Raw genomic sequence first — 230686 nt, forward strand, 5'->3', positions numbered from 1 at the left:
GGGTTTCCCCATGTGAGAGTAGGTCATCGTCAAGATTAAATTCCAGAACCCCAATCGCTAACGCGGTTGGGGTTTTGTTTTTGCGCCTGGAAAAGATCCCAACTCCACACCACTCGTAGCAGCACGGCTTGCCGGCGGGAGCGGTGGATCTGTCACACCTGCGTCGCCTGACACACCGCCCCCGCCGGCAAGCCGTGCTGCTACGGGGTATGCGGTGCGATCCCTGTAGGAGCGCGCTTGCCCGCGACTGCGTCACAACCGACACCACCGCACCGCCTGACCCACCGCCATCGCGGGCAAGCGCGCTCCTACAGATTGTGGCGCCTATTCCGTAGCAGCACGGCAAGCCATACCGCTACAGGTCGTCATGCCCCTCTGTTAGTCTTCTCCCTCTCCAAATGCCAAGGAAGCAGCTATGCCGGTGACATCCAGCCTCAATCCCGGGTTCATGGTGGTGCATGGCAACCGCCTGGATGAACTGCGCAGTCTTGTCGTGTCGTGGATGCGCCGTTATCCACTCACGCCTCTGGAAAACGAAGTCGCACTCGTCCAGAGCAATGGCATCGCCCAGTGGCTCAAACTGGCCCTGGCCGAAGACACCCAGGATGATGATCAGGGCGGTTGTGGCATTGCCGCAGCAATCGACGTGCAACTGCCCGGCAGCTTCATGTGGCAGCTCTACCGCGCCGTGTTGGGCAAGGACGAAATTCCGGAAACCTCGCTGCTGGACAAGGCCCCGCTGACCTGGCGCCTGATGCGCCTGTTGCCGACCCTGATCGACCAGCCCCACTTCGAGCCGTTGCAGCGCTTCCTGACCGCTGACACTGATCTGCGCAAGCGTTATCAATTGTCCGAGCGGCTGGCCGACCTCTTCGACCAATACCAGGTCTATCGCGCCGACTGGCTGGAAGACTGGGCCCAAGGCAAGCACCAGCTCAAGAACGTGCGCGGCGACATCACGCCGCTCAAACCCGAGAACTGCTGGCAGGCCGAACTGTGGCGAGCCTTGCTCCATGACGTAGGCGCCGAAGGCATGGCCCAGAGCCGCGCAGGGGTGCACCGGCGCTACATGGAGAGTATCAACGCCCTGAGCGAAGCCCCAGCCGGTTTGCCTGCGCGGGTGATCGTGTTCGGTATCTCTTCGTTGCCCGCTCAGGCACTTGAAGCCCTGGCCGGGCTGGCTCGATTCAGTCAGGTGCTGCTGTGCGTGCACAACCCCTGTCGCCACCATTGGGCTGACATCGTCGCCGACAAGGACCTGCTGCGCCACGAATACAAACGCCAGTCGCGCAAGGCTGGCATGCCCGTCGTTCTCAACCCCGACGCGCTGCATCAGCATGCGCACCCTCTGCTGGCCGCCTGGGGCAAACAGGGGCGTGACTACATCAACCTGCTCGACAGCCACGACGATCCCAACAGCTACCGTTCGGTGTTCCGTGACGGCCGTATCGACCTGTTCAGTGAAAGTGATCCACAGACCGTCCTCAATCAGTTGCAGGACGACATCCTCGAACTGCGCCCCTTGAGCGAAACCCGCGAGCTGTGGCCCGCCGTCGATATAAGGAAAGACCGCTCGATCCGCTTCCACGTTGCCCACAGCGCCCAGCGCGAAGTGGAAGTGCTGCACGACCAGTTGCTTGCGCGTTTCAGCGCCAATCCTGAACTTCGCCCCCGTGACGTCATCGTCATGGTCCCGGACATCGACAGCTACGCGCCGCACATCCGCGCGGTGTTCGGGCAGCTGGATCGCGAAGACCGGCGCTTCATTCCGTTCACCCTGGCCGACCAGGGCCAGCGTGGTCGAGATCCGCTGCTGATCGCCGTCGAGCATCTGTTGAAGATCCCTGACAGCCGCTTCCCGGTGAGCGAGATTCTCGATCTGCTCGACGTCCCTGCGCTGCGTGCACGTTTCGGCATCGACGAACGAGACCTGCCCACCCTGCACCGCTGGATCGAAGGTGCAGGCGTGCGGTGGGGGCTCAACGCCGGGCAGCGTGAAGGCCTGGGTCTGCCCGAAGCACTGGAGCAGAACAGCTGGCATTTCGGCCTGCGCCGGATGCTGCTGGGTTACGCCGTGGGTGCCGGAACAGCCTATGACGGCATTGAACCCTACGATGAAATCGGCGGGCTGGATGCGGCGCTCATCGGTCCGCTGGTGGCTTTGCTCGATGCCTTGCAAGTGGCCCATAACGAACTGTCCAGGGAGGCGACACCCGCAGAGTGGGGGACGCGTCTGCAAGCGCTCATGCAGTTGTTCTTCACTCCAGACAGCGAGCATGACGACTACCTGCTCAGCCAGCTGGAAACCCTGCGTGAAAACTGGCTCGAGACCTGCGAAACGGTCGGCCTTCTGGAGCAACTCCCGCTCACCGTCGTGCGTGAAGCCTGGCTCGCAGGCCTGGACCAGGGGCGCCTGTCGCAACGTTTCCTCGCAGGGTCTGTGAACTTCTGCACCCTGATGCCGATGCGCGCCATTCCATTCAAGGTCGTGTGCCTGCTGGGCATGAACGATGGCGACTACCCACGGGCGCAACCGCCGCTGGATTTCGACCTGATGGGCAGCGATTACCGCCCCGGCGACCGTTCGCGTCGGGAGGACGACCGCTACCTGCTGCTCGAGGCACTGCTCTCGGCGCGTGATCAGCTGTACATCAGTTGGGTGGGCCGCAGCATTCGCGACAACTCCGAGCGACCTGCGTCGGTGCTGATCGGCCAGTTGCGCGACCACCTCGCCAGCGGCTGGAAGCTCGCCGACGCCCAGGAACCTGAAGACGCCAGCAAGCGCGATCCGGGCCAGCAACTGTTGCATGCCCTGACGCTCGAACATCCGCTGCAACCCTTCAGCGCCAAGTACTTTCAGGAAAACATGGAGTACTTCAGCTTCGCCCGGGAATGGCAGGTGCTGCACGAAGCTGCCGACGAACGCAGCGAGGCCGGACCGCTGACGCGCCATGAGCAGGAAGAGCCGTTGAGCCTTGCGCAGTTGCAGGATTTCCTGCGCAACCCGGTCAAATACTTCTTCAGCCAGCGCTTGAAGATCTTCTTTGAAGTGGCCCAGGCGCCATTGGCCGACGATGAGCCGTTCGTGCTCGACGCCCTGCAGCACTACGGCCTGAGCGACAGCTTGTTGCAGGCCGCGTTGATCGACCCGGATCAGGCGCTGGAGCGACTCATCGCCCAGGCCGCTCGCTTGCAAGGCAGCGGCCTGCTGCCCATGGCAGGTTTCGGCGAACTGCTGCAGGACGAGTTGATCGAGCCGCTGCCAGCGCTTGTGCAGCGCTATCACGAGCTGCTGTCCCGCTGGCCGGAAAGACTGCACAGCGCAACGTCGGTGAAGTACCAGCATCAGGGGATCGCCCTGGATGGCTGGCTCGACGGTCTTCATCGCAACGCTCAGGGTGAACTGCTGGCGGTCACGGCCATTCCGAACGCCATCGGTGGCAAGAAATCACGCAAGTGGCATCGCCTGGGCAAGCCTTGGGTCAACCACCTGGTGGCCTGCGCCTGCGATCTGCCGCTCACCACCGCCCTGGTGGCCAGCGATGAGACGCTGCTGCTGCCGCCCCTGGAGGCCGAGCAGGCGAAACGAACCCTCAATGACCTGCTGCTGGCCTGGCAGCAGGGCATGCACCGGCCGCTGCCTGTGGCGATGAAAACCGCCTTCGCCTGGGTCGGTCAGAGTGACGAAATCAAGGCCGAAGCCGCCGCCCGTAAAGCCTATGACGGCGATGGGCAGAACATGGCCGGTGAGCACGCCGAGAGCACTGCGCTGGCCCGCCAGTACCCGGATTTCGACGCGCTGCTCGACACCGAGGAGTTCGTCGGCTGGTGCGAAGCATTGTACAAACCGATATTCGACGCGCCCTGGCAGTCTCTGTCCAGCGAGGAGGCCTGAGCATGAGTGACGCACAACAACCCCTGGCCCTGCGCTTTCCGCTCAAGGGCAGCCAGCTGATTGAAGCCAGCGCCGGTACCGGCAAGACCTTCACCATTTCCGCGCTGTACCTGCGTCTGGTGCTCGGCCATGGCAATGAAGTCTCGGGCTTTGGCCGCGAGTTGCTGCCGCCGCAGATTCTGGTGGTGACCTTCACCGATGCCGCGACCAAAGAGCTGCGCGATCGCATTCGTACACGCCTGGCTGAAGCTGCGCGATTCTTTCGCGAAGAGATCCAGGCCCCTGATGCGTTGATCGCCGACCTGCGTGACGAGTTCGCACCCCAGGCGTGGGCCGGGTGCGCAAGCCGGCTGGACATCGCCGCCCAGTGGATGGACGAAGCCGCGGTCTCGACCATCCACAGTTGGTGCCAGCGCATGTTGCGCGAGCACGCGTTCGACAGCGGCAGCCTGTTCACCCAGAGCCTGGAAACCGACCACAGCGATTTGCTCGGCGAGGTGTTGCGCGATTACTGGCGCAAGTTCTGCTATCCCATGTCCGGCGACGCCCTGGCCTGGGTCCGCAAGCACTGGGTCGGCCCTGCGACCTTGCTGCCCAAGGTTCGGGCGATGTTCGGCAGTGAACGTGCGCCGGGCACCCAGACGCCGGCACAGTTGATCGAAGCATCGGTCGGTTCCCGTCGTGAAGCGCTGAACATGCTCAAGGCACCCTGGGTCGAGTGGGTACCGGAGCTGTTGGCGATCTGTCGGGAGGCGTCCCGGACAAAGGCTGTCGATGGCACTCGCTTCAAGTCCAATCACTACACTTCCTGGTTCGACCAGATCAGCGCCTGGGCCAATGATCCGGATCAGGACAAGCTCGACATTCGCACCGGTTTCACCCGCCTGACTCCCCACGGCCTTGCCGAGGTATGGAAGTCCGAGCCGCCGGTCCACCCGGGCCTGGAGGCCATGGTCGGTCTGCAGGAAGCACTCGCCAGGCTTCCGACGCCTGACGCCGCCGTGCTCGAACACGCCGCGCATTGGGTCGGCGCGCGTTTCGAGGAAGAAAAACGCCGGCGTGCCGAAATGGGTTTCGACGACATGCTGTTGCGGCTGGACGCTGCCCTGCGCGGCTCGGGCGGCGAGCGTCTGGCGACCTTGATTCGCGAGCAGTTCCCGGTGGCGCTGATCGACGAATTCCAGGACACGGACCCGGTGCAGTACCGGATTTTCGACAGCATCTACCATCTGGAAACCAATGACGAAAGCACCGGCCTGTTCCTGATCGGCGACCCCAAGCAGGCGATCTATGCCTTCCGTGGCGCAGACATCTACACCTACCTGCGCGCCCGGACTGCAACCACCGGGCGCCTGCATACCCTGGGCACCAACTTCCGCTCCAGCCACTCGATGGTCGAGGCCGTGAACCATGTGTTCGTGCGGGCCGAAGAGAACCCGGTAGGCCGGGGGGCCTTTCTGTTTCGCAGCCCCGATCAAAACCCGGTGCCGTTTCAGGCGGTGCGCTCCCAGGGCCGCAAAGAGCTGTTTCAAGTCGATGGCCAGGTGGTCGCCGCGCTGAACGTCTGGCAACTGGAGAGCGATCAACCGGTCTCGGGCACGCTGTATCGTCAGCAACTGGCCGCCAGTTGCGCCAGCCAGATTGTGGGGCTGCTCAACGCTGGCCAACAGGGGCGCGCAGGTTTTGCCAGAGAGGGGGAGCCGGTCAAAGGCCTGCTGCCTGCCGACATCGCGATTCTGGTGCGCGATGGCAAGGAGGCCCAGGCAGTCAGGGGCGAACTGACGGCTCGTGGCGTACGCAGCGTCTACCTCTCCGACAAGGACTCGGTATTTGCCGCGCAAGAAGCCCATGACCTGCTGGCCTGGCTCAAGGCCTGCGCCGAGCCCGACGCCGAGCGCACGTTGCGCGCGGCGCTGGCCTGCATCACTCTGGACCTGCCGTTGGCCGAGCTTGAGCTGCTGAACCGCGACGAGCTGGCGTGGGAGCGCCGTGTCATGCAGTTCCGCGACTATCGGCGGATCTGGCGCAGCCAGGGCGTGCTGCCGATGCTGCGGCGCCTGCTGCACGACTTCAAGCTGCCCCAGGCTTTGATCCAGCGCAACGATGGCGAACGCGTGCTGACCAACCTGCTGCACCTGTCCGAACTGATGCAGCAGGCTGCTGCTGAGCTGGACGGCGAGCAGGCGCTGATTCGTCACCTGAGCGAGCACCTGGCGCTGTCCGGTCAGGCGGGCGAGGAGCAGATCCTGCGCCTGGAAAGCGATGAGCAACTGGTCAAGGTGGTGACCATCCACAAATCCAAGGGGCTGGAGTACCCGCTGGTGTTCCTGCCGTTCATTTGCTCCAACAAGCCAGTGGATGGAAGCCGCCTGCCGCTGCATTATCACGACGCACAAGGCCAGGCGCAGATCAGCCTGCAGCCTACCGAGGCTTTGATCGAGCAGGCCGACGACGAACGCCTGGCCGAAGACCTGCGCCTGCTCTACGTGGCGCTCACCCGGGCGCAACACGCCTGCTGGCTGGGCGTCGCCGACCTTAAGCGAGGCAACGCCAACAGCTCGACCCTGCACCGCTCGGCGCTCGGGTATCTGCTGGGTGGCGGACAGGTGCTGGCCGAATCGACTGGCCTGGGGCAATGGCTGCGCTCGCTGGCTGAAAACCAGCCAAGCGTCAGTGTCCAGGCCGTGCCCGAACCCGCCGACGCTACCTTCAGCGCGCCGCGCAGCGAAGTCGCGCTGAGCAAGCCGCGCATGCCGCGCCGCAGCGCCCGGGAAAACTGGTGGATCGCCTCCTACAGCGCCTTGCGCATTGGCGACATCATCACCGACAGCGGTGACCAGTCCCCCGACAGCCCCCAGGCCCAGAAGCTGTTCGACGACGAACGCCTGGACCCGGACGCACCACGGGAAACGCTGGTCAGCGGCGGCGATATCCACCGCTTCCCGCGCGGACCAAACCCCGGCACCTTCCTGCACGGCTTGCTGGAGTGGGCTGGGGAAAAAGGTTTCGCTACGGCCGCGAGCGATCAGGAGCGGCTGGAAAAGGTCGTGGCCCAGCGCTGCAACCGGCGGGACTGGACCGGCTGGATCAACACCCTGACCGACTGGCTCTCGCACCTGTTGAACATGCCATTGCGCCTGGGCGGCGACGCCGTTCCGGTAGCCTTGCGCGAGCTGGACCAACCCAACCAGTACCGCGTCGAAATGGAATTCTGGTTCGCCTGCTCGAAGGTCGACGTCGCGCAGATGGACGCACTCGTGCGCCGCTACACCCACAACGGCGCACCGCGCGCGGCGACCGATACCGTCTCGCTCAACGGCATGTTCAAGGGCTTCATCGACCTGACGTTCGAACACCAGGGGCGTTATTACGTGGCCGACTACAAGTCCAACTGGCTGGGTGTCGACGACGATGCCTACACCACCCAGGCCATGGAGAGCGCCATTCTGGACAACCGCTACGACCTGCAATACGTGCTGTATCTGCTGGCCCTGCATCGCCAGCTCAAGGCGCGGCTGGCCGATTACGACTATGACCTGCACATGGGCGGCGCGGTCTATCTGTTCGTCCGTGGCAGCCGTGCGGCCAGCCAGGGCGCGTGGTTCACAAGGCCTCCTCGTGAACTGATCGAGGGCCTGGACGCGCTGTTCCAGGGCCGCCCCGTGAATGCAGATGCCGTACTGTCAGGAGACCTCGCATGAACCGCACCTTTGCCCATCTGCTGCCCACGCCGCTGGATGCCGAGAGCCTGGCCCGTCTGGCGCCGCTTGCGCGTGTCGACGACTTGCTGCTGTTGCTGGAGCGCTGGGTCGAGCGCGGCTGGTTGCGGGCGCTGGACAAGGCCTTCGTGGCTTTTCTTGCGGACCTCGATCCGACCGCCGATTCCCTGGTGCTGCTGGCGGCGGCCCTGACCAGTCATCAACTGGGCCACGGCCATGTGTGCCTGGATCTCTTTGAAACCCTGAAAGAGCCGGACTTCGCCCTTTCGCTGCCGCCCGAAGGTGATCTGCTGTCCACGCCCATGCTGCTGCCCTCGGCGCTGCTCAAGGCGCTGGACGGTGCGACCTGGTGCCAGGCGCTGGCTGACAGCGTGCTGGTGGCCAGGGCCGGGGATGACAGCGCCAGCGCCGCGCAGAAGCCGCTGGTGTTGTCCGAGCGGCGCCTGTACCTGCGCCGCTACTGGATGTACGAGCGGCGTATCGATGCCGCGCTGCATCTGCGCCTGAACCAGGCTGAACCTGCGCCCGGTGATCTTGCACAACGGCTGGATGCGCTGTTCGGGCCGGCCGATCATTCTCCCGAGGCGCTGGTGGACTGGCAGAAACTGGCCTGCGCACTGGCCACCCGTGGTGCGTTCAGCATCATCACCGGCGGCCCCGGCACCGGCAAGACCACCACCGTGGTGCGCCTGCTGGCGTTGCTGCAATCGCCTGCGGTGGAGCAGGGCACGCCGCTGAGGATTCGCCTGGCCGCACCCACCGGCAAGGCGGCTGCGCGCCTGACCGAGTCCATCAGCCATCAGGTGCAGTCACTGGACGTGCCCGACAACGTGCGCGAGAAGATTCCCAGTGAGGTGACCACCGTGCACCGCCTCTTGGGCAGCCGCCCCGGCACTCGGCATTTCCGTCACCACGCGGGCAATCCGTTGCCGCTGGACGTGCTGGTGGTGGACGAAGCGTCGATGATCGACCTGGAAATGATGGCCAACCTGCTGGACGCCTTGCCGCCCCACGCGCGCATGGTGTTGCTCGGCGACAAGGACCAGCTCGCATCGGTGGAAGCCGGTGCGGTGCTGGGTGATCTGTGCCGTGATGCCGAGGCGGGCATGTACAGCCCCCAGACGCGGGCGTGGCTGGAATCGGTCAGCGGCGAGGACCTGGAAAAGAGTGGCCTGCAAGCCGGCGACGAGACCCTGCATCCGTTGGCGCAGCAGGTGGTGATGCTCCGTCATTCCCGACGTTTCGGCGAGGGAAGCGGCATCGGCCAGTTGGCGCAACGGGTCAACCGGCAGCAGGACAAGGAAGCGCGTGCGCTGTTGGCGACTCGCACTTATCCTGACCTGTTTTCCCTGGCGCTCAAGGGCGAGCAGGATAGGGCCTTGTCGCGGCTGTTGCTCGACGGGCACGGTAACGGGCCGCAAGGCTATCGGCATTATCTGGGCGTCATGGGGTCGCAGAGGCCGCAGGGCCTGACAACCATCGACGACCCGCGCTGTGTCGAGTGGGCGCGAACGGTGCTCGGTGCGTTTGATGAGTTCCAGTTGCTTTGTGCTGTACGAAAAGGGCCGTGGGGCGTCGAGGGTTTGAACCAGCGCATTACTCAGACGCTGTACGCCGCCGGACTGATCGAGAGTGACCAGCAATGGTACGAAGGTCGCCCGGTGCTCATGACCCGCAACGACTACGGGCTGGGCTTGATGAACGGCGACATCGGCATTGCCCTGCGTTTGCCTGAGGGTGCGCCCGAGGAGAATCGCCAGGCCTTGCGCGTGGCTTTCCCGCGCAACGATGGCAGTGGCGGGGTGCGTTTTGTGCTGCCGAGCCGGCTCAATGATGTCGAGACGGTGTACGCCATGACCGTGCACAAGTCCCAGGGCTCGGAATTCGCCCACACCGCGCTGATCCTGCCCGAGGCGTTGAACCCGGTGCTGACCAAGGAGCTGATCTACACCGGCATCACCCGCGCCAAGCACTGGTTCAGCCTGATCGAACCGCGCCAGGGCGTGTTCGAAGAAGCGTTGCGGCGCAAGGTCAAGCGCTTGAGCGGCTTGATGCTGGAGTTGTAGCCATACCCATCCCGTAGCAGTCCGGCTTGCCGGCGTCGGCGATCTTTCGGACGCTGACGCCGGCAAGCCGGACTGCTACGGGGTGTGCGACGCCTGTAGGAGCGCGCTTGCCCGCGATGGCGTCCTTGAAATCGCCCCCGCCGGCAAGCCGTGCTGCTACGGGTGATGTGTCGTTTGTAGGAGCGCGCTTGCCCGCGATGGCGGTGTGTCGCTCAACACCTGGTCACGTGGCACAAAACGAATTGCCCAACTCGACCCGCCCGAAGCTCGCCCCGGCATCCAGCGGGGTGATGGCCGCGAGTTGATCCAGGCGCACCTCGGCCAGGCCGTCGGCGAACAGCAGAAACTCCTCTTTGCTCGGCGCTGTCCGGGTGGTGAGCGGCTTGCCCTCGAAGGTCTGGCCGTCCACCAGCTCGACCTTCAACCGGTAACCGTGCATGCAGGCGATCTCCAGGTAGTCGTAGAGATCGCAGTTCATCGGTGTATAGCTGTCCATTTCAGGCATCCCCTGGGGCGTGGTAGGGCTACGATAGCCGCTCACGCCTCCTTGCGCACGGGCTCCTGCGGGACAATCACGTTATCCAGCCCCATGAACTTGCGCACCCGCTCGCCGCACTGGTCAGCGAGAATGCTCTGCGGCGCGGCATCGACCTGCACCACGCCGTTTTCCATGAAGATCACCCGGTCGGAAATCGACAGCGCAAAATCCATCTCATGGGTGACGATCAGCATGGTCATGCCTTCCTTCGCCAAATCACCGATGACCTTCAACACATCGCCCACCAGTTCCGGGTCCAGCGCCGAAGTCGGTTCGTCGAACAGCATGATCTGCGGGTCCATCGCCAGCGCCCGGGCAATCGCCACGCGCTGTTGTTGCCCGCCCGACAGCTGATGCGGGTATTTGTGGGCGTGGGCCAGCAGGCCGACCTTGTCGAGCAGCGCATAGGCACGCTGTTCGCTGATGGCCTTGTCGCGGCCGTGATAACGCGGGGCCAGGGTCACGTTGTCGAGAATGGTGCGGTGCGGAAACAGGTTGAAGCTCTGGAACACCATGCCGATGCGCTGTACCCCACGGCGGATCTGCGGCGCGTTGTGGTTGTCGCCGGCGCGAATGAAACTGCCGCCAAACAGGATGATCTCGCCTTTGTCGATGCTTTCCAGGCTGTTGACGGTACGGATCAGCGAGGTCTTGCCGGAGCCTGACGGACCGATGATCGAAATCACCTGGCCGGCATTCACGTCCAGGTTGATGCCCTTGAGCACCTCATGCTGGCCGTAGCTTTTATGAATGTTCACCAGTTGCAGGGCGGGCGCCGCACCGGGCGCTGCGTCGGTTTGCCGGATTTTGCCAGGCTGGCCCAGCACGCGGGCGCGCAACAGGGTCAGGGCACTTTCATCGAGGGTTTGCGGCTTGCGGTTGTTCAGTTCCAGATGCTGTTCGAGCCAGTGAAACAGCCAGCCGAACACGGTCACGATCATCACGTAATACACCGCCACCGCCGACAGGGTTTCCATGACCAGAAAGTTCTGCGCGTACAGGCGCTGGCCCACGGTGAGCAGTTCGGTCAGGGAGATTACCGATACCAGCGAGGTCAGCTTGACCACCGTGATGTATTCGTTGATGAGGGTCGGCAGGGAAATACGAAAGGCCTGGGGAATGACGATCAGCCGCTGCATGCCGATCAGCCCGATGCCCAGCGCACGGCCGGCTTCCTTCTGGCCGCGGGCGACCGAGATCAGGCCGCCGCGATGGATCTCGGCCATGTACGCAGCCTCGGTCACGACCAGCGCCAGCAGCCCGGAGTAGAAGGAATTGGACAGCACTTCGCGGGTGATCGGAAACATCTGTGGCAGGTTGTAGGTGAACACCACCAGCACCAGTAACGGGACGCTGCGGAAGAACCAGATATAAACGGACGCGGGCACGCTGATCCAGCGCGAGCTTGAAAGTTTGGCCGAAGCCAGCAGGAACCCCAGCAGCATGCCGATGAACCAGCCCAGCGCGCTGAGCTGGATCACGGTGATGCACGATTCCCAGAAATCCGAGACCGAGAACAGCGAAAAAAAGTAGGACCATTCGAATTGCATACACACCTCAGCGAGGGCAAGACCCTGCAAACGCAACGTCTTGTAGGAGCGCGCTTGCCCGCGATGGTGGTGTATCAGTCGCCGGATTCGTTTCGGGTCGACCGCCATCGCGGGCAAGCGCGCTCCTACAATCGGTGCGTCATTTAATTACTCGGCTCTTCCAGGTTGTACTTCTTCAACAGCGCTGCGTACTCACCGGATTTCTTGGTCTCGTCGAAGGCCTTGAGCAGCGCCTGGTACAGCTCGTCGTTGCCCTTCTTCACATAGATGCCCAACGTCTGCTGGTAGATCGAGTGCTCGGTGCTGACCACCACGCGGCCCTTGGTGCGTTCGGCGATCATGCCGGCGGCGCCGTCGATTTCCACCTGGGCCTGAACGTTGCCGGACAGCAGCGCCTGGGTCACTTCAGGTGCCGACGGGAATTCGCTGACCGCGATCGGCCCCTTGTTGTTCGGCACGCAGTATTCGGTGGACAGCTTGTTGAACTGGGCGACCCAGGTGGTGCCTTTTTCCAGGCCGATTTTCACGCCGCAGAGGTCTTCCGGCACCTTGGGCTTGAGCGTGCTGTCCTTGAGCACCATGATCGCCGCGCCGGTCTTGGCGTAGGCGATGGTCTGGGCCTGGGTCTGGCGCTCGGGCGTGATGTACATGCCCGAAATGATCGCGTCGTAGTGCCCGGCGTTGAGGCTCAGGATCAGGCTGGAGAACTTGGTGTCGACGAACTCGGGCTTGAGCTCCATGTGCTTGGCCAGCAGGCGCGACAGGTCCGGGTCGGCGCCGACGACGTTCTTCTTCTCATCATAGGACTCAAACGGCGGATAGGTGATCTCCATGCCGACCTTGAACTGGCCCGGGGTCACGGTGGTTGCGGCCTGGGCAGCTGTACCAAAAGCAGTCGCGCCGAGCACGGCGGTGGCAAGAACGGTCAAGCGAACAGCAGTGTTCAAAGTGTTGCGCATCGTCGGTGACTCCACGTCAGGAAGGTAAGGCACGGTGTGTTGAAAGGTCTTGTGGGGCATCAGGAAGCGTCCTGTGCCTGGTTCTTAAGGTGGCCGAAGCTCGACGGCTTGCGGGCTTTTTCGTAGAGCTTGAGCTCGCCGCTTTCGACCTTGCGCCGCAGGTACTGATAGGTCTGCAGGGCCTGGCCGAACATGTGCTCGCCGATGGTGATCTCTTCGTACTCCGTCCCTTCTTTCTCGAATTGAGGAAGCGGCTTGATCTGGGTGTGGAAGTCGCAGGCGAAAAACAGCGGGAAGGAGTAGCGCTCCTCGCGCACGGTGCGTACCCGATGAGCCGTAGCAACGAACGTACCAGCGGTCATGACCTCCAGCATGTCGCCGATGTTGACCACGAACGCGCCTTCCACCGGCGGTGCGTCGATCCACTGGCCCAGATCATTCATCACCTCAAGGCCGGGCTTGTCGGCCAGCAGCATGGTGAAGCACTCATAATCGGTGTGTGCACCAATACCGGGCGCGTCCTGCGCGGCACCGTCGAACGGATAATGGATCAGCCGCAGCTTGGACGGCGGACGCGTGACCATCGCCTCGAAGTAGCCTTCCTCAAGGCCCAGCGCCAGGGCGAAGCCATCGAAGAGGCGGCGCCCCAGGGCGAATACGGCGGCGTAGTAGGCTTCGACGGCCGAGCGGAAGCCGGGCAGGTCGGGCCACTCGTTGGCGCCGATCAGCGGCGTCCTGGCGATCACCAGCGGGTCTTCGTCGCCCACTTCAAAACCGATGTCGAAGGCTTCCTTGTGATCGGGCTTGCCCTTGGCATACACCTCTTCGCCCTCGGGCACGAAGCCCTTGTGGCTGCGCGAGGTGCCGATGTAATGCTGCATCTTGTAGTCCAGCGACTGGGCAAACAGGTCCTTGGCCGCCTGGCGCAGCCCGTCGATCAGCGCAGGTTCGATGCCGTGGTTCCTGACGTACAGAAAACCCACTTCGCGGGCGGCTTTGCCGAGTTCATCGGCGACGGCCTGGCGCGCGCCGATGTCGGCGCTGAACAGACCGGCGATGTCCACCACCGGGATGCTGCTGAAGTTGGCGACCTTCGTCGCCGCTGCTTGAGACTGGTCGGGCATGGCGAAACGCTCCTTATCGGCTTGTTGTATGCGTGAAACGCTTGAAGTGCTCTCGTTCGGTGCGGCCCATCCACACATTCAGCGACCACAGGTCGGCCACCGGCACGTTGGTGAAGGGCAGGTGATGCAGGTAGCCGTCGGCGCCGAATTCGGGGGTCAGAGTGGTGACCTGATAGCCGCGCGCCTGCTGGGATTGCCAGATCGCCTCCCAGTGCTGCTGATGGAAGGCCAGCTCTTTCGCGCGCTCGGGGCCGGCGGGGTGGGGGACTTGCGGGCCCTGGTCATAACCGACCCTGGCCTGGATGTGATGCACGCGCTCGACGAAGGCGCTGAGGTCGTCTTCCGGATCGTCGAGCAGGCGCTCGCAGGTGACGATCCAGTGGCTGATGTCGCTGGTGAAGCGCAGATCCGGCAACTGGCGGATCAGCTCCAGGGTCACCCACGGGTTGAACAGCGAGCGGGCGCGATGGGTTTCGAAGGTGACGGTCTGGCCGTGCTTGCGTGCCAGCTCCAGGGCCTGGCCGAAGAAGTCGACCTGTTGCGGCAGCTGCCAGCGGTCGTTGCCGGCCAGCACATTGACGAAGCGCGGCGCCAGTTCGGTGGACCAGGCGAGTTTCTTTTCAAGATCGATCAGGTGCTCGGCGGTGGTCGCCGATTGTTCGGGCAGGACGTCGTAGGCGGTGAATACCGTGGCGATGTAGGGCAGGTGGTTGGCGCGCAGAAAGGCACCAAGCTCGGCACGCTCCACTGGCGTCAGCGGCAGGCGCGCTTCCATGCCGTCGAAGCCGGCCTCCAGCAATTCGTCCAGCGCCTGGGCCCGGCTTGCGGTGTAGCCCCACATCGTGCGGAAGATTTCCAGTTTCATCGAACGTCCTCAAAGATTGCGTCTTGCGATTGACATGCCTGCGGCAAAGCTTCGCCCCGGCGCGAGCCGAAACGGGGTACAGCGGCAGTCACATCTGAAAAAGGCAATCTTCGGGCCGTGTCTCTGAGTGGACGGGCTCCTTTATTGGAGCCGATCTTAGGTGCGCCCGATGAACGGAAAGAATAGGAAAGCTCAAATGCATAGTTCAGAGATTTCTAAACTATGGTGGCAAGGTGCGATCTAGAGGTTCCCGAGCCTGTAGGAGCGCGCTTGCCCGCGATTGCGTCAGTTCAGTCGCCATCGCCACGCCAGAGAGAACGCGGTCGCGGGCAAGCGCGCTCCTACAAGTCGGTGCCGGGCGGTCAATCCACGAACGTCATGTTTCTGGAAGCCCCCAACAAAAACGCCTGATTCTGCTCGGTGGTCTGGCGGATGTAGTCCCATAACAACGTGATCCGCTTGAGCTTCCTCAGGTCCTCGCGGCAGTACATCCAGAACTGCCGCGTGATGTTCACCTGCGATTCCAGCACCGGCAGCAATCGCGCATCCTGCGCCGCGAGGAAGCACGGCAGGATCGCCAGTGCCCGGCCTTGCAGTGCGGCGATGTACTGGGCGATGACGCTGGTGCTGCGCAGCGGGGCGTGGGCACCGGGGAGCAGGTTGTTCAGGTAGAGCAATTCATTGCTGAAGGTCAGGTCATCGACGTAGCTGATGAACGGGTGGTCGGCCAGATCCTCGATGCGCTGGATCGGCGCGTGGCGCTCCAGGTATTCCTGGGTGGCGTACAGCCGCAGGTTGTAGTCGCACAGCTTGCAGCACACGTAGGGCCCGTGCTCCGGGCGCTCCAGGGCGATGACGATGTCGGCCTCGCGCTTGGACAGGCTGATGAAATGCGGCAGCGGCAGGATGTCCACCGAGATCGCCGGGTAGGTGTCGGTGAAGTGGCTCAACTGGGGCGTGACGAAGAAACTGCCAAAACCCTCGGTGCAGCCCATCCGCACATGGCCCGACAATGCCACGCCGGAGCCTGATACCTGCTCACAGGCAATGTGCAGCGTGCTTTCGATGGATTCCGCCGACCCCAGCAATCGCTGGCCCTCGGCGGTCAGCACGAAGCCGTTGTTGCGCGATTTCTCGAACAGCAGCGTGCCCAGCGAGGCCTCCAGCGAATTGATCCGCCGCGACACGGTGGTGTAGTCCACCGCCAGCCGCTTGGCCGCCGAACTGGCCTTGCGGGTACGGGCCACTTCCAGAAAAAACTTCAGGTCATCCCAGTTCAGCGCACTCAGGGAGGTGATGTTTTTTTGCATGTTGGACCTGCTTTTATGTGCGTTCTTGTTAGAAGTTTGCACATCTATACTCCGAAGCACGCCATGACGCGATCCCGCTTTTTGTAGGAGCGCGCTTGCCCGCGAATAGCGTCGTGTCAGACACCATCATTGGCACAGACACACCCCATCGCGGGCAAGCGCGCTCCTACAGTGGTCGATCCAACCGGAGACTCACCTGCAACATCGCATCACCCACACGCCATAACACCCTGCACAACAATAAATAAGCGGAGGAGTTTATGAAGAACGCTATAACGGCGAACGCTGGCGCACCTGACGCCAGTGCTGCCAGATCCAAGACCAAGGCCTACCGTCTGGCCGGCGCTGCAAGCATGGCCGGGACCACCATCGAGTGGTATGACTTTTTCCTCTACGGCACGGCCGCCGCCCTGATCTTCAACAAAATCTTCTTCCCGGCACTGGACCCTATCATCGGTGTGCTGGCGGCGTTCGCCACCTATGCCGTTGGCTTTCTCGGACGCCCGCTGGGCGGCATCGTGTTCGGCCATTTCGGCGACCGCATCGGGCGCAAGTCCATGCTGCTGTTCACCCTGATGCTCATGGGTATCCCGACCATCATCATCGGCCTGATCCCCACCTATCAGCAGATCGGTTACTGGGCGGCGGTGATTTTGGTGGCGATGCGCTTTCTGCAAGGCATGGCGGTCGGCGGCGAGTGGGGCGGGGCAGTGTTGATGGCCGTCGAACACGCGCCCGAAGGCAAGAAAGGCTTCTATGGCAGCCTGCCGCAGACCGGCGTCGGCGCCGGGTTGGTGCTGGCGTCGCTGGCCATGGCGATGGTCGCCAAGCTGCCCGAAGAGGACATGCTCAGTTGGGGCTGGCGGATTCCGTTTCTGGCCAGCGTCGTGTTGCTCGGCGTGGGCTGGCTGATTCGCCTGAAAGTCCCGGAATCCCCTGACTTCGAGAAGCTGAAAAAGGACAAGATCGCAGTCAAGGTGCCGCTGTTCAAGGTGTTCCGCGATCACCCTCGGGAGACCCTGACCATCATCGGCGCACGCACCGCCGAGAACGCCTGGTTCTACATGTCGGTGACCTTCGCCCTGGCCTATGCCGCCAACCAGTTGCAGATCCCCCGCGCCGATGTACTGGGCGCTATCACCGCAGGCGCAGCACTGTCGCTGGTGACCATGCCGCTGTGCGGCCACATCTCCGACCGCGTCGGCCAGAAGCGCCTGTACTTCGCTGGCCTGTTGCTGCTCTGCGCCTTCGTCTATCCGTTCTTCGCCATGCTCGGCACCCGCGATCCGCTGTTGGTGTGGTGGGCGATGGTGCTGGCGGTGGGCGTGGTCTTTCCGATTCTGTATGCGCCGGAGTCCCTGCTGTTCGCCCGACAATTCCCGGCTGAAATCCGCTACAGCGGCATCTCGGTGTCCGTGCAACTGGCAGGCGTGCTGGGCGGCGGCTTCGCGCCGATGATCGCCACGCAATTGCTGGCCATGGGCGGGGGCAGTCCGCATTACGTGATCGTTTACCTGGTGGGCATGGCGCTGGTGGCGCTGGTCTGTACCGCATTGATGAAGCGCGACCCGCCGCGCCACCAACCACGCCCGTAGAGGCTGTGTCGAATCGAGAATGGAGTATCCGCAATGAACGTTTCACTGAATCAGAACAACACCACAGTGGCCCGCGTGAAACTGCTGATCGACGGCGAATGGGTCGAGTCGCAATCCGGCGAATGGCTGGACGTGGTCAACCCGGCGACACAGCAAGTGCTGGCCAAGGTGCCGTTTGCCACCGCCGCTGAAGTGGACGCCGCCGTCGCCGCCGCGCACAAGGCCTTCAAGACCTGGCGCGACACGCCCATCGGCGCGCGCATGCGCATCATGCTCAAGCTGCAGGCGTTGATTCGCGAGCACTCCAAGCGCATCGCCGTGGTCCTCAGCGCCGAGCAGGGCAAGACCATCGCCGACGCCGAGGGCGACATCTTTCGCGGCCTCGAAGTGGTCGAACACGCCTGCTCCATCGGCACGCTGCAGATGGGCGAGTTCGCCGAGAACGTCGCAGGTGGCGTCGACACCTACACGCTGCGCCAACCGCTGGGCGTGTGTGCGGGCATCACACCGTTCAACTTCCCGGCGATGATTCCGCTGTGGATGTTCCCGATGGCCATCGCCTGCGGCAACACCTTCGTGCTCAAGCCGTCCGAGCAGGACCCGATGTCGACCATGCTGCTGGTGGAACTGGCGGTCGAGGCCGGGGTTCCAGCGGGTGTGCTCAACGTCGTGCACGGCGGCAAGGAGGTGGTGGACGCGATCTGCACCCACAAGGACATCAAGGCGATTTCCTTCGTCGGTTCGACTGCGGTCGGTACCCACGTCTATGACCTGGCGGGCAAGCACGGCAAGCGCGTGCAATCGATGATGGGTGCCAAGAACCACGCCGTGGTGCTGGCCGATGCCAACCGCGAGCAGACCCTCAACGCGCTGGTGGGCGCAGGTTTCGGTGCGGCCGGGCAGCGTTGCATGGCGACCTCGGTGGTGGTGCTGGTCGGCGCGTCGAAGCAGTGGATTCCTGACCTCAAGGCGTTGGCGCAGAAGCTCAAGGTCAATGCCGGGAACGAGCCAGGCACCGATGTCGGGCCGGTGATTTCAAAGCGTGCCAGGCAGCGGATCCTGGACCTGATCGAAAGCGGCGTGAAGGAAGGCGCGAAGCTGGAACTGGACGGCCGCGGGATCCAGGTGGCCGGTTACGAGGAGGGCAACTTTGTCGGCCCGACCCTGTTCACCGGTGTGACCACCCAGATGCAGATCTACACCCAGGAAATCTTCGGGCCGGTGCTCTGTGTCATCGAAGTCGACACCCTGGATCAGGCCATCGAACTGGTCAACGCCAACCCGTTCGGCAACGGCGTCGGCCTGTTCACCCAGAGCGGCGCGGCGGCGCGCAAATTCCAGAGCGAAATCGACATCGGCCAGGTGGGCATCAACATCCCGATTCCGGTGCCGGTGCCGTTCTTCAGCTTTACTGGCTCGCGGGGCTCGAAACTCGGCGATCTGGGCCCGTACGGCAAACAGGTGGTGCAGTTCTACACTCAGACCAAGACCGTCACCAGCCGCTGGTTCGACGACAACAGCGTGAATGACGGAGTGAACACGACGATCAATCTGCGCTGAGCAGCGCTGACGTCATACCGCTGTAGGAGCGCGCTTGCCCGCGATGGCGTCGTGTCAGACACCACCATAGGCACAGACACACCGCAATCGCGGGCAAGCGCGCTCCTGCGGGGGCTGCTTGAATCAGTAAAGGAGAACACCATGAAAATCGCATTCATCGGTCTGGGCAACATGGGTGCGCCGATGGCGCGCAACCTGATCCGGGCCGGGCATCAGTTGCATCTGTTCGACCTCAACAAGCAGGTGCTGGCCGAGCTGTCGGAGCTGGGCAGCCGCATCAGCGAGTCTCCCAAACACGCCGCAGAAGGCGCGGAACTGGTCATCACCATGCTCCCGGCGGCCGCTCATGTGCGGGCGGTCTATCTGAACGAGGACGGCGTGCTGGCCGGGATTTCCGCCGGCGTGCCTGCGGTGGATTGCAGCACCATCGATCCGCAGACCATCCGCGATGTCGCCGCCGTGGCCGCCAAGCAAGGTGTGGTGGTGGGCGATGCGCCGGTGTCCGGTGGCACGGGCGGCGCACAGGCTGGCACCCTGACCTTCATGGTTGGCGCGAGCCTGGAGCATTACACCGTGCTCAAGCCGATCCTGGCGCAGATGGGCCGCAACATCGTGCATTGCGGCGATGTGGGCACCGGGCAGATCGCCAAGATCTGCAACAACATGCTGCTGGGAATTTCCATGATCGGCGTGTCCGAGGCCATGGCCCTGGGCGACCGGCTGGGGATCGACACGGCGGTGCTGGCCACGATCATCAACAGCTCGACCGGGCGCTGCTGGAGTTCGGAGATGTACAACCCCTGGCCCGGCATCGTCGAAACCGCGCCGGCTTCGCGGGGATACACTGGCGGTTTTGGTGCCGAGCTGATGCTCAAGGACCTGGGCCTGGCCACCGACGCAGCCAAGGCGGCGCATCAACCGGTGATCCTCGGCGCCATCGCCCATCAGCTGTATCAGGCGATGAGTTTGCGTGGGGATGGCGGGAAGGATTTTTCGGCGGTAATTGAGGGGTATTTGAAGAAAAGCTGACAGACCACCTGTAGGAGCGCGCTTGCCCGCGATTGCGTCAGACCAGACACATGTCTGGTGAATGACACACCGCCGTCGCGGGCAAGCGCGCTCCTACGGGGTACTCAGGCGCGGGGGCCGTTGTAGTCCTTGGCCCATTTCTCCTGCGCGACCAACTGCGCCTTGAACCGCTCGACCTGCTCCGCCACGCGCACCGGCGAGGTGCCACCCCAGCCACTGCGGGCTGCCAGGGCAGCATCCAGGGTCAGGGCTTGCAGCACTTCAGGCGTCAGCCGTGCATCGGTGTCAGCCAGCATCTGCGGGGTCAACTCCTCAAGGCCTATCTCTTGCGCTTCGCATAGTTGCACCAGTTGCCCGGTGATCTCGTGGGCCTCCTTGAACGGCACGCCGCGCACCGCCAGCCAGTCCGCAACTTCGGTGGCCAGGGTGAAGCCCAACGGCGCCTGACGCTGCAGTTCGTCCTTGCGCACGGTCATGGTCCGCACCATTCCCGCGAACGCCGGGAGCACCAGATCCAGAGTATCCACCGCGTCGAACACTGCGTGTTTGTCTTCGCTCAAATCACGGTTGTAAGACAGCGGCTGGGCCTTGAGCACGGACAGAATCGCCGTCAGCGAACCGATCAGACGGCCTGACTTGCCCCGAGCCAGTTCGGCGATGTCGGGGTTTTTCTTCTGCGGCATGATCGAGCTGCCGGTGGCATAGGCATCGTCCAGCTCGACCCAGCGGAACTGCCGTGAAGTCCACAGGCAGAATTCCTCGGCCATGCGCGAGATATTGATGCCCAGCATGCTGGCGCAGAACAGGAATTCGGCGACGTGATCGCGGCTGGCGACGGCGTCGATGGAGTTCTCGCACGGGCCTGCGTAACCCAGCTCTTTCGCCGAACTTTGCAGGTCGCGGGCAATGGCCGAGCCCGCCATGGCCGCCGCGCCCAAGGGCGAAAGGCTGAAGCGGCGGTCCCAGTCCTGCAGGCGCTGGATATCCCTGGAAATCGCCTGGGCATGAGCCATGAGGTGATGGGCGAAGACAATCGGCTGGGCCTGCTGCAGGTGCGTGAAACCGGGGGCGATGGTGTGCAGGTGCTGTTCGGCCTGAGCGACCAGGGCCTGTTGCAGCTCGAGGATCGACAGGGTCAATGCGCGGATCCGGTCCCGCAGGAACAGGCGCATGTCGTTGGCGGTCTGGTCGTTGCGCGAGCGACCGGCGCGCAGCTTGCCCCCCAGCGCGCCGAGGCGTTCGGTCAACAGGCGTTCGATGAAGGTGTGCACGTCCTCATCCGCAGCGATGGGCTGAACCTTGCCCTCGGCGAAGTCATTCTTGATCGATTCAAGGCAGGCGATGATGCGAGCGGTTTCATCGGCGCTCAACAAACCTGCGCGTTGCAGTTCATGGGCGTGGGCGCGAGAGCCTGCGACGTCGTAGGGCGTCATGCGGAAATACACGGCAGGCGAGCGCGACAGGTTGGCCATGGCCTCGGCCGGGCCGGACTTGAACCGCGCCCCCCACAGGCGTTCGGTGGTATCGGACATCAGCATTCTCCCTCGGATACGTGGAGGGCCGATCCTAGGAAAAACCAGCGGGCGGGGACATGGTTCAAATGGCAAGTGGACTTGGCAGAAATGGAAACCTGCCAGCTTTTGATTCCGTAGCAGCACGGCTTGCCGGCGGGGGCGGCGTATCAGACGGCAAATTCGTCATAGATACATCGCTCCCGCCGGCAAGCCGTGCTGCTACGGTGATGTGCGAAGCGGCCGTAGGGTCAGAACGGTTTGTAAGGCAGGAACTTGCCGTCCAGGGTGATCACCGCGCGGGAGCCGCCTTCCGGGTCTTCGACTTTCTTGATGTCCATCTTGAAGTTGATGGCGCTGATGATGCCGTCGCCGAACTGCTCGTGGACGATGGCTTTCAAGGTGGTGCCGTAGACCTGGATCATCTCGTAGAAACGGTAGACAGTCGGGTCGGTCGGTACGCCGTGGCCGATGCTGCCGCGCAGCGGGATGGATTGCAGTTGGCGAACGTCGTCATCGTTGAGTTCCAGGCGCTGGCCGATGATCTGCGCGACGTTGGCGGGCAGCGGGTGTTGGCCCAGCAGCGCGGCGGTGACGTAGGTCAGGCTCAGGCCGGTGCCTTCGGCCAGTTGCTCGAACGACAAACCTTTCTGCGACTTGATGTCGATGATCTTGGCGGTCAGGGCCAGGCTTGGATCTTGATAGGCGTTGGACTGTTGCATGGTGATTCTCCTCGGGGACGGGTGTGGGGTTCAGGCGACGTCGCTGTTGCGTTGGGCCTGTAGAGCGTAGGTGTGGGGGTGGCGCGCCAGCGGCACGAAGCGACGGGTTGCACCGTCGAGTGCGTCGACCGTGCCGGTCTCGATGTCGTAGACCCAGCCGTGCAGGTTCAGGCGGCCTTGTTCCAGGGCCAGGCGTACGCTGGGGTGAGTCTGGATGTTGGCCAGTTGGGCGATGACGTTTTCACGGACCATCGAGCCCACCTTGGCGGTGTCACTCACATGGCTGCGGGCGCTGTTGATGACGCGCGCCGACTCGGCGTGACGCAACCAGCTCGCCACGGCAGGCAGGTGGTTCATGCATTTGCACTGGGCGATGGCGGTCATCGCGCCGCAGTCGGAGTGGCCGCAGATCACGATGTCGGTCACGCCGAGCACCGCGACTGCGTATTCCACCGTGGCCGACACACCGCCCGGTTCAGGGCCGTAGGAGGGCACGATGTTGCCCGCATTGCGGATCACGAACAGCTCGCCGGGCTCCTGCTGGGTCAGCAGCTCCGGGACCACGCGGCTGTCTGAGCAAGTGATGAACAGGGTGGCCGGGCTTTGTGTGCTGGCCAGGTGTTTGAACAGTTCGGCGCGTTTGGGAAACGCTTCGCTCTGGAATTTGAGCAGACCGTCGATGAGCGCTTTCATGGCAATGGACCTGTTGGCTGGTGTCTGTGGAGTCGTGCTGTGGAATCGATACTGATCCTGCCCGGCTATAGCGTCCAAGACCCATCTACAATAGTTTCCATAAGTGGTGCCTATAGGAATCAGCCATGCTGCTGCGTCATCTCAAATACCTGCTGGCCGTGGCCGATCACGGCAATTTCAGCCGCGCCGCGCAGGCGTTGCACGTCTCGCAACCGACCCTGTCGCAGCAGATCCGGCAACTGGAAGAAAGCCTTGGCGCCGAGTTGCTCGACCGCTCTGCGCGGGTAGTCAGGCCAACCGATGCCGGCGCGGCGTACATCGAGTACGCGCGCAAGGTGATGCGTGATCTGGAGGCGGCCAACCGGGCGATCCACGACGTGAAGGATCTTTCGCGAGGCACCCTGCGGCTGGCGATGACGCCGACTTTCATGGCGTACCTGGCCGGGCCGTTGATTCGTGAGTTCAGCAGCCGGCACCCGGGTATTCGCCTGAGTGTGTTCGAACTCTCGCTGGATGAGATCGAGGCGCGGCTGGCCGATGACAGCCTCGACCTGGCCATTGCGTTCACCGGCGTGCGCGACCCGGACATCGACTGCGTGCCGCTTTTCGTGGAAACCCTCAGCGTGATGGTGGGGCAGGTACACCCACTGTTCGGGCGGGAAGCGGCGCTGACGGGCGAGGAGCTGGCGAGCCTGCCGCTGGTGCTGCTGACCCGGGACTTCATCACCCGCACCTGCATCGATGATTACTGCCGCGAGCATGGCATCGCGCCGACGGTGGACATGCAGGCCAATTCGGTCAGTGCGATTCTGGAGATTGTGCGACACATGCCAGTGGCCACGATCCTGCCCCAGGCCACCGCCACCCAGGCGCGGGGCGTGTTCGCGATCCCGCTGCAGGGTGGCGCCCCGCAACGCAGCGCCGCACTGCTGCGCAGGCGCAATGCCTGGCAGAGCGCGGCGTCGGTGGAGTTCGTGCGTACCTTGAATCGCTGGTGCGAGGGGCTCAAGCAGCCTTAACCGCCGACCACGATTCTGCCGATCATCTGCGGGTGCAGCGCGCAGAAATACTCGAACGTGCCGGCGTTATCGAACTGGAAAGTGAAGCTGTCGTCGGTATCCAGCGCCGCCGAGTGGAAGGCCTTGTGGGTTTCCATGACGGTATGGGGGATCTGGTCGTCGTTGACCCAGGTCACCGTGCTGCCCACGGGAATGTTCAGTTGCGTGGGGGCGAACATGAAGTCCTTGATGTTGATGCGCACGTCCTGGGCGAAGGCGGGGAGGGTGATGATGAGAGTCGAGAGCAAAGCGGCGTGGATGAGGGTTTTCATGATTGATCCGTGTTTTTGGGTTGTGGCTAGGCCAGGGTTGAATCAATCAACGCCAACGGATGCTCGCCCTGGGTGGCGCGCACATCGGTGATGCCCAGGTAATTGCGCAACTGATCGGCGGGCACCGTGAGCGGGCCGGGGGAGGGCGCCATGCCGGGGGCGGGTTGCGGGTAGGCCGTGCCGCGCGCGGTGTGAAAGGTGATGTTGCCCTCGACCTTCTGGATCACCTGATGAATGTGGCCGTTGAGCACCGTGACCGAGCCGTAGTTGCGCAGCATGGCAATCGCCTGGTCGCCGTCCTCGGTGCCCCAGCCCCAAGGCTGATACAGCGTCCACAATGGAATGTGAGTGAACACCACCACCGGGGTGCTGGCTGACACTGCCCGCAGGTCGTCGGCCAGCCACGCCAGTTGATCGGCACCCAGGTTGGCCTCGCGACCGGCCTGGAAATTGAACACGTTCACCAGCGCGATGAAGTGCACGCCATGGTCGTCGAAGCTGTACCAGCCGTTGCCCTTGGTGCCCTTGCCGTAGCGCTCCAGGTACAGCTTGCCGCCGCCTTCATCGAGTGTGTCGTGTTCGCCGGGCACGTAATGCACGGGGGCGGGCAGTCCCTTGAGAATCTGCGCAGCGGTGTCGAATTCCGCCGCCTTGGACAGGTGCGTGATGTCTCCGGTGTGCAGGATCAGTGAGGGTGGCCGGGGCAGGGCGACCACCTTGCCGATGGCTTCTTGCAAAGTCTTCACCGGCTCAGGATTGGCCTCCTTGTTGAAGCCGATGTGCGAGTCGCTGATCTGCACGAACTGGAACGTGCTGTTCATCGCCGCAGGGTCAGTGGGCTGACCGTTGTTGTCCAGCGCGAAGGCACGCGGCACGCCGCCGGCCATGGCCCAGATCACGCCCGCGCCGGCCCAGGCCGAGCACTTGAGCAAGGTTCGGCGGTCGGGGTCGAGCGGCCCGTCGGTGCGTTTTTCGGACGGGGTGCGGTGGCGGTTCATGGCGGTGCCCTCGGTGATGGCTCGGTAATTGAGCGGACACCCTTTACAACCCCGCGCCATGAGCTTTTATTCCGGGTGCAAAAATATGTTTTTTTCCGGGAATAAAACCTGGGCGGGCGCGGTTATAGGGGGATCAGTGACCGGAGCCGACATGAAGCGATTCGAGGAATTGTTCGCGCCCCACATGGACGCCGCCTACAACCTCGCCCGTTGGCTGACAGGCGATGAGAGCGCGGCGCAGGATGTGGTGCAGGCCAGCGCATTCCGGGCGTTTCGCTTCGTGCATCAGTTCGTCGACGGCAATCCCAAGGCCTGGTTCCTGACCATCGTGCGCCATGAAAGCTACGGCTGGCTCAAGGCAGCGGCGGGTGGGCGCTGGGTGGCGCTGGGGGATGAAATCGCCGAGGACGACCTGGCGCTCAGCCACGCACAGACCCCGGAAGTGCTGGCCATGCATGCCGAAGATGCCGCCCTGCTGCGGCGGGCTTTGCAGGCGCTGGCTCCGGCCTTTCGCGAGGTGATCGTGCTCAAGGAACTTGAAGACCTGGCCTATAAGGACATTGCCCGGGTGGTGGATATTCCCATCGGTACGGTGATGTCGCGCCTGGCCCGGGCGCGGTCGATGCTCAGGCTCGAATTGCTGAGGTTGCATGCCCATGACTGACCTCACGTGTGCCACTTGCCGGGTCAGCCTTCACGGTTATCTGGATGATGAACTGGACGCCGCCGCAGCGGCTGAAATCGTCACGCATCTGCAGGGCTGCGCCGAGTGTCGGCAGCAGTACGATCAGGCCAGGCTGTTGACCGACAGCGTCAAGCGCCACGCGCCCTACTACGCCGCGCCGGACCTGCTGGTGCGCAGTGTGTTTGCGCCCCCGCCGGCACAGCGCGTGTCGTGGCTGGCGAGGGCCAAGGGCTGGCTGGCACCGGCGTTTTCCGCGGCGGCTCTGGCGCTGGCGTTGGTGTTGTACATCGCCACGCCAACCGGCGAGCAGCCGTGGATGGAGGAGGCGGTGTCGAGCCACGTGCGCTCGCTGATGGCCGGGCATCTGAATGACGTGGCCTCATCGGACCGGCACACGGTCAAGCCCTGGTTCACCGGCAAGCTGGACTTTTCGCCGCCGGTCCATGACTTCGCCGAGCAAGGCTATCCGCTGCTCGGCGGACGGCTGGACTACCTGCAACATCAGACGGCGGCGGCCTTGTCATACGGGCGGGCGAAGCACGTGATCAACCTGTTCATCGTGCCGACCACAGAGGCCGACACGCCGCGTCAGGATCGGTCGCTGCGCGGCTACAACATCGTGGCCTGGCAGCAGAATCACATGCGCTTCATTGCGGTGTCGGATGTGGAGAGGGGGGAGCTTGAGGCGTTCAGTGCACTGGTGGAAAAGGGGCTTTGAATCGTAACGGTGATGCCAGGCCGACAGCGATCCGTAGCAGCGCGGCTTGCCGGCGGGAGCGGTGTATCAGACGGCACATTCGTCACAGACACACCGCCCCCGCCGGCAAGCCGTGCTGCTACGGGGTGGCGCGGCGTTTGCCTGATCAGGCAAACACGAAATACTTGCGCACGGTCTCGACCACTTCCCAGGTGCCTTTCATGCCGGGTTCGATGATGAACTTGTCGCCGGCCTTCAGGTGGATCGGCTCTTTCCCTTCAGGGGTGATGATGCAGTAGCCTTCCTGGAAGTCGCAGTATTCCCACTTCACGTACTCGACGTACCATTTGCCCGGGGTGCAGATCCAGGTGCCCATGATCTTCTCGCCGTCGGCGCTGGTGTAGGCGTTGAGGTTGACGGTGTGCGGGTCGCCGCCGATGCGCTCCCATTTGCAGGCGTCTACGACGGGCAGTGGCGTGGTGTCGCGAAGAAGGACGATCAAGTTGCTCATGACAGCTCCAGATGAGGTTGCGAAAGTTGCGCTCGCGTACCTTAGGGGCGTCCTGTCGGGGTCAGTTGTCTGTGCTCGACATCGAGGTGTCCATTAACGCAGTTTCAGCCCCCAGATGACGCACCAGCGCCTTGGCGTATTCGGGCAGCAGGGCAAAGTCCGGCGCGCACAGCAGCAGCTTGCGGTCGGCCCATACCTCCCTCAGCTGTTGGGCCTTCAATCGCCCTGAACCTGCGAACCGCTCGACCGCCGCCTGCGGCACCACGCCCAGCCCTGCGCCATGCATGACCATGCGCATCACCCCGTCGAAACTCTCGGCCCGCACCCGGGTTTTCAGGCGTCGGCCCAGGTGCAGCGCCTGTTCTTCCAGATAGATCGCCATGGCGCTGTTGACGCCCAGGCCGACGAATTCGTATTCCAGCGCCTGGCTGAAGCGCACCTGTTGCAACTGCGCCAACGGGTGATCGGCTGGCATGACGAGGCTCAGCGGGTCGGCGCAGAACGGCAGTGTTTGAAGGTCACTGGCGTCTACGGCGTTGGAGATGATGCCGATATCGGCGGTGCCGTGGCGCACAGCGTGGAGGATGCGCAGGCTGGGGTGCTCTTCCAGATTGATGTCGATGTTGGGATGGGTCGCCAGAAAGCCCGCCAGCCGTTCGGGCAGGTATTCGCTCAGCGCCGAGGTGTTGCACAAGAGGCGAATCTGGCCCTTGAAGCCCTGAGCGTAATCCGTGAGGTCGGCCTGCATGCGCTCGACCTGACGCAGAATCAGCCGCGCATGCTGGGCCAGCGCCTTGCCTGCCGCAGTGGGCGTGACCCCGCGTCGGCCGCGTTCGAGCAGGGCGATGCCCAGGGACGATTCCAGCCCGCGAATCCGCGCACTGGCCGAGGCCAGGGACAGGTGGCTCAATGCAGCGCCAGCCGTGATATTGCCTGCTTCGCTGACGTTGAGGAAAAGCTTGAGGTCGATCAGGTCGAAAGGCATGGCGGATTCCGGTTGGTGGACGCATCCGTAGCAGCACGGCTTGCCGGCGGGAGCGTCGTGTCAGGCAGAACATCACTCTCTGACCCACCGCCCCCGCCGGCAAGCCGTGCTGCTACGGGTGTGTAGTGGGTATGTAAAATCCGAAGGCTGGCTCAATATATCGCAGATTTTCAACGGCGCAGAACCGGCTCACCATATCCCCATGAATACCTTCCTCGCGCTGTATCAAAACATCGGCTGGAGCCTGACTGCTCTGGTGTTGCTCACCTTCCTGCTGGCCGGCACGGTCAAGGGGGTGATCGGCATGGGCCTGCCCACCGTCGCCATGGGGCTTTTGGGCGTGGCTATGCTGCCGACGCAGGCTGCCGCGCTGTTGCTGATCCCCTCGACCTTCACCAACTTCTGGCAACTGGCGGCAGGTGGCCATCTGCGCAGTTGTCTGGCCAGGCTCTGGCCGCTGCTGGCGATGATCGTCGTCGGCACGGCGCTGGGCTCGTACCTGCTGGGCATGGGCAGCGCCCACAGCATGGGCCGGGCGTTGGGCGGGGCGTTATTCGTCTATGCGATGTGCGGGCTGTTCCTGCCCACGCTGAAAGTGCCATCCCGCGCCGAGCCGTGGCTGGGGCCGCTGTGTGGGCTGGTCACCGGGCTGATTACCTCGGCGACCGGCGTGTTCGTGATCCCGGCAGTGCCGTACATTCAAGGGCTGGGTCTGGACCGCAACCAGTTGGTGCAGGCGCTGGGGCTGTCGTTCACCGTCTCGACCCTCGCCCTGGGTGCGGGGCTGTTCTGGAACAATGCGCTGGGCAGCGCCGAGATGAGTGCCTCGTTGCTGGCAGTGATCCCGGCGCTGCTTGGCATGATGATCGGCCAATGGCTGCGCCAGCGCATCAGCGCCCTGGTGTTCAAGCGCGTGTTTTTCATCGGCATGGCGATGCTCGGCCTGCACCTGCTGATCGCCGGTTGACTCAGCGAACGGCAGACGAGGGGCTGATCATGTCGACGCGACGGATATCGAAATCCCGCACCAGGTAATCCATGCGTCGCTCGAAAAAACTCGCCATGTGCGGCAGGGCAGAGTGCATGTCCAGATGCGCCGTCGATTGCCAGATCTCATAGAAGATAAACAGCGTCGGGTCCTGCTGGTCGCGCAGCATGTGGTACTCGATGCAGCCGTCTTCGCTGCGGCTGGCCGCCACATAGCTGCTGAACAAAGCTTCGAACTCGGCCGCTTTTTCAGGCTTGGTCTGGGCATGAAGGATGAAACCGTGCAGCTCGCTCATGGCGGCCTCCTGTGATGAAAGTGGCCAAATTCTAAGTCAACAATTGCTCGCGAATTTGTGCTTTTTAAGCAAAGGTTTTTTGCCTGTGTTCTAAACGGCGCTAATATCCAGGCTGTTTTGAGCGGAGGACAACAGTGAAAGCCCGATCCGATGAATTGCAGGTGTTTGTCTGCGTGATTGAAAGCGGCTCGATTTCGGCCGCCGCCGAACAGATGGGGCAGACCCCATCGGCCATCAGTCGCACCCTGTCCCGGCTGGAAGCCAAGCTCGACACCACGTTGATCAACCGCACCACGCGACGCATGGACCTGACCGAGGAGGGCAAGTTCTTCCTTGAGCGGGCGCGGCAGATTCTGGGCCAGATGGAAGACCTCGAAGAGCGCATGTCGCTGCGCCAGCAGACGCCTTCCGGGCGCTTGCGGATCAATGCCGCATCGCCTTTCATGCTGCATTCCATCGTGCCGTACGTAGCCGAGTTTCGTACGCTCTACCCGGACATTCAGCTGGAGTTGAACAGCAACGATCTGATCATCGATCTGCTGGAGCAGAGCACCGACGTGGCGATCCGCATCGGCGCGCTGGCGGATTCGACCCTGCATGCCCGAGCCCTGGGCACCAGCCCGCTGAACATTCTGGCCAGCCCCGATTACCTGAAAAAACACGGCACGCCCAAGAGCGTCGAGGCGCTGAACGGGCATTCGCTGTTGGGCTTCACTCAGACTGAAACCCTGAACCACTGGCCCTTGCGTCATGCTGGCGGCGACCGTCTGTTCATTCAGCCGACGGTGTCCGCGTCCAGCGGTGAGACCCTGCGCCAACTGGCGTTGGCGGGGGAGGGCATCGTCTGCCTGTCGCACTTCATGACCCACGAAGACATCCGCGCCGGGCGGCTCAAAGTGATCCTCTCCCAGGCCAACAGCGGCTATCGCCAGCCGATCCACGCGGTGTACTACCGCAACTCGCAGCTGGCGCTGCGGATTCAGTGTTTTCTGGATTTCATTGCGCAGAAGTTGGCGGTCTACGCCGCATAGCAGTGTTCCCGTAGCAGCACGGCTTGCCGGCGGGGGCGGTGTGTCAGCAACGCATCAATCGCTGATCCAGCGCCTGTAGGAGCGCGCTTGCCCGCGATGGCGGTGTGTCAGTTGGCATCTCTGTGCCTGACACACCGCTCCCGCCGGCAAGCCGTGCTGCTACGGGTTTGTTGTTCACATCGCGTATTGAGGTGTCTGACACGACGCAGTCGCGGGCAAGCGCGCTCCTACAGGGGTTGCGCGGCGCCGGAAAATTCTGCGCGCAGCATCTCCACGAACGCCTCCCGCGCCGGGTGGTGTTCGGCGTTTTCGTGCCAGTAGAACAGGTTGTCGATAGACGTCAGTTCGGCGAATTCATAACCGACCCAGCCCGAGCCCTTGTGGTACTGCTCGAACACCCCCTTGGGCACCAGCGCCACACCGGCGCCGGCACTGACGCAACCGACGATGGTGCCGTAGCTGGCAATGCTGATGATCGGCTGGGTCTGGCCGTGGTTCAGCAGCCAGCGCTCAAGCGCCGCGCGATAGGGGCAGCCTTCGGGCCACATGAAGATCGACTTGCCGGCCAGGTCCGCCGCGCTGCGAATCGGCCCCAGGGATTCGGCGGCGATCAGCACCAGGTCCTCGCGGTACATGGAGGTGCGCTTGAGGCGCGGGCGCTTGACGTCGATGGCGACAATCGCACCATCGAGCTTGTGGTTGAGCGTGGCGTCGAGCAATTGCGGGCCGGTGCCGGTGGTCAGTTCAAGGGAGACGTCGGGATAGCGCGCATGAAAACGCGCCAGCAATCGGGGCAGCCGCGAGGTGGCGGACGACTCAATCGCGCCGATGCGCAACGGCCCGGAAGGCGCAGCATCAGGATGCACCGCGCGCTTGGCTTCCTGGGCCAGGCTGAGCATTCGTGCGGCGTAGTTCAGGAAGATTTCCCCGGCAGGGCTGATGCGCAATCCGCGCCCATGGCGGAAGAACAGCTCGGTGCCAAGCTCCGCCTCCAGCGCCTTGATGCGCGCCGTGACATTCGACGGCACGCAGTGCAGCAACTCGGCTGCGCGGGCAATGCTGCCGGTGTCGGCAACGGTCTTGAACATGCGAAGCTGGGCCAGTTCCATGCATCACCAAAAGTGAACGGTTGAGTCATTATTGTTCGGTTGTGGTGAGCATAAGTTGTTTCGATACTCATTGCCAAAGGGGTCTTTCGGCAGGAGTGGGAACATGAGCGTGGTGAGTGAGCCGGTGGTGATTGCGTCCGGTGGTCAGGAACTGAATGTCCGCTGGCAGGGGGTGAAAGTCGCGTTGGCGACGGTCTTCGTGATTGCCTGTTGGGGTTACTCACCGGCGGGGATTCGCATCGGATTGCTGGCCTACGATCCGGGGCACCTGGCACTGTTGCGGTTTCTGATTGCCTCGGTGTTCATGGCGTTGATCGCCTCGTCGATGAAGATCTCCTTGCCGCGCCTGCGGGATCTGCCATTGCTGGCGGTGTTGGGTTTTTTCGCGGTCAGCCTCCACCACATCGCCCTCAACTTCGGCCAGCCGGGAGTGAGCGCCGGTGCGTCAAGCGTGCTGATCCAGTCGATGCCGCTGTTCACCGCGCTGCTGGCGCATTTCGTGTTCAAGGAGCAGGTCAACGCCTGGCGCTGGTTCTGCGTGACGTGGGGGCTGGTCGGCGTGGGAATCGTGATTCTGGGAGATCGCGGGTTTGGCCATGTCGATGCTCGGGCCTTGTTGATCCTCTTGGCGGCGTTCTCCTGGAGCCTGTATTTCTCCCTGCAAAGGCGCCACAGCCATCGCTATGACGGGCTGACCATGGTCTGCTACACGGTCTGGGCCGGTACGTTTTTTCTGCTGGTCTACTTGCCGGGGCTGGTCGGCGAGATCGTCAATGCGCCGCTGCGGGTCAATGTGGCGGTGGGTGTCTTGGGGCTGTTCCCCAGTGCGCTGGCCTACCTGGCCTGGGCCTATGTGCTCAAGCACATGGAGGCCAGCCGCGCCACGATGAGCCTGTATCTCACGCCACCCATGGCGATTGCCATCGCTTCGGTGCTGTTGGGTGAAATCCCCTCGCCGATGGTGATCGTGGGGGCGGTCGTGGTGTTGAGCAGTGTGGTGGCGTTGAATCTTCGCAGGTAGCGAGTAGGGCGACTTGTAGGAGCGCGCTTGCCCGCGACGACGGTGTACCGGATATCACAGATGCGCCAGATGCTCCGCCATCGCGGGCAAGCGCGCTCCTACGGCCGGGGCGCATTCGTGATTTTTACGCAAGAGTCATTTGGCGCGGCGGTGGTTTTTTGCATGGAATGTCGGGCAGATACTGTGTCCATCTTTTCCACGACACGGGATCAAGCTCATGAATATCTTCATCACCGGCGCAGCAGGTTTCATTGGTGGCTCAATCGCAACCGGCCTCACCCGCAAGGGCCACCACGTCACGGGCCTGGTGCGCAGCGCCGAGCAGGCGGACGAACTCAAGGCGTTGGGCATGTCGGCGGTCGTCGGCACCCTGGATGACAAGGCGCTGCTGATCGAGCAGGCGCGCAAGGCCGACGCGGTCATCAACGCTGCCAGCAGCGACCACCGTGGCGCGGTCGAGGCGTTGATCGAGGGCCTCAAAGGTTCGAACAAACCCCTTCTGCACACCAGCGGTTCAAGCATCGTGGGCGATGCGTCGGGCGGCAAGGGCACCGACAAGATCTACTACGAAGGCCAGTTGCCTGCCGCCACCCCGGACAAGGCTGCGCGCGTGGCCATCGACGATCTGGTGCTGGCCGCAGCGCAACAGGGCGTGCGTTCGGCAGTGCTCTGCAACACATTGATCTACGGCCACAGCCTGGGCGTCAACCGCGACAGCGTGCAGTTGCCGCGCCTGCTCAAACAGGCTCGCAAGAGCGGCGTGGTGCGTCATGTCGGCACCGGCGGCAACATCTGGTCCAACGTGCACATTGATGATGTGGTCGAGCTGTATGCACTGGCGCTGGAGAACAATCCCGCCGGCACCTTCTACTTTGTGGAGAGCGGCGAAGCCTCGTTCCTCGACATGAGCAACGCCATGGCGCACGCGATGGGCCTGGGCAAGGCGCAGGACTGGCCGCTCAAGGACGCGGAAGCCGAATGGGGTTATGAAATGGCCAACTATGGCCTGGGCTCGAACAGCCGCGTGCGTGGCAAGAACGCCCGCGAACTGCTGGGCTGGGCGCCCAAGCGTACGTCGGTGATCGAGTGGATCGAGAACGACATGCTCAAGGGGTAATGGGGCTTTAAACCCAGACCCGTAGCAGCACGGCTTGCCGGCGGGGGCGTCCTCAAGATCGCTCCCGCCGGCAAGCCGTGCTGCTACGGTCACATTTCCCGATACACAGCGGCCACCTTCGGGTGGCCGTTTGCGTTAGTCTCGTCAGCATTCAGACAGCCTCCACAGACCAGTCTATTGCATCCCGCAATCAAGGAAGCCCTATGCGCGTCGTGACCCTCAAGACCCTCGCCTTATCGGTAGTCTTTGCCGTCAGTTCCCCGGTTTACGCGGCCATCGTCCTGGAAGGCGGCGCCGTTGCAGCGCCCGATCAGTACGGCGCGCAGGTCGCTGCGCAAATACTCAAGAAGGGCGGCAACGCCGTCGATGCCGCCGTGGCCACCGCCTTCACCCTGGCCGTGACGTACCCGGAGGCGGGCAATATCGGCGGTGGTGGCTTCATGACCCTGTTCATGAACGGTCGGCCCTATTTCATCGACTACCGCGAAACCGCTCCCAAAGCCGCGACCCGCGACATGTACCTGGATGAGAAAGGCGAGGTGATCCCCGGCATGAGCCTGGTGGGCGCTCGCGCTTCGGGCGTGCCGGGCACGGTGATGGGCTTGTGGGAGGCGCACAAGAAATTCGGCAAGTTGCCCTGGTCCGAACTGCTGACACCGGCCATCGGTTACGCGAAGAACGGTTTCAAGGTCGCCGACAAACAGAACATGTACGGCACCGAGGCCCTCAAGCAGCTTGAGGGCAAGACCAACTTCGCCGATTACTTCGGCACCATGAAAGCCGGCGAACTGTTCCGTCAGCCGGAGCTGGCCCAGACCCTGGAGCGCATCGCCGACAAAGGCGCCAGCGAGTTCTATCAGGGCCAGACTGCCGACCTGCTGGTGGCCCAGATGCAACACGACAACGGCTTGATCACCAAACAGGACCTGGCCGACTACAAGGCCGTCTGGCGCAAGCCGTTGCACGTGAACTTCAACGGCAACACCCTGTACACCGCACCGCTACCCAGTTCCGGCGGCGTGGCGCTGGCGCAACTGATCGGCATCAAGCAGCAACTGGCCGAGGATTTCAAAGGCGTGCCCCTGAACTCGGCGCGTTACGTGCACTTGCTCGCCGAGATCGAGAAACGGGTGTTTGCCGATCGCGCCAACTATCTGGGCGATCCGGATTTCTCCAAGGCACCGGTGAGCGAACTGACCGATCAGGTCTACCTGGCCCAGCGCGCCCATGAGATAAACCCGACGGCGATTTCCCCGACCGAAAACATCAAGCCCGGGCTCGAATCGCACCAGACCACCCACTTCTCCATCGTCGATGCAAAGGGCAACGCGGTCAGCAACACCTACACCCTGAACTGGGACTACGGCAGTGGCGTGGTGGTCAAGGGCGCGGGCTTCTTGATGAACGACGAGATGGATGACTTCAGTTCCAAACCCGGCGTGGCCAACGCCTTTGGTGTAGTGGGAGGCGATGCCAATGCCATCCAGCCGGGCAAGCGCATGCTTTCATCCATGAGCCCAAGCCTTGTGACCCGCGACGGCGCGGTGACGCTGGTGCTGGGCACGCCGGGTGGCTCGCGGATTTTCACCACGGTGTTTCAGGTGCTCAACAATCTGTATGACTTCAACATGCCGCTCAAGGACGCGGTGGCGGCGCAGCGCGTGCATCATCAGTTGCTGCCCAAGGACACGATCTTCACCGAGCGCTTCGCGCCGATGTCTGCGCCCGTCGCCGATGAGCTCAAGGCCATGGGCTACACGATCAAGGATCAGAACTGGGCGATGGGCAATGTGCAGGCGATCAGGATCAACGGCACGAAGGTCGAAACCGCAGCGGATCCGCGGGGGAGGGGCGTGGGGATGGTGGTGAAGTAAGCGCAATCCCTTGTTGATCGTTCCCACGTGCCACGTGAGAGCGGCCAATCACCTGTAGGAGCGCGCTTGCCCGCGATGGCGGGGCGTCAATCGACATCAATGTGTCTGGATGGACGCCGTCGCGGGCAAGCGCGCTCCTACAGGCTTAGCAGGCCTTAATGATGCTCACGCGTCGCGCGGAATTTGATGTCCGGCCAACGTTCTTCCATCAGGCTCAGGTTCACCCGCGTAGGCGCCAGGTAGGTCAGGTGACCGCCGCCGTCCACTGCCAGGTTTTCCACGGCCTTGTTCTCGAATTCCTCGAGCTTCTTCTTGTCCGCCGAGTCGATCCAGCGGGCAGACCACACGGTGATCGGCTCGTAGGCGCATTCGACCTTGTATTCTTCCTTCAGGCGGCTGGCGACCACATCGAACTGCAGCACACCAACGGCGCCGAGGATGATGTCGTTGCTGCGCTGCGGGAAGAACACCTGGGTGGCGCCTTCTTCGGCCAGCTGTTGCAGGCCCTGACGCAGTTGCTTGGACTTGAGCGGGTCCTTCAGGCGCACGCGGCGGAACAGTTCCGGCGCAAAGTGCGGGATGCCGGTGAAGCCCAGGGCTTCGCCTTCGGTGAAGGTGTCGCCGATCTGGATCGTGCCGTGGTTGTGCAGGCCGATGATGTCGCCGGCGTAGGCCTCTTCCAGTTGCTCGCGCTCGCTGGAGAAGAACGTCAGGGCGTCACCGATGCGCACGTCCTTGCCGGTGCGCACATGGCGCATCTTCATGCCTTTTTCGTACTTGCCCGAGCAGATGCGCATGAACGCGATACGGTCGCGGTGCTTGGGGTCCATGTTCGCCTGGATCTTGAAGATGAAGCCCGAGAACTTCTCTTCCACCGGCTCCACGCTGCGCTCGTGGGTGGCGCGTGCCAGCGGCAGCGGCGCCCAGTCGACGACGGCGTCGAGTACATGGTCGACCCCGAAGTTGCCCAGTGCGGTACCGAAGAACACCGGGGTCATCTGGCCGTCGAGGAATTCCTGCTGGTTGAATTCATGGCAGGCGCCCTGCACCAGTTCGAGCTGGTCGATGAAGCGATCGTACTCGTCACCCAGGTGGGCGCGGGCTTCGTCGGAATCCAGCTTCTGGATGATCTTGGTTTCGGTGCGTTCGTGACCGTGCCCCGGGGTGTAGACGATGATGTAGTCGTCTGCCAGGTGGTACACGCCCTTGAAGTCGCGGTAGCAACCGATGGGCCAGGTGATCGGCGCGGCCTTGATCTTGAGCACCGCTTCGATTTCGTCGAGCAGTTCGATCGGGTCGCGGATGTCGCGGTCCAGCTTGTTGATGAAGCTGACGATCGGCGTGTCGCGCAGGCGGCAGACGTCCATAAGGGCGATGGTCCGCGGCTCGACGCCCTTACCGCCGTCGAGGACCATCAGCGCCGAGTCCACCGCAGTCAGGGTGCGGTAGGTGTCTTCGGAGAAGTCTTCGTGGCCCGGGGTGTCGAGCAGGTTGATCATGTGTTCGCGATAGGGGAACTGCATGACCGACGTGGTAATGGAAATACCCCGCTGCTTCTCCATCTCCATCCAGTCGGACGTCGCATGGCGGTCGGATTTGCGGGATTTCACCGTGCCGGCCACGGAAATGGCCTTGCCCATGAGCAAGAGCTTTTCGGTGATGGTGGTCTTACCGGCGTCGGGGTGAGAAATAATGGCGAAAGTGCGGCGTTTCGCGACTTCGGCGGCCTGTCTGGTCATGGGAAATCGCCTGAGAGGTGATTCAAAAAAGGGCGGCGATTATAGCCCAAACCAATCCAATATCCGAACCGTTCAGTCGATCAAGGGTGGCCAAATACCATCTTACGTGGGAACCTTTGCGGTTGTGGAGACGTCCACTCCCTGGCAATGCAAACTGCCAAGGGTTGCAAAATCAGCAAGTTAGCTTGACGAAGCTGCGCTCATGGCTCGTGAAATCGCCCAGGTTAACCCTTAACCGGCGACCCACCCGCTGCTCTTCGCGAACGCTGGCAGATGGCCTGAAAAGGACCGTCACGCGCCAGACGTACGCCGACTGAAATAAGGAGTCCGCCCGTGGCTAATCGCTATGGCAAGGGGCTGATGGGAGGTGTGATCGTCATCGCACTCCTGGCCCTGCTGGTCCAATGGATCGGCATCGACACGCTCAAGCAGTATCAGGATGATCTGCTGTTTTATCTGCAAGCCCACGTGATGCTGGTACTGGCATCGATGCTGGCGGCACTGGTGGTCGGAATCCCGACCGGCATTGTGCTCAGCCGACCGAACATGGTTGGCCGCGCCGAACGCTTCATGCAGATCTTCAATATCGGTAACACCGTTCCTCCTCTCGCGGTACTGGCCATTGCTCTGGGCGTCCTGGGCATCGGCAGTGGGCCTGCGATCTTCGCTTTGTTCCTCGCCTCTCTGTTGCCCATCGTGCGCAACACCTACGAAGGCCTGAAAAACGTTCAGGGTTCTCTAAAGGAAGCCGCCACCGGCATCGGCATGACACCGCGTCAGGTGTTGTGGCGCGTCGAGCTGCCCAATGCCGTGCCGATCATGATCGGCGGTGTGCGGGTGGCGCTGGCGATCAACGTCGGCACCGCGCCGCTGGCCTTCCTGATCGGCGCCAACAGCCTTGGCAGCCTGATCTTCCCTGGCATCGCCCTGAACAATCAGCCTCAGCTGGTACTGGGCGCGGCATGCACCGCGCTGCTGGCACTGCTGCTCGATGGCGCCGTGACCCTGGCGAGTCGTGTCTGGCTGGAACGTGGCCTGGCTCGCTAACGGGCCGCGCAGAGAAAGGAATTCAGATGAAAAAGTTATGCACATTATTACTGGGCGCAGGCCTTATGTTGTCTGGCGTTGTCCAGGCGGCTGACGCTGCGGCCGAGCGCCCGGTGCTGCGAATCGGCGCACGGGTCTTTACCGAACAGACGATTCTGGCCGAGCTGACCGCGCAATACCTGCGCGACAAAGGCTATCAGGTGCAGATCACCGGCGGCCTGGGCAGCAACCTGGCACGCAGCGCCCAGGAATCCGGCCAACTGGACATGCTCTGGGAATACACCGGCGTGTCGCTGGTGGCCTACAACCATGTCGACGAAAAACTCGACAGCGACCAGACCTACCAGCGGGTCAAGGAGCTGGACGCGAAGAAGGGCCTGGTCTGGCTCTCGCCGTCCAAATTCAACAACACCTACGCGCTGGCGGTGCCGGACAACGTCGCGAAGAAATACCCGCAGATCAACAACGTCTCCGACCTGACAACCTTGCTCAAGGATGAGGCCAAGGAGGGTCATATCGTCGCGCTCGACACCGAGTTCGCCAACCGGTCGGACGGTCTGGTGGGCATGGTCAAGCACTACGACATGAACCTGAGCCGTGAAAACACTCGTCAGATGGACGCAGGGCTGGTCTACACCGCACTGCGCAACGGGCAGGTCTTCGCAGGGCTGGTCTACACCACCGACGGCCGCCTGAACGCTTTCAAACTCAAGGTGCTGGCCGACGACAAGCATTACTTCCCGGACTACACCGCAGCGCCGGTGGTTCGCAAGGAGTACCTGGACAAGCACCCGCAACTGGCCGAGCAACTCAAGCCGCTGGCCGCGCTGCTGGATAACCAGACCATGATCGACCTGAATGCGCGCATCGACGTCAATCATGAAAGTCCTACCGTCGTGGCGGCAGATTTCCTGCGCAGCCATCCGATCAATCCTTCCGCCGAGAGCGTGCCGATCAAGCAGACGCCGGTGGAGAAACAGGAGGAGAAACTATGAGCTTCTTGAGCGCCTTCTCCCATCTGGACTGGAACCAGGTCTTTCACCTGACCCTGCAACACATCACGCTGGTGGGCATCGCGGTGTCGCTGGCGATTCTGATCGGCGTGCCGCTGGGCATCTTCATGACGCGCTTCCCGGCGCTGGCCGGTCCCCTGCAGGCCAGCGCCACCGTGCTGCTGACCATCCCGTCGATTGCCCTGTTCGGGTTGCTGCTGCCGTTCTACTCCAAATTCGGCCAGGGCCTTGGGCCGCTGCCGGCGATCACGGCGGTGTTTCTGTATTCGCTGCTGCCGATCATGCGTAACACCTACCTGGCGCTGACCGGTGTCGAGCCCGGCATTCGTGAAGCCGCCCGTGGCATCGGCATGACCTTCGGCCAGCGCCTGCGCATGGTCGAGTTGCCGATTGCCGTGCCGGTGATCCTCGCCGGTGTTCGCACCGCCGTGGTCATGAACATCGGCGTCATGACCATCGCCGCCACCATCGGTGCCGGTGGCCTCGGTGTGCTCATCCTCGCTTCCATCAGCCGCAGCGACATGTCGATGCTGATCGTCGGCGCCGTACTGGTCAGCATCCTGGCCATTTTCGCCGACCTGCTTCTGCAATGGCTGCAACGCTCGCTGACTCCAAAAGGACTGCTCAAATGACTGGCAAAACCATGATCGAACTGCAAGACCTCACCAAGACTTTCCAGAGCAACGGCAAGGAAGTGAAGGCCGTCGATTCCGTGAGCCTGACCGTCAATGAAGGCGAAATCTGCGTGTTCCTGGGGCCATCGGGTTGCGGCAAGAGCACCACGCTGAAAATGATCAACCGCCTGATCATGCCGACCTCGGGCAAGGTGCTGATCAACGGTGAAGACACCACCCAGCTGGACGAAGTGACCCTGCGCCGCAACATCGGCTACGTGATCCAGCAGATCGGCCTGTTCCCCAACATGACCATCGAGGAAAACATCGTCGTGGTGCCCAAGCTGCTGGGTTGGGACAAGAAACGTTGCCACGACCGGGCCCGCGAGCTGATGAGCATGATCAAGCTCGAGCCCAAGCAGTACCTGCATCGCTACCCGCGCGAGCTGTCCGGCGGGCAGCAACAGCGCATCGGCGTGATTCGTGCGCTGGCTGCCGAGGCGCCGTTGCTGTTGATGGACGAGCCGTTCGGCGCGGTGGACCCGATCAACCGCGAGATGATCCAGAACGAGTTCTTCGAGATGCAGCGGGCGCTGAACAAGACCGTGATCATGGTCAGCCACGACATCGACGAGGCCATCAAGCTGGGCGACAAGATCGCGATCTTCCGCGCCGGCAAGCTGTTGCAGATCGACCACCCGGACACCCTGCTGGCCCATCCGGCGGACGAGTTCGTCAGCAACTTCGTCGGCCAGGACAGCACCCTCAAGCGCCTGTTGCTGGTCAAGGCCGAAGACGCCGCCGACAACGCACCGTCGGTAAGCCCCGAAACCCCGGTGGCCGATGCCCTGGAAGTGATGGACGAGAACGACCGCCGCTACGTGGTCGTCACCGATGCCGACAACAAGGCCAAAGGCTACGTGCGCCGCCGCGACCTGCACCGCCAGAGCGGCACCTGCGAGCAGTACCTGCGCCCGTTCAACGCCACCGCCGCCTACGACGAACACCTGCGCATCCTGCTGTCGCGCATGTACGAGTTCAACCGCGCCTGGCTGCCGGTGCTCGATGCCGAGAATGTGTTCCTGGGCGAGGTGACGCAGGAGTCGATTGCGGCTTACCTCAGTTCAGGTCAGTCGCGGGGCAAGAAGACCAGTATCGTTTCGCCAGCGGAAGTGGCGTCCGTCTGACCACCGTCAATCGGTGTAGGAGCGCGCTTGCCCGCGACGAGGCCGTGTCAGACACATCATTGGCGTCTGACACGGCCTCGTCGCGGGCAAGCGCGCTCCTACAATGGGAGCTTGTGACATTCGAAGGGGAACATCGTCCTGTCACATCGGTCGGTTACTACAGGGTGATTGAACAGATGCTGATGCCCGTCTGGCAAAAACGGGCAGAAAAGCGACATTTTTTGTTGATCTTGAACCCCTCAGGTCCTACAGTTCGCGCCGAACGTCCATGCTGGAAACGATCCATCCGGCTCAAGTACTGACGACGAGACAGCAAGGCCAAGGGAACCCGCGTCCCATGGCCTTTTTGCTTTCGGTCAACGGCCTTGGGAAGTAGGCGAACCAAAGTGGGGATACGGAGGACGTTCATTTGCACCCATTGTTTTTTACCGTTTGCCAACAGGAGTCCCCCGCATGTCGATTCAGGTCGAAGACTATTTCGAGAAAAACACCTTCGCTAAAATGAAGGCGTTCGCCGACAAGCAAGAAACCCCGTTCGTGCTCATCGACACCGCGATGATCAGCCAGGCCTACGATGACCTGCGCGCAGGTTTCGAATTCGCCAAGGTGTACTACGCGGTCAAGGCCAACCCGGCCGTCGAAATCATCGACCTGCTCAAGGAAAAAGGCTCGAGCTTCGACATCGCCTCGATCTACGAGCTGGACAAGGTGCTGGGCCGTGGCGTTGGCCCGGATCGCATCAGCTACGGCAACACCATCAAGAAATCCAAGGACATCCGCTACTTCTTCGACAAGGGCGTGCGTCTGTACGCGACCGACTCCGAAGCCGACCTGCGCAACATCGCCAAGGCCGCGCCGGGCTCGAAGGTCTACGTGCGTATCCTCACCGAAGGCTCGACCACCGCTGACTGGCCTCTGTCGCGCAAATTCGGCTGCCAGACCGACATGGCCATGGACCTGCTGATCCTGGCTCGTGACCTGGGCCTGGTGCCTTACGGCATCTCCTTCCACGTCGGCTCGCAACAGCGTGACATCTCCGTGTGGGACGCCGCGATCGCCAAAGTGAAGGTGATCTTCGAGCGCCTCAAAGAAGAAGACGGCATCGAACTCAAGCTGATCAACATGGGTGGCGGCTTCCCGGCCAACTACATCACCCGTACCAACAGCCTGGAAACCTACGCCGAGGAAATCATCCGCTTCCTCAAGGAAGACTTCGGTGATGACCTGCCGGAAATCATTCTGGAGCCGGGCCGTTCGTTGATCGCCAACGCCGGTATTCTGGTCAGCGAAGTGGTACTGGTTGCGCGCAAGTCGCGTACCGCCGTCGAGCGTTGGGTCTACACCGACGTGGGCAAATTCTCCGGTCTGATCGAAACCATGGACGAAGCCATCAAGTTCCCGATCTGGACCGAGAAGAAAGGCGAAGTGGAAGAAGTCGTGATCGCCGGCCCGACCTGCGACAGCGCCGACATCATGTACGAGAACTACAAGTACGGCCTGCCACTGAACCTGGCCATCGGTGACCGCCTGTACTGGTTGTCCACCGGCGCGTACACCACCAGCTACAGCGCTGTTGAATTCAACGGCTTCCCGCCGCTGAAGTCGTTCTACGTATAACAAGCTGCTGCATCATGAGAAACCCGCGAGCGATCGCGGGTTTTTTATTGGGGCGCCGCCTGATTTTCATGTGTTGCGCAGCGCCAGCAACTCACTGCAATAGCGTTGAACCTGCTTGAGTTTGACCTCTATCACCGCCAACTCCGCGTTGAATCGTACAACGCTTGTAAAAGCTTCAAGGCCATCAAAGCTTAGACTGGCGTCGAGGAGTAACGTGGTAATCCTGCGTTGCTGGCCAAGAAGGTTAGCCATGCCACTCATGCCGAAGGTGTAGTGGCGGCGAGCAGACGCCGAGAGCTCACGGGCAGCGTTCAGTCCAACCACGGGGGGCCGTTTTGCTTCGGCGGTGTGAAGATGGAATGACGTGAAGTCGATGACCCTCGGTAAAACCCTGGCAATGTTTTCGCGCATCGTGTCGTAGTTTTTCTGGGTATGGGCGGCTAGCCCATAGGCCACGATCACCCATTCCATATGATATTTGAACAACTGCAAACAGTCGGTCATGGGAACGAAAGCAAAAGCGGGCGGCGGGCCCGGGGGCGGTGCGATCTTGCTCATGATCGAGGCAGGCGATGTTCGATTGGTTGACGACAGCGCCGAGAGCCGTGGGACCAAATAGTGGGCAAAATACACGGCTTCGGCCAATATCGTGTGCGTCGATCGATAACTCCCAGGGTAGTCTCGCTGGCGCCATAACCCTGCTTGCTTCTGCCCGTCCAGTATTTGCGCCAAGGGCACAGGGGTTGCTCCCAGATTCGGAGGCAGGGCAAGCAAGGTATTGAAGCGACGGACCTCCCTCTCGCCGACTGAGATAAAAGACATGCACGCATCTATATCATCGAACTGCTCCTGTGTAAGAAACGTTGCGCTCATATCTCCTCCTTGAGATGTAGCGAAGCCAGAACGATGCACGAGTCATCGTTCTGGCAAGTATCGAAGTGATACCTTGAAGCTAACGTGCAGGTGTCAGCCGAAGACCTTCACATGCTTGGCCAACGCCTCGACATCAACGATGAACTGATTCACAGCGCCTTCGTTCTCTGCCGCAATCTTTATATGGACGCTGAGAAACGACCGGCTCGACCGCATGATCTTTTCAAACTCGCCGACGTAATCCACCCGGTGCTCATCGAACGCATGGCTGGCGTTGATCAGATCTTCTTTCAGGCCGACCAGACGCAACTCGTTCATTTTTTCCGTGTGGTGTTTGACCAGATCGTCAATCTGTTTGCGAACGACGTTACGCGCCTCCACCAGATCGAGGAAGTTCAGGAACGACTCGAGTTGCTTCAGGATGTCCCGTGCCATCTCGATGGCTTTTTCCAGGGCGGCAATTTCAGGGCCCCCTTTGACAAGGGCGGCAAGCGCCTTGGCATCCAGCAGAGTCTCCTTGCCGACTTCGAGAAAGTTCTTGGACTCGATCAACGCAATCGCTTCGCTCAGATCACGGCGTTTCTGATCAAGCTCCGCCTGGCGCTCTTGAATGCCCTGGATTTCACCAGGCAGGCGCTCCTTGTCTTCTGCCAGTTGAACAAGATGTCTGGTCGTGACACTACGGTCCACGGTTTCACCCAAGGGCGAAAACAGAGTGTTCAGAACGGTCTGGTGTTTGCTGACGATGTCGACAATCACATTGATTCGTTGATCAATGTCTTCCAGGATTTCCTCTCGATCAGAGTCTGGGGCGCCGTCGAGTTCCTTTTGATAACCCCGCAGTGTTCGAACGTTGATGCCGACTTTGGTATCCAGAGTCTGGACCGCTTCGCGCAGTTTGAAATCCGCATCGCGCAGGGCGTTGTCAACACGCAGCACGCCTGCATGCAGCATGGGCAGGTAGTCGGTCTGGATAAAAAGGCGTTTGACATCGATGGTCGAGCTGTTCGCATGCCGGGATGCCAGGCGCAGCGCGGTAACATCCAGTTCGGGGTAATCGACGTTGGATGGGAAGTAGGTAATATTGCTCATCATTGATCTCCGTATTCTTCTCTGAATTCCCGGTCTGCCTGTGCAAACACGTCCAGTAACTTTTGGGCGTCCACTTCGATGGTTTTCCAAGGCATCACTACCAGTTTGAACTGATCCTTGAATCGGCGCATGGACAGGCCGTCGTGGATCTCATCGAGTTCACTGACAGACTCGGCAATGAACGTGCCCAGCTTGTTCCAGACAGTGATCAGATTCTTGGTAGCGATATCGGCGTCGATCACGATCAGGTCCAGGTCCTGCATGTCCATGCGAACCCGGCCCAGGGATGCCAGAATCCGGCTTTTCGTTTCCATGCGTGCAATGTCGGCTTCCTGATCCTTGCGCATCTTGTTGCGCTCCTTGCGGATCTTTTCGGCTTCGACACTGGAATAGATCATCACAACCAGATTGCCCTGGCCCGCCGCTTCAAGGGCCTTGTTGACCATCTTCTTGTATTCTTCGGTTTTTTCCTGAATGTCCTTGGCGCGGTTATCAATCTTCGTTTGCAGTGCCCTGATTTCGACATCCAGATTGTTATTGTCGATGCACGCCAACCTGAGCTTGACTTCCGGGGCGACGCGATTGGCCAATTGGTATCCGAATGCGTCCAGACGCGCCTTGATGCCCAGCGCTTCTGCCTCGCGCTCGCGCACCTTGTCCAGGATCTTGTCCAGGTAATAACCCAGGTCGTCTTTGTCTGCCGGGTCTATGCCTGGAAACTTGATGCCCAGTTCAAGTTCAACCCTGCGCAAGTCTTCCAGGGTTTTGATGTCGTATTTCTCGACGAGCCCAAGCGCTTTGATATCGTCGAGCACTTCCTCCATGCTCTTGCCATACACTTGCATGGAGCCTGCAAACACCACCAGTTTGTCACTGACGGTCAGCAGGTCCGTGCGCAGTGGGTTCCACAGACTGGCGTGGCCATGAATGATTTTGAATGAGCCCTGGAAGTCCACGGCCTCCAGTCCGTTGCCTGCGCCGCTTTCATAACCCAGGTAGTTGATGACATCTTTCAACTGGGTAGGAAGGGCAAGGCCTTTGAGCTCGTAGCGCTTGAGGTTGATGAGCTGATCTTTGGTCAGAATCAGACCACTGTCCCGGGTTTGGCTGTCCGTTGTTCCCACTGATTGGCTGAAGAACAGCGCCGGATCAGCGGCGGCATCGTCCACGATGCGTTGAATCGATTGAGGCATTATCATTAATCCTTTAATGACGGTTGTTGAGTTGCCTGGGTGTGCAGTCATGAGTTGCTGTGTGAAGTTGCCTGCACGCTTGAAGACTAAGTTGTCATTCGATTAACGTCAAAGTGGAAAAGTAGTTTTGCTCTGTAGGAATTTTCGAGTGCGAAAAGTTACAAATGGCCGGAGCCTTGATTGGCAAGGCCGGAAGGAAGTGTTGAAACATCTACTTGTTCAATTGGAAAAGACGTCGGTCTATGACATTAAGTTTCGAGCGACTGTTTACTCTATTGATCAGTCTCTGAAAGCCGGGCATATTCTGCCTTGTCGCTGCCGTCGCCCAATTGCGCAGCGCGCTCGTGATAGTTGATCGCCATTGCACGAACATCAGGATGGGCAGCGTCCAGCAGCGCCTTGCGGCTGACGCGAAGAAAATTCAGGTTGCCGATGCGCAAGGCGGTTTCCAGCCAGATGAGCGCCTGTTCGATACGCCCCTGATCCACCAGCACGGCGGCGTGGCTGAACTGGCCACGGAAGTCCCCGCCTTCAGCTGCACGTCTATACCAGTCGTGGGCCGCTGGCAGGTCGCGCTCGCAACACACACCCTCTTCCAGATAGCGGCCCAGCATGTTCATCGACTTGGCGTGGCCCAAGTGCGCCGCCCTGGTGTAGCAGGCCAGTGCGCGGGCCTGGTCCTTGTTGACCCCGCGGCCGGTGGCCAGCAGGTTGCCGTAGTTGTAGAACCCCCAGTCCAGCTCGGCTTCTGCGGCCTGGCGGTAGAATTCGGCGGCCCTGGCGGCGTCCGGTTCGCAGCCCCAGCCATGTTCATGGCAGCGCCCGGCCATGTTGGTGGCCATGGCATGGCCGTTGCGCGCGGCGATCTGGAACCAGGTCAGGGCCAGTGCGGCGTCCTGTTCGATGCCGGTGCCGTCCAGCAGAATCTGCCCGAGCAGGGCCTGAGCATCGGGGAGGTTCTGTTGCGCCGCCATGAGGATCGCCTTGGCGGCACTGGCGGGGTTGTCCTGCAGCATGGCGCGCAGTTGGTCGCCATCGAGCACATCGTCACGTCGCAGCGTCCAGTTCATCGATCAGACCTCGACCCATTGGCGCAGCAGGTTGTGGTAGGTGCCGGTGAGCTGGATCAGCGAGGGGTGGTCGGGCACGTCGCGGCTCAGTTGCTGGATGGCGCTGTCCATTTCGAACAGCAGCGTGCGGTGGCCGTCGTCGCGCACCAGGCTCTGGGTCCAGAAGAACGAGGCATAGCGTGCGCCACGGGTCACGGCGTTGACCTTGTGCAGGCTGGTGGCGGGATAGAGCAGCATGTCGCCAGCAGGCAGCTTGACCTGGCGGGTGCCGAAGGTGTCCTGGATCACCAGTTCGCCGCCGTCGTAATCGTCGGGGTCGCTGAAGAACAGCGTCGACGACAGGTCGGTACGCACCCGTTCGATGTTGCCCCTGGCCTGGCGCACGGCGTTGTCGATGTGGAAATCGAAGCTGCCGCCGCCGGTGTAGCAGTTGAGCAGGGGCGGGAAGACTTTGTGCGGCAGCGCGGCCGACATGAACAGCGGGTTCTGCCACAAGCGTTCGAGCATCGCCGCGCCGATTTCCTTGGCCAGCGGATGGCCTTCGGGCAGCTGCAGATTGTGCTTGGCCTTCGCCGACAGGTGGCCGGCGGTGATCTTGCCGTCGGCCCAGTCGGTCTGCTCCAGCGCCTGACGGATGCGCAGCACTTCCTCGCGGGTAAACAGGCCAGGGATGTGCAGGAGCATGAAGACGCCACTCATTATCGAAAAAGGTAGCGAATGGTAGTGATTCTTATTGGATGTGTAAAACCCCGCGCGGACGCGTGGACGAACGAGGGTGAAAAAACCGTAAAGCGAAATTGTAAAGAATGTAAGTTATCTGCAAATACAAATTACTCTCATCTATATTCCGCGACCTCTACATTCCTTGGGGAAGGAAAATCACGATGTCGCGCCTTTCGCTTCAACCGTCTGTCAGTTCACCACGGCTCCTCGTTTCGGCGATTGGCATGGCCGTCACCGCAATGTCCGCGTCGCAGATGGCCCATGCCGCCGACGAAGCCGAGAACGCCAAGGGCGGTGCCATCTCGCTGGGCGCGACCAGCATCACCGGCGAAGCCCAGGAATCGAAGGACTACAAGACCGAGAAGAGCGCATCGCAGAAATACACCGCACCGCTGTCGGACACGCCGCGTTCGGTCACCGTGATTCCTCAGCAGGTACTGAAGGACACAGCAGCCACGTCGCTGCAGGACGCGCTGCGTACCGTACCGGGCATCACCTTCGGTGCCGGTGAAGGCGGCAACCCTCAGGGCGACCGCCCGTTCATCCGCGGTTTCGACGCTCAGGGCGACACTTATATCGACGGCGTGCGCGACACCGGTGCCCAGAGCCGCGAAATCTTCGACATCGAATCGATCGAAGTCAGCAAGGGGCCGAACTCGGCCATGGGCGGTCGCGGCTCGGCAGGCGGCAGCATCAACCTGGTCAGCAAGTTGCCCAAGGCCAATGATTTCACCGATGGCAGCTTCACCTACGGCACCGACCAGACCCGCCGCTACACCCTGGACGTCAACCGCAAGTTCCTCGACACCGCAGCGTTCCGCCTGAACCTGATGAGCCACGAGCAGAACGTCGCCGGTCGCGATGCCATCAACTATGACCGTTGGGGCGTGGCGCCGTCGGTGACCTTCGGCCTGGGCACTGAAAACCGCCTGAACCTGAGCTACTACCACGTCGAAGGCAACGACCTGCCGGATTCGGGCATTCCCTACGGCTACAGTTCGACCTCCGCCACGGCCGTGCACGTGCACGACAAGCCGACCGACGGCGGCAACAGCAACAACTTCTACGGCCTGAAGGACCGTGACTTCCGCAAGACGCGCAGCGACATCTCGACCATTAGCTTCGAGCATGACTTCAACGAAGACATGACGCTGAAAAACACCTTCCGCCACGGCAACGTCGGCCAGGACTACATCCTGACCCAGCCGGACGACAGCCAGCACAACGTCAACGCCCGTGGCACCGTCTGGCGCCGTGCCAACGCCCGGGTCAGCACCACTGAAACCACGACCAACCAGACTGACCTGTTCGGCCAGTTCCAGCTGCTGGGCTTCAAGAACAGCTACTCCACCGGTATCGAGCTGACCCGTGAAGTGAGCAAGGTCAGTGGCTACACCTTCGCCAACCCGGCCAACAGCAACCCGACCGCAGCTTCTCCTGGCGGCGTTGGATGCCAGGTGGGTGAGGTCTACGGCGGCACCTGTACGTCGCTGGCCAATCCGAACCCCGATGACGATTACACCGGCACCATCGCGCGCAACTACAAGGGCACCAACACCATCGGTTACACCCGTTCGGTCTATGCCTTCGACACCATCGAGCTGAGCCCGCAGTGGCAGGTCAACCTGGGCACACGTTTCGACAGCTTCGACACCTCGGCCAAGACCGACAGCCTCACCGCCGCGACCACTCGCAGCAAGAACAACAGCAATTTCTGGAACTGGCAGGCCGGTGTGGTCTACAAGCCGGTTGAAAACGGCAGCATCTATACCTCGTTCGCCACCTCGGCCACTCCGCCGGGCGGCATGCTCAACGAAGGTATCGACGGCAACGGACTGGTGGCTGACGGCAGCATCGTGAGCAGCGACCTGGAACCGGAAACCACCAAGAACTACGAGCTGGGCACCAAGTGGGACTTCCTCAATGATCGCCTGTCGCTGACCGCGGCGGTGTTCCGCACCGAGAAGACCAACACCCGTGTGCTGGTGAGCAACAACACCTACGCCAACGCCGGCGAGAGCCGTGTCGATGGTGTGGAACTGTCGGCCAGCGGCAAGATCACCGATCAGTGGCAGGTCTTCGCCGGCTACAGCTACCTGGACAGCGAACTGGTCGATCCGGGCGCCAACGGCAACACCCGCACCAACACCGTGATCGCCGGCGCCAACCCGAACAAGGGCAACGAGCTGCCTAACACGGCCAAGCACAGCGCCAGCCTGTGGACCACCTACGACATCACGCCGAAGCTGACCGTTGGCGGTGGCGCGTTCTACGTCGGTGAAGTCTGGGGTGATACGGCCAACACCGTTTACGTACCGTCCTACACCCGATACGACGCCATGGCTTCGTACAAGCTGACCAAGAACGTCGATCTGCAACTGAACGTGCAGAACCTGACCGACAAGACCTACTACGACAAGGCCTACGCGGCGCACTTCGCCAACCAGGCAGCCGGTCGCACGGCGTTGCTGACCACCAGCTTCCACTTCTAAAAGGTCAGCGGAACCGGGGAGCCCCACTTGCCAATGGCGGGTGGGGCTTTTGTGTATAGGGCATGGTCGTGCTTTTGATTCTGGCCGCAGGCCGTAGGAGCTGGCTTGCCTGCGATCTGCTGCGCAGCAGCAGTAAAACCGGATAGCTCGGTGTGTCAGGCAGACCGCGTTTACAGGAGTTGCTGCCGCTTCGCGCCAGATCGCAGGCAAGCCAGCTCCTACGGGCTTCGCCCAGAATCAAAAACAGAGCGTGCGCCCTGCGGGCAGAATCAAGAGTGTGTTTGTGTCCGGTCTGTGACCGAACAAAGAATCAGACACGGATGAGAATGCATTCCGTTTGTGCGCATAATGCGCGTCGCTGCGGATTATCGAGGTGATTGAGGGTGTTGAAGAAAGTCCTGTTTCAAGTGCATTGGTTCTTCGGGATCACGGCGGGTCTGGTGCTGGCCCTGATGGGCATCACGGGCGCGCTGTATTCATTCGAAGATGAAATCATGGATGCGCTCAACCCCGATGCGCTGTTCGTCCAGCCTGGCGAGCGTCAGTTGTCGCTCACGGAAATGGTCAGCAAGCTCGAAGCCCAGGGCAATGACACCGTTTCGATGTTCCGCATCGAGGTCGGTGGCGACCGGGCCGCGCAGGTCTGGTTCAAGCCGGCACCGGGCGAGCGTCGCGGCCAGATGCACAACTTCGACCCCTACACCGGCGAGTTCAAGCCGGACGCCACAGGCCAGGATTTCTTCGGCTTCATGCTCAACCTGCACCGCTTCCTTGCCGCCGGTGAATACGGCAAGCAGGTAACGGCCGCCTGTACCCTGATCCTGGTGTTCTTCTGCCTGTCGGGCCTGTACCTGCGCTGGCCGCGCCAGGCCTTGAACTGGCGCGTGTGGCTGACCCTGGACTGGGCGAAGAAGGGACGCAGTTTCAACTGGGACCTGCATTCGGTGTTCGGTACCTGGTGCCTGATCGTTTACCTGCTGGTCGCCGTTACCGGGCTGATGTGGTCCTACGACTGGTTCAACAATGGCATGAACAAGCTGATCGGCGATCCACCCGTACCTGGTGAACAGCGCCGTGGCGGCGGTGGTCCGCGCCCGGGTGCCGGTCCGCGTGACGCAGCGCCCGAGCAACCTCTGGTTGCCGACTATGCCGCGATTTGGGACACGATCCAGAAAGCCGCAGGCCCCGACCTCAAGAGCTACAACCTGCGCTTGCCGCAGGCAGCGGGCCAGATGGCGACGGTGTACTACATCCTCAAGGACGCGCCACACCCGCGCGCGCTGAACCAGATCACCCTCGACCCGGCCAACGGCAAGCTCAAGGCCGTTTCGCGCTACACCGACAAAGGCTACGGCGCGCAGTTGCTGGTCAGCAACTACTCGTTGCACACCGGCAGCTACTGGGGCCTCACCGGCCGCATCGTGATCACCGTCGCGGCGCTGTTGATGCCGCTGTTTTTCATCACCGGCTGGTTGCTGTATCTGGATCGCCGTCGCAAGAAGCGCGAAATCCGCAACGCCCGTGGCGAAGTCGCCGTTTCGCCTTCCAGCGCCTATGGCAGCCAAGGCCCGGCGTGGCTGATCGGCTTTGCCAGCCAGAGCGGTTTTGCCGAGCAACTGGCCTGGCAGACGGCCGGACAATTGCAGTCGGCGGGTTTGCCGGTGCGCGTGCAGCGTCTGGCGGACATGACTGAACAGGATTTGAACCAGAGCCGCAACGCGCTGTTCGTCGTCAGCACCTTTGGCGACGGCGAAGCGCCGGACAGCGCCCGTGGTTTCGAGCGCAAGCTGCTGGGCCAACCGCTGTCCCTGCAAAACCTCAACTACGCGGTGTTGGGGCTGGGGGATCGCCAGTATCAGCACTTCTGCGGATTCGCCCAGCGCCTGCACGGCTGGCTGGCCGAGCGCGGAGGCAGCACGCTGTTCGCGCCTGTCGAAGTGGACAGCGGTGACGCTGGCGCGCTGCAACACTGGCAACAGCAGTTGGGCGAAGTCACCGGGTCGACACCGGCGGCGGCATGGACTGCGCCCGAATACGAGAGCTGGGTGCTGGCCCAGCGCGACTGGCTGAACCCTGACAGCGCTGGCTCGAAGGTGTTTCTGCTGGGGCTGATTTCGGCCAACGACACGTCGTGGGAGGCGGGCGATCTGGTCGAAGTGCTGCCGCGCAACCCTGCGTTTGCCGTGGAGCAGTTCCTGGCCGGCCTGGGCATTGATGCCGACACGCAAGTCACTGTCGACGGCCTGAACGAAAGCCTCGCACAGGCACTGGGCAGCCGCCAGTTGCCCGCCAACCGTAGCCACCTGGTCGGGTTGCATGCGCAGGCGCTGGTCGATGCGTTGGTGCCGCTGGCGATGCGCGAGTACTCCATTGCCTCGATACCTCAGGACGGTTCGCTGCAACTGATCGTGCGCCAGGAACTGCACCCCGACGGCAGCCTCGGCCTGGGTTCCGGCTGGCTGACCGAGCATGCTTCGCTGGGCGGCGCGATCAGCCTGCGGGTTCGCCGCAACAGCAGCTTCCACCTGCCGAGCGAACCGGCGCCGATGATCCTGATCGGTAACGGCACGGGACTGGCAGGCTTGCGCAGCCTGCTCAAGGCACGCATCGCCCAGGGAGAGCAGCGCAACTGGCTGTTGTTCGGCGAACGCAACGCCGCCCATGACTTCCACTGCGGGAATGAACTGCAAGCCTGGCTGGCATCGGGTGACTTGGCGCGCATGGACCTGGCGTTCTCCCGGGATCAGGCGCAGAAAATCTACGTACAGGATCGCCTGCGCGAAGCCGCCGACGAACTGCACCGCTGGCTGGCCGATGGCGCCGTCATCTACATCTGCGGCAGCCTCGAAGGAATGGCCGCCGGGGTGGATGCCGTGCTGGTTGAGCTGCTGGGCGAAAAGGGCGTAGAACGCCTCATCGAACAAGGCCGCTACCGCCGCGACGTTTACTGACCATCCGCACCCGTAGCAGTCCGGCTTGCTGGCGGGGGCGATTTTGAGGACGCCGTCGTCCGAATGCGGCCCAGACCAAGCGCTCCTACAGGATCGGGGACGTTTTCGAGATCGCTCCCGCCGGCAAGCCGTGCTGCTACGGGGCGGTGGTGTGTTTTAGATTTTGATCTTGATCTTCGTGCGCGATGGCACAGGCGACACAGGGCGCGACGTCAAGGCGCCAGGCCGAGCGCAGGTGTCGTGGAGGGGGATGAGCGGCAGGAAGCCGCGAAAGCCGTGCGGGCCATGGATGGCCCATCATGGCGTGCCCCCGGAACGGCGCCGGAGTCGAGGGAAGTCCGAAGGACCCCAGCCTGTCGCAATGGCTTTGCTTACTTTCCCCGGAAGGAAAGTGAGTCGCCCGTAAGGGGCGAAACCCTAAAGCCCAACCACCGCGAAAACGGATATACATCCGACCCCGGCGTCATCACCCGTAGCCGCACGGCTTGCCGGCGGGGGCGATTTCGAGGACGCCCCCGCCGGCAAGCCGTGCTGCTACGTCACCCATCAATCACGCCACGAACTGCTCCGCATAGTGGCAAGCCACCTGACGGTTATCCACAGTCCGCAGCTCCGGGATCTCCGCACTGCAACGCTCCGTCGCATACGGACAACGCTTGTGGAAAGCGCACCCCGAAGGCGGATTGAGCGGGTTAGGCAACTCACCGACGATCTTGATCTTCGGCTTCAGCGGATCCGGATGGATCGCCGGCGTCGCCGACAGCAGCGCCTGGGTGTACGGGTGCAACGGACGGCTATAGATCTCCTCCTTGGGACCCATCTCCGCCGGGCGGCCCAGATACATCACCAGCACCGTATCGGCCACATGCCGCACCACCGCCAGGTTGTGCGAGATGAACACATAACCGGTGTTGAACTCCTCCTGCATGTCCATGAACAGGTTCAGCACCTGCGCCTGGATCGACACGTCCAGTGCCGAAGTCGGCTCGTCCGCCACCAGCACCTTGGGTTGCAGCATCATTGCGCGGGCCAGGGCGATACGCTGACGCTGGCCACCGGAGAACATGTGCGGGTAGCGCTGGTAGTGCTCGGGACGCAGGCCGACCTGACGGATCATCGCCTGGACCTTCTCCCGGCGCTCGGCCGCGGACAGGTTGGTGTTGATCAGCAGCGGCTCGGCCAACTGGTCGCCGATCTTCTGGCGCGGGTTGAGCGAGGCGTACGGGCTCTGGAACACCATCTGCACGTCTTTGCGCAGTTGCTTGCGCTGGGCCTTGGTCGCGCCAGTCACTTCCTGGCCAGCGATTTTCAGCGAGCCCGAAGACGGCTCTTCGATCAAGGTCAGGGCGCGGGCCAGTGTGGACTTGCCACAACCGGACTCACCCACTACTGCCAGCGTCTTGCCGGCTTCCAGTTCGAAGGACACGCCGTTGAGCGCGCGCACGGTAGCAGTCGGCTTGAACAAGCCACGGGATACATCGTAGTGACGGGTAAGGTCACGGGCGGTCAGTACGATTTCGCTCATCACGCCACCTCCTGATTAAGCGGATAGAAGCAGCGCACCAGGCCGTGGACCTGCGGGTCCAGGGTCGGGCGTTGCTGGCGGCATTTTTCCTGGACGTACGGGCAGCGCGGCGACAGCAGGCAGCCAGTAGGCCGGTCATAGCGACCGGGGACGATACCCGGCAGCGTGGCCAGGCGCTCGGCGCCCATGCTGTGCTCGGGGATCGCCGCCAGCAGGGCTTCGCTGTACGGGTGCGCCGGGACGTCGAACAGGCCTGGAACCTGGCCGACTTCAACGGCCTGGCCTGCGTACATCACGCACACGCGCTGGGCGGTCTCGGCCACTACCGCGAGGTCGTGGGTAATGAGAACCAGCGCCATGTCCTGCTCTTTCTGCAGGGCCAGCAGCAGGTCCATGATCTGCGCCTGAATGGTCACGTCCAGTGCAGTGGTCGGCTCGTCGGCGATCAGCAGTTTCGGCTCGCCGGCAATGGCCATGGCGATTGCGACGCGCTGGCTCATGCCGCCGGAAAGTTGGTGCGGGTAGGCATCCAGACGCTGTGCGGCGCCCGGAATTTCAACCTTCTGCAGCAACTCCAGAGCACGCTGATGCGCAGCCTTGCCCTTGAGGCCCAGGTGCTGCTTGAGCACTTCCTTGATCTGGAAGCCCACGGTGTAGCTGGGGTTCAGCGCGGTCATCGGGTCCTGGAAAACCATCGACAGATCCTTGCCGACGATCTTGCGACGTTCCCGCGCGCTGAGCTTGAGCATGTCCTTGCCGTCGAAGCTCAGGGAGTCAGCGGTGACGATGCCGGGGTGATCGATCAGGCCCATCAGCGCCATCATGGTCACGGATTTACCCGAGCCCGACTCGCCAACGATTGCCAGTACTTCGCCCTTTTCCACGCGCAGGTCCAGGCCATCGACCACCGGGGTGGCGTTGGCGTCGCCGAAGCGCACGTTGAGGTTTTTCATTTCTAACAAAGGCATTGGGTCGTCCTCAGGCGGCGTTCTTGAGTTTCGGGTCCAGCGCATCGCGCAGGCCGTCGCCCATCAGGTTGATTGCCAGCACGCTGAGCAGGATGGTCAGGCCAGGGAGGCTCACCACCCACCAGGCGCGTTCGATGTAGTCGCGGGCCGAAGCGAGCATGGTGCCCCACTCAGGCGTTGGCGGTTGTACACCCAGACCCAGGAAGCCCAGCGCTGCGGCGTCGAGGATTGCCGAGGAGAAACTCAAGGTTGCCTGCACGATCAGCGGCGCCATGCAGTTGGGCAGCACGGTGATGAACATCAGGCGCGGCAGGGTGGCCCCGGCCAGACGGGCAGCGGTCACGTAGTCGCGGTTCAGTTCGCCCATCACGGCGGCGCGGGTCAGGCGCACGTAGGAGGGCAGGGACACGATGGCGATGGCGATCACGGTGTTGATCAGGCCAGGGCCGAGGATCGCGACGATGGCGACTGCCAGCAGCAGCGACGGCAGGGCCAGCATGATGTCCATCAGGCGCATGATGGTCGGGCCCAGGACCTTGGGGAAGAAGCCCGCCAGCAGGCCCATGAGGATGCCCGGAATCAGCGACATCACCACAGACGACAGGCCGATCAGCAGCGACAGGCGCGAACCCTGGATCAGGCGCGACAGCAGATCGCGGCCCAGCTCGTCGGTGCCCAGCAGGAACTGCCACTGGCCGCCTTCAAGCCAGACTGGCGGGGTCAGCAGGAAGTCGCGGTATTGCTCGCTCGGGTCGTGAGGTGCGACCCACGGGGCGAAGATGGCGCAGAACACCACCAGCGCCATGAAGGCCAGACCGGCCACGGCGCCTTTGTTCTTGGCGAAGTGCTGCCAGAATTCTTTGTAGACGGAGGGGTAGAGCAGGCTTTGATCGACTGCTACCACAGGAGTAGGTGTATTCATGGTCGTGATCTCAGCGCTGGTGACGGATGCGTGGGTTGGCAAAGCCGTAGAGGATGTCCACTACGAAGTTGACCAGGATCACCAGGCAGGCGATTAACAGGATGCCGTTCTGCACGACAGGGTAGTCACGGGCGCCGATGGCTTCGATCAGCCATTTGCCGATACCCGGCCACGAGAAGATGGTCTCGGTCAGGACGGCACCGGCGAGCAGCGTGCCCACTTGCAGGCCGAACACGGTCAGCACCGGGATCAGCGCGTTGCGCAGGCCGTGGACGAACACCACGCGAGCCGGCGACAGGCCTTTGGCCCGGGCGGTACGAACGTAGTCTTCACGCAGCACTTCGAGCATCGAGGAGCGGGTCATCCGGGCGATAACCGCCAGCGGAATGGTGCCCAGCACGATGGCCGGCAGGATCAGGTGACGCAGGGCGTCGATGAACGAGCCTTCTTCATCGCTGAGCAGGGTGTCGATCAGCATGAAGCCGGTTTTCGGTGGGATGTCGTACAGCAGATCGATACGTCCCGACACCGGGGTCCAGCCCAGGGACACCGAGAAGAACATGATGAGAATCAGGCCCCACCAGAAGATCGGCATCGAATAGCCCGCAAGGGAGATGCCCATCACGCCATGGTCGAACAGGGACCCTCGCCTGAGGGCCGCGATAACCCCGGCCAGAAGCCCGAGAATGCCTGCGAAGATCAGCGCCGCAATCGACAGTTCCAGAGTGGCCGGGAACAGCGAAGTGAATTCGGTCCACACGCTAGTGCGCGTACGCAGCGACTCGCCCAGATCGCCATGGGCGAGCTTGCCGACGTAGTCGATGTATTGCGCATACAGGGGTTTGTTCAGGCCAAGACGTTCCATGGCTTGGGCGTGCATTTCCGGATCGACCCGGCGTTCACCCATCATGACTTCGACCGGGTCGCCCGGAATCAGGCGGATCAATGCGAAAGTCAGCAAGGTGATGCCGAAGAAGGTGGGTATGAGCAACCCCACTCGGCGAGCGATAAAACTAAACATCTTCTCGTGTACCTCATCAGTTCCGGCGGGGCTCTGGTGGAGCCCGCCGGATTGTTCTTCTACTTCACTTGGGTGGTAGCGAAGTTATTCGTGGTGAGGGGGCTAATGTGATAACCCTCTACGTTCTTGCGCATTGCAGTGAACATTTTAGTGTGCGCCATGCTGATCCATGGCTGATCCTGATTGAAGATCACCTGTGCCTGCTCATAGAGCGCGGCACGTTCGGCCGGGTCGGTTTTTTCCCGGGCCTGATCGATCAACGTCTGGAACTTCTGATTGCACCAGCGCGCGTAGTTTTCGCCGTTCTTGGCGGCTTCGCAGCTCAGGTTCGGGGTCAGGAAGTTATCAGGGTCGCCATTGTCGCCTGCCCAGCCCGCCGACACCATGTCGTGTTCGCCGTTTTTGGCCCGTTTGAGCATTTCGCCCCATTCCATGACGCGAATATCTAACTTAATGCCGACTTTCGCCAAGTCGGCCTGCATCATCTGCGCGCCGAGCAGCGGGTTCGGGTTGGTCTGGCCGCCACCGTTGCGGGTGAACAGGGTCAGTACGGTGCCCTCCGGAACGCCTGCTTCCTTAAGCAAGGCACGTGCCTTGTCCAGGTCGTGGGCCGGGTTTTTCAGCTCCTTGTTGTAACCGAGCAGGGTGTCCGGGTACGGGTTGACGCCCACCGTCGCGTTGCCTTTGCCAAACAGCGCGTTGACGTAGGCTTCCTTGTCGAAGGCGATGTCGATGGCTTTGCGCACCCGCACGTCGCTCATGTACTTGTGGGTGGTGTTCATGGCGATGTAGGCGGTGGTCATCGAGTTGAGCTCGTCGACCTTCAGGTTCGCATCCTTGCGGATGCTCGGGATGTCGTCAGGCTTGGGATACAGCGCGACCTGGCATTCGTTGGCCTTGAGCTTCTGCAGGCGCACGTTGTTGTCGGTGGAGATGGCCAGAATCAGTGCATCGGCTGGCGGCTTGCCACGGAAGTAGTCCGGGTTGGCCTTGAAGCGTACCTGGGCGTCCTTGGCGTAGCGCTGGAAGACGAACGGGCCGGTGCCCACAGGCTGGCTGTTGAGGTTGTCGGTCTTGCCTGCCTTGAGCAGTTGATCGGCGTATTCGGCCGAGTAGATCGAGGAGAAGGCCATGGCCACGTCGGCCAGGAACGGTGCTTCGCGGCGGGTCAGGGTGAACTTGACGGTGTTGTCGTCCACTTTCTCGACGCTTTTGAGCAGCTCTTTGAAGCCCATGCTCTCAAAGTACGGGAAGCCCACGGTCGATTGCTTGTGCCACGGGTGGTTCGGGTCCAGTTGACGCTGGAAGCTCCAGACCACGTCGTCGGCGTTCATGTCGCGGGTCGGTTTGAAGTATTCGGTGGTGTGGAACTTGACGCCCTTGCGCAGGTGGAAGGTGTAATTGAGGCCGTCTTCACTGATGTCCCACGATTCGGCCAGAGCTGGCTCGATGTCCGTGGTGCCCGGCTTGAAATCCACCAGCCGGTTGAAAATGGTTTCCGCTGCCGCGTCGGCGGTGACGGCTGTGGTGTACAGCGCTGTATCGAAACCTTCGGGGCTGGCTTCGGTGCAGACCACCAGCGGCTTGGCCGAAACGCCGACCGCGACGCTGAAAAGGGCAAGTGCTACCGCGTTGCGCAATGTTGCGAGTTTGAATGTCGATTTCAAGTAAACGCCCTCGGCAAAGTGATGAAGCCAATACTGAGTGGGTGTTTCGGGCTATTAAGTTCTAGCCCGAAACCTGTCCATCTGCCGTATCAGAGGATGTTGAACGGAATGGTGGTCACCAGGCGGAACTCGTTGATGCTGCCGTCAGCCTGGTTGGCACTCGCGCGGTGGGTGGTGTAGGTCCCGCGCATGGTCGAGGCCTTCAGCGGGCCGGACTGCATGGTGTACGTGGCGCCTACGCCGTATTCGTAGTGGGTTTCGCCGTCCATGCCGCGCACGTCGTAGGCGGTGCCCTTGTAGTGAGTACCGTCGATGTCGAAGCCGCGCGCCTGGTAGACGTTGAACTTCAGGCCCGGCACGCCGTAATCGGCCATGTTCAGCAGGTAGCTCAGTTGCACCGACTTCTCGTTCGGTCCGTTGAAGTCCGAAAGCAGGGAGTTGGCCAGGAAGATGGCGTTGCTGTCGTGGACGTAGTCGAAGTAGGTGTCACCTTCGACTTCCTGATAGGCGATGCTGAAGCTGTGCGCCTTGTGGGTAGCGGTCAGCGACAGGGAGTAGGTGTCGTTGTCGATCGGGCCCATTTTCTTGGCGCCCGAATCCTTGGTCTTGTAGTAGTTCAGGTTGGTGCTCAGACCCAGCACGTCGGTGTCACCCAACTCGTGCAGGAACGAGAAGTAGTACTGGTGCCAGAAGTCCTGCACGTTGGAGGCGTAGAAGCTTGTGGTCAGGCTCTTGAACGGCTTGTAGTCGACGCCGGCCATGTCCACGCGATCGGCTTCGATGTTGGCGTTGGCGGTGTACTCGGAGCGGAACTTGGTCAGGCTCTGCTCGGAACGTGGCGAGACGCGGTCGAAGCTGCCGGCGGTGAACGACAGGTTGTTGAATTCTTCGCTCAGGATGCTCACACCTTCGAAGCTCGAAGGCAGGGCGCGGTTACCGATATAAGCCAGCACCGGGGTGTTGAGCGACTGACGGCCTGCGGTCAGGGTGGTGTTGGAGATGCGTGCCTTGATGTTGCCCAGGCCCAGCTTGCTCCACTGGCCGACCGCGTCACCGTTGTTCTTGGTGAGGGTACGGTTGGCGCCGCCCATCAGGTCGTCCTTGTCGCGGTCCAGCGCGACGGCGTTGTAGACCGCCATCTCGGTGGCGAAACCGACCGTGCCCTGTGTGAAGCCCGAGCTGTAGTTGACGATGGTGCCTTGCACCCAGTTGATCCGACGCGGATCACTGTCGACGATCACGCCGTTCTCCCTGCGGGAGAATTCGCCGCCGCGACGCAGCAGTTCGTTGGCGTACCAGTTCTTGGTGGAACCGGTGATCTTCGAGTCTTCCAGAAAGCCCTTGGCTTCGCTCTGGGCGTTGGATGTAGCCAGGGTGGTCGGAACGAATTCCTGGCTGGTTGGCTCTGCCTGTGCGGCCATGCTCAGGCTGAGCATGGACAAGGCGAATACAGCGGTGCTGGCTTTTTTCACGTTTTGAAGCTCCCGTTTACTGCTTTTTTTAAAGGCCGGCTTTTATAGGTCGCCGGCTTGTTGTTCAGCCTTTTGGGCCTTGGTTTCTGCTGGGTCCGCGGATTGCGGGTAAAACGGTGCCGCGGACACAAGCGCCCTTGGCACGGTGGTTCGGGTCAATCGGCGACGGTCACGCCGGAGAAGTTGTTGCGCCCGAAGGGGCTCACCTGGAAGCCCTCGACCTCGGCCCGCAGCGGCTGGCTGACGGTGGAGTGGGCAATCGGGGTGATGGGCACCTGTTCTTTGAGGTAGTGCTGGGCCTGCTTGTACAGCTCGATGCGTTTTTCCTTGTCTGCGGTGGCCACGGCGGCCTTGACCAGCGCGTCGTATTTTTCGTCGCACCACATCGAGTAGTTGTTGCCGCCGATGGAGGCGCAGCTGTACAGCGTGCCGAGCCAGTTGTCCGGGTCACCGTTGTCGCCGGTCCAGCCGATCAGCGAGATGTCGTGTTCGCCGTTCTTGCTGCGCTTGAGATACTCACCCCATTCGTAGCTGACGATGTTGACCTTGATCCCGACCTTGGCCCAGTCCGACTGGAGCATCTGCGCCATGAGCTTGGCGTTCGGGTTGTACGGGCGCTGCACCGGCATCGCCCAGAGGTTGAGCACGGTGCCTTCCTTGACCCCGGCGGCACGCAGCAGCTCCTTGGCCTTTTCCGGGTTGTAGGGCGCATCCTTCACGGTGTCGTCGTAGGACCATTGGGTCGGTGGCATGGCGTTCTGGGCCAGTTGGCCGGCGCCTTGGTACACCGCCTTGATGATTTCTGGTTTGTTGACTGCCATGTCCAGCGCCTGGCGAACCTGCAGGTTGTCCAGTGGCGCGTGGCGCACGTTGTAGGAGATGTAGCCGAGGTTGAACCCGGGCTCCTGCATGACCTTGAGCTGCTTGTCGGCCTTGAGCGCATCGACGTCCGCCGGACGCGGGTTGAGCGTGACCTGGCATTCGTTGCGCTTGAGTTTCTGCGCGCGCACCGAGGCGTCGGTGATGATGGTGAAGATCAACTGATCGACCTTGATGCGGCTCGGGTCCCAGAACTCTTTGTTGGCCACATAACGGATTTGCGAGTCTTTCTGATAACGGCCAAAGGCGAACGGGCCGGTGCCGATGGGCGCCTGATTGATATCCTGCAGATTGCCGGATGCCATCAATTGGTCAGCATATTCAGCTGAAAGAATCGAGGCGAAGTTCATCGCAATGTTTTGAATGAATGCTGCATCAACTTTATTGAGTGTAAATACAACAACCATTGGTCCGGTTTTTTCAACGGACTTGATATTCTTGTCCAGACCCATACTGGTGAAGTAGGGGAATTCTGTCGGATAAGCGACGCGGAACGGATGATCCTTGTGCAGCATGCGGTTGAACGTGAACAGCACGTCATCGGCATTGAAGTCGCGGCTGGGTTTGAACGCCTTGTTGCTGTGGAACTTCACGCCTTCGCGCAGATGAAAGGTGTAGGTCAGGCCATCCGGGGATACATCCCAACGGATCGCCAACGCAGGCACCACGCCGGTTCCACCCTGTTCGAACTCGGCCAGGCGGTTGTAGATGGGCTCGGCGGCGTCGTTGTCGGTGCCGGAGGTGTACTGGCCGATATCAAAACCCGCCGGGCTGCCTTCTGAGCAGAACACCAGGCTCTTTGAAGCTGCGTAGGACGGGGAGGCGGCCAGAAGACCCGCCGCCAATAGTGATGGCAAAACAATATTCTTATTCATGACAATCCTTATCGTCTTGGGCGTGAATGAATCCTGTAACGGACTGAAACTCTTTTTCGCAATCGTTTGCGCAAATGAAGTTTCCACCGACGGAAATCCCGACCGGACAGATAGACAGCACATATCGAGTGCGGGATCTCAAACGGTATGTCCGTCGAGATGCACAGTAAATAGTTCTAGGCGCAGCTGTGTATGTAGGAAAAATGACTATTGTTAGTAGGCAATCTCTTTCGAAGTTCTACTCGTCTAACAATATTCATTTTCATGCATGAATCGCGCACGCGACGACACAGTCGCATTACCCGCAGGTAATGCGACTGTGAAGCCATTTGGGGGTTTTACTTGCCGCTGACGCTGACGCCGTAGAACGAGTTCAGACCGAATGGGCTGATCTTGAAGTCCTGAACCTCTTTGCGCATCGGCTGGTAGACAGTCGAGTGGGCAATCGGGGTCATCGGGACTGCGTCCTTGAGCAAGTGCTGAGCCTGTTTGTACAGCTCGGTGCGCTTGGCCTGGTCGGTGGTTTCCTTGGCCTGGTGGATCAAGGTGTCGAACGGCTTGTCACACCACTTGGCAAAGTTGTTGCCGTTGATGGCGTCGCAACCGAACAGGGTGCCCAGCCAGTTGTCCGGGTCACCGTTGTCGCCGCTCCAGCCAATCAGCATCGCGCCGTTTTCGCCGTTCTTCGCACGCTTGATGTACTCGCCCCATTCGTAGGAAACGATCTTGGCGTTGATGCCGATCTTCTTCCAGTCGTTCTGGAGCATTTCGGCCATCAGCTTGGCGTTCGGGTTGTACGGACGCTGAACCGGCATCGCCCACAGGGTGATCTCGGTGCCTTCAGCCACGCCTGCCTTTTTCAGCAGTTCCTTGGCCTTGGCGACGTCGTACGGCGCATCCTTGATGGTGGTGTCATAGGACCACTGGGTCGGCGGCATGGCGTTGACGGCCAACTGGCCTGCGCCCTGGTACACCGCGCCGATAATGGCTTTCTTGTCCACAGCCATGTCCAGCGCCTGACGCACTTCCAGCTTGGCCAGCGGGTTAGGCTTGGTTTCGCCCTTGATGGTCGGCATCACGTTGTAGGCAATGTATCCCAGGTTGAAACCTGCCTGGTCGGGCATCTTCAGCGCAGGGTCGGCCTTGAGTGGCTCAAGGTCTGCCGGACGTGGGTAGGCGGTGATCTGGCATTCGCCTTTCTTGAGCTTCTGCGCACGGACCGAGGCGTCGGTGGTGATGGCGAAGATCAGGTTGTCGACCTTGACGTCTTCAGGCTTCCAGTAGTCCTTGTTGCCGGTGAAACGGATGTTGGAGTCTTTCTGGTAGCTCTTGAACACGAACGGGCCGGTGCCGATCGGCTTCTGGTTGATGTCTTCTGCCTTGCCTTCCTTGAGCAACTGGGCGGCGTATTCAGCGGACTGAATGGAGGCGAAGCTCATGGCCAGGTTCTGGATGAATGCCGCATCGACAGTACCGAGGGTCATCTTGACGGTGTGATCGTCGACCTTCTCGATATTCTTGATATTGGTATCCATCGCCATATCGGTGAAATACGGGAATTCGGTCGGGTACGCCTTACGGAACGGATCGTCCTTGTTGATCATGCGGTTGAACGTGAACAGCACGTCATCGGCATTGAAGGTACGGGTCGGCTTGAAGTACGGCGTGGTGTGGAACTTGACACCTTCACGCAGGTGGAAGGTGTAGGTCAGGCCGTCCGGGGACACGTCCCAGCTGGTGGCAAGACCTGGAATAACGGCGGTGCCGCCACGTTCGAACTGGCTCAGACGGTTGAAGACGGTCTCGGCCGAAGCGTCGAAGTCGGTGCCGGTGGTGTACTGACCTGGGTCGAAACCAGCGGGGCTGCCTTCGGAGCAGAACACCAGGTTCGATGCTGCTTGAGCGAAGGGAGCGCTGGCGATCAAACCTGCGCCGAGAAGAAACGGAATGACCGCTTTTTTGAGCATGGTGGCCTCAGTTGTTGTCATTTTTTAATTGAGGGAAACGACCTTTTGGGTCGGTCCCGCGGATACTTATGCAGGCGCCATACCCAAAGCAAGATGCTGGCGCCAATCAAGTGACAAAGAGTGGCACGAACGTACACGAATGTCGCAAAACTATAATTTCTGACGCGGTTGAACGTTTGCGTGTCGCATATCGGTACGTTTAGTGCGCAATTTTGGTGCACTGCATCGTTGCGAATGCACCCGTTTGTGTCTCAAGTGTTACTTCGCTGTTGAAATATCGTGGGTCATTTCGACAGACTCACCCCATAGAACGGCGTCAGGCCGAACGGGCTGAGCTTGAAGTCCTGCACCTCCTTGCGCATCGGCTGGAACACTTTGGAGTTGGCGATCGGCGTGATCGGCACGTCGTTCTTCAGGATAGTCTGCGCCTGCTGGTACAGCTTGATCCGCTCGTTCCTGTCGCTGGTCAATCTGGCCTGGGTCACCAGCTTGTCGTAGCCGGTGTTGCACCATTTGGCGTAGTTGCTGCCCTTGACCGCCGCGCAGCTGTAGAGCACGCCGAGCCAGTTGTCAGGGTCGCCGTTGTCACCTGTCCAACCATAGATCATCGCGTCGTGTTCGCCAGCCTTGGCGCGCTTGATGTACTCGCCCCACTCGAAGCTGACGATGTTGGCCTTGATGCCGATCTTCGCCCAGTCGGACTGAATCATCTGCGCCGACATGCGCGCGTTGGGGTTGGAAGCGCGCTGGACGGTCATGGCCCACAGGTTGATCTGGGTGCCCGGCGCGACGCCCGCTTCCTTGAGCAACTGTTTCGCTTTCTCGATATCGTGGGGCGCGTCCTTGATGTTCGGGTCATAGCCCCATTGCGCAGGTGGCAGGGCGTTCTGCGCCAGTTGGCCTGCGCCCTGATACACCGCCTTGATGATGGCCGGCTTGTCGATGGCCATGTCCAGCGCCTGGCGCACCTTGAGCTGGTCCAGCGGCGGGTGGGTCACGTTGTAGGCCAGAAAGCCCAGGTTGAAACCTGCCTGGCTCAGCACCTTGAGGTTCGGATCCTTCTGCGCTTCTTCGATGTCCTGCGGGCGCGGGTAGCCGCTGACCTGGCATTCGCCAGCCTTGAGTTTCTGCAGGCGGGTAGCGGCATCGGTATTGATCGAGAAGATCAGGTTGTCGAGCTTCACGTCCTCGGGCTTCCAGTACTGGGTGTTGCCGACATAACGGATCTGCGCGTCCTTCTGATAACGCTTGAACACGAACGGACCGGTGCCTACCGGCTTCTGGTTGATGTCGGCGGCCTTGCCTTCCTTGAGCAACTGGGCGGCGTATTCGGCCGACTGGATCGAGGCGAAGCTCATCGCCAGGTTTTGCACGAACGCGGCATCGATGTTGTTCAGGTGAAACCTGACGGTCTGCTCGTCGACCTTTTCCACCTGTTTGATGGTGGTGTTCATGTCCATGTCGTTGAAATAGGGCGACTCGGACGGATACGCCTTGCGGAAGGGGTCATCGGGGTTGAGCAGGCGATTGAAGGTGAACAGCACGTCATCGGCGTTGAAGTCGCGTGTCGGCTTGAAGTAGTCGGTGGTGTGGAACTTGACGCCGGGTCGCAGGTGGAAGGTGTAGGTCAGGCCGTCATCGGACACTTCCCATTTCGTGGCCAGGCCCGCTTCGACCTCGGTGCCGCCGCGCTTGAACTGGGTCAGGCGGTTGAAGACGGTTTCGGCCGAGGCGTCGAATTCGGTACCGCTGGTGTACTGGCTGGGATCGAAGCCTGCCGGGCTTGCTTCCGAGCAATACACCAGGGTGCTGGCGGCGTGAACCGCTGGTGCGCAGAGCGCCAGCGCGGTCGCCAGGAACAGGGGCTTTAAGGTGTTTTCCATGTGGACCTCGAACAAAGCGGCATTCGTGCCTGGGGTCATCGGCTGATGACTGACAGGTGAGAATGCCGCAGTGCCTCGAAGGTTCACAAGGGGCTCGCGAGAGAGCGCCCGGGCTATTTGGCCAGGTTCTGCAACTCCTTGAACCAGCTTGTGTTGCCCATCGCTTTCATGAACACCTTTTCAACAAAGCTCCATGCGGACGATGGCACTTCCTCGTTGCTGAAAACGTATCGAATATAGGCATTGCTGTCGGCCAGCAATTGGCTGTGCACATTCTGCAACTGGCGGATCGACTGCTGATGCACTTCATCCAGATCCGATCTGGATTGCGCTCGCTGCACTTGGTCAGGATTGTCGTTGGCCCAGGTTTTGACGAGCGTCTGGTGCCATTGCGTGTCGTCGGGATGACAGAAGAAGGCCGTCGCCACGGCGATCGGGTCCGCGTCCTGCTTGCCGTTCCAGTGATCGACCATGGCCTGGGCCACCTGGCGGACAGCGATGTTGGCGAGCCGCGCGCTGAGGTCGTGCAGAGGATGCTCGGGGTGATCCTTGGAGAGCTGCGAATGGCTGGGCTCGACCGAGGAATCGAGGTTCGGATCACTGCCCAGCGCCAGTTGGGCATCGGCGACGCTATTGCCGATCCAGGTCAGTAAGCCCTGCGCCGCACTGTTGTAGGCGTTGAGCAGGATCGCGGCAGGGGTGTTCATGAGCCAGCGGTAAAACCGCAGTGTATCCACACCGGCTTTTCGAGCGAGGCCGACCAGACCGTCTCTTGCCTTGAGCAGCGCTTCGAATGCCCTGAGGAAGTTCTGATTGGGGTGCTCGCCCAGCAGGATCAGCATCACTTTATCCCGTTCGGAGCGATAACCCGGCTGGGACAGCTCGAACTCCAGCTCCTGGGTAGAGAACAGGATCTTGCCCAGCGGCGCGGCGAGGCTGGCGACCACGTCGCTACCGCCAAAGGTGCCGGTGACCAAGGGCAGGTTGCGCTTGACGTTTGCCGGGGTGGTCCAGGGCAGAACCCGAGCGTGGCCGGCGGAAATCAGGCTGAGCTCGGCGAAGTTGGAGTGGGCGAACAGGTCTTCCAGCACGTGGAGCCCCGCGCCGAAACTACGCATCCCGGAGAGCGTACGGCCGCCGGTCATTGCCAGCCTCAACTGCCGTTGCATGTACTCGACCGCCCCGGTCATGTAGCGCTTCATCGACGTGACGGGCTCAGCTGTCAGCACTGGGTCGCCAGGAAGAATCCAGGGCGCAAAGTCGGGGTCACGCACTGTCGGATCCGGGAACGCCGGGTCGATGGACATGGGATTGTCGATGTGCTCGGTGGGCAGGTAAACCCCGAGTTTGTCGAGCGTCACTCGCATGTCCTGCGGGTAGCGCATCCGCAGGTCGGGGAATTTCTTGACTGCAAGGATATCCACCAGGTCGGTCCACGCTTGCCGTGACACGTACGCGGGAAACTCCTTGGGCATGTCGACGCCGCGGGTGATCTTGGGGTCGACGATCTGCGAGTAGTCGCGCAGCCAGTTGCCGAAGTAGACGGCGTCCGCCTCGGCGCGGGTGAAACCAGCCTCGTCCAGTGACCAGCCGATGGTCTGGTGAGTATGACCCTGGGCTTCTGCGCTGCCTGCTTCGAAGGCTTCGCGGTCAGGATTGGCGTGTGCCGTTTCGATTCGGTCATCGACGTTCGCCTGGAGCGCCAGCACGTGCATGAGCGCCTCATGCCAGTCGACACTGTAGTCCACAGGCTCGCGCTCGTGTGCCGTCGAGTAGCTTGCGAGCTGGATGCGGTCCTGCGCAGGTTCCGCCTGTGCAGCGATCCAGGCGGTAAAGCGATGACCTTCCTCGAAGGGGGCATCGTGGGCCAGCAGGGAGGTGCCATCGGGCGCACGGTCGCCGAGATCCTGCCGCAGTACGTTGTCGATGTGATGGCCGAACTCATGCAGCAATGCCGACAGCAGCCAGGCGTGGTGCGGAGTGTCCCGCGTCGCGAATGAAAAGAAGTCCCGGTCAATGCGGATGGCCCGTTCACGGTTGTCGTAATCCGCGTCGTAGCCCAGGAATTCGGTCAGGATGATCGGTGGGTTGCCAAGCTCGCCCAGTATCAGGCGGGTCCACAGCGCGCCGAAGGTGTGATCTGGAATATCGTCGCCGAAGACATCGCGCATTTGCGTCTTGAAGTCGTTTTCGCCCAGGCGCTGGGCGACATCTGTAAGCAAGTCGAGCGCGGTGGTGGTGTGCAGTTTCTCGTCAGGCAGGTCTGCTGGCGAGCGCAGGGTGTTGGTGAAAGCCATTTTGGATTCTTCCTTGAATGTTTGAGTGGCGCCTTGTTGCCTCTGGTCGGGCAATCCGTGCGCCGCCGCAATGGGATATTGCAAACCCCATTCTATGGATTGTGGTGAGGGTGAAAATCAGCGAGGTCGCTCAAAGGTGTAGGAGCGAGCGAATGCGCGGAAGAGGAAACGGCGATATAACGCGAGGGGGGATAGCCGGGGGCATGAGAGAAACCGCGGCAACCCAGGGCTGCCGCGGTGTTGCATCAAGGAATGGCGACTTCGATCACGCCGTCTGCGGTGACGCTGACCTGGCTGGTGCCGGCTTCGACATCGGGTGTCGGAGCGGCATCGGCGCGGGCGGCTTTCATCATCATGACCGGTGCGTGCATGTAGGGCTGTGGATAACCCGAGGTGTTGAGGTTGAGATTGACCAGCTTGTAGCCGCTGCCACCCAGGGCGTCGGTGACCAGTTGGGCGCGGGCCTTGAAGGCGGTGACGGCGCTCTTGAGCAGGGTGTCTTCGCTGGCCTTGCGCGCAGGGTCGGAGATGGAGAAGTCCATGCCGCCCATTTTCATGTCGCTGCCCAGCAGTTCACCGGTAAGGCCGGAGAGGGCGGCGAAGTCCGGGCTTTCCAGACGCAGTTCGGCACGCTCGCGCCAGCCGGTGATTTTCTGGCCCTTGTCGTCGTAGATCGGATAGCTGTTGCGACTGCCCTGGCGAATGGTCACGTCCTTGACCTGCCGAGCCTGGCCCAGCGCCTTGTTCAGAGTGTTGGTGACTTCGGCGGCGAGTTTCGCAGGGTCTGAGTTCTGCGATTCGGTGTAGACGGTGACTGTCATCAGGTCGCGCTGGACTTCCTGATTGACCTCGGCACGGACCGACACCTGGTTGTAATGAACGTCATCGGCCAGGGCCGGGGCGCTTGCCAGCGCGAGGGTGCTCAGGGCGAACAGGGTAGCGGTGGGACGAAGGCTGAACATGAAAAACTCCTTGTTGGGCAGGCCGTCTGTGGCGCATTCCAGTATGGCCCGTCGGACGGATGCCCATGAGACTGAAAATCCGGGATCTTGTTCCGAACCTCACTTTCACGAAGCCCCGCATCGCCCCGTAGCAGCACGGCTTGCCGGCGGGGGCGTACTCAAGATCGCTCCCGCCGGCAAGCCGTGCTGCTACGGGTGGTGGGCATGATCTCGAGCACTGTAGGAGCGCGCTTGCCCGCGACGGCGTCGTGTCAGCCAACCCATCCGGCGCTGACGCATCGCGGTCGCCGGCAAGCCGGACTGCTACGGTGGTGGGCATATCACACGCACTGTAGGAGCGCGCTTGCCCGCGACGGCGTCGTGTCAGCCAATCCATCCGGCGCTGACGCACCGCGCCCGCCGGCAAGCCGGACTGCTACGGGTGGTGGGCATGATCACACGCACTGTAGGAGCGCGCTTGCCCGCGACGGCGTCGTGTCAGCCAACCCATCCGGCGCTGACGCATCGCGCCCGCCGGCAAGCCGTGCTGCTACGGGTGGTGGGCATGATCACACGCACTGTAGGAGCGCGCTTGCCCGCGACGGCGTCGTGTCAGCCAACCTATCCGGCGCTGACGCACCGCGGTCGCGGGCAAGCGCGCTCCTACGGATGCGCGATGTGTGTGGCGCTTTGACGCACTTTCAAGGAAAGCGCTGTTTCATTGGTTATACTCCTTGCGATTCGCCAGGAGCGCATCAGGAGAGCTCATGCTCGCCCCCGTCCAAGTACTTTCCGCCACGCGCCAGAACCTCTGGCGACTGACTTTCGTCCGCATTCTGGTGCTCGGTGCCCAAGCCGGCTCGGTGGGCTTCGCCTACCTGTTCAATCTGTTGCCCTTACCCTGGCTGCAACTGGACATCACCCTGGGCTTCTCGGCCATCGTCTGTCTGCTCACGGCCATTCGCCTGCGCACATCGTGGCCGGTGACCGAACTCGAATACGCCGTGCAACTGGCCTTCGACCTGTTTATCCACAGCGCGCTGCTGTTCTACTCCGGCGGCTCGACCAACCCGTTCGTGTCGTATTACCTGGTGCCGCTGACCATCGCTGCGGTGACTCTGCCCTGGCGCTATTCGCTGATCCTGTCCGGCATCGCCCTGGCGCTGTACACCTTGATGCTGGCCAACTTCTATCCCATCGATACCGTCGCCTTCGCCCGCGAGAAACTGCAGATCTACGGCATGTGGCTGAGCTTTGCGCTCGCGGCGGGGGTCATCACCTTCTTTGCTGCACGCATGGCCGAGGAACTGCGCCGCCAGGAGCAGATGCGTGCCTTGCGCCGCGAAGAAGGCGCGCGGGACCAGCAACTGCTCGCCGTGGCCACCGAAGCCGCCGGCGCGGCCCATGAACTGGGCACGCCACTGGCGACCATGAGCGTATTGCTCAAGGAGATGCAGCAGGACCACAAGGATCCGGCGCTGCAAGAGGACCTGTCGGTGCTGCAGGACCAGGTCAAGCTGTGCAAGGAGACGCTGCAGCAACTGGTGCGCGCCGCCGAGGCCAATCGCAGGCTCGCTGTGCAGGAACAGACGGTCACCCACTGGCTGGACCAGGCGCTGAACCGCTGGCACCTGATGCGTCCCGAATCGACCTATCGCTTCCAGCGGCTGGGGCAGGGCGAGGTACCGACGGTCGCGCCGCCTCCCGACCTGACCCAGGCACTGCTGAACTTGCTCAATAACGCCGCCGACGCCTGCCCCGAAGGGTTGGAGGTGAGTCTGGACTGGACCCCGCTGGAGATTCGCATCAGCATCCGTGATCACGGTGCTGGCGTGCCGCTGGCGGTGGCCGAACAGATCGGCAAACCCTTTTTCACCACCAAGGGCAAAGGCTTCGGCCTGGGCCTGTTCCTGAGCAAGGCCAGCGTGACTCGCGCAGGCGGCTCGGTAAAACTCTATCCTCACGAGGAAGGCGGCACGCTCACCGAGCTGCGCCTGCCCCGTCAAGCACCAGGAGAAGAAGCATGACTGACGAAATCCAGGTCGAAGGCGAAGAACTGCCGCACCTGTTGCTGGTGGACGACGACGCCACCTTTACCCGCGTGATGGCCCGCGCCATGGCTCGCCGTGGTTTCCGCGTCAGCACCGCAGGTTCCGCCGAAGAAGGCCTTATCCTGGCCCAGCAGGACCTGCCGGACTACGCCACGGTCGACCTCAAGATGGAAGGCGACTCGGGGCTGGTCCTGTTGCCACGCTTGCTGGAACTGGACCCGGAAATGCGGGTCCTGATACTGACCGGTTATTCGAGCATTGCCACGGCGGTCGAGGCGATCAAGCGCGGCGCCTGCAACTACCTGTGCAAGCCGGCCGACGCCGACGACGTGCTCGCAGCGCTGCTGTCCGAACACGCCGACCTCGACACCCTGGTGCCGGACAATCCCATGTCGGTGGACCGCCTGCAGTGGGAGCACATCCAGCGTGTGCTGACCGAGCATGAGGGCAATATTTCGGCTACCGCGCGGGCGCTGGGCATGCATCGCCGCACGCTGCAAAGGAAATTGCAGAAGCGTCCCGTGCGCCGCTAAGGGCCATCCCGGAGGTTGGTCGAGCAGGCTCGAAGACCGATCCGAAGCACGCAGGGACAGTTAACATTTTCTTCATGGAAGATCTCGTGTGGCGTCTGGCACATTGGGGCTGACGCCACTTAATGCCTGCCATCGAGTTATCACATGAATCAAAACGCCGAATACTCTGCGGCCAACGATACGTCCCGTGGCCAGTTCTTCAAGAAAGTCTGGCACCTGATCACCCCCTACTGGCGCAGCGAGGAAAAGGGCATCGCCTGGCTGCTGCTGGTGGTGGTGATTGCGCTGGTGCTGTTCGATGTGGCTGTGTCGGTCTGGGTCAACAGCTGGTACCGCGACTTCTACAACTCCCTGCAACAGAAGGACCTGGCAGCCTTCACCCACCTGATGCTGTATTTCTGCGGGATTGCCGCGGTGTCGATCCTGGCGGCGGTGTATCGGCTGTACCTGACACAGATGCTGACGATTCGCTGGCGGACGTGGCTCACCGAGAAACACTTTGCCCGCTGGCTGGATCACAAGAACTACTATCGCCTGGAGCAGGGCGGCTACACCGACAACCCTGACCAGCGCTTGAGCGAAGACCTCAACAGCTTCACCTCCACCACCCTGAGTCTGGTGCTGGGGCTGATCAGCACGGTCGTCAGCCTGGTGTCTTTTTCGGTCATCCTGTGGGGCGTGTCCGGCAGCATCGAACTGTTCGGTATGGAGATTCCGGGTTACATGTTCTGGTGTGCGCTGCTGTATGCGGGCATCGGCAGCTGGCTGGCCCACCTCATCGGGCGACGCCTGATCGGCCTGAGCAACAAACAGCAACGCTACGAAGCCGACCTGCGTTTTGCCATGGTGCGCATTCGCGAGAACGCCGAGAGCATCGCTCTGTATGACGGCGAGGCCAACGAGAACCGCCGCCTGACGTCACGTTTCAAGCTGGTCTGGAGCAACTTCTGGGACATCATGGGCGTGCAGAAACGCCTGAAGTTCTTCACCACCGGCTACGGCCAGATCGCGATCATCTTCCCCTTCGTGGTCGCCGCGCCGCGGTATTTCGCCGGCAAGATCGAACTGGGCGAACTGATGCAGATCAACTCGGCCTTTGGCAGCGTTCAGGAAAACTTCAGTTGGTTCATCGATGCCTACGTGTCTCTGGCAGGCTGGCGCGCGACTTCCGACCGTCTGCTGGCTTTCCGTCAGGCCATGACCGAAAACGAAGAACGTCACAGCGCGATCAAGCTCAACCGGGAAGGGCATGAGCTCAGGCTCGAACAGCTCAGCCTGGATCTGGTTGGCGATCGCCAACTGCTCGATCACGCCAACGCGAAAATCACGGCGGGCGATCACGTGATGCTCAGCGGTCGCTCCGGCAGCGGCAAGAGCACGCTGTTGCGGGCGATGGGCGGTCTGTGGAGCGACGGCTCCGGGACCATGGACCTGCCGGCCGGTCGTTACCTGTTCCTGCCGCAGAAACCCTATCTGCCCATTGGCACGCTGCGCGAGGCCCTGAGTTATCCACAACCGCCAGACGTCTACCCGGCCGAGCGCTTTGCCCAGGTGCTGGAAACCTGCCGGCTGGGCCATCTGGTGTCGCGTCTGGACGAAAGCAACCACTGGCAACGCATGCTGTCCCCTGGGGAACAGCAGCGCGTGGCCTTTGCTCGGGCACTGCTGTATGCGCCGGACTGGCTGTATCTGGACGAAGCCACCTCGGCCATGGACGAAGAAGACGAAGCGGCGCTGTATCAGGCGCTGCTCGATGAGCTGCCAGGCGTGACGCTGCTGAGCATCGGCCACCGCAGCAGTCTCAAGCGTTTCCACCGTCGTCATCTGCGCATCGAAGGCGGTCAATTGCGCGAGCAACCCCACGCTGAAACGGTGATTTAGCAGCACGATGCCGCAAAAACCTACGAACTCGCCGGGTTTGTTATGTGATCGTACAACCCGGTGAGCTATGATTAGACTTTCACCGTATTTAGAGACGCATGTTGGATATGGAAAATCAGAGTGCTCCGCCTCGCGCACGTAGAAAGCACCGCAGCCTCGCCCAGGAGTTGGTCACTGAACTCTCGGAGCGTATTCGCACCGGCGCCCTGAAGCGTGGCGACAAATTGCCCACCGAATCCGCGATCATGGAAGAGCAGGGGGTCAGCCGCACCGTGGTACGCGAAGCCATTTCCCGTCTGCAGGCTTCGGGGTTGGTGGAAACCCGCCACGGCATCGGTACCTTCGTGCTCGACACGCCGAGCCCCAGCGGTTTTCGCGTTGATCCGGCGACCATCGTCACCCTGCGTGACGTGATGGCGATCCTCGAATTGCGCATCAGCCTGGAAGTCGAGTCGGCGGGCCTGGCTGCCCAGCGTCGCAGCCCCGAGCAACTGGCCGACATGCGTGCCGCACTCGACGCCCTCAATGAAAGCGCGGCCCATGCCAGCGATGCGGTAGGTGCCGACTTCCAGTTCCACATGGCCATAGCGCTGTCCACGGGCAACCGCTACTTCACCGACATCATGAATCACCTGGGCACCAGCATCATTCCGCGTACCCGCCTGAATTCCGCGCGCCTGGCCCATGACGACCAACAGCACTACATGAGCCGCCTGAGCCGCGAGCACGAGGAGATCTACGAGGCCATCGCCCGCCAGGACTCCGACGCCGCCCGCGCTGCCATGCGCCTGCACCTGACCAACAGCCGCGAACGCCTGCGCCACGCCCATGAAGAGGCGGAGTCGCAGCGCGCCTGAGGTCGTATGACCTGGCCATTTATCACTCCGTCCGCGTGGTGACAATTGTAGGAGCGCGCTTGCCCGCGACCGCGTAGTGTCAGCCACGTATCTGTTGCTGACACTACGTAATCGTCCGAGTGCGGCCCAGACCAAGCGCGCTCCTACAGGCCGAGCCAGAACGCCGCTCATCTCCTTCCCCTAGAAATAATTCGTCCCCCCTATTGAGAGATGTCATTCCTAGTTGTACGATGACTTACGACATCAGCGCAGGTCTGGTGATCCATTCACACAATTAGCTTCCCAGGGTGTTCGAATAATGAATCCACAAGAACTGAAGTCCATCCTCTCCCACGGTCTGCTGTCTTTCCCGGTCACCGATTTCAATGCCCAGGGCGACTTCCATCGCGCGGGTTACATCAAGCGTCTGGAGTGGCTGGCCCCTTATGGCGCCTCCGCGCTGTTCGCCGCTGGCGGTACAGGTGAGTTCTTCTCCCTGACCGGCGACGAATACTCCCAAATCATCAAGACTGCCGTCGACACCTGCGAAAAGACTGTGCCAATCCTGGCCGGCGTAGGCGGTCCGACCCGTCAGGCGATCCAGCAGGCTCAAGAAGCAGAGCGTCTGGGTGCCAAAGGCCTGCTGCTGCTGCCTCACTACCTGACCGAAGCCAGCCAGGACGGCGTTGCCGCCCACGTTGAAGCAGTCTGCAAATCGGTCAAGATCGGCGTTGTCGTCTACAACCGTAACGTTTGCCGCCTGACCGCGCCGCTGCTGGAAAAACTGGCTGAGCGCTGCCCTAACCTGATCGGCTACAAAGACGGCCTGGGCGATATCGAACTGATGGTTTCGATCCGCCGTCGTCTGGGCGACCGTTTCTCCTACCTGGGCGGCCTGCCGACCGCTGAAGTCTACGCCGCTGCCTACAAGGCGCTGGGTGTACCGGTCTACTCCTCGGCGGTGTTCAACTTCGTGCCGAAACTGGCGATGGACTTCTACCACGCGATCGCCAAAGACGATCACGCCACTGTCGGCAAGCTGATCGACGACTTCTTCCTGCCGTACCTGGACATCCGTAACCGCAAAGCCGGCTACGCCGTCAGCATCGTCAAGGCAGGCGCGAAAATCGCCGGCTACGACGCAGGTCCGGTTCGCGCTCCGCTGACCGACCTGACTGCAGAAGAGTTCGAAATGCTCGCTGCACTGATGGACAAGCAAGGCAAGCAGTAACAGCCAACTGCCGGGAAACCGCTGAGCGATCAGCGGTTTTTTGCCGTCAGGGCACTGTTCACCAAAACGCTGCGCCGTGCAGCGTTTCGCGTCGGCAAGGCTGCCGTTCGCGTGAGTTCTACCCCAGGCGTCACCGTGGCCGCACTTTGAAAGAACGCTTCAATCGCATCTGGATTTAGGGGCAGAGGCGAGCGACACACACACATAAGATCGTTGTTTACCCGCGCAAAAAAATAATTAGTGGGAGTTTCGAACATGCAAAAAACCAAGCCGACTCACGTCCGCTATTTGATCCTGCTCATGCTGTTTCTGGTGACCACGATCAACTATGCCGACCGTGCCACCATCGCCATTGCCGGTTCCAGCCTGCAAAAGAGCCTTGGCATCGACGCCGTCACCCTCGGATACATCTTCTCTGCCTTTGGCTGGGCCTACGTGGCCGGTCAGATCCCCGGCGGCTGGCTGCTGGATCGCTTCGGTTCGAAGAAGATCTACGCACTGAGCATTTTCACCTGGTCGCTGTTCACCGTGCTGCAAGGCTATGTCGGTGAATTCGGCCTTTCCACCGCCATCGTCGCGCTGTTCATGCTGCGCTTCCTGGTGGGCCTGGCCGAAGCGCCATCCTTCCCTGGCAACGCGCGCATCGTTGCGGCCTGGTTCCCGACCTCCGAGCGCGGCACCGCCTCGGCGATCTTCAACTCGGCGCAATACTTCGCAACCGTTCTTTTCGCCCCGATCATGGGCTGGATCGTCTTCACCTTCGGCTGGCAGCACGTGTTCGTGGTGATGGGCGGTATCGGCATCGTGTTTTCGCTGATCTGGCTGAAAGTCATCCACAGCCCGCGCAACCATCCGATGATCAACAAGGCAGAACTCGATCACATCGCCAACAACGGCGGCATGGTCGATATGGACAACGACAAGGGCAAAGGCAAGAGCGGCGGCCCGAAATGGGACTACGTCAAGCAGTTGCTGACCAACCGCATGATGCTGGGTATCTACCTGGCGCAGTACTGCATCAACGGCATCACCTACTTCTTCCTGACCTGGTTCCCCGTGTACCTGGTGCAGGAACGCGGCATGACCATCCTCAAGGCCGGTTTCATCGCCTCGTTGCCCGCGATCTGCGGCTTCGTCGGCGGCGTGCTGGGCGGGATCATCTCCGACTGGCTGCTGCGTCGCGGCAAATCCCTGACCTTCGCCCGCAAGGCGCCGATCATCGGCGGTCTGCTGCTGTCGACCTCCATCGTGACCTGCAACTACGTCGATATCGAATGGGTCGTGGTGGGCTTCATGGCACTGGCCTTCTTCGGCAAGGGCGTGGGCGCACTGGGCTGGGCGGTGATGTCCGACGCCTCTCCGAAACAAATCGCCGGTCTGAGCGGCGGTCTGTTCAACATGTTCGGTAACATCGCGTCGATCACCACCCCGATCGTCATCGGCTACATCATCAGCTCCACCGGCTCGTTCAAATGGGCGCTGGTGTTTGTCGGCGCCAACGCGCTGGTGGCGGTGATCAGCTACGTGTTCATCGTGGGCGAGATCAAACGCGTGGAATTGAAAGACACCCCAACGCAGGGTGATTTGCGGGCCAGCGACGTCGGCGAAATTTCCCAGGCCAAGAGCTGAGTCCAAGAAAAATCGAGGAAGATCGTGATGAACTTGATCCAACATGCCGACTCGCCACGTTACATCCGCCTGCATGAGCGCGATAACGTTGTCGTCGTGGTCAATGACCAGGGCGTACCGGCGGGGACTGAATTCGACAATGGCCTGGTGACCATCGACAACGTGCCGCAGAGTCACAAGGTCAACACCGTGGACATCCCCGAGGGTGGCGAAGTGATTCGCTACGGGCAGACCATCGGTTATGCCCTCAAGCCGATCCCGCGCGGCAGTTGGGTCAAGGAAGATCAACTGCGCATGCCGAGCGCGCCGCCGCTGGACAGCCTGCCGCTGTCCACCGAAGTACCTGGTCGGGGCGAGCCGCTGGAAGGCTTCACCTTCGAAGGCTACCGCAACGCCGACGGGACGGTCGGCACGCGCAACATCCTCGGCATCACCACCACCGTGCAGTGCGTCACCGGCGTGCTGGACTTTGCGGTCAAGCGCATCCGCGAGGAAGTGCTGCCCAAGTACCCGAACGTCGATGACGTGGTGGCCATCACCCACACCTATGGCTGTGGCGTGGCGATCACCGCCAAGGATGCGTACATCCCGATCCGCACCGTGCGCAATCTGGCGCGCAATCCGAACCTGGGTGGCGAAGCGCTGGTGATCGGTCTGGGCTGCGAGAAATTGCAGGCCGAGCAGGTGATGCATCAGAACGATCCCTCGGTCGATCTGAGCGATGAGTGGATGTATCGCCTGCAGGATTCGAAACACGGCTTCAACGAAATGATCGAGCAGATCATGGAGCTGGCCGAAGTGCGGTTGAAGAAGCTCGATCAGCGCCGTCGCGAAACCGTGCCGGCGTCCGAGCTGATCCTGGGCATGCAGTGCGGCGGCAGCGATGCGTTTTCCGGCATCACCGCCAACCCGGCGCTGGGCTACGCCTCGGACCTGTTGCTGCGCGCAGGCGCGACCGTGATGTTCTCGGAAGTGACCGAAGTGCGTGACGCCATCTACCTGCTCACCTCCCGCGCCGAAACCACGGAAGTGGCCGAAGAACTGGTGCGCGAGATGGACTGGTACGACCGCTACCTTGCCAAGGGCGAGGCGGATCGCAGCGCCAACACCACGCCAGGCAACAAGAAGGGCGGGCTGTCGAACATTGTCGAGAAGTCCCTGGGATCGATCGTCAAATCCGGCAACAGCGCGATCAACGGCGTGCTTGGTCCTGGCGAGCGGGTCAACCGCAAGGGGCTGATCTTTTGCGCAACGCCGGCCAGTGATTTCGTCTGCGGCACGCTGCAACTGGCGGCTGGCATGAACCTGCACGTGTTCACCACCGGGCGCGGCACGCCGTATGGCCTGGCGATGTCACCGGTGGTGAAGGTGTCGACCCGCACTGAGCTGGCTCAGCGTTGGCCGGACCTGATCGACGTTGACGCAGGCCGCATCGCGACCGGGCGCGCCAGCATCGAGGAGTTGGGTTGGGAGCTGTTCCATTTCTATCTCGATGTCGCCAGCGGCAAGAAGAAGACCTGGACCGAGCATTATCGTCTGCACAACGACATCACCCTGTTCAACCCGGCGCCGATTACCTAAGCCGGGTTACGTCATGTAGGAGCGCGCTTGCCCGCGATTGCGATCTGTCTGCCACAGATGTATCGGCTGACACGACGGCATCGCGGGCAAGCGCGCTCCTACAGGGCTTCGGTTGTCGTCAGTTACGCGTCACCCTCCCATCTCAATGCCGCCCATGCTCCTTGTGGTGCGCGTGCTCCCCGCAAAACCTTGCCAGCGTCAGCACCACTCGGGTGATCGGCATCGGGATATTCACCTTCGCCGCCAATTCCAGCACCGCATCGCCAATCGCCGCCAGTTCCAGCGGCAAACCCTTGTCGAAATCCTGCAGCATCGACGTGCGCACCGGGCCCATGCTCGCGCCGAATTGCATGAAGGTCGTCGGCTCCATGCTCAGTTTCGCGTCGTAGGCTGCGGCCACCTGCATCGCCTCGTTGAAGGTCGCCAGCGCCAGTTCGCGCATGTCCGGCAGCCCGTAGATCTGCTCCAGCGTCGCGCCGGTCACCACCGAAACAGGATTGGAGGTGAGGTTGGCGATGATCTTGGTCCACAGTTGATCGCGAATGCGGTCGGTGCCCTGGGCTTCGATGCCGGCGCTTTCGATCAGCTTGACCAGTCTTTGCAGACGCGGCGTCAACTCGTTGTTCAACTCGCCGAAGATGATGCGATACGGGTTGTGGGTCTTGACCACCGCAGGCGCCGAGCTCTGGGCGGTGATGAACACCACGCAACCGATGACCTTGTGCAGGTCGAGGGTGTCGGTGATGCGGCTGTCCGGATCGACCGTTTCCACCCGATTGCCCTCGAACGGGCCACCTTCGCCATGGAAATACCACCACGGCACGCCGTTGATCACAGGCACCACCAGCGTCTCGGGGCCGATCAGCGCAGCGATGTTCGGCAGCAGGCCGCTCAGCGATGGTGCCTTGGTGCAGAGGAACACGATGTCCTGCTCGCCGAGGGCTTCGGTGCTGTCGCTGGCATTGACCTGGACGTGGTGGCGGCCTTGCAGGTCCTGCAGGTGAATGCCGTTGCGTTGCAGGGCGGCGAGGGTGCGACCGCGGGCGAAAACATTGACGGCATGCCCGCTCAGCGCAATACGCGCCGCCAGCGTGCAGCCGATGGCACCCGCGCCGGCAATACAGATACGCAAGGGGGAAGCACTCATGATGACTCCGGGACTGCCAGATACGTTTCAGGTTGTTTCTGCAATCTACACGATCCACTGTAGGAGCGCGCTTGCCCGCGATGGCGGTGTGTCAGTAACTGATGAGTTGAATGACACAACCCTGTCGCGGGCAAGCGCGCTCCTACAGATTGCGGGCGTTCCGCTGGTCAGTTGCACGCCATCGCCCTGAACTTCATTAGCCACGCACCTATCCTTATTGCATGTCCACCCCAAGCGATCAGGCCTGCCCTACAAGGAGAAGTTCATGCGTGCACTGACCTATCACGGTGCCCACGACGTTCGTGTGGAAACGGTCGCCGACCCGATGATCCAGGCGCCTGACGACGTGTTGCTGAAGGTGACGGCCACCGCCATCTGCGGCTCGGACCTGCACCTGTATCGTGGCAAGATTCCGGCCACCGAGCAGGGTGATATCTTCGGCCACGAATTCATGGGCATCGTCGAGGAAGTCGGCCCGGAGGTCACCGCCGTACAGCCTGGTGACCGGGTGGTGATTCCCTTCGTGATTGCCTGCGGGAGCTGCTTCTTCTGTCAGATGGAGGCATTCGCTGCCTGTGAAACCACTAACACCGGGCGGGGGGCGATTCTCAACAAGAAGTCCATCGCGCCCGGTGCCGCCTTGTTCGGCTACAGCCATCTGTACGGCGGTGTGCCAGGCGGGCAGGCCGAGTATGTGCGAGTGCCCAAGGGCAACGTCGGGCCGTTCAAGGTGCCCGGAACGTTGGCCGACGAGAAAGTGCTGTTTCTGTCCGACATCCTGCCCACCGCCTGGCAGGCGGTGCTCAATGCCGGTGTGGGGCCGGGATCGAGCCTGGCAATCTACGGCGCAGGGCCGGTCGGCCTGCTCAGCGCGGCCTGCGCGAAGATGCTGGGCGCCGAGAAGATCTTCATTGTCGATCATCACGTCTATCGCCTGGCCTACGCGCAGTTCACCTACGGCGCGATCCCGATCAATTTCGACGAGGACGACGACCCCGCCGCCACCATCATTCGCCAGACCGCCGGCATGCGTGGCGTTGACGCGGTGATCGACGCGGTAGGCTTTGAAGCCAAGGGCAGCACCACTGAAACCATCCTCGCCACCCTCAAGCTTGAAGGCAGCAGCGGCAAGGCACTGCGCCAGTGCATTGCTGCAGTGCGGCGCGGTGGCACGGTCAGTGTGCCGGGGGTGTATTCGGGGTTCATTCATGGCTTCATGTTTGGCGATGCATTCGACAAGGGCCTGACCTTCAAGATGGGCCAGACCCACGTGCACCGTTACCTTCCACAGTTGCTGCGGCTGATTGAGGAGGGCGCGCTGTCACCCGAGGCGATCATCACCCACCGTCTGTCGCTGGAAGAGGCCGCCGAGGGCTACGCGATCTTCGACAAGCGCGAGCAGGACTGCCGCAAGATCATCCTCACCCCAGGCTTCGACAGCCGGATCGATGCGTCGGCCAGTGACATGGATTTATCCGGCACCTGACGCCACCGCCCCCCCCCGTAGCAGTCCGGCTCGCCGGCGTCAGCGATCCTGAAGACGTCCCCGCCGGCAAGCCGTGCTGCTACGGTCCTGAGGTGCTCCCCATATCGCGGCCGACACCGCCCCCGTAGCAGCACGGCTTGCCGGCGGGAGCGATTTCAAGGACGACATCGCCCCAGAGGCGATGAACCGCAGTAGAGCCGCTCCCCACAGGTGGCATAATCGTTCTTTTCGAGGACTGCGGCCATGGCCACTTCTGCGCTTGCGTCGTTCAATCAGCCCCGCACGGTGCTGTTCCTGGCCTATCCGCAGATGGGGCTGCTGGACCTGACCGGCGCGCAAACCGTGTTCTGGGCCGCCACCAAGGCCATGAACAATCGCGGACTGGCCGGTTACCTGCGGCCCACCGCCAGCATCACCGGTGGCCTGACCCTCACCGCCGAAGGGGTGGAAGTCAACTCCGAACCCCTGTCCTCCCTTGCAGGCAGCGTCATCGACACGGTCATCGTCCCCGGCGCACCTGAAATCCTGCTCGCGCTGGACAACAACCCCGACACCATCGAGTGGCTGCGCACCATCGCGCCTCACGCCAGGCGCACGGCATCCGTGTGCAGCGGCGCCTTTCTGCTGGCGCAGGCCGGTCTGCTCGACGCGAAACGGGTGGCAACCCACTGGGCCATGTGCGACATGCTCAAGACGCGCTTTCCCACGGTCGATGTCGATCAGGACGCGATTTTCATTCAGCAGGGCACGGTCTGGACGTCGGCCGGTGTCACCGCCGGGATAGACCTGGCACTGGCGCTGGTGGAGGCTGATTGCGGGCGGGATGTGGCCATGGAGGTCGCGCGGGAACTGGTAGTGTTCATGAAACGCCCAGGCGGGCAGTCGCAGTTCAGCACCATGCTTCAGGCGCAGATGCAGGATGGCGACGTCTTCTCCGACTTCCACCTCTGGCTGACGCGCAACCTGCACCGTGCCGAACTAGACGTCGAGCAACTGGCCCGTCACGCCAACATGAGCGTGCGCAATTTCAGCCGCGTGTACAAGCTCAAGACCGGTCGCAGTCCGGCCAAGGCGCTGGAGTTCTTCCGTCTGGAAGCGGCGCGGCGTATGCTCGAAGACTCAGACCGGCATATCGATCAGGTCGCTCAGGAATGCGGCTTCGGCGACGAGGAACGCATGCGCGTCACCTTTCATCGCAACCTGGCGACATCCCCCCGGGACTACCGCAGCCGCTTCGCTCGCTGAGCGTCTACCCGCCGTCCCGAGGGAAAGCGGGCAGCGTAAGCGGTTCAGAAATCCCAGAACCCGGCGACCCAGCGGAAGTTGTCGCCATCCACCGCAACCCGGCCCACTGACGGGAAGGGCAAGTGCGTGGCGATGAACAGCTCGCCGCTGGCCGCCGCTTCCCTGAGCAGGCGCACGCGTACATTCTCCGCTTCTTGCGGATCGTGCTCGAAGCCGTTTTGCCAGTCGGGGTGGTCGAACGCCACCGGAAACAGCGCATCGCCTGCGAAGGTCAGCTTTTCGTTGCCGGATGTCACGTAGACCACGCAGTGCCCTGGGGTATGGCCGCCGGTGAGTTTGGCGACCACGCCAGGGGCCACTTCATATTCGTCGTGGAAGGTGCGCACGTTGCTGCGATAAGCGGCGATGAACTGGTTGGCCGTGGCGCGCAGTACGTCCGGCACTGGCGACGGCATGGCGGTCATGGTGAAGTCCGGATCCTCCCAGAACTTCACCTCGGTGGCCGTCACGTGAATCCGCACATCGGGGCTCAGGCGGTTCTTCACGCCCTCCACCAACAGGCCGCCGATGTGGTCCATGTGCATGTGCGTGATCACGATGTCGGTCACTGACGCCAGGTCGATCCCGGCGGCTGTCAGGCGCTTGGGAAACTGCCCGGCCCGAGGGAAGCCCGGAAACTGCCCGCCCAAACCGGCATCGACCAGAATGGTCTGCTCGCCCGAGCGCACCACCAGCACGTTCAGCGCCCAGTCGAACATGTCCGGCCCCAGGAACATGTCCTTGAACCAGACGGCGCGTGCCTCCGGGCTGGCGTTGGTGGACATGGTTTCGGTGGGCAGCGGCAGTACGCCGTCGCTGACCACCAGCACGTCGATGTCACCGACTTTCAGTGCGTAGCGTGAAGGCACCAGTTCTTCGATGAATCCTTGCGGGGCGAGTTCGAGGGGCTGATTCATGGCGGCGTTCCTGTTGTTGGAGGAGGTGATGCGGGCTCTCGATCAGGAGAGTGCAAACAGTCTGCGAGCCGCCACTTTCAATAACTATCACCCCTGACGGACATGCCTTTCATACCTAGGTGTGCAAGAACAAAACCTAATAAGCAAATGCCCGAAACCCCAAGGCAAACAGCCCGTGCGGATAGAAACGTGCCAGAGAAAAAGCTGTCTGGATGGATATATACCCAAGTATGAATGGTTAGGGCTTTAACGTTATTTTTGCCAACTTTTGCAGCGACGACAGGGTATGGGCTCGGGATTAAAGTGTGTAACGACTCCTCGCCGATGCGAGATATCACTGCCCACTGGAGAACAACATGAGCCAACATATTCTGGTCCTCGGCGCGGGTTTTGCGGGTGTCTGGAGCGCCCTGGGGGCTGCCCGCCAACTGGATCTGCAACAGCGCACCGACATCAAGATCACCGTGCTGGCGCCCCAGCCCGAACTGCGCATTCGTCCGCGTTTCTACGAGTCGAACGTGCATGAAATGAAAGCTTCCCTGCTGGAGTTGTTCGCCGCCACCGACATCGACTTCGTACAGGGCGCCGCCGAGAAAATCGACGTGCAAGGCAAGCGCGTGCATTACGTCACGGCGCAAGGGGCGCACACTTCGCTGACCTATGACCGGCTCGTCCTGGCCACCGGCAGCCACCTGAACCGTCCGGAACTGGAAGGCGTCCGGGAGTTTGCCTTCGACGTCGATACCATCGAGGCAGCGGCTCGCCTCGAGCAACACGTCAAGAGCCTCGCCAGCCTGCCTGACTCCACCGCCCGTAACACGGTGGTGGTCTGCGGCGGCGGTTTCACCGGGATCGAAACCGCGACCGAGATGCCGGCACGCTTGCGTGAAGCGCTGGGCGCCGACGCCCGGGTCCGGGTGATCGTGGTGGACCGCGGTGTGACGATCGGCGCGGCGTTCGGTGAGGGCATCAGCCCCTCCATCGCAGAAGCCAGCAAGCACATGGACATCGAATGGCGCCTGGGTGCGACCGTCGCCAAGGTCGATGCCAACGGCGTGACACTGGCCGATGGCGAGCACATCGAATCGAACACCGTAATCTGGACCGTAGGCTTCCTGGCCAGTCCTCTGACCCGGCAGATTCCGGGTGAGACGGATCGTCAGGGCCGTCTGTTCGTCGATGAAAACCTCAAAGTGGTCGGCCAGGACGCTGTCTATGCGGCAGGCGATGTGGCTTACGCCGCGTGCGACGATCTGGGCAACTTTGCCGCCATGTCCTGCCAGCACGCGATCCCTCTGGGCCGCCACGCCGGCAACAACGTGGTTGCAGACCTGCTGGGCATTTCGCCACGGCCTTACAGCCAGCCCAAATACGTGACCTGCCTGGACCTGGGCGAGTGGGGCGCGGTGTACACCGAGGGCTGGGACCGCCAGGTCAAACTGATTCGCGAGGAGGCCAAGGAGCTCAAGCACAACATCAACTCGGTGTGGATCTACCCGCCGATTGCTGATCGTGCAGTCGCGCTGGCCGCAGCCGATCCGTCGATCCCCGTCGCCTGACCACACCGATTCATCCTGTGCCTGTTCCGGCCTGCCGGAGCAGGCTTTTTTTTCAGGCAATGAGCGCCTTCAAGTGGCGCAAATTCAGGGTTAGTTGGCTTATCGTTTGAAGCCCGTCGGCGTATAGACTCACGTCCTCTATTGCCCAGTTTGATAAAGGATGGCGCAGGCGCATGAGCATCCCGGGGTCCACCAGCAAGAATGAATTCGATTCGGCCGCCTGTTTCAGTCCGTCGGCGTCCAGTGGCGGCACCTCCTCGCGTCAGCCGTTGATCGACCTCAGCAAGCGGCGTTACGAACAGTGGCTGGTCTGGGGCATCGGCCTGGTGGTGGCGGTCGGCATCGTGATCATCAACACCGCAGCCCATCATCGCGACATCGCGGCCACGGTGATTTACCTCACGTTGTTGCTGATGGCGGCCAATGTCTTTTCCATTCGTGTGGTGATCGGCGTCTCGCTGCTGTGCATGGGGATGGTGGTGGCGATGTTTTTCATCGACGAGGGTTACCAGGACTGGGACTCGGTCACCAGTTTCGTACGCTGCCTGACGGCGTTGTCGGCGATTGCCTTCCTGGCCATGCGCGGCAAGCAGGCAGCCGACACCCTGCGCCAGAACGAGATCTACCTGACCGGCGCCCAGCGCCTGAGCCAGACCGGCAGTCTGGGGTTGAGTGCCGATTCCGAGCACATGAGCTGGTCGCCGGAAACCGCACGGATCTTCGAATACCCGCTGGACATGCCGGTAACCCGCGCGATGATCCTGGCCCGCACACCGGCCGAAGAACATGCGCTGGTTTTGGATGTTTTCGAGCGCGCCGCTCGCCATGAGCCGCAGATCGAGGCGCGTCATCGTCTGGTCATGCCGGACGGGCGTATCAAGCACATTCACCTGATCGCCATTCCGGTCTTCGCCCAGGACGACCGCTTCGAGTATCAGGGAGCGCTGTCGGATATCACCGAGCGGGTGCTGGCCGAAGAGGTGCTCTATCGCACCCAGTCGCAACTGACCCACATCTGCCGGGTGACTACCCTGGGCGAGCTGACGGCCTCCATTGCCCACGAGGTCAAGCAGCCGCTGACGGTCATCAACAGTGGCGCAGACGGCTGCCGGCGCTGGCTGGACCGCCCCGAGCCGGACATTCCCGAAGCGCTCGCGGCCCTGCAACGAATCAAGGAAAGCGCCTGGCGGGCCAGCGAGGTGTTGAGCCGGGTTCGCGATCTGTCACGCAAGAGCGACCCCGTGCGCCGCGTCGAACACCTGAACGACATCGTCAGGGACACCCTCGGGGTGGTGCAGTACGAGATCAGCCACCATCACATCGTCCCGACCCTGAGCCTGTGCCCCGGCAACCCTGCGGTAATGGCCGACAGCATCCAGTTGCAGCAGGTCATCATCAACCTGCTGATCAATGCCTGCCAGGCCATGAACGGGCTTGATCGGCACCAGCGCCAGTTGCACATCAAGAGTTGGCTGGCGGGCGGCGAGATCATCCTGGAAATCGCCGACCACGGGCCGGGCATCGATCCTGAGGTCTTGCCGTCGCTGTTCCTTCCGTTCTTTACCACCAAGGCCAGTGGCCTGGGCATGGGCCTGTCGATCTGCCGGTCCATCATCGAGTTTCACGAAGGCCGGATCTGGGCGCAGAACACCGGGCACGGCGCCTCTTTCTTTTTTGCGCTGCCGCTGCTCGAAGAACCGCCGGTTCAGGAATACTCCGCCGAGTGATGGGGGTAGTCCACCAGCCGCGAGCCGATGACCATTTCGCTGATCCAGTCGGTCAGCAAGGTGGTGTAGGCGTGCTGGCTGGTGTCGCTGCTCAGGCCGTGGTCGGCGCCGTCCAGCAGGCGGTAGGTCAGCGAGTGCGCCAGGTCGAAGGCGGTGCGATAGCTCATCAGGGTGGCGTGGGGCACGTAGTCGTCCTGCTCGGATTCCACCAGCAGCACATCGCCCTTGAAGTCCTTGCAGGCGGCCAGCGCACGGTTGTCGGCGGCGGTCACGGCAGAGCGGCGATAGTGCGCCAGCTTGTCCCGGTCCAGCGCCTGCTTGGGCATGTCCCAGTCGGCGTCCCAGTACAGCGCAGGCACCCGCAGGGCCAGCCAGCGCACCGGGCGCATGGCGCTGAGGATGGTCGCCAGATAGCCACCGTAGCTGCTGCCGATCACCGCAATGGCGTTGTTATCCACAGCCGGATGGCTGGCCAGCCGGTCATACGCGGCCAGCAGGTCTTCCATGCTGTGCTCGCGTGACACCAGCGTGCGCATCTCATGGGTGCGCTCGTGGCCACGCAGATCGAAGGTCAGGCACACGCAGCCAAGGCCGGTGATGTTCTTGGCTCGCGACAGGTCGCGTTGCTGGCTGCCTCCCCAACCGTGGACGAAGAGGATGCCCGGCATCTTCGCGCCGGGGGTGAGGATGGTGCCGCTGATGTATTGATCGCTGACGCTGATGTCGATGGTTTCACTGCGAACGGTCATAAGGCTGGACCTGTGTGAATTTACTGATAAGGCCGACGTCGGGATCGTCGCCTTCGTAGAGAACATGGGCGTGGGCGGGCAGGGTAGTCGGCCCGTAGATTTCATGGCTTGAGGCTTTGATTCGTTGCAACTGCGGATCGGCGGCGAACGCCACCAGCGCCTCGACTTCTGCCGGGCTGGCACCGCCGATTCGCCAGGATTGCTCAAGCACCCCGGAACACACCTGGCCTCGGGCGTTGGTGCCGTGGGCGATGTCGTAGTTGCGGCGCGAGGCGAGGAAATCGGGGAAGCAATCGAGTGCGGCGTTTTCGTAGGTCATGGCCTGAGTGACCGAGCGGCGCACGTCGTCTTCCAGATCGAGCTTGAGCAGTTCGTCGTAGCCACCGCGCACCAGCCACAACTGCGAGCCACCGTAGACCTGCTCGCCGTTGTTGTCCTCGGTCAGGCTCTGGGTGCCGTGGTAACTGACGGTCATTCCCGCGACCTGCACCTGGCCGACGCTGTAGGTGATGACGTCCTTCAGATCCTCCTCCAGCACCAACCCCCATTCTTCGACTTCGCTCATGTCCTGGGCGTCGATGGCCTGTTGCAGCTCGGCCTCGGAGGTGACCACCACTTGCCCGCGCCCGGCGGTCGCCAGCACCGGCTTGACCCGCACCGGGCCTGCCTTGAGCAACAGGCGGCCTGCGCGCTGGGCGTCGGCTTCATTGAAGACGCTGAAGCCTGTGAGCACTGCGTCTGCGGCGTCCTCGAAGAAGCGTTCGGACCAGCCATCGGGCCGTGCGGTGGCGTCCTTGAGCAGCGGGTGGGAGATGGCCTTGGTAGCCATGAAGGGGAAATCGATCAAGCCGCCGAAGAAGTCATCGACGGTACGAATATTCAGCGCATCGCCAGAGTGTTTGCCGATCAGCGTGTCGGACGGGATGTAGTACAGCGAATGTCCCTGATGCAGGGCGGGATCGTAGGCACCGACGAATTCGGCCCCCAGCAGCTTGGCAATGCGCCTCGCCAATGCCTGCTGCACCACGGTTTCGTGGGTCGCCAGTTTCTTGTGGGTAGCCAGCAGAACGACTTCAGACTTTGCAGTGCTGCGTGATCCGCTCATGGGTGAGCTCCTGGATGGCATCTTGCAAACATAGCCCTGTAGGAGCGCGCTTGCCCGCGATGGCGGTGTGTCATTAACAGATGGGTTGAATGGCACAACCCAGTCGCGGGCAAGCGCGCTCCTACAAGAGCCGGCATCCATTGGCGCCGGACTCAAGGTTAAGAAGGCCGGCGCGCCGTTGAGTTCCTTGGGCGCTGATTAATGGTCCGCAGCCGATTGATCCGCGTCGCACGCCGGGAAGGGTTTGGTGTGATCGGAATCTTCGCGGTCACCCATGGCCTTGTACTTCTTGCGCAGCGCCCTGAGTTCGTTTTGGTCGAGGTTGTCCAGGCTGAGTACGGCGTTCTGGGCGTCCTTGGTCACGCGCAGCAACTCGTCGATCTTGATGTGCAGCTCATCGGTGTCGCGGTTCTGGGTGTTCTGGATCAGGAACACCATCAGGAAGGTGATGATGGTGGTCGAGGTGTTGATGATCAGTTGCCAGGTGTCGTTGTAGTGGAACATCGGGCCGGTGGCGGCCCAGATGCAGATCAGCAGCACAGCCACCAGGAATGTCCGGGGGCTGCCCGTCCATTTCGACAAGGCCTGGGCGAACTTGGAGAATTTCATGACCGGCGTCCTTCGCGAATTCAGAGGAGATAAGCAAGGGACCGCAGCGGCGGTTTGAAATTTCTTTTTACAATTTAGCGAAGTGCAATTTAATTCAGGACCAGCCGAACAGCTCGCAGGCATTCGCGGTGCTGGCCTGGGCGAGGCGCTCGGGGGTAACGTTCATGATCTCGGCCAATGCTTGGCAGATATCCGGCAGATGCTCCGGACTGTTGCGCTGGCCGGGGTGCATGGCAGGCGCCATATCCGGGGAGTCGGTTTCCAGCACCACGCCGTCCAGTGGCAACTCTTTGAGCACCCGGTGCATGCGCAGCGCCTGGGGCCAGGTGGCGGCGCCGCCAAGGCCGAGCTTGAAGCCCAGCTTGAGGTATTCCCTGGCCTCTTCGCGGCTGCCGGCAAAAGCATGGACGATGCCTGCGCGCTTGAGTTTGAAACGCTTGAGCGTGGCGATGGTGTCGGCGTGGCTGCGGCGCACATGGAGCAGCGCCGGCAGGTTGAAATCGGCGGCCATTTGCAGCTGGCTGTCGAGCACCGTTTGCTGACGATCCCGGTCCAGGGTTTCGATGTAGTAATCCAGGCCGATCTCGCCCACGGCGCAGAGCTTGGGATGCGCCGCCAGACGCTCCAGCCAGCCGCGCAGTTCCTGCAGATGCTCGGGGCGGTGTTCGTCCAGATAGACCGGGTGCAAGCCCAGCGCCGCGTAAACCGAGGGCTCGCTCAGGGCCAGGTCCCAGACCCGTTGCAGATTGCGCTGATAGACCCCCAACACCACCATGCGCTCGACACCCAACTGCTTGCAGTGCTGGAGCACGTTCTGGCGGTCTGCATCGAAATCGTCGAAATCCAGATGCGTGTGGGTGTCGATCAGTTGCACGCTCAGGCCTCGTGAATCCGCTGCTTGAAGGTACGGACGATGGCGTGCACGCCCGGTTGGTACTCGTCCTTCTCCACGGCGTCGAGGGCCAGGGCCAGGGCTTTTTCGGCGATCAGGTGATGCTGTTGGGCCATGGCGTTGACGGGCAACGGCAGGAAGTCCAGCAACTGGGTGTCACCGAAGGTACCCAAATGCAGTTGCTCCGGATTCAGACGACGCTCGTGCAAGAGGTCGAACACACCCTGCAGCAGCACGTAGGACGTGGTGACCAGCGCATCGGGAAAATACCCCAGCCGGTCGAGCATCTGCCCGGCGATGGCAAGGCCGGTGTCGCGGCTGAAGGACTCGCCGTGCTCGATTATGACCGAGCCCTCGAAGCCTTCCAGCGCGTCTTCGAAGCCACTGGCGCGGGCCTTGCTGACGCTAAGCTCGGGGCGGGCACCGATCAGCGCGACATGCCGAGGGCGGGTTTCCAGCAGGCTGCGGGTCAGTTGCTGGCTGGCGTCGTGGTCGTCGCTGACCACCGAACAGAAGTGCGCCGGGTCCATCTCGCGGTCGATGGCAATGACTGGGATGCCGTGTTTTTGCAGCTCGCGGTAGCTGTCGTCACTGGCGGGTAGACAACTGGCGACGAACAACGCATCGCAGCGGCGGGCGCGGAACAGTTGCAGCAGTTGCAGTTCGCTGATCGGATCGTCGTCGGAACTGGCGATCAGCAGCTGGTAACCTCGGGCGCGGGCGCCTTGCTCCAGCTGTTTGGCGATGCGGGCATAGCTGGGGTTTTCCAGGTCCGGGAGGATAAAACCCAGGGTGCGGGTGTGGCGGCTGCGCAGGCCGGCCGCTTGCGGGTTGGGCCGAAAACCGTGGGCCTCGACCACCGCGCGCACGCGCTCGACCGTGGCATTGCTGATGCGCTGCTGTTCGGCCTTGCCGTTGATCACGTAGCTGGCGGTGGTCACGGAGACACCCGCCAGACGCGCAATATCACTGAGTTTCAAGCCGGGCTTTCCTTGTGTGATGGCATGCGCCGGGATTTTCGCTGATTCGCGGTCATCATTACAGCAGACCATGGCAATGCAGGAAGCTTCCGGTTTTTTTATGGACTCTTCCCACATCAATCGATGAGATGAGCTTCAATCCGCAGAGATTATCGAGTAACGTGCCCGCCAAGTTAGATTAAACGATTCAGCAAGCGTATTTCTGGCTGTAATCGAGCTAAATCGCTGGTCACATGCCAAGACGTTGTACAGCGAAATCATCGGGCCACCACCGGCCCCAAAACAAGAATCAGGGCGCAACCGTGCGCTGCGAAGGAGAAAGGCATGCTCGAACTCACCGTTGAGCAAATTTCCATGGCCCAGACGGCTGTGGATAAACCCGCCGCGCTGCAATTGCTCGCTGACCTGCTGGTCGCTGACCAACTGGTCGCACCCGGATACCTGCAAGGCTTGCAGGCGCGGGAGCAGCAAGGCTCGACCTTTCTCGGCCAGGGTATCGCCATCCCCCACGGCACCCCGCAGACCCGCGACCAGGTATTTGCCACCGGCGTGCGCCTGATGCAATTTCCCGAAGGCGTGGATTGGGGCGATGGACAGATGGTTTATCTGGCCATCGGCATCGCCGCCAAATCCGATGAGCATCTGCGCCTTTTGCAACTGCTCACCCGTGCGCTGGGCGAGACCGACCTTGGCGAAGCGCTGCGTCAGGCCAAGACACCCGAGGCGCTGCTCAAACTGCTGCAGGGCGCACCTCAAGAGCTGGCGCTGGATGCGCAGATGATCTGCCTGGGCGCCTCGGTCGATGACTTTGAAGAGCTGGTCTGGCGCGGTGCCCGGCTGCTGCGCAAGGCCGACTGCGTGAGCAACGGTTTCGCCGCCATCCTGCAGCAGGCCGAACCGCTGCCGCTGGGCGATGGCCTGTGGTGGCTGCACAGCGAGCAGACCGTCAACAAGCCGGGCCTGGCCTTCGTCACCCCGGACAAACCCATGCGCCATCTGGGCCAGCCGCTCAATGGTTTGTTCTGCCTGGCCAGCCTTGGCGAATCCCATCAGGCCCTGCTCGAACGCCTGTGCGCGCTGCTGATCGAAGGTCGCGGCAGCGAGTTGGGCAAGGCCACCAGCAGCCGTGCGGTGTTGCAGGCTCTGGGCGGCGATGTGCCGCCGGACTGGCCGAGCGCGCAGGTCAAGCTGGCCAACGCCCACGGCCTGCACGCCCGCCCGGCGAAGGAACTGGCGCAACTGGCCAAGGGCTTCGAGGGCGATGTGCGGGTGCGGGTGGTCGAGTCCACGGAAAACCCGGTGTCGGTCAAAAGCCTGAGCAAGCTGCTGAGCCTGGGCGTACGTCGCGGCCAGACCCTGGAATTCATCGCCGAGCCCGGTATTGCCGCCGATGCGCTGCCTGCCTTGGTGGCGGCGGTGCTGGACGGCCTGGGCGAGGACATCGAACCGCTGCCTGCCGAGGCTGCACCCGCGCCTGCCGCCGTTGTCCTGGAAAAGAGCGCTCCGGCTGCCGGTTCGCAGATCCAGGCGGTGCCTGCCGCGCCCGGCATCGCGGTCGGGCCTGCCCATGTGCATGTATTGCCTGTCATTGATTACCCGCTCAAGGGCCAGTCCCAGAGCGTCGAGCACGAGCGACTGCTGTCGGCGCTGGCGCAGGTGCGCGAAGACATCGGTGAGCTGATCCAGCGCAGCACCGCCAAGGCCATCCGCGAGATTTTCATCACCCACCAGGAAATGCTCGACGATCCCGAACTGGTCGATGAAGTGATCCTGCGCCTCAAGCAGGGCGAGAGTGCCGCTGCGGCCTGGATCAACGTGGTTGAGGCGGCGGCGGTGCAGCAGGAACAACTCAAGGACGCGCTGCTGGCTGAGCGCGCTGCCGATTTGCGTGATGTGGGCCGTCGCGTGCTGGCGCAGATCTGCGGCGTCGACGACCTGGTCGAACCCCAGGAGCCGTACATTCTGGTCATGGACGAAGTAGGGCCATCGGATGTCGCGCGTCTGGACCCGGCCCGGGTCGCCGGCATTCTCACCTCACGGGGCGGCGCCACCGCCCACAGCGCCATCGTTGCGCGGGCGCTAGGGATTCCGGCGCTGGTGGGGGCGGGCGATGCGGTGCTGCAGATCAAGTCCGGCACGCTGCTGTTAATCGATGGCCAGCGTGGCCGGCTCGACGTCGCGCCTGACGAGGCCACCCTGCAACGGGCGCTGCTCGACCGCGACACCCGCGAGACACGCTTGAAGGCGGCTGCGGCGCTGCGCATGGAGCCGGCGATCACCCGCGACGGCCATCAGGTCGAGGTCTGCGCCAACATCGGCGACAGCACCGGCACCGCGAAAGCGGTAGAGCAGGGAGCCGAAGGCGTGGGCCTGCTGCGCACCGAACTGCTGTTCATGGCACACAGTTCCGCGCCGGATGAGGCGACTCAGGAAGCCGAGTACCGTCGCGTGCTGGACGAGCTTCAAGGCCGTCCGCTGGTGGTGCGTACCCTGGACGTCGGCGGTGACAAACCCTTGCCTTACTGGCCCATCGACAAGGAAGAAAACCCCTTCCTCGGCGTGCGTGGCATTCGCCTGACCCTGCAGCGCCCTGACGTGATGGAAAGCCAGCTGCGCGCCTTGCTGCGTGCCGCCGACAGCCGCCCGTTGCGGATCATGTTCCCCATGGTCGGCACCGTCGAGGAATGGCGCCAGGCGCGGGACATGACCGAGCGCCTGCGCTCAGAGATTCCGGTGGCCGACCTGCAACTGGGGATCATGATCGAGGTGCCGTCGGCCGCGCTGCTGGCGCCGGTGCTGGCCAAAGAAGTGGACTTCTTCAGCGTCGGCACCAACGACCTGACCCAGTACACCCTGGCCATCGACCGTGGCCACCCGACACTCTCGGCCCAGGCCGATGGCCTGCACCCGGCGGTGTTGCAGTTGATCGACATCACCGTGCGCGCCGCCCATGCCCACGGCAAGTGGGTCGGCGTATGTGGCGAGCTGGCTGCCGATCCGCAGGCCGTGCCGGTGCTGGTGGGCCTGGGCGTGGATGAATTGAGTGTCGCGGCGCGCAGCATTGGCGAGGTCAAGGCCTGCGTGCGCGATTTGGATTTCAGCGGGGCCCGCACGCTTGCGCAGAACGCGCTGGCGGTCGGCAGCGCCGCACAAGTACGTGCCCTCGTGGAGGGGCTGTAATGGCTAAGATTCTGACACTGACCATGAACCCGGCGCTGGACCTGACCGTGCAACTGGGCCACCTGGAGGCCGGGCAGGTCAACCGCAGCGAAGGCATGCTCACCCATGCCGCCGGCAAGGGGCTCAATGTCGCCCAGGTGCTGGCCGACCTCGGGCACCAGGTGACCGTGGCCGGGTTTCTCGGCATCGACAATCAGCAACCCTTCGAGGCGCTGTTTGCCCGGCGTGGTTTCGTCGACGAGTTCGTGCGCGTGGCGGGGGAAACCCGCAGCAACATCAAGCTGGCGGAAACCAACGGCCGGATCACCGATCTGAACGGCCCGGGTCCGGACGTCAGCCTCGAGGCGCAACAGGCGCTGGCGGCACGAGTCGAGCAGATTGCCGGGGATTTCGATGCCGTGGTCGTGGCCGGCAGCCTGCCGCGCGGTGTCGATGCGCAGTGGCTCAAGGCGCTGTTGCAGATGCTCACCGCCAAGGGCCTGAAAGTGGCGCTGGACACCAGCGGCCAGGCCTTGCGCGCAGGGCTCGAAGCGTCGCCCTGGCTGATCAAGCCCAATACCGAAGAGCTGGCCGACGCGCTGGACGCCCCGATCATTTCCATTGCCGCCCAGGCCCAGGTCGCCGAGGACCTGCGTCAGCGCGGCATCGAGCACGTGGTGATTTCCCAGGGCGCCGAGGGCGTGCACTGGTTCAGTTCGCAGGCGTGCCTGCAGGCGCTGCCGCCCAAGGTCAGCGTGGCCAGTACGGTGGGTGCCGGTGATTCGTTGCTGGCGGGTATGGTGCACGGCTTGATCAGCGGCCACACGCCCGAGCAAACCCTGCGCACCGCCACGGCCATTGCAGCGATGGCCGTGACCCAGATCGGTTTTGGCATCAACGACAAGGCCCAACTCAAGCGGCTGGAAGGCGGCGTCAGCCTGCGTGCCTTGTAATCCGTAGCAGCACGGCTTGCCGGCGGGAGCGGTGTATCAGACACCATTTTCGTCACAGTTATGACGCCCCCGCCGGCAAGCCGTGCTGCTACGTGTAGCGTTTAAATCTATAAGAGAGGAAGTGTGATGAAGTTAGCCATCGTTACGGCCTGTCCGAACGGCAAGATCAGCAGCGTCCTCAGCGCCCGTCTGCTCGATGCGGCGGCCCAGCGACAGGGTTTCAGCACCTGCGTGGAAGTGCATGACCCGCGGCATCCCGAGAAGCAGATGTCTGCCGCTGATATCCAGGCCGCCGATTGGGTATTGGTGGTCAATACCGGGCCGCTGGACCTGGCGCGTTTTGTCGGCAAGCGGCTGTTTCAGTCGACACCGGCCCAGGCGCTGCAGGACGTCGACGCTTTCCTGCGCTGGGCCAGCGAGCAGGCTAGCGTCCATACCGCCAGCGCCCCTGTCGAGGCGCAAGCAGCGGTGGGCAAGGTGCCGCGTCTGGTGGCGGTGACCGCCTGCCCGACTGGTGTGGCGCATACCTTCATGGCCGCCGAGGCGATTGCCCAGGCGGCGAAGAAGCTCGGGTTTGAGTTGCAGGTTGAAACCCAGGGCTCCGTCGGCGCACGCAACCCGCTCAGCCCCCAGGCAATCGCCGAGGCCGACGTGGTTTTGCTGGCCGCCGATATCGAAGTCGCGACCGAGCGTTTTGCCGGCAAGCGAATCTATCGCTGCGGCACCGGCATCGCCCTCAAGCAGTCGGAAGCGACCCTGAAAAAAGCCCTGGCAGAAGGGGAGGTCGAGTCGTCGGCTTCTGTCGCCAAGGCGCCAGGCAAGAAAGAAAAAACCGGGGTCTACAAGCACCTGCTGACTGGCGTGTCGTTCATGCTGCCAATGGTGGTGGCTGGCGGCCTGTTGATCGCGCTGTCGTTCGTGTTCGGTATCACCGCCTACAAGGAGCAGGGCACGCTGGCCGCCGCCTTGATGCAGATCGGCGGCGATGCGGCCTTCAAGCTGATGGTGCCGCTGCTGGCGGGGTACATCGCCTATTCCATCGCCGACCGGCCCGGCCTTGCCCCCGGCATGATCGGCGGCCTGCTGGCGAGCACCCTGGGCGCCGGGTTCATCGGCGGGATCGTGGCAGGTTTTCTGGCCGGTTACAGCGCGGCGGCGATCAACCGCTACGCGAAGCTGCCGGCCAGCGTCGAAGCGCTCAAGCCGATCCTGATTATCCCGTTGCTGGCGAGCCTGTTCACCGGCCTGGTGATGATCTACGTGGTCGGCAAGCCGGTGGCCGGCATGCTCGAAGGGCTGACCCTGTTCCTCGACAGCATGGGCACCACCAACGCGATCCTGCTGGGAGTGTTGCTGGGCGCGATGATGTGCGTGGACCTGGGCGGGCCGATCAACAAGGCGTCCTATGCGTTCTCGGTGGGGCTGCTGGCGTCCCAGAGTTACGCACCGATGGCCGCTGCGATGGCCGCGGGCATGGTGCCGCCGATCGGCATGGGCATCGCCGCGCTGATCGCCCGCCGCAAGTTCGCCCAGAGCGAGCGTGAAGCGGGCAAGGCGGCGTTCGTGCTGGGGCTGTGCTTCATCTCCGAAGGGGCGATTCCGTTCGCCGCCAAGGACCCGCTGCGGGTGATCCCTGCGAGCATCGTCGGCGGCGCGCTGACGGGGGCGTTGTCGATGTTCTTCGGCTGCAAGCTGATGGCGCCCCATGGCGGGCTGTTCGTGCTGCTGATCCCCAATGCGATCAACCATGCATTGCTGTACCTGCTGGCGATCGTGGCGGGCAGCGTGGTGACGGGCGTGTTGTATGCCGTATTGAAACGGCCTGAGGTTGTCGAGTTGGATGCGGTGCCTGCTGGCGCTTGATGCCAGCCGCACTGACGCCGTCGCGGGCAAGCGCGCTCCTACAGGCGAGCGCGGACGCTTGTAGGAGCGCGCTTGCCCGCGACGGCGGCGGTCCAGATATCGCGCGTTATCAGGCCGATCGCGTGCATTGCTGAGTGTGCTGTAACACTTCCCCAACATTGCATTGCTAGGGTCCTCTTTTTGCCATTCATGAGAGAGGAACAGCAATGACCCGGTTCGACCTGACACGCCGCCGAATCATTCAAGCCGCTGGCGCCGGATTGCTGTTGCCGGGGTTGGCGCCTGCGGTCATCGCCTCGGTCAAGGACCGTCCGAAAATGACCGATGGCGTGCAGTCCGGCGATCTGCTCGGTGACCGCGCCATGGTCTGGAGCCGCAGTGACCGGCCCTCGCGCATGGTGGTCGAGTGGGACACACGCAGCATGTTCAGCAACCCGCGCCGCGCCGTCTCGCTGCTGGCCGACCAGCGCACCGATTTCACCGCTCGTGTCGAGCTGACCGGCCTTCCCACTGATCAGGCGATTTTCTACCGCGTGTTCTTCGAAGACGCCCAGACCGGCGTCGCCAGCGAACCCTGGTTCGGCCATCTGCGCAGCGTGCCGCAGACCCGTCGCGACATCCGTTTCGTGTGGAGTGGCGACACCGTCGGCCAAGGCTTCGGCATCAACCCGGACATCGGCGGCATGCGCATCTACGAGGCCATGCGCCTGCGTCTGCCGGACTTTTTCATCCACAGTGGCGACACCATCTACGCCGACGGCCCGGTGCCTGCCGAGGTGGTGACCGAGGGCGGCCGTATCTGGCGCAACATCACTACCGAGGAGAAGAGCAAGGTCGCCGAAACCCTGGATGAGTACCGCGGTGCCTACCGCTACAACCTGATGGACGAAAACCTGCGCCGCTTCAACGCCGAAGTGCCGCAGATCTGGCAATGGGACGACCACGAAATCACCAACAACTGGTCGCCGAGCAAACAGCTGGATGATCGCTACAAGGTCAAGGACATCAATGTGCTCACGGCCCGGGGGCGCCAGGCATTTCTGGAATACGCGCCCATGCGCCTGCAAAGCGCCGACAATGGCGGGCGGGTCTATCGCAAGCTCAGCTACGGGCCGATGCTCGATGTGTTCGTCCTCGACATGCGCAGCTACCGCGATGGCAACGATGCGAACCTGGCCGACAAGCCGGGGCCGACCACGGCGTTTCTGGGTCGCGAACAGCTCGACTGGCTCAAGCGCGAGCTCAAGGGCTCACAGGCGCAGTGGAAAGTCATCGCCGCCGACATGCCCATCGGCCTGGGCGTGCCGGACGGTGAAATCAGCCCCGGTGTGATGCGCTGGGAGGCCATCGCCAACACCGACAATGGCGCACCCAAGGGCCGGGAACTTGAAGTGGCCGAGCTGCTGGGCTTCCTGCGTCAACAGAAGATCCGCGACACCGTGTGGCTCACGGCCGATGTGCACTACTGCGCAGCCCATCACTATCACCCGGACCAAGCGGTGTTTCAGGATTTCGACCCGTTCTGGGAGTTCGTCGCCGGCCCGCTGAACGCAGGCAGTTTCGGGCCCAATACACTGGACAAGACCTTTGGCCCGGAGCTGGTGTTCCAGAAGGCTCCGCCCGCCCAAAACACCTCGCCGTTTGCCGGGTTCCAGTTTTTTGGCGAGGTGAACATCGAAGGGCAGAGCGGCGAGATGACCGTGACCCTGCGGGATCTGGATGGGGTTGCGGTGTTCGAGAAGAAATTGCAGCCCTCGGATCACACCGCCTGACCTCCGTCCGCCGCGCCGCGTAACCGATCGTCGGGCGCGACGCATAGCCCTGTAGGAGCGCGCTTGCCCGCGACGACGGTGTGTCAGGCGTAGAAGATCCAGCAGACACACCGCCATCGCGGGCAAGCGCGCTCCTACAGTCACCAGTTGTACGATAACTCTGCAATTGCCGGTAACACTTGCCTCGCCGCTGGCCTATCATTAGCCACCTAACGACGGGACAGGGTTTAGCGTGCATGCTGGCAATTTTCTGGGAAACCCTGAGCATCACCGCGCCGGTGTTCGCCATGCTGTTTCTGGGCGTGGTACTCAAGCGCGTCGGCTGGATCGACGACGGCTTCATTCACACCGCCTCATCGCTGGTGTTCAACTGCACCATGCCGGCACTTCTGTTCCTGGGCATCATCCACGCCGACCTGCACGCCGCGCTGCAACCGGGCGTGCTGGTCTATTTCATCATCGCAACCCTGGCAGGCTTTGCGCTGGTGTGGGGCTGGGCGATCTACCGGGTGCCCTTCGTCGAGCGCGGTATCTATGTGCAGGGCGCGTTTCGCGGCAATAACGGGGTGATCGGCCTGGCGCTGGCCGCCAGCATGTACGGCGACTACGGCATCTCCCTGGGGGCGATTCTCGCGGCGCTGGTCATCCTGTTTTACAACACCCTCTCCACGGTGGTGCTGGCGGTGTACAGCCCGGTGATCAAATCCGACCCGTGGAGCATCTGCAAAAGCGTGGTCGCCAACCCGCTGATCATCAGCATCGTCGCGGCAACGCCCTTTGCCTATTTTCAGATCGGCCTGCCGAAATGGCTCGATACCTCCGGCAGCTACCTGGCGCAGATGACCCTGCCGCTGGCATTGATGTGCATCGGCGGCACGCTGTCGCTCAGGTCTCTGCGTGAAAGCGGCTCGCTGGCCATTGGCGCGAGCATGATGAAGATGGTCTGGCTGCCGCTGATCTGCACCTTCGGCGCCTGGCTGCTGGGTTTTCGCCACGCGGAGCTGGGCATCCTGTTCCTGTACTTTGGTGCACCCACCGCCTCGGCCAGTTTCGTCATGGCGCGGGCGGCGGAAGGCAATCATGAACTGGCGGCGTCGATCATCGTCATGACCACCCTGGCGGCGGCCGTGACGACGAATATCGGGATATTCATTTTGCAGTGGGGCGGGTGGATTTAGCCAGACACCCCTGATTGTAGGAGCGCGCTTGCCCGCGACCGCGGAGTGTCCGGCAACCTGTCGGCGACTGGCACACCGCCGTCGCGGGCAAGCGCGCTCCTACAGACGGAAATCGGAGTGTCAGTGCTGTCTGCGCCATGCCCGGAAGGTCGTGACCAGAACGCCTACCGCCAACACCGGCAATGCGTAATGAATCATCAAGCGCTCCAGCCGTTCGGCCAACGGCATACCGGTGGTGAACGACACGATGTGCAGCCCGTACACCGCGTACAGCCCCAGCAGCAACAGGCCTTCGAGCCGGGTGATGCGGTAGCCCGAATAGAACAGCGGCAGGCACAGCAGGGCGACGCCGAGCATCACCGGCAGGTCGAAATCCAGGGCATTGGGCGAGATCGACAGCGGGCCGGTGGCGATCAGCGACGTGATGCCCAGCACCCCCAGCAGGTTGAACAGGTTGCTGCCGATGATATTGCCCACCGCGATGTCACGTTCGCCGCGAACGGCGGCGACCAGCGAGGTCATCAGCGCGGGAAGTGAAGTGGCCCCGGCGATCACCGTCAGGCCGAACACCCGCTCCGACAGGCCCAGGTCGGTGGCTACCACCACGGCAGCGCCTACCAGCAGATGGCTGCCCAGAATCATCAGGGTCAGGCCCGCGCCCATCAGCGCCAAGCGCAGTATGATCGGCCAGGTCCGGCGCCGGGGCAGGTCGTCGGTGCTGGCAGTGTGGCGCACGCCGTGGGCAAACTGGCGGGACACCACCAGCAGATAACCCGCCAGCGCGATCAGCAGGATCACCCCGTCGACGTTGCTCAGCTCGCCATTCCACGCTAGTGCGGCGACCAGCAGTGTGGCGCCGATCATCAGCGGCAGATCCACCCGCACCAGTTGCCGGGCCACGCGCAGCGGAATGATCAACGCTGACAGGCCGAGGGTGACCAGGATGTTGAAGATGTTGCTGCCGATCACGCTGCCCACGGCGATGTCGGTGCTGTCAGTCAGCGCCGCCTGCAGGCCGACGGCCATCTGCGGGGCGCTGCTGCCCAGCGCGACGACAGTCAGCCCGAGGAACAGCGGACGGGTTTTCAGCAGGGCAGCCAAGGTCACGGCGACACGCACCGACAGCTCGGCGCCGACAATCATCAGCAGAAGACCACAGGCCAGCTCGATCAGCGTGGGCAGTGGCAGGGTCGACAGGGCAAGAATTCAGGGCACCTTCAAATCGGTCAGGGTCAGTCGTCGAGGGCTTGCACCCGCACTTGGGCGGTTCCGCTGCGCAGCATACCCAATTGTTCGGCAGCCCGGCGGGAGATGTCGATGATTCGGCCCCGGGTATGCGGGCCGCGGTCGTTGATACGGACGATGACCTTGCGGTCGTTGTCCAGGTTGGTGACCTGCACCCGAGTGCCGAATGGCAACTGGCGGTGGGCGGCGGTCAGGGAATTCTGGTCGAAGCGTTCACCGCTGGCGGTGCGCTTGCCTTGATGGCGCGAGCCGTAATACGACGCGCCGCCGGTGGCGTTGTAACCGTGTGGATCGATGATGCCTTCGCTGGCGCAACCGGCCAGCAGGGAGAGCAAGGCGCAAGCGCCGAGGAGCCGCCACATGAAAACAGTCCTTGTGCGATTTTCGATGGAACCTGTAGGAGCGCGCTTGCCCGCGATTGGTTCTGTCATCCGGCACATGCCTTTGTGACTAAATGCAATCGCGGGCAAGCGCGCTCCTACGGTTCATACGCGTACCGCGTTCTCCATCAACCTTCCAGCTTGCGCTTCAACACTTCGTTGACCTGCTGCGGGTTGGCCTTGCCCTTGGAGGCTTTCATGGCCTGGCCGACGAAGAAGCCGAACATCTTGCCGCGCTTGGCTTCATCGGCGGCGCGGTACTGCTCGACCTGCTCGGCGTTGGCGGCCAGCATGTCGTCCAGGATCGACTCGATGGCGCCAGTGTCGGTCACCTGCTTGAGACCGCGCTTCTCGATGATCTCGTCAGCGTTGCCTTCACCATTGGCCATCGCCTCGAAGACCATCTTGGCGATCTTGCCGGAAATGGTGTTGTCGGTGATGCGCTTGAGCATGCCGCCCAGCTGCTCGGCGCTGACCGGCGATTCGTCGATCTCCACGCCTTGCTTGTTCAGCAGCGAGCCCAGTTCCACCATCACCCAGTTGGCCGCAAGCTTGGCGTCGCCGGCGATGCCGACCACCTGCTCGAAGTAATCCGCCTGTTCACGGCTGGAAGCCAGCACGCTGGCGTCGTACAGCGACAGGCCGAACTGCGACTGGAAGCGCTCGCGTTTTTGCGGCGGCAGTTCCGGCAGGCTGGCGCGGGTCTGCGCAAGGAACGAGTCCTCGATGATCACCGGCAGCAGGTCGGGGTCTGGGAAGTAACGGTAGTCGTTGGCTTCTTCCTTGCTGCGCATGGCGCGGGTTTCGTTGGTGTTCGGGTCATACAGGCGCGTCTGCTGGATGACCTTGCCACCGTCTTCGATCAGGTCGATCTGGCGCTGGATTTCGCTGTTGATCGCCTTCTCGATGAAGCGGAACGAGTTGACGTTCTTGATCTCGCAGCGGGTGCCGAACTCGACCTGGCCAACCGGGCGAATCGACACGTTGCAGTCGCAACGCAGCGAACCTTCGGCCATGTTGCCGTCGCAGATGCCCAGGTAGCGCACCAGCGCGTGCATCGCCTTGACGTAGGCCACCGCTTCCTTGGCCGAACGCATGTCCGGTTCGGAAACGATTTCCAGCAGCGGGGTGCCAGCACGGTTCAGGTCGATACCGGTCATGCCGCTGTAGTCTTCGTGCAGGCTTTTGCCGGCGTCTTCCTCAAGGTGGGCGCGGGTCACGCCGATGCGCTTGATGGTGCCGTCTTCCAGGGTGATGTCCAAATGGCCTTTGCCGACGATCGGCAGCTCCATCTGGCTGATCTGGTAGCCCTTGGGCAGGTCCGGGTAGAAGTAGTTCTTGCGGGCGAACACGTTGTGCTGGCCGATCTCGGCGTCGATGGCCAGGCCGAACTTGACCGCCATCTGCACCGCTTCCTTGTTCAGCACCGGCAGGGTGCCGGGCATGCCCAGGTCAACCAGGCTGGCCTGGGTGTTGGGCTCGGAGCCGAACGTGGTGGCGCTACCGGAGAAAATCTTCGATTGGGTGGTGAGCTGGGTGTGAATCTCCAGCCCGATGACGACTTCCCATTGCATGTGTTTTCTCCTTAGAAGCCCGCTGGCGCACGAGTGTGCCAGTCAGTGACTTGCTGATACTGATGGGCAACGTTGAGCAGGCGGCCTTCCTGGAAGTACGGCGCGAGCAGTTGCACGCCCACCGGCAAGCCATCGGCAAAACCGGCCGGCATCGACAGGCCCGGCAGGCCCGCGAGGTTGGCGGTGATGGTGTAGAAGTCTTCCAGGTACTCGGCGATCGGGTCGGCGTTCTTGGCGCCGATCTTCCAGGCCGGGTTCGGCGTGGTCGGGCCCAGGATCACGTCGACGTCCTTGAACGCGTTCATGAAGTCGTTCTTGATCAGGCGGCGGATCTTCTGCGCCTGCAGGTAGTAGGCGTCGTAGTAACCGGCGGACAGCGCGTAGGCGCCGACCATGATCCGGCGCTGCACTTCAGGGCCGAAGCCTTCGCCACGGGAGCGCTTGTACAGGTCAGTCAGGTCTTTCGGGTCTTCGCAGCGGTAGCCGAAGCGCACGCCGTCGAAGCGCGACAGGTTAGAGGAGGCTTCTGCCGGCGCGATTACGTAGTACGCAGGGATCGCGTGTTGCAGGTTCGGCAGGCTGACTTCCTTGACCACGGCGCCGAGCTTTTTCAGCTCTTCGACGCTTGCCATGACCAGGTCGGCGATGCGTGGGTCCAGACCTGCGCTGAAGTATTCCTTCGGCACGCCGATGCGCAGGCCTTGCAGCGAGCCATTGAGGCTGGCGCTGTAGTCCGGGACCGGCTCGTCGATGCTGGTGGAGTCATTGACGTCGAAACCGGCCATGCCTTGCAGCAACAGCGCGCAGTCTTCGGCAGTGCGGGCCATGGGGCCGGCCTGATCGAGGCTCGAGGCGTAGGCGATCATGCCCCAGCGCGAAACGCGACCGTAGGTCGGTTTCAGGCCGGTGAGGTTGGTCAGTGCGGCAGGCTGGCGGATGGAGCCGCCGGTATCGGTGCCGGTCGCGGCGGGCAACAGACGAGCGGCAACCGCCGCCGCCGAGCCACCGGACGAGCCGCCCGGTACGTGCTCAAGATTCCACGGGTTCTTCACCGCGCCGTAGTGGCTGGACTCGTTGGCCGAACCCATGGCGAATTCGTCCATGTTGGTCTTGCCAAGTGTCACGGTGCCAGCAGCGGCCAGCTTGGCGACCACGGTGGCGTCGTACGGAGCCTTGAAGTTGTCGAGCATCTTCGAGGCGCAGCTGGTGCGGATGCCCTTGGTGCAGAACAGGTCCTTGTGCGCCAGCGGGGCGCCCAGCAGCGCGCCGGTTTCGCCAGCGGCGCGGCGGGCGTCAGCGGCCTGGGCCTGGGTGATAGCCAGGTCTTGGGTGACGGAAATGAAGCTGTTGATCTGCGGGTCCAGCTGGGCGATGCGCGCCAGCAGGGAGCGGGTCAGCTCTTCGGAGGAAAACTTTTTGTCGGCGAGTCCGCGAGCGATCTCTGCCAGAGTCATTTGATGCATTGCAGGCTCATTCCCTTAGTCGATGACTTTCGGAACCAGATAAAGGCCGTCTTCGACCGCTGGTGCGATGGCTTGATAGGAATCGCGATGATTGGCTTCGCTAACCACGTCTTCACGCAGGCGTTGCGAGGCTTCGAGCGGGTGCGCGAGCGGTTCGATGCCGGTGGTGTCGACCGCCTGCATCTGGTCGACCAACCCGAGAATACTGTTCAGTGCTTCGGTAGTACGCGGGATATCGGCGTCATTGAGACCCAGTCGGGCCAGATGAGCGATTTTTTCCACGTCGGAGCGATCAAGCGCCATGGGGGTTTCTCCAGTGGAATGCGTACGGACTTAACCGTACGTCAGATTGCGGAACACTTCGCGATTTAGACGGTCTTAACGCCGCGATCTTCGAGGGTAGTGCTCGGAAAAACAGCCAATTTAACATATTGGCTCCTTGCCCAAAATCCCTGTCGTTGTTAGAGTTTGCCGCACTTTTTTACCCACGCGTTCCCTAGGGTCCCTTTCCCATGTTCAAGAAACTGCGTGGCATGTTTTCCAGCGATCTTTCCATCGACCTGGGCACTGCCAACACCCTTATTTACGTGCGTGAGCGCGGTATTGTCCTGAACGAGCCATCGGTTGTGGCCATCCGGACCCACGGAAATCAGAAGAGCGTCGTTGCTGTCGGGATGGAAGCCAAGCGCATGCTGGGCCGTACCCCGGGCAACATCGCTGCCATTCGTCCGATGAAAGACGGCGTGATCGCCGATTTCAGCGTGTGCGAAAAGATGCTCCAGTATTTCATCAACAAGGTTCACGAAAACAGCTTCCTGCAGCCTAGCCCTCGTGTGCTGATCTGCGTGCCGTGCAAATCCACCCAGGTTGAGCGTCGCGCCATTCGCGAATCGGCCCTGGGCGCCGGTGCACGTGAAGTGTTCCTGATCGAAGAGCCAATGGCCGCTGCCATCGGTGCCGGCCTGCCGGTCGAAGAAGCCCGCGGCTCGATGGTCGTCGATATCGGTGGTGGTACCACTGAAATCGCCCTGATCTCGCTCAACGGTGTGGTTTACGCCGAATCCGTACGTGTGGGCGGCGACCGTTTCGACGAAGCGATCATCACCTACGTGCGTCGCAACTACGGCAGCCTGATCGGTGAATCCACCGCAGAGCGCATCAAGCAGGAAATCGGTACTGCCTACCCGGGCGGCGAAGTGCGTGAAGTCGACGTACGCGGCCGTAACCTGGCAGAAGGCGTGCCACGCGCCTTCACCCTGAACTCCAACGAAGTGCTGGAAGCGTTGCAGGAATCCCTGGCAACCATCGTTCAGGCCGTGAAAAGCGCGCTGGAGCAATCGCCTCCGGAACTGGCTTCGGACATCGCCGAGCGCGGTCTGGTGCTGACCGGTGGTGGTGCGCTGCTGCGTGACCTGGACAAACTGCTGGCCCAGGAAACCGGTCTGCCGGTCATCGTCGCCGAAGACCCGCTGACCTGCGTGGCTCGTGGCGGTGGTCGTGCGCTGGAAATGATGGACAAGCACACCATGGACCTGCTCTCCAGCGAATAAGTCGCCGGATTGCACCATGATGTCGAACGGGTGGCGCTTATGGCGCTGCCCGTTTGTGTCTGACCTGTTGACGTCCCGCTCTTGTATTGAGAGCTTGACGCTGCAAGGCTTGCACACCTTATTTCCGTCAACCCGCACCAGGCCGGTTTCATGTCCCATGAATAAGCACAGCCAAACACAAGCATCCCTGGAAGGAGCGGCCCATTAAACCGCTTTTCTCAAAGGGCCCGTCGCTGGGCGTTCGTCTGTTGGTGCTGGTCGTCCTGTCCGTGGCCGTCATGGTCGTGGATGCGCGTTTCACCCTGCTCAAGCCCGTTCGCAGCCAGATGTCGCTGGTGCTGATGCAGTCGTACTGGATCGCCGACCTGCCCGAACGTTTGTATCAGGGCGTTGCCAGCCAGTTTGGCAGCCGCACTGAACTGGCCGCCGAAAACGAAAAACTCAAGACCGAGAACCTGCTGCTCCAGGGTCGCCTGCAAAAGCTGGCTGCGCTGACCGAGCAGAACGTGCGTCTGCGCGAGTTGCTCAACTCCTCGGCGCTGGTCAACGAGAAGGTCGAAGTCGCCGAACTGATCGGCATGGACCCCAACCCCTTCACCCACCGCATCATCATCAACAAGGGTGAGCGCGATGGCGTGGTGCTCGGCCAGCCGGTGCTCGATGCCCGCGGCCTGATGGGGCAGGTGGTCGAGTTGATGCCGTACACCTCCCGCGTGCTGCTGCTGACCGACTCCACCCACAGCATTCCGGTGCAGGTGAACCGCAACGGCCTGCGCGCGATTGCCAGCGGTACCGGCAACCCGGAGCGCCTGGAACTGCGTCACGTGGCTGACACTGCCGACATCAAGGAAGGCGACCTGCTGGTGAGTTCCGGCCTGGGCCAGCGCTTCCCGGCGGGTTACCCGGTGGCGACGGTCAAGGAAGTGATTCACGACTCCGGCCAGCCGTTCGCGATCGTTCGCGCCGTGCCGACCGCCGCCCTGAACCGCAGCCGTTACCTGCTGCTGGTGTTCTCTGATGGCCGTTCGCCCGAAGAGCGCGCTGCCGATGCCGCGCAACAGCAGGAATCACTCGACCGCCAGGCCGCCGATCCGTCTGCCGTGCCGTCAGCCACCGTGCCGGGCGCTGCGCCCGCCGCGACGCCGAACAAGCCAGTGGTTCCGGCCACCGTGCCCAAACCTGCCCACAGCACGTCTACGGCCCCGGCTGCCGCTCCTGCCGCTGCACCGGCAAGCAACACGCCAGCAACGACGCCGGCCAAGCCTGCGGCGAGCAAACCGCCTGCCCATCAACCGGCCAAGCCCGCTGCGCCCAAGCCTGCAACGCCTGCGCCGGCCCCTGCGGCAACGCACGAGAGGGAAGAATAATGGCTCGTCACGCCCCTGCGCGAAACGGCTGGGTGGTCTGGCTGACATTCGTCATCGGCCTGCTGCTCAGTGTTTCTCCGCTTCCGCAATTCATGGAAATCTTCCGCCCGCTCTGGCTCGCGCTGCTGCTGGCGTTCTGGGCGCTGGCATTGCCGCACAAGATCGGCATGGTTACCGCCTGGATGCTGGGCCTTGCCGAGGACGTACTCTATGGCACCTTGCTTGGCCAGAACGCGCTGATCCTGACGCTGATTACCTTTCTGGTGCTGTCGCTGCAGCAGCGTCTGCGCATGTTCCCGATGTGGCAGCAATGCCTGGTGATTCTGGTGATCTTTGGCCTGGCGCAGTTGGTGCAGCTGTGGCTCAGCGCATTGACCGGCAACCGCCAGCCGACGCTGGCGCTGGTGTTGCCGGCTCTGGTCAGTGCCCTGCTGTGGCCGTGGGTCAGTTATGGCCTGCGCGGATTGCGGTTGCGCTTGAAGATCAATTGAGGACTGCTTTTGATTCTGGCCGCAGGCCGTAGGAGCGTGGCTTGTCCCGCGATCTGGCGCGTAGCGGCAGCGAAACCATACAGCCCGGTTTCATCAGACATAATGCATTCACCGGTTTTGCTGCCGGTTCCCGGCAGATCGCGGGACAAGCCACGCTCCTACGCCCTTCGGGCAGAAGCGGGATCTGCGGCGAGGATCGACGGAAGCGTCACCCGTTTTCACGCAACGCCTAAGCTTGTGATCACTGACACGGAGACGTCCCATGCCACAACTTCTGCTCGCCTCCGGCTCCCCGCGTCGCCGGGAATTGCTGACCCAGATCGGCGTGCCGTTCACCACGCTCGCCGCCGATATCGACGAAACCCCGCTTGACCACGAAACCCCGGCCGCCTATGTCGAGCGTCTTGCCCGTGGCAAGGCCGATGCCGGTCTGTTGCAACTGGCCAATGACCCTGCGTACCCCACCGCCTGCGTGCTCGGCGCCGACACCGCCGTGGTGCTCGATGGCCGCATCCTCGGCAAACCCGTCGATGAGGCGGACGCCCTGGCCATGCTCGCCGCCCTGTCCAACCGCGAACACGAAGTCCTGACCGCCATCGCCGTGGTCGACGAGCAGCACTGCGAGACTCGCGTGATCACCAGCCGCGTGCGTTTCCGCGCGATTTCCACTGAAGAAGCCCGCGCCTACTGGGCCAGTGGCGAGCCGTGCGACAAGGCTGGCAGCTACGGGATTCAAGGACTGGGCGCCGTGTTCGTGGAACATCTGAGCGGCAGTTATTCCGCAGTGGTCGGCCTGCCTTTGTGCGAAACCGCAGAAATCCTGCAGCGTTTCGGCATACCCTGTTGGCAATGCCTGGAAGGTAACAAGCCATGAGTGAAGAGATTCTGATCAACATCACGCCGATGGAGTCGCGCGTGGCCGTCGTCGAGAACGGTGTGTTGCAAGAGGTTCACGTCGAGCGGACCCAGCGTCGCGGGATCGTCGGCAACATCTACAAAGGCAAGGTCGTGCGGGTGCTGCCCGGCATGCAGGCGGCGTTCATCGACATCGGCCTGGACCGCGCCGCGTTCATTCACGCCTCGGAAATTTCCATGCGCGAAGGCCCGGCCGTGGAGACCATCAGTTCGCTGGTCCACGAGGGCCAAAGCCTGGTGGTGCAGGTCACCAAGGACCCGATTGGCAGCAAGGGCGCGCGTCTGACAACTCAGTTGTCCATTCCGTCGCGCTACCTGGTGTACATGCCGCGCACCGCCCACGTCGGCATTTCCCTGAAGATCGAAGACGAAGCCGAGCGCGAGCGCTTGAAGCAGGTGGTCACTGACTGCGTGGCCAAGGAAGGGATCAAGGAGAAGGGCGGGTTCATCCTGCGCACAGCCGCCGAAGGCGCCGGTGCCGATGAGATCATGATGGACATCCGCTACCTGCGTCGCCTGTGGGATCAGATCAGCGAGCAGATCAAGACCATCAGCCCGGCCAGCGTCATCTACGAAGACCTGGGCCTGGCCCTGCGCACCCTGCGCGATCTGGTCAGCCCCCGCACCGAGAAGATTCGCATCGACTCGCGGGAAACCTTCCAGAAGACCACTCAGTTCGTGGCCGAACTGATGCCGGAAATCGCCGACCGCCTCGAACACTATCCCGGCGAGCGTCCGATCTTCGACCTCTACGGTGTCGAGGACGAAATCCAGCGCGCCCTGGAGCGCAAGGTGCCGCTCAAGTCCGGTGGGTATCTGGTGATCGACCCGGCGGAGGCGATGACCACCATCGACGTGAATACCGGCGCGTTCGTCGGCCATCGCAACCTTGAAGAAACCATCTTCAAGACCAACCTGGAAGCCGCCACCGCGATTGCCCGCCAACTGCGCCTGCGCAATCTGGGCGGCATCATCATCATCGACTTCATCGACATGGAAGACGGCGAGCATCAGCGGCAGGTGCTGCGTACGCTGGAAAAACAGCTGGAGCGTGATCACGCCAAGACCAACATCATTGGTATCACGGAGCTTGGGCTGGTGCAGATGACGCGCAAGCGCACCCGCGAAAGCCTTGAGCAGGTGCTGTGCGAGCCCTGCAGCAGTTGCCAGGGTCGGGGCAAGCTGAAAACCCCTGAAACCATTTGCTACGAGATTTTCCGGGAGATTCTGCGCGAAGCTCGTGCCTACCAGGCGCTGGGATATAGGGTGCTGGCCAACCAGAAGGTGGTGGATCGCCTGCTCGACGAAGAGTCGGGTAATGTGGCGGAACTCGAGGTGTTCATCGGCCGGACCATCCGTTTTCAGGTCGAAACCATGTATTCCCAGGAACAATATGACGTCGTGCTGCTCTGATCTGGCTCAAAACGTTTCTTGAAAGAATACCGAGCCCTCAGGGGCCGCAGGCATGGATGCCCTCCACAGAGATTGCTGCGTGACAAATGAGCAAAACCCGGACATACCCGCAACCGCACCAGTGAGCCGGATGCCATTTGCAGTCTCTGTGCACGGAGGCCCGGTGGCATGGAGCGTATGACGCGATTCTTCGCGGCCCTGACCCGTTGGGGCCTAAGCCTGTGCGCGCTGTTCGTGGTGCTGGTCGCGCTGTACGTCAGTGTGGGCCGGGAGCTGGTGCCGATGGTGGCCGAGTATCGCGCCGACGTCGAAGTCAAGGCGCAGGCCGCCGTGGGCATGCCGGTCAATATCGGGCGCCTGGAAGGCAGCTGGAGCGGCTTTGCCCCTGTATTCGTGGCGCGCGACGTGATGGTCGGGCAGGGCGCCGGCACCGTGCGCCTGGATCAGGTTCGGGCAGTGCCGGACCTGTGGGCCAGCCTCAAGGCGCGTCAGGTGCGCCTCGCCCGCCTGGAAGTGGACGGCCTGCAGTTGTCGCTCAAGGAGGACAAGGACGGCCACTGGGCACTGCAAGGGCTGCCCGTGCAGGACGACAAACCGTTCGACCCCGAGCAGGCCCTGACCCAGATGCGCATGGTGTCGCAGCTGTCGTTGTTCGACAGCCAGATCACCCTGCAACCCTACGAGCAATCCCCGCTGACCCTGACTTACGTCAGCATGACCCTGCGCACCGGCAGCTATCACCAGCGCCTTGACGCCCGGGTGACGCTGCCGGATGGCCAGCCGCTGTCGCTCAACGTGCGCTCGAAGATCCGCGCCAGCGCCTGGCGTGACGCCGAGGCCGAGGCGTACCTGAGCGTGCCCCAGAGCGACTGGTCCAAATGGCTGCCCAAGAGCCTGGTCGGCGACTTGCACATCAAGACCCTCAAGGCCGGTGGCGAATTCTGGCTGACCTGGGGCAAGGGCAACCTGCAAACCGCTGTCGCCCGGATCAACGCCCCGCAGTTCAAAGGAGCTTACGCGGATCGCAAGTCGTCGAAGCTGGACAACCTGGCGCTCAATGCCTGGTTCCAGCGCAGCGACACGGGTTTCAGCGTGGCCCTGGATTCGCTGGCAATGGACATCGCCAGCAAGCGCTGGGAAAGCCGGGTGCAACTGACACAGACTGCGGCAACGTCTGAGAGCGAAGAGCTGTGGCACGTACAGGCCGACCGGCTGGATCTGACACCGGTCACGCCGCTGCTCGATTCCCTGGCCCCACTGCCGGACAAGCTCATGGTGGTGCTCGATCACCTGAACGTCACCGGCGGCCTGCGCAACGTGTTGCTCGACTACCGTCCCAAGGCCGAAGGTGCCAAGCGCCTGGGCTTTGCGGCGAATCTGGACAAGGTCGGCTTCGACGCCTACCACGGCGCGCCCGCGGCAGGAAACGTCAGCGGCGCTATCAGCGGTGACCTCGGCGGCGGCGAACTGCGCCTGAACACCGACGATTTCATGCTGCACCTGGACCCGATCTTCAAGAACGCCTGGAATTACCGCCACGCCGATGCACGCCTGACCTGGGCGCTGGACGATCAGGGTTTCACGCTGATTGCGCCGTACATCAAGGTGCTGGGGGATGAGGGCAAGATCGCCGCCGATTTCCTGATTCGCCTGCATTTCGACCACGATCAGGAAGACTACATGGACCTGCGCGTCGGGCTGGTGGATGCCGACGGTCGCTACACCGGCAAATACCTGCCCGCCGTGCTGAGCCCGGCGCTGGATCACTGGTTGCGCACGGCCATTGTGAAGGGCGACGTCGAGCAGAGCTTTTTCCAGTACCAGGGCTCGATCAACCACGATGCGCCGGATGTGGCGCGGGTCATCAGCCTGTTCTTCAAGGTGCATAACGCCACCCTGGACTTCCAGCCTGGTTGGCCACAACTGACTGGCGTGGACGGCAACGTGTTCGTCGAGAACAGCGGCGTGCGGATCCGCGCCAACAAGGGCCAGTTGCTCGACACCCAGGTGCGCAACGTGGCCGTGGACGTGCCCCACGTGCCGTCCGGCCAGCCCAGCCACCTGCTGGTGGACGGCGATTTCAACGGCAGCCTGCAGGACGGCATGAAGATCCTCCAGGAAGCGCCCATCGGCACCGGCCAGACCTTTGCCGGCTGGCAGGCCGAAGGGCCGCTGCAAGGCCACATCAATCTGGACGTGCCGCTGGTCAAGGGCCAGGAGCCCAAGGTTGCGGTGGACTTCAACACCGACAGCGCGCACCTCAAGTTGCCTGACCCGGAGCTGGACCTGACCCAGCTCAAGGGCAACTTCCGCTTCGACTACAACAAGGGCCTGAGCGGCAAGAACATCAAGGCCATGGCCTTCGACAAGCCGCTGAACGCAGAAATTTTCGCCGAAGGCAAACCCGGTGCGCTGGTTACCCGGATCGCTGCCAGCAGCCAGATCGCTACCAAGCGCCTGACCGACTGGCTGGGCGTCACCCAGCCATTGCCGGTGTCCGGTGACTTGCCGTATCAGTTGCAGTTGACGCTCAACGGCGCCGACAGCCAGTTGCAGATCAACTCCAGCCTCAAGGGCGTGACGGTCGATCTGCCTGCGCCGTTTGGCAAGGCGGCCGACGACACCCTCGACACCGACTTCCGCATGAACCTGCAAGGCGCCGAGCGGCGTATCGGCGTTGGCTACGGCAATCTGGCGAATTTTGCCTTCGCGGCACCCGCCGGCAAGTTCGCCGACGGGCGTGGCGAGTTGTTTCTGGGTGAAGGCGGGGCGGTAGTGCCGGATGCCAAGGGCCTGCGTGTGCGCGGTTCGCTGTCCGAGCTCGATATCGCGCCCTGGCAGGCGATGGCGCAACGCTACGCCGGCAATGACCCAGGCGGCAGCGCCAAGCAGTTGCTCAGCAGCGTCGATCTGCAGATCGGCAAGCTGACCGCCATGGGCACGACCCTGGATCAGGCTGGCGTTCAGCTCAAGCGCAACGAAGCCAGCTGGAGCCTGGCCCTGGACAGCGCCAAAATCAAGGGCTCGGCGACCTTGCCGGACAGCAAGGCCACGCCGGTCGATATCAATCTGCTTTACGTGCGCCTGCCAGCGCCGGACCCGAACGCCGCCGTGGTGGAAAACGCCCCGGATCCGCTGGCAGACGTCGATCCGCACAACATTCCGGCGATGAACATCAAGATCACCCAGCTGTTCCAGGGCGATCAACTGATGGGCGCCTGGTCGCTCAAGGCGCGTCCGACGGCCAATGGCATCCAGTTGTCGGACATGGACCTGGGCCTCAAGGGCATCTCCCTGGTCGGCAATGGCGGCTGGGAAGGCACGCCGGGCTCGACCAGCAGCTGGTTCAAGGGCCAGGTGGCGGGCAAGAACCTGGCCGACGTGCTGAAAGCCTGGGGCTTTGCACCGACCGTCACCAGCCAGTCGTTCGAGATGAACGCCGATGGCCGCTGGCCCGGTTCGCCAGCCTGGGTGGGCTTGAAGCGCTATTCCGGCAGTCTGGATGCGACCTTGAAGAACGGTCAGTTCGTGGAAGTCGAGGGCGGCGCCCAGGCGTTGCGGGTGTTTGGCCTGCTCAACTTCAACTCCATCGGGCGGCGCCTGCGCCTGGACTTCTCGGACCTGCTGAGCAAGGGCTTGAGCTATGACCGGGTCAAAGGGCTGCTGGTGGCCAGCGATGGCGTCTACGTGACCCGCGACCCGATCACCATGATCGGGCCGTCGAGCAATCTGGAGCTCAACGGCACGCTGGACATGGTCCGCGACCGGGTCGATGCGAAGCTGCTGGTGACGTTGCCTGTGACCAACAACCTGCCGATTGCCGCGCTGATCGTCGGCGCGCCAGCCATTGGCGGGGCACTGTTTCTGGTCGACAAGCTGCTGGGTGATCGCGTCGCGCGCTTCGCCAGCGTGCAATACAAGGTCGAAGGCCCGTGGAAAGAGCCTAAAATCACCTTCGACAAGCCGTTCGAGAAACCACAGTAAGGCCAGACCAGGCCAGGCGCCTGTAGGAGCGCGCTTGCCCGCGATTACGGTGGGTCAGCTACACATGTGTTGGCTGAAACGACGCCATCGCGGGCAAGCGCGCTCCTACGGGACCGAGGCGACACCGGATTCCTCCGGCATCCCCGGTTCCCGGTGCGCGCTCTTGGGGCTGTCTTGGAGTACAGTGCAGTTCTATCGATCAAGGAGCGTTCAATGTCCTTCGCTGTGATTCAGATGGTCAGCCAGAGCGATGTCCAGGCCAATCTGGCCCGCGCCCGGGCGCTGCTGGAACAGGCTGCCGCATCGGGTGCTAGGCTTGCCGTGCTCCCCGAGAACTTCACGGCCATGGGCCGGCGTGACGTCGCTGCCATCGGTCGCGCCGAAGCCCTGGGCGAAGGACCTATCCTGCCATGGTTGAAACTCGCCGCCCGTGACCTCAAGTTATGGATAGTCGCCGGGACATTGCCGCTGCCGCCCCAGGGCCAGCCAGACGGCAAGGTCACGGCGTGCTCGTTGCTGATCGACGATCAGGGCCAGCAGGTGGCGCGCTACGACAAGCTGCATCTGTTCGATGTGGACGTGGCCGACGCCCGTGGCCGCTATCGCGAATCCGACGACTACGCCCACGGCAACAACGTGGTGGTGGCCGATACACCCGTGGGCAAGCTGGGTCTGACCGTGTGTTACGACCTGCGCTTCCCCGAGTTGTACACAGCCCTGCGAGAAGCCGGGGCCGAATTGATTACCGCGCCGTCGGCCTTTACCGCCGTGACCGGCGCGGCGCACTGGGAAATCCTGCTGCGCGCGCGTGCCATCGAAACCCAGTGCTATGTGCTGGCGGCCGCGCAGGGCGGGGTTCATCCGGGGCCAAGGGAAACATTTGGGCACGCAGCGATCATAGATCCATGGGGCCGCGTGCTGGCCGAGCAGGCACAGGGTGAAGCCGTGCTGCTGGGCCAACGAGACAGTGAAGAGCAAGCGTCCATACGGGCGCGGATGCCGGTTACCAACCACCGGCGATTTTTTTCGCAGGACGCCTTGCGGCCTGCCAATACCCCGGAGTGAATATGAGCGACTTGTCCTCTGTCAGCGAACACCTTCTGGCGCCAGGCGGCCTGAGCATCGACAGCCTGCAATCGGTGCTGGGGGAGCTTGCCGGTCCCGGGATCGACGCTGCCGACCTGTATTTCCAGGGCCAGATTTCCGAGTCCTGGGCGCTGGAAGACGGCATCGTCAAGGAAGGCAGTTTCAATCTTGATCAGGGCGTCGGCGTGCGTGCGCAATCGGGTGAGAAAACCGGTTTTGCCTACAGCAACGCGATCACCCCTGAGGCCCTGAGCCAGGCCGCCCGTGCGGCCCGCTCGATCTCCCGCGCGGGGCAAAATGGTCGCGTGCAGGCCTTCACCACCCAGGACGTGGCCCAGCTCTACGCGCCGGACAACCCGCTGGAAGTCATGACCCGCGCTGAAAAGGTCGATCTGCTCAAGCGCGTCGATGCCGCCACCCGCGCCCTGGACCCGCGTATCCAGCAGGTTTCGGTGAGCATGGCCGGGGTCTGGGAACGCATTCTGGTGGCCTCCACCGATGGCGGCCTGGCCGCTGACGTGCGCCCGCTGGTGCGCTTCAACGTCAGCGTGATCGTCGAGCAGAACGGCCGTCGCGAGCGCGGCGGCCACGGCGGCGGCGGGCGTACCGATTATCGTTATTTCCTCCAGGAAGACCGCGCCATGGGCTATGCCCGCGAAGCGCTGCGTCAGGCGCTGGTCAATCTGGAAGCGATTCCGGCCCCGGCTGGCACGCTGCCAGTGGTGCTGGGTTCCGGCTGGTCCGGTGTGCTGCTGCACGAAGCCGTGGGCCACGGCCTGGAAGGCGACTTCAACCGCAAGGGCAGTTCGGCCTACAGCGGGCGCATGGGCGAAATGGTTGCTTCCAAGCTCTGCACCATCGTCGATGACGGCACCCTGGCCGGGCGTCGCGGCTCGCTGAGCGTGGACGACGAAGGCACGCCGACCGAATGCACCACGCTGATCGAGAACGGCGTGCTCAAGGGCTACATGCAGGACAAGCTCAACGCCCGCCTGATGGGCGTGGCGCGCACCGGTAACGGCCGTCGCGAGTCCTACGCGCACCTGCCGATGCCGCGCATGACCAACACCTACATGCTGGGCGGCCAGAGCGATCCGGCTGAAATCATCGCGTCGGTGAAGAAAGGCATCTACTGCGCCAACCTTGGCGGTGGCCAGGTCGATATCACCAGCGGCAAATTCGTGTTCTCCACCAGTGAGGCCTACCTGATCGAAGACGGCAAGATCACCGCGCCGGTCAAGGGCGCGACGCTGATCGGCAACGGTCCGGAGTGCATGAGCCGGGTGTCGATGGTCGGCAACGACCTGTCGCTGGACAGCGGCGTGGGGACGTGCGGCAAGGACGGGCAGTCAGTGCCGGTAGGTGTGGGTCAGCCGACGCTGAAGATCGATGCGATCACTGTGGGTGGTACAGGCGGGTAAGGTGGACGCTGCCCCCGTAGGAGCGCGCTTGCCCGCGATGGCGTCAGGCCAGACACCTTGATGTCGGCTGACACACCGCTTTCGCGGGCAAGCGCGCTCCTACAGGAAGCAGGGTGTAGCAGGTGAGCAGCAGATTTAACGCAACCCGCGCTTGGTTTCGTCCAGGTCGCGGATGTATTTGAAGATTTTACGGGACGCGGTAGGGGCCTTGTTCTGCTTGGCTTCGTGCTGGGCCTGACGGATCAGCGAACGCAGTTGCTGGCGGTCGGCATCGGGGTATTCGACCACGAACTGCTCAAGCGTCTCGTCGGTGCCGCCGGTCAGGCGATCACGCCAGCGTTCCAGGTTGTGGAAACGCTCGTTGTATTGACGCGTGGAGGCATCGAGCTGATCGAGCAGGACCAGGATTTCATCCAGGTTCTGGTCGCGCATCAGCCGGCCAATGAAGGAAATGTGGCGTTTGCGCGCGATATGCGCGGTGTGCTTGGGAGCATCGGCCAGTGCGCGACGCAATTCGTCGGTCAGAGGCAGCTTGGCCAGCACATCGGGTTTGAATGTCGTCAAGCGTTCACCCAGATCCACCAGAGCGGCGAGCTCTCGTTTGACCTGGGATTTGCTTTTCTCTCCGTCGAAGGAGTCGTCGTAAGAATCAACCATGGGGGCCGTCCGCAAATAAACGCCGCCATGATAACCAGTCAGGGACCAATTGTCCGGCCCGGCTGCCGAAATCGGAATTTGATGGAGTAAGTCATGAGTGCATCAGAAAGCGTCGGCCCACAGGCTTTGCCAGCCCTGCAGCAGCAGGTCGAGCAGATCGTCGCCGAAGCCAAACGCCAGGGCGCGAGTGCCTGTGAAGTCGCTGTGTCGCTGGAGCAGGGGCTGTCGACGTCGGTTCGCCAGCGCGAAGTCGAAACCGTCGAGTTCAACCGTGACCAGGGTTTTGGCATCACCTTGTATGTGGGCCACCGCAAAGGCTCGGCCAGCACCTCGGCCAGCGGCCCGGATGCCATTCGCGAAACCGTCGCGGCGGCACTGGCCATCGCCAAACACACCTCCGAAGACGAAAGCTCGGGCCTGGCCGATGCCGCGCTGATGGCCCGGGAACAACCGGATTTTGACCTGTTCCACCCTTGGGACATCAGCCCTGAGCAGGCCATCGAGAAGGCGTTGATCTGCGAAGCGGCAGCTTTCGATGCCGACAGCCGGATCAAGAACGCCGACGGCACCACCCTGAACGTGCATCAGGGCTGCCGCGTGTACGGCAACAGCCACGGCTTCATCGGCGGTTATGCGTCGACGCGCCACAGCCTCAGTTGCGTGATGATCGCCGAAAAAGACGGCCAGATGCAGCGTGATTACTGGTACGACGTGAACCGTCAGGGCGAGCTGCTGATGGACGCCAGACTGATCGGCAAGAAGGCTGCTGAGCGCGCCGCCAGCCGCCTTGGCGCGCGCCCGGTGCCGACCTGTGAGGTGCCGGTGCTGTTTTCGGCGGAACTGGCGGGCGGTCTGTTCGGCAGTTTCCTTGGAGCGATTTCCGGCGGCAACCTGTACCGCAAGTCGTCGTTCCTCGAAGGCGCCATGGGTCAGCGGCTGTTCCCGGAGTGGATGACCATCGACGAGCGCCCACACCTGATGCGCGCCATGGGCAGCGCGGCGTTCGACGGTGACGGCCTGGCGACCTACGCCAAGCCGTTCGTCGAAAACGGCGATCTGGTGTCCTACATCCTCAGCACTTACTCGGGCCGCAAGCTGGGCCTGCCAAGCACCGCCAACGCCGGCGGCGTGCACAACCTGTTCGTGTCCCACGGCACGGAAGACCAGGCCGCGCTGATCCGGCGCATGGGCCGTGGCCTGCTGGTCACCGAGCTGATGGGCAGCGGCCTGAACATGGTCACCGGTGACTATTCCCGAGGCGCGGGGGGTTACTGGGTCGAGAACGGCGAGATCCAGTTCGCCGTCCAGGAAGTGACCATTGCCGGCAACATGCGCGACATGTTCAAGCAGATCGTCGCCGTTGGCAGCGATCTGGAGATCCGCAGCAACATTCGCACGGGGTCTGTGCTGATCGAGAAGATGATGGTGGCGGGAAGCTGAATTCCCCCGTTAACGCAGTAACCCAAAGGCCTGCCCCGGATTCGGCGCAGGCCTTTTTCTTTGCCCCACCACCGCCCCTGTAGGAGCGCGCTTGCCCGCGACCGCGGTGGCCTGTCCCTGATGGGGTAACTGACACACCGCAGTCGCGGGCAAGCGCGCTCCTACGGGGTGGTACTCAATGTCGGGGTTGTTTTGATTCTTAAACTCATTTAATAATGAATATCATTCGCTAAATGAGCCCGGGGTCATGAGCACTGTCCTCCACGAATCGCCTTACCTGGAAAACTGGCGCGCGCTGAGTTTGCGCGTACGCTGCGCCGTGGCGCCGGACGAGCCGCGGGGCATCGAGCATTACCTGGCCGAAGGCCGGTATCTGGCGCGCTTCACGGCCACCCCGCAGACCCTCATCGCCGAAAGCACCTTCCGCCTGCTGCTCGACACCGCCCGTGACACTGCGCTGCCCTGGCACTGGCGCTGCCTGTGCCTGGATCAGGCCTGGCGCCCGTTGCGCGACCTCAAGGTGCTCGCCCACAGCAATCATCAACGCCAACGCTGGCAGGCCTTCGCCCATCAACTGGCGACCTGCGTGTTGCAGCCCTCGATTTCTCTCGCTGAACTGATGCAAGGATCTCTTGATGAGTAATACCCGTATTGAACGCGACAGCATGGGCGAGTTGCAGGTCCCGACCGAGGCCCTGTACGGCGCGCAGACCCAGCGTGCGGTGAACAACTTCCCGATCAGCCGGCTGCGCATGCCGGCCCAGTTTGTCCGTGCATTGCTGCTGGCCAAGTCCGCTGCCGCCCAGGCCAACCTCGAACTCAAGCAGATCAGCGAAGGCCAGAGCAAAGCCATCGTCACCGCCTGCAAGGAACTGCTGTCAGGCGACTACATGGCGCATTTTCCGGTGGACGTGTTCCAGACCGGCTCCGGCACCAGCACCAACATGAACGCCAACGAGGTGATCGCGACCCTCGCCAGCCGTGTGCTGGGCGAGCCGGTGAATGCCAACGATCACGTCAACTGCGGCCAGAGCAGCAACGACATCATCCCGACCACCATCCACGTCAGCGCCGCGCTGGCGATCCATGAGCAGCTGTTGCCGGCGCTGGCGCACCTGATCCAGGTCACCGAGCGCAAGGCCGAACAGGTTCACTCGTTCGTCAAGACCGGCCGCACGCACCTGATGGACGCCATGCCGGTGCGCATGAGCCAGGTCCTCAACGGCTGGGCGCAACAGCTCAAGGCCAACGTCGAACACATCGAGAACCTGCTGCCCAGCCTTCAGGCGCTGGCTCAGGGCGGCACCGCCGTGGGCACCGGCATCAATGCTCACCCTGAATTCGCTTCGCGCTTTGCCGGCCATCTGAGTCGCCTGAGCGAAGTCGGCTTCGTGCCGGGCAAGGACCTGTTCGCGCTGATCGGCTCGCAAGACACCGCCGTTGCAGTCTCCGGCCAGCTCAAGGCCACTGCCGTGTCGCTGATGAAAATCGCCAACGACCTGCGCTGGATGAACTCCGGCCCCCTGGCAGGCCTTGGCGAGATCGAACTGGAAGCCCTGCAGCCGGGCTCCTCGATCATGCCAGGCAAGGTCAACCCGGTGATTCCGGAAGCCACCGCCATGGTTGCCGCGCAAGTCATCGGCAACGATGCGGCGATCACCGTCGCGGGGCAGTCGGGCAACTTCGAGCTGAACGTGATGCTGCCGATCATCGCCCACAACCTGCTGCAAAGCATCGAGCTGCTGGCCAACTCCAGCCGCCTGCTGGCGGACAAGGCCATCGCCACCTTCAAGGTCAACGAAGCCAAGCTCAAGGAAGCCTTGTCGCGCAACCCGATTCTGGTCACCGCGCTGAACCCGATCATCGGCTACCAGAAGGCTGCGCACATCGCCAAGACCGCCTACAGCGAAGGTCGGCCGATCATCGACGTGGCCCTTGAGCACACCGAACTTGATCGCGTCCAGCTGGAAAACCTGCTCAACCCGGAAAAACTCACTGCCGGCGGGATCTGACCCGCCGTCGCCACCACCCACGCCCCGTCTCAGGAGACGCGCCATGGAGCATTGGAAAAGCACCATTCTCAAAGGCAATAGCTGTTTCAACCGTGGCGACCTGATCGACGCGCGCGAGCTGTACCTGCAAGCGCTGGCGCTGGCCCAGGTGCTGCTCGAGCGCTGGAGCGACCCGGACGAGGCGGTGGCGGCGTTCGTGATTTCCCACCACAACCTGGCGGACCTGCACCTGAGCCTCAATCAACCGGAGGAGAGCGCCGAGTACCTGTGCTCGGCGCACCAGCGGCTGTTGCAGGTGATCCAGAACCAGCGCCTGAGCGCGGGCTTGCGTCAGGCCGCGTTCCGCCACAGCAACAAGACCTACAGCGAACTGTTGGGCTTCATCAACGAACACGGTGAATACCCACGCACCCATCGCCTGCTCAACAGCAGCGGCGAACACTCACGCTCGGCGCTACAGCGCAACGCCGCTGCCGCCGGCACCTTGTCCTTCGGAGTCCATTGATATGCCGTATACCTTGCCTGCCTTGCCATACGCCTACGATGCCCTTGAGCCGCACATCGATGCGCAGACCATGGAAATCCATTACACCAAGCACCACCAGACCTACATCAACAACCTCAATGCCGCTGTTGACGGCACCGAGTACGCCGAGTGGCCCATCGAGAAACTGGTGGCCAGCGTCGGCCAGCTTCCTGAAAAACTGCGTCCGGCGGTGATCAACCAGGGTGGCGGTCACGCCAACCACTCGCTGTTCTGGGAAGTGATGAGCCCTAAAGGCGGCGGTCTGCCAACGGGTGCACTGGCCAAGGCCATTGATGAGCAACTGGGCGGCATCGAAGCGTTCAAGGACGCCTTCACCAAGGCTGCGCTGACCCGTTTCGGCAGCGGCTGGGCCTGGCTGAGCGTCACCCCCCAGAAGACACTCGTGGTGGAAAGCAGCGGCAACCAGGACAGCCCGCTGATGAACGGCAACACGCCGATCCTCGGCCTGGACGTCTGGGAGCACGCCTACTACCTGCGCTACCAGAACCGTCGCCCGGAATACATCGCCGCCTTCTACAACGTCGTCAACTGGGACGAAGTGGCCAAGCGTTACAGCGCTGCGATTTCTTGAATTCACAACAATAAGCAGGCGATCTATGCGCTCGGAATTCCTCACTATCGGCAGCGTCAGGCTGTTGCGTCTGGCCTTGGGTTCATTTTTGCTGTTGGCCGGCACAGGGCTGCTGATTGCCCAGGGTTTGTCCTGGTTGAGCCTGGAACCCAGGATGCTTCGAGCGCTGGAAGGCGGTGCAATGTGCGCCTTGGGCACGGCCCTGGGCGCGGTGCCGGTGCTGGTGATCCGCGGGATGCCGGTGGCGGTGTCCGACGCATTGCTGGGGTTCGGCGCGGGCATCATGCTCGCCGCCACGGCCTTTTCCCTGATCGTGCCGGGCCTGGGCGCTGCCCAAGGCCTGGGCTTGACCCCATGGGGCGCAGGTGCGCTGGTCAGTGCCGGCATTCTGGCTGGCGCCGTGGGGCTGTTCATCGTCGACACCCTGGTGTCTCAGGGGCCGCACTTATCGGACGTGGCCGAAAAACCGGCCATTCCCTCGAATATCTGGCTGTTTGTCATCGCCATCATTGCCCACAACATCCCGGAAGGCATGGCGGTGGGCGTGTCGGCGGGCGGCGGCCTGGCCCACGCTGACAGCCTGGCGATGGGTATCGCCTTGCAGGACGTGCCCGAAGGGCTGGTGATTGCGCTGGTGCTGGCGGCGGCGGGCATGTCCCGGCTCAACGCCTTTCTGATCGGAGCTGCCTCCGGGCTGGTGGAGCCGGTGTTTGCCGTACTGTGCGCCTGGCTCGTTGAAGTCGCTGCGATGTTACTGCCGGTGGGCCTGGCGCTGGCGGCCGGTGCGATGTTGTTGGTGGTGGTGCACGAAATCATCCCCGAGTCCCGCCGCAACGGCCACGACAAGATCGCCAGCTTCGGGCTGCTGGTGGGGTTCTGCCTGATGATGGTGATGGATACCGCGCTCGCATAGTATTCACGACCCTGTAGGAGCGCGCTTGCCCGCGACAGCGGTGTGTCAGTCACCACGACGGATACAGACATGGCGCCGTCGCGGGCAAGCTCACTCCTACAGGGTTTGCGTCTCAGGTAAGAAAAACCCTTATAATCGCGCGCCTATTCCATTGTGATGCGAGATCCATCGTGAGCTTACCGCCGTGCCCCAAATGCAATTCCGAGTACACCTACGAAGACGGCGCCCAGCTCGTCTGCCCGGAATGCGCCCATGAGTGGTCCGCCAACGGCGCGGCTGACGCGGACGATGATGTGAAAATCATCAAGGATGCGGTGGGCAACACGCTGCAGGACGGCGACACGGTGACCGTCATCAAGGACCTGAAGGTCAAGGGCTCATCCCTGGTGGTCAAGGTCGGCACCAAGGTCAAGAACATCCGCCTGGTCGATGGCGACCACGACATCGATTGCAAGATCGACGGGATTGGCGCGATGAAGCTCAAGTCCGAGTTCGTGAAGAAGGGCTGACCGTCACGAACGTTGTAGGAGCGCGCTTGCCCGCGACCGCGGTGTGCCAGTCACCACGATCGGTACAGACACACCGCGGTCGCGGGCAAGCGCGCTCCTACAACGGGATTCCATATCCCCTCAAATCGGCAGGTTGATCCCGAAGGTATTCACGCCCTGTTCGCTGCGGGCGAAGACCGTGCCGCCGTGCATCAGCGCAATGGCCTTGACGATCGCCAGTCCCAGCCCGTGATTCCCCCCGCTGTTGGTGCGTGAAGCATCGACCCGGTAAAAGCGTTCGAACAGCTTGGGCAGGTGCTCGCCGGAAATCTGCGCGCCGGGGTTGGCGACGCCGATGCTCACATGATGACCTTCGTCGCTGATGTCCACATGGATGGTCTGCCCAGGCGAAGTGTGCTGCACGGCGTTGTGCACCAGATTGATCAGCGCACGTCGCAAGTGCGCTTTCTCGATGGGTGCACAGGCGTCGCCCCGGACCTCGACCTGTACCTGTGCGTCTTCCAGAATGAAATCCAGGTAATCCAGGGTTTTCGCCACTTCCCCGGCCAGGGATGCCTGGGTCAGTTCCGTGGCCTTGCTGCCCTGATCGGCGCTGGCCAGGAACAGCATGTCGTTGATGATCGAGCGCAGCCGTTCCAGTTCTTCCAGGTTCGATTGCAGCACTTCGAAATAATGCTCCGCCGAACGTCCCCGCGTCAGCGCCACCTGGGTCTGGCCGATCAGGTTGGTCAGCGGCGAGCGCAGTTCGTGGGCGACGTCGGCGTTGAACCCCTCCAGTCGCGCATAGGCCTGCTCGACCCGCTCCAGCGTCGAGTTGAACGAGGTGACGAACTGGTCCAGTTCAGGCGGCAGTGCAGACAACTGCAAACGCCCGGACAGCCGGGGAGGCGCCAGTTTGCGCGCTTCCAGCGACAGGGCGTACAGCGGCTTCAGACCGATCCGCGTCACCCAGTAACCCAATGCCGACGCCAGCGCAATGCCAATCGCCGCCAGGCTGATGAGCGCGATCAACAGCGAGTGCTGGGCTTGCCGGAACGTCTCGGTGTCAATGGCGGTAAGGAATCGCAGGGGCGGACGCTGATCCTTGGCCGGGAATTCACTGACCAGCACCTTGAACGGATAATCGTGATCGCTCAGGGAAAGGTCGCGCATGCCCAATGGCCCACGGGCGAATTCGCGGATAGCAGGGCCGGGGTTACCGAACTCGTAAGAGGGATTGTCGCTGACCACCCAGAATCGCAACCGCTTGTCTTCCTCGCTGAGCAGCTTGAGCTTGGTGCTGAGTTTGCCCCAATGCTCAAGATCACCGAAACGCTGCACCTGTGATTCCAGCACGCTGTAACGGGCATCGACTTCAGCCTGAGGCAGCAACCCAAGGTTCTTGCCCACCTGCAGGTAGAGCGCCCAGCCGATCAGCAGGAACACCAGCAGCGCCACCATGGCGAACAGGCCGGACAGGCGCAGGGCGATGGAGTTGCTAGACACGACGGCTCTCCAGCACATACCCCATGCCGCGGATGGTGTGCAGCAGTTTCTGTTCGAACGGGCCGTCGAGCTTGGCCCGCAGGCGCTTGATCGCCACCTCGACCACGTTGGCGTCACTGTCGAAATTGATGTCCCAGACCATCTCGGCAATCGAGGTTTTCGAGAGGATTTCCCCGTGTCGCCGCGCCAGCACGCTGAGCAGCGAAAACTCCTTGGCGGTCAGGTCCAGACGAGCGCCCGCGCGGGTGGCCTTGCGGCTGATCAGGTCGATCCACAGGTCGGCGATGCTGATCTGCACCGGCTCGTGGCCGCCGCTGCGGCGGGTCAGGGCCTGCAGGCGCGCCACCAGTTCCAGGAATGAGAACGGCTTGCCCAGGTAGTCGTCGGCGCCCTCGCGCAGGCCGCGAATACGGTCGTCGACGTTTTCCCGCGCGGTGAGCATGATCACCGGTGTCTGCTTGCGCGCGCGCAGGGCCCGCAGGACGCCATAGCCGTCCAGGCCGGGCAGCATGACGTCGAGGATGATCACCCCGTACTCGCCTTCCAGCGCCATGTGCAGGCCTTCGATGCCGTCGCGCGCGACATCGGTGGTGTAACCCTGTTCGGTGAGGCCGCGATGCAGGTAGTCGGCGGTCTTCTCTTCGTCTTCGATAATCAGGACACGCATGGGTGCACTCTCAATTCTCTGGTGCTCACTTCTCTGATGCTCACTTTTCAGTCACCAGCAGGGCGGCAGGCTTCTTGCCGGCTGAGGGCGCTGTCGGGGTGGCGGTCGGGTGCCTGCGATGGAAAATCCGCTCCAGTTGCAGGTAAATGACCGGCGTCGTGAACAGCGTCAGTGCCTGGCTCACCAGCAATCCGCCCACCACCGCAATCCCCAGTGGCTGACGCAACTCTGCCCCCACACCATAGCCGAGCATCAGCGGCAAGGCACCGAGCAATGCCGCCAGAGTGGTCATGATGATCGGGCGGAAGCGCGTCAGGCACGCCTCGTAAATCGCATCCTGTGGCGACAGGCCGCGATGGCGCTGACCCTCCAGGGCAAAGTCCACCAGCAGGATGCCGTTCTTCTTGACGATGCCGATCAGCAACACGATACCGATCAGACCCATGATCGAGAAATCCTGGCCCATCAGCCACAGCAGCAACAGCGCGCCGATACCGGCCGAGGGCAAGGTGGAGATGATCGTCAGTGGGTGCACGAAGCTTTCGTACAGCACGCCCAGAATGATGTACACCGCCACCAGTGCCGCGAGGATCAGCCACGGCTGGTTGGCCAGCGAACTCTGGAAGGCCTGGGCCGCGCCCTGGAAGTTGCCGATGATCGAGGCCGGCATGCCGATCTCGTTCTTGGCCTGATCGAGCAACTGCACCGCATCGCCCAGAGCCACGCCTGCCGACAGGTTGAACGACAGGTTGGCCGCCGGGAACATGCCGTCGTGGCTGATCGACAGCGGCCCCATCTTCGGCGCGCCGACCTTGGCCAGTGCCGACAGCGGCACCATCTCGTTGGTCAGCGGCGAGCGCAGGTAGAAGTAGTTCAGGCTCTCGGCCTTGCCGCGTTGCGACGGGTCGAGTTCGAGAATGACTTTGTACTGGTTGATGTCGGTCTGGTATTCGTTGATCTGCCGCTGGCCGAAGGCGTCGTACAGCGCCTGGTCGACGTCAGAGGTGGTCAGCCCGAAGCGCGCGGCGGCGCTGCGGTCGATGTCCAGGTGAGTCACGCTGCCGCCCAGTTGCAGGTCGTTGGACAGGTCACGGAAGGCCGGGATGGTCTTGAGTTTTTCCGTGAGCTTTTGTGTCCACTCGTTGAGCAGGGCGCCGTTGTTGCTCTTGAGCACGTACTGATACTGGGCGCGACTTGGGCCGGAACTGAGGTTGATGTCTTGCCCGGCCCGCAGGTACAAGACGATGCCGGGAATCTTCGCAAGCTTGGGCCTGATCCGGTCGATGAACTGGCTGGCGGTAACGTCGCGGTCGCCACGGTCTTTCAGCGCGATCCACACGCGGCCGTTGGCGATGGTCTGGTTGCTGCCGCTCACGCCCACCGAGTGCGAGAAGGCTTTGACGGCCGGGTCCTCGCCGATGATCTTCGCCAGTTGCTTGTGCTTCTCGACCATGTCCGGGTAGGAAATATCGGCAGCCGCCTCACTGGTACCCAGCACCATGCCGGTGTCCTGCACGGGGAAGAAACCCTTGGGAATCAGCACGTAGCCGGCCACCGCCAGCACCAAAGTCAGACCGAAAACGCCCAGCATCAGGCGTTGATGGGCCAGGGCGTAACGCACGCCACGGGCATAACGGGCGAGCAGTTTTTCGCCAAAGCCCGGCTTGGCGTGGGCATCGTGCTTGGGTGCGCGCATGAACAGCGCGGCCAGGGTCGGCGCCAGGGTCAGCGAAACGACCACCGAGATCAGAATCGTCGAGGTCGCCGTCAGTGCGAACTCCTTGAACAGCCTCCCGACCACACCGCCCATGAACAGCAGCGGAATGAACGCCGCCACCAGCGAGAAGCTGATCGACACCACGGTAAAGCCGATCTCGCCCGCGCCCTTGATGGCCGCGTCGCGCATGCTTTCGCCGGCTTCCAGGTGTCGGTGGATGTTCTCCACCACCACGATGGCGTCGTCGACCACAAAGCCGACGGCCACCACAATCGCTACAAGCGTCAGGTTGTTCAGGCTGAAGCCCAGCACATACATCAGGGCGAAACTGGCGACCAGCGACACCCCCAGCACGGCGGTCACGATCAGGGTTGCCGAAAGCTGGCGCAGGAACAGCGCCATGACCGCAATCACCAGCCCGATGGCGATCAGCAGGGTCATTTCCACTTCATGCAGCGAGGCGCGAATGGTTTTGGTGCGATCGCTGAGCACCGAGACATCCACCGAGGCCGGGAGCATTTCCTGCAAGCGTGGCAATTCGCCCAGTACGCGGTCCACGGTCTCGACGATGTTGGCGCCGGGCTGGCGGAACACCACGATGTTCACGCCCTGCTGATCGCCGGACCAGGCGTTGACGTAGGCGTTTTCCGAGCCGTCGATGACCTTCGCCACATCACGCAGGTGAACGGGGGCGCCGTCCTTGTAGGAAACGATCAACTGATCGTAGTCCTTGGCCTGGAACAACTGGTCGTTGGAGGCCAGGGTGGAGACACTGTCCTTGCCGTACAGCGCACCCTTGGCCAGGTTGAGGCTGGTCTGCTGCAACGCGCCGCGCAGGTCGGCGAGGGTCAGTCCGATGGAAGCGAGTTTTTCCGGCGCCGCCTGCACGCGAATCGCCGGGCGCCGCTGACCGGTAATCGCGACCTGGCCTACACCGTTGATCTGGCTCAGCTGACGGGCCAGCAGGGATTCGGTGACGTCACTCAGCTCCGTGGCCGGCATCAGATTGGAACTGACGCTGAGGATCAGTACCGGGCTGTCCGCCGGGTTGACCTTGCGCCAGGTCGGCGCGGTCGGAAGATCTGCGGGCAGTCGGCCCGAGGCGGTGTTGATCGCGGCCTGAACCTCCTGCGCTGCGGTGTCGATGCTCTTGTTCAGCACGAATTGCAGGGTCAGGTTGGTCGAGCCAAGGGCGCTGCTGGACGTCATCTGGGTCATGCCGGGGATGGCGCTGAACTGCACTTCAAGCGGCGTCGCCACCGATGAGGCCATGGTCTCCGGGCTGGCGCCGGGCAAGGTGGCGCTGACCTGAATGGTCGGAAATTCCGCCTCGGGCAACGGCGCCACCGGCAGGCGAGGAAAGGCGATGCAACCCAGCAGCACGAGGGCGAAGGTCAGCAGCACGGTGGCAATCGGGTGATTTACACACCAGGCGGAAATCGAGCCATGGCCTTTCATTTGGAGGCCTCGGCGGTGCTGGCATCGGCCAGGGTATCAACATCGCCCGGCTTGACCACTTCGATGTGCGCGCCGTTCTTCAGGCGCGACTGACCATCACTGACCAGTACGTCGTTGGCGCTGACGCCGCTGATCAGCATCAGGTCGCTGTCCTGGTACAGCACTTTGACCGGCACCACTTCGACCTTGTCGCCTTTGACCCGGTAAACGAAATGCTGATCGATGCCACGCTGCACCACTTGCGGCGGGACCTTGAGCGCACCACGGTCAATTGCCGTCTGAATCCGTACGCTGACCAACTGGCCGGGCCAGAGTTTTTCGGCGGCGTTATCGAATACTGCCTTGGCGCGGATGGTGCCGGTGGTGGCCGCGACCTGGTTGTCGATCAACGTCAACGTGCCTTCGCCCAGCGGCGCGCCATTGCCTGCTTCGCCCACATAGGCGTTGACCTTGGCCGGTGCAGGGGAGGCGAGCAAGTCGTGCAGGGTGGGGAGCATTTGCTGTGGCAGGGAAAACTCCACGGATATCGGGTCAATCTGGGTCACTGAAAACAGCCCCGTCGCATCGCTGACGCGCAGGAAGTTGCCCTCATCGACATTGCGAATGCCGACGCGGCCCGTCACCGGCGAGCGAATCTGGGTGTAGGACAGTTGCACCTGCGATGCGTTGATCGACGCCTGGTTACCCTGCACCGTGGCCTTGAGCTGATTGACCAGCGCCTGTTGCTGGTCGTATTGCTGTTTGGAGATGCTGTTGTCGACAGTCAGCAGCTTGTAGCGATTGAGGTCCACTTGTGCCACGTCCAGTTGCGCCTGGCTCTGGCTCAATTGCGCCTTGGTCTGTTCCAGGGCTGCGCGAATGGCGCGGTCATCGATGGTGGCCAGCAGATCCCCGGCCTTGACCTGTTGCCCTTCCTTGACCAGCAGCCTGGTCAGGATGCCATCCACCTGGGTACGAATCACCACGCTTTGCAGCGACAGCACCGAGCCGATGCCGGTCACGTAGCGCGGCACGTCCTTCTGCTCGACATGAATCACCTGAACCGGCACTGCGGCCGGAGCGCTGACTTTCTTCTCGGCGGGGCGGGTCGCCATCCAGATACCCACTGCGATGAGTGCGAGTAACGCAGTGACGGCCATCACGGATTTTCTTTGTTTGTGCATACAGGGAAAACGCCAGCAGAGAGGTGGAAACCGGAGAATCGAGAGCCTCCTTTATAAACCCTGGACCCGGTCAGCAAAATGACTGCTACCTGTCAATATTGTCAGGTGAACAAGAGCAGAGGATGGAGGTGCATAAAGAAAGGGCGAGGGAGGGCGATACAAAGGAAAGGCCGCAGGATTCCAGCGGGGCAGATGCCACTGATAGTGAAAAATCCTACAAGTGATATCGCGCTTTCTGGTCGACCTTTCCCAACTCGACTTAACTGCTACTTACCAGTCTTCACTGCGGAGTATGGCGATGAGAACTAAAAAGACAGCTTCTGTGTTTTTTTCAATCGCATTTGTCGGGGCCGGTGTGCTCGCCTCGCCCTTGTCCTGGGCGGCTGGCAACGCCCTGATGTTCCATGGAGGACTTGTCAACGCCGCCTGCGAAACCCGGGTTGCCGATCCTGGCGATTCGTCTTCGCAGCTCCGACCGCTCAAGGTCAATGCGAACCTGACCCTGCGCCTGGTCAGCCATGACGACGCCTGCGGTAAAGCCGCATTGCCACTTTCGGTCGCTTACGCAGAGCGCACTTCGATCACCACCGACGCCCATGGCACCCTCGTCACTCTGACCTACCAGTAACGCTCCCGCGACGCGCATCGACCTGCGCACAAAACCGCCTCGACCGCCCCAGGTTCAGGCGGTTTTTTTGTGTCCGAACAAAGGCTTAAGTCGTTCGCTGCCTACAGATGAGCTGCAGAACCTGGCTGACCCTTTTTTTGTAGGGTTTTGTCCAATGCCACGCCGCTTGTGGGCTGTAGGGCATGCCGAGCATGTCCTACGGAAATTCCTTACATGCACCACTGACGTTTCTGCAGGCACAAGGTAGATAGCCTGACATCCGCGAATTGGCCCGCCGCTTATAGTTTCTCTCGTCCTTTGGGGCACACACGAATTGACACAAGGAACGTTGTTAACATGAAGAAACTATCTGTATTTCTGGCCGTCATGGCCGCAGTAGGTCTGAGCGCGGCAACTACCGCCAACGCTGCAAACAATGGAAAGCTGATGTTCAAGGGCACGCTGACCGCCACCACTTGCGAGGTCTTGCCGGGTGCCGGAACAGGGGGAGGGGCGGCCGGTGAGATCAACGTCGATCTGGGCAACGTGTCGTTCAGAGACATTGGCACCTTCGCACAAGGCAACCTCTCAACCAAGGAAGACATCCAGCTGCTGGTCACTTGCAACGGCGGCGGCCAACCCGACTCGGTGAAGATGCGCCTGGTGGCGAGCCAGGGCAGCGGCCTCGATCTTCAGGAGCCCAAGCTGCTTCGCACCAGCGGCGACGCCAAAGGTGTGGGTATCGGCTTGATCAACTCGAACTCTCAATTGATGAGCTTGAACGGGAACGAAACCATTGACGCGGACTTCGTGCCTGACGGCCTGGGAAATTCGACTGCCACGCTCGATTTCGCTGCCGTGTACGTGCTCAACAATGTGAACACTGTACCGGGGTCCGCCGATGGCTACCTTCCGTTCGTGATGGACTATCAGTAACGAGGAGGTGGGGCGAGCGATGTTCGCCCCACCTGCTTTGCATTCGAGGCGATCAGCGCATGTTCTTCAAACACTTTCGTCGCGTGGCTTTCTGGTTTTGGCCAGGTTTCGCGATGATGTTGGCGACACCTTCGCAGGCCGGCATCGTGCTCGGTACGACGCGGGTGATCCTTCCGGCACCCGACAAGGAAGCCGCTCTGATGGTGCGTAACACCGGTGCGGGCGACATTCTGGCTCAATCATGGATCGAGGCTGAGGGCGACACCGCTGCCTCAGGCAGCCTGCCGTTCGCCGTCACGCCGCCACTGGCAAGAATGTCCGGGGACGGCAGGCAGCTCGTCAGGATCATCTATTCCGGAGAAGGCCTGCCAAAAGATCGCGAGTCGGTATTCTGGGTCAACGTTCAGGAAATACCGCAGACCGGTAAGGAAAACCAGTTGCAGATTGCGATCCGGCAGCGCATCAAGCTGTTCTATCGCCCCATGGGCCTCGCTGCCGATCCGCTGAAGGCTGCCGAGGCGTTGCAATGGCAAGTGCGCGACGGGGTTCTCGAGGTCAGCAACCCGGGCCCTTTCCACGTCTCCATGATAATGCTGGAGGCCCGCCGCAACGGCCAGTTGCTGCTCCAGGAAGACGGCCGGATGCTGGGTCCCATGCAACGGCTGCAACTACCGTTGAGTTCATCTGGCAAGCCCGGGGCACTGGAGCTTGCCTTCGTCAGCATCAACGATTACGGGGCGCAAGAGCCCTATCGCGCCAGAGTTTCCTCCGAGCGAGTCGTGCAGGCCAGCAAGGTCGAACAACGTTCTGACGAGTAATCCGTCAGATTTTTCGTTGCCCATTTTTCAAGTCGGATCAACACCCGGCTTCAGCGTCGCACGCCTGCGCAAAGGACTGGGCAGTGTGTCGACACTCAGTACACGAGTGAAATCAGCTAATGGAACGGCGACACAAGAACACCAGAGGATGCAGTCCAAAAACTATCCTGGCGATTCACCCCCAGGGAAGAACAGGAAGGGGCAAGCCATACGGACCCAAGCCACTGTCATCCTGCGTCATAGCCACCGCCGCCTGGGTGATCGGCTCCAGCTCAGTGGCCATGGCCGATGTCGGGACCGAGGGCGCTGGCCGTCCCAAGGCTAAATTCAACGCGGCTTTCATCCAAGGAACTGACCAGCCGCCTGAACTCAACAGCTTTCTTGAAGGAAACGGCGTAGTGCCCGGCAGCTATCGGGTGGATATATACGTCAACGGCAAGTTGAGTGGTCGGCGCGATGTCACCTTCGTTGCGAACCCGGTCAAGGGGACGGTCGATGCCTGCCTGACGCTGGACACGTTGCAGCAGTTGGGCATGGACATCAGCCAGTTGGATACAAGCGAGATGCAGTCGGGCCAGTGCTTCGATCTGGCAGCGAATGTCGAGTTCGCCCATGTCGAATACCAGCCCGCCAGCCTTCGGCTGAAAATCAGCATTCCACAGGCGATGATGTCGCGCATGAGCCGAGGCTACCTGGCCCCCGAGCTGTGGGACGAGGGACTGACCGCCGGTTTCGTCAACTACAGTTTCAGTGGTGCGCGGCGCACCGTGGGCAGCCAGACCCGGGATCAGTATTACCTTGGCCTGCGCAACGGTGTGAACCTGGGGGCCTGGCGTCTGCGCAACGAATCTTCGCTGGTATATGGCGACGATCAGCCTTATCGATTTCGCAGCAATCGTACCTTTCTTCAGCGTGACATCACCTCGCTGAAGAGCCAGTTGGCGCTGGGCGAGACGTACACCGATTCCCAGGTCTTCGACAGTGTGCGGTTTCTGGGGGCGACGCTGGCGTCCGACGACGGCATGTTGCCAGACAGCGAGCGCATCTATGCCCCGGTCATCCGGGGCATCGCCGAAACCAACGCGACGGTGGAGGTTCGGCAGAACGGTTTCATGTTGTACAGCGGCAACGTCTCACCAGGGCCGTTCGAGATCACCGATATCTACCCCAGCGGTTCCAACGGTGATCTGGAAATCACCGTGATCGAAGCGGACGGCCGCAGGCGTCTTTTCGTCCAGACCTACTCATCCTTGCCCATCATGTTACCGAAGGGGGCATTGCGCTACAGCCTGGCGGGGGGGCAGTACGACAGCTATCAGGAGGGTGGCCAGAGGCCCAGCTTCGGCAGTGCCACGCTCATTTACGGGCTGACCGAGCGCGTGACCGCAATGGGGGGTGGGCAGCTGGCGGAGGATTTTGAGGCCGGTAACATTGGTGCGGGCATCAACACCGGGCTGGGGGCTGCTTCGCTGGATCTGACCCAGTCGGTCAGCCGCCAGCGCCAGCAGACTCGCAGCGGGCAAAGTATACGGCTGCGATATGCCAACACTCTGGACCTGACCAACACGACCCTGGCCGTGGCTGGTTATCGATACTCCACCGACCAGTACCGCACGCTCGATGAACACGTCGAAGAGTTGAACCTGCGTGACAGGGCGGGAATCGGCCAGGCCAAAGACCGGTACGAAATCAACCTCACGCAAGCTTTCTCCGAGCATTCGGCGTCGCTGAGCATTACCGGATCCGAGCAGCGTTACTGGAGTCAGAGCGGCAAGGTGCGACAGCTCTATGTGTCCTGGAACGCAGCCTGGCGAAGCCTGAGTTACGGGCTTTCGCTGGAGCGCAACCAGACGTTCGAGCGTGACGGCCAGAGCCAGAGTGATAACCGGGTAGCCCTGACCTTGAGCCTGCCGCTGGGAGACAGCCCGGGATCGTCACGGGCGTTTTTCAATGGCGTGCGCGACAGTTCCGGCGACTATGACATGCAGGCGGGTCTCAACGGACAGGTGCTGGAGGACCGCAATTCGTTCTATTCGGTGCAGGCTGCACATGACAGTCGCTCGGGCTCCGCAGGTTTCGGCAAGCTGAGCACTGCAACTCCCTATGGCCGCTTCGATGCCGGCTATGGACAAGGCAGCGATTACCACGCCTTCAACATCGGTGCTTCGGGGTCCGTGGTTGCCCACGGGGGCGGGGTGAACTTCGGCCAGGCGCTGGGCGACACCTTCGCCCTGGTACAGGTCAAGGGCGTTCCCGATGCGCGTGTTTCCAGCACCAGCAATGTCAAAACCGGTAGCAACGGGTACGCGATCGTGCCTTACGCCCAGCCTTATCACGCCAACTGGATCAGCCTGGACACTCGTCAACTGAGCGCCGATGTCGAGCTTGAAACCGCAGTGATCCAGGTCGTGCCGCGTCGTGGCGCGGTGGCCCTGGCCCGCTTCGATGCGTCCGTGGGACGGCGAGTGCAATTCGAACTGGTTCAGGCCGATGGCAGTCGCTTGCCTCTTGGCGCCGTGGTCGAGGACGCGAAGGGCAAGGTGCTGGCCGCCGTCGATCCCACCAGTCACGCGCTGGTCATGAGCGAGCAGGACAGTGGCGATTTGATCGTCAAGTGGGCGGATCAACACTGCCGGGCATCATTCGACCTTCCCCCACGAGATCCCCAGCGCGCCTTCGACCGGGCCAGGGTGGTCTGCCAATGAAGTGGATAAGCATGCTGTGGGCAGTGGCTGCGGTCATCAGTGAACAGGCGCAGGGAGTGGTGTCACTCACTGGCACACGGCTGGTGTTCGATGGACGGTTTCATGAGACCAGCATCGAAATCACCAACCAGGACCCGACCCAGGCGCTGGTCCAGGCCTGGCTCACCAGCGCCCGGGGCCAGGATGACAGGTCCGAGCACCTGCCCTTTGTGGTCACCCCGCACCTTGTGCAATTGCCGCCGCAAGGCCGGCACATGCTGCGCATCCTGTACGAAGGCGTCGGCATGCCTTCGGACCGCGAGTCCTTGTTGCATCTGTATGTGCTGCAAGTGCCACGGCGCATCGAGGGGCGCCAGCAACTGAACATCGCCGTGCGCCAGCGGATCAATGTGTTCTATCGCCCGGTGGGGCTGTCGGGCGATCCGGCCGATGCCGCGCAGGCACTGACGTGGCAATGGTCGCAGTCGAATCGCCCGGCGCTCGAAGTGCGCAACCCCACGCCTTTTCATGTCTCGCTGCACAACCTGTCGATCAGCGGCCTGGCGCTCAGGGAGGATCTGATGATCGCGCCCTTTGCCCAACACCGCCTGCCTCTGCCTGCGGGCACGCCTGCTACGCCAGGCCCGTTGAGTTTCACCGCACTGACCGACTACGGCGGGTCGCGCCCGTTCTGCGCGCAGCCTGAGCCCGATGCCCCGTTCAATGCCCGCCCCGGGATGGCGGGCGCCCCATCACCCATAGGGAAATGCCGACCATGACGACCTTATCCATCAAACGCTGGTGCCCGACCTTCCTGCTGGCGCTGTTCCTGCCCCAGGCGGGCATGGCCATGACGTGCAAGACCCAGGGCGCAGGCGAAACGGTGGTTCGCGCCGATTTGAGCAGCAGCGTCGCGATCCCTGCCACCTTGCCCAACGGCAGCGTGGTGTGGCGTTCCGAACGCCTGAATCTTGCGGTCGAGTGCGCCAGGGACAAGCCGGGTGCCGCCGAAGACGTGTTCGTGTACCTCAACCCGGAAAACCTGGAAATCGGGCAGGGGATTCGCGCCGGGGTTACCCTCAACGGCAGCGATTACCTGCAGAGCAATGGCCGAATTCCGGTGCAGCAGGTGCTTCCCGCCTGCACTGACCTGATCTTGCGGCTTGCCCCAAGGCCACATTCAGCCTGCCGTTCACGGTGTTCATCCAGAAACACGGGCCTACGCCACCGTCCGGCAGCGCAAGCAACCTGCTGGATTACCGCATGTTTCAGATCGACAGCGGCAATGGTATGAATCCGGCACCGGAAAACAACCTCAACTACGTCATCAACAACCTGAGCGGGCTGCGCTTTGTTGCATGCAGCGCCGAGTTGCGGGTGATGCCGGAAACGGTGGAGTTCGGCGACGTGCTCATTCGCAATGTGCGAGTGGGGGAGGTGGCGACCTTCGAGCGATTCGCCCTGGCGACCAGCCGGATCTGCGACTCACCGTTCAGCCTGAATGCGCGGTTCACGCCGGTATCTGGCACTTTGTCGGGGGATCAACTGGTGCCGGTGAACAACGACAGCATAGGCATCCGCATCACCAACGCCCGCACTAACGTGCCACTGCGTTTCAACGAGCCGTTTCATGCCACAGATCTCTTGGGCGAAAACTATTCGGCCACTGCGGACCTGAACGCCGAACTGATCTGGCGCAAGAGCGAGCCGACCCCTGGCCCGTTCTCGGCAGAAGTCATGGTGGACCTGTTCTACAAATAGCCGTTGCTCGGTTGTCACAGGCGTCGGATCGGGGTTTGAGGTATGCTGCGCGGCTTGCGGGCGCAGCCTGCCAAACCCTCGACCGATTCGAGATTCGGAAGCTTCCATGACCACCCCTGAACACACCCAGGCGCCAGACGTCGCCGTCGAAGCCAGCGACGCCAGCACCGCACCAGCCGAAAGCAAGCCGGCCATTCCTTCGTTCCGTTTCCCGTTCAAACCGGGCGAACTGGGCCAGGCAAAAAACCAGCACAACTACCCCGGCGCCGGCAAATCCAACCACGACAAACGCCCGGGTGTAGCGCCGTCGGGTACTCGTCGGTCGATGGGCAAGCGCTAGTTTCGATACCCCCGTCGCGGGCAAGCGCGCTCCTACAGGTATCTGCCCGTAGCAGCACGGCTTGCCGGCGGGGGCGTAGTCAAGATCGCTCCCGCCGGCAAGCCGTGCTGCTACGGGCGGGGTGTGCAGCAGATCTCTGCTTCGCTTCAAGCCTTCTTGCGAAAACTGTCCCGGTACTGCGTCGGCGTCACCCCCAGCCTCTGGCTGAAAATCAAGCGCATGCGCGCTGCACTGCCAAACCCACAGTGCCAGGCCACCGCCTTGATCGCCATCTCGCTGCCTTCCAGCAGATGCCGTGCTGCATCGATTCTGGCCCGTTGCACGAACTCGGCCGGCGTCACCTTCGCATCCCGCGCGAATACCCGGGCAAAGCTGCGCGGGCTCATGGCGACCACCTCGGCCAGCCGCTCCACCGAGAAAGGCTCGCCGATGTGCTCCATCACATAACGCTGAATCTTCGCCACCGGCGATTCATCATCCGCAGGCGCATTCAGGTACGGACTGAATTGCGACTGCCCGCCCTGGCGCTGCGCCACCACCAACAGGCGCTTGGCCACCGCCAGCGCAATGGCCGAACCGTGATCTTCAGCCACCAGCGCCAGGGCCATGTCGATTCCCGCGGTCACGCCCGCCGAGGTCATCATCGCTCCGTCGCGCACATAAATGCGGTCGGCCTGAACCTGCGCCTCAGGAAAAAGATCTGCCAACTGCTGAGCATGGCTCCAGTGAGTTGCAACCTGTTTGCCATCGAGCAAGCCTGCGTGCCCCAGAATGAATGCCCCGGTGCAGATCGAGCCAAAGCGGCCCGCAAGCGGGGTCGCCTTGTGCAGCCAGGCCGACACATGAGGCATTTGCGCGCTCACGGGCAGGTCCGGGCCGCCGGGTACCAGCAGAATGTCGAATTGCAAGGGCGCGTCGGAAAGGTCGAACCGGGCGCCGAGAGGCATTCCGTTGGACGCAAGGATCGGGTAGGGCGCCGCGCCGATGGTGACGATCGTGTAGCCCTCGCCCTGGCCCACGAAGCGATTGGCCTCGCTGAATACGTCCAGCGGGCCAGCAACGTCCAGTGACTGGACGTGGGGGAACAGCACGATGGCAACGCTTTTCATCGAGGGTACTCAGGCGCTCTGCAAAGGGATGAACATATAGCCCATCGCCTCGCCTGTCTCCAGTCGCGCACCGGCTTGTTGCAGGGAATGGGTCGCTGCGTCACCCGCAACCCGGAAGCGCCAGCCATTTTCACAGGCAGAAGGCAGCTCGCCTGTCTGGTAACGGGCTACTGCATCGGCGAAGGCATGCATATCGGGAAGGTAGGCCACGAAACCGTTGCCCTTGAGCGCTGTGATGTTGATGCCCAACGCCATGCAGATCGCCTGTTTGCGCGCGATATCATCGCGGTCCGCCTGGCGGGAGCGTTCGATCAGGGTCATGAGTTGCTGGTCCACCAACTGTCCGCCTACGATCAGGTCAGGCCCTTGCTCCCAGGATTCTGGCGGACAGTCCTTGGCTTGCGGGCGCAGCGGAATGTGCGGATTGATCTCCATCGGGTAGATGCGACAGACCAGAGGGCGGCGTTCGTAGATGCGGCAGAGGTTGTCCGCGTCAAGATTTCGGCAGCGACCAGCGTTGTAGGCGGCGAAGGTGATGGCCACCAGTGCCTGCGCCGAGCCACTGGTCACAGGGTGGGACCTGCGCGTGGCGTGGGTGAGTTGCTCGGGCGCAACGCCATAACCGTCAGCCAGAAACGCCTCGGTCAGCACGATCACCGAACCGCCGTCTGCCGCCCACTGCGCGGCTTCCGCGAGGGTCAGCGGGACGTGGTGATCGGTACAGCACTTGCCGCAGCCGACACAGGAAAACTGAGTATTCATCGAAAGGAAAACGCCGCCAGCCCAGAGGAAAACAGGTTCGGTCCCTGCGACTGTGATACGTCAGCGCAGGGCGGAATTCTGCAAATGCCGGGATTTGCAGCAAGTTATGCGCCAGTGAGCCGTGTGACAGGTCGCGCCGCTGTCTCTTGTAGGAGCGCGCTTGCCCGCGACAGCGGTCTGACTATGCCGCTTATGGTGACTGACACGACGTTGTCGCGGGCAAGCGCGCTCCTACAGCTTTGCGGGAGGCGGGGTTATTTCTTCGGCACGGTGGTGACGTTGTCCCACTCGGTGATCAGCGCTTTCTTGTTCTTGCGGTCGTACAGGCACAACTCGGTGCCGGTCTTGTTCTTCATGAACGCCTGCTTGTACTGGCCTTTGATCAACAGCGCGTTATAGCCGACGCTGTCATCGAACATCGCCGAGGCGCCTGCAGGCTTGGCGTTTTTCAGGGAACTGGCTGCCACGCAACTGTCGACCAGGGTCTTGTCGAAGGCTTTCCAGGCTTCGTCGCTCGAGGCGCTGGCCTGGCCGGCAAAGGCGCCCAGGGCGAGCAGCAGCAGGGTGGTGGTCTTCATGGCAATCTCCATCGTTGTCGTGCTCGTGTGAGCGTGGCAGGTATGACAGCGACTTGGACTGGCTCAGCGGGGATCGAGTTCGCAACGTTGCACATAATGCATCCCTGCGCGCTCGTACAACTGCCGTGCGGCCAGGTTGCTCTCCATGACCTTGAGGTCGACCTGTCCTTCATGCCGCCCTGCAAAGGTCTCGAACACCTGATTCAACAAGGTTAGCCCAAGACCCCGGCGCCGGGCCCGGGGATGCACCACCAGGTTACGGATGAAGGCGCTGGTCCAGCATTGCGCCACCGCTGCCACGCCCTGCGGATCGTGAACGACGAAGCATAGCGCTCGATCGAATTCCGGATCACCTTCGAAATTGTGCAGCCATGTGTCGAAGTCGGCCACCCGACCGCCTCCGTGCTCCATGCCCAGGGTGAGCAACTGGTGAACGGCGCGGGCGTTGTCGGCGCTGAAGGCCACTCGCTCAAGGCCCTGCGGCCAGCGGACGGCGGGGACGGGATGCGCAAGGTCGCGACGCATCAGCCAGTAGTGGCCCGTGGATGCGTCGTGAATGCCAGGCCTCAGATGCCCTGGGCCTCGACTGTGCGTGCGGCTTCGATCAAGCATCGCGTGAGCTCAGGGGAGGAGAACTTGGTCAGTACGGCGTTGGCGCCGGCGGCCTTGGCCTTTTCGGCGTTCATCGCGCTGTCCAGTGAAGTGTGCAACAGGACATACAGCTGCTGGAAGTCCGGCGTCTCGCGCAGGGTGCGGGTGAAGGCGTAGCCGTCCATTTCCGACATCTCGATATCGGACACCACCACGTTGATCTGCTGCGCCGTGCCTTGCAGATCCAGCAGATGATCAATGGCCTCGCGGGCGCTGCGTGCCGTGTGGCATTCGATGCCCAGGTTGCGCAGGGTCAGCACCGATTGCTGCAGCGCCACCTGGCTGTCGTCGACGATCAGGATGCGTGCCTTGTTCAACACTTCCACTTCTTCGGGGCTGAGTTCCGTGGGCTCCGGCGCCACCTGCATGGGCGCGATGCCGTGGATGACCTTCTCGATGTCCAGCACCTGAACCAGTGTGCCATCGACCTGGGTCACACCGGTGATGAACGATTTGTTGCCCGAGCCGTAGGGCGGCGGGCGGATGTCGGTGGTCATGCAGTGCACGATCTTGCTGACCGCCTGAACATGCAGGCCCTGCTTGGAGCGGCTGACGTCAGTGACGATCAGGCAGCCACCATCGGGGTCGAGCAGCGGGCGCTCGCCGATGGCACGGCTAAGGTCGATCACCGACAACGAGTTGCCCCGCAAGGTGGCCACGCCTTTGACGTGAGGGTGCGATTCGGGCAAGCGTGTCAGGGGAGGGCAGGGGATGATTTCACTGACCTTGAGCAGGTTGATCGCCATCAGCTTTCCGCTGCGTAACGTGAACAGCAGAAGCGAAAGTGAATCTGCACGGACGTTTTTGGACATATGAACCTTCTGTGATGCGGTGTCTGGCTGGCGCATCGGGAGGTGCGTACAGCTGTCGATACAGGTTTATCGACCCCGTGCCTGCAGGCTTTAGCTTATTGGCACGACGGCATTCGGGTTGTGGTAGTCAAAAGAACCTGTCAGAAGTCATTTTGACCAATAGATCAGGTTGGTCAAAATGACTATATATGTATATCTTATTGTTTTTAAAGGAAATAATATCTGGCACGCTTCCTGATATGACTTGGTCAGTCCTTACTAACCGAGTCTCAGGAGTCAATCATGTTGAATGCTTCGGATCGTGCCATCGTCAAATCCACTGTCCCGCTGCTGGAGAGTGGGGGTGAAGCGCTGACCACTCATTTCTACAAGAAGCTGCTCGACCGCTATCCGCAGGTGCGCCCGCTGTTCAACCAGGCGCACCAGGCCAGTGGCGACCAGCCTCGCGCCCTGGCCAACGGCGTGCTGATGTACGCCCGTCACATCGACCAGCTCGAGCAACTGGGTGACCTGGTTGCCAAGATCATCAACAAGCACGTCGCCCTACAGATTCTGCCGGAGCATTACCCACTGGTCGGCGAGTGCCTGCTCGAAGCGATCCGTGAGGTGCTGGGAGCCGACATCGCCACCGACGAAGTCATTAATGCCTGGGGCAATGCCTACGGCCAACTGGCTGGCATCCTGATCGGTGCCGAGGAAGGCATCTACAAGGACAAGGAACTGGCCGCCGGCGGCTGGCGCGGGGCTCGCGAATTCAAGGTCGCGAACAAGGTGCAGGAAAGCGCGGAAATCACCTCGTTCTACTTCGCTCCGGCCGATGGCCAGCCGATCCTGGATTTCACACCCGGCCAGTACCTGGGCCTGCAACTGTTCGTGGACGGTGAGGAAATCCGTCGCAACTATTCGCTGTCGGCGCTTGCGGGCAACGGTCAGTACCGCATCAGCGTGAAGCGTGAGCCTGGCGGCCGTGCGTCCAACTTCCTGCATGATCGCCTGCACGTAGGTGACAGCATCAATCTGTATCCACCTGCTGGCGACTTCACGCTTTCCCACAGCGAAAAACCGCTGGTGCTGATCAGTGGCGGCGTCGGTATCACGCCGACCCTCGCGATGCTGCAGGCGGCTCTGGACACCCAGCGCCCGATCCACTTCATTCACTGCGCACGCAACGGGGCAGTCCATGCGTTCCGTGACCTGGTCGAGGAACTGGCCGGCAAGCATCCACAGCTCAAGCGCTTCTACTGCTACTCCGAGGATGACGGTGTCAGCCCGGCAGCCCATGCGGTTGGTTTGCTCGACCAGGCACGTCTTGAGCAGTGGCTGCCAGAGGACCGCGATCTGGATGCCTACTTCCTGGGCCCGAAAGGTTTCATGGCGGCGATCAAGCGCCAGTTGAAGGCGGCAGGCGTACCGGACAAACAGGCCCGCTACGAGTTCTTCGGCCCGGCTTCTGCGTTGGAATAATGCGAACCTGGGGTTCGCCCCGGTGCGACAAATAGACGCACGTTTCTATATATAAGGAAGAGGTGCGGCGTTGTGCCCCTGCGGCATGGTGTCGCACGCTTCTATATATAAGGAAGGATAGGGGTTTGGTGTCGGTCGATTGTTACCGATTTGCTTAATGTTCGGCTAATGCCACTGTGTTAACCATCTGCACCGGCGTGCGCCCGCGACGATGGTAGAATTGCCGGCTTTCCGGGCAACCGGGGCACGCGATAACGCAGATCTGCCGATCTGGATGGACACCAAATGCAAAGGGCATGGGAATGACTGACGAGATGTTTTACCTGCGACGCGAAAAACAGTTTCTGGTCCTGCTGGGCATCATCTGCCTGGCATTGATCGGCGGGGCGCTGTACATGCAGGTCGTGCTGGGCGAGGCGCCGTGCCCGCTGTGCATCCTGCAACGCTACGCCTTGTTGTTCATCGCCGTGTTCGCCTTCATCGGCGCCGCGATGCCGGGACGCCTGAGCCTGACGGTCTGCGAGGCACTGGTGACCTTGAGCGCGGTGGGCGGGATTGTTGCAGCGGGGCGTCATGTCTGGATCCAGACCCACCCCACCGAGAGTTGCGGAATCGATGTGCTGCAGCCGATCGTCGATGGCCTGCCGCTGGCCTCCTGGTTCCCCCTGGGGTTCCAGGTCGGTGGTTTCTGCGAGACGCCATATCCGCCAGTTCTCGGACTTTCGCTGGCGCAATGGGCACTGATCGCTTTCGTTCTCACCGTAATTCTGGTACCGGCGGGCATCATCCGCAACCGGATGAAAGCACGCTGATTACAGAAGCTTGCGTAAAAAATCGCCTCGAATTCCTCAAGAAATTTGAGGCCTTTACGACAAAATTGGGTGCGACATATGAGCGCATTCTTACAGAATGGGAAATTAACTGTTGCGCAATAACTCATAGTCAATAAAACTTTACGTATCTACAATCGCCCCCACTTAACGCCCCTCCGCCCCTGGCGGTCGCGTAAATCGAGGTCAGAAAGCGTTTTTACGCCTTTGTAGACGCCGTTTGGATGGCCTCATGCGTAAAGTTCTGAATGTCTGCGCCAAGGGATTTGGTCCGCAAAGGCAGTTGCCACCATTCGAATAAGAAACCACAGCAAAACCGGAATTGTTACGAGGCCACAAGCTTCCTGACAGGCCCCTGTTCAATCCAAGAATTTGCCAGCACCTGGCAGGGTGAAGTGTTGGCGGTCGAAACCCAACTGCGATGCGAAAGCTGCTTTTAGAGGTCGTGAGATGAGTAAAAAAAGGTACCCCAGATTGTTTGGCTTCTTGGCCCTTTTCAGCATGCTCCTGCTCAGCGGGTGCGATTACACCTTGCTGGATCCCAAGGGCCACATTGGCATGCAAGAGCGTGATCTGATCATCACCGCAACTCTGCTCATGCTGCTGGTGGTGGTGCCGGTCATCTTCATGACCATCATCTTCGCCTGGAAATACCGCGCCTCGAACAAGAGCGCTACCTACACCCCTGACTGGGCCCATTCGACCAAGATCGAATTGGTTGTCTGGCTGGTGCCCCTGGCCATCATCATCGTGCTGGGCTACATCACCTACAAGTCGACCCACGCGCTGGACCCATACCGTCCGCTCGAATCCGACGTCAAGCCTGTGACCATCGAAGTGGTCGCGCTGGACTGGAAGTGGCTGTTCATCTACCCGGAACAGGGTATCGCCACCGTCAACAAGATCGTTTTCCCGGCCCACACGCCGATCAATTTCCGCATCACCTCTGATTCGGTCATGAACTCGTTCTTCATCCCTGCACTGGGTGGCCAGATCTACGCGATGGCCGGCATGCAGACCAAACTGCACCTGATCGCCAACGAAAACGGCGAGTTTGACGGTATCTCCGCCAACTACAGCGGCGCAGGCTTCACCGGCATGAAGTTCAAGGCAACTGCTACCGATCAGGCTGGTTTCGACGCCTGGGTTGCCGAAGTCAAGAATTCTCCGAAACAACTGGCAACCGACGAATACACCGCTCTGGCCAAGCCTAGCGAACGTAACCCGGTTGAACTCTACTCCACGGTCACTCCGAACCTGTTCCAGATCATCATCGACAAGTATGAAGGTATGAAGCCGGGCAAGATTGTCCACGAGAAGAAAGAAGTGGCCGGTATGGAAGGGATGGACATGGGCAAGAATTCAGCTGCGCAGGCAGAGGAGTAAACGATGTTTGGTAAATTAAGTCTGGACGCGATTCCGTTCCACGAACCGATAGTCATGATCACGCTCGCCATGATCGCTATCGGTGGCGCGGCGGTTTTCGGTCTGATCACGTATTTCAAGAAGTGGACCTACCTGTGGACCGAGTGGCTGACGTCGGTCGACCACAAGAAAATCGGCGTGATGTACATCATCATCGCCATGGTCATGCTGCTGCGCGGCTTTGCCGACGCCATCATGATGCGTTCCCAGTTGGCCCTGGCCACCGAGGGTTCGCCTGGCTACCTGCCGCCTGAACACTATGACCAGATCTTCACCGCTCACGGTGTGATCATGATCATCTTCATGGCGATGCCGTTCTTCACAGGTCTCATGAACATCGTTCTGCCTCTGCAGATCGGCGCTCGCGACGTTGCCTTCCCGTTCCTGAACTCCCTGTCCCTGTACCTGCTGATCTCCGGCGTGGTTCTGGTGAACGTGTCCCTGGGCGTCGGCGAATTCGCACGTACCGGTTGGGTTGCCTATCCGCCGCTGTCTGAACTGGGCTACAGCCCGGGCGTGGGTGTGGACTACTACATCTGGGCACTGCAGCTGTCGGGTCTTGGTACGACACTGACGGGCGTCAACTTCCTGGTTACCGTCCTGAAGATGCGCACCCCTGGCATGAAACTGATGGACATGCCGATCTTCACCTGGACCTGCACCTGGGCCAACGTCCTGATCGTGGCTTCGTTCCCGATCCTGACCGGCACCCTGGCGTTCCTGACCCTCGACCGTTACCTGGACTTCCACATCTTCACGAACGAATTGGGTGGTAACCCGATGATGTACGTGAACCTGTTCTGGGCATGGGGTCACCCTGAGGTTTACATCCTGATTCTGCCGGCGTTCGGTGTCTTCTCCGAAGTCATCTCGACCTTCACCGGCAAGCGTCTGTTCGGCCATCACTCGATGATCTACGCTTCCGGCGCGATCTCGGTACTGGGCTTCATGGTCTGGCTGCACCACTTCTTCACCATGGGTTCGGGCGCCAGCGTCAACGCTTTCTTCGGTCTGGCGACGATGCTGATCTCCATCCCGACGGGTGTGAAGCTGTTCAACTGGCTGTTCACGATCTACCAGGGCCGTCTGCGCTTCACCGCGCCAGTACTGTGGACCCTGGGCTTCATGATTACCTTCTCCATCGGTGGTATGACTGGCGTTCTGCTGGCTATCCCGGGTGCCGACTTCGTTCTGCACAACAGCCTGTTCGTGATCGCGCACTTCCATAACGTGATCATCGGTGGTGCCGTATTCGGTTACATCGCAGGTTTCGCGTTCTGGTTCCCTAAAGCGTTCGGCTTCAAGCTGAACGAGAAGTGGGGCAAGGCAGCGTTCTGGTTCTGGATCTCGGGCTTCTACGTGGCATTCATGCCGCTGTACGCACTGGGCTTCATGGGCATGACCCGTCGTCTGAACACCACTGACAACCCGGACTGGACTCCGTACCTGCACGTAGCCTTCTGGGGCGCGGCACTGATCATGGTCGGTATTGCCTGCCAGTTGATCCAGATCTACGTGAGTATCCGTGACCGCGAGCAGAACCGCGACCTGACCGGCGACCCATGGAATGGCCACACCCTGGAGTGGTCCACTTCTTCGCCACCGCCGTTCTACAACTTCGCCGAACTGCCGAAGGCAGGCGAGATCGACGCGTTCTACGCAGCCAAGCGTGATGGCGAGGCGTACAAGGTTCCGGCCAAGTACTCCGACATCCACATGCCGAACAACACCGCGACCGGTCTGGTCATGGGTGCACTGCTGACCGTATTCGGCTTCGCAATGATCTGGCACATCTTCTGGCTGGCTGGTGCGAGCCTGGTAGGTACCATCGTCTACTTCGTCATCCACGCTGCACGTGACGATCAGGGCTACATGGTTCCTGCTGCTGAAGTGGCCCGCATCGAAGGCGAGCAACACAAGATCCTGGCCTCGGTTCGCGCCCAGGCAAACTCTCCTGTCAACAAGCTGGAGCAGGCATAAACAATGTCCAACTTAGTATTTGATGGGGCGAAAGGTCACGATCACGATCATGACCACGCCCATGATCACCACGATGCCGGCGAGATGAAGATCTACGGCTTCTGGATCTACCTGATGACCGACTGCATCCTGTTTGCGTCGATCTTCGCAATCTATGCAGTACTGGTTAACAACGTCGCCGGTGGTCCTTCGGGCCACGACATCTTCGAGCTGCCATACGTGCTGGGCGAAACCGCCTGCCTGTTGCTCAGCTCGATCACCTACGGCTTCGCCATGCTGGCGATGCACAAGGGCAACAAGGGCGGCGTTCTGGGCTGGTTGTTCGTGACCTTCCTGTTCGGCCTGGGCTTCATCGGGATGGAAATCAACGAATTCCACCTGCTGATCTCCGAAGGCTACGGCCCTAATCGCAGCGGCTTCCTGTCGGCGTTCTTCACGCTGGTCGGTACCCACGGTCTGCACGTGACCAGCGGTCTGATCTGGATGGCGATCCTGATGTATCAGGTTTCGAAAAACGGCCTGACTTCGACCAACCAGACCCGCCTGAGCATGCTCAGCCTGTTCTGGCACTTCCTGGACGTGGTCTGGATCTGCGTGTTCACCGTTGTCTACCTGATGGGGACCATTTAAATGGCTAATTCGCATCACTCCCATGACGATTCCAGCCACGGCAGCTTCAAGTCGTACATGGTCGGTTTCGTACTGTCGATCATCCTGACCGCGATTCCTTTCGGTCTGGTGATGTTCCCGACTATCTCGAAAGTGGCCACCCTGTGGGTCGTGCTGATCTTCGCAGTCGTGCAGGTTCTGGTTCACCTGGTGTACTTCCTGCACCTGGACCGCTCGGTAGCACAGCGCAACAACGTGATCACCTTCGCGTTCGCCTCGCTGGTTATCCTCCTGCTGGTCGGCCTGTCCGTCTGGATCATGTTCAGCATTCACACCGTCATGATGGCGAAGTGAGGAAAACCTGATGTCACTGAAGCACTTTATCCAAATCACCAAACCGGGGATCATTTTCGGTAACGTGCTTTCGGTGGCAGGTGGCTTTTTCCTGGCGTCCAAGGGGCATGTCGATTTCGCCCTGTTCCTTGTAGCGATGATCGGTACTTCGTTGGTGGTCGCGTCCGGTTGTGTTTTCAACAACTGCATCGACCGCGATATCGACCTGAAGATGGAACGCACCAAGAATCGTGTGCTGGTCCAGGGCCTGGTTTCTCTGAAACTGGCCCTGGTCTATGCCACGGTGCTGGGCGTTGTCGGCGTCGGCCTGCTGTATTTCAAGGCCAACCCGCTGGCGGCGCTGTGTGCGGTGATTGGGTTCGTGATCTACGTGGGCTTCTACAGCCTGTACCTCAAGCGTAAATCCGTTCACGGCACGCTGGTCGGGAGTTTGTCTGGCGCGATGCCACCGGTCATCGGTTACGTCGCGGTCAGCAACACCTTCGACCTCGCGGCGCTGACCCTGCTGGTGATGTTCAGCCTCTGGCAGATGCCTCACTCGTACGCCATCGCGATCTTCCGCTTCAACGACTACCTGGCTGCCTCGATTCCGGTCCTGCCGGTCAAGCGTGGTATCCGGGTCGCCAAGCTGCATATCCTGATCTACATCCTTGCGTTCCTGGTCGCGACCCTGATGTTGACCTTCTGCGGTGCCGCAGGGCTCAACTACCTGGCCGTCGCTGCCGCCATGGGCATGTACTGGCTGTACATGGCCTGGTCAGGTTACAAAGCCAAAGATGACACCGTTTGGGCACGCAAGCTGTTCGTGTTCTCCATCTTCACCATCACGGCCTTGAGCGTGGCGATGTCGCTGGACTTTCAAGTCACCAAGGAGCTGCTGGTTACCTACGCAGCTCCCTGATTGCCTGAACTGAAACACCGAAAACCCCGCCGCTCGAGAGCTGCGGGGTTTTTTATTGGGCGTTGAATCGTGCAGCTCAGACAGCAAGTACGAGTACTGTGTAGGAAAATTCCGTTTCAGAAGTCTTCAGGCTCTAATCAGCCCATGACAAAGGCCATCTCTTTGCCGCATCATGTAACGGTTTTGTACAAGGATCGTGGTCAAAACGCCTCTGATCCAGTCGTAGCGATACAAATAACAGAATTATGACTGACACTATCACGCCAGAAATCCGGCCGGAAAACGACTCGATCCCGCTCGTGTCGATCATCGCCCCCTGCTACAACGCAGAGAAGTATCTGGACGTTGCGATGGCCAGCATCTTCGCCCAGGACTATCCGAACTTCGAAGTCATCATCGTCGATGACGGTTCGAGCGATAACAGCGTGGCGATGCTTAAGGCTCTGCAGGCCAAGTACGATTTTCAGCTCTACTCCCAGGCCAACCAGGGCGTCAGCGCGGCACTGAACCACGGACTGCAACATGCCCGTGGCGAATACGTCTGCACCCCGGATCTGGATGACATCATGCTGCCCGCATCGGTGCGCCTGCGCGCCGATTACCTCAACGAGCATCCGGAAGTCGGCTGCGTCGGCGCCCTGATCATCTACATGGATTCCGAGGGCAACGACACCAAGTCGCAGAAGCTGTCGAGTATCCAGAAACTGAGCTTCGACGAGATTCTGGGTGATGCCATCGTGGTTGGCGCGCCCGTGTCCCTGTATCGGATGGACGCCCTGCGGACGGTGGGGTTCTACGACCCGGAGATCAAGGTCCAGGATTTCCAGATGACCCTGAAGATTGCCAGCAAGGGTTATCAGGTCCACGTGCTGCCCGTGAGCGTCACGCGTTATCGTCGCCACCCCAACAACCTGTCACGCCGCTACAAGGTGCTGCTCGATGCCGACATGCGCACCATAGCGCCCTACAGCACTCACCCGGCGTACAATCGGGGTCTGACTGCCATCATCAACAAAGCGTTGAAGTACGCGGTGGTCAGCGACAAGAAATACGCCTGGACGCTGCTGCGCTCCATTCCGCTACGGCAGTTCAACAAGACCACATTTCGTCGCTTCAAGCGCCTTCTGCTGCATCGCCAGAGCAGCTGAAAAGCCTCTGCCGCGTCTGCTTTTGTTCACGGATCCCTGCATGAAATTCCTCGAACTGCTGAAAACCCGCAAGACCAGAAAGCACCTGCGCAGCCTGGACAAACTCGAACGCGCCCCGGAAAAGATCCGCCTGCGCTATCCGCACTACGTGGTCGGCACCGGCACCTATGGCATCCCCGAAGTGTTCGAGTTCGGCGATGACACCATCTTGCGGATCGGTTCCTACAGCTCCATCGCGGCAGGCGTGAAAGTACTGCTGGGCGGCGAGCACCGCACCGACTGGCTGACCACCTACCCATTCCCGGCCATGATGAAGGGCCTGGAAGACATCAAGGACTACGCCCCCAGCAAGGGTGATGTGGTCATCGGCAGCGACTGCTGGATCTGCGCCGACGCGATGATCCTCTCGGGCGTGACCGTGGGCCATGGCGCCATCGTCGCCGCCGGTGCAGTAGTCACCCGTGACGTGCCGCCGTTCGCGGTAGTGGGTGGCAACCCGTGCAAATTCATTCGCTGGCGTTTTGACGAGGCGGTTCGTGAGCAACTGCTCGCCTCGGCCTGGTGGGACTGGCCCATGGACGAGGTCAAAAGCGTGGCCCGCATGCTGTCGGGGTCGGACCTTGAAGCATTTCTTGAATACGCACGCTCGCGCAAAGTCGCGTGAGGTCGTGCTAATCACACCCGTCCCGTAGCAGTCCGGCTTGCCGGCGTCGGCGATCTCGAGGATGCCGTCGCGGGCAAGCGCGCTCCTACGGGATGAGGGGTAACGACGATCGTCGCTTAATGAGGTTTTGTGGGAGCGGGCTTGCCCGCGAATGCGGTGGGTCAGTCACCCTCTATGCGTCAGGGCTGACGCGATCGCGGGCAAGCCCGCTCCCACAGAGTTATACTGGCGCATCGGCTGCATGAGCATGCGTGACGTCAAACTTGACGGTCAACAGGGGGCTACAGCGTCGGGGCGTCCTTCGCGGGCCCCAGCACAATCGCCAGATGCCGCAAATCCTCGATCTCAACGCTCAAACTCTTGCCCGAAGGGCTCTCAGCCAGCGTCCCCAGCGCGAACAAGGTAAAGAACTTCACCTCGTCGGCATGGCTCAGCAACTCGGCGATGTAGCGGCTGGAACGATAGGCCTGCATCTGCGCAGGCGAGACATACAGCGTCACCCGCTTGCCCCGCAGCCGGTCAAAGAACGTGAACCTGAACCCGGTCCCGAAGCGCTCCACCAGCCCGCCACCATACAGCACGCGTCGCTCGTCACCGACCTGTGCGTACTTGATATGGCGAAAGTACGAGCGCAACGTCACCTCGCCCTGGCCCGGAACACGCAACGGCAGAAGGGCAAATTCTTCTTTGCTCAGCTCGGTCTGGGCCTGGCGGAAACTGTCCACCAGCCGCTCCAGATTGCTGGTGCGGGTTTCCTTGGGCTGATTGCGCTTGGGTGTGTCAGACACAGGCGTTGGTTGCGCAGGTTCTTCTGCCTGGGGGATGTCAGGCTTGTCTGTGTCAGGCGTCGGTTTCCCCCGCTCCTTGAGGGATGGATCGAACACGTCGATGTAGTCGTCCAGCTTGCGCCTGGCCTTGCGCAGCGCACTTTCTGACTCCGTTTCTTCGGCAGGCGGCGCGTCCTGGGGCGTGTCGTCGACCCACTCGCAATCGGCGTGGTGTTCGTAATTGGGATTGGCGCGAAAGTGCGCAGCGACAAACGCCGGGTTTTCCTGCGGCTTGACGTCATACCGTACGCCGGTGACCTTCACCCCCAGTGCCCGGCAGGCCTCGGAGGAACACAGGAAACTGAAGCGCGCCCGCGGCGGCTCCTGGGAAAAGTATTCACGCCGCGCCGCAACGATCGACAGCTCCTGCTGCAGTTCGACACAAAACGCGCGAGTGATGCTCTTGCTGGTCTTCATGAAAGCGGCCGGTTCCTTTGCCCAGGTGACATAAGGGCATGATGCGTAATCGCCATGAACCGGGCAATGCTTTGTGACCGCTTTTGCAGGCGTGAGCTCGCTCGCGATGGCTGTCAGGCTCAAAGGCCAGTGGCGCCTGTCACGCCGCCATCGCGAGCAAGCTCACGCCTACAGGCTTGTCATTGGCCCGGGACCGCCAGCCATTCGCCGACCACTTCCTGATAGGTACCGGTGGCCTTGGCCAGATGCAGCCATTGATCGACGTAGGCCTTCCAGCTCACATCGTCGCGAGGGAGCAGATAGGCCTTTTCGCCGTATTGCATGTAGCGTGACGGGTTGACTGTACACAGCCCCGGCAGGCGTTTCTGCTGGTACAGGGCTTCGGACGCATCGGTAATCATCACGTCCGCCTGCTTGTCCAGCAATTGCTGAAAGATGGTCTTGTTGTCATGAAAGGCCAGCTTCGCGTTGGGCAGAAACGCCCGGGCGAACGCCTCGTTGGTGCCGCCCTGAGGTTCGATCAGACGGACATCGGGCTGATTGATCTGCGCAACGGTCTGGTATTTGGCCTCGTCCTCGCACCGTACCAGCGGCACCTTGCCGTCGACATCCAGCGTGTCGCTGAAAAACGCTTTCTTCTGCCGTTCCAGTGTCACCGAAATCCCGCCCACCGCGATGTCGCACTTGCCCGCGGTGAAGTCCGTCATCAGCGTCTTCCAGGTAGTCGGCACCCACTCGACCTGCGCCCCGAGGCTCTGCGCCAGCGACTGCGCCAATTCAATGTCGATGCCCTCGTAGCCGCCGTCCGGTCTGTGGAAGGTATACGGCTTGTAGTCCCCGGTGGTGCAGACCGAAAGCTTGCCACTTTGCTGCACCGAATCCAGACGCGAAACCGCCTCGCCCGCCTGCGCCTGCGCCATCCCGAGCAGGCTAACCAGCAGGGTGGCAGTGATGTTTTTATTGTTCATGTGATCGATCCCTGTGAGGTGATATCCGGGGTGTTGTTATAGAGGTGGGGGACAGGGATGGGAAGCGTCAACCTGCCACAAGATAGTCCCAACACCAGGGACTGATCTATTTACTGGGTGCCCGAGCCGCCCGGACCGTCGCTCGATGATGCCGCACCAGCGCGACAACTGCCGCAATCACTACCACGCCGATGAAGATCGGCAGGCGGTAGGGTTTCAGGTTGCCCAGCAGGTTCTGTAGCGCTTCGCCGGCCCAGTATCCGGCCATGACGAAGAGGGTGGCCCATACGGCGGCGCCGAGCAGGTTGATCGCGGAAAAACGGATCGGTGACAGGCGGCTGGCGCCGATCACCAACGGGCCGATCAGGCGCATGCCATAGAGAAATCGCACCGAGAACACCGAGGCCATGGGGTAACGTTCGATCAACCCTGACACTCGGTCAATGGTGGCTTGCTGGCGATGCAGGCGCGGCAGGATGCGCGGCCCGAAATAGCGACCGGTCCAGAACAGGATCTGGTCGCCGAGCATGCCGCCCAGGGTGGCGATCAGGATCACATCGACAAGACGCAGGGATGTCTGGTGCGCAGCAAGCCCGCCCAAAATCAGAATGGTTTCGCCTTCAAGCAGGCAGCCGATGAACACGGCCCAATAGCCGTAGTTGACGAGCAGCGCGTTGATGTCGACATGTTCGAACATGGGGGAAAGCGGCCTCAAGGCAGGGACCTGCCGCAACGGGCGGAAGGTTTGCCGTTCGACCTGATCGGTTCGTCAACAGTTCTATCGCGTTTTCTGCCCCGAAGCCGCTCACTCGCTGTATTCGGCTTCCAGTGCCGCGAGATCTTTCTCTATCACCTTCATCAACATTTCCCACTCGCCCTGGGTACGTTTCATCGCCTCACCTTCGCGGGAGTAGAGAAAATCGATGACGTTCGCGGTTTCCTTGGCCTTGGTGGTCGGGCGGAAGGCGTCCATGCTCAGCACCCGTGCCAGCATATCCAGCTCGGTCGCGTGGTTGACCCACTGCCAATTGTCCTTGATGACCAGCTTGTCGATGAGAATGCATTGCTTCTTGAAGCTGCGCAGGCTGGCGCCAAAGGGGCTGGCGGCCAGTAGCGAGGTGATGCGCGAACCTTCGTTGTTGGCCTTGTCCACCGCATTGGGGCCAAAGAACCACTCGTTGAAGCTCAGTTCGATCTCACGAAAGGCGACATTGGCATCCCAGATAATGCCCAACGCCTTGTTGTGGATCATCTCGTTCTTCCAGGCGCGATAGGCCTTGAACGCAAGGCCCACCAGGCCTATGGCTGCCAGCGCCTGCACCAGGGCCGAACAGGAATTGATGACGTCGTACGCCCGGGCCGAACCTGAGACGCCAGCGCCCGTGTAGGACTCGTAGAAGACAGCCCCGGTCATTGCCGCGAGGGCAAAGAGGGCACAGTAGAAACCAAATGCATAGGGATCTTTCATTGTTGTTTTTATCCGATCAGCGAGGTTAAACGTATGGTCCATTTCGCTCTGGATCAGTCATTTTTCAGGCTAGTTGAGAACTGGGGATTTGCAGGAAGGGTGACGAAATGAATTCTTACAGATCCACTCGCTTCTCGTAGCAGTCCGGCTTGCCGGCGAGGCGATCCTCAGATATTCGGCGCCTTGAAAGACGACACGCCGGCAAGCCGGACTGCTACGGGTTGCGAAGATGCGGGAACAGTCGGGTGTCAGCAAGACAGTCCTTCAGATGGTCATAGACCAGTCGCACACGTGGAGGTACCGGGCCTGACTGCGTGCGGTAAATAATCAGGTCCGTGGAGGGCGGCGCGCAGTCGGCCAGCACTTCGATCAGCCGTCCCTCGCTCAAATGTGGTTCGGCCAGATAATGCGGCATCTGCGCGAAAGCCAGCCCGCCGAGGACGAATTCAAGCTCCGTTTCCGGATCGTCGCAGCTAAACGCGGGGGAGGGCGGCAGGTAGTCCTGACCCTGGGCAAAAAACCACGGCCATGGCCGACCATGATTGCGGTCGATCAACAGCGACATGGGCAAGGCTTTCAGATCCTCGATGCTGGTGGGCGCCCCGACCCTCTCGATCAGCGAAGGCGCCGCGACCACCTTCAACGGCACCTGCGCAACGGCCCGCGCGATGTAGCGCCGGTCGCGCACAGCACCGACCCGGATGCCGATGTCGATACGCGACGCCACCGCATCGGTCAGTTGGTCCTCAAGGCTCAACTCGATCCGCAGCCCAGGATGCTGCTCCATCAGCGGCCTGAGAAACCCCGGCAGGTACAGCTTGCCAATGGCATGGGGTGCAGTAATGCCTACCCGCCCCGAGATTTCGGCACTGCGGGATTTGCTGTGGGCCACGAACAACTGATCGAACCGGTTCAGCGTCTCCCGCGCCTGCTGGGCGATCTCCCTGCCGAACGCGGTGACATGAGCCTGGCGCGTGCTGCGGTGAAACAACGGCTCGGCGAAGGTGCGCTCCAGTTCCTTGATCGCCCGCGTCACCTTCTGCGGCGACGTCCCGAGCCGATGGGCCGCCTCGCGAAAGCTTGGCGCATCCACTGCTACCAAAAATACCCGCAGCATCTCCATGCGATTGAGCATTGCACGCCTCGTGTTCCAGAAAGTGGAATTCTCAAATCCTAACTCTTCCATTTTCTGGATCGGATATCCACTGCAAACTTCTTCTCAAGCACTTCCCACTCGCTTGAGGAGATTCAAAATGAGCAATGGCATTCAAAACAAGGTTGTTGTCATCACTGGCGCGAGCAGCGGTCTGGGCGAAGCCACCGCCCGCCACCTGGCCCGACTGGGCGCCAAGGTTGTTCTGGCTGCGCGCCGTCAGGAACGCATGGACGTGATCGTCAGCGAGATCAAGGCAGCCGGCGGCCAGGCCTCGGCCTACACCGTCGACGTCACCCGCCGCGAAGACCTCAGCAGCCTGATCGAAAACGCCGTGCGCGACTTCGGCAAGGTCGATGTAATGATCAACAACGCCGGCTTCATGGCTATCGCCCCCATCTCCGAACTGCGCGTCGAAGAATGGGATCGCATGATCGACATCAACATCAAGGGCGTGCTCTACGGCGTGGCCGCCGCGCTGCCCAAGTTCGAAGCCCAGGGCTTCGGCCACTTCATCAACATCTCGTCGGTGGCCGGCATCAAGGTCTTCAGCCCCGGCGGCTCGGTCTACAGCGGCACCAAATATGCGGTGCGCGCCATCTCCGACGGCCTGCGCCACGAAGTCGGTGGCAAGATCCGCACCACCACCATCGAGCCAGGTGCCGTGGAATCCGAACTCAAACTCGGCAGCGGCCACCAGCCAAGCGCTGACGTGGTGAACGAGTTCTACAAAATGGCCATCCCGGCCGAATCGGTGGCCCGCGCGATTGCCTTTGCCATCGAACAGCCCGGGGATGTGGACATCAACGAAATCGTGTTGCGGCCGACTGCGCAGGATTTCTGATCAGCGCACCGCTTGCCGGCGAGGCCCCCTCACCATCGCCTCGCCGGCAAGCCGGACTGCTACGGTTCTGCGGCGCAACACACACCGCAATCACCCCCCAATCCCGTAGCAGTCCGGCTCGCCGGCGTCAGCGATCTCAAGGCCGCCCCCGCCGGCAAGCCGTGCTGCTACGGTTCCGCGGCGGAACACAAACCGCAATCACACCCCGATCCCGTAGCAGCACGGCTTGCCGGCGGGAGCAGTTTCATTGGCACCCCGCCAAGAAACCTGGCTGGGGAGACCCCAATAGGTTTGGATGCTAACTAGGTTTTTTGTAGGATTACTCTGCGAGTTATGTAGGGTGTGTATGAAAAGCGATGTTTTGCATGTTTCCATCTTGCCTCCGAAGTTCTAGATAGCTAGCTTCCATCGTTCCAACAGATCGAGATACCAAACCTCGTCGCTGATGAGAGGCGATAACTCATTGTTGTGTCGAAATCGCGAAGTTTTCTGCGTTTCTTTTAGTTATAGAACAATGGACGGGACAGGGAGCTATATGTCAGATCAGGAAGAATTCCACGTCGTTCTAAGCTATGCCCAAATGGCAGCTATTCTGGAGCATGAGTCTCTCTCCGAGACTGAGATAAGATCGAATCGGATCTTTGGCAGTCTGCGCCTTGTCGGCGGCATTATCGAGCTGGCGGGAGCTGGGGTGCTCTGTGCTGCACCTGAACCTACTTTGGTAACAAAAGTAGGTTGCGTCGCGATGGGCGTACATGGCGCTGATCAATCGTCCGCTGGTATGCATCAGCTCGTGACGGGAAAGTCTACAGACTCCTTTGCATTCAAGATCGGTGCATCTACAGCTGGAATGCTGGGGGCATCAAAGACGGGGGCGCGTGTCATTGGATTGGCCACAGAGTTCGCCGTCCCGCTGTCCACTGCTTCTCTCTATGGCGCATTCAGAGTGTCCTCAGTCCGAGCGGGGAAAATGACGCTCGTGGTGAGCGAGAGGTTTCCAAATGCTCCGGTCAAGGGGCCTGGCGGGCATGCGATGCAGCATCACGTCGGTAAGGATATAGATGCGCTGCAAAAAAGGCTCAAACGTAAAAGAGCCGCAGACGTCATGTCCACCTTCACCAGTCTTGAAAAAGCTGAATGGGCAGTGAGTCGAACGCTCCAAAGGCATAGGTATAAAATCCTGGCTTACTCTAAAGCCAAGCTGTTGCGCACGAGTAATCGGTTGACAGTTAAGATGAGCTTTGTCGAGGACGTGGGGTGGGGTATCACGCGTCTTGCTCCAGATGTGCCTGTAGGGATGAAGAATGTAGTCGTGGTGATAAAATTCACAGAATATAACCATATGCCGGCATTTATTGTGACCGCTTACCCGGTTCCTTGAGGTGTTTATGCGGGGCTACATGAAACTTGTCGACTTTATGGGTGACGTTAGTGAGGGGATTCAGGACCACCTACCAGAAGACCAGCGCTGCTGTCAGCGGTCATTGGATGAGATAGTCGAGAGCTGGGTAGGAGGTAAGAAATACTGGGCAATAAGGTCGCTTGAAAAAGATTTGGAATCGTACGTAAAAAAACATAGTGCTGGGGACTATTCTGTCGATGAGATACTTTCCTATTATGATCTTTTGTTTATCTGGGATAGATTCGACTGTGAGGAGGTTGAATGGTTGACTCAGGTTTTAGCCATGATCAGGCGGGTCGTGCGAGACAATAATCGCTCGTATTTTAATGATGCGCGAGCGTGGATTGGTGGAAAGCTTACGTTCATGCACCCGCCAAGCTAGATAGGCGCGGGCCGTTGAAACCCTGCTCCCGTCCGAGAACCCATAGATATCGTATTCGGAGTAGCACTCCTAGACGCCCTCTTCATCGAGGTCTCTGCAGTCTACGTAACGCGTGCATTCATCTTGCAGTGCATTGGCTCCAGATCGCTGGAATCAGAAAATTCAGGCATAAAAAAACCGGCTCAAATCTGGCCGGTTCTTTTCATCTTCAAGCGACGCAACCCCTTGAAGGTACTGCTGTTTGGTGCCCCGAGGGAGACTCGAACTCCCACTCCTTTCGAAAACGGATTTTGAATCCGCCGCGTCTACCAATTCCGCCATCAGGGCTTGTGGCGGCGGAGTATAGAGACGCGCCTACCGTTGGTCAATCATGTTTCATGGTCAATTTTGTGCTTTTCCGCTAAACTTCCCGGCCCTGCTAGACGAACCCCATCATGCGTGTCGCCGACTTTACCTTCGAACTCCCTGATGCACTGATCGCTCGCCACCCTCTGGCCGAGCGTCGCAGCAGCCGCTTGCTGACCCTCGACGGGCCGAGTGGTGCGCTGGCACATCGCCAATTCGCTGATTTGCTGGAGCATTTGCGCCCCGGCGATCTCATGGTTTTCAACAATACCCGGGTGATTCCGGCGCGGCTGTTCGGGCAGAAAACCTCGGGCGGCAAGCTGGAAATCCTGGTGGAACGGGTGCTGGATCAGCATCGCGTGCTGGCCCATGTGCGGTCGAGCAAGTCGCCGAAGGCGGGGTCGACGATCCTCATCGACGGCGGTGGCGAGGCCGAGATGGTGGCGCGCCATGATGCGCTGTTCGAACTGCGTTTTGCCGAGCCGGTGCTGCCGCTGCTCGAGCGCGTAGGGCATATGCCGTTGCCTCCTTATATAGACCGCCCGGATGACGACGCCGACCGCGAGCGCTACCAGACCGTTTACGCCCAGCGTGCCGGCGCGGTGGCGGCACCGACGGCGGGGCTGCATTTCGACCAGGTGATGATGGAGGCGATTGCTGCCAAGGGCGTCGAGACGGCCTTCGTCACGCTGCACGTGGGCGCGGGGACGTTCCAGCCGGTGCGCGTCGAGCGCATCGAAGATCACCACATGCATAACGAGTGGCTGGAAGTCACTCAAGAGGTGGTCGATGCCGTGGCGGCGTGCCGTGCTCGCGGTGGCCGGGTGATCGCGGTGGGCACCACCAGTGTGCGTTCGCTGGAAAGTGCGGCGCGTGATGGCGTGCTCAAGGCGTTCAGCGGCGACACCGATATCTTCATCTACCCGGGCCGTCCCTTCCATGTGGTCGATGCCCTGGTCACCAATTTCCATTTGCCTGAATCCACGCTGTTGATGCTGGTTTCAGCCTTCGCCGGTTACCCGGAAACCATGGCGGCCTACGCGGCTGCGGTGGAGCACGGATACCGCTTCTTCAGTTACGGGGATGCCATGTTCATCACCCGCAATCCGGCGCCGACTGCACCTCAAGGATCAGATGCGGCCCCCGAGGATCTCGCATGAGTCGCACCTGTCGTATGTCGTTTGAGCTGCTGGCCACTGATGGCAAGGCTCGTCGTGGTCGCCTGACCTTTCCCCGTGGCACTGTCGAGACCCCGGCGTTCATGCCGGTCGGTACCTATGGCACGGTCAAGGGCATGCTGCCCCGTGATATCGAGGCCATCGGCGCCGAGATCATCCTGGGCAACACCTTCCACCTGTGGCTGCGTCCTGGCACCGAGGTCATCAAGGCCCACGGCGACCTGCACGATTTCATGCAGTGGAAAGGCCCGATTCTGACCGACTCCGGTGGTTTCCAGGTGTTCAGCCTGGGCGCGATGCGCAAGATCAAGGAGGAAGGCGTGACCTTCGCCTCGCCGGTGGACGGCTCCAAGGTATTCATGGGGCCGGAAGAGTCGATGCAGGTCCAGCGTGACCTGGGCTCGGACATCGTGATGATCTTCGACGAATGCACCCCGTATCCGGCCGACGAAGACGTGGCGCGCACTTCCATGGAGCTGTCGCTGCGCTGGGCCAAGCGTTCGAAGATCGCCCATGGCGAGAACACTGCGGCACTGTTCGGCATCGTTCAGGGCGGCATGCATGAAAACCTGCGCATGCGCTCGCTGGAAGGCTTGAGCGAGCTGGATTTCGACGGCCTGGCCATTGGCGGGCTGTCGGTGGGCGAACCCAAGCACGAGATGATCAAGGTGCTGGATTACCTGCCGGGTCGCATGCCCGCTGACAAACCTCGTTACCTTATGGGTGTAGGCAAGCCCGAAGACCTGGTTGAAGGTGTGCGCCGCGGAGTCGACATGTTCGACTGCGTGATGCCTACGCGCAACGCCCGCAACGGTCATCTGTTCATCGACACCGGTGTCCTGAAGATTCGTAATGCGTTCCATCGCCACGATGATTCGCCGCTGGATCCGACGTGCGATTGCTACACCTGCAAGAACTTCTCCCGCGCTTATCTGCATCACCTGGACAAGTGCGGCGAAATGCTGGGGAGCATGCTCAATACGATCCACAATTTGCGGCATTACCAGCTGCTGATGGCTGGTTTGCGCGAGGCTATTCAACAGGGTACATTGGCCGCCTTTGTCGATACGTTCTATGCCAAGCGCGGGCTTGCAACGCCGCCCCTGGATTGATTGACAGCCGGTCTATCCGCTTCTTATTAAAATTATGCAACTGGAGTGCTAAATGAGCTTTTTCATTTCCAACGCCATGGCGGACGCAGCCGCGCCTGCCGCTGCGGGTCCGGCGGGTTCGGGTTTCGAGTGGATTTTCCTGGTCGGCTTCCTGGTCATCTTCTACCTGATGATCTGGCGTCCACAGGCCAAACGCGCCAAAGAGCAGAAGAATCTGCTGGGTAACTTGCAGAAGGGCGACGAAGTCGTTACTTCCGGCGGTATCGCGGGCAAGATCAACAAAGTGACTGACGATTTCGTGGTGATCGAAGTTTCCGACACTGTAGAACTGAAGATCCAGAAGGGCGCCATCGCTGCCACCCTGCCCAAGGGCACCCTGAAAGCCATCTGATTCCAGTCTTTTACCAATCGACGGGGCGCGCAAGGCGCCCCGCGTTATAAGCAGGCGGCGTGATGTTGAACAAATACCCACTGTGGAAATACTTCCTGATCCTGGTCGTACTGGGCATCGGCTTTATTTATTCCGCACCCAATCTCTACCCTGACGACCCGGCCATCCAGGTCAGCGGCGCAAGCACTGCGTTGCAGGTCAATCAGGCGGATCTGGATCGCGTAAGCAAGGCGCTTACCGATGCTGGCATCGCGGTCAAGGGCGCGTCTCTGGCCGAGAATGGCAAGGGCGGTTTGTTGCGTCTGACCAAACAGGAAGACCAGCTGCCCGCCAAGGATGTTGCGCGCAAGGCGCTGGGTGACGACTACGTCGTTGCACTGAACCTGGCACAGACCACGCCGAAGTGGCTGCGCAACGTGGGCGCAAGCCCGATGAAACTGGGTCTCGACCTCTCCGGTGGTGTGCACTTCCTGCTGGAAGTCGACATGGAGAAGGCACTCAGTGCGCGTCTGAACGTCTACGAAGGCGAAGTCAAAAGCCTGCTGCGCAAGGAAAAACTGCGTTATCGCAGCCTGCCGCAGGATGGCAATGCCATTCAACTGGGCTTCAGCGACACCGATTCCCGCGAGCAGGCCCGTAGCCTGATCCGCAAGGATTACAGCGATTTCGACATCACCACCAGCGAGCGTGGCGAGATGCCGATCCTGCGTCTGGCCATGACCCAGGCCAAGATCGCCGAGATTCGCGAATATTCGATCAAGCAGAACCTGACCACGGTGCGTAACCGTGTCAACGAACTGGGCGTGGCCGAGCCACTGGTTCAGCGCCAGGGTGCCAACCGCATCGTGGTCGAGCTGCCAGGCGTGCAGGACACTGCCGAAGCCAAGCGTATCCTGGGCAAGACCGCCAACCTTGAGTTCCGTCTGGGCGCAGGCCCCGATGACACCAAGGCCACCACTGAAATGTTCGAGTTCCGCGAAGGCGGTCGTCCGGCAGCAGCGGTGGAGCGTGGCCTGATCATCACCGGTGACCAGGTCACCGACGCCAAGGCCGGCTTTGACGAGCACGGTCGCCCGCAGGTGAACATCAAGCTTGACGGCCACGGTGGTGACCTGATGAGCCGCGCCACCCGCGCCAACGTCGGTCGCAGCATGGCGGTGATCTTCATCGAGCAGCGTCCGCAGACCACCTACGTCAAGCAGATGGTCGACGGCGTCGAGAAAGACGTGCCGGTGCAGACCTTCAAGGAAGACAAGAAGATCATCAGCCTGGCGACCATCCAGTCGCCGCTGGGTGCGCAGTTCCGCATCACCGGCCTGAACGGCCAGGGCGAATCGTCGGAACTGGCACTGCTGCTGCGTGCCGGTGGTCTGGCCGCTCCCATGTACTTCGCTGAAGAGCGCACCATTGGCCCGAGCCTGGGTGCCGACAACATCACCAAGGGTGTCGACGCTTCCCTGTGGGGCATGCTGTTCGTCTCGCTGTTCATCCTCGCCATCTACCGTTTCTTCGGCCTGATCGCGACCGTGGCACTGGCCTTCAACATGGTCATGCTGCTGGCGCTGATGTCGATCCTGGGTGCCACGCTGACCCTGCCGGGCATCGCCGGTATCGTGTTGACGATGGGTATGGCGGTGGACGCCAACGTGCTGATCTTCTCGCGTATCCGTGAGGAGCTGGCCAATGGCATGACCGTGCAACGTGCGATCAACGAAGGTTTCGACCGCGCCTACACCGCGATTCTCGACGCCAACCTGACCTCGCTGCTGGTCGGCGGCATTCTCTACGCCATGGGCACCGGCCCGGTCAAAGGCTTCGCCGTGACCATGTCGCTCGGTATCTTTACCTCGATGTTCACGGCCATCATGGTGACCCGCGCAATGGTCAACCTGATTTATGGCGGCCGTGACGTCAAGAAGCTGTGGATCTAAGGGGCTGCCATGAAACGTACAATCAACTTCATGGGCGTTCGCAACGTTGCGTTCGCCCTGACCATGCTCCTGACCGCACTGGCGTTGTTCAGCTGGTTCCACAAGGGCCTGAACTTCGGCCTGGACTTCACCGGCGGTACGCTGATCGAGCTGACCTACGAGCGTCCTGCCGATCTTGGCAAGGTGCGTGACGAGCTGACCAACGCCGGTTACCACGAGGCAATCGTGCAGAGCTTCGGCGCGACTACCGACCTGTTGGTGCGCATGCCGGGTGAAGACCCGCAACTGGGCGCCCAGGTAGCCGACGCACTGCGCAAGACCGGTGCCGATAACCCGGCCACGGTCAAGCGCGTCGAGTTCGTCGGCCCGCAGGTGGGTGAAGAGCTGCGCGACCAGGGCGGTATCGGCATGTTGCTCGCACTGGGCGGCGTTCTGATCTACCTGGCATTCCGCTTCCAGTGGAAGTTTGCCGTGGGCGCGATCGTTTCCCTGATCCACGACGTGGTCGTGACCATGGGTATCCTGTCGTTCTTCCAGATCACCTTCGACCTGACGGTGCTGGCGGCGGTCCTGGCGATCATCGGTTACTCGCTCAACGACACCATCGTGGTATTCGACCGGGTTCGCGAGAACTTCCGTCTGCTGCGCAAGGCTTCGCTGATCGAGAACATCAACATCTCCACCACCCAGACCCTGCTGCGTACCATCGCCACGTCGGTGTCCACGCTGCTGGCCATCGGCGCGCTGTGGATCTTCGGCGGCGACAGCCTGCACGGTTTCTCGGTGGCGCTGTTCATCGGCGTCATGGCCGGTACCTACTCCTCGATCTACATCGCCAACGTGGTGCTGATCTGGCTGAACCTGCGTACCGAAGACCTGCTGCCACCGGTTGCAGCCGAGCAGGTGGATGATCGTCCATAACGATTTGATCTGACCGGTCGTCACGTTAGAAGGCGCGAGTTTGAACTCGCGCCTTTTTTTGTGCTCCAAGGCTGGGAGTAGCGTAAGAAATTGCGCTGAAAATGGTCAGGAGGTTCACGTGAACAAATCGTTGCTAGTTGGTGCTGTATTGGGCGCTGTCGGTGTGACTGCCGGTGGGGCTTTGGCCACCTATAGCCTCGTTAAAAACAACGGCCCTGAATATGCCGACGTGCTGGCCGTCGAGCCTGTAAAAGAACAGATCAAGACCCCTCGTGAAGTGTGCAAGGACGTCGCGGTGACCCATCGCGCTCCGGTCAAGGACCAGCACCAGATCGTCGGTACAGTTGTCGGTGCCCTGGCAGGTGGCCTGCTCGGTAACCAGGTGGGTGGCGGTAACGGCAAGAAGATCGCCACCGTGGCCGGTGCGGTCGGCGGCGGCTACGCCGGCAACAAGGTGCAGGAAGGCATGCAGAACCGCGATACCTACACCACCACCGAAACCCGTTGCAACACGGTCAACGACATCAGCGACAAGGTCGTGGGCTACAACGTGAAGTACAAGCTGAACGACAAGGTCGGCCAGGTGCGTATGGATCGCGATCCGGGCAGCCAGATTCCGGTCAACAAAGACGGTCAGCTGGAATTGAGCCAGGCCGGTCAGTAAGTTTCGGTCAGCTCCCCAAAAACGCCCCTCACGCAGGGGCGTTTTTTTTTGGCCCATCCGGCCATCCCGTAGGAGCGCGCTTGCCCGCGAATGGCCGGTACATTCGATCGAGATGCGTCGGATGCACCACCACCGTCGCGGGCAAGCGCGCTCCTACAGGTTTGGGGTGGAATACATTCCTGCGCCATACACGGCACGGTAGGAGCGCGCTTGCCCGCGAATGGCCGGTACATTCGATGGAGATGTGTCGGATGCGCCACCGCCGTTGCGGGCAAGCGCGCTCCTACAGGTTTGGGGGGAGATACATTCCTGCGCCAGACCGCGGAACTACCTCTATATCTAAAACGTATTCAACCGGTACTAACTATATATTTTTTATTTGAATTCTCGCCGCGTAAGCTTTTTGCAGGTGGTCATCCACCTGACAAAACCAATAAAAAACAGCTACGCCACGCGGGAAACAATAATGCAAAAAAGCCCTGTATCTCTTGGCCTCACGTCTGCTGCCGCCCTTGGGTTGAGCCTCACATTTCCAGGTTTTGCCGAAGCCGATTTCCTGGAAGACAGCAAGGCCGACCTCGAATTTCGCAACTTCTACTTCAACAGCGATTACCGCCAGGACAACGCCACCCAGTCCAGGCGTGATGAATGGGCCCAGGGCCTGATCCTCAACTACGAATCCGGTTTCACCGAAGGCACGGTAGGCTTCGGGGTGGACGCCATCGGGCTGTTCGGCCTCAAACTCGACTCGGGCCCCGAGCGCCGCAACTCCGGCCTGCTGCCAGTCGGCGATGAGAAGGCCCCGGACGACTATGGACGCGCCGGTGTAACCGCCAAGGCGCGGATTTCCAAAAGCGTGCTGCGGGTCGGCACGCTGATGCCGAAATTGCCTACGGTCCTGCCCAACGATGGACGACTGTTGCCGCAGACCTTTCGTGGCGCGCAGGTGACATCCAAAGACATCACCGACATGACCCTCAATGTCGGGCGCCTCACCAGCAACAGCGAACGCAACGACAGCGGCCACGAAGACATCGAGGCTGAAGGGAAGGGTATCAAGGGCGGGCGGCCCAGCGACAAGTTCGATTTCGCCAGCGCCAGCTACAGCTGGACCAAGGGACTGACTACTTCCTACAACTACGGCGGACTTGAGAACAACTACAAGCAGCACATCGTGACGCTGCTGCACAATTTCCCCCTGAGCGAGTCGCAGTCGATCAAGAGTGACCTGCGCTATGCGCGCTCGCTCAAGGACGGCAATACCAACGTCGACAACACCGCCATCGGCGCGCGTTTCACCTACAGCGTGCTCGGCCATGGTTTTGGTGTGGCCTATCAGAAGATGAGCGGCGACACAGGGTTTCCGCACTTGGCGGGAACCGACTCCTTCCTCGTCAACTACGTGATGATCTCCCCCGATTTCGCCAACCCCGAAGAGCGTTCGTGGCAAGCCCGCTACGACTATGACTTCGCGGCGGCCGGTCTGCCGGGGCTGACCTTCATGACCCGTTACCTGCAGGGCGACAACTTTGCCCGTGGCGCCAAAGAAGGCACCGAGTGGGAACGCAACACCGACATCGCCTATGTGTTCCAGAGCGGCGCGCTGAAGAACCTCGAACTCAGGTGGCGCAACGGCACTTACCGCAGCAATGGCGGCAACAACATTGACCAGAACCGCGTCATCGTCAGTTACACGCTGCCGTTGCTCTGAGTCGCACCTGTGAACACTTTTTCTCAAACGCTCACCCTCGGCTGTTGCCGCAACGGAGCCTGAAATGCCAACCAGAAAGACCCTGATCCATCTCGCCGTCGCCTTCGCGCTGTTCAATAGTCATGGGGCCTGGGCCGCCAATACCGCCGAGGTGCCCTGTGCCACCACCGAACAATGTGCCGCACAGGCGGCGAAGATCGGTGCGACTGTCGACAAGTCCAAGGCGCGGGGCAGCAAGGGCGAGAGCCAGTTCTCCTGGCTGAACCGCATCAACAAGGCCTCCATCGTCATGCTCACGGAGGAGGGCATCGTCAAACCCGAGATGGGGCAGAAGATCGCTACCGGTGTGCGCTACGCCATCGATCAGGCCGACCAGCCCAACGGCAAGCGGCCCAGCGATGTGCTGCAACTGGAGCAGATCATGACCGACAAGATCGGCCCTGAAGCTTCGCTGATTCATTCTGGCCGCAGCCGCCAGGACATGCTCGCCACCTACCGTCTGGCCAAATTGCGTTCTGACGTGCTGGCCTATAGCGAGGCCTTGAATGCGACCCGCAAGCGCCTGCTGGATCTGGCCGACAAGAACGTCGATACGCTGATTCCGGCGTACACCAACGGCGTGCAGGCGATGCCGATCACCTACGCGCATTATCTGCTGGCGTTCGAGGCGGCATTCGACCGGGACGGTCAGCGGATTCGCGAGTTGTATCAGCGTCTGAACCAGAGCCCGATGGGCACGGCGGTGCTGGCCAACTCGGCCTATCCGCTGAACCGCGAGCGCATGGCCGAGCTGCTGGGCTTTGACGCGGTGCGCGAGAACTCGCTGGATTCGAGCCAGGTTTCCACCTATGACATCCCTATCGAAGCGGCGAACATTGCGTCGTCGTCGGCTATCCGGGTGGGCGCGATGATTGGCGACATTCACACCCAGTATCACCAGATTCGCCCGTGGCTGCTGCTCGATGAGGAGAAAACCTACACCAGCAGCGCCATGCCGCAGAAACGCAATCCGGGGCTGCTGATGCGTGCACGGGAAAGTGCGTCCGATGTGGTAGGACTGGCCCAGACCGTGACCCTGCGGGCGCACAACGTCACCACCGGCATGACCGACTACAAGTTTGCCTTTGATTCGCTGGGAGTGTTCGATTCCACCAGGGAGATGTTCGCCGCAATGGACGCGGTGCTCGATGCCTTGCAGGTCAATCCACAGCGCGCCCGTGAAGAGCTCGAGAACGAGTGGACCACGTCCATGGAGCTGGCCGATACCCTGGAGCGCACGCAGAAAGTGCCGTTCCGCATTGGCCACAGCTTTGCATCGCTGATCGTCGAGCAAGCCCGCGATCAGGGCCTGACGCCCAAGACATTCCCCTACGCCGACGCGCAAAAGCTTTACACCAAGGCGGCCGACAAATATCAGTGGAAACAGAACACGCTGCCGCTGGATGAGGCGACGTTCCGCGCCTCGCTGTCGCCTGAAAACATGGTCAACACCCGCAAGGGCACCGGCGGCCCGCAACCGCAGGAGGTCAAGCGCATGCTGGCCGAAGCCCACAAGAATCTGGAAGCCGATCAGGCCTGGCTGAGCGAGCGTCGGGAGAAGCTGACCGAGGCCGAAGGCAAGCTGGACCGTGCGTTCGAGAAGTTGTTGTCGTCCAAGGGGTGATACCCCAGGCTCGACGAAACCTGTAGGAGCGCGCTTGCCCGCGATCTGCCGCATTGGCGGCAGCAAAACCTGACACCTCGGTTTGGCTGACACGCCGGGGTCGTCAGGTTTTGCTGCCGCTTCGCGACAGATCGCGGGCAAGCGCGCTCCTACGGGATGTCAGCGCAGCGCCTTTCGGGCAGCATCAAAGACGAAGCCATTCTGCCAGCGCGCAATCGCCAGACACGCCACGCAGTTGCCCAGCACGTTGGTCAGCACGCGGCATTTCATCAGGCGCTCCACGCCCAGCAGCAACCCCACGCTTTCCACAGGCACCAGGTTCAGCAAGTTGAGTGTGGCAACGAGGGTGAAGAACGCAGAACCCGCCATGCTGGTAGAACCCAGCGACGTCACCATGGAAATCAGTAGCAGCGTGAGCAGTTGCGCAGCAGTCAGATCGACCCCCGCCATCTGCGCCAGGAACATCACCGCTGTTATCAGGTAAATGTTCGAGCCGCTGAGGTTGAAGGTGTAACCGGTAGTCAGCACCAGGCGCGTCAGTTGGCGGTCGCAGCCGAGCATTTGCATCTTCTCGATCAGGCCGGGCAGGGCAGCGACCGAAGAGCCGGTAAAGGTGACCAGCAACAGTTCGTCCTTCAAATGAAGCACCAGCGACCACAGTGAAATTCCACAGGCGTGGATCAGGGGTGTCAGGATCAGCAGGATGAACGCCGCAGACGCCAAATAGATCACTGCAACGAACTTGAGCAGCGGCAGGGCCGAGGCCGGGCCGAATTTGCCGATGGTAAAGGCGATGGCGCCAAAGGCGGCCAGCGGGGCGAAGCGCAGAATCAGCTTCAGGGCGCTGAACAGCCACTGGACGACTTTTTCCAAGGTCAGACGTAGCGTTTCGGCATGCCGAAAGCCACTTGCACGACCGATCAATGCTCCGGTCAACAACCCGGCCAGCATCACTTGCAGGATCGGATTGTGCATCAGCCCGCGTGCAATCAGCGACCCGAACCCGGTCCACGAAAACCCGCCCGCTGCCTGAGTGTCGAGGGTCAGGGCCGCCGCTGTGCCTGAGCCTGGCTGCGTGAAGTCGGCGATCAGGCAGGCCAGTGACAGCGACAACAACGCCATGCCTTGAAAATAGACGAATACCTTGCCCGCCAGCCCACGCTGGCGCACCTGCAGACCCGCCACGCCGGAGGCGATCAACAGGAACATCATGAACGGCATGAGCCAGCCGATCACCCGAATGAAACCGTCGCTCAGAGGCTTCATGGTCATGGCAAGGGCGGGATCGAAAACGCCCAGAACCGCACCGCAGGCGATGGCCAGCAGAAGTTGCAGGGTGCTGCTGCGAAGAAGCCTTGCAGGCATCGGCGTACCGGTCTGGACGTGTTTATTGTTATTGGTGGACGTGCCTTGTCAGCGTCAGGCGGATTAGGCACGCTTGCCGGCCAATGTCGCATTGACCGGGCGGCAATCATAAAACCTCGCTGCGGGATAGACCACCATGGAGCTTCGTCATCTGCGTTATTTCGTCATGGTGGCCGAAGAGCGACATTTCACCCGCGCCGCCGCGCGCCTGAACATGCAGCAGCCGCCATTGAGCCAGCAGATCCGCGCGCTGGAAGAGGAACTGGGTTTCGATCTGTTCAAGCGGCATCCCAAGGGCGTGGATCTGACGGCAGGTGGGCAGGTTTTCCTGCAAGAGGCCCGGGAGATTCTTGCCCGTGTCCAGGAAGGTTCGCTCAAGGCGTCACGGGCCGCCCACGGCATCGAGGGGCAGTTGAGTGTCGGCTTTACCAGCTCGGCGGCGGCCCACCCGTTGATCCCGCGCATCATCCGCGCCTATCGCGAGCGTTTCCCTGCGGTGGCGGTGTCGTTGAAAGAGGGGAGCGCCCAGCAACTGACCGAGGCGGCCATCGAAGGCAGCGTTGATGTGGGCATTGTGCGAGCGCCGGTCGGTCGCCATCAGAGCCTCGAATTTCACCGGTTGCTGAACGAAGAGATGCTGCTGACTTTGCCGGTCGGCCATCCCTTGCTGGCCGACTACGACGGGCACGGTGAGCCACCGGCTGTTGCGCTGGAAAGCCTGAGCCAGGAGCCGTTCATTCTAGTCCGTCGCCCCGGCGCGCCGGGGATGTACGCCAATCTCATCAAGGCATGCCTGAATGCGGGCTTCAACCCGAAGATCGCGTTCGAGGTCGAGCGTATGCTCACCAACGTCAGCCTGGTGGCGGCGGGGGCGGGGGTTTCCATCGTCCCGGCGTCCATGAGGGATGTGCACAAGGAGAGCGTGGTCTATTGCCCGATTGCAAACGCCAAGCCCAGGCTGCACGCGCCGATCACCCTTGTGTGTCGCAGTTTCAACCAGTTGCCGCCGTTGAAGAACTTCATCGATTTGTCTCGGCAGTTGAGTGCGAGACGACCCCGCCGGGGTTAGACGTTGCCTTTTCATTGGGACACAAAAAAACCGGCACAAGGCCGGTTTTTTTACAGCTGCGAAAACGCTTAGCGCTTGAGCGAAGCCGGTACGAACGGTGCGATCGAGGTCAGTACGGCCTTGAAGCACTTGGTGTTGCCCGCAACGATGTGACCCTTCTCGAGGAATTCGTGGCCGCCGTTGAAGTCGCTGACCAGGCCGCCTGCTTCCTGGATCAGCAGGGCGCCGGCTGCCATGTCCCACTCGGACAGGCCCGACTCCCAGAATGCGTCGAAACGACCGGCAGCCACATAGGCCAGGTCCAGGCTTGCAGCACCTGCGCGGCGGATGCCGGCAGTCTGGCCAACCAGCGAACGGAACATGTTCAGGTAGTTTTCCAGGTTGTCCATCTGGTTTTCGCGGAACGGAAAACCGGTACCCAGCAGGGCGCCTTCCAGGCTCTTGCGCGGGCTGACGCGCAGGCGACGGCCATTGAGCTGGGCGCCACGGCCACGGCTGGCGGTGAATTCTTCCTGGCGGACAGGGTCCAGGACCACGGCGTGTTCCAGGCGACCACGGTATTTGCAGGCGATGCTGACGGCGAAGTGCGGGACGCCACGAACGAAGTTGGTGGTGCCGTCCAGTGGGTCGATGATCCACAGGTAGTCGGCGCCTTCGCCGCTGCCAGCGTGCAGGCCGCTTTCTTCGCCGAGGATGCCGTGGGTCGGGTAGGCCTTGAGCAGGGCGTCGACGATGACTTTTTCAGCGGCGCGATCGATTTCGGTGACGTAGTCCTTCGCGTCTTTTTCGTCGACCTTGATGGAATCCAGGCGCTCGATGGAGCGGAAAATCAATTCGCTGGCGCTGCGGGCGGCGCGCAGCGCGATATTCAGCATGGGCTGCATGGATGTATCACCTAGGTCGTTAAAGAGAGCCGGCCATTCTATTGGTTCTTGCCGATGATTTCCAGCGCCGGAACCTGCTTTAAGCTGCGTCCGGTCGCCTCACGGGCAGTGGCAAAGCGCAGAGTCCGGGTGTATGAAGGTGATGTCGTGCAAGGGTTCATAGCCTTGGGCCGGGTGCTTCTGTAACATTCGTCCCCCTTTTCACCTGCTAGCGAGACTCCACCATTGCTGCAAAATATTCGTGTTGTCCTGGTCGGTACCAGTCATCCGGGAAATATCGGTGGCGCTGCTCGTGCCATGAAGAACATGGGGCTTTCGCGTCTGGTGCTGGTCGATCCGGCTCACTTTCCCCACGATGACGCCAATGCGCGTGCGTCCGGGGCCAACGACATTCTGGAAAATGCCCGGGTCGTCGGCACGCTGGAGGAGGCGCTGGTGGGTGCCAACCTGGTCATGGGCACCAGCGCACGCGACCGCAAGATTCCCTGGCCACTGCTCGATCCCCGTGAAGCGGGCGCCATGACCGTCGAGCACGCAGGGCAGGGTGAAGAGATCGCGCTGGTCTTCGGTCGCGAATACGCAGGCCTGACCAACGAAGAGCTGCAGCGCTGTCACTACCACGTGCACATCCCGTCCAACCCTGATTTCAGCTCGCTGAACCTGGCGGCGGCGGTGCAGGTGCTCAGCTACGAGACGCGCATGGCGTGGCTGGCGGCGGACGGGCAGGCGACCAAGGTCATGAAGTACGAAACGACCTCGCCGCGCAGCACCGAGCTGGTGGCAATGGATGACATGGAAAAATTCTATGAGCATCTGCAAAGCACCCTGGTAGACATTGGCTTCCTCGATCCGGAGAAGCCGCGTCACCTGATGGCCAGGTTGCGCCGGTTCTACGGTCGCTCGGAAATCAGCCGGTCTGAAATGAGCATTTTGCGTGGCATCCTCACCGAGACCCAGAAAGTCGCCCACGGTGAGCCCTACAAGCGGAAGGATCAGTGATGTTCGAGCGTCTGAGAGAAGATATCCAGAGCGTATTTCACCGGGACCCGGCAGCACGCAATGCCTTTGAAGTGCTGACGTGCTACCCCGGCATGCACGCGATCTGGCTGCATCGCCTGTCTGGCTGGTTGTGGAACAGGGATCTGAAATGGCCGGCGCGCATGGTGTCCAACTTCGGGCGCTGGCTGACCGGTATCGAGATTCATCCGGGCGCCAAGGTGGGTCGGCGCTTCTTTATCGATCACGGCATGGGCATCGTCATTGGCGAGACGGCCGAGATCGGTGACGACGTGACGCTGTATCAGGGCGTGACCCTGGGCGGCACCAGCTGGAATAAAGGCAAGCGCCACCCGACCCTGGAATCCGGCGTGGTGGTCGGGGCGGGCGCCAAGGTGCTCGGCCCGTTCACCGTGGGTGCGGGCGCCAAGGTCGGCTCCAATGCGGTGGTGACCAAGCCGGTTCCGGCGGGCGCGACCGTGGTGGGGATTCCGGGGCGGATCATCGTCAAGGCTGACCAGAACGACGCCGAAGCCAAGCGCAAGGCCATGGCCGAGAAGATCGGCTTCGATGCCTACGGTGTGGGCGAAGACATGCCTGACCCGGTCGCACGGGCCATTGCCCAGTTGCTCGATCATCTGCAGGCGGTGGATGTGCGCATGGAAGACATGGGCAAGGCGCTCAAGAGCCTGGGCTGCGAGTACCGCGAGAAAGAGCTGCCGGAGCTGCATCAGGATGTCTTCGACTGCATGAAGGAGCGCAGCGAAGCCAAAGTCGCTCAGGAATAAGCGCCCGACGCACCGGGCAAAATGCAGGCATGCCTTTTGCCCCAGTCTTTGCTACCATACCGCCGCGTTTTTGCGGGTAATCCTGAGTGCTTTACTAGGTCTTATAGTTGACTTAAATACTCGGGAATAGCATACTCGCCCTCATTCCGAACCTCCGCGGTACACGTCATGCGATTGACTACAAAAGGCCGATACGCCGTAACCGCCATGCTCGACCTGGCGTTACACGCGCAGCATGGGCCAGTGTCCCTGGCCGATATCTCCGAGCGGCAAGGGATTTCCCTTTCCTATCTCGAGCAACTGTTCGCCAAGCTGCGCCGCGGCAATCTGGTGTCCAGCGTGCGTGGTCCGGGCGGCGGCTACCAGCTGTCGCGCAGCATGCAGGGGATCCAGGTGGCGCAGGTGATCGATGCGGTCAACGAATCGGTCGATGCGACGCGCTGCCAGGGGCTCGGTGATTGCCATGCTGGCGATACCTGTCTGACCCACCATTTGTGGTGCGACCTCAGCCAGCAGATTCACGAATTTCTAAGCGGTATCAGCCTGGCCGACCTCGTCACTCGCCGTGAAGTGCAGGAAGTCGCCCAACGCCAGGACCTGCGTCGTTGCAACAGCAAGGCACAGTTCCTGGACAAGATTGAAACATCCGCCGTTGAGTGAACGCAGATGAACGCGCGGCGCGCCTGCCCGATAGGAGATATTCAATGAGATTGCCGATTTACCTCGATTATTCCGCGACAACCCCGGTCGACCCACGTGTCGCCCAGAAGATGAGCGATTGCCTGCTGGTTGACGGAAACTTCGGTAACCCGGCCTCGCGTTCCCACGTCTTTGGCTGGAAAGCCGAAGAGTCGGTCGAGAATGCCCGCCGTCAGGTGGCTGATCTGGTCAACGCCGATCCGCGCGAAATCGTCTGGACTTCCGGTGCCACCGAATCCGACAACCTGGCCATCAAGGGCGCCGCGCATTTCTATGCGACCAAGGGCAAGCACCTGATCACCAGCAAGATCGAACACAAGGCGGTGCTCGACACCATGCGCCAACTGGAGCGCGAAGGTTTCGAAGTCACTTACCTTGAGCCGACCACCGACGGTCTGATCACTCCGGCGATGATCGAAGCCGTCCTGCGTGACGACACCATCCTGGTTTCGATCATGCATGTGAACAACGAGATCGGCACCGTCAACGACATCGCTGCCATTGGCGAACTGACCCGTTCGCGCGGCGTGCTGTTCCATGTCGACGCTGCCCAGTCCACCGGCAAGGTCGATATCGACCTGTCGAAGCTGAAAGTCGACATGATGTCCTTCTCCGCCCACAAGACCTACGGGCCTAAAGGCATCGGCGCGCTGTACGTCAGCCGCAAGCCTCGCGTGCGCATCGAAGCGACCATGCACGGCGGCGGTCACGAGCGCGGCATGCGTTCGGGCACCCTGGCCACTCACCAGATCGTCGGCATGGGCGAAGCCTTCCGTATCGCCAAGGAAGACATGGCGGCCGAGAACGCACGCATCAAGGCACTGAGCGACCGTTTCTACACGCAGGTCGAGCATCTGGAAGAGCTGTACGTCAACGGTAGCCTGACTGCCCGCGTGCCGCACAACCTGAACCTGAGCTTCAACTACGTCGAAGGCGAGTCGCTGATCATGGCGCTCAAGGACCTGGCCGTTTCGTCCGGTTCGGCCTGTACCTCGGCCTCGCTCGAGCCTTCGTACGTCCTGCGCGCCCTGGGCCGCAACGACGAACTGGCACACAGCTCGATCCGCTTCACCTTCGGCCGCTTCACCACCGAAGAAGAAATCGACTGGGCTGCGCAGAAAGTCTGCGAAGCCGTCACCAAGCTGCGCGCTCTGTCGCCGCTGTGGGACATGTTCAAGGACGGCGTCGACATCTCGAAGATCGAGTGGGCCGCACACTAATTTAAAGTCGCCACATGAATGCGGCGCTTTGAAAACCGGGTTTTTGAAGTGTCGCCAGAGCGACAGTCTGATTTGATGAGGATATGAACCATGGCTTACAGCGAAAAGGTCATCGACCACTACGAGAACCCGCGCAACGTCGGCAAGATGAACGCGGAAGACCCTGATGTCGGCACCGGCATGGTCGGCGCCCCGGCGTGCGGCGACGTCATGCGCCTGCAGATCAAGGTCAACGAGCAGGGCATCATCGAAGACGCCAAGTTCAAGACTTACGGCTGCGGTTCGGCCATTGCTTCCAGCTCCCTCGCCACCGAGTGGATGAAGGGCAAGACCCTGGACGAAGCAGAGACCATCAAGAACACCCAGCTGGCGGAAGAACTGGCCCTGCCGCCAGTGAAAATTCACTGCTCCGTACTCGCCGAAGACGCCATCAAGGCCGCCGTTCGCGATTACAAGCAGAAGAAAGGCCTGCTCTGAGCAGTCTTCATCCCGCTTGCAAGTAAGGAGTCACGATGGCTATCAGCATGACCGAAGCTGCCGCCAACCACGTGCGCCGTTCCCTCGAAGGGCGCGGCAAGGGTGATGGCATTCGTCTGGGCGTTCGCACGACTGGCTGTTCGGGCCTGGCGTACGTACTCGAGTTCGTCGACCAGCCGGAAAGCGAAGACACGGTGTTCGAGCACCACGGCGTCAAGGTGATCATCGATCCCAAAAGCCTGGTCTATCTGGACGGCACCGAGCTTGATTTCGTCAAGGAAGGGTTGAACGAAGGCTTCAAGTTCAACAACCCCAACTCGCGCGGTGAATGTGGCTGCGGCGAAAGCTTCAACGTCTGAGGCTTATCGTGGGTACTCCTTGTCACTTTGCTCTGTTCGATCTGCAGCCGGGTTTCCTGCTGGACCTCGATTTGCTGGCCACGCGCTATCGCGAGCTTGCCCGTAGTGTGCACCCCGACCGTTTTGCCGACGCTTCCGAGCGTGAGCAGCGTGTTGCGCTGGAGCGCTCGGCAAGCCTGAACGATGCCTACCAGACGCTCAAGAATGCGCCTAAGCGGGCGCGTTACCTGCTGGCGCTCAAGGGCGAAGTGCCCCTGGAAGTCACTGTGCACGACCCTGACTTCCTGATGCAGCAGATGCAGTGGCGCGAAGAACTCGAAGACCTGCAGGACGAAGCGGACCTGGATGGCGTGGCGACGTTCAAGCGTCGCCTGAAGGTGGCGCAGGAACAACTGAACGATAGCTTCGCGGCCTGTTGGGACGATGCTGCACAGCGTGAGCAGGCCGAAAGGCTGATGCGCCGCATGCAGTTCCTCGACAAGCTCTCCTACGAAGTGCGCCAGCTCGAAGAGCGCCTCGACGATTAACCCCGCGCCGCCTTTTGGGCGGCGCGCCAGTGATATCAGAAAAGCAATGGCTCTACTGCAGATCGCCGAACCCGGCCAAAGTCCAAAACCACACCAGCGCCGTCTGGCCGTCGGGATCGATCTCGGCACCACCAACTCGCTGGTTGCTGCCCTGCGCAGTGGCATCAGTGAGCCGCTCCCGGATCAGGATGGCCAGGTCATCCTGCCGTCGGCCGTGCGTTATCACGCCGATCGCGTCGAGGTCGGCCAGTCCGCCAAGGACGCTGCCGCCACCGATCCTTTGAACACCATCATTTCGGTCAAGCGCCTCATGGGGCGTGGTATTTCCGATGTGAAGCACCTGGGCGAGCAGTTGCCTTACCGCTTCATCGGCGGCGAGTCGCACATGCCGTTCATCGAGACCGTTCAGGGTGCGAAAAGCCCGGTTGAAGTGTCCGCCGACATCCTCAAGGTGCTGCGCCAGCGCGCAGAAGCCACCCTGGGTGGCGAGTTGGTCGGTGCGGTGATTACCGTTCCTGCCTACTTTGACGACGCTCAGCGCCAGGCCACCAAGGACGCCGCCAAGCTGGCGGGCCTGACCGTGCTGCGCCTGCTAAACGAGCCCACCGCTGCGGCGGTGGCCTATGGTCTGGACCAGAACGCCGAAGGCATCGTGGCCATCTATGACCTGGGCGGCGGCACTTTCGATATTTCGATCCTGCGCCTGACTGGCGGTGTGTTCGAAGTCATGGCCACCGGCGGCGACAGTGCCCTGGGCGGTGACGACTTCGACTACGCCATTGCCAGCTGGATCATTGCCGAGGCGGGTCTGTCGGACGACCTGGACCCTGCAGCCCAGCGCAGTCTGATGCAGATCGCCTGTGCGGCAAAAGAAGCGCTGACCGATGCTGATTCGGTGGATGTCGCTTACGGCCAGTGGACCGGCGTTCTTACCCGCAGCGGCTTCGATGCGCTGATCGAACCAATGATCGCCCGCAGCCTGAAGGCTTGCCGTCGCGCCGTGCGTGACAGCGGCATCGAGCTGGACGAAGTCGAGGCGGTGGTCATGGTTGGTGGATCGACCCGCGTGCCTCGCGTACGTGACGCCGTTGCCGAGCTGTTCGGTCGCCAGCCGCTGACTGAAATCGATCCGGATCAGGTGGTTGCCATTGGTGCAGCGATCCAGGCCGATACGCTGGCAGGCAACAAACGCGATGGTGGCGAGTTGCTGCTGCTAGATGTGATTCCGTTGTCCCTGGGTCTTGAGACCATGGGCGGCCTGATGGAAAAGGTCATTCCGCGCAACACCACGATTCCCGTGGCCCGTGCCCAGGAATTCACCACTTACAAGGACGGCCAGTCGGCCATGATGATTCACGTGCTGCAAGGCGAGCGTGAACTGATCAGCGACTGCCGTTCGTTGGCCCGCTTTGATCTGCGCGGCATTCCGGCCATGGTGGCCGGCGCTGCGAAGATTCGTGTCACCTTCCAGGTCGATGCCGACGGTCTGCTGAGTGTTTCCGCTCGCGAGCTGGCTTCGGGCGTGGAGTCGAGCATTCAGGTCAAGCCGTCCTACGGCCTGACCGACGGCGAAATCGCCCGCATGCTCAAGGATTCGTTCCAGTATGCCGGTGATGACAAGGTGGCCCGCGTGCTGCGTGAGCAGCAGGTCGATGCCCAGCGCCTGATCGAAGCCGTCGAAGGCGCGCTGCAGGCCGACGGCGAGCGTCTGCTCGACGCCGAAGAGCGCATGGTCATCGACATGCAGGTCGAAGAACTCCGTGAATTGATGAAGGGCACCGACGGTGCGGCCATCGAGCAGCAGACCAAGCGTCTGTCGCAGGTGACCGATGCGTTCGCGGCCCGCCGCCTGGACTCGACGGTGAAAGCCGCGCTGGCTGGGCGCAACCTGAATGAGATTGAGGAATAACGATGCCGCAGGTGATTTTTCTGCCCCACAAGGAATTCTGCCCGGACGGGCTGGTGGTCGAGGCTGAGCCGGGCACGTCGATCCTGGAGCTCGCCCACGAGCATCATATCGAGATGGAAAGTGCCTGTGGCGGCGTCTGTGCCTGCACCACTTGCCACTGCATCATCCGCGAGGGCTTCAACTCGCTGGAGGAAGCCGACGAGCTGGAAGAAGACTACCTTGATCGTGCCTGGGGCCTTGAGGCGACTTCGCGCCTGGCGTGCCAGGCCAAGGTCGGGACCGAAGACCTGACCGTCGAAATTCCGAAATATTCGCTTAACCATGCAGCCGAAGCGCCGCACTGACCGAGGGATTGTCATGAGCTACGGTTGGAATGACGTACAACGCATCGCCGAAGAGCTGGCCGAAGCCCATCCGGGCGTCGATCCGTACTCGGTAGGGTTCGTCAAACTGCAACAGATGATTCAGCAACTGCCGGATTTCGATGACACTTCTGGCCGGGTCGGCGAGAAGGTCCTGGAGGCGGTTCAGACCCTTTGGGTCGACGAAATAGACTGATCGTCTCTGCAGGTTAGGCAATACATGAGAACCCGCGTATAATTCGCGGGTTTAATTTTTCGCAAAACTCACTGTTTCTGGAGTTACACCATGGCTGTTCAACGTACTTTCTCGATCATCAAGCCTGATGCCGTTGCCAAAAACGTAATCGGCGAGATCACCACCCGCTTCGAAAAAGCCGGTCTGCGCGTCGTGGCTTCGAAACTGAAGCAACTGTCCAAAGCCGAAGCAGAAGGTTTCTACGCTGAGCACAGCGCTCGCGGTTTCTTCGGTGACCTGGTTGCCTTCATGACTTCGGGTCCAGTGGTCGTTCAGGTTCTGGAAGGCGAAAACGCCATCCTGGCAAACCGTGAGCTGATGGGCGCTACCAACCCTAAAGAAGCTGCTGCCGGCACCATCCGTGCTGACTTCGCCGAGTCCATCGATGCCAACGCCGTTCACGGTTCGGACTCCGAAGCTGCTGCTGCTCGCGAAATCGCTTACTTCTTCGCTGCTACCGAGGTAACCACTCGCTAAGCTGCCGCTGCGAGTGAGGGTGAATCCATGACTGATACAACTGGTAAAATCAACCTGTTGGGCCTGACCCAGCCGGAAATGGAAAAATTCTTCGAGTCCATCGGGGAGAAACGCTTCCGTGCCGGTCAGGTCATGAAGTGGATTCACCACTATGGCGTCGATAACTTCGAAGCCATGACGAACGTCGGCAAGGCGCTGCGCGAAAAGCTCGAGCGTCGTGCCGAAATTCGTGGTCCTGAAGTCGTCAGCGAGGACATCTCCAGCGACGGTACCCGTAAATGGGTCGTTCGCGTGGCGTCCGGCAGCTGCGTCGAGACCGTCTACATTCCGCAGGGCAAGCGCGGCACCTTGTGCGTGTCTTCCCAGGCGGGCTGCGCCCTGGATTGCAGTTTCTGCTCCACCGGTAAGCAAGGCTTCAACAGCAACCTCACCGCCGCCGAAGTCATCGGCCAGGTGTGGATTGCCAACAAATCTTTCGGCAGTGTCCCGGCGACCGTCGACCGTGCCATCACCAACGTGGTGATGATGGGCATGGGCGAGCCATTGCTGAACTTCGACAATGTCATTTCGGCCATGCGTCTGATGATGGACGACTTTGGCTATGGCATTTCCAAACGTCGGGTGACCCTGTCTACCTCCGGCGTGGTGCCGATGATCGACGTGCTGGCCCAGCACATCGACGTCTCCCTGGCCCTGTCGCTGCACGCACCAAACGACGCGCTGCGCAACCAGTTGGTGCCGATCAACAAGAAATACCCGCTCAAGATGCTGCTCGAGTCCTGCCGCAACTACATGTCGGCGCTGGGCGAGAAGCGCGTCCTGACCATCGAGTACACCTTGCTCAAGGATATCAACGACAAGCCTGAGCACGCGGTCGAGATGATCGAGCTGCTCAAGGACACTCCCTGCAAGATCAACCTGATTCCGTTCAACCCGTTCCCGCATTCCGGTTACGAGCGCCCGAGCAACAACGCGATCCGTCGTTTCCAGGATCTGCTGCACCAGGCGGGATTCAACGTCACCGTGCGCACCACCCGCGGTGAAGACATCGATGCTGCCTGCGGCCAGTTGGTCGGGCAGGTAATGGACCGCACTCGTCGCAGCGAACGCTACATCGCTGTGCGCGAACTCAGCGCCGAGCCCGACGGGGCCCAGGCCGCTGCCGCTCGCAACTGACTGCGAACTTGACCGAGAGGATCTCTATGTCCCTGCGCGCTGCGCTGCTGCTGTGTCTTGTCACGTTGATGGCCGGTTGTGTGTCCACCGGCAATGTCGATCCGCTGAGTACCAGCAAGGGACGTGATGAGGCTCGTCAGGCGTATGTGCAACTGGGGCTGGGATATCTTCAGCAAGGTCAGACGGAACGGGCCAAGGCGCCGCTGAAGAAGGCGCTGGAACTCAACAGTTCCGATGCCGACGCCAACGCCGCCCTGGCCCTGGTGTTCCAGACCGAGCTCGAGCCGCAACTGGCCGATGAGTATTACGCCAAGGCGCTGTCCTCGCGGCCCGGAGATGCCCGCATCCTCAACAACTACGGCGGTTTCCTCTACGAGCAGAAGCGCTACAAGGAAGCCTACGCGCGCTTTGAGCAGGCCGCCGATGATAATCTCTACGCTGAGCGTGCCAGGGTGTTCGAAAACCTGGGCATGACGGCGCTCAAGCTCGATGACCGCGCCCAGGCGCTGGAGCACTTCAACAAAGCCTTGAGGCTCGATCGTCAACAACCACGCGCTTTGCTGGAAATGGCTGAGTTGTCTTACGAAGACAGGCATTATGTGCCGGCGCGTGACTATTACGACCGTTTCAGCCAGCTTAGCGAGCAGAATGCACGCAGTCTGTTGCTCGGCACCCGGTTGGCGAAGATTTATGACGATCGCAACAAGGCGGCCAGTTATGGCCTGCTACTCAAAAGACTCTATCCCGGTACCCCGGAATATCAGCAATACCTGTCGGAGCAATGATGAAAGCGGCGCATCCCGAAGTTGTAGCAGCCACTCGCACGAACCCTGGTGAAACCCTGCGCCAGGCTCGCGAGAGCAGAAACTGGTCGCTGCCAGATGTGGCTTTGAGGCTGAACCTCACCTCGACTTCCCTGGGTTATGTGGAAGCGGGCGATTTTGACAAGCTCCCCGGCCATACCTTTGCCCGGGGCTACATCCGTGCCTACGCGAAATTGCTGGGCCTGGACCAGGCAGCCCTGGTCAACGATTTCGACCAGTACACCGGCACCGACGGCAAGGGCAGCAACGTCCATGCCCTGGGGCGCATCGAAGAACCCGTGCGCCTGTCCCACAACATCCTGCGCATCGTCAGCCTGTTGCTGCTGGTTGCCCTGATCGGCGGCGGCTTCGTCTGGTGGCAGGATCAGGCGACCCTGCGCGGCAAGGAACCGACCAGCCTGGGCATGGAACACGTCGAAGTCGAAAGCGCCGACGGCACCACCCAGATTCACCCACTGGACGAGCCGGAGGACCAGGCTGCGACCCAGGCCCAGAACAGCACCACGGCGCCGCTGCCGCTCAACAATGCCGAGCCGGCCGCGCCCGCCACCACGACGCCTGCTGCGCCAACCGCGCCTGCGCCGTCCACCACTGCGCCTGCCACGGCCACCGCCACAGCGCCTGCCCACGGCACCGTTGCCAACCCGGCCGCACCGGTTGCGCCTGCGCACACTGCACCTGCACCAACCACTGCGGCGACCGCAACTGCTCCAGCCCCGGCCACTGCGCCTGCGCCTGCAGCGACTGAAACTGCGCCGACCCCGGCAGGTTTTGGCCAGGTTCAGATCCAGTTCAGCGCCGATTGCTGGTTCCAGGTCACCGACGCCAATGGCAAGGTCCTGACCAGTGGCCTCAAACGCAGCGGCGACAGCATCAACGTCAGTGGCAAGCCGCCGCTGGCCGTGCGCCTGGGCGTCGCCCGTGCCGCGCAAGTGAGCTACAACGGACAGCCTGTGGACGTCGCACCATTCACCTCGGGCCAGACCGCCCGTATGAAGCTGGGGCAATAAGTCATGCACGGCCAATCTCCGATCAAGCGTCGCGAATCTCGTAAAATCTGGGTCGGCTCCGTGCCGGTTGGCGGCGATGCGCCAATCGCAGTACAGAGCATGACCAACAGCGACACCAACGATGTGGCCGCCACGGTCGCCCAGATCAACCGTCTGGAAGCGGCGGGCGTGGACATCGTTCGCGTGTCCGTGCCTGACATGGACGCCGCCGAGGCGTTCGGTCGCATCAAACAACTGGTCAAGGTGCCGCTGGTTGCGGACATCCACTTCGATTACAAGATCGCCCTGCGCGTGGCTGAGCTGGGTGTCGATTGCCTGCGCATCAACCCGGGCAACATCGGCCGCGAAGACCGCGTGCGCGCTGTGGTCGATGCTGCGCGTGATCGCGGCATCCCGATCCGGATCGGCGTTAACGCAGGCTCCCTGGAAAAGGACCTGCAAAAGAAATACGGCGAGCCGACTCCCGCAGCGCTGGTCGAGTCCGCCCTGCGCCACGTCGAACATCTGGAGCGCCTGAACTTCCAGGACTTCAAGGTCAGCGTGAAAGCCTCCGACGTGTTCATGGCCGTTGAAGCCTACCGCCTGCTGGCCAAGGAAATCGTCCAGCCGCTGCACCTGGGCATCACCGAAGCCGGTGGTTTGCGTTCAGGCACAGTGAAATCGGCCGTCGGCCTAGGTATGCTGCTGGCCGAAGGAATCGGCGATACCATCCGTATCTCGCTGGCCGCCGATCCTGTGGAAGAAGTGAAAGTCGGCTACGACATCCTCAAGTCGCTGCACCTGCGTTCCCGTGGCATCAACTTCATCGCCTGCCCGAGCTGCTCGCGGCAGAACTTCGATGTGGTCAAGACCATGAACGAGCTGGAAGGGCGCCTTGAAGACTTGCTGGTGCCGCTGGACGTGGCGGTGATCGGTTGTGTGGTCAACGGTCCAGGCGAAGCCAAGGAGGCCCATGTCGGCCTCACCGGCGGTACGCCGAACCTGATCTACATCGATGGCAAGCCGTCGCAAAAGCTGACCAATGACAACCTTGTGGACGAGCTTGAACGCCTGATCCGCGAGAAAGCGGCCGAAAAGGTCCAGGCCGACGCAGCGCTGATCGTTCGCGGCTAACCCGTTTTCAAGGAATTTTTGTGAGTAAGTCTCTGCAAGCCATTCGTGGCATGAACGACATCCTGCCGGACCAGACGCCACTGTGGCGCTATTTCGAGGGCACCGTGGCCGGTCTGCTGGATAACTACGGTTATCGCCAGATCCGCATGCCGATCGTCGAGTTCACCGACCTGTTCAAGCGCTCCATCGGCGAAGTCACCGACATCGTCGAAAAAGAGATGTACACCTTCGCCGATCGCAACGGCGACTCGCTGACCCTGCGCCCCGAAGGCACGGCAGCCTGCGTGCGCGCGGTGCTGGAACACGGCATCACCGGCGGTGGCCAGGTGCAGAAACTCTGGTACATCGGCCCGATGTTCCGCCACGAGCGCCCGCAGAAAGGCCGCTATCGCCAGTTCCACCAGATTGGTTGCGAAGTGTTCAACCTGGACGGCCCGGACATCGACGCCGAGCTGATCGTGCTGACCTGGCGCCTGTGGGGCCTGCTGGGCATCCGCAACGCCGTCAAGCTCGAACTCAACAGCCTGGGCACCAGCGAGGCCCGTGGGCGCTATCGCGAAGCGCTGGTCGAGTACCTCTCGGCCCGCCATGACCAACTGGACGAAGACAGCCAGCGCCGCCTGAAGACCAACCCGCTGCGCGTGCTCGACACCAAGCACCCTGAAACCCAGGCCGTGCTGGTCGATGCACCCAAGCTTGCGGACTACCTGGACGAAGAATCGCGGGTTCACTTCGAAGGCCTCAAGGCGCGTCTGGACGCTGCCGGCATTCCTTACGTGATCAACCCGAAACTGGTTCGCGGCCTGGATTACTACAGCAAGACCGTTTTCGAATGGGTCACCGACCAACTCGGCGCCCAGGGCACCGTGTGCGCGGGCGGCCGTTACGACGGTCTGGTCGAGCAGATGGGCGGCAAGCCCACCACCGGCGTCGGTTTTGCCATGGGCATCGAGCGCCTGGTGCTGCTGCTGGAAACCCTGGAGCAGGTCCCGGAAGAAATCTCGCGCACCATCGACGTTTACGTCTGCGCCTTCGGCGAAGCCGCCGAACTGGCCGCACTGGCGCTGTCCGAGCGCCTGCGTGACCAGGCGCCGAACCTGCGCCTGCAGGTCAATGCCGGCGCCGGCAGCTTCAAGAGCCAGTTCAAGAAAGCCGACAAGAGCGGTGCGTTGTACGCGCTGATCCTGGGCGATGAAGAACTGGCGCGCAAGGAAGTGGGCGTCAAGCCTCTGCGTGGTCAGGGCGAACAACAAAACATTGCCTGGGATGCTCTGTCCGAGCACCTGGCCACCTGCATTGCGCAGGGTTGAAGCCAGGCCAGGCCTGATAACAAGCAGAATTAGCGAATAGGAGTGTTGGGGTGTCGAATACTGATGATGAGCAGTTGGCCGCGGTCAAGGACTGGTGGCAGCGTAACGGCAAGCCCCTGGTCACTGGTGGCCTGTTGGCAGTGATCGTTGTGCTGGGCTGGCAAGCCTGGCATCGCTATCAGAACAACCAGGCGCAAGGCGCTTCGGCCCTGTATCAGCAATTGCTGGAAACAGCCCTGACGCCAAGCGGCCAGGCCGATGCTGGCCAGGTGGCCCAGATCGCCGGCAAGCTGAAAAGCGATTTCGGCGGCACTGCCTACGCCCAGTACGGCAGCCTGTTCGTGGCCAAGGTGGCTGTCGACACCGGCAAGCTGGACGACGCGGCGAGCGAATTGAAGGCCGTCAGCGACAAACCGGCCAACCCGACGCTGGGCGAGATCGCCCGTCAGCGTCTGGCCCGTGTACTGGCGGCGCAGAACAAGGCTGACGAAGCCCTGAAACTGCTCGACGGCGACGCTGACAAGGCGTTCGCCGCCAGCCGTGAAGAACTGCGTGGCGACCTGCTGGTTCAGTTGGGTCGTACCGACGATGCCTACGCTGCATACAAGAAGGCCAAGGCTTCGCTGTCCGAGCAATCGGCAGTGGGCGGCCTGCAAATGAAGCTCGACGATCTGGCGAAAGGGGATGCGTGACGTGATTCGTTGGAAACATGCGGCAGTGCTGGCTCTGGTCGTTCTGGCCGCGGGTTGCAGCAGCAACAGCAAAAAGGAATTGCCTCCTGCGGATCTGGTCGACTTCAAACCCGAAGTGACCCTGCAGAAACTGTGGAGCCGCTCGGTCGGTGATGGCCAGGGCGACATCTACAACATGCTGGTTCCGGCCATCGACGGCGAGCACATCTACGCCGCCGACGCCAATGGTCTGGTCATGGCCATCGACCGCAGCAACGGCGACGTGCTGTGGAAGAAAGAAATCGAACAGCCTGTTTCCGGCGCCGTGGGCGTAGGTTCCGGCATGGTCATGCTCGGCACCCTGCGTGGCGAAGTGATCGTGCTGGACCAGTCCACCGGCGAGCAGAAGTGGAAGGCCAAGGCCACCAGCGAAGTGCTGTCGGCTCCTGCCACCAACGGTGACGTGGTCGTCGCCCAGACCCAGGACGACAAGGTCATCGGCTACGATGCCGCGACCGGCAATCAGCGCTGGATCTACGAAAGCAGTCCTGCGGTGCTGACCCTGCGCGGCACCGGCGCACCGATCGTCACCGGCCAGCTGGCCGTTGCCGGTCTTTCCACCGGCAAGGTCGTGGCGCTGGACACCAGCAACGGCGTGCCTGTGTGGGAGCAGCGCGTAGCGATTCCACAAGGTCGCTCGGAGCTGGATCGTGTGGTGGATATCGACGGTGGTCTGCTGTTGTCCGGCAGCACGCTGTATGTCGCCACCTACCAGGGTCGCGTTGCGGGCCTGGAACTGCAGAGCGGCCGCGTGCTGTGGCAGCGTGATGCATCGAGCTACTCGGGTGTCGCCCAGGGCTTCGGCAGCGTCTACGTTTCCCTGGCCAGCGGCACTGTGGAAGGCGTCGACGAGCGTTCGTCCACTGCACTGTGGAGCAACGACTCGCTGGCCCGTCGTCAACTGGGCTCGCCGGAAGTGTTCTCCAGCTACGTGGCGGTCGGTGACATGGAAGGCTATCTGCACCTGCTCAGCCAGGTCGACGGTCACTTCGTCGCCCGTGAAAAGATCGACAGCGACGGCCTGCGTGCCCGCCCTCTGGTGTCGGGCAACACCATTTACGTCTTTGGCAACAGCGGCAAGCTGGAAGCCCTGACGATCAAGTGATGGCTGTCTATGCTTGGGGAGGCCGGTGACCGGCGTTCCCCTCGCGGCCCCGCCTGACGGGGCTTGCGGCACTTCGGGTGCCGCTCCGAACTCCGGCCGCTGCCTTGCAGCGGCTTTTGTATTTTCTGAAATAACGAAGTGGAGAGCCGCATGGTTCCCGTAATCGCCCTGGTGGGTCGACCGAACGTCGGCAAGTCCACCTTGTTCAACCGCCTGACCAGGAGTCGCGACGCCATCGTCGGTGACTTGTCCGGTCTGACCCGCGATCGCCAGTACGGTGAGGCCAAGTGGCAAGGGCGTTCCTACATTGTGATCGACACCGGCGGTATCTCCGGTGACGAGCATGGCATGGACGAAAAGATGGCCGAGCAGTCGCTGCTGGCCATCGAAGAAGCCGATGTCGTGCTGTTCCTGGTGGACGCCAAGGCCGGCTTCACCGCTGCCGACCAGATGATTGGCGAGCACCTGCGCAAGCGCAACAAGACCTCGTTCGTGGTCGCCAACAAGGTCGACAACATCGACCCTGACATGGCCCGCGCCGAGTTCGCCCCGCTGGGCATGGGCGACGCGATCCCGATCGCCGGTGCTCACGGTCGCGGCATCACGCAGATGCTGGAAGTCGCGCTGAGCCGTTTCCCCAAGGACGCCGACGAAGTTGAAGAAGGCGAAGAAGAGGAAGTCGCCGAGGGCGAGGAAGCCAAGCGCATTCCGGGCCCGGGCGAGAAAGACGGCATCAAGATCGCCATCATCGGTCGTCCGAACGTGGGCAAATCCACGCTGGTCAACCGCATGCTGGGTGAAGATCGGGTCATCGTCTATGACCAGCCCGGCACCACCCGCGACAGCATCTACATCCCGTTCGAGCGCAACGACGAGAAGTACACGCTGATCGACACCGCCGGTGTGCGCAAGCGCGGCAAGATCCACGAGGAAGTCGAGAAGTTCTCGGTGGTCAAGACGCTGCAGGCGATCAAGGACGCCAACGTGGTGATCTTCGTCATGGACGCCCGCGAAGGCGTGGTCGACCATGACCTGAACCTGCTGGGCTTCGCGCTGGAGGCCGGTCGTGCGCTGGTCATCGCCCTGAACAAGTGGGACGGCATGGAGCCGAGCGAACGTGACTACGTGAAGACCGAACTGCAGCGTCGGCTGTTCTTCGTCGACTTCGCCGACATTCACTTCATCTCCGCGCTGCACGGCACCGGCGTCGGCAACCTGTACCAGTCGGTGCAGGCCTCGTTCAAGTCGGCGGTCACCCGCTGGCCGACCAGCCGCCTGACCCAGATTCTCGAAGACGCCGTCAGCGAGCACCAGCCACCGATGGTCAATGGCCGCCGTATCAAGCTGCGTTACGCTCACCTGGGTGGTGCGAACCCGCCGCTGATCGTGATCCACGGCAACCAGGTCGAGAAGGTGCCCAAGTCGTACATTCGTTACCTTGAGAACACCTATCGCCGCGTGCTCAAGCTGGTCGGTACGCCGATCCGCATCGAGTTCAAGGGTGGCGAAAACCCGTACGAAGGCAACAAGAACACGCTGACCGACCGCCAGGTCAACAAGAAGCGTCGCTTGATGTCGCACCACAAGAAGGCCGAGAAGAAGCGCAAGGACAAGCGCTGATTCTGTAACGGACTTTCTTCGAAAAGGCGCCAATGGCGCCTTTTTTTGTGCTTGTCATTCGGGCTATCCTGCGGGTTCCCCTGCCGTTCTTGAGTGGGGTGTGGAGCAGGAAAACCCTATGATCACCAGCAAATTACCGAATGTTGGCACCACCATCTTCACCGTGATGTCCCAGCTTGCAGCCGAGACCGGGGCGATCAATCTTTCCCAGGGTTTTCCCGATTTCGACGGGCCCGACGCACTGCGTGAGGCCCTGTGCCGCCACACGATGGAAGGCCACAACCAGTACGCGCCCATGGCCGGCCTGCCTGCGTTGCGCGAGCAGGTGGCCGCCAAGATCGCCCGTTCCTACGGCCGCCAGGTCAATCTCGACAGCGAGATCACCATTACCCCTGGTGCGACCCACGCCATTTTCTGCGCCATCCAGACCGTGGTGCGGCCAGGTGATGAAGTCATCGTCTTCGATCCGAGCTACGACAGCTACGAGCCTTCGGTGGAACTGGCCGGTGGCCGCTGCGTGCACGTCCAGCTAACCGACGGCGACTTCTCCATCGACTGGGAAAAGCTCGGCGCCGCCTTAAGCCCGCGCACCCGCATGATTATCATCAACAGTCCGCACAACCCCAGCGGCGCGCTGATCACCCGCAGCGAGCTGGACAAGCTGGCCGCGCTGATTCGCGATCGGGATATCTATCTGGTCAGCGACGAGGTGTACGAGCATCTGGTGTTCGATGGCGTGAAACACGCCAGTGTGCTGGCCCATGATGAGCTGTATCAGCGTGCGTTCGTGGTCAGTTCCTTCGGCAAGACCTACCACGTCACTGGCTGGAAAACTGGCTACCTGGTAGCGCCGCCCGCGCTGACTGCCGAGATGCGCAAGATTCACCAGTTCGTCGGTTTCTGTGGCGTGACGCCATTGCAGTGGGCGCTGGCAGATTTCATGGCGGCATGCCCTGAGCATGTCGAGGAGCTGCCAGGGTTCTATCAGGCCAAGCGCGATTTTTTCTGCGACCGCCTCGAGGCTTCGCGTTTCAGCTTCACCCGCGCCAGCGGCACCTACTTCCAACTGGTGGACTATTCGAAGATCCGCCCGGACCTCAACGACGTCGAGATGTCACTGTGGATGACCCGCGAGCACGGCGTGGCCAGCATCCCGATTTCAGTGTTCTACCAGAATCCGCCCGAAGGCCAGCGTCTGATTCGCCTGTGCTTTCCCAAGCGTGAGGAGACGTTGCTCAAGGCAGCGGAAAAACTATGCGCGATCTGAGTCAATTGCCCAACCTGAACATCGCCCTGGTGCAGACCACGCTGGTCTGGCACGACTGCAAGGCCAACCACGCGCACTTCGAGGAGTTGCTCGACCAGGCCCGGGGTGCTGATCTGGTGATTCTGCCGGAGATGTTCACCACCGGCTTTTCCATGGATTCCGAAACCCTGGCGGAGCCCGAGCACGGTGTCACTGCCAAATGGCTGCTCAACCAGGCCAAGCGTATCAATGCCGTGGTCACCGGCAGCGTGATCATTCGCGCCGCCGACGGCAGTCATCGCAATCGACTGCTGTGGGCGCGGCCGGACGGCGAGTTGCTGCATTACGACAAGCGCCACCTGTTCCGCATGGCTGGCGAGCATGAGCACTACAGCCCAGGTGACAGGCAGGTGCAGTTCGAACTCAAGGGCTGGCGGATTCGTCCGCTGATCTGCTACGACCTGCGCTTCCCGGTCTGGAGCCGAGGTTCGCAAGACACCGACCTGCTGCTGTACACCGCGAACTGGCCGGGAGCCCGTCGCCAGCACTGGAACCGTCTGTTGCCTGCACGGGCCATCGAGAATCTGTGCTACGTCGCGGCGGTCAACCGCATCGGCACGGACGGCAAAGGCTTTGCCTACACCGGCGACAGCCAGGTGCTGGACTTCCAGGGCGAAAGCCTGCTGAACATCGGCGAGGCCGACGGCGTGTTCCATGTCAGCCTGTCTGCCGAGAGCCTGGCGGCTTACCGGCAGCGGTTCCCGGCATATCTCGACGCTGATACATTCGAGATACACTAAGTGCATGGAGTTTGCGGGGTGTGCGGTCGATAGCGGTTGTACCAAAACAGGAGATCGGTATGACCACCATCAGTACATCCTCATTGAGTGCCTACACCAGCAGTTTCACCGTAGCGGTCAAGAAAGACACCACGACCGACGCCACTGACACCGACAGCTCGACCGCCGCTGCCGCCTCGACCACTTCCGCCTCGGCGTCGGGTGCGGCGGGTGGGGCAGCCGGTGCCGGCGGCGCTGGCTCAAGCTCTGATTCCTCCAGCGAAAGCGAGCAGGCCATCGAGAAGCTCGAGCAGCAGATCAAGGAAACCGAGAAACGCCTGCAAGAGCAGGAGCAGCAACTGGCTGCCGCTCAGGCGAGCAAGGGTTCCGATGAAGAGAAAGCCCAGCGGGTAATGGCCATTCAAGGGCAGATTTCCACGACTACCGCCAGCCTGGCGACCCAGGAAGCGGCGCTGGTTCAATTGCAGAAATCCGGCAGCATCAACACCACCGCCTGACAAACGCTTGAAGAAGCACTCCATGGCCAACGCCGTGGGGTGTCTTCGTGCGTGCTCGATCAGTGGACTTCAGTTCTTTGTAAGCCGGCCGATACAAAGGGCACTGAAAAAGGAGTTCATCATGACAACGATCAATGTCGGTGGCCTGAGCGCTTATCCCAGCGTTTTCACGGCTGGCTTCAAGAATGACGAGTCCACGAAAGACGACTCGGTGAAGGTGGCGGCTGACCTGAGCACAGCCGTTGCGCCGAGCAAGCCTTCGACCGTGGGCACCACCACGCGCGAGCAGATGATCAAGCAGATTCAGGAACAGATCAAAGAAGTGCAGAAACGGCTCCAGGAACAGCAGAAACAACTGGCGGCGATTCAGCACAGCAAACTGGCGGAGCAGGACAAGGCCGCGCAGGTGTCGGCCATTTCGCAGCAGATTGCCAACACCACGTCACAATTGATGGCGTTGCAGGCGTCGTTGCTGGAGCTGATGAAAGGCTCCGTCAACACCACCGCCTGACCGATCCGCATCCACAAAAAAGGCCCTGAAGCGTTTGCGTCAGGGCCTTTTTTATCGCCTCAAGATCGCCCCGCGGGCAAGCCCGGCTGCTACGGGATGTGGGCGTTCACAGATCTATCGACCACCTCAACACCCGTAGCAGCACGGCTTGCCGGCGGGGGCGTCCTTGAGAACGCCCCCGGCCATCAGGCGGCCTTGGCGGCCACTTCTGCCTGGATCAAACCACGGTTCAGCGCACTGAACAGCGCCTTGAAGCTCGCGGTGGTGATGTTTTCATCGATGCCCACGCCGTGTACCGCGCGGTCGCCGTTCACGCGCAACTCGATGTAGGCAGCGGCCTTGGCCGTGGTGCCCGCGCCGATGGCGTGTTCGTTGTAGTCCATGATCTCCACCGGAACCGGCAGGCCGGCGACCAGTGCTTCCAGCGCGCCGTTGCCCTTGCCGCGCCAGTGCAGGTTGCTCTCGCCGTCACCTTTGCCAGTGACTTCGACTTCCACAGCACTGTGGCCGTTCTCTTCCTGCAGGCGATGGCTGACCAGCGCGTACGGCTTGTTGGCTTGCAGGTACTCGTTCTTGAACAGCGAGTAGATCTGCTGCGCAGTCATTTCCAGGCCCAGACGGTCGGTTTCGCCCTGGACCACCTGGCTGAATTCGATCTGCATGCGACGAGGCAGGGAGATGCCGTATTCCTGTTCCAGCAAGTAGGTGATACCACCCTTGCCAGACTGGCTGTTCACACGAATCACCGCTTCGTAGCTGCGGCCGATGTCTGCCGGGTCGATCGGCAGGTACGGCACTTCCCACAGCGCATCTTCTTTCTGCTGGGTGAAGCCCTTGCGAATGGCGTCCTGGTGCGAGCCGGAGAACGCGGTGTGAACCAGGTCACCGACGTACGGATGACGTGGGTGAACCGGAATCTGGTTGCACTCCTCGACGACCTTGCGCACGCCGTCGATGTCGGAAAAGTCCAGTTGCGGGTTCAGACCCTGGGTGTACATGTTGAGGGCAACAGTCACCAGGTCGACGTTACCGGTGCGCTCGCCGTTGCCGAACAGGCAGCCTTCGACGCGATCGGCACCGGCCATCAGGCCCAGCTCGGTCGCGGCAACGCCGGTGCCACGGTCGTTGTGGGTGTGCAGGCTGATGATGACGCTGTCACGACGGTTGATGTTGCGGCAGAACCACTCGATCTGGTCGGCGTAGATGTTGGGCGTCGCCACTTCAACGGTGGCCGGCAGGTTGAGGATCACCTTGTTCTGCGGCGTGGCGTTCCACACTTCGATCACGGCGTCACACACTTCCTTGGCGAAATCGAGTTCGGTGGCGCTGAAGGTTTCAGGCGAGTACTCGAACTGCCACTGGGTTTCCGGCTGCTGGGCGGCGTATTTGACGAACAGCTTGGCCGCGTTGACCGCGATGGCCTTGATGCCGTCCTTTTCCTGGTTGAACACGATGCGACGGAAAGAAGGGGAGGTGGCGTTGTACAGGTGAACGATGGCCTTCTTGGCGCCACGCAAGGATTCGAAGGTACGGGCAATCAGGTCTTCACGGCCCTGGGTCAGCACCTGGATGGTGGTGTCGTCCGGGATGTGGCCATCTTCGATCAGGGTACGCACGAAGTCGAAGTCGGTCTGCGAGGCCGCAGGGAACGAGGCTTCGATTTCCTTCACGCCCACTTGCACCAGGGTTTTCCAGAAGCGCAGTTTCTTGACCGAGTCCATTGGCTCGATCAGCGATTGGTTACCGTCGCGCAGGTCAGAGCTGCACCAGATCGGCACTTCGGTGATGGTCTTGGAAGGCCAGGTGCGATCAGGCAGGTCGATGACAGGAAACGGACGGTACTTCTTCGAGGGATCTTTGAGCATGGTCATGTGAATAATCCTTTTTGTACTCAGGGCCGAGAGAAGGCGGCCAACCGGTTGTTACGAATAGAGGGGGCGAGGCACCGCAATTCAACCTGGCAGTCGTGCACTGACGAGACTGAGGCAGCGATGTTGACGCAGCAGGATGAGGGTTTGAGCGGTTTTCATAGGTCCAACCGTAACCAATGGGGTGAAAGCTGGCAAGTAGTTGGAAAAAATTGGGAGGAAATGTCGAGAATGGCTGTTTTAGGTGATCTGCTAGCGAATTTCGATGTGAGATTGAGATTTTATTGCCGGACATATTTAGTCCGCGCAACTCAATCATGTAGGAGCGCGCTTGCCCGCGACCGCAGTGTGTCAGGGTAATCATCCTGGATGACACACCGCGGTCGCGGGCAAGCGCGGTCCTACAGTTGGGTGTTACGGCTGGAAGGCATTGATAAAGATAGCCGGATCAACTCGCGCATCGTTCAGGCTCACGTTCCAGTGCATGTGCGGCCCTGTCGCACGCCCCGTCGAACCCACACGCCCGACCACACCACCACGCGCCACGGCGTCCCCGACCTTCACGTCGATCTTCGACATATGGCAGAACATGCTGATAAAGCCCTGGCCGTGATCCACGAACACCGTGTTGCCATTGAAGAAGTAATTGCCGATCAGGATCACCTTGCCCGCCGCCGGCGACTTGACCGGCGTGCCCGCCGGAACGGCAAAGTCCAGACCGGCGTGGGGGTTGCGCTCTTCGCCATTGAAGAAACGGCGCACGCCGAACTTGCTCGACAGCGGGCCATCGACCGGTTTGTCCAGCAACAGGTTGCTCGGCGTAACCGGGCTGAAACTGCGATAGGCGCGGACCTGCACGTCCAGTTCCTGCTCGATACGCTTGAGATCATCCGGGTTCGGATTCACCTGGCGCTGATTCTTCAGGGTGATGTGCTGCTCGGGGTATTTCTTGGTGCCCACGCTGAACGGCAGGTTGCGACCGCCGCTGCTGACCTGCTGCGAGGTGCCGGGTTTGACGCTGAGCGGGATGCCGACAATCGCCAGCCAGCGCGCGTCCTGGTCCTTGACCACCAGCACCGGCTTGCCTTGAAACGTGGCCTTGGGCGCTTGCGCCGCCGGGCCCAGATCGACCACGGCAACGCCACCCGGCACGGGCTTGTTCAGCAGCCGGGAAATGTAGCTGTCAGCATGGGCCGGAAGCGCCAGGCACATCGCCAGCGCAGCGCCAGCCAGAGAGCGGGAAATAAAAGGCAGCATCGATCAATCCAGAAGAGAAAGGGTGACGGGCGTCAGGTGGTTGTCTTCCACGCGCACTTGCAGTTCGCCCTCGGCCAGTTTCGCGGTCAGGCGTTGGCCGGTTTGCGTCTGCTCGGCCGAGCGGATGGCCCTGCCGCGATCATCCAGCAGAATGCTGTAGCCACGGCCAAGGGTCGCCAACGGGCTGACCACGTTCAGCGTCTGCACCTGGCTTTGCAGTTGCAGGCGGCGGGTTTTGATATTTTCCTTGATGGCCCGGGGCAGGCGCTCGGCCAGCACATCCAGGCGCTGGCGCAGGAACGCCAGGGTGCGCCCCGGATGCTGCGCGGCCAGCCGGCTCTCCAGATGGCTCATGCGCACCTGGCGTTTGTGCATTTGCTGCTCGAAGGCGCGACGCATGCGCATGTCCAGGTCGTCCAGGCGCTGTGCCCGCTGGCGCAGACGCTCACCGGGATGGCGAAGGCGGCGGGAGATGCCGTCCAGCCGCAGCTTCTCGCGCATCAGGCGATCCTGCATGCGGCTGACCAGACGCCGTTGCAGGCTGTCGACGCGCCGATGCAGATCGCTGGAATCCGGGGCCAGCAGTTCGGCGGCGGCCGAGGGCGTGGGGGCGCGCACGTCGGCCACGAAGTCACTGATCGAGACATCGGTTTCATGCCCGACCGCACTGACGATAGGCGTCACGCACGCGTCGATGGCGCGAGCCACGGCCTCTTCGTTGAAGCACCACAGATCTTCCAGCGAACCGCCGCCACGGGCCAGGATCAGCGCATCGAAGCCTCGGGTATCGGCGAGCTTGAGCGCGCGCACGATCTGGGCGATCGCCTCGCGGCCTTGCACGGCGGTGGGGATCAGGGTCAGCTCGACCTGCGGCGCACGGCGGCGGAACACGCTGATGATGTCGCGGATCACCGCGCCCGTGGGCGAACTGATGATGCCGATGCGCTGCGGATGCAGGGGCAGGGCGACCTTGCGTTCGGCGCTGAACAGCCCTTCGGCGTTGAGCTTGTCCTTCAGGGCATCGAAGGCCATCCGCAACGCGCCATCGCCGGCGGGCTCCACGGTGTCGAGAATCAGCTGGTAATCGCCGCGCCCTTCGAACAGCGAAACCTTGCCGCGCACCTTGACCGCCAGACCGTCCTTGAGCACTTGCCGCACCCGCGCCGCATTGCTGCGAAACAGCGCGCAACGCACTTGGGCACCGCTGTCCTTGAGGGTGAAGTAGACGTGGCCGGAGGCCGGACGCGAAAGGTTGGAAATCTCGCCCTCGACCCAGATGTTCGAAAACACATCTTCCAGCAGCACGCGCGCACGGCCGTTGAGCTGGCTGACAGTAAGGACTTCCCGGTCAAGGCCGAGTCTTGCGAAGGGGTCTTTGATCATGGCAGGCATGATAAAGGCATTGCGGGCTAGCCCACCACCGTTGTCACGCTTTTGCCCGTGTAGGAGCGCGCTTGCCCGCGATTGCGGTGTGTCAGGTTCAACGCCGTCAATGTCACACCGCAATCGTCCGCATGCGGCCCAGACCAAGCGCGCTCCTATAGTATCCTCCCCGCACTGCACCCCTTCCAAGGAGGAAACAATGCTCGCCGCGCTCAACGATCTTTCGGTCGCCTTCAACCAACTGGGCCTGACCCCGACCGACTGGCTGTTCATCGAAGCCGGCGTCATCGCCGCTTACCTGGTCTTCGCCATCGCAGGCTTCGGCACGGCGCTGGTCGCAGGCCCGGTGCTGATCCACTTCATGCCCCTGTCGCGGATCATCCCCCTGCTGGTGATGCTGGATTTTCTCGCCGCATTCAGCCACCTGCTGCCGTCGCGGCAATCGGTGGTGCGCTCAGAGCTGTTTCGCATGGTGCCGTGCATGGCGGTCGGCTGCACCCTGGGCGTGCTGTTTCTGCTCAACCTCAAATCCGACGTCCTTCTATTAATGATGGGCCTGTTTCTGATCGGTTATTCGGTCTACAGCCTGGCCGTGAAAGTGCGCCCGACCCAGTTGTCTGCCGCATGGTCGATTCCCATGGGTACCACGGGCGGGCTGTTCGGCGCGCTGTTCGGCAGCGGCGGCTTTCTCTACGCGATCTACCTCAACGGCCGGCTGACCGACAAGGTCCAGGCCCGCGCCACGCAGAACGCGCTCATCAGTTGCAGCACCATCGTGCGTCTTAGCCTGTTCGTGATCACCGGGGTCTATGCGCAGATGTCCCTGCTGGTGCTGGCGGTCTGTCTGTTACCGGCGATGATCGTCGGCTCGTGGGTGGGGCGGCATCTGGTCATGCGCATGTCGCGGGAGATGTTCGTGCGGCTGGTGACCTGGATGGTGCTCATCAGTGGCATCACCCTGATCGGTCGCTACCTGGCCGGTTAAGGTCAATACTTGACGTGACCGGCGCGGGCATTAAGCTGCGCGCCCCGATTCAATGTCAGTGGCAGGCCCGTCATGAACACCCAGAGCATCATCGTCCCGCAAATCTCCAGCTTTCCGGCCCATGAAGCCAAGGCGCGGGCGATCCTGCGCTGGCTGGTGAAGCTGGACGTGGTTGAAGAGTCGCTGACCACCTGCGGGCGCAGCTTCAATCGTATGGCCTACGCGATTGCCCCCGGCGCCCGGCGTTTTGTCGAGAACCCCGATGCGCTGCCCTATGGCCAAGCCATCAACGGGCTGGAGATCGTGCTCAAGCGCTGCATCTACACCCCGCAGTTAGGGTTCAAGGAGGAGGCGGGGTGCCCGGAGTGCCGGCGCGAGATCGGCGAAGCGCTGTTCGACAGCCTCGAAGAATGGACCCCTAAGCACACCGACAACTTCATGTGCCCCGAGTGTCGCTTCGAAGACGACATCAACGGCTTTCTCTTTCTCGACCCCTGCGGCTTCTCCAACCTGGGCTTCATCTTCAATAACTGGCTGGATGCAGGCTTCAAACCGGCCTTTCTCGAAGAATTCTCCGAGCGGCTGGATCGCCCGGTGTCGTGGGTCAAAGTCCGTCTGTAGACAGGTTTTGGGTCGATAGCGAGCAACTATCAAGAACATTATCAAATTGCCTGATCTTTACATTGAGCAAGGGCAGGTGTCTGGGTATAATGGCGCGCTTCCATTTTCCCGCTCGGGAGCCCAGCGATGCTGCGTATCAGCCAAGAAGCCCTTACATTCGACGACATTCTCCTTGTGCCCGGTTATTCCGAGGTGCTTCCCAACGAAGTCAGTCTGAAAACCCGATTGACCCGTGGCATCGAACTGAACATCCCCCTCGTTTCCGCCGCTATGGACACCGTCACTGAAGCCCGTCTGGCAATCGCCATGGCTCAGGAAGGCGGCATCGGCATCATCCACAAGAACATGACCGTCGAGCAGCAAGCTGCCGAAGTGCGCAAGGTCAAGAAGTTCGAAGCGGGTGTGGTCAAGGATCCTATCACCATCGAGGCGGATGCAACGGTTCGTGACCTGTTCGAACTGACCCGTCTGCACAACATTTCCGGCGTACCGGTCCTGCATGACGGCGAACTCGTCGGCATCGTGACCTCCCGTGACGTGCGTTTCGAAAACCGTCTGGACGTGCCTGTCCGCGAAGTGATGACGCCTAAAGAGCGTCTGGTCACTGTCCGCGAAGGCGCCGACAAGAACGAAGTCCGCGAGCTGCTGCACAAGCATCGCCTGGAAAAAGTCCTGATCGTCGACGGCAAGTTCGCGCTCAAGGGCATGATGACCGTCAAGGACATCGAAAAAGCCAAGGCCTACCCGCTGGCCAGCAAGGACGATCAAGGTCGTCTGCGCGTCGGCGCTGCCGTCGGCACCGGTAAAGACACCGGCGAGCGCGTCACCGCCCTGGTCGCAGCCGGCGTTGACGTCATCGTCGTCGACACCGCCCACGGCCACTCCAAAGGCGTGATCGACCGCGTTCGCTGGGTCAAGCAGAACTTCCCTGAAGTGCAGGTCATCGGCGGCAACATCGCCACCGGCGCTGCAGCTCGCGCACTGGTCGAAGCCGGCGCTGACGGCGTCAAGGTCGGTATCGGCCCAGGCTCGATCTGCACCACCCGTATCGTTGCCGGTGTCGGCGTGCCGCAGATCAGCGCTGTCGCCAACGTGGCCGCTGCACTGGAAGGCACCGACGTTCCCCTGATCGCCGACGGCGGCATCCGTTTCTCCGGTGACCTGTCCAAGGCCATCGTGGCCGGCGCCTCGTGCGTGATGATGGGTTCGATGTTCGCCGGTACCGAAGAAGCACCGGGCGAGATCGAGCTGTTCCAGGGCCGTTCCTACAAGGCTTACCGCGGCATGGGTTCGCTGGGTGCGATGTCCCAGGCGCAAGGCTCCTCGGACCGTTACTTCCAGGATTCGTCCGCAGGTGCCGAGAAGCTGGTGCCGGAAGGCATCGAAGGCCGTGTCGCCTACAAGGGTTCGCTGTCTGCCATCATCCATCAACTGATGGGCGGCCTGCGTTCTTCCATGGGCTACACCGGCAGCGCCGACATTCAGGAAATGCGCACCAAGCCTGAATTCGTCCGCATCACCGGCGCCGGCATGGCCGAATCCCACGTCCACGACGTACAGATCACCAAGGAAGCGCCGAACTATCGGGTCGGCTAACGCCTCCCAGCGGCAAGTTATCAGCTCCAAGCTGTAAGCCGATCGTAGTGCCAGCGCCTTTACCGGACTGGCACTACGCAGTTGCAGCCCTCCAACACCTTGCAGCTTGAAGCTTGAGGCTTGAAGCTGCTCCAGCAGAGTCTTCTCATGGCCCTCGACATTCACGCCCACCGCATCCTGATCCTGGACTTCGGTTCCCAGTACACCCAACTGATCGCCCGTCGCGTACGCGAGATCGGTGTCTACTGTGAGCTGCACCCTTTCGACATGGACGACGAAGCGATTCGCGAATTCGCTCCCAAAGGCGTCATCCTCGCCGGTGGTCCCGAGTCCGTACACGAAGCCAACAGCCCGCGCTGCCCGCAAGCCGTTTTTGACCTGGGCGTTCCGGTTTTCGGTATCTGCTACGGCATGCAGACCATGGCCGAGCAGCTGGGCGGCAAGGTCGAAGGCTCCGAGCTGCGTGAGTTCGGTTACGCCCGTGTCGACGTGGTCGGCAAGAGCCGCCTGCTCGACGGCATCGAAGATCATGTCGACGCCGACGGCCTGCTGGGTCTGGACGTCTGGATGAGCCACGGTGACAAGGTCACGAAGCTGCCGTCCGAATTCCACATCCTGGCCAGCACCCCTAGCTGCCCGATCGCCGGCATGGCCGACGATGCCCGTGGCTACTACGGCGTGCAGTTCCACCCGGAAGTGACCCACACCAAGCAGGGCGGTCGCATCCTGTCGCGCTTCGTGCTCGACATCTGCGGTTGCGAAGCACTGTGGACCCCTTCGAAGATCGCCGAAGACGCCATCGCCCAGGTTCGCGCCCAAGTTGGCACCGACAACGTCCTGCTGGGCCTGTCCGGCGGCGTCGACTCCTCGGTGGTAGCGGCCCTGTTGCACAAGGCCATTGGCGACCAGCTGACCTGCGTTTTCGTCGACAACGGCCTGCTGCGCCTGCACGAAGGTGAGCAAGTGATGGCCATGTTCGCCGAGAACATGGGCGTCAAGGTCATCCGCGCCAACGCCGAAGAGCAGTTCCTCAGCAACCTGGAAGGCGAAGCCGACCCGGAGAAGAAGCGCAAGATCATCGGCCGTACCTTCATCGACGTGTTCGATGCAGAGTCCACCAAGCTGCACAACATCAAGTACCTGGCCCAGGGCACCATCTACCCTGACGTGATCGAGTCCGCTGGCGCCAAGAGCGGCAAGGCTCACGTCATCAAGTCGCACCACAACGTGGGCGGCCTGCCGGAAGAGATGAACCTGAAGCTGGTCGAGCCGCTGCGCGAACTGTTCAAGGACGAAGTCCGTCGTCTGGGCCTGGAACTGGGCCTGCCGTACGACATGGTCTACCGCCACCCATTCCCGGGCCCGGGCCTGGGCGTACGAATCCTGGGTGAAGTGAAGAAGGAATACGCCGACCTGCTGCGTCGCGCCGACCACATCTTCATCGAAGAACTGCGCAAGGCCGACTGGTACCACAAAGTCAGCCAGGCCTTCGTCGTGTTTCAGCCAGTGAAGTCGGTTGGCGTGGTCGGCGACGGCCGTCGTTACGCCTGGGTCGTCGCACTGCGCGCCGTCGAAACCATCGACTTCATGACCGCACGCTGGGCGCACCTGCCATACGAACTGCTGGAAACCGTCAGCGGCCGTATCATCAACGAAATCGACGGCATCTCCCGCGTCACTTACGACGTGTCGAGCAAGCCGCCGGCGACGATTGAGTGGGAGTGATCCCCGCCGTTGTGTGAGAAAAACCGCTGACGTGTTCAGCGGTTTTTTTTGGTCGGCACGTTGGTCGCAACCACAGCCTGATCTATCCCGACGGCCCCGCTTGCAATGTGCGGAATCAAATTGAAAGCGGCCGTTTGCTTAAGATTTTGTAAGTGCGCGTGTATCGTATTCGTATTTCTCAAGGTGCCTCCCGTATGTCCTTCACCCGTCGACAAATTCTCGGAGGCCTTGCCGGTCTTGCCGTGGTCGGGCTTGGCGCCGGTGGCGCTTCGCGTTACTGGTTGGGGCGTACGGGACCGGGGGAGGGGCATGACTACGAATTGATCGCGGCACCGCTGGACGTGGAGCTGGTGAGCGGGCATCAGACGCCTGCCTGGGCGTTTGGCGGATCGGCCCCGGGCACGGAGTTACGGGTGCGTCAGGGCGACTGGTTGCGGGTGCGGTTCATCAATCACCTGCCGGTGGAGACGACCATTCATTGGCATGGCATTCGTCTGCCACTGGAGATGGACGGCGTGCCCTATGTCTCGCAGTTGCCGGTCAAGCCGGGCGAGTATTTCGATTACAAATTCCGCGTTCCGGATGCGGGCAGCTATTGGTATCACCCCCACGTCAGCAGCAGTGAGGAACTGGGGCGTGGGCTGGTGGGGCCTTTGATTGTCGAGGAGCGCGAGCCTACGGGTTTCCTGCATGAGCGCACGGTGAGCCTCAAGAGCTGGCACGTGGACGAGCAGGGCGCGTTTACCGAGTTCAGCATCACCCGGGAAGCCGCGCGTGAGGGCACGGCGGGGCGGTTGTCGACCATCAATGGCGTGCCTCAGGGCGTGATCGAATTGCCCGCCGGGCAGATCACCCGGGTGCGGATTCTCAACCTCGACAACACCGTGACCTATCGGCTGAACCTGCCGGATGCCGAAGCGATGATCTATGCGCTGGACGGCAACCCGGTCAAGCCGCGCCCGCTGGGCAAGGATTACTGGCTGGGGCCGGGGATGCGCATCTGTCTGGCGATCAAGGCGCCGGCAGCGGGGGAGGAGTTGTCATTGCGCAACGGCCCGGTGCGGCTGGGCACTTTCCGTTCTGTCGCCAGCAACGACGCAGCCACTGACTGGCCGCCCGAACTGCCCGCCAACCCGGTGGCCGAGCCTGATCTGGCCAACGCCGAGAAGCTCAATTTCAACTTCGAATGGGCAGGGGCGGTGTCGGTCAATACCGATAACGGCAAGCCGCCGAGCCTGTGGCAGATCAACGGCCAGGCCTGGGACATCACCGACAAGACCTGCGCCGACCGGCCCATCGCCAGGCTTGAAAAGGGCAAGAGCTACATCTTCGAGCTGAAGAACATGACTCAGTATCAGCACCCCATTCACTTGCATGGCATGAGCTTCAAGGTGATCGCGTCGAATCGCAAAGAGGTGATCCCTTATTTCACCGACACCTATCTGTTAGGACGAAACGAGCGCGCACGGGTGGCGCTGGTAGCGGATAATTCCGGCGTGTGGATGTTCCACTGCCATGTGATCGATCACATGGAGACCGGTCTTATGGCAGCTATCGAGGTTTCTTAATGCGGCAGCCGCAAATCATTGATCGCAGCCGCGATCAGCATTTCATGCGCGAGGCCCTGGCCCTGGCCGCCGAAGGGGCGATGCTGGGCGAGGTGCCGGTGGGCGCGGTGGTGGTGCACGATGGCGTCATCGTCGGGCGGGGCTACAACTGTCCGATCAGTGGCAATGATCCCAGCGCCCATGCAGAAATGGTCGCCATTCGCGACGCCGCCCAGGCGCTGAGCAATTACCGTCTGCCGGGCAGTACGCTGTACGTGACGCTGGAGCCGTGCAGCATGTGCGCGGGGCTGATCGTGCATTCGCGTATTGGCCGGGTGGTGTATGGCGCTACCGAGCCCAAGGCCGGCGTGGTGCAGAGTCAGGGGCAGTTCTTTACCCAGCCGTTTCTCAACCATCGGGTGCTGTTCGAGGGCGGCGTGCTGGGGGAGGAGTGTGGGACGATGCTGAGTGAGTTTTTCAGGATGAGACGGGCGAAGGGCTGAGGGATCACCTCAGGTGGCGCATCAAACACCGTCCCTGTAGGAGCGCGCTTGCCCGCGACGGCGTTCATCCAGACACCGCTGCATTGACTGACCCACCGCAGTCGCGGGCAAGCGCGCTCCTACAGGGCATTTGCAGATTCTAGAGAGGTGCCTTGTCTTCCGGCGGCTTGGTCTTGTCGACGCCCGGCACGTGCAGGGCGCCTTCGGCCACCTGGCTGCCTTCGAGCTGCGGCTGGGTCACCCAGGTCAAAATGTCGTAGTAGCGGCGGATGTTGGCCACGAAGCTGACCGGCTCACCGCCACGGGCGTAGCCGTAGCGGGTCTTGCTGTACCACTTCTTCTGGGAAAGACGCGGCAGCATCTTTTTCACGTCCAGCCATTTGTTCGGGTTCAGGCCCTCGTTTTCAGCCAGCTTGCGGGCGTCATCGAGGTGGCCGGTGCCGATGTTGTAGGACGCCAGCGCAAGCCAGGTGCGATCAGGCTCCTGAATCGAGTCGTCAAGCTGCTCTTTGACGTAGGCAAAATACTTGGCGCCACCCTGGATGCTTTGCTTGGCGTCCAGCCGGTTGGACACGCCCATGGCCTGCGCGGTGCTCTGGGTCAGCATCATCAGGCCACGCACGCCGGTCTTGGAGGTCACGGCCGGTTGCCAGAGTGATTCCTGGTAACCGATGGCGGCCAGCAGGCGCCAATCGACCTGCTCCTGCTTGGCGGCGGCCTGGAAATGCTTCTCGTATTTGGGCAGACGTTCCTGCAGATGCTGGGCAAAGGTATAGGCGCCGACATACCCCAGAACGTCCACATGCCCGTAATAGCGGTCCTTTAGCCGCTGCAGCATGCCGTTCTTCTGCATCTTGTCGAGGAAGGTGTTGATCTCGTTGAGCAGGCTGTTGTCGTCGCCCAGCGCTACGGCCCAGCGTTGATCGCGGCCATCGCCCAGGTCGAACGCCACGCGCACGTTGGGGAAATACACCTGGTTCATCGCCAGTTCGTTGGAATCCACCAGGGTCAGGTCGATCTGCCCTTCATCGACCATGCGCAGCAGGTCGACCACCTCGACCTGATCGGACTCTTCATAGTTGATGCCGGGGTACTTCACTTTCAGGGCCGCCAGTTGCTCGGCATGGCTGCTGCCCTTGAGCACGAGGATTTTCTTGCCCACCAGATCGCCAGGGTCGGTCGGGCGGTTCTGGCCATTGCGGTAAATGACCTGCGGCGTCACTTCCAGATACGAATGGGAGAAGCGCACCTGTTTGGCGCGGTTCTCGGTGCTGACAAGGCCCGCTGCCGCCAGTACCGGGCCGCCGGGTTTGTTCATCTGGTCGAAGAGGTCGTCCAGGTTGTCAGCGGTTTCGATCTTCAGTTCGACGCCCAGATCGTCGGCGAAGCGCTTGACCAGTTCGTATTCGAAACCGGTTTCACCGTTGCGATCCTGGAAATAAGTGGCCGGGCTGTTGCGAGTGACAACGCGCAGGACGCCATCCTCCTTGACTCGTTCCAGTGTGTTGGGTTTTTCAACACAGGCACCGAGCAGCAGGAAGATTCCGGTTGCGATGAGCCACTTGGCGCAGCGTGGGCGGAAATCCGATGGGGAAAACATCGGTGCAGTATACGCAAAGCGCCGTTGCCGCCATATCTCGACAGCGATGATTGCGTCTGATAGAGCAGTAGGATTTTTTACCAATTCGGCACGGCAAACGGCAAACCCCGATATTCGGGTGCGTCCGGCCCATGGTTTCGGGTGCCGAAAGTGACGGTTTAGGCTAGAATGCGGGGCCTCAAAGCACACCCCCTTCCCTGAGGCTGTCCCGACGATGTTGATCCTGCGTGGTGCTCCCGCTCTTTCCGCCTTCCGCCACAAGAAATTACTTGAGCAGCTGAACGAAAAAGTTCCGGCTGTCAGTGGCCTGTACGCTGAATTCGCCCACTTCGCCGAGGTCACCAGCGCGCTGACCGAAGACGAGCAGCAAGTGCTTGCCCGTCTCTTGAAATACGGCCCGAGCGTGCCGGTTCAAGAGCCTCGCGGTCGTCTGTTCCTGGTGCTGCCGCGTTTCGGCACCATTTCGCCGTGGTCGAGCAAGGCCACCGACATCGCCCGCAACTGCAGCCTGACCAAGATCCAGCGTCTTGAGCGCGGCATTGCCTTCTATGTAGAAGGCCAGTTCAGCGACGCCGAAGCGCAACTGATCAACGACAGCCTGCACGACCGCATGACCCAGCTTGTGCTGGGCAAGCTGGAAGACGCTGCCAGCCTGTTCAGCCACGCCGAGCCCAAGCCGCTGACCGCAGTGGACGTGCTGGGTGGCGGTCGCGCCGCGCTGGAAAAAGCCAACGTCGAACTGGGCCTGGCCCTGGCCGATGACGAGATCGACTACCTGGTCAATGCATTCATCGGTTTGAAGCGCAACCCGCACGACATCGAACTGATGATGTTCGCCCAGGCCAACTCCGAGCACTGCCGCCACAAGATCTTCAACGCCAGTTGGGACATCGACGGCCAGAGCCAGGAAAAAAGCCTGTTCGGCATGATCAAGAACACCTACCAGATGCACAACGAAGGCGTGCTGTCCGCATACAAGGACAACGCCTCGGTCATCGTCGGTAGCGTGGCCGGTCGCTTCTTCCCGAACCCTGAAACCCGCCAGTACGGCGCGGTGCAGGAGCCGGTGCATATCCTGATGAAGGTCGAGACGCACAACCACCCGACCGCCATCGCTCCGTTCCCGGGCGCCTCCACCGGCTCCGGCGGCGAGATTCGCGACGAAGGCGCAACCGGTCGTGGCGCCAAGCCTAAGGCTGGCCTGACCGGCTTCACCGTTTCCAACCTGAACATTCCGGGTTTCGTACAGCCTTGGGAGAAGCCATACGGCAAACCCGAGCGTATCGTCACCCCGCTGGACATCATGATCGAAGGCCCGCTGGGCGGCGCTGCGTTCAACAACGAATTCGGTCGTCCGGCCCTGACCGGCTACTTCCGTACCTTCGAGCAGTCGATCAACACCCCACACGGCGAAGAAGTCCGTGGCTACCACAAGCCGATCATGCTGGCCGGTGGCATGGGCAACATCCGTGCAGAGCACGTGCAGAAAGGCGAAATCACTGTTGGCGCGAAGCTGATCGTGCTCGGCGGCCCGGCAATGCTGATCGGCCTGGGCGGCGGCGCGGCATCCTCCATGGCCACCGGCGACAGCTCGGCGGACCTGGACTTCGCATCGGTCCAGCGTGAAAACCCTGAGATGGAGCGTCGTTGCCAGGAAGTGATCGACCGCTGCTGGCAGTTGGGCGACAAGAACCCGATCGCCTTCATCCACGACGTGGGCGCGGGCGGTCTGTCCAACGCTTTCCCTGAACTGGTCAACGACGGCGGCCGTGGCGGTCGCTTCGAACTGCGCAACGTGCCGAACGACGAGCCTGGCATGGCGCCGCTGGAAATCTGGAGCAACGAATCCCAGGAACGTTACGTCCTGGCCGTCAGCGCCCCTGACTTCGAACGCTTCAAAGCCATCTGTGAGCGCGAGCGCTGCCCGTTTGCCGTAGTCGGTGAAGCCACCGAAGAGCCGCAACTGACCGTGACCGACAGCCACTTCGGCAACAGCCCGGTGGACATGCCGCTCGAAGTGCTGCTGGGCAAGGCTCCGCGCATGCACCGTTCGGCCACTCGCGAAGCCGAACTGGGCGACGATTTCGACCCGAGCACCCTGAGCCTGGAAGACAGCGTTCAGCGCGTGCTGCGTCACCCGGCAGTGGCGAGCAAGAACTTCCTGATCACCATCGGCGACCGCAGCATCACAGGCCTGGTCAACCGCGACCAGATGGTCGGCCCATGGCAGGTCCCGGTAGCCGACGTTGCGGTCACCGCGACCAGCTTCGACGTCTACACCGGTGAAGCCATGGCGATGGGCGAGCGCACCCCGCTGGCCCTGCTGGATGCTCCGGCGTCCGGCCGCATGGCGATTGGCGAGACACTGACCAACATCGCAGCGTCGAGCATCGCGAAGATTTCCGACATCAAGCTGTCGGCCAACTGGATGTCCGCAGCCGGCCACCCGGGTGAAGACGCGCGTCTGTACGACACCGTGAAAGCGGTCGGCATGGAGCTGTGCCCTGAGCTGGGCATCACCATTCCGGTGGGCAAGGACTCCATGTCCATGAAGACCCGCTGGAACGAAGAAGGCGCGGAAAAAACCGTCACTTCGCCGCTGTCGTTGATCGTCACCGGCTTTGCGCCCGTCACCGACATTCGCAAGACCCTGACCCCGCAACTGCGCATGGACAAGGGTGAAACCGACCTGATCCTGATCGACCTGGGCCGCGGCCAGAACCGCATGGGCGCCTCGATTCTCGCCCAGACCCACGGCAAGCTGGCCAACGCCGCGCCGGACGTCGACGACGCTGAAGACCTCAAGGCATTCTTCGCCGTGATCCAGGGCCTGAACGCTGATGGCCACCTGCTGGCCTACCACGACCGTTCCGACGGCGGCCTGATGGCAACTGCGCTGGAGATGGCTTTCGCCGGCCACTGCGGTCTGAACCTGGAACTCGACACCCTGACCGGCAAGCGCGAAAAAGTCGCCGCCATCCTCTTCAACGAAGAGCTGGGTGCAGTGATTCAAGTGCGTCAGGATGCAACCCCGGTGGTGCTGGCCCAGTTCAGCGCTGCGGGTCTGGGTGAAGACTGCGTTGCGGTGATCGGCAAGCCGGTCAACAACAGCGAAGTCAGCATCAGCCTGAACGGCGAGCAACTGTTCAAGGGTGATCGCCGCCTGCTGCAACGCCAGTGGAGCGAAACCAGCTACCAGATCCAGCGCCTGCGCGACAACGCCGACTGCGCCGATCAGGAATTCGACGCCCTGCTGGAAGAAGACAACCCGGGCCTGAGCGTCAAGCTGGGCTACGACGTCAACGACGACATCGCCGCGCCTTACATCAAGAAAGGCGTTCGCCCACAAGTGGCGGTCCTGCGCGAGCAGGGCGTGAACGGTCAGGTCGAAATGGCCGCTGCATTCGACCGCGCAGGCTTCGCCTCGGTTGACGTGCACATGAGCGACATCCTCGCTGGCCGTGTCGACCTGAACGAGTTCAAGGGTCTGGTCGCCTGCGGTGGCTTCTCCTACGGTGACGTGCTCGGCGCCGGTGAAGGCTGGGCCAAGTCGGCACTGTTCAACAGCCGTGCCCGCGATGCGTTCCAGGGCTTCTTCGAGCGTACCGACAGCTTCGCCCTGGGCGTGTGCAACGGTTGCCAGATGATGTCCAACCTCAGCGAACTGATCCCGGGCAGCGAGTTCTGGCCGCACTTCGTACGCAACCGCTCCGAGCAGTTCGAAGCGCGCGTGGCCATGGTCGAGATCCAGAAGTCGGCGTCGATCTTCCTGCAAGGCATGGCCGGTTCGCGCATGCCGATCGCCATCGCCCACGGCGAAGGCCATGCGGAATTCAAGTCGGCCGATGCACTGCTGGAAACCGACGTCTCCGGCACCGTGGCGATGCGTTTCGTCGACAACCACGGCAAGGTCACCGAAACCTACCCGGCCAACCCGAACGGCTCGCCGCGCGGTATCACCGGCCTGACCACCCGCGACGGTCGCGTCACCATCATGATGCCGCACCCCGAGCGCGTGTTCCGCGCGGTGAACAACTCGTGGCGTCCGGATGAGTGGGCTGAAGACGGCGCGTGGATGCGGATGTTCCGAAACGCGCGCGTCTGGGTCAACTAACAGGAGATGTACAAGCTCGCCTTCTTCGTGCCACCTGGCCACGTGGAGCAGGTCAAGAGTGCACTATTCGCCGCCGGTGCGGGGCGGATAGGGTCCTATGACAGTTGCGCCTGGCAGGTCCTCGGTCAAGGCCAGTTTCGCCCGCTGGACGGCAGCCAGCCGTTCATTGGGCAAACCGGGCAGATCGAGCAGGTTGAAGAATGGAAGGTCGAGCTTGTCGTCGCCGATGAGTTGATCCGCGAGGCGGTGGCTGCGCTCAAAAGCAGCCACCCCTACGAAACCCCGGCTTACGAAGTGTGGAAGCTGGAAGATTTCTGATGTCCGGCGCAAACCCTCTGTAGGAGCGCGCTTGCCCGCGACGGCGGCGTTTCATCCGACGCAGCAGCGTCGGTTGGAATGCCGTCGCGGGCAAGCGCGCTCCTACGGTGGTCGGTGTTAAGTCCAATCCACTGCCATGCCAATCAGTTCAGGTAATGCCTGATAAAGCTGCGAAACAGGTCAAGTCCGTTTTCCGTGAGGATGCTTTCGGGATGGTACTGAACGCCCTCGATTGGCAGCGTACGATGACGAATCCCCATAATGTAGCCATCGTCGGTTGACCTCGAGGTCACCTCCAGACAGTCCGGCAAGCCTGCGTCTGCGATGATCAGGGAGTGATAGCGGGTTGCGTTGATCGATAGACCCTCGGTGTGGCCATAAACACCCTTACCATCGTTTTCTATCTGACTTACCTTGCCATGCATGACGCGAGGGGCGCGGCAGACCTGAGCCCCAAACGCCAGCCCCAAGGCTTGATGGCCGAGACAAACGCCTAGCAGCGGCAGGCGGTGCTCGAAATGCCGGATGAGTTCGACGTAACCGACATCCGCCGGGTGGCCAGGCCCAGGGCCAAGCACGCAAAAGTCAGGTGCGAAGTCTTCGATCCGCTGAATGAGATCATGCTGGTCATGGCGCTCGACACGAGTTTCCAGCCCAAGCTGCTCAAGGTATTGGCTGATGATAAAAACAAAACTGTCGTAGGCATCAATCAAGAAAACTTTCACAGTGCGATCTCCTTTCCGGTCACTGCACGGTAAACGGAGCCCATCTTGTATAGCGTTTCTTTCCACTCCATTTCGGGCGTCGAGTCGGCTACTACACCTGCGGATGCGCGCAGGCAGTAGATGCCTTGATCATGCACGGTGGATCGAATGCACAGCGCCGTATTGACGCTGCCATCGAACCCGATCAGTCCAAGGGCGCCTGCATAGATGCCTCGCCGGTTGCTTTCCAAAGTTTCGATCAGCTCCATCGCTCTGACCTTGGGAGCGCCCGACATCGTCCCGGCCGGGAATGAGGCCTTCATCACGTCGTAGGCATCCATGCCTGGGCGCAGCAACCCCCGAACATTCGAGACCATGTGGTAAAGGTGCGAATACTCCTCGACCAGCATGAATTCATCGACCTCCAGGGATCCTGGCTGGCAGACTCTTCCTATGTCATTGCGACAAAGGTCGATGAGCATGAGGTGCTCCGCGCGTTCCTTTTCTGAACGCGTCAGTTCCAACACCAGTTCGGTGGAATCGACGCCAGGCCTTTTACCTACGGTCCCGGCGATCGGGCGCATTTCGATCAAGTTGTCCTTGATCCTGACGAACAGTTCAGGGCTCGCACCGATCAGGTCGATCCCGCCGACGTGTGCCAGGTACATGTAGGGCGACGGATTGCGCATGCGCAGGCTTTTGTAAACATCGAAAGGCGTGATCTTGGAACGAATGCGGATCTCGTGACCCAGCTGAATCTGGTAAACATCCCCGGCTCGTATGTGCTCCATGGCCACTTCTACCCGACGCTCGAACTCTTCCGGGGGGACCGTGCGGATTTCTTCGAAGACTTGTGGACAGTCAGGGTGTTCCTGTGGACTGACCGGATCTTCGGCCTGTAGAAAAGGGTAGTCTGCCAGTCCGCGTGTCTCCCATAGGGGGTGATTATTGATCAGGGTTTCGACAGTCCCATTGCTGTGGAAGTAGAGCAGTGTCTGGTAAACCGACAGAGCAATGAGCGGGTAATCGTGAGTCCGCTCCGTCAAATCAGGCAGGCGTTCGATCAACCGCACGCTGTCGTATGAGAAGTAACCGAAGTACGCAAGACTTTGCAGCTTAGTCGGAGTCGGCTGGAACAGGCTCTGAATGTATCGGAGTAGGTTCCAGGCTGCTTCGCTGTCGGGCAATTCGATCTGCTGCTCGGGGCCGATCTTCAAACCGTGCTGGTGCAGGCAGTGGTACAGCTGTTCGCAAAGTGCAGGCTGGCCGCGCAAGCGTGCCTGTCTTTCATCGATGCACACTTCAAAGAGTGGCTCCATGCCAATGATCGTCGCCCTTCGATCACGGCTGGGTCCTGAAAGTGACTCAAGAATGAATACCGATTGTGGGCCTAATTGCGCAAGCGCATGCGTATATACACCAAGTGCATCAGTTGTTTGACGATCTTCGTGACGAAGAACATCTATATTAAGAACATTATTGTTCACAGATAATTCCGGTTTTAGTGTGCAGTGTTGTCGGTGCTTTCTCTAGAAAGCACTAAGAGATAAGCGGTGCAGTATCTGGGGTTAGCCCAATACTGACGGTCTTGATTTCAGCCGATAGCCGTCAATGCCACACCGAACTTACCCTTGATAGGCATGCCGACGGGTAGCAGCAGTGCTTCAGACGCGGATGCCTGGGTTCGGGAGAAAGATCAAGAGCACCTGGTAGACAGCAGGTATCTGCTTGTTGAGGATTAGCGACGCCAGATATTACTTTTGAAGATGGCCAGGACGGCACGACAGCAGCGAGTGTGGGTATTGTGCGGGGAGTGTGGCTCAGAAATATAATAATACATTTTTAGACATCCCAGTCTTGGCTACTAACTGTGGTGTAGGGCCACAGTGATTTGAAAGTAGCAGTGTGGTCGTGGGGTGTCAATTGCGATGAATGAAATACATGTGATGCATTGCAGCATTACGTAACAAGGTTTGAACTCGTGCACAACTCTGAAATGCAGCAGCTATGTAACTGGAAGTTTTGACCTTGATATGTCGATCTATTGCTGTTGTCCGGCACAAACCCCCTGTAGGAGCGCCCTTGCCCGCGACGGCGGTGTGTCATTCGACGCAGCAGCGTCGGTTGGAATGCCGTCGCGGGCAAGCGCGCTCCTACGGTGGTCGGTGTTAGTTGGTTGTCACCATCCCGCGCAACACCTCGCTCAACCCCTGAGCACCTTCCCCCACCAGCACATGCCACACACCACTGCCCAGGCTTCTCACGCCCTGGCATCCCAGCGCTTCCAGTTGGCCGGCCGCCAATGATTGGCCTTCCTTCAACTGCACCCGCAGGCGCGTCAGCGCGACACATTCCACATCGACTACCGCCTTGCCGCCCAGCGCCTTGAACCACTGCGCGGCCTGACCGATATCCACCGTTTGCTGAGCCGGCGCTTCGGGCTGCGCAACGGGCTGGGCAGATGTCGAGTGTGGCAGGGCTTCGCGCAGTTCGTCGGCGATGCTGTCTGCCAGCGGGCCGACCACGATCTGCAGGCTGCCGCCACTGCCCGGGCGCACTACCGCCATCGCTCCCAATGCTTTCAGTTCGGTATCCTTGGCCAGGGTGCGGTCCGCCAGTTGCAGGCGCAGGCGGGTGGTGCAGGCACCGATGCTCAGCAGGTTTTCAGCGCCGCCCAGCGCCTTGATGTAGGCGCCCGCACGGTCGCTCTGCGCGACATGGGCGGTGCTGCTGGACACCTGTTCACGGCCCGGGGTTTTCAGGTTGAAGCGCTTGATGCACTGGTCGAACACCAGGTAATAGACCACGGCGTAGGCGGCGCCCAGCGGCAGTACGCGCCAGCCGTTGGTGGACTTGCCCCAGCCCAGCGCCATGTCGATGGCGCCGCCGGAAAAGGTGAAGCCCAGGTGGATGTCCAGCAGGCTTGCCAGCGCCATCGCCAGCCCGGTCAGCAGGGCGTGCAGCACATAGAGCAGTGGCGCCAGAAACATGAAGGCGAATTCGATGGGTTCGGTGACGCCGGTCAGCGCCGAGGTCAGTGCCATCGACAGCAGGATCCCGCCGATCAGCTTGCGCTGGCCCGGCAGTGCATTGCGGTACATCGCCAGGCACGCGGCGGGCAGGCCGAAGATCATCATGGGGAACATGCCGGTCATGAACTGCCCGGCGTTCGGGTCGCCGGCAAAATAACGCGCCAGATCGCCGGTGACCACGCGGCCGGTTTCAGGATCGGTGAAGCTGCCGAAGACGAACCACACCAGGTTGTTGAGGATGTGGTGCAGGCCGGTGACGATCAGGATGCGGTTCATCACTCCGAAGAAGAACGCGCCGACGCTGCCGCTCTCCAGCATCAGTTGGCCAAGAGTGTTGATGCCGTTCTGCACGGGCGGCCAGATCAGGCCGAAGACCAGCCCCAGCACCACCGCGGACAGCCCGGTCGCAATCGGCACGAAGCGCCGACCGCCAAAGAACGCCAGGTACTCCGGCAGGGCGATGTCCTTGAACCTGTTGTACAGCCCGCCCGCCAGCAGGCCCGAGATGATCCCGGCCAGCATGCCCATGTCGATGTGCGCGTCGAGCACCTTGAGCGTGGAAGTCATCACCAGGTAGCCGATGGCGCCCGCAAGGCCCGCAGTGCCGTTATTGTCCCGGGCGAAACCCACGGCGATGCCGATGGCGAAGATCAGTGCCAGGTTGCTGAAGATCGCGTTGCCCGCCGCGTGGATGATCGCGATGTTCAACAGGTCGGTGTCGCCCAGGCGCAGCAGCAGGCCGGCAATCGGCAGGATGGCGATGGGCAGCATCAATGCGCGCCCCAGCCGTTGCAGCCCTTCGATGAAATGTTGGTACACGGCGTCTCTCCTTGGCGTTCTGTTCTTGTGCTTGTTATTGAGGAGCAGGGGCTCTGTTCAGGCAGATCGCTTGCTCTGGACCTGAGTCTGGAAGGTGTTGCAGGCCGCTCGCACCTCGGCGGCGCTGCCCAGCGTCAGCAGGTGCTGGGCCAGGGCTTGGCATTGGCGGGTGTCGAGTTCGCGGACCTGCGCCTTGATCTGACCGACCTGTGGCGGGCTTACCGAAAGCTCGCGCACGCCCAGGCCGATCAGCGCCGCGGTGGCGAGCGGGTCGCTGGCCAACGCCCCGCACACACCGACCCAACGGCCTTTGCTGGCGGCAGCGGTGCAGGTCATGTCGATCAGTTTCAGCAGCGCCGGGTGCATGGCATCGACCCGCGCGGCGAGGCCTGCGTGATCGCGATCCATGGCCAGGGTGTATTGCGACAGATCGTTGGTACCGATGGACAGAAAGTCCGCATGCTCGGCCAGCCGTTCTGCCAGCAATGCCGCAGAGGGTACTTCGACCATCACGCCCAACTCAGGGCGTTCGTGGATGCCGGCCAGTTGCGCGAGTTCGTCGATACGCCGACGCACCGCGATCAATTCGCTGACCTCGGTGATCATCGGCAGCAGAATGCGGCAGCGGCTCAGGGGCGTTACGCGCAACAAGGCGCGCAACTGCTGGTCGAGCAATTCGGGTCGGGCCTGGCCCAGGCGAATCCCGCGCAGGCCCAGCACCGGATTGGCTTCGGCCGGCAGGGGCAGGTAGTGCAGTTGCTTGTCGCCGCCGATGTCGATGGTGCGGATGATCACCGGCTTCTGTGCGATTGCATCGAGCACCGACTGATAGGCCGCCAGTTGTTCGTCTTCGGTGGGTGCCGCGCTGCGGTCGACGAAGAGGAATTCCGTGCGCAGCAGGCCCACGCCATCGGCGCCATTGAGCTGCGCGTTTTCGGTGTCGGCGCGAGACGCGACGTTGGCGGCAATTTCCACCGCCACGCCATCCTGAGTCAGGGCGGGCAGGTGAGCGCTTTGCTGCTCGCGCTGGCGTTGTTCGAAGCGTTGGCTGCGTAGCGCCTGAATCGCCTGCAGGCGAGTGGCGTCCGGTGCCAGCTCGAGACGACCGTTGTCGGCGTCCAGTACCACTTCCTGTTCCTGCGCTGCGTCGAGCAGATCGCCACCCATGGCCACCAGGCACGGCAGACCCTTGCCCCGCGCCAGAATCGCCACATGGGAAGTGGCGCCACCCTCGGCCATGCAGATACCGCCGATGCCGCACTCGGCCAGCATCAACAGATCCGAAGGCGTCAGTTCGGTTGCGACAACGATAGCCCCGGCCGGCACCTCGACGCAGCGCGCTTCACCCAGCAGGCTCAACAGCACGCGCTGGCGCAGATCGCGGAGGTCGTTGGCGCGCTCGGCCAGCAGCGGGTTGCCCAGTGTCTGCAGATGTTCACACTGAGCCAGTACCGCCTGACTCCAGGCGTGGGCCGCGCTCTTGCCCTGGTCGATGGCATCGACGGCGGCGTCGAGCAGGGCGGGGTCTTCGAGCATCGCAAGGTGGGTGGCGAAAATCGCGCTCTGTTCGTCCTGATCGTGATTGAGCGAGGCGCTGATCTCTGTGCGAACCTGCACCAGCGCTTCGCTGAGGATCTGCCGTTGCTCGTCCGGGCGGTGGCCGCCGGTGTCTTCGTCCAGTTCGATGGTGTTCAGCCGGAACAGCGGGCCGCTGGCCAGCCCCGGGGATGCGGTGACGCCGGTGAGGATGCCGGGTTCGGTGATCGAAGCGGCGCGCGTCTGTGCAATAGCAGCGATCCCGTGGGGCTTCTCATCCGGAGAGGGTGTGGACAGCGCCTTGAGCAGCGCCTGCAATGCCACTTCACTGTCGTGACCCAGGCACACCACTTCCACTTCGTCCTGCTCGGCAACGCCCAGGCCCATGAGGGCGGTGACGCTGTCGGTGGAGGCGCTGGTCCCGGCGAAATGCAGCTCGGCATGGCTGGCGAACTGGCGTGCGGTCTGGCGCACCAGCGCCGCCGGGCGGGCGTGCAATCCGCCGTTGTGTGCGACACGAATGGTGCCCCGTGCCTGTTTGGCCCGTGGGTCGTGGTTTGAGTCTGAATCATCAGGTCGGGCCAGCGCTGCGACGTTAAGTAGCAGCTCGCCCACGTTGACCGTGCCAGAAGCCTGAACAGGGTCGAGCGAGAAGCGGTCGCCATTGAGCAGGATCAGCGCGCTGACCAGGCTGCGGCAATGGCGCGCCACGTGATCCAGATCGAATCGCAGCAACGGCAGACCTTCGCTCACGCGCTGGCCTTCCTTGACCAGGGCTTCGAAACCTTCGCCGCCCAGTTCGACCGTATCGATGCCCACGTGCAGCAGCCACTCGCTGCCGTTGTCGGCACGCAGGTTGATGGCATGGCGAGTGCGGGCGATGTTGATGACCACGCCGGCAAAGGGCGCGTGCAGCACGTCATCCAGCGGGTCGATGGCCAGGCCGGTGCCCATCGCGCCGCTGGCGAAAACCGGGTCGGGAATCTGCGCCAGTGTCAGCAGGGCTCCGCTGAACGGGGCGCTGAACGTCATCTGTTTATTGTTATTCATGACATCGTCCTTGCAGGCATCGGCCGGTCGGCGTGCGGTCAGTGAGTTTTGGTGACTTTGCTCAGGTGGCGCGGCTGGTCCGGGTCCAGGCCCCGGGCCTGCGCCAGTGCAGCGGCCATCACGTAGAAGCTTTGAATGGCGAGAATCGGATCGAGGGCCGGGTGGTCGGCGCAGGTCAGCGTCAGGTCACGTTCGGCAATGTCGTCGGGCGCAGCCAGCAGCACGGTGGCGCCGCGCTCGCGCATGTCGGCGGCGAGCGCCAGCAGGCTGGCCTGTTCGGCACCTCGGGTGGCGAAGATCAGCAGCGGGTAGTGGTCGCCCACCAGCGCCATCGGGCCGTGGCGCACTTCGGCGCTGCTGAAGGCTTCGGCCTGGATGGACGAGGTTTCCTTGAATTTGAGCGCCGCTTCCTGGGCAATCGCGAAACCTGTGCCGCGGCCAATGACCATCAGCCGCTGACAGTCGCGCAGCGCATCGACGGCGGCGGACCAGTCCTGACGCGCCGCAGCCTGCAACTGGCCGGGCAGGGTGCGACCGGCTTGCAGCAATTGCGCGTCCTGTTGCCAGTGGGCGACGAGGCGGGCGCTGGCGCTCAAGGTCGCGATGAAGCTCTTGGTCGCGGCGACGCTCAGTTCAGGGCCGGCGCAGAGTGGCAGTACGCATTCGCAGGCGTGCTCCAGAGGCGAGTCTTCGGCGTTGATCAGAGCCACGGTGAGCGCGCCTTGCTGGCGCAGTTTCTCCATGCTGCCGACCAGATCCGGGCTTTGCCCCGACTGCGAGAAGGCGAAGGCGGGCTGGCCCTGCACCCGCATGGGCGAGTCATGCAGGGTGACCACCGACATCGGCAACGAAGCCACCGGCACGCCCGCCAGTTGCATGGTCAGGTAGGCGAAATAGCTTGCCGCGTGGTCGGAACTGCCGCGCGCCACCGAGACGATCACCTTTGGCTCACTCTGGCGCAGGCGTTCGGCCACAGCGATCAGGCGCGGTTCCAGCACCTCCAGTTGGCGCTGGATGACATCATGGGAGGCAAGTGCCTCATCAAGCATTCTTGAGTTCAATGGTTTCTCCTTCAACCATGACGGCGGTCAGTTTCAGATCGCGATCCAGATAAACGGCGTCGGCCCAACTGCCTTTTTCCAGCCGGCCACGTTCCTGAATGCCCAGGTAATCCGCAGGAAATTGCGACAGGCGCTGTGAGGCTTCACTCAATGGCAGGCCGATCTTCACCAGGTTGCGCAGCGCCTGGTCCATGGTCAGTGTGCTGCCAGCCAGGGTGCCGTCGGCCAGGCGCACGCCGCCCAGGCATTTGGTGACGGTGTGGCTGCCCAGTTTGTACTCGCCATCGGGCATGCCGGTGGCGGCGGTGGAATCGGTGACGCAATACAGGCAGGGGATCGAGCGCAGCGCCACGCGGATGGCGCCGGGGTGCACGTGCAGCAGGTCCGGAATCAGTTCGGCATAACGCGCATGGGCCAGCGCCGCACCAACGATGCCAGGCTCGCGGTGATGCAGCGGGCTCATGGCGTTGTACAGGTGGGTGAAGCTGCTGGCGCCTGCTTCCAGCGCCTTGACGCCTTCTTCATAGCTGCCCAGGGTGTGGCCGATCTGCAGGCGCACGCCGCGGCTGGACAGGGTCTTGATCAGTTCCACATGCCCGGCGATTTCAGGGGCGATGGTGATGACTTTGATCGGCGCGCGCGTGAGGTAATCATCGACTTCACCCAGCAGCGCGGCGTGGGCATGGTTAGGCTGCGCGCCGAGCTTTCCGGGATTGATGTAGGGCCCTTCCAGATGCACGCCCAGCACGCGGGCGGTGCCCGGTTGGCGGGTTTCGCAGAAGGCACCCAGCGCGCTCAGCACCTGGCTGATTTCATGGGCCGGCGCGGTCATGGTGGTGGCCAGCATCGAAGTGGTGCCGAAGCGCAGGTGGGTGCGGGCGATGGTGGCGAAGCTGTCGGCACCTTCCATGATGTCCGCGCCGCCACCGCCGTGCACGTGCAGGTCGATGAAGCCCGGCAGCAGGTACGGCAGGTCGTTCGCAGCGGGGTCGCACGGCACGCCGTCGATCTGCGTCACGCGACCGTCCTGGTGATTCAGGCGGCCGCGAATCCAGCCGTCAGGGGTAAGGATGTTGAAGTCGGACATGCTGGCTCCGTGGTCAGGCGCTCAACGCCGCAGTTCGGCGACGAAGTCGTAGTAGTCGTCGCGGCAATAGGTGTCGGTCAGCTCGATGGGGGTGTTGTCCGCCAGATAGCCGATACGGGTCATCAGCAGCATTGCGGTGCCGGTTTCGATGCCCACCATCGCGGCCATTTCCTCGGATGCGTTGATCGCGCGGATGTGTTGCAGGGCGCGCACCACGGGACGCCCGATCGAATCGAGGTGGGCGTAGAGCGAATCGCCAATCGCCTCGGGTTCAGGCAGCAGCGCTGCGGGGAGTGCACTGAGCTCGACGGCCATGACGATGCCGTCGGCCTTGCGCAGGCGTTTGAGCCGCGCGACTTTCTCGGTGGGCGACAAGCTCAGGCGGATAAGTTCTTCGTGGGTCGGCAGGGTGATGTCACGCTTAAGCCACTGGGAGCTGGGGGTGAAGCCTTTGAGCCGGAGCATTTCGCTGAAACTGGAAAGGCGCGACAAGGGTTGTTCCAGGCGCGGCGTTATGAAGGTGCCCGAGCCCTGGCTGCGTCGGATCAGGCCCTGCTCCAGCAGGATTTCCAGTGCCTTGCGCGCGGTGACGCGGGAAATGTTCAGGGTTTCGCTGAGGCTGCGCTCGGAGGGCAGCGCCTGCTCGGCTTTCCACTGACCTGCATGGATGGCCGCTTCCAGGTTGCGCGCCAGTTGCAGATAGAGCGGCGTCGGCTGGCTGTCGTCGGGGCGCAGGGCGAGGATCGAGGTCATGTACGGGGTCCGAAGTGGTTGGAATTATGTTCGGAGAGTGCATCCGAAAGTAATACCACTTGAATACCACGTCAATGACGGGTTCGTCACTGCCCGGTGACAAAACCGTTGCTGTGGCATCGTTCAACTATCTTGCAAACGACACGCCTCGTAGCAGCACGGCTTGCCGGCGGGAGCGGAGTGTCAGCTTGAAGGGATGGATCTGATACACCGCTCCCGCCGGCAAGCCGTGCTGCTACGGGGGGAGTGCGGTGAGCAGTATGGGATGCGGTGCCGCACGAGGATGCGGTGAGCCGTATGGGGGAAGTGCAGACGAGAAGTGGTGTTAGATTGGTTACGGACGGATCTCGATCATCGTGCCGTCCTTGACCAGGTCCCAGACTTCGCGGATGTCGCTGTTGCGCATGGCGATGCAGCCGTTGGTCCAGTCCAGGGTGTGGAAATACCACTCCGGGTATTCTTCGTTGATCGGCGTGCCGTGGATCATGATCATGCTGCCGGGGTTCACGCCTTCGCGGCGGGCGCGTGCGGAATCGGAGATGTTGGGGTAGGAGATGTGCATCGACAGGTTGAAGGCATCGCTGGTCTTGCGCCAGTCGAGCCAGTAGAAACCTTCCGGTGTGCGCTGGTCGCCTTCCTGCAGTTTCGGGCCCCTGGGCGCCTTGCCCAGCGAGATGCGATAGGTCTTGAGCGGCTCGCCCTTGCTGATCAACTGCAACTGGTGCGCGGACTTGAGCACCAGCACCTTGTCGATGGAGCGCTCGGAAATGTCAGCGGTGTCCACCACCTTGCCGTCGACGAATTTCTGCTCGCTGCCCTTGGGCACGATGGTCTGGGTGAACGCGGCCTGGGACATCGGAGCGACAGACAGACAGGCGAACAGGCATGAAACGGCAAGCAGACAGCGCATCGAAACGGTATCCCTGAAGCCTGCGCGTCGTGGCGCCGGGCTCATGTTATCAAGTGGTCTTGAGTGCAGGTGTAACAGACAGGCAATCGGTATGCACGGGGAAAACTTGATGCCGCCGGTCGTGGAAGAAGCATTCTAGGGTACGCCTGACCGTGTGGAAAGCCAGCTCGGACCAGGGAATGTCAGCTTCGTCGAACAGCTTTACCTCAAGGCTTTCCACGCCGGCAGCGTAATCTTCGCTGGCCATGTTGGCGCGGTAGAAGATGTGCACCTGGCTGATGTGCGGCACATCGATCATCGCGTACAGGTGCAAGTCTTCCAGTACCGCACAGGCTTCCTCGACGGTCTCCCGGCGTGCGGCCTGCTCGACCGACTCGCCGTTTTCCATGAAGCCCGCCGGCAGCGTCCAGTAGCCCAGGCGCGGCTCGATGGCGCGCCGGCACAGCAGCACCTTGTCGCCCCAGACCGGCAGCACACCGGCCACGATATTGGGGTTCTGGTAATGAATGGTCTGGCAGTGGTCGCACACGAAGCGTGGGCGGCTGTCGCCTTCCGGAATGCGCTGGGTAACCTGTTCGCCACACTGGCTGCAGAATTTCATGTTCGAGTCGTTCCTTGCGTCAGCGGCTATCTTGGCGTGTGGCGCAGGTGTCCGGCAAGGGGGCGTTGCCAGGCAAACCCGACAAACGGCCCGGGCCCCCGACAAGGGCTTGGGCGCGCCGCCGCTTTGGTGCATCATGCCGGGTAGGCAAAAGATCGAGGCTTCCCATGCTGGACGAGCTACTTCGCCGTATAAGCAGCCACACGCCAGGCACCCTGGAGACTGATGCGCGCTTCCCTGAAGCGGCGGTGCTGCTGCCCATCACCCGCAGCGACGACCCCGAGCTGGTCCTGACCTTGCGCGCCAGCGGCCTGTCCACCCACGGTGGCGAAGTGGCGTTTCCCGGCGGGCGCCGCGACCCCGAAGACCCTGACCTGGTGTTCACCGCCCTGCGCGAGGCCGAGGAAGAAATCGGCCTGCCGCCCGGGCTCGTGGAAGTCGTCGGCCCCCTTGGCCAGTTGATTTCCAAGCACGGGATCAAGGTCACGCCTTATGTCGGGGTGATCCCCGATTTTGTCGAATACCGCCCCAACGATGGCGAGATCGCCGCCGTGTTCAGTGTTCCCCTCGAATTCTTTCGCCAGGATGCACGCGAGCATACCCACCGCATCGATTACCAGGGCCGCAGCTGGTACGTGCCCAGCTACCGCTATGGCGAGTTCAAGATCTGGGGCCTGACCGCGATCATGATCGTCGAGCTGATGAACGTGCTGTTCGACAGCGACATCGACCTGCATCGTCCGCCCAGCCGTTCGACCATCCTGACCCTGAAGTCCTGAGCCCTGTTGTCATACCGTGAGCCCCTGCGCTCGACCTGCGGCCGTAGAGCTGCGCCATGAAGGAAGAACAATATGAAATACCGTCTGGGAGACGCCCGCGTCGAAGCTCATCCGCAAAGCTGGATCGCCCCCACCGCGACCCTGATCGGCAAGGTACGCCTGCAGGCCAACGCCAGCGTCTGGTTCGGTGCGGTGCTGCGCGGCGACAACGAGCTGATCGACATCGGCGAGAACAGCAATGTGCAGGATGGCACCGTGATGCACACCGACATGGGCTCGCCGCTGACCATCGGCAAGAACGTGACCATCGGCCACAACGTGATGCTTCACGGCTGCACGGTCGATGACAACACGCTGATCGGCATCAATTCGGTGATCCTTAACGGCGCGAAGATCGGCAAATACTGCATCATCGGCGCCAATTCGCTGATCGGGGAGGGCAAGGTGATTCCCGATGGCTCGCTGGTCATGGGCTCGCCGGGCAAGATCGTGCGCGAACTGACCGACGCCCAGAAGAAAATGCTCGAAGCCAGCGCCGCTCACTACGTTCATAATGCCCAGCGTTATGCACGTGATCTGGCACCACAGGAAGACTGATGTCCACCGAAACCCCCGCTCATGAAAGACCCGTACGTTCGCCCTGCGTGAACATCTGCGCGCTGGACGACCACGACGTTTGCGTCGGCTGCCAGCGCACCGTGGCCGAGATTACCGGCTGGAGCCGCATGAGCAACGACGAGCGGCGCGCGGTGCTGTTGCTGTGTGGCGAACGGGCGAGAGCGGGCGGGATGATGTTTTCGGTTCGCTGACCCTGTAGGAGCGCGCTTGCCCGCGATGGCGATGTGTCTGTCACATAAATGTTTCAGACACATCGCGGTCGCGGGCAAGCGCGCTCCTACAGAAAGTGACGTCGGCCATCAGTGACCGGCGTCGGCCATCAGACGGCCAGCCAAATCTGCGTCCTTCATGTTAAATTGCGCGCCTTTCTCCCCTGTGGTCGCTCGCACATGCCGGGCTGCCCTCGATATCCGCTCCACGAGGACCTGAGATGACTCAAATCGGAACTCCACTGTCGCCGACCGCGACCCGCGTCATGCTTTGCGGTTGTGGCGAGCTTGGCAAGGAAGTGGTCATCGAACTGCAACGCCTGGGCGTTGAAGTCATTGCCGTCGACCGTTATGCCAACGCCCCGGCCATGCAGGTCGCGCACCGCAGCCACGTCATCAACATGCTCGACGGCACGGCGCTGCGTGCAGTGATCGAAGCGGAGAAACCGCATTACATCGTCCCGGAAATCGAAGCCATCGCCACCGCGACCCTGGTCGAACTCGAGTCCGAAGGCTTTACCGTCATCCCGACCGCCCGTGCCACCCAGCTGACCATGAACCGCGAAGGCATTCGCCGCCTGGCCGCTGAAGAGCTGGACCTGCCGACCTCGCCATACCACTTCGCCGACACCTTCGAAGACTACAAGAAGGCCGTCGAAGACCTGGGCTTCCCGTGCGTGGTCAAGCCGGTGATGAGTTCGTCGGGCAAGGGCCAGAGCCTGCTGAAAACCGAAGCCGACGTGCAGAAAGCCTGGGACTACGCCCAGGAAGGCGGCCGGGCGGGTAAAGGTCGCGTCATCATCGAAGGCTTCATCGACTTCGACTACGAAATCACCCTGCTGACCGTGCGTCACGTTGGCGGCACCACCTTCTGCGCGCCGGTCGGCCATCGTCAGGAGAAGGGCGACTATCAGGAATCCTGGCAGCCACAGGCCATGAGCCCGGCGGCACTGGCTGAATCCGAGCGCGTTGCCAAGGCTGTGACCGAAGCACTGGGCGGCCGCGGCCTGTTCGGCGTCGAGCTGTTCATCAAGGGTGATCAGGTGTGGTTCAGCGAAGTCTCGCCGCGCCCCCACGACACGGGCCTGGTGACCCTGATTTCCCAGGACCTGTCGCAGTTCGCACTGCATGCCCGCGCCATTCTCGGCCTGCCGATCCCGCTGATCCGTCAGTTCGGCCCGTCCGCTTCTGCGGTGATCCTGGTGGAAGGCACTTCGACCCAGACCGCTTTCGCCAATCTGGAGCAGGCCCTGAGCGAACCAGACACCGCGCTGCGCCTGTTCGGCAAGCCGGAAGTCAATGGCCAGCGCCGCATGGGCGTGGCCCTGGCGCGTGACGAGTCCATCGAAGCGGCCCGCGCCAAGGCGACCCGCGCGTCCATGGCGGTCAAGGTCCAGTTGTAAGCGACACTGCTGCCGGGTCAGTCTCGACCCGGCAGCAACCCCTAGCTGACGGTCCGGGTGTGTTCCCGGATGAACGTCATCACCGCCTGCGGCTCATTCCACATCAGCACATCGAGAATCGACAGGTTTTCGATGAAGTCGTACGGCGCTGTGTCGTACTGGAAGGGCGTGAGGTCGAGAAAATGCAGGTCGATCTGGCGGTCCTGCCAATCGCTGCTGGTGAATATGTCCCTGCCTCCCGGCGCATTGATATAGCGCGTCGCACCCAGCCGGCTGCTGATTTCCAGCGCCCAGCCGCCAGGGTGGGTGATGGGTGGCAGTTGCAGGTCCATGGCCGAGAGCGGCGTCCAGCCAAACTTCAAACCCAGGTATTCGCACGTGACCTTGAGCGACTGCACGTTCAGTTCGCCCAGCCCGCTGCCCTTGACCGCGTTGAAGGTCTTGCGCAGCAGGTCTGTCACCTGTGGGTGAAACGGCGCCTTTCCCCGATACAGGTCCAGTTGCCCCAGAATCCGCTGCAAGGCTGCCTGGCGATCGATGACCGTGGCCGCCTGAATCGACGTGCCCAGTGACGCGCTGACCGGCACGTTGATGTACTGGGTGCCGCCCTTGCCATCGAGCATCCGGTTGCGATTCATCCAGCTTTTGCGGCCGTACTGCGCCGTGTCGAAGATGACCCCGCGCTCGACCGAAGCTATCAGCTGGAAGTAGCCAAGATAAGGAAAGAAGTAAGGTTGCATGATGCCGAGCGTGTTGTGCTGGGCAATTGACTGGCGTGCAGAGGCAGCAGGCATAAAGTCTCGCTGGGTCGGACTAACGTCGGCGGGTACCTCGATGCAGGCATGCGATTGAAAGGGTGCCGGACGCAAAGTTGAACATTAGAGTTATGCCGCAAGCGTAGCCGAACTTTCGACAAACGCTACTTGCAGTGCAAAGACTGCAAGCAGCGTCCGGTTGGGAGGGGGAGGGTCAGGCGATCTTGTCCAGATCGGCGTCGCGGGTTTCCTTCAGGCACAACACGGCGATCACGCTCAACAGGGCCGCTGCGGAAACGTAGCCGCCCACCCAGCTCAGGCCGCCCATTTCCACCAGCTTCTGGGCGAAGAACGGCGCCACCGAAGCACCGACGATTCCGCCGATGTTGTAGGCCGCTGACGCGCCGGTGTAACGCACGCGGGTAGGAAACAACTCGGGCAACATGGCGCCCATCGGTGCGAAGGTCACGCCCATCAGAAACAGCTCGATGGACAGGAACAGCGTGACCGCCCAGGTGGTGCCGTGGGTCAGCAGCGGCTCCATCAAGAAGCCCGACAGGATTGCCAGCACACCACCCACGACCAGCACCGGCTTGCGGCCGAAACGGTCGCTGGCCCAGGCAGACAGGGGTGTCGCCAGCGCCATGAACAGCACCGCGAAGCACAGCATGGCCAGGAACGACTCGCGGCTGTAGCCCAGGCTCTTGACCCCATAGCTCAGGGAGAACACGGTCGAGATGTAGAACAGTGCGTAGCACACCACCATCGACGCCGCACCCAGCAGCATCGGCGCCCAGTACTGGGCGAACAGCTCGGCAATCGGCATTTTCAGCCGTTCATGGCGGGCGATGGCCTTGGCGAAGATCGGCGTTTCTTCCAGTTTCAGGCGCACATACAGGCCGATGACCACCAGCACCGCGCTGAGCAGGAACGGAATGCGCCAGCCCCAGGAGCGGAACTGTTCGTCGCTCAAGGTCATGGCCAGCGTCAGAAACAGGCCGTTGGCCGCGAGGAAACCGATCGAAGGGCCCAGTTGCGGGAACATGCCGAACCAGGCGCGCTTGCCCTTGGGCGCGTTTTCGGTGGCCAGCAGCGCCGCGCCACCCCATTCGCCGCCCAGGCCCAGGCCTTGGCCGAAGCGCAGCACGCACAGCAGGATCGGCGCCCAGGAGCCAATGGCGTCATAGCCGGGCAGCACGCCGATCAGCGTGGTGCAGATGCCCATCAGCAGCAGCGAAGCGACCAGCGTCGACTTGCGGCCGATGCGGTCGCCAAAGTGGCCGAACAGCGCAGAACCCAAGGGGCGTGCGAGGAAGGCGATACCGAAGGTCAGAAACGCCGACAGCATCTGTGCGGTGCTGGAAGTCTGCGGGAAGAACACCGGCCCGATCACCAGGGCCGCTGCGGTGGCGTAGACGTAGAAATCGTAGAACTCGATGGCGGTGCCGATGAAGCTGGCGGTGGCCACCCGAGCGGCGGAGTTGGCCGGACGGCTCTCGCGCTCGTCGCTGGGTTGGTAGGCGGAGGTACTGGTCATGCGGGTATCCCTGGCAGTCGTCTTGCCTGTCAGCCGGCGACGAAAATTCGCACGCGTGCTGGGGCAAACATTAATTATTTTGGGTACAGCGCTGAACAGACTAGCCCGGATGCGGGTGCAGGCATCGCGCACGCTCGGGATGGGAGCGGGCGCCAGAGGTGTTGCGAAAAGACGTCAGGCTGGGTGACTGGCCGAATCACGCACGGTGCGGGTAGCACGCGGATCGGCGGGGCTGGGTAAGCGCCCCGATTATAGGAACGGCGCAGGCGCCAAAACAAGTGTTTCAAACATGCCGAACAGCCTAGTGGACCTGTTTAGTCCGGGCGTTCTGCCACATCAGCACCCGCGTGACGCGGTTGTCTTCGGTTTCCAGGGTTTCCAGCCGGTAGGGGCCGATCTTCAGGCACACCGAGCTGTCGGGAATGGTTTCCAGCGCCTCGGTGATGAGGCCGTTGAGTGTCTTCGGCCCGTCGGCCGGCAAGTGCCAGCCAAGGCTCTTGTTGAGGTCGCGGATCGATGCGGCACCTTCGACCACCAGGCGGCCGTCGGGCTGCGGGTGAATGTGCGGGTTGTCCAGCGATTGCTCGCTTTCGAATTCGCCGACGATCTCTTCCAGAATGTCTTCCAGGCTGACGATGCCCAGCACTTCGCCGTATTCGTCCACCACCACGCCCATGCGCCGCTGCTGCTTGTGAAAGTTCAGCAACTGCAATTGCAGCGGGGTGCTTTCGGGCACGAAGTAGGGTTCGTAGCAGGCGGCTTTCAGCGCCTCCACCGTCAGCTGCCCGCGTGGCAGCAGGTGGCTGATCATGCGGGTGTTGAGCACGCCTTCGACCTGGTTGATGTCGTTGTGATAGACCGGCAGGCGGGTGTGGCGGGAAATGATCAACTGGTCGGCGATCTCTTCGATGCTGTCGTCCAGATTGATCCCGTCCACTTCACTGCGCGGCACGAGGATGTCATTGACGGTCATGCTGTCCAGCGCATGGATGCCGGAAATGACCTGGGCGCGGCCGAAGGTGTTGTCGTTGTCCTGATACATCGTGGCGCCCAGATCATCGTCATCGGCGGCGGTGTCCGGGCGCCGCCTGGACAGGAACGGGCGTAGCAGCAGTTTGGCGACGTTCTTGTAGATCCAGGTCAGCGGACGCAGCAGGCGCATCGGCATGCGCAGCACGCTGTTGCCCAGCAGCAGGATGGCCTCGGGACGGCGGGAGGCCAGCTTGCGCGGAATGAACTCGGTGATGATGACCAGTGCGCTGGCCACCACGATCCAGGCGATCATTGCGCCATGGACGTACCACTGGGCAACGGCCAGCAGAGTCGCCAGCACGGTGATCAACACCTTGAGCAGCGTGTTGCCCAGAATCAGGCTGTTGATGTTGAACGCCAGCACCGGCTTGGGCGGTTCGGTCGAGCGCGGGTTGATGCGCGCGGCACGCAGGTTGTGATGGGCGGCTTCAACGGCGGTCATCAGGCCCGACCACAGCGTGAGCAGGGCCAGAATCGCGAGCATCGTGCCAATTGGCAGGTTATCCATGATCGGCGCCCGTCAGATATGCAGGATGTATTCGCGTACCAGCTTGCTGCCAAAGTAGGCCAGCATCAGCAGCAGGAATCCGCCCAGGGTCCAGCGGATCGCCTTGTGACCGCGCCAGCCCAGGCGGTTGCGACCCCACAACAGCACGCTGAACACCACCCAGGCGAGAATCGACAGCAGGGTCTTGTGCACCAGGTGCTGGGCGAACAGGTTCTCGACGAACAGCCAGCCGGAAATCAGCGACATCGACAGCAGCGTCCAGCCGGCCCACAGGAACCCGAACAGCAGGCTTTCCATGGTTTGCAGCGGCGGGAAGTTGCGAATCAGGCCTGAGGGGTGCTTGTTCTTCAGTTGATGGTTCTGCAATAGCAGCAGCAAGGCCTGGAACACCGCGATGGTGAACATGCCGTAGGCCAGGATCGACAGCAGGATGTGCCCGATCAGGCCCTGTTCGCCGATGATCGGCTGCAGCGTACCGGTGGGCGCGAACTGTGCCATCAGGGTGGTCAGCAGCCCTAGCGGAAACAGCAGGATGAGCAGGATTTCCACCGGAATGCGGATGCAGGCGAGCATGGTCACGATGATCACCGCCACCGCGATCAGGCTGGCGGCGCTGAAGAAGTCCAGGCCCAGGCCGATGGGCCGTACCAGTTGGCCGAACAGCGCGCTGGCCTGGCAGGCGACCGCCAGGGTGCCGATCAGGCACAGCAGCCATTTGTCGGCCTTCTTGCCCTGACGCAGGCGAGTACCTTGATAGAGGGTCGCAGCGGCGTAGAGAGCGGCGGCGGCGAGGCTGAATAGCAAACTCGGTGGCAAGGGGAACATAGATCCTGGAGGGCGTGCCCGAAAGCCGCTGAGTTTGGCATAGAACCCTCAGTACACGAAAGACCACAGAAGCAGACGTCATGGTGTGCGCAGGGCCGACTCTTCGCTATAATCCGCGACCTGCTCAAGCCACAGGCTCGCCGAGCGCTGTTTTCGCTGCCCTGTATACAGGCTGCTTCTATATAGATAGCCACTGTAGAACCGGTGCGCCGTGACAGGGCGGCCGCACAACCGGGGTTCGACACGAACTCAAAGGATCACGCATGTTTGAAAATCTGACAGATCGTCTCTCGCAGACGCTGCGCCAGGTCACCGGCAAGGCCAAGCTGACCGAGGACAACATCAAGGACACACTGCGTGAAGTGCGTATGGCGCTGCTCGAAGCCGACGTCGCGTTGCCTGTGGTCAAGGATTTCGTCAATCGCATCAAGGAACGCGCGGTCGGCACCGAGGTGTCGCGCAGCCTGACGCCGGGCCAGGCGTTCGTGAAGATCGTCCAGGCCGAACTCGAAGAGATGATGGGGGCCGCCAACGAAGAGCTGACCCTCAACGTCGCGCCGCCTGCCGTCGTGCTGATGGCCGGCCTGCAGGGTGCGGGTAAGACCACCACTGCGGGCAAGCTGGCCAAGTTCCTCAAGGAGCGCAAGAAGAAGAGCGTGATGGTGGTGTCTGCGGACGTCTACCGTCCTGCGGCGATCAAACAGCTCGAAACCCTGGCCAACGACATCGGCGTGACCTTCTTCCCGTCCGATATCAGCCAGAAGCCAGTGGCTATCGCTGAAGCGGCGATCAAGGAAGCCAGGCTCAAGTTCATCGACGTGGTGATCCTCGACACCGCCGGTCGTCTGCACATCGACGCCGAGATGATGGGCGAGATCCAGGCCCTGCACGCAGCGGTCAAGCCGGCTGAAACCCTGTTCGTGGTCGACGCCATGACGGGCCAGGACGCGGCCAACACCGCCAAGGCATTCGGCGATGCGCTGCCGCTGACCGGCGTGATCCTGACCAAGGTCGACGGCGACGCCCGTGGCGGTGCCGCCTTGTCGGTACGTGCCATCACCGGCAAGCCGATCAAGTTCATCGGTATGGGCGAGAAGACCGACGCCCTCGAGCCGTTCCACCCTGACCGCATCGCTTCGCGCATCCTGGGCATGGGCGACGTGCTCAGCCTTATCGAGCAGGCCGAACAGACCCTCGACAAGGAAAAGGCCGACAAACTGGCCAAGAAGCTGAAGAAGGGCAAGGGCTTCGACCTCGAAGACTTCCGCGACCAGCTGCAACAGATGAAGAACATGGGCGGCCTGGGTGGCCTGATGGACAAGCTGCCGACCATGGGTGGCGTGAACCTGGCCCAGATGGGCAACGCCCAGAGCGCTGCCGAAAAGCAGTTCAAGCAGATGGAAGCCATCATCAACTCCATGACCCCGGCCGAGCGCCGCGACCCCGAGCTGATCAGCGGCTCGCGCAAGCGTCGTATCGCCATGGGTTCCGGCACCCAGGTGCAGGACATCGGGCGTCTGATCAAACAGCACAAGCAGATGCAGAAGATGATGAAGAAGTTTTCGACCAAGGGCGGCATGGCCAAAATGATGCGTGGCATGGGCGGCATGCTGCCCGGCGGCGGCATGCCCAAGATGTGATTCGTATCGCGCGAGACCCCGTTTCGCGCGACTTTCTTTGGGGCGACGCCCCACTGGCCTGCTAACGCAGGCGCTAACCAGTCGTCAGAGATGATGGCTTCATGGCAAGTCTTGAGTGGCCCAGACGGCTCGTGCCCGAAAAAGTCATTTGCAAAAGTCCGGATATTCCTTAGAATATGCGGCCTTTCGGGCACCCGTGCCCGTCCGTGCACCTTAGATTTGCAGCACCGACTAC

192 protein-coding genes, 1 tRNA gene and 1 pseudogene are annotated in these 230686 nt (G+C 61.8%); 115 read left to right on the forward strand and 79 right to left on the reverse strand.

Going from position 1 to position 230686, the window contains the following annotated elements; all coding sequences use genetic code 11:
* The first annotated feature begins 415 nt into the window (after window positions 1–415).
* From recC to recD, 3 genes are read left to right on the forward strand one after another with little or no spacing between them, the layout of a single operon-like run.
* Window positions 416–3895 (forward strand): exodeoxyribonuclease V subunit gamma, encoded by a 3480-nt coding sequence (recC, locus tag ACIPO9_RS20165; RefSeq protein WP_400783028.1) that lies wholly within the window; start codon window positions 416–418, stop codon window positions 3893–3895.
* Window positions 3896–3897: 2 nt separating this feature from the next.
* Window positions 3898–7596: an exodeoxyribonuclease V subunit beta gene (recB, locus tag ACIPO9_RS20170; protein WP_400783030.1), complete on the forward strand. Its 3699-nt coding sequence runs from the start codon at window positions 3898–3900 to the stop codon at window positions 7594–7596.
* Window positions 7593–9680, forward strand: a complete 2088-nt coding sequence (gene recD, locus ACIPO9_RS20175) for an exodeoxyribonuclease V subunit alpha (RefSeq protein WP_400783032.1) — start codon at window positions 7593–7595, stop codon at window positions 9678–9680. The genes recB and recD overlap by 4 nt, the downstream gene beginning before the upstream one ends.
* 223 nt (window positions 9681–9903) lie before the next feature.
* Here recD and ACIPO9_RS20180 read toward each other — a convergent pair whose 3' ends face one another.
* The 6 genes from ACIPO9_RS20180 to ACIPO9_RS20205 form a co-directional block, all read right to left on the reverse strand.
* Window positions 9904–10176, reverse strand: a complete 273-nt coding sequence (locus ACIPO9_RS20180; RefSeq protein ID WP_274135906.1) for a Rho-binding antiterminator — start codon at window positions 10174–10176, stop codon at window positions 9904–9906.
* Between the two features lie 41 nt (window positions 10177–10217).
* A complete protein-coding gene (locus ACIPO9_RS20185) occupies window positions 10218–11768 on the reverse strand; it encodes an amino acid ABC transporter permease/ATP-binding protein (protein ID WP_400783034.1) in 1551 nt (516 codons plus the stop codon).
* 143 nt (window positions 11769–11911) lie between these two features.
* Window positions 11912–12727 carry an ABC transporter substrate-binding protein gene (locus tag ACIPO9_RS20190; RefSeq protein ID WP_400783036.1) on the reverse strand — a complete coding sequence of 272 codons (816 nt, stop codon included), beginning with the start codon at window positions 12725–12727 and terminating at the stop codon, window positions 11912–11914.
* A 59-nt stretch (window positions 12728–12786) separates the two neighbouring features.
* A complete protein-coding gene (locus ACIPO9_RS20195; RefSeq protein ID WP_400783038.1) occupies window positions 12787–13851 on the reverse strand; it encodes an isopenicillin N synthase family dioxygenase in 1065 nt (354 codons plus the stop codon).
* Window positions 13852–13864: 13 nt separating this feature from the next.
* Window positions 13865–14716 (reverse strand): sugar phosphate isomerase/epimerase, encoded by an 852-nt coding sequence (locus tag ACIPO9_RS20200; RefSeq protein WP_274135900.1) that lies wholly within the window; start codon window positions 14714–14716, stop codon window positions 13865–13867.
* 362 nt (window positions 14717–15078) lie between these two features.
* On the reverse strand, window positions 15079–16026 hold the full coding sequence (locus ACIPO9_RS20205; RefSeq protein WP_400783041.1) for a LysR family transcriptional regulator: 948 nt from the start codon (window positions 16024–16026) through the stop codon (window positions 15079–15081).
* A 260-nt stretch (window positions 16027–16286) separates the two neighbouring features.
* Here ACIPO9_RS20205 and ACIPO9_RS20210 point away from each other — a divergent pair, with 260 nt between their 5' ends.
* The 3 genes from ACIPO9_RS20210 (at window position 16287) to mmsB (ending at window position 20210) form a co-directional block, all read left to right on the forward strand.
* Window positions 16287–17621: an MFS transporter gene (locus ACIPO9_RS20210; protein ID WP_400783043.1), complete on the forward strand. Its 1335-nt coding sequence runs from the start codon at window positions 16287–16289 to the stop codon at window positions 17619–17621.
* Window positions 17622–17654: 33 nt separating this feature from the next.
* A complete protein-coding gene (locus tag ACIPO9_RS20215) occupies window positions 17655–19181 on the forward strand; it encodes a CoA-acylating methylmalonate-semialdehyde dehydrogenase (protein ID WP_400783045.1) in 1527 nt (508 codons plus the stop codon).
* 141 nt (window positions 19182–19322) lie between these two features.
* Window positions 19323–20210, forward strand: coding sequence for a 3-hydroxyisobutyrate dehydrogenase (gene mmsB / locus ACIPO9_RS20220; RefSeq protein ID WP_400783048.1), 888 nt, complete (start codon window positions 19323–19325; stop codon window positions 20208–20210).
* Between the two features lie 104 nt (window positions 20211–20314).
* Here the strand turns inward: mmsB and argH are convergent, their stop codons facing one another.
* The 3 genes from argH to ACIPO9_RS20235 form a co-directional block, all read right to left on the reverse strand.
* Complete coding sequence (argH, locus tag ACIPO9_RS20225) at window positions 20315–21742, reverse strand: argininosuccinate lyase (RefSeq protein WP_400783050.1); 1428 nt, start codon at window positions 21740–21742, stop codon at window positions 20315–20317.
* Window positions 21743–21972: 230 nt separating this feature from the next.
* On the reverse strand, window positions 21973–22443 hold the full coding sequence (gene cynS / locus ACIPO9_RS20230) for a cyanase (protein ID WP_274135890.1): 471 nt from the start codon (window positions 22441–22443) through the stop codon (window positions 21973–21975).
* A 30-nt stretch (window positions 22444–22473) separates the two neighbouring features.
* Window positions 22474–23136 (reverse strand): carbonic anhydrase, encoded by a 663-nt coding sequence (locus ACIPO9_RS20235; RefSeq protein ID WP_400783052.1) that lies wholly within the window; start codon window positions 23134–23136, stop codon window positions 22474–22476.
* Window positions 23137–23261: 125 nt separating this feature from the next.
* On the opposite strand from ACIPO9_RS20235, the gene cynR reads away from it, so the two are divergent.
* Window positions 23262–24155, forward strand: a complete 894-nt coding sequence (cynR, locus tag ACIPO9_RS20240; RefSeq protein ID WP_400783055.1) for a transcriptional regulator CynR — start codon at window positions 23262–23264, stop codon at window positions 24153–24155.
* Here cynR and ACIPO9_RS20245 read toward each other — a convergent pair.
* Together ACIPO9_RS20245 and ACIPO9_RS20250 are read right to left on the reverse strand one after the other, a co-directional pair.
* Window positions 24152–24466, reverse strand: a complete 315-nt coding sequence (locus ACIPO9_RS20245; RefSeq protein ID WP_274135886.1) for a cupredoxin family copper-binding protein — start codon at window positions 24464–24466, stop codon at window positions 24152–24154. The genes cynR and ACIPO9_RS20245 overlap by 4 nt on opposite strands.
* A 26-nt stretch (window positions 24467–24492) precedes the next feature.
* On the reverse strand, window positions 24493–25464 hold the full coding sequence (locus tag ACIPO9_RS20250; protein WP_274135884.1) for a metallophosphoesterase: 972 nt from the start codon (window positions 25462–25464) through the stop codon (window positions 24493–24495).
* A gap of 151 nt (window positions 25465–25615) precedes the next feature.
* Here ACIPO9_RS20250 and ACIPO9_RS20255 point away from each other — a divergent pair, with 151 nt between their 5' ends.
* Both ACIPO9_RS20255 and ACIPO9_RS20260 read left to right on the forward strand, forming a co-directional pair.
* Window positions 25616–26128 carry a sigma-70 family RNA polymerase sigma factor gene (locus ACIPO9_RS20255; protein ID WP_400783058.1) on the forward strand — a complete coding sequence of 171 codons (513 nt, stop codon included), beginning with the start codon at window positions 25616–25618 and terminating at the stop codon, window positions 26126–26128.
* The gene (locus ACIPO9_RS20260) at window positions 26121–26867 is read left to right on the forward strand and encodes an anti-sigma factor family protein (protein WP_400783060.1); all 747 of its coding nucleotides are present in this window, start codon (window positions 26121–26123) and stop codon (window positions 26865–26867) included. The genes ACIPO9_RS20255 and ACIPO9_RS20260 overlap by 8 nt, the downstream gene beginning before the upstream one ends.
* Window positions 26868–27012: 145 nt before the next feature.
* Here the strand turns inward: ACIPO9_RS20260 and ACIPO9_RS20265 are convergent, their stop codons facing one another.
* Window positions 27013–27357, reverse strand: coding sequence for a cupin domain-containing protein (locus ACIPO9_RS20265; RefSeq protein ID WP_400783062.1), 345 nt, complete (start codon window positions 27355–27357; stop codon window positions 27013–27015).
* Window positions 27358–27418: 61 nt separating this feature from the next.
* A complete protein-coding gene (locus ACIPO9_RS20270; protein ID WP_400783063.1) occupies window positions 27419–28342 on the reverse strand; it encodes a LysR substrate-binding domain-containing protein in 924 nt (307 codons plus the stop codon).
* 202 nt (window positions 28343–28544) lie between these two features.
* Here ACIPO9_RS20270 and ACIPO9_RS20275 point away from each other — a divergent pair, with 202 nt between their 5' ends.
* Entirely contained in the window at window positions 28545–29309 is a 765-nt protein-coding gene (locus ACIPO9_RS20275) for a sulfite exporter TauE/SafE family protein (RefSeq protein WP_400783065.1), read from the forward strand.
* A 1-nt stretch (window position 29310) separates the two neighbouring features.
* Here the strand turns inward: ACIPO9_RS20275 and ACIPO9_RS20280 are convergent, their stop codons facing one another.
* Window positions 29311–29625, reverse strand: coding sequence for a putative quinol monooxygenase (locus tag ACIPO9_RS20280; RefSeq protein ID WP_400783067.1), 315 nt, complete (start codon window positions 29623–29625; stop codon window positions 29311–29313).
* Window positions 29626–29759: 134 nt separating this feature from the next.
* Between ACIPO9_RS20280 and ACIPO9_RS20285 the strand changes: the two genes are divergently transcribed.
* The gene (locus ACIPO9_RS20285) at window positions 29760–30656 is read left to right on the forward strand and encodes a LysR family transcriptional regulator (RefSeq protein ID WP_274135874.1); all 897 of its coding nucleotides are present in this window, start codon (window positions 29760–29762) and stop codon (window positions 30654–30656) included.
* A 227-nt stretch (window positions 30657–30883) separates the two neighbouring features.
* Here the strand turns inward: ACIPO9_RS20285 and ACIPO9_RS20290 are convergent, their stop codons facing one another.
* Window positions 30884–31765 (reverse strand): LysR family transcriptional regulator, encoded by an 882-nt coding sequence (locus ACIPO9_RS20290; RefSeq protein WP_400783069.1) that lies wholly within the window; start codon window positions 31763–31765, stop codon window positions 30884–30886.
* A 103-nt stretch (window positions 31766–31868) separates the two neighbouring features.
* On the opposite strand from ACIPO9_RS20290, the gene ACIPO9_RS20295 reads away from it, so the two are divergent.
* From ACIPO9_RS20295 to ggt, 3 genes are all read left to right on the forward strand, one after another.
* Window positions 31869–32786 (forward strand): DMT family transporter, encoded by a 918-nt coding sequence (locus ACIPO9_RS20295; protein ID WP_400783070.1) that lies wholly within the window; start codon window positions 31869–31871, stop codon window positions 32784–32786.
* Window positions 32787–33003: 217 nt separating this feature from the next.
* Window positions 33004–33903, forward strand: coding sequence for an NAD-dependent epimerase/dehydratase family protein (locus ACIPO9_RS20300; RefSeq protein WP_400783072.1), 900 nt, complete (start codon window positions 33004–33006; stop codon window positions 33901–33903).
* Between the two features lie 203 nt (window positions 33904–34106).
* Complete coding sequence (gene ggt, locus ACIPO9_RS20305; protein WP_400783074.1) at window positions 34107–35777, forward strand: gamma-glutamyltransferase; 1671 nt, start codon at window positions 34107–34109, stop codon at window positions 35775–35777.
* Window positions 35778–35932: 155 nt separating this feature from the next.
* Here the strand turns inward: ggt and ACIPO9_RS20310 are convergent, their stop codons facing one another.
* Window positions 35933–37516 carry a peptide chain release factor 3 gene (locus ACIPO9_RS20310; protein WP_400783076.1) on the reverse strand — a complete coding sequence of 528 codons (1584 nt, stop codon included), beginning with the start codon at window positions 37514–37516 and terminating at the stop codon, window positions 35933–35935.
* 333 nt (window positions 37517–37849) lie between these two features.
* Here ACIPO9_RS20310 and ACIPO9_RS20315 point away from each other — a divergent pair, with 333 nt between their 5' ends.
* The 5 genes from ACIPO9_RS20315 to ACIPO9_RS20335 all read left to right on the forward strand — a co-directional run bounded on the left by ACIPO9_RS20315 (window position 37850) and on the right by ACIPO9_RS20335 (window position 42994).
* Window positions 37850–38563, forward strand: coding sequence for an ABC transporter permease (locus tag ACIPO9_RS20315; RefSeq protein WP_274135310.1), 714 nt, complete (start codon window positions 37850–37852; stop codon window positions 38561–38563).
* Window positions 38564–38589: 26 nt separating this feature from the next.
* Complete coding sequence (locus ACIPO9_RS20320) at window positions 38590–39558, forward strand: glycine betaine ABC transporter substrate-binding protein (protein WP_400783078.1); 969 nt, start codon at window positions 38590–38592, stop codon at window positions 39556–39558.
* Window positions 39555–40208, forward strand: a complete 654-nt coding sequence (locus ACIPO9_RS20325; RefSeq protein WP_274135314.1) for an ABC transporter permease — start codon at window positions 39555–39557, stop codon at window positions 40206–40208. The genes ACIPO9_RS20320 and ACIPO9_RS20325 overlap by 4 nt, the downstream gene beginning before the upstream one ends.
* 11 nt (window positions 40209–40219) lie before the next feature.
* Window positions 40220–41377: a betaine/proline/choline family ABC transporter ATP-binding protein gene (locus ACIPO9_RS20330; RefSeq protein WP_400783282.1), complete on the forward strand. Its 1158-nt coding sequence runs from the start codon at window positions 40220–40222 to the stop codon at window positions 41375–41377.
* 453 nt (window positions 41378–41830) lie between these two features.
* Window positions 41831–42994, forward strand: coding sequence for a type III PLP-dependent enzyme (locus ACIPO9_RS20335; protein ID WP_274135315.1), 1164 nt, complete (start codon window positions 41831–41833; stop codon window positions 42992–42994).
* 66 nt (window positions 42995–43060) lie between these two features.
* Here ACIPO9_RS20335 and ACIPO9_RS20340 read toward each other — a convergent pair whose 3' ends face one another.
* The 5 genes from ACIPO9_RS20340 to ACIPO9_RS20360 form a co-directional block, all read right to left on the reverse strand.
* Window positions 43061–43867 (reverse strand): hypothetical protein, encoded by an 807-nt coding sequence (locus ACIPO9_RS20340; protein ID WP_400783080.1) that lies wholly within the window; start codon window positions 43865–43867, stop codon window positions 43061–43063.
* Between the two features lie 93 nt (window positions 43868–43960).
* The gene (locus tag ACIPO9_RS20345) at window positions 43961–44959 is read right to left on the reverse strand and encodes an alpha-xenorhabdolysin family binary toxin subunit B (RefSeq protein ID WP_400783082.1); all 999 of its coding nucleotides are present in this window, start codon (window positions 44957–44959) and stop codon (window positions 43961–43963) included.
* Complete coding sequence (locus tag ACIPO9_RS20350; RefSeq protein ID WP_400783085.1) at window positions 44959–46152, reverse strand: alpha-xenorhabdolysin family binary toxin subunit A; 1194 nt, start codon at window positions 46150–46152, stop codon at window positions 44959–44961. Before ACIPO9_RS20350 ends, ACIPO9_RS20345 begins: the two co-directional genes overlap by 1 nt.
* A 272-nt stretch (window positions 46153–46424) precedes the next feature.
* Window positions 46425–47222, reverse strand: coding sequence for a tetratricopeptide repeat protein (locus ACIPO9_RS20355; protein ID WP_400783088.1), 798 nt, complete (start codon window positions 47220–47222; stop codon window positions 46425–46427).
* 3 nt (window positions 47223–47225) lie between these two features.
* Window positions 47226–47906 carry a Fe2+-dependent dioxygenase gene (locus tag ACIPO9_RS20360; RefSeq protein WP_400783091.1) on the reverse strand — a complete coding sequence of 227 codons (681 nt, stop codon included), beginning with the start codon at window positions 47904–47906 and terminating at the stop codon, window positions 47226–47228.
* Window positions 47907–48106: 200 nt separating this feature from the next.
* On the opposite strand from ACIPO9_RS20360, the gene ACIPO9_RS20365 reads away from it, so the two are divergent.
* Both ACIPO9_RS20365 and ACIPO9_RS20370 read left to right on the forward strand, forming a co-directional pair.
* Entirely contained in the window at window positions 48107–50437 is a 2331-nt protein-coding gene (locus ACIPO9_RS20365) for a TonB-dependent receptor (protein WP_400783093.1), read from the forward strand.
* Window positions 50438–50823: 386 nt separating this feature from the next.
* Window positions 50824–53388 (forward strand): PepSY domain-containing protein, encoded by a 2565-nt coding sequence (locus ACIPO9_RS20370; protein WP_400783284.1) that lies wholly within the window; start codon window positions 50824–50826, stop codon window positions 53386–53388.
* A gap of 550 nt (window positions 53389–53938) precedes the next feature.
* On the opposite strand, the gene ACIPO9_RS20375 is transcribed toward ACIPO9_RS20370, so the two are convergent.
* The 11 genes from ACIPO9_RS20375 to ACIPO9_RS20425 form a co-directional block, all read right to left on the reverse strand.
* Entirely contained in the window at window positions 53939–54913 is a 975-nt protein-coding gene (locus tag ACIPO9_RS20375; protein WP_400783095.1) for a peptide ABC transporter ATP-binding protein, read from the reverse strand.
* Window positions 54913–55881: an ABC transporter ATP-binding protein gene (locus ACIPO9_RS20380; RefSeq protein ID WP_400783098.1), complete on the reverse strand. Its 969-nt coding sequence runs from the start codon at window positions 55879–55881 to the stop codon at window positions 54913–54915. The genes ACIPO9_RS20375 and ACIPO9_RS20380 overlap by 1 nt, the downstream gene beginning before the upstream one ends.
* 10 nt (window positions 55882–55891) lie before the next feature.
* Window positions 55892–56803, reverse strand: a complete 912-nt coding sequence (locus ACIPO9_RS20385) for an ABC transporter permease subunit (RefSeq protein WP_274135330.1) — start codon at window positions 56801–56803, stop codon at window positions 55892–55894.
* A gap of 10 nt (window positions 56804–56813) precedes the next feature.
* The gene (locus ACIPO9_RS20390; protein ID WP_081565634.1) at window positions 56814–57824 is read right to left on the reverse strand and encodes an ABC transporter permease subunit; all 1011 of its coding nucleotides are present in this window, start codon (window positions 57822–57824) and stop codon (window positions 56814–56816) included.
* Between the two features lie 59 nt (window positions 57825–57883).
* Window positions 57884–59491 (reverse strand): ABC transporter substrate-binding protein, encoded by a 1608-nt coding sequence (locus tag ACIPO9_RS20395; RefSeq protein WP_400783100.1) that lies wholly within the window; start codon window positions 59489–59491, stop codon window positions 57884–57886.
* A gap of 89 nt (window positions 59492–59580) precedes the next feature.
* Window positions 59581–60963, reverse strand: a complete 1383-nt coding sequence (locus ACIPO9_RS20400) for an OprD family porin (RefSeq protein WP_400783102.1) — start codon at window positions 60961–60963, stop codon at window positions 59581–59583.
* A gap of 155 nt (window positions 60964–61118) precedes the next feature.
* Window positions 61119–62717, reverse strand: a complete 1599-nt coding sequence (locus ACIPO9_RS20405) for an ABC transporter substrate-binding protein (RefSeq protein WP_400783104.1) — start codon at window positions 62715–62717, stop codon at window positions 61119–61121.
* 338 nt (window positions 62718–63055) lie between these two features.
* Window positions 63056–64684, reverse strand: coding sequence for an ABC transporter substrate-binding protein (locus ACIPO9_RS20410; RefSeq protein WP_274135339.1), 1629 nt, complete (start codon window positions 64682–64684; stop codon window positions 63056–63058).
* A 284-nt stretch (window positions 64685–64968) separates the two neighbouring features.
* Window positions 64969–66567, reverse strand: coding sequence for an ABC transporter substrate-binding protein (locus tag ACIPO9_RS20415; RefSeq protein ID WP_274135340.1), 1599 nt, complete (start codon window positions 66565–66567; stop codon window positions 64969–64971).
* A gap of 113 nt (window positions 66568–66680) precedes the next feature.
* Complete coding sequence (locus ACIPO9_RS20420; RefSeq protein ID WP_400783107.1) at window positions 66681–68864, reverse strand: HET-C-related protein; 2184 nt, start codon at window positions 68862–68864, stop codon at window positions 66681–66683.
* Between the two features lie 245 nt (window positions 68865–69109).
* The gene (locus ACIPO9_RS20425; protein ID WP_274135343.1) at window positions 69110–69826 is read right to left on the reverse strand and encodes an SIMPL domain-containing protein; all 717 of its coding nucleotides are present in this window, start codon (window positions 69824–69826) and stop codon (window positions 69110–69112) included.
* 746 nt (window positions 69827–70572) lie between these two features.
* On the opposite strand from ACIPO9_RS20425, the gene ACIPO9_RS20430 reads away from it, so the two are divergent.
* From ACIPO9_RS20430 to garD, 7 genes are all read left to right on the forward strand, one after another.
* Window positions 70573–71832, forward strand: coding sequence for an ATP-binding protein (locus ACIPO9_RS20430; protein ID WP_274135344.1), 1260 nt, complete (start codon window positions 70573–70575; stop codon window positions 71830–71832).
* Window positions 71829–72389: a response regulator transcription factor gene (locus ACIPO9_RS20435; protein WP_274135345.1), complete on the forward strand. Its 561-nt coding sequence runs from the start codon at window positions 71829–71831 to the stop codon at window positions 72387–72389. The genes ACIPO9_RS20430 and ACIPO9_RS20435 overlap by 4 nt, the downstream gene beginning before the upstream one ends.
* A 144-nt stretch (window positions 72390–72533) precedes the next feature.
* A complete protein-coding gene (locus ACIPO9_RS20440) occupies window positions 72534–74270 on the forward strand; it encodes an ABC transporter ATP-binding protein/permease (protein WP_400783109.1) in 1737 nt (578 codons plus the stop codon).
* Window positions 74271–74377: 107 nt separating this feature from the next.
* Window positions 74378–75127 carry a FadR/GntR family transcriptional regulator gene (locus ACIPO9_RS20445; RefSeq protein ID WP_274135347.1) on the forward strand — a complete coding sequence of 250 codons (750 nt, stop codon included), beginning with the start codon at window positions 74378–74380 and terminating at the stop codon, window positions 75125–75127.
* Between the two features lie 298 nt (window positions 75128–75425).
* Window positions 75426–76337: a 5-dehydro-4-deoxyglucarate dehydratase gene (gene kdgD, locus ACIPO9_RS20450; protein WP_274135348.1), complete on the forward strand. Its 912-nt coding sequence runs from the start codon at window positions 75426–75428 to the stop codon at window positions 76335–76337.
* Window positions 76338–76592: 255 nt separating this feature from the next.
* On the forward strand, window positions 76593–77966 hold the full coding sequence (locus tag ACIPO9_RS20455; RefSeq protein WP_274135349.1) for an MFS transporter: 1374 nt from the start codon (window positions 76593–76595) through the stop codon (window positions 77964–77966).
* Window positions 77967–77993: 27 nt separating this feature from the next.
* Window positions 77994–79547 carry a galactarate dehydratase gene (garD, locus tag ACIPO9_RS20460; RefSeq protein WP_400783112.1) on the forward strand — a complete coding sequence of 518 codons (1554 nt, stop codon included), beginning with the start codon at window positions 77994–77996 and terminating at the stop codon, window positions 79545–79547.
* Between the two features lie 142 nt (window positions 79548–79689).
* On the opposite strand, the gene ACIPO9_RS20465 is transcribed toward garD, so the two are convergent.
* A complete protein-coding gene (locus ACIPO9_RS20465) occupies window positions 79690–80694 on the reverse strand; it encodes a ketopantoate reductase family protein (RefSeq protein WP_400783115.1) in 1005 nt (334 codons plus the stop codon).
* 265 nt (window positions 80695–80959) lie between these two features.
* On the opposite strand from ACIPO9_RS20465, the gene ACIPO9_RS20470 reads away from it, so the two are divergent.
* Together ACIPO9_RS20470 and ACIPO9_RS20475 are read left to right on the forward strand one after the other, a co-directional pair.
* The gene (locus ACIPO9_RS20470) at window positions 80960–82180 is read left to right on the forward strand and encodes a zinc-dependent alcohol dehydrogenase (RefSeq protein ID WP_400783118.1); all 1221 of its coding nucleotides are present in this window, start codon (window positions 80960–80962) and stop codon (window positions 82178–82180) included.
* A gap of 243 nt (window positions 82181–82423) precedes the next feature.
* Window positions 82424–83425, forward strand: coding sequence for a GlxA family transcriptional regulator (locus ACIPO9_RS20475; RefSeq protein ID WP_400783121.1), 1002 nt, complete (start codon window positions 82424–82426; stop codon window positions 83423–83425).
* Between the two features lie 44 nt (window positions 83426–83469).
* Here ACIPO9_RS20475 and ACIPO9_RS20480 read toward each other — a convergent pair whose 3' ends face one another.
* Window positions 83470–84381: an MBL fold metallo-hydrolase gene (locus ACIPO9_RS20480; protein ID WP_400783123.1), complete on the reverse strand. Its 912-nt coding sequence runs from the start codon at window positions 84379–84381 to the stop codon at window positions 83470–83472.
* A gap of 356 nt (window positions 84382–84737) precedes the next feature.
* On the opposite strand from ACIPO9_RS20480, the gene ACIPO9_RS20485 reads away from it, so the two are divergent.
* The gene (locus tag ACIPO9_RS20485) at window positions 84738–85940 is read left to right on the forward strand and encodes an NAD(P)/FAD-dependent oxidoreductase (RefSeq protein WP_400783125.1); all 1203 of its coding nucleotides are present in this window, start codon (window positions 84738–84740) and stop codon (window positions 85938–85940) included.
* A 173-nt stretch (window positions 85941–86113) separates the two neighbouring features.
* Window positions 86114–87667 carry a sensor histidine kinase gene (locus tag ACIPO9_RS20490; RefSeq protein ID WP_400783128.1) on the forward strand — a complete coding sequence of 518 codons (1554 nt, stop codon included), beginning with the start codon at window positions 86114–86116 and terminating at the stop codon, window positions 87665–87667.
* Here ACIPO9_RS20490 and ACIPO9_RS20495 read toward each other — a convergent pair.
* The 5 genes from ACIPO9_RS20495 to cra form a co-directional block, all read right to left on the reverse strand.
* The gene (locus tag ACIPO9_RS20495) at window positions 87646–88416 is read right to left on the reverse strand and encodes a S9 family peptidase (RefSeq protein ID WP_274136464.1); all 771 of its coding nucleotides are present in this window, start codon (window positions 88414–88416) and stop codon (window positions 87646–87648) included. The two genes, ACIPO9_RS20490 and ACIPO9_RS20495, sit on opposite strands and share 22 nt — an antisense overlap.
* The gene (locus tag ACIPO9_RS20500) at window positions 88400–89521 is read right to left on the reverse strand and encodes a DUF3182 family protein (protein WP_400783131.1); all 1122 of its coding nucleotides are present in this window, start codon (window positions 89519–89521) and stop codon (window positions 88400–88402) included. Before ACIPO9_RS20500 ends, ACIPO9_RS20495 begins: the two co-directional genes overlap by 17 nt.
* A 198-nt stretch (window positions 89522–89719) precedes the next feature.
* Window positions 89720–90130: a low affinity iron permease family protein gene (locus ACIPO9_RS20505; RefSeq protein ID WP_274136467.1), complete on the reverse strand. Its 411-nt coding sequence runs from the start codon at window positions 90128–90130 to the stop codon at window positions 89720–89722.
* 94 nt (window positions 90131–90224) lie between these two features.
* Entirely contained in the window at window positions 90225–91010 is a 786-nt protein-coding gene (locus ACIPO9_RS20510; RefSeq protein ID WP_400783287.1) for a TatD family hydrolase, read from the reverse strand.
* Window positions 91007–92002, reverse strand: coding sequence for a catabolite repressor/activator (gene cra / locus ACIPO9_RS20515; protein WP_400783134.1), 996 nt, complete (start codon window positions 92000–92002; stop codon window positions 91007–91009). The genes ACIPO9_RS20510 and cra overlap by 4 nt, the downstream gene beginning before the upstream one ends.
* A 324-nt stretch (window positions 92003–92326) precedes the next feature.
* On the opposite strand from cra, the gene ptsP (ACIPO9_RS20520) reads away from it, so the two are divergent.
* From ptsP (ACIPO9_RS20520) to ACIPO9_RS20540, 5 genes are all read left to right on the forward strand, one after another.
* Window positions 92327–95182, forward strand: coding sequence for a phosphoenolpyruvate--protein phosphotransferase (ptsP, locus tag ACIPO9_RS20520; protein ID WP_400783136.1), 2856 nt, complete (start codon window positions 92327–92329; stop codon window positions 95180–95182).
* Window positions 95182–96114, forward strand: coding sequence for a 1-phosphofructokinase (pfkB, locus tag ACIPO9_RS20525; protein WP_400783138.1), 933 nt, complete (start codon window positions 95182–95184; stop codon window positions 96112–96114). The genes ptsP (ACIPO9_RS20520) and pfkB overlap by 1 nt, the downstream gene beginning before the upstream one ends.
* A gap of 126 nt (window positions 96115–96240) precedes the next feature.
* Window positions 96241–97977 (forward strand): PTS fructose-like transporter subunit IIB, encoded by a 1737-nt coding sequence (locus ACIPO9_RS20530; RefSeq protein ID WP_400783140.1) that lies wholly within the window; start codon window positions 96241–96243, stop codon window positions 97975–97977.
* Window positions 97978–98183: 206 nt separating this feature from the next.
* The gene (locus ACIPO9_RS20535; protein WP_400783142.1) at window positions 98184–99749 is read left to right on the forward strand and encodes an alkaline phosphatase D family protein; all 1566 of its coding nucleotides are present in this window, start codon (window positions 98184–98186) and stop codon (window positions 99747–99749) included.
* Window positions 99750–99985: 236 nt separating this feature from the next.
* Window positions 99986–100927 (forward strand): AEC family transporter, encoded by a 942-nt coding sequence (locus tag ACIPO9_RS20540; RefSeq protein WP_400783144.1) that lies wholly within the window; start codon window positions 99986–99988, stop codon window positions 100925–100927.
* 120 nt (window positions 100928–101047) lie between these two features.
* Here ACIPO9_RS20540 and ACIPO9_RS20545 read toward each other — a convergent pair whose 3' ends face one another.
* The 5 genes from ACIPO9_RS20545 to gatC form a co-directional block, all read right to left on the reverse strand.
* Complete coding sequence (locus ACIPO9_RS20545; RefSeq protein ID WP_274136792.1) at window positions 101048–102100, reverse strand: calcium/sodium antiporter; 1053 nt, start codon at window positions 102098–102100, stop codon at window positions 101048–101050.
* Between the two features lie 59 nt (window positions 102101–102159).
* Window positions 102160–102534: a septal ring lytic transglycosylase RlpA family protein gene (locus tag ACIPO9_RS20550; protein WP_400783147.1), complete on the reverse strand. Its 375-nt coding sequence runs from the start codon at window positions 102532–102534 to the stop codon at window positions 102160–102162.
* Window positions 102535–102680: 146 nt separating this feature from the next.
* On the reverse strand, window positions 102681–104126 hold the full coding sequence (gene gatB, locus ACIPO9_RS20555; RefSeq protein WP_400783149.1) for an Asp-tRNA(Asn)/Glu-tRNA(Gln) amidotransferase subunit GatB: 1446 nt from the start codon (window positions 104124–104126) through the stop codon (window positions 102681–102683).
* An 11-nt stretch (window positions 104127–104137) separates the two neighbouring features.
* Window positions 104138–105589 (reverse strand): Asp-tRNA(Asn)/Glu-tRNA(Gln) amidotransferase subunit GatA, encoded by a 1452-nt coding sequence (gene gatA / locus ACIPO9_RS20560; protein ID WP_400783152.1) that lies wholly within the window; start codon window positions 105587–105589, stop codon window positions 104138–104140.
* A 15-nt stretch (window positions 105590–105604) separates the two neighbouring features.
* Window positions 105605–105892: an Asp-tRNA(Asn)/Glu-tRNA(Gln) amidotransferase subunit GatC gene (gene gatC, locus ACIPO9_RS20565; protein WP_074755999.1), complete on the reverse strand. Its 288-nt coding sequence runs from the start codon at window positions 105890–105892 to the stop codon at window positions 105605–105607.
* A 209-nt stretch (window positions 105893–106101) separates the two neighbouring features.
* Between gatC and mreB the strand changes: the two genes are divergently transcribed.
* The 8 genes from mreB (at window position 106102) to tldD (ending at window position 117816) form a co-directional block, all read left to right on the forward strand.
* Complete coding sequence (mreB, locus tag ACIPO9_RS20570) at window positions 106102–107139, forward strand: rod shape-determining protein MreB (RefSeq protein ID WP_020292894.1); 1038 nt, start codon at window positions 106102–106104, stop codon at window positions 107137–107139.
* A gap of 233 nt (window positions 107140–107372) precedes the next feature.
* On the forward strand, window positions 107373–108506 hold the full coding sequence (gene mreC, locus ACIPO9_RS20575; RefSeq protein ID WP_400783291.1) for a rod shape-determining protein MreC: 1134 nt from the start codon (window positions 107373–107375) through the stop codon (window positions 108504–108506).
* Window positions 108506–108997 (forward strand): rod shape-determining protein MreD, encoded by a 492-nt coding sequence (mreD, locus tag ACIPO9_RS20580; protein ID WP_037012599.1) that lies wholly within the window; start codon window positions 108506–108508, stop codon window positions 108995–108997. The genes mreC and mreD overlap by 1 nt, the downstream gene beginning before the upstream one ends.
* Window positions 108998–109259: 262 nt before the next feature.
* Window positions 109260–109871 (forward strand): Maf family protein, encoded by a 612-nt coding sequence (locus tag ACIPO9_RS20585; RefSeq protein WP_400608819.1) that lies wholly within the window; start codon window positions 109260–109262, stop codon window positions 109869–109871.
* On the forward strand, window positions 109868–111325 hold the full coding sequence (gene rng, locus ACIPO9_RS20590; protein WP_274133993.1) for a ribonuclease G: 1458 nt from the start codon (window positions 109868–109870) through the stop codon (window positions 111323–111325). Before ACIPO9_RS20585 ends, rng begins: the two co-directional genes overlap by 4 nt.
* A 168-nt stretch (window positions 111326–111493) precedes the next feature.
* Window positions 111494–115309 carry a YhdP family protein gene (locus tag ACIPO9_RS20595; RefSeq protein WP_400783154.1) on the forward strand — a complete coding sequence of 1272 codons (3816 nt, stop codon included), beginning with the start codon at window positions 111494–111496 and terminating at the stop codon, window positions 115307–115309.
* Window positions 115310–115522: 213 nt separating this feature from the next.
* Window positions 115523–116374: a carbon-nitrogen hydrolase family protein gene (locus ACIPO9_RS20600; protein ID WP_274133995.1), complete on the forward strand. Its 852-nt coding sequence runs from the start codon at window positions 115523–115525 to the stop codon at window positions 116372–116374.
* Window positions 116375–116376: 2 nt separating this feature from the next.
* Window positions 116377–117816 carry a metalloprotease TldD gene (tldD, locus tag ACIPO9_RS20605; RefSeq protein WP_400783156.1) on the forward strand — a complete coding sequence of 480 codons (1440 nt, stop codon included), beginning with the start codon at window positions 116377–116379 and terminating at the stop codon, window positions 117814–117816.
* Between the two features lie 135 nt (window positions 117817–117951).
* Here the strand turns inward: tldD and yjgA are convergent, their stop codons facing one another.
* A complete protein-coding gene (gene yjgA / locus ACIPO9_RS20610; RefSeq protein ID WP_274133997.1) occupies window positions 117952–118473 on the reverse strand; it encodes a ribosome biogenesis factor YjgA in 522 nt (173 codons plus the stop codon).
* Window positions 118474–118566: 93 nt separating this feature from the next.
* Here yjgA and pmbA point away from each other — a divergent pair, with 93 nt between their 5' ends.
* The 7 genes from pmbA to ACIPO9_RS20645 all read left to right on the forward strand — a co-directional run bounded on the left by pmbA (window position 118567) and on the right by ACIPO9_RS20645 (window position 124465).
* On the forward strand, window positions 118567–119913 hold the full coding sequence (gene pmbA, locus ACIPO9_RS20615) for a metalloprotease PmbA (protein ID WP_400783159.1): 1347 nt from the start codon (window positions 118567–118569) through the stop codon (window positions 119911–119913).
* A 247-nt stretch (window positions 119914–120160) separates the two neighbouring features.
* Complete coding sequence (locus ACIPO9_RS20620; RefSeq protein WP_400608810.1) at window positions 120161–120556, forward strand: FagA protein; 396 nt, start codon at window positions 120161–120163, stop codon at window positions 120554–120556.
* A complete protein-coding gene (locus ACIPO9_RS20625) occupies window positions 120549–121925 on the forward strand; it encodes a class II fumarate hydratase (protein ID WP_400783162.1) in 1377 nt (458 codons plus the stop codon). Before ACIPO9_RS20620 ends, ACIPO9_RS20625 begins: the two co-directional genes overlap by 8 nt.
* A gap of 43 nt (window positions 121926–121968) precedes the next feature.
* Window positions 121969–122430 (forward strand): hypothetical protein, encoded by a 462-nt coding sequence (locus ACIPO9_RS20630; protein WP_274134001.1) that lies wholly within the window; start codon window positions 121969–121971, stop codon window positions 122428–122430.
* A gap of 1 nt (window position 122431) precedes the next feature.
* Window positions 122432–123043, forward strand: a complete 612-nt coding sequence (locus ACIPO9_RS20635; RefSeq protein ID WP_400783164.1) for a superoxide dismutase — start codon at window positions 122432–122434, stop codon at window positions 123041–123043.
* A 25-nt stretch (window positions 123044–123068) separates the two neighbouring features.
* Entirely contained in the window at window positions 123069–123956 is an 888-nt protein-coding gene (locus ACIPO9_RS20640) for a ZIP family metal transporter (RefSeq protein ID WP_400608806.1), read from the forward strand.
* Between the two features lie 167 nt (window positions 123957–124123).
* Window positions 124124–124465: a zinc ribbon domain-containing protein YjdM gene (locus tag ACIPO9_RS20645; protein ID WP_274134066.1), complete on the forward strand. Its 342-nt coding sequence runs from the start codon at window positions 124124–124126 to the stop codon at window positions 124463–124465.
* Between the two features lie 120 nt (window positions 124466–124585).
* Here ACIPO9_RS20645 and ACIPO9_RS20650 read toward each other — a convergent pair whose 3' ends face one another.
* The 4 genes from ACIPO9_RS20650 to ACIPO9_RS20665 are packed head-to-tail and all read right to left on the reverse strand — an operon-like array spanning window position 124586 to window position 130955.
* Window positions 124586–125950 (reverse strand): heavy metal sensor histidine kinase, encoded by a 1365-nt coding sequence (locus ACIPO9_RS20650; protein ID WP_400783167.1) that lies wholly within the window; start codon window positions 125948–125950, stop codon window positions 124586–124588.
* Window positions 125943–126617, reverse strand: coding sequence for a heavy metal response regulator transcription factor (locus ACIPO9_RS20655; RefSeq protein ID WP_274134005.1), 675 nt, complete (start codon window positions 126615–126617; stop codon window positions 125943–125945). Before ACIPO9_RS20655 ends, ACIPO9_RS20650 begins: the two co-directional genes overlap by 8 nt.
* Before the next feature lie 40 nt (window positions 126618–126657).
* Window positions 126658–129792, reverse strand: coding sequence for a multidrug efflux RND transporter permease subunit (locus ACIPO9_RS20660; RefSeq protein ID WP_400783170.1), 3135 nt, complete (start codon window positions 129790–129792; stop codon window positions 126658–126660).
* The gene (locus ACIPO9_RS20665) at window positions 129789–130955 is read right to left on the reverse strand and encodes an efflux RND transporter periplasmic adaptor subunit (RefSeq protein ID WP_400783173.1); all 1167 of its coding nucleotides are present in this window, start codon (window positions 130953–130955) and stop codon (window positions 129789–129791) included. Before ACIPO9_RS20665 ends, ACIPO9_RS20660 begins: the two co-directional genes overlap by 4 nt.
* Before the next feature lie 322 nt (window positions 130956–131277).
* On the opposite strand from ACIPO9_RS20665, the gene ACIPO9_RS20670 reads away from it, so the two are divergent.
* From ACIPO9_RS20670 to ACIPO9_RS20700, 7 genes and pseudogenes are all read left to right on the forward strand, one after another.
* On the forward strand, window positions 131278–131583 hold the full coding sequence (locus ACIPO9_RS20670) for a hypothetical protein (RefSeq protein WP_400783175.1): 306 nt from the start codon (window positions 131278–131280) through the stop codon (window positions 131581–131583).
* Between the two features lie 336 nt (window positions 131584–131919).
* Window positions 131920–132498 carry a fimbrial protein gene (locus tag ACIPO9_RS20675; protein ID WP_400783177.1) on the forward strand — a complete coding sequence of 193 codons (579 nt, stop codon included), beginning with the start codon at window positions 131920–131922 and terminating at the stop codon, window positions 132496–132498.
* Between the two features lie 59 nt (window positions 132499–132557).
* Entirely contained in the window at window positions 132558–133316 is a 759-nt protein-coding gene (locus tag ACIPO9_RS20680; RefSeq protein ID WP_400783180.1) for a molecular chaperone, read from the forward strand.
* Window positions 133317–133597: 281 nt separating this feature from the next.
* Window positions 133598–136021 carry a fimbria/pilus outer membrane usher protein gene (locus ACIPO9_RS20685; RefSeq protein WP_400783182.1) on the forward strand — a complete coding sequence of 808 codons (2424 nt, stop codon included), beginning with the start codon at window positions 133598–133600 and terminating at the stop codon, window positions 136019–136021.
* On the forward strand, window positions 136018–136779 hold the full coding sequence (locus ACIPO9_RS20690) for a molecular chaperone (RefSeq protein ID WP_400783184.1): 762 nt from the start codon (window positions 136018–136020) through the stop codon (window positions 136777–136779). Before ACIPO9_RS20685 ends, ACIPO9_RS20690 begins: the two co-directional genes overlap by 4 nt.
* Window positions 136776–137761 (forward strand): annotated as a pseudogene (locus ACIPO9_RS20695) (fimbrial protein). Before ACIPO9_RS20690 ends, ACIPO9_RS20695 begins: the two are co-directional and overlap by 4 nt.
* Before the next feature lie 106 nt (window positions 137762–137867).
* Window positions 137868–138101, forward strand: a complete 234-nt coding sequence (locus ACIPO9_RS20700) for a hypothetical protein (protein WP_400783186.1) — start codon at window positions 137868–137870, stop codon at window positions 138099–138101.
* 146 nt (window positions 138102–138247) lie between these two features.
* On the opposite strand, the gene ACIPO9_RS20705 is transcribed toward ACIPO9_RS20700, so the two are convergent.
* The 5 genes from ACIPO9_RS20705 to ACIPO9_RS20725 all read right to left on the reverse strand — a co-directional run bounded on the left by ACIPO9_RS20705 (window position 138248) and on the right by ACIPO9_RS20725 (window position 142013).
* Window positions 138248–139210, reverse strand: coding sequence for a GlxA family transcriptional regulator (locus ACIPO9_RS20705; RefSeq protein WP_400783188.1), 963 nt, complete (start codon window positions 139208–139210; stop codon window positions 138248–138250).
* 9 nt (window positions 139211–139219) lie between these two features.
* Window positions 139220–139972, reverse strand: a complete 753-nt coding sequence (locus ACIPO9_RS20710; protein WP_400783191.1) for a YkgJ family cysteine cluster protein — start codon at window positions 139970–139972, stop codon at window positions 139220–139222.
* Window positions 139973–140226: 254 nt separating this feature from the next.
* Window positions 140227–140550: a hypothetical protein gene (locus ACIPO9_RS20715; protein ID WP_274134017.1), complete on the reverse strand. Its 324-nt coding sequence runs from the start codon at window positions 140548–140550 to the stop codon at window positions 140227–140229.
* Window positions 140551–140613: 63 nt separating this feature from the next.
* Window positions 140614–141075 (reverse strand): GNAT family N-acetyltransferase, encoded by a 462-nt coding sequence (locus ACIPO9_RS20720; RefSeq protein ID WP_400783194.1) that lies wholly within the window; start codon window positions 141073–141075, stop codon window positions 140614–140616.
* Window positions 141076–141116: 41 nt separating this feature from the next.
* The gene (locus ACIPO9_RS20725; RefSeq protein ID WP_274134019.1) at window positions 141117–142013 is read right to left on the reverse strand and encodes a chemotaxis protein CheV; all 897 of its coding nucleotides are present in this window, start codon (window positions 142011–142013) and stop codon (window positions 141117–141119) included.
* 282 nt (window positions 142014–142295) lie between these two features.
* On the opposite strand from ACIPO9_RS20725, the gene hmpA reads away from it, so the two are divergent.
* The 9 genes from hmpA to ACIPO9_RS20770 all read left to right on the forward strand — a co-directional run bounded on the left by hmpA (window position 142296) and on the right by ACIPO9_RS20770 (window position 151388).
* Complete coding sequence (hmpA, locus tag ACIPO9_RS20730; protein ID WP_400783196.1) at window positions 142296–143477, forward strand: NO-inducible flavohemoprotein; 1182 nt, start codon at window positions 142296–142298, stop codon at window positions 143475–143477.
* A 302-nt stretch (window positions 143478–143779) separates the two neighbouring features.
* Window positions 143780–144289: a disulfide bond formation protein B gene (locus tag ACIPO9_RS20735; protein WP_274134021.1), complete on the forward strand. Its 510-nt coding sequence runs from the start codon at window positions 143780–143782 to the stop codon at window positions 144287–144289.
* 468 nt (window positions 144290–144757) lie between these two features.
* Window positions 144758–145693, forward strand: a complete 936-nt coding sequence (gene cyoA, locus ACIPO9_RS20740; RefSeq protein ID WP_274134022.1) for a ubiquinol oxidase subunit II — start codon at window positions 144758–144760, stop codon at window positions 145691–145693.
* Between the two features lie 3 nt (window positions 145694–145696).
* Window positions 145697–147712, forward strand: coding sequence for a cytochrome o ubiquinol oxidase subunit I (gene cyoB, locus ACIPO9_RS20745; RefSeq protein WP_274134023.1), 2016 nt, complete (start codon window positions 145697–145699; stop codon window positions 147710–147712).
* Between the two features lie 3 nt (window positions 147713–147715).
* A complete protein-coding gene (locus ACIPO9_RS20750; protein ID WP_274134024.1) occupies window positions 147716–148342 on the forward strand; it encodes a cytochrome o ubiquinol oxidase subunit III in 627 nt (208 codons plus the stop codon).
* On the forward strand, window positions 148343–148675 hold the full coding sequence (gene cyoD / locus ACIPO9_RS20755) for a cytochrome o ubiquinol oxidase subunit IV (protein ID WP_274134025.1): 333 nt from the start codon (window positions 148343–148345) through the stop codon (window positions 148673–148675).
* Between the two features lie 10 nt (window positions 148676–148685).
* Complete coding sequence (gene cyoE, locus ACIPO9_RS20760; RefSeq protein WP_274134026.1) at window positions 148686–149576, forward strand: heme o synthase; 891 nt, start codon at window positions 148686–148688, stop codon at window positions 149574–149576.
* A gap of 245 nt (window positions 149577–149821) precedes the next feature.
* Window positions 149822–150724 carry a glycosyltransferase family 2 protein gene (locus ACIPO9_RS20765; RefSeq protein WP_274134027.1) on the forward strand — a complete coding sequence of 301 codons (903 nt, stop codon included), beginning with the start codon at window positions 149822–149824 and terminating at the stop codon, window positions 150722–150724.
* A 40-nt stretch (window positions 150725–150764) separates the two neighbouring features.
* Window positions 150765–151388, forward strand: a complete 624-nt coding sequence (locus ACIPO9_RS20770; protein ID WP_274134028.1) for a CatB-related O-acetyltransferase — start codon at window positions 150765–150767, stop codon at window positions 151386–151388.
* A gap of 281 nt (window positions 151389–151669) precedes the next feature.
* Here ACIPO9_RS20770 and ACIPO9_RS20775 read toward each other — a convergent pair whose 3' ends face one another.
* The 5 genes from ACIPO9_RS20775 to ACIPO9_RS20795 form a co-directional block, all read right to left on the reverse strand.
* A complete protein-coding gene (locus ACIPO9_RS20775; RefSeq protein WP_400783200.1) occupies window positions 151670–152632 on the reverse strand; it encodes an ATPase in 963 nt (320 codons plus the stop codon).
* Window positions 152633–152811: 179 nt separating this feature from the next.
* Window positions 152812–153600 (reverse strand): transporter substrate-binding domain-containing protein, encoded by a 789-nt coding sequence (locus tag ACIPO9_RS20780; RefSeq protein WP_400783202.1) that lies wholly within the window; start codon window positions 153598–153600, stop codon window positions 152812–152814.
* 106 nt (window positions 153601–153706) lie between these two features.
* Complete coding sequence (locus tag ACIPO9_RS20785) at window positions 153707–154297, reverse strand: DedA family protein (RefSeq protein ID WP_400783204.1); 591 nt, start codon at window positions 154295–154297, stop codon at window positions 153707–153709.
* Window positions 154298–154405: 108 nt separating this feature from the next.
* Window positions 154406–155068: a hypothetical protein gene (locus ACIPO9_RS20790; protein ID WP_274134032.1), complete on the reverse strand. Its 663-nt coding sequence runs from the start codon at window positions 155066–155068 to the stop codon at window positions 154406–154408.
* A 214-nt stretch (window positions 155069–155282) separates the two neighbouring features.
* Complete coding sequence (locus ACIPO9_RS20795; RefSeq protein WP_400783207.1) at window positions 155283–156203, reverse strand: LysR family transcriptional regulator; 921 nt, start codon at window positions 156201–156203, stop codon at window positions 155283–155285.
* A gap of 118 nt (window positions 156204–156321) precedes the next feature.
* Here ACIPO9_RS20795 and ACIPO9_RS20800 point away from each other — a divergent pair, with 118 nt between their 5' ends.
* Both ACIPO9_RS20800 and ACIPO9_RS20805 read left to right on the forward strand, forming a co-directional pair.
* The gene (locus ACIPO9_RS20800) at window positions 156322–157065 is read left to right on the forward strand and encodes an SDR family oxidoreductase (RefSeq protein WP_400783209.1); all 744 of its coding nucleotides are present in this window, start codon (window positions 156322–156324) and stop codon (window positions 157063–157065) included.
* Between the two features lie 535 nt (window positions 157066–157600).
* Window positions 157601–158446, forward strand: coding sequence for an RNase A-like domain-containing protein (locus tag ACIPO9_RS20805; RefSeq protein WP_400783212.1), 846 nt, complete (start codon window positions 157601–157603; stop codon window positions 158444–158446).
* Between the two features lie 645 nt (window positions 158447–159091).
* On the opposite strand, the gene ACIPO9_RS20810 is transcribed toward ACIPO9_RS20805, so the two are convergent.
* A tRNA-Leu gene (locus tag ACIPO9_RS20810) sits at window positions 159092–159176 on the reverse strand.
* A 107-nt stretch (window positions 159177–159283) separates the two neighbouring features.
* Between ACIPO9_RS20810 and queA the strand changes: the two genes are divergently transcribed.
* From queA to ACIPO9_RS20850, 8 genes are all read left to right on the forward strand, one after another.
* Window positions 159284–160354, forward strand: a complete 1071-nt coding sequence (gene queA / locus ACIPO9_RS20815) for a tRNA preQ1(34) S-adenosylmethionine ribosyltransferase-isomerase QueA (RefSeq protein ID WP_400783214.1) — start codon at window positions 159284–159286, stop codon at window positions 160352–160354.
* A 14-nt stretch (window positions 160355–160368) separates the two neighbouring features.
* Window positions 160369–161484 (forward strand): tRNA guanosine(34) transglycosylase Tgt, encoded by a 1116-nt coding sequence (gene tgt / locus ACIPO9_RS20820; protein WP_274134067.1) that lies wholly within the window; start codon window positions 160369–160371, stop codon window positions 161482–161484.
* A 52-nt stretch (window positions 161485–161536) separates the two neighbouring features.
* A complete protein-coding gene (gene yajC / locus ACIPO9_RS20825; protein WP_062383548.1) occupies window positions 161537–161875 on the forward strand; it encodes a preprotein translocase subunit YajC in 339 nt (112 codons plus the stop codon).
* A gap of 62 nt (window positions 161876–161937) precedes the next feature.
* Window positions 161938–163806 carry a protein translocase subunit SecD gene (secD, locus tag ACIPO9_RS20830; RefSeq protein ID WP_274134036.1) on the forward strand — a complete coding sequence of 623 codons (1869 nt, stop codon included), beginning with the start codon at window positions 161938–161940 and terminating at the stop codon, window positions 163804–163806.
* A 9-nt stretch (window positions 163807–163815) separates the two neighbouring features.
* Window positions 163816–164727 carry a protein translocase subunit SecF gene (gene secF / locus ACIPO9_RS20835; protein WP_274134037.1) on the forward strand — a complete coding sequence of 304 codons (912 nt, stop codon included), beginning with the start codon at window positions 163816–163818 and terminating at the stop codon, window positions 164725–164727.
* Window positions 164728–164845: 118 nt separating this feature from the next.
* Window positions 164846–165391 (forward strand): glycine zipper 2TM domain-containing protein, encoded by a 546-nt coding sequence (locus ACIPO9_RS20840; RefSeq protein WP_274134038.1) that lies wholly within the window; start codon window positions 164846–164848, stop codon window positions 165389–165391.
* A 466-nt stretch (window positions 165392–165857) separates the two neighbouring features.
* A complete protein-coding gene (locus tag ACIPO9_RS20845) occupies window positions 165858–167102 on the forward strand; it encodes an OprD family porin (RefSeq protein WP_400783217.1) in 1245 nt (414 codons plus the stop codon).
* Window positions 167103–167166: 64 nt separating this feature from the next.
* Window positions 167167–168765 (forward strand): argininosuccinate lyase, encoded by a 1599-nt coding sequence (locus ACIPO9_RS20850; RefSeq protein WP_400783218.1) that lies wholly within the window; start codon window positions 167167–167169, stop codon window positions 168763–168765.
* 159 nt (window positions 168766–168924) lie between these two features.
* Here the strand turns inward: ACIPO9_RS20850 and ACIPO9_RS20855 are convergent, their stop codons facing one another.
* Window positions 168925–170130: a cation:dicarboxylate symporter family transporter gene (locus ACIPO9_RS20855; RefSeq protein ID WP_400783220.1), complete on the reverse strand. Its 1206-nt coding sequence runs from the start codon at window positions 170128–170130 to the stop codon at window positions 168925–168927.
* Window positions 170131–170266: 136 nt separating this feature from the next.
* Here ACIPO9_RS20855 and ACIPO9_RS20860 point away from each other — a divergent pair, with 136 nt between their 5' ends.
* Complete coding sequence (locus tag ACIPO9_RS20860; protein WP_400608776.1) at window positions 170267–171199, forward strand: LysR substrate-binding domain-containing protein; 933 nt, start codon at window positions 170267–170269, stop codon at window positions 171197–171199.
* 68 nt (window positions 171200–171267) lie between these two features.
* Here ACIPO9_RS20860 and suhB read toward each other — a convergent pair whose 3' ends face one another.
* Complete coding sequence (gene suhB, locus ACIPO9_RS20865; protein WP_274134043.1) at window positions 171268–172083, reverse strand: inositol-phosphate phosphatase; 816 nt, start codon at window positions 172081–172083, stop codon at window positions 171268–171270.
* Between the two features lie 225 nt (window positions 172084–172308).
* Between suhB and trmJ the strand changes: the two genes are divergently transcribed.
* From trmJ to ACIPO9_RS20980, 23 genes are all read left to right on the forward strand, one after another.
* Entirely contained in the window at window positions 172309–173082 is a 774-nt protein-coding gene (gene trmJ, locus ACIPO9_RS20870) for a tRNA (cytosine(32)/uridine(32)-2'-O)-methyltransferase TrmJ (RefSeq protein WP_400783223.1), read from the forward strand.
* Window positions 173082–173867: a serine O-acetyltransferase gene (gene cysE, locus ACIPO9_RS20875; protein ID WP_400783224.1), complete on the forward strand. Its 786-nt coding sequence runs from the start codon at window positions 173082–173084 to the stop codon at window positions 173865–173867. The genes trmJ and cysE overlap by 1 nt, the downstream gene beginning before the upstream one ends.
* Before the next feature lie 168 nt (window positions 173868–174035).
* Complete coding sequence (iscR, locus tag ACIPO9_RS20880; protein WP_274134046.1) at window positions 174036–174527, forward strand: Fe-S cluster assembly transcriptional regulator IscR; 492 nt, start codon at window positions 174036–174038, stop codon at window positions 174525–174527.
* 44 nt (window positions 174528–174571) lie between these two features.
* Entirely contained in the window at window positions 174572–175786 is a 1215-nt protein-coding gene (locus ACIPO9_RS20885) for an IscS subfamily cysteine desulfurase (RefSeq protein WP_400783227.1), read from the forward strand.
* A gap of 90 nt (window positions 175787–175876) precedes the next feature.
* Window positions 175877–176263, forward strand: a complete 387-nt coding sequence (gene iscU / locus ACIPO9_RS20890; protein ID WP_062383507.1) for a Fe-S cluster assembly scaffold IscU — start codon at window positions 175877–175879, stop codon at window positions 176261–176263.
* Between the two features lie 35 nt (window positions 176264–176298).
* Window positions 176299–176622 (forward strand): iron-sulfur cluster assembly protein IscA, encoded by a 324-nt coding sequence (gene iscA, locus ACIPO9_RS20895; RefSeq protein ID WP_274134048.1) that lies wholly within the window; start codon window positions 176299–176301, stop codon window positions 176620–176622.
* An 8-nt stretch (window positions 176623–176630) separates the two neighbouring features.
* The gene (hscB, locus tag ACIPO9_RS20900) at window positions 176631–177149 is read left to right on the forward strand and encodes a co-chaperone HscB (protein WP_274134049.1); all 519 of its coding nucleotides are present in this window, start codon (window positions 176631–176633) and stop codon (window positions 177147–177149) included.
* Window positions 177150–177195: 46 nt separating this feature from the next.
* Entirely contained in the window at window positions 177196–179058 is a 1863-nt protein-coding gene (gene hscA / locus ACIPO9_RS20905) for a Fe-S protein assembly chaperone HscA (RefSeq protein ID WP_400783230.1), read from the forward strand.
* A 2-nt stretch (window positions 179059–179060) separates the two neighbouring features.
* A complete protein-coding gene (gene fdx, locus ACIPO9_RS20910; protein ID WP_274134051.1) occupies window positions 179061–179402 on the forward strand; it encodes an ISC system 2Fe-2S type ferredoxin in 342 nt (113 codons plus the stop codon).
* Between the two features lie 13 nt (window positions 179403–179415).
* Window positions 179416–179616 carry a Fe-S cluster assembly protein IscX gene (iscX, locus tag ACIPO9_RS20915; protein ID WP_274134052.1) on the forward strand — a complete coding sequence of 67 codons (201 nt, stop codon included), beginning with the start codon at window positions 179416–179418 and terminating at the stop codon, window positions 179614–179616.
* A 90-nt stretch (window positions 179617–179706) separates the two neighbouring features.
* Window positions 179707–180132, forward strand: a complete 426-nt coding sequence (gene ndk / locus ACIPO9_RS20920; RefSeq protein ID WP_081565735.1) for a nucleoside-diphosphate kinase — start codon at window positions 179707–179709, stop codon at window positions 180130–180132.
* Between the two features lie 27 nt (window positions 180133–180159).
* The gene (rlmN, locus tag ACIPO9_RS20925) at window positions 180160–181308 is read left to right on the forward strand and encodes a 23S rRNA (adenine(2503)-C(2))-methyltransferase RlmN (protein WP_274134053.1); all 1149 of its coding nucleotides are present in this window, start codon (window positions 180160–180162) and stop codon (window positions 181306–181308) included.
* A gap of 26 nt (window positions 181309–181334) precedes the next feature.
* Window positions 181335–182093 carry a type IV pilus biogenesis/stability protein PilW gene (gene pilW / locus ACIPO9_RS20930; protein WP_274134054.1) on the forward strand — a complete coding sequence of 253 codons (759 nt, stop codon included), beginning with the start codon at window positions 181335–181337 and terminating at the stop codon, window positions 182091–182093.
* Window positions 182093–183142 (forward strand): RodZ domain-containing protein, encoded by a 1050-nt coding sequence (locus ACIPO9_RS20935; RefSeq protein ID WP_400783232.1) that lies wholly within the window; start codon window positions 182093–182095, stop codon window positions 183140–183142. Before pilW ends, ACIPO9_RS20935 begins: the two co-directional genes overlap by 1 nt.
* 3 nt (window positions 183143–183145) lie before the next feature.
* A complete protein-coding gene (gene ispG, locus ACIPO9_RS20940) occupies window positions 183146–184255 on the forward strand; it encodes a flavodoxin-dependent (E)-4-hydroxy-3-methylbut-2-enyl-diphosphate synthase (protein WP_400608770.1) in 1110 nt (369 codons plus the stop codon).
* A 20-nt stretch (window positions 184256–184275) separates the two neighbouring features.
* Window positions 184276–185565 carry a histidine--tRNA ligase gene (hisS, locus tag ACIPO9_RS20945; protein WP_400608769.1) on the forward strand — a complete coding sequence of 430 codons (1290 nt, stop codon included), beginning with the start codon at window positions 184276–184278 and terminating at the stop codon, window positions 185563–185565.
* Between the two features lie 50 nt (window positions 185566–185615).
* The gene (locus ACIPO9_RS20950) at window positions 185616–186257 is read left to right on the forward strand and encodes a YfgM family protein (protein WP_274134058.1); all 642 of its coding nucleotides are present in this window, start codon (window positions 185616–185618) and stop codon (window positions 186255–186257) included.
* Window positions 186250–187401, forward strand: coding sequence for an outer membrane protein assembly factor BamB (gene bamB / locus ACIPO9_RS20955; protein ID WP_274134059.1), 1152 nt, complete (start codon window positions 186250–186252; stop codon window positions 187399–187401). Before ACIPO9_RS20950 ends, bamB begins: the two co-directional genes overlap by 8 nt.
* A 150-nt stretch (window positions 187402–187551) precedes the next feature.
* Complete coding sequence (der, locus tag ACIPO9_RS20960) at window positions 187552–189021, forward strand: ribosome biogenesis GTPase Der (protein ID WP_274134060.1); 1470 nt, start codon at window positions 187552–187554, stop codon at window positions 189019–189021.
* A gap of 118 nt (window positions 189022–189139) precedes the next feature.
* The gene (locus ACIPO9_RS20965) at window positions 189140–190288 is read left to right on the forward strand and encodes a pyridoxal phosphate-dependent aminotransferase (RefSeq protein ID WP_274134061.1); all 1149 of its coding nucleotides are present in this window, start codon (window positions 189140–189142) and stop codon (window positions 190286–190288) included.
* On the forward strand, window positions 190276–191067 hold the full coding sequence (locus tag ACIPO9_RS20970; RefSeq protein WP_400783235.1) for an amidohydrolase: 792 nt from the start codon (window positions 190276–190278) through the stop codon (window positions 191065–191067). The genes ACIPO9_RS20965 and ACIPO9_RS20970 overlap by 13 nt, the downstream gene beginning before the upstream one ends.
* A 59-nt stretch (window positions 191068–191126) precedes the next feature.
* Window positions 191127–191564, forward strand: a complete 438-nt coding sequence (locus tag ACIPO9_RS20975) for a hypothetical protein (protein ID WP_274134063.1) — start codon at window positions 191127–191129, stop codon at window positions 191562–191564.
* A 121-nt stretch (window positions 191565–191685) separates the two neighbouring features.
* Window positions 191686–192075 (forward strand): hypothetical protein, encoded by a 390-nt coding sequence (locus ACIPO9_RS20980; RefSeq protein WP_400783238.1) that lies wholly within the window; start codon window positions 191686–191688, stop codon window positions 192073–192075.
* A 185-nt stretch (window positions 192076–192260) separates the two neighbouring features.
* On the opposite strand, the gene leuA is transcribed toward ACIPO9_RS20980, so the two are convergent.
* The 3 genes from leuA to xseA all read right to left on the reverse strand — a co-directional run bounded on the left by leuA (window position 192261) and on the right by xseA (window position 196583).
* Window positions 192261–193946 carry a 2-isopropylmalate synthase gene (leuA, locus tag ACIPO9_RS20985; RefSeq protein ID WP_400783241.1) on the reverse strand — a complete coding sequence of 562 codons (1686 nt, stop codon included), beginning with the start codon at window positions 193944–193946 and terminating at the stop codon, window positions 192261–192263.
* Between the two features lie 411 nt (window positions 193947–194357).
* The gene (locus tag ACIPO9_RS20990; RefSeq protein ID WP_400783244.1) at window positions 194358–195200 is read right to left on the reverse strand and encodes a peptidoglycan DD-metalloendopeptidase family protein; all 843 of its coding nucleotides are present in this window, start codon (window positions 195198–195200) and stop codon (window positions 194358–194360) included.
* Window positions 195201–195203: 3 nt separating this feature from the next.
* Entirely contained in the window at window positions 195204–196583 is a 1380-nt protein-coding gene (gene xseA / locus ACIPO9_RS20995) for an exodeoxyribonuclease VII large subunit (RefSeq protein WP_400783293.1), read from the reverse strand.
* A gap of 199 nt (window positions 196584–196782) precedes the next feature.
* On the opposite strand from xseA, the gene ACIPO9_RS21000 reads away from it, so the two are divergent.
* From ACIPO9_RS21000 to tadA, 6 genes are all read left to right on the forward strand, one after another.
* Entirely contained in the window at window positions 196783–197568 is a 786-nt protein-coding gene (locus ACIPO9_RS21000) for a sulfite exporter TauE/SafE family protein (RefSeq protein ID WP_400783246.1), read from the forward strand.
* A 72-nt stretch (window positions 197569–197640) separates the two neighbouring features.
* Window positions 197641–198189: a sugar ABC transporter ATPase gene (locus ACIPO9_RS21005; RefSeq protein WP_400783247.1), complete on the forward strand. Its 549-nt coding sequence runs from the start codon at window positions 197641–197643 to the stop codon at window positions 198187–198189.
* A 126-nt stretch (window positions 198190–198315) separates the two neighbouring features.
* Window positions 198316–199785: an IMP dehydrogenase gene (guaB, locus tag ACIPO9_RS21010; protein ID WP_274133806.1), complete on the forward strand. Its 1470-nt coding sequence runs from the start codon at window positions 198316–198318 to the stop codon at window positions 199783–199785.
* A gap of 147 nt (window positions 199786–199932) precedes the next feature.
* Entirely contained in the window at window positions 199933–201510 is a 1578-nt protein-coding gene (gene guaA / locus ACIPO9_RS21015; RefSeq protein WP_274133805.1) for a glutamine-hydrolyzing GMP synthase, read from the forward strand.
* Between the two features lie 194 nt (window positions 201511–201704).
* On the forward strand, window positions 201705–203078 hold the full coding sequence (locus tag ACIPO9_RS21020; protein ID WP_400783250.1) for a multicopper oxidase family protein: 1374 nt from the start codon (window positions 201705–201707) through the stop codon (window positions 203076–203078).
* Complete coding sequence (gene tadA, locus ACIPO9_RS21025; protein ID WP_400783253.1) at window positions 203078–203560, forward strand: tRNA adenosine(34) deaminase TadA; 483 nt, start codon at window positions 203078–203080, stop codon at window positions 203558–203560. Before ACIPO9_RS21020 ends, tadA begins: the two co-directional genes overlap by 1 nt.
* A 139-nt stretch (window positions 203561–203699) precedes the next feature.
* On the opposite strand, the gene mltF is transcribed toward tadA, so the two are convergent.
* Window positions 203700–205160, reverse strand: a complete 1461-nt coding sequence (mltF, locus tag ACIPO9_RS21030; RefSeq protein WP_400608758.1) for a membrane-bound lytic murein transglycosylase MltF — start codon at window positions 205158–205160, stop codon at window positions 203700–203702.
* Between the two features lie 214 nt (window positions 205161–205374).
* Here mltF and purL point away from each other — a divergent pair, with 214 nt between their 5' ends.
* Window positions 205375–209274 (forward strand): phosphoribosylformylglycinamidine synthase, encoded by a 3900-nt coding sequence (gene purL / locus ACIPO9_RS21035; protein WP_400608757.1) that lies wholly within the window; start codon window positions 205375–205377, stop codon window positions 209272–209274.
* A gap of 6 nt (window positions 209275–209280) precedes the next feature.
* The gene (locus tag ACIPO9_RS21040) at window positions 209281–209592 is read left to right on the forward strand and encodes an NGG1p interacting factor NIF3 (protein ID WP_400783255.1); all 312 of its coding nucleotides are present in this window, start codon (window positions 209281–209283) and stop codon (window positions 209590–209592) included.
* 143 nt (window positions 209593–209735) lie between these two features.
* Here the strand turns inward: ACIPO9_RS21040 and ACIPO9_RS21045 are convergent, their stop codons facing one another.
* From ACIPO9_RS21045 to ACIPO9_RS21085, 9 genes are all read right to left on the reverse strand, one after another.
* On the reverse strand, window positions 209736–210317 hold the full coding sequence (locus tag ACIPO9_RS21045; protein WP_400783258.1) for an anthranilate synthase component II: 582 nt from the start codon (window positions 210315–210317) through the stop codon (window positions 209736–209738).
* Complete coding sequence (locus ACIPO9_RS21050; RefSeq protein ID WP_400783260.1) at window positions 210314–211783, reverse strand: anthranilate synthase component I family protein; 1470 nt, start codon at window positions 211781–211783, stop codon at window positions 210314–210316. Before ACIPO9_RS21050 ends, ACIPO9_RS21045 begins: the two co-directional genes overlap by 4 nt.
* Window positions 211784–212464: 681 nt before the next feature.
* Window positions 212465–214099, reverse strand: coding sequence for a PTS transporter subunit EIIC (locus ACIPO9_RS21055; RefSeq protein ID WP_400783296.1), 1635 nt, complete (start codon window positions 214097–214099; stop codon window positions 212465–212467).
* A gap of 105 nt (window positions 214100–214204) precedes the next feature.
* Complete coding sequence (gene ptsP / locus ACIPO9_RS21060) at window positions 214205–216733, reverse strand: phosphoenolpyruvate--protein phosphotransferase (protein ID WP_400783263.1); 2529 nt, start codon at window positions 216731–216733, stop codon at window positions 214205–214207.
* A 38-nt stretch (window positions 216734–216771) separates the two neighbouring features.
* Window positions 216772–217782: an SIS domain-containing protein gene (locus ACIPO9_RS21065; protein ID WP_400783299.1), complete on the reverse strand. Its 1011-nt coding sequence runs from the start codon at window positions 217780–217782 to the stop codon at window positions 216772–216774.
* Window positions 217775–218881: an N-acetylglucosamine-6-phosphate deacetylase gene (nagA, locus tag ACIPO9_RS21070; protein ID WP_274133797.1), complete on the reverse strand. Its 1107-nt coding sequence runs from the start codon at window positions 218879–218881 to the stop codon at window positions 217775–217777. Before nagA ends, ACIPO9_RS21065 begins: the two co-directional genes overlap by 8 nt.
* A gap of 21 nt (window positions 218882–218902) precedes the next feature.
* Window positions 218903–219634 carry a GntR family transcriptional regulator gene (locus ACIPO9_RS21075; RefSeq protein ID WP_400783266.1) on the reverse strand — a complete coding sequence of 244 codons (732 nt, stop codon included), beginning with the start codon at window positions 219632–219634 and terminating at the stop codon, window positions 218903–218905.
* Between the two features lie 334 nt (window positions 219635–219968).
* On the reverse strand, window positions 219969–220544 hold the full coding sequence (locus ACIPO9_RS21080) for a murein L,D-transpeptidase family protein (RefSeq protein WP_400783269.1): 576 nt from the start codon (window positions 220542–220544) through the stop codon (window positions 219969–219971).
* A 49-nt stretch (window positions 220545–220593) separates the two neighbouring features.
* Entirely contained in the window at window positions 220594–221145 is a 552-nt protein-coding gene (locus ACIPO9_RS21085) for an NUDIX hydrolase (RefSeq protein WP_274133794.1), read from the reverse strand.
* A gap of 167 nt (window positions 221146–221312) precedes the next feature.
* Between ACIPO9_RS21085 and ACIPO9_RS21090 the strand changes: the two genes are divergently transcribed.
* The 4 genes from ACIPO9_RS21090 to purT all read left to right on the forward strand — a co-directional run bounded on the left by ACIPO9_RS21090 (window position 221313) and on the right by purT (window position 224154).
* A complete protein-coding gene (locus ACIPO9_RS21090) occupies window positions 221313–221924 on the forward strand; it encodes a CoA pyrophosphatase (RefSeq protein ID WP_400783272.1) in 612 nt (203 codons plus the stop codon).
* Between the two features lie 72 nt (window positions 221925–221996).
* Window positions 221997–222521, forward strand: a complete 525-nt coding sequence (locus tag ACIPO9_RS21095; protein ID WP_400783274.1) for a gamma carbonic anhydrase family protein — start codon at window positions 221997–221999, stop codon at window positions 222519–222521.
* The gene (locus tag ACIPO9_RS21100; RefSeq protein WP_400783276.1) at window positions 222521–222733 is read left to right on the forward strand and encodes a DUF1289 domain-containing protein; all 213 of its coding nucleotides are present in this window, start codon (window positions 222521–222523) and stop codon (window positions 222731–222733) included. Before ACIPO9_RS21095 ends, ACIPO9_RS21100 begins: the two co-directional genes overlap by 1 nt.
* A gap of 239 nt (window positions 222734–222972) precedes the next feature.
* Entirely contained in the window at window positions 222973–224154 is a 1182-nt protein-coding gene (gene purT / locus ACIPO9_RS21105) for a formate-dependent phosphoribosylglycinamide formyltransferase (protein ID WP_274133790.1), read from the forward strand.
* A gap of 41 nt (window positions 224155–224195) precedes the next feature.
* Here purT and ACIPO9_RS21110 read toward each other — a convergent pair whose 3' ends face one another.
* From ACIPO9_RS21110 to ACIPO9_RS21125, 4 genes are all read right to left on the reverse strand, one after another.
* Window positions 224196–224948, reverse strand: a complete 753-nt coding sequence (locus tag ACIPO9_RS21110; protein WP_274133789.1) for a WbqC family protein — start codon at window positions 224946–224948, stop codon at window positions 224196–224198.
* Between the two features lie 175 nt (window positions 224949–225123).
* The gene (locus tag ACIPO9_RS21115) at window positions 225124–226446 is read right to left on the reverse strand and encodes an MFS transporter (RefSeq protein WP_274133788.1); all 1323 of its coding nucleotides are present in this window, start codon (window positions 226444–226446) and stop codon (window positions 225124–225126) included.
* Window positions 226447–226747: 301 nt separating this feature from the next.
* The gene (locus ACIPO9_RS21120) at window positions 226748–227986 is read right to left on the reverse strand and encodes a CNNM domain-containing protein (RefSeq protein ID WP_400783279.1); all 1239 of its coding nucleotides are present in this window, start codon (window positions 227984–227986) and stop codon (window positions 226748–226750) included.
* Window positions 227987–227998: 12 nt separating this feature from the next.
* On the reverse strand, window positions 227999–228811 hold the full coding sequence (locus tag ACIPO9_RS21125; RefSeq protein ID WP_274133786.1) for an inner membrane protein YpjD: 813 nt from the start codon (window positions 228809–228811) through the stop codon (window positions 227999–228001).
* 263 nt (window positions 228812–229074) lie between these two features.
* Here ACIPO9_RS21125 and ffh point away from each other — a divergent pair, with 263 nt between their 5' ends.
* Window positions 229075–230451 (forward strand): signal recognition particle protein, encoded by a 1377-nt coding sequence (ffh, locus tag ACIPO9_RS21130; protein WP_274133785.1) that lies wholly within the window; start codon window positions 229075–229077, stop codon window positions 230449–230451.
* Window positions 230452–230686: the final 235 nt, after the last annotated feature.

Source organism: Pseudomonas sp. NPDC090203 (assembly GCF_044746765.1).
GTDB lineage: Bacteria > Pseudomonadota > Gammaproteobacteria > Pseudomonadales > Pseudomonadaceae > Aquipseudomonas > Aquipseudomonas putida_AD.

Coding starts and splice junctions, on each gene's coding strand:
- recC (WP_400783028.1), top strand. CDS start 416: ATGCCGGTGACATCCAGCCTCAATCCCGGGTTCATGGTGGTGCATGGC.
- recB (WP_400783030.1), top strand. CDS start 3,898: ATGAGTGACGCACAACAACCCCTGGCCCTGCGCTTTCCGCTCAAGGGC.
- recD (WP_400783032.1), top strand. CDS start 7,593: ATGAACCGCACCTTTGCCCATCTGCTGCCCACGCCGCTGGATGCCGAG.
- ACIPO9_RS20180 (WP_274135906.1), bottom strand. CDS start 10,176: ATGGACAGCTATACACCGATGAACTGCGATCTCTACGACTACCTGGAG.
- ACIPO9_RS20185 (WP_400783034.1), bottom strand. CDS start 11,768: ATGCAATTCGAATGGTCCTACTTTTTTTCGCTGTTCTCGGTCTCGGAT.
- ACIPO9_RS20190 (WP_400783036.1), bottom strand. CDS start 12,727: ATGCGCAACACTTTGAACACTGCTGTTCGCTTGACCGTTCTTGCCACC.
- ACIPO9_RS20195 (WP_400783038.1), bottom strand. CDS start 13,851: ATGCCCGACCAGTCTCAAGCAGCGGCGACGAAGGTCGCCAACTTCAGC.
- ACIPO9_RS20200 (WP_274135900.1), bottom strand. CDS start 14,716: ATGAAACTGGAAATCTTCCGCACGATGTGGGGCTACACCGCAAGCCGG.
- ACIPO9_RS20205 (WP_400783041.1), bottom strand. CDS start 16,026: ATGCAAAAAAACATCACCTCCCTGAGTGCGCTGAACTGGGATGACCTG.
- ACIPO9_RS20210 (WP_400783043.1), top strand. CDS start 16,287: ATGAAGAACGCTATAACGGCGAACGCTGGCGCACCTGACGCCAGTGCT.
- ACIPO9_RS20215 (WP_400783045.1), top strand. CDS start 17,655: ATGAACGTTTCACTGAATCAGAACAACACCACAGTGGCCCGCGTGAAA.
- mmsB (WP_400783048.1), top strand. CDS start 19,323: ATGAAAATCGCATTCATCGGTCTGGGCAACATGGGTGCGCCGATGGCG.
- argH (WP_400783050.1), bottom strand. CDS start 21,742: ATGTCCGATACCACCGAACGCCTGTGGGGGGCGCGGTTCAAGTCCGGC.
- cynS (WP_274135890.1), bottom strand. CDS start 22,443: ATGCAACAGTCCAACGCCTATCAAGATCCAAGCCTGGCCCTGACCGCC.
- ACIPO9_RS20235 (WP_400783052.1), bottom strand. CDS start 23,136: ATGAAAGCGCTCATCGACGGTCTGCTCAAATTCCAGAGCGAAGCGTTT.
- cynR (WP_400783055.1), top strand. CDS start 23,262: ATGCTGCTGCGTCATCTCAAATACCTGCTGGCCGTGGCCGATCACGGC.
- ACIPO9_RS20245 (WP_274135886.1), bottom strand. CDS start 24,466: ATGAAAACCCTCATCCACGCCGCTTTGCTCTCGACTCTCATCATCACC.
- ACIPO9_RS20250 (WP_274135884.1), bottom strand. CDS start 25,464: ATGAACCGCCACCGCACCCCGTCCGAAAAACGCACCGACGGGCCGCTC.
- ACIPO9_RS20255 (WP_400783058.1), top strand. CDS start 25,616: ATGAAGCGATTCGAGGAATTGTTCGCGCCCCACATGGACGCCGCCTAC.
- ACIPO9_RS20260 (WP_400783060.1), top strand. CDS start 26,121: ATGACTGACCTCACGTGTGCCACTTGCCGGGTCAGCCTTCACGGTTAT.
- ACIPO9_RS20265 (WP_400783062.1), bottom strand. CDS start 27,357: ATGAGCAACTTGATCGTCCTTCTTCGCGACACCACGCCACTGCCCGTC.
- ACIPO9_RS20270 (WP_400783063.1), bottom strand. CDS start 28,342: ATGCCTTTCGACCTGATCGACCTCAAGCTTTTCCTCAACGTCAGCGAA.
- ACIPO9_RS20275 (WP_400783065.1), top strand. CDS start 28,545: ATGAATACCTTCCTCGCGCTGTATCAAAACATCGGCTGGAGCCTGACT.
- ACIPO9_RS20280 (WP_400783067.1), bottom strand. CDS start 29,625: ATGAGCGAGCTGCACGGTTTCATCCTTCATGCCCAGACCAAGCCTGAA.
- ACIPO9_RS20290 (WP_400783069.1), bottom strand. CDS start 31,765: ATGGAACTGGCCCAGCTTCGCATGTTCAAGACCGTTGCCGACACCGGC.
- ACIPO9_RS20295 (WP_400783070.1), top strand. CDS start 31,869: ATGAGCGTGGTGAGTGAGCCGGTGGTGATTGCGTCCGGTGGTCAGGAA.
- ACIPO9_RS20300 (WP_400783072.1), top strand. CDS start 33,004: ATGAATATCTTCATCACCGGCGCAGCAGGTTTCATTGGTGGCTCAATC.
- ggt (WP_400783074.1), top strand. CDS start 34,107: ATGCGCGTCGTGACCCTCAAGACCCTCGCCTTATCGGTAGTCTTTGCC.
- ACIPO9_RS20310 (WP_400783076.1), bottom strand. CDS start 37,516: ATGACCAGACAGGCCGCCGAAGTCGCGAAACGCCGCACTTTCGCCATT.
- ACIPO9_RS20320 (WP_400783078.1), top strand. CDS start 38,590: ATGAAAAAGTTATGCACATTATTACTGGGCGCAGGCCTTATGTTGTCT.
- ACIPO9_RS20325 (WP_274135314.1), top strand. CDS start 39,555: ATGAGCTTCTTGAGCGCCTTCTCCCATCTGGACTGGAACCAGGTCTTT.
- ACIPO9_RS20330 (WP_400783282.1), top strand. CDS start 40,220: ATGATCGAACTGCAAGACCTCACCAAGACTTTCCAGAGCAACGGCAAG.
- ACIPO9_RS20335 (WP_274135315.1), top strand. CDS start 41,831: ATGTCGATTCAGGTCGAAGACTATTTCGAGAAAAACACCTTCGCTAAA.
- ACIPO9_RS20340 (WP_400783080.1), bottom strand. CDS start 43,867: ATGAGCGCAACGTTTCTTACACAGGAGCAGTTCGATGATATAGATGCG.
- ACIPO9_RS20345 (WP_400783082.1), bottom strand. CDS start 44,959: ATGAGCAATATTACCTACTTCCCATCCAACGTCGATTACCCCGAACTG.
- ACIPO9_RS20350 (WP_400783085.1), bottom strand. CDS start 46,152: ATGCCTCAATCGATTCAACGCATCGTGGACGATGCCGCCGCTGATCCG.
- ACIPO9_RS20355 (WP_400783088.1), bottom strand. CDS start 47,222: ATGAACTGGACGCTGCGACGTGACGATGTGCTCGATGGCGACCAACTG.
- ACIPO9_RS20360 (WP_400783091.1), bottom strand. CDS start 47,906: ATGCTCCTGCACATCCCTGGCCTGTTTACCCGCGAGGAAGTGCTGCGC.
- ACIPO9_RS20365 (WP_400783093.1), top strand. CDS start 48,107: ATGTCGCGCCTTTCGCTTCAACCGTCTGTCAGTTCACCACGGCTCCTC.
- ACIPO9_RS20375 (WP_400783095.1), bottom strand. CDS start 54,913: ATGAGCGAAATCGTACTGACCGCCCGTGACCTTACCCGTCACTACGAT.
- ACIPO9_RS20380 (WP_400783098.1), bottom strand. CDS start 55,881: ATGCCTTTGTTAGAAATGAAAAACCTCAACGTGCGCTTCGGCGACGCC.
- ACIPO9_RS20385 (WP_274135330.1), bottom strand. CDS start 56,803: ATGAATACACCTACTCCTGTGGTAGCAGTCGATCAAAGCCTGCTCTAC.
- ACIPO9_RS20390 (WP_081565634.1), bottom strand. CDS start 57,824: ATGTTTAGTTTTATCGCTCGCCGAGTGGGGTTGCTCATACCCACCTTC.
- ACIPO9_RS20405 (WP_400783104.1), bottom strand. CDS start 62,717: ATGAATAAGAATATTGTTTTGCCATCACTATTGGCGGCGGGTCTTCTG.
- ACIPO9_RS20410 (WP_274135339.1), bottom strand. CDS start 64,684: ATGCTCAAAAAAGCGGTCATTCCGTTTCTTCTCGGCGCAGGTTTGATC.
- ACIPO9_RS20415 (WP_274135340.1), bottom strand. CDS start 66,567: ATGGAAAACACCTTAAAGCCCCTGTTCCTGGCGACCGCGCTGGCGCTC.
- ACIPO9_RS20420 (WP_400783107.1), bottom strand. CDS start 68,864: ATGGCTTTCACCAACACCCTGCGCTCGCCAGCAGACCTGCCTGACGAG.
- ACIPO9_RS20425 (WP_274135343.1), bottom strand. CDS start 69,826: ATGTTCAGCCTTCGTCCCACCGCTACCCTGTTCGCCCTGAGCACCCTC.
- ACIPO9_RS20430 (WP_274135344.1), top strand. CDS start 70,573: ATGCTCGCCCCCGTCCAAGTACTTTCCGCCACGCGCCAGAACCTCTGG.
- ACIPO9_RS20435 (WP_274135345.1), top strand. CDS start 71,829: ATGACTGACGAAATCCAGGTCGAAGGCGAAGAACTGCCGCACCTGTTG.
- ACIPO9_RS20440 (WP_400783109.1), top strand. CDS start 72,534: ATGAATCAAAACGCCGAATACTCTGCGGCCAACGATACGTCCCGTGGC.
- ACIPO9_RS20445 (WP_274135347.1), top strand. CDS start 74,378: ATGGAAAATCAGAGTGCTCCGCCTCGCGCACGTAGAAAGCACCGCAGC.
- kdgD (WP_274135348.1), top strand. CDS start 75,426: ATGAATCCACAAGAACTGAAGTCCATCCTCTCCCACGGTCTGCTGTCT.
- ACIPO9_RS20455 (WP_274135349.1), top strand. CDS start 76,593: ATGCAAAAAACCAAGCCGACTCACGTCCGCTATTTGATCCTGCTCATG.
- garD (WP_400783112.1), top strand. CDS start 77,994: ATGAACTTGATCCAACATGCCGACTCGCCACGTTACATCCGCCTGCAT.
- ACIPO9_RS20465 (WP_400783115.1), bottom strand. CDS start 80,694: ATGAGTGCTTCCCCCTTGCGTATCTGTATTGCCGGCGCGGGTGCCATC.
- ACIPO9_RS20470 (WP_400783118.1), top strand. CDS start 80,960: ATGCGTGCACTGACCTATCACGGTGCCCACGACGTTCGTGTGGAAACG.
- ACIPO9_RS20475 (WP_400783121.1), top strand. CDS start 82,424: ATGGCCACTTCTGCGCTTGCGTCGTTCAATCAGCCCCGCACGGTGCTG.
- ACIPO9_RS20480 (WP_400783123.1), bottom strand. CDS start 84,381: ATGAATCAGCCCCTCGAACTCGCCCCGCAAGGATTCATCGAAGAACTG.
- ACIPO9_RS20485 (WP_400783125.1), top strand. CDS start 84,738: ATGAGCCAACATATTCTGGTCCTCGGCGCGGGTTTTGCGGGTGTCTGG.
- ACIPO9_RS20490 (WP_400783128.1), top strand. CDS start 86,114: ATGAGCATCCCGGGGTCCACCAGCAAGAATGAATTCGATTCGGCCGCC.
- ACIPO9_RS20495 (WP_274136464.1), bottom strand. CDS start 88,416: ATGACCGTTCGCAGTGAAACCATCGACATCAGCGTCAGCGATCAATAC.
- ACIPO9_RS20500 (WP_400783131.1), bottom strand. CDS start 89,521: ATGAGCGGATCACGCAGCACTGCAAAGTCTGAAGTCGTTCTGCTGGCT.
- ACIPO9_RS20505 (WP_274136467.1), bottom strand. CDS start 90,130: ATGAAATTCTCCAAGTTCGCCCAGGCCTTGTCGAAATGGACGGGCAGC.
- ptsP (WP_400783136.1), top strand. CDS start 92,327: ATGCTCGAACTCACCGTTGAGCAAATTTCCATGGCCCAGACGGCTGTG.
- pfkB (WP_400783138.1), top strand. CDS start 95,182: ATGGCTAAGATTCTGACACTGACCATGAACCCGGCGCTGGACCTGACC.
- ACIPO9_RS20530 (WP_400783140.1), top strand. CDS start 96,241: ATGAAGTTAGCCATCGTTACGGCCTGTCCGAACGGCAAGATCAGCAGC.
- ACIPO9_RS20535 (WP_400783142.1), top strand. CDS start 98,184: ATGACCCGGTTCGACCTGACACGCCGCCGAATCATTCAAGCCGCTGGC.
- ACIPO9_RS20540 (WP_400783144.1), top strand. CDS start 99,986: ATGCTGGCAATTTTCTGGGAAACCCTGAGCATCACCGCGCCGGTGTTC.
- ACIPO9_RS20550 (WP_400783147.1), bottom strand. CDS start 102,534: ATGTGGCGGCTCCTCGGCGCTTGCGCCTTGCTCTCCCTGCTGGCCGGT.
- gatB (WP_400783149.1), bottom strand. CDS start 104,126: ATGCAATGGGAAGTCGTCATCGGGCTGGAGATTCACACCCAGCTCACC.
- gatA (WP_400783152.1), bottom strand. CDS start 105,589: ATGCATCAAATGACTCTGGCAGAGATCGCTCGCGGACTCGCCGACAAA.
- gatC (WP_074755999.1), bottom strand. CDS start 105,892: ATGGCGCTTGATCGCTCCGACGTGGAAAAAATCGCTCATCTGGCCCGA.
- mreB (WP_020292894.1), top strand. CDS start 106,102: ATGTTCAAGAAACTGCGTGGCATGTTTTCCAGCGATCTTTCCATCGAC.
- mreD (WP_037012599.1), top strand. CDS start 108,506: ATGGCTCGTCACGCCCCTGCGCGAAACGGCTGGGTGGTCTGGCTGACA.
- ACIPO9_RS20585 (WP_400608819.1), top strand. CDS start 109,260: ATGCCACAACTTCTGCTCGCCTCCGGCTCCCCGCGTCGCCGGGAATTG.
- rng (WP_274133993.1), top strand. CDS start 109,868: ATGAGTGAAGAGATTCTGATCAACATCACGCCGATGGAGTCGCGCGTG.
- ACIPO9_RS20595 (WP_400783154.1), top strand. CDS start 111,494: ATGGAGCGTATGACGCGATTCTTCGCGGCCCTGACCCGTTGGGGCCTA.
- ACIPO9_RS20600 (WP_274133995.1), top strand. CDS start 115,523: ATGTCCTTCGCTGTGATTCAGATGGTCAGCCAGAGCGATGTCCAGGCC.
- tldD (WP_400783156.1), top strand. CDS start 116,377: ATGAGCGACTTGTCCTCTGTCAGCGAACACCTTCTGGCGCCAGGCGGC.
- yjgA (WP_274133997.1), bottom strand. CDS start 118,473: ATGGTTGATTCTTACGACGACTCCTTCGACGGAGAGAAAAGCAAATCC.
- pmbA (WP_400783159.1), top strand. CDS start 118,567: ATGAGTGCATCAGAAAGCGTCGGCCCACAGGCTTTGCCAGCCCTGCAG.
- ACIPO9_RS20620 (WP_400608810.1), top strand. CDS start 120,161: ATGAGCACTGTCCTCCACGAATCGCCTTACCTGGAAAACTGGCGCGCG.
- ACIPO9_RS20625 (WP_400783162.1), top strand. CDS start 120,549: ATGAGTAATACCCGTATTGAACGCGACAGCATGGGCGAGTTGCAGGTC.
- ACIPO9_RS20630 (WP_274134001.1), top strand. CDS start 121,969: ATGGAGCATTGGAAAAGCACCATTCTCAAAGGCAATAGCTGTTTCAAC.
- ACIPO9_RS20635 (WP_400783164.1), top strand. CDS start 122,432: ATGCCGTATACCTTGCCTGCCTTGCCATACGCCTACGATGCCCTTGAG.
- ACIPO9_RS20640 (WP_400608806.1), top strand. CDS start 123,069: ATGCGCTCGGAATTCCTCACTATCGGCAGCGTCAGGCTGTTGCGTCTG.
- ACIPO9_RS20655 (WP_274134005.1), bottom strand. CDS start 126,617: ATGCGTGTCCTGATTATCGAAGACGAAGAGAAGACCGCCGACTACCTG.
- ACIPO9_RS20660 (WP_400783170.1), bottom strand. CDS start 129,792: ATGAAAGGCCATGGCTCGATTTCCGCCTGGTGTGTAAATCACCCGATT.
- ACIPO9_RS20665 (WP_400783173.1), bottom strand. CDS start 130,955: ATGCACAAACAAAGAAAATCCGTGATGGCCGTCACTGCGTTACTCGCA.
- ACIPO9_RS20675 (WP_400783177.1), top strand. CDS start 131,920: ATGAAGAAACTATCTGTATTTCTGGCCGTCATGGCCGCAGTAGGTCTG.
- ACIPO9_RS20680 (WP_400783180.1), top strand. CDS start 132,558: ATGTTCTTCAAACACTTTCGTCGCGTGGCTTTCTGGTTTTGGCCAGGT.
- ACIPO9_RS20685 (WP_400783182.1), top strand. CDS start 133,598: ATGGCCGATGTCGGGACCGAGGGCGCTGGCCGTCCCAAGGCTAAATTC.
- ACIPO9_RS20690 (WP_400783184.1), top strand. CDS start 136,018: ATGAAGTGGATAAGCATGCTGTGGGCAGTGGCTGCGGTCATCAGTGAA.
- ACIPO9_RS20700 (WP_400783186.1), top strand. CDS start 137,868: ATGACCACCCCTGAACACACCCAGGCGCCAGACGTCGCCGTCGAAGCC.
- ACIPO9_RS20705 (WP_400783188.1), bottom strand. CDS start 139,210: ATGAAAAGCGTTGCCATCGTGCTGTTCCCCCACGTCCAGTCACTGGAC.
- ACIPO9_RS20710 (WP_400783191.1), bottom strand. CDS start 139,972: ATGAATACTCAGTTTTCCTGTGTCGGCTGCGGCAAGTGCTGTACCGAT.
- ACIPO9_RS20715 (WP_274134017.1), bottom strand. CDS start 140,550: ATGAAGACCACCACCCTGCTGCTGCTCGCCCTGGGCGCCTTTGCCGGC.
- ACIPO9_RS20720 (WP_400783194.1), bottom strand. CDS start 141,075: ATGCGTCGCGACCTTGCGCATCCCGTCCCCGCCGTCCGCTGGCCGCAG.
- ACIPO9_RS20725 (WP_274134019.1), bottom strand. CDS start 142,013: ATGTCCAAAAACGTCCGTGCAGATTCACTTTCGCTTCTGCTGTTCACG.
- hmpA (WP_400783196.1), top strand. CDS start 142,296: ATGTTGAATGCTTCGGATCGTGCCATCGTCAAATCCACTGTCCCGCTG.
- ACIPO9_RS20735 (WP_274134021.1), top strand. CDS start 143,780: ATGACTGACGAGATGTTTTACCTGCGACGCGAAAAACAGTTTCTGGTC.
- cyoA (WP_274134022.1), top strand. CDS start 144,758: ATGAGTAAAAAAAGGTACCCCAGATTGTTTGGCTTCTTGGCCCTTTTC.
- cyoB (WP_274134023.1), top strand. CDS start 145,697: ATGTTTGGTAAATTAAGTCTGGACGCGATTCCGTTCCACGAACCGATA.
- ACIPO9_RS20750 (WP_274134024.1), top strand. CDS start 147,716: ATGTCCAACTTAGTATTTGATGGGGCGAAAGGTCACGATCACGATCAT.
- cyoD (WP_274134025.1), top strand. CDS start 148,343: ATGGCTAATTCGCATCACTCCCATGACGATTCCAGCCACGGCAGCTTC.
- cyoE (WP_274134026.1), top strand. CDS start 148,686: ATGTCACTGAAGCACTTTATCCAAATCACCAAACCGGGGATCATTTTC.
- ACIPO9_RS20765 (WP_274134027.1), top strand. CDS start 149,822: ATGACTGACACTATCACGCCAGAAATCCGGCCGGAAAACGACTCGATC.
- ACIPO9_RS20770 (WP_274134028.1), top strand. CDS start 150,765: ATGAAATTCCTCGAACTGCTGAAAACCCGCAAGACCAGAAAGCACCTG.
- ACIPO9_RS20775 (WP_400783200.1), bottom strand. CDS start 152,632: ATGAAGACCAGCAAGAGCATCACTCGCGCGTTTTGTGTCGAACTGCAG.
- ACIPO9_RS20780 (WP_400783202.1), bottom strand. CDS start 153,600: ATGAACAATAAAAACATCACTGCCACCCTGCTGGTTAGCCTGCTCGGG.
- ACIPO9_RS20785 (WP_400783204.1), bottom strand. CDS start 154,297: ATGTTCGAACATGTCGACATCAACGCGCTGCTCGTCAACTACGGCTAT.
- ACIPO9_RS20790 (WP_274134032.1), bottom strand. CDS start 155,068: ATGAAAGATCCCTATGCATTTGGTTTCTACTGTGCCCTCTTTGCCCTC.
- ACIPO9_RS20795 (WP_400783207.1), bottom strand. CDS start 156,203: ATGCTCAATCGCATGGAGATGCTGCGGGTATTTTTGGTAGCAGTGGAT.
- ACIPO9_RS20800 (WP_400783209.1), top strand. CDS start 156,322: ATGAGCAATGGCATTCAAAACAAGGTTGTTGTCATCACTGGCGCGAGC.
- ACIPO9_RS20805 (WP_400783212.1), top strand. CDS start 157,601: ATGTCAGATCAGGAAGAATTCCACGTCGTTCTAAGCTATGCCCAAATG.
- queA (WP_400783214.1), top strand. CDS start 159,284: ATGCGTGTCGCCGACTTTACCTTCGAACTCCCTGATGCACTGATCGCT.
- tgt (WP_274134067.1), top strand. CDS start 160,369: ATGTCGTTTGAGCTGCTGGCCACTGATGGCAAGGCTCGTCGTGGTCGC.
- yajC (WP_062383548.1), top strand. CDS start 161,537: ATGAGCTTTTTCATTTCCAACGCCATGGCGGACGCAGCCGCGCCTGCC.
- secD (WP_274134036.1), top strand. CDS start 161,938: ATGTTGAACAAATACCCACTGTGGAAATACTTCCTGATCCTGGTCGTA.
- secF (WP_274134037.1), top strand. CDS start 163,816: ATGAAACGTACAATCAACTTCATGGGCGTTCGCAACGTTGCGTTCGCC.
- ACIPO9_RS20845 (WP_400783217.1), top strand. CDS start 165,858: ATGCAAAAAAGCCCTGTATCTCTTGGCCTCACGTCTGCTGCCGCCCTT.
- ACIPO9_RS20850 (WP_400783218.1), top strand. CDS start 167,167: ATGCCAACCAGAAAGACCCTGATCCATCTCGCCGTCGCCTTCGCGCTG.
- ACIPO9_RS20855 (WP_400783220.1), bottom strand. CDS start 170,130: ATGCCTGCAAGGCTTCTTCGCAGCAGCACCCTGCAACTTCTGCTGGCC.
- ACIPO9_RS20860 (WP_400608776.1), top strand. CDS start 170,267: ATGGAGCTTCGTCATCTGCGTTATTTCGTCATGGTGGCCGAAGAGCGA.
- suhB (WP_274134043.1), bottom strand. CDS start 172,083: ATGCAGCCCATGCTGAATATCGCGCTGCGCGCCGCCCGCAGCGCCAGC.
- cysE (WP_400783224.1), top strand. CDS start 173,082: ATGTTCGAGCGTCTGAGAGAAGATATCCAGAGCGTATTTCACCGGGAC.
- iscR (WP_274134046.1), top strand. CDS start 174,036: ATGCGATTGACTACAAAAGGCCGATACGCCGTAACCGCCATGCTCGAC.
- ACIPO9_RS20885 (WP_400783227.1), top strand. CDS start 174,572: ATGAGATTGCCGATTTACCTCGATTATTCCGCGACAACCCCGGTCGAC.
- iscU (WP_062383507.1), top strand. CDS start 175,877: ATGGCTTACAGCGAAAAGGTCATCGACCACTACGAGAACCCGCGCAAC.
- iscA (WP_274134048.1), top strand. CDS start 176,299: ATGGCTATCAGCATGACCGAAGCTGCCGCCAACCACGTGCGCCGTTCC.
- hscA (WP_400783230.1), top strand. CDS start 177,196: ATGGCTCTACTGCAGATCGCCGAACCCGGCCAAAGTCCAAAACCACAC.
- fdx (WP_274134051.1), top strand. CDS start 179,061: ATGCCGCAGGTGATTTTTCTGCCCCACAAGGAATTCTGCCCGGACGGG.
- iscX (WP_274134052.1), top strand. CDS start 179,416: ATGAGCTACGGTTGGAATGACGTACAACGCATCGCCGAAGAGCTGGCC.
- ndk (WP_081565735.1), top strand. CDS start 179,707: ATGGCTGTTCAACGTACTTTCTCGATCATCAAGCCTGATGCCGTTGCC.
- rlmN (WP_274134053.1), top strand. CDS start 180,160: ATGACTGATACAACTGGTAAAATCAACCTGTTGGGCCTGACCCAGCCG.
- pilW (WP_274134054.1), top strand. CDS start 181,335: ATGTCCCTGCGCGCTGCGCTGCTGCTGTGTCTTGTCACGTTGATGGCC.
- ACIPO9_RS20935 (WP_400783232.1), top strand. CDS start 182,093: ATGAAAGCGGCGCATCCCGAAGTTGTAGCAGCCACTCGCACGAACCCT.
- ispG (WP_400608770.1), top strand. CDS start 183,146: ATGCACGGCCAATCTCCGATCAAGCGTCGCGAATCTCGTAAAATCTGG.
- bamB (WP_274134059.1), top strand. CDS start 186,250: ATGCGTGACGTGATTCGTTGGAAACATGCGGCAGTGCTGGCTCTGGTC.
- der (WP_274134060.1), top strand. CDS start 187,552: ATGGTTCCCGTAATCGCCCTGGTGGGTCGACCGAACGTCGGCAAGTCC.
- ACIPO9_RS20965 (WP_274134061.1), top strand. CDS start 189,140: ATGATCACCAGCAAATTACCGAATGTTGGCACCACCATCTTCACCGTG.
- ACIPO9_RS20970 (WP_400783235.1), top strand. CDS start 190,276: ATGCGCGATCTGAGTCAATTGCCCAACCTGAACATCGCCCTGGTGCAG.
- ACIPO9_RS20975 (WP_274134063.1), top strand. CDS start 191,127: ATGACCACCATCAGTACATCCTCATTGAGTGCCTACACCAGCAGTTTC.
- ACIPO9_RS20980 (WP_400783238.1), top strand. CDS start 191,686: ATGACAACGATCAATGTCGGTGGCCTGAGCGCTTATCCCAGCGTTTTC.
- leuA (WP_400783241.1), bottom strand. CDS start 193,946: ATGACCATGCTCAAAGATCCCTCGAAGAAGTACCGTCCGTTTCCTGTC.
- ACIPO9_RS20990 (WP_400783244.1), bottom strand. CDS start 195,200: ATGCTGCCTTTTATTTCCCGCTCTCTGGCTGGCGCTGCGCTGGCGATG.
- xseA (WP_400783293.1), bottom strand. CDS start 196,583: ATGATCAAAGACCCCTTCGCAAGACTCGGCCTTGACCGGGAAGTCCTT.
- ACIPO9_RS21000 (WP_400783246.1), top strand. CDS start 196,783: ATGCTCGCCGCGCTCAACGATCTTTCGGTCGCCTTCAACCAACTGGGC.
- ACIPO9_RS21005 (WP_400783247.1), top strand. CDS start 197,641: ATGAACACCCAGAGCATCATCGTCCCGCAAATCTCCAGCTTTCCGGCC.
- guaB (WP_274133806.1), top strand. CDS start 198,316: ATGCTGCGTATCAGCCAAGAAGCCCTTACATTCGACGACATTCTCCTT.
- guaA (WP_274133805.1), top strand. CDS start 199,933: ATGGCCCTCGACATTCACGCCCACCGCATCCTGATCCTGGACTTCGGT.
- ACIPO9_RS21020 (WP_400783250.1), top strand. CDS start 201,705: ATGTCCTTCACCCGTCGACAAATTCTCGGAGGCCTTGCCGGTCTTGCC.
- tadA (WP_400783253.1), top strand. CDS start 203,078: ATGCGGCAGCCGCAAATCATTGATCGCAGCCGCGATCAGCATTTCATG.
- mltF (WP_400608758.1), bottom strand. CDS start 205,160: ATGTTTTCCCCATCGGATTTCCGCCCACGCTGCGCCAAGTGGCTCATC.
- purL (WP_400608757.1), top strand. CDS start 205,375: ATGTTGATCCTGCGTGGTGCTCCCGCTCTTTCCGCCTTCCGCCACAAG.
- ACIPO9_RS21040 (WP_400783255.1), top strand. CDS start 209,281: ATGTACAAGCTCGCCTTCTTCGTGCCACCTGGCCACGTGGAGCAGGTC.
- ACIPO9_RS21055 (WP_400783296.1), bottom strand. CDS start 214,099: ATGCTGCCCATCGCCATCCTGCCGATTGCCGGCCTGCTGCTGCGCCTG.
- ptsP (WP_400783263.1), bottom strand. CDS start 216,733: ATGAATAACAATAAACAGATGACGTTCAGCGCCCCGTTCAGCGGAGCC.
- ACIPO9_RS21065 (WP_400783299.1), bottom strand. CDS start 217,782: ATGCTTGATGAGGCACTTGCCTCCCATGATGTCATCCAGCGCCAACTG.
- nagA (WP_274133797.1), bottom strand. CDS start 218,881: ATGTCCGACTTCAACATCCTTACCCCTGACGGCTGGATTCGCGGCCGC.
- ACIPO9_RS21075 (WP_400783266.1), bottom strand. CDS start 219,634: ATGACCTCGATCCTCGCCCTGCGCCCCGACGACAGCCAGCCGACGCCG.
- ACIPO9_RS21080 (WP_400783269.1), bottom strand. CDS start 220,544: ATGCGCTGTCTGCTTGCCGTTTCATGCCTGTTCGCCTGTCTGTCTGTC.
- ACIPO9_RS21085 (WP_274133794.1), bottom strand. CDS start 221,145: ATGAAATTCTGCAGCCAGTGTGGCGAACAGGTTACCCAGCGCATTCCG.
- ACIPO9_RS21090 (WP_400783272.1), top strand. CDS start 221,313: ATGCTGGACGAGCTACTTCGCCGTATAAGCAGCCACACGCCAGGCACC.
- ACIPO9_RS21095 (WP_400783274.1), top strand. CDS start 221,997: ATGAAATACCGTCTGGGAGACGCCCGCGTCGAAGCTCATCCGCAAAGC.
- ACIPO9_RS21100 (WP_400783276.1), top strand. CDS start 222,521: ATGTCCACCGAAACCCCCGCTCATGAAAGACCCGTACGTTCGCCCTGC.
- purT (WP_274133790.1), top strand. CDS start 222,973: ATGACTCAAATCGGAACTCCACTGTCGCCGACCGCGACCCGCGTCATG.
- ACIPO9_RS21110 (WP_274133789.1), bottom strand. CDS start 224,948: ATGCCTGCTGCCTCTGCACGCCAGTCAATTGCCCAGCACAACACGCTC.
- ACIPO9_RS21115 (WP_274133788.1), bottom strand. CDS start 226,446: ATGACCAGTACCTCCGCCTACCAACCCAGCGACGAGCGCGAGAGCCGT.
- ACIPO9_RS21120 (WP_400783279.1), bottom strand. CDS start 227,986: ATGGATAACCTGCCAATTGGCACGATGCTCGCGATTCTGGCCCTGCTC.
- ACIPO9_RS21125 (WP_274133786.1), bottom strand. CDS start 228,811: ATGTTCCCCTTGCCACCGAGTTTGCTATTCAGCCTCGCCGCCGCCGCT.
- ffh (WP_274133785.1), top strand. CDS start 229,075: ATGTTTGAAAATCTGACAGATCGTCTCTCGCAGACGCTGCGCCAGGTC.